This window comes from Bacillus sp. EA-CB0995, from assembly GCF_055814245.1.
In genome coordinates, this window is record NZ_CP169269.1 from 1286904 (window position 1) to 1517589 (window position 230686).

General features: G+C 37.1%; 214 protein-coding genes, 1 tRNA gene, 43 pseudogenes and 2 riboswitches (1 of these 260 running past the window's edge). Of the genes and pseudogenes, 203 read left to right on the forward strand and 55 right to left on the reverse strand.

Going from position 1 to position 230686, the window contains the following annotated elements; all coding sequences use genetic code 11:
• Both aspS and ACEWFJ_RS06690 read left to right on the forward strand, forming a co-directional pair.
• Positions 1 to 357 carry the 3' end of an aspartate--tRNA ligase gene (aspS, locus tag ACEWFJ_RS06685; protein WP_473691187.1) on the forward strand. The gene continues 1419 nt to the left of window position 1, outside the view, so only the last 357 of its 1776 coding nucleotides appear in the window; its start codon lies off the left edge, out of view; the stop codon is at positions 355 to 357.
• Between the two features lie 132 nt (positions 358 to 489).
• A complete protein-coding gene (locus ACEWFJ_RS06690; protein ID WP_473691189.1) occupies positions 490 to 1257 on the forward strand; it encodes a tRNA threonylcarbamoyladenosine dehydratase in 768 nt (255 codons plus the stop codon).
• Between the two features lie 30 nt (positions 1258 to 1287).
• On the opposite strand, the gene ACEWFJ_RS06695 is transcribed toward ACEWFJ_RS06690, so the two are convergent.
• Both ACEWFJ_RS06695 and ACEWFJ_RS06700 read right to left on the reverse strand, forming a co-directional pair.
• The gene (locus ACEWFJ_RS06695; RefSeq protein WP_473691191.1) at positions 1288 to 1929 is read right to left on the reverse strand and encodes an RsfA family transcriptional regulator; all 642 of its coding nucleotides are present in this window, start codon (positions 1927 to 1929) and stop codon (positions 1288 to 1290) included.
• A 46-nt stretch (positions 1930 to 1975) separates the two neighbouring features.
• Positions 1976 to 3252: pseudogene (locus ACEWFJ_RS06700) on the reverse strand (replication-associated recombination protein A).
• Between the two features lie 621 nt (positions 3253 to 3873).
• On the opposite strand from ACEWFJ_RS06700, the gene cymR reads away from it, so the two are divergent.
• The 7 genes from cymR to ACEWFJ_RS06735 all read left to right on the forward strand — a co-directional run bounded on the left by cymR (position 3874) and on the right by ACEWFJ_RS06735 (position 10165).
• Positions 3874 to 4290, forward strand: coding sequence for a cysteine metabolism transcriptional regulator CymR (gene cymR, locus ACEWFJ_RS06705; RefSeq protein ID WP_090916825.1), 417 nt, complete (start codon positions 3874 to 3876; stop codon positions 4288 to 4290).
• Positions 4291 to 4325: 35 nt separating this feature from the next.
• A complete protein-coding gene (locus tag ACEWFJ_RS06710) occupies positions 4326 to 5471 on the forward strand; it encodes a cysteine desulfurase family protein (protein ID WP_473691193.1) in 1146 nt (381 codons plus the stop codon).
• Between the two features lie 16 nt (positions 5472 to 5487).
• Positions 5488 to 6603, forward strand: a complete 1116-nt coding sequence (gene mnmA, locus ACEWFJ_RS06715) for a tRNA 2-thiouridine(34) synthase MnmA (RefSeq protein ID WP_473691195.1) — start codon at positions 5488 to 5490, stop codon at positions 6601 to 6603.
• 112 nt (positions 6604 to 6715) lie between these two features.
• A complete protein-coding gene (locus ACEWFJ_RS06720) occupies positions 6716 to 7372 on the forward strand; it encodes a tetratricopeptide repeat protein (RefSeq protein WP_473691197.1) in 657 nt (218 codons plus the stop codon).
• A gap of 19 nt (positions 7373 to 7391) precedes the next feature.
• Positions 7392 to 9722 (forward strand): SF1B family DNA helicase RecD2, encoded by a 2331-nt coding sequence (gene recD2 / locus ACEWFJ_RS06725; protein WP_473691199.1) that lies wholly within the window; start codon positions 7392 to 7394, stop codon positions 9720 to 9722.
• Between the two features lie 108 nt (positions 9723 to 9830).
• Positions 9831 to 10019: a hypothetical protein gene (locus ACEWFJ_RS06730; protein WP_020060848.1), complete on the forward strand. Its 189-nt coding sequence runs from the start codon at positions 9831 to 9833 to the stop codon at positions 10017 to 10019.
• A 17-nt stretch (positions 10020 to 10036) separates the two neighbouring features.
• Positions 10037 to 10165 (forward strand): YrzQ family protein, encoded by a 129-nt coding sequence (locus ACEWFJ_RS06735; protein WP_098307973.1) that lies wholly within the window; start codon positions 10037 to 10039, stop codon positions 10163 to 10165.
• A gap of 60 nt (positions 10166 to 10225) precedes the next feature.
• On the opposite strand, the gene ACEWFJ_RS06740 is transcribed toward ACEWFJ_RS06735, so the two are convergent.
• Complete coding sequence (locus tag ACEWFJ_RS06740; RefSeq protein ID WP_098307971.1) at positions 10226 to 10438, reverse strand: hypothetical protein; 213 nt, start codon at positions 10436 to 10438, stop codon at positions 10226 to 10228.
• Between the two features lie 272 nt (positions 10439 to 10710).
• Between ACEWFJ_RS06740 and ACEWFJ_RS06745 the strand changes: the two genes are divergently transcribed.
• The 13 genes from ACEWFJ_RS06745 to ACEWFJ_RS06805 all read left to right on the forward strand — a co-directional run bounded on the left by ACEWFJ_RS06745 (position 10711) and on the right by ACEWFJ_RS06805 (position 24320).
• Complete coding sequence (locus ACEWFJ_RS06745; protein WP_473692378.1) at positions 10711 to 11787, forward strand: AI-2E family transporter; 1077 nt, start codon at positions 10711 to 10713, stop codon at positions 11785 to 11787.
• A 367-nt stretch (positions 11788 to 12154) separates the two neighbouring features.
• Positions 12155 to 14797 (forward strand): alanine--tRNA ligase, encoded by a 2643-nt coding sequence (alaS, locus tag ACEWFJ_RS06750; protein WP_473691202.1) that lies wholly within the window; start codon positions 12155 to 12157, stop codon positions 14795 to 14797.
• A 74-nt stretch (positions 14798 to 14871) separates the two neighbouring features.
• Positions 14872 to 15138: an IreB family regulatory phosphoprotein gene (locus tag ACEWFJ_RS06755; RefSeq protein ID WP_035434175.1), complete on the forward strand. Its 267-nt coding sequence runs from the start codon at positions 14872 to 14874 to the stop codon at positions 15136 to 15138.
• A gap of 3 nt (positions 15139 to 15141) precedes the next feature.
• On the forward strand, positions 15142 to 15555 hold the full coding sequence (gene ruvX, locus ACEWFJ_RS06760; protein ID WP_473691204.1) for a Holliday junction resolvase RuvX: 414 nt from the start codon (positions 15142 to 15144) through the stop codon (positions 15553 to 15555).
• A gap of 12 nt (positions 15556 to 15567) precedes the next feature.
• Positions 15568 to 15852, forward strand: coding sequence for a DUF1292 domain-containing protein (locus tag ACEWFJ_RS06765; protein ID WP_336481765.1), 285 nt, complete (start codon positions 15568 to 15570; stop codon positions 15850 to 15852).
• Positions 15853 to 16096: 244 nt separating this feature from the next.
• Positions 16097 to 17161, forward strand: a complete 1065-nt coding sequence (gene mltG / locus ACEWFJ_RS06770; protein WP_473692380.1) for an endolytic transglycosylase MltG — start codon at positions 16097 to 16099, stop codon at positions 17159 to 17161.
• 197 nt (positions 17162 to 17358) lie between these two features.
• Positions 17359 to 18006: an O-methyltransferase gene (locus ACEWFJ_RS06775; RefSeq protein ID WP_098307959.1), complete on the forward strand. Its 648-nt coding sequence runs from the start codon at positions 17359 to 17361 to the stop codon at positions 18004 to 18006.
• A 6-nt stretch (positions 18007 to 18012) separates the two neighbouring features.
• Positions 18013 to 18942 (forward strand): peptidase U32 family protein, encoded by a 930-nt coding sequence (locus ACEWFJ_RS06780; RefSeq protein WP_473691206.1) that lies wholly within the window; start codon positions 18013 to 18015, stop codon positions 18940 to 18942.
• Positions 18943 to 18958: 16 nt separating this feature from the next.
• On the forward strand, positions 18959 to 20239 hold the full coding sequence (locus tag ACEWFJ_RS06785) for a peptidase U32 family protein (RefSeq protein WP_473691208.1): 1281 nt from the start codon (positions 18959 to 18961) through the stop codon (positions 20237 to 20239).
• 17 nt (positions 20240 to 20256) lie between these two features.
• Complete coding sequence (gene udk / locus ACEWFJ_RS06790; protein WP_473691210.1) at positions 20257 to 20895, forward strand: uridine kinase; 639 nt, start codon at positions 20257 to 20259, stop codon at positions 20893 to 20895.
• 278 nt (positions 20896 to 21173) lie between these two features.
• Positions 21174 to 21650: a transcription elongation factor GreA gene (gene greA / locus ACEWFJ_RS06795; protein WP_473691212.1), complete on the forward strand. Its 477-nt coding sequence runs from the start codon at positions 21174 to 21176 to the stop codon at positions 21648 to 21650.
• A gap of 170 nt (positions 21651 to 21820) precedes the next feature.
• Positions 21821 to 23575 carry a peptidoglycan D,D-transpeptidase FtsI family protein gene (locus ACEWFJ_RS06800; protein ID WP_473691214.1) on the forward strand — a complete coding sequence of 585 codons (1755 nt, stop codon included), beginning with the start codon at positions 21821 to 21823 and terminating at the stop codon, positions 23573 to 23575.
• Positions 23576 to 23675: 100 nt separating this feature from the next.
• Positions 23676 to 24320 (forward strand): YrrS family protein, encoded by a 645-nt coding sequence (locus ACEWFJ_RS06805; protein WP_098307947.1) that lies wholly within the window; start codon positions 23676 to 23678, stop codon positions 24318 to 24320.
• A gap of 32 nt (positions 24321 to 24352) precedes the next feature.
• On the opposite strand, the gene ACEWFJ_RS06810 is transcribed toward ACEWFJ_RS06805, so the two are convergent.
• The gene (locus ACEWFJ_RS06810) at positions 24353 to 24568 is read right to left on the reverse strand and encodes a YrzA family protein (protein ID WP_098307945.1); all 216 of its coding nucleotides are present in this window, start codon (positions 24566 to 24568) and stop codon (positions 24353 to 24355) included.
• Positions 24569 to 24704: 136 nt separating this feature from the next.
• Between ACEWFJ_RS06810 and ACEWFJ_RS06815 the strand changes: the two genes are divergently transcribed.
• The 8 genes and pseudogenes from ACEWFJ_RS06815 (at position 24705) to ACEWFJ_RS06850 (ending at position 33932) form a co-directional block, all read left to right on the forward strand.
• Positions 24705 to 25343, forward strand: a complete 639-nt coding sequence (locus ACEWFJ_RS06815) for a class I SAM-dependent DNA methyltransferase (protein ID WP_429708499.1) — start codon at positions 24705 to 24707, stop codon at positions 25341 to 25343.
• Positions 25344 to 25357: 14 nt separating this feature from the next.
• On the forward strand, positions 25358 to 26053 hold the full coding sequence (mtnN, locus tag ACEWFJ_RS06820) for a 5'-methylthioadenosine/S-adenosylhomocysteine nucleosidase (RefSeq protein ID WP_098307941.1): 696 nt from the start codon (positions 25358 to 25360) through the stop codon (positions 26051 to 26053).
• Between the two features lie 85 nt (positions 26054 to 26138).
• Positions 26139 to 27062 (forward strand): O-acetylserine dependent cystathionine beta-synthase, encoded by a 924-nt coding sequence (locus tag ACEWFJ_RS06825; protein WP_473691217.1) that lies wholly within the window; start codon positions 26139 to 26141, stop codon positions 27060 to 27062.
• Positions 27059 to 28199, forward strand: a pseudogene (locus tag ACEWFJ_RS06830) (bifunctional cystathionine gamma-lyase/homocysteine desulfhydrase). The gene ACEWFJ_RS06825 and the pseudogene ACEWFJ_RS06830 overlap by 4 nt, the downstream one beginning before the upstream one ends.
• Positions 28200 to 28463: 264 nt before the next feature.
• Positions 28464 to 31067 carry a bifunctional acetaldehyde-CoA/alcohol dehydrogenase gene (adhE, locus tag ACEWFJ_RS06835; RefSeq protein WP_473691219.1) on the forward strand — a complete coding sequence of 868 codons (2604 nt, stop codon included), beginning with the start codon at positions 28464 to 28466 and terminating at the stop codon, positions 31065 to 31067.
• A gap of 126 nt (positions 31068 to 31193) precedes the next feature.
• Positions 31194 to 31430, forward strand: a complete 237-nt coding sequence (locus ACEWFJ_RS06840) for a YrhC family protein (RefSeq protein ID WP_473691221.1) — start codon at positions 31194 to 31196, stop codon at positions 31428 to 31430.
• Between the two features lie 215 nt (positions 31431 to 31645).
• Positions 31646 to 33097 carry an RNA-guided endonuclease InsQ/TnpB family protein gene (locus ACEWFJ_RS06845; protein WP_473691223.1) on the forward strand — a complete coding sequence of 484 codons (1452 nt, stop codon included), beginning with the start codon at positions 31646 to 31648 and terminating at the stop codon, positions 33095 to 33097.
• A gap of 320 nt (positions 33098 to 33417) precedes the next feature.
• Positions 33418 to 33932: pseudogene (locus ACEWFJ_RS06850) on the forward strand (GNAT family N-acetyltransferase).
• A 59-nt stretch (positions 33933 to 33991) separates the two neighbouring features.
• On the opposite strand, the gene ACEWFJ_RS06855 reads toward ACEWFJ_RS06850, so the two are convergent.
• Entirely contained in the window at positions 33992 to 34537 is a 546-nt protein-coding gene (locus ACEWFJ_RS06855) for a helix-turn-helix domain-containing protein (protein ID WP_473691225.1), read from the reverse strand.
• Between the two features lie 156 nt (positions 34538 to 34693).
• On the opposite strand from ACEWFJ_RS06855, the gene ACEWFJ_RS06860 reads away from it, so the two are divergent.
• A complete protein-coding gene (locus ACEWFJ_RS06860; RefSeq protein ID WP_473691227.1) occupies positions 34694 to 35098 on the forward strand; it encodes a DoxX family protein in 405 nt (134 codons plus the stop codon).
• Between the two features lie 235 nt (positions 35099 to 35333).
• On the opposite strand, the gene ACEWFJ_RS06865 is transcribed toward ACEWFJ_RS06860, so the two are convergent.
• Entirely contained in the window at positions 35334 to 35645 is a 312-nt protein-coding gene (locus ACEWFJ_RS06865) for a 4a-hydroxytetrahydrobiopterin dehydratase (protein WP_098307926.1), read from the reverse strand.
• Positions 35626 to 37380, reverse strand: a complete 1755-nt coding sequence (locus ACEWFJ_RS06870; RefSeq protein WP_473691230.1) for an aromatic amino acid hydroxylase — start codon at positions 37378 to 37380, stop codon at positions 35626 to 35628. Before ACEWFJ_RS06870 ends, ACEWFJ_RS06865 begins: the two co-directional genes overlap by 20 nt.
• Positions 37381 to 37844: 464 nt before the next feature.
• Between ACEWFJ_RS06870 and ACEWFJ_RS06875 the strand changes: the two genes are divergently transcribed.
• Together ACEWFJ_RS06875 and ACEWFJ_RS06880 are read left to right on the forward strand one after the other, a co-directional pair.
• The gene (locus tag ACEWFJ_RS06875; RefSeq protein WP_429719702.1) at positions 37845 to 38156 is read left to right on the forward strand and encodes a hypothetical protein; all 312 of its coding nucleotides are present in this window, start codon (positions 37845 to 37847) and stop codon (positions 38154 to 38156) included.
• A pseudogene (locus ACEWFJ_RS06880) lies at positions 38156 to 38752 on the forward strand (translocation protein TolB); the annotation flags it as partial. The gene ACEWFJ_RS06875 and the pseudogene ACEWFJ_RS06880, both read left to right, overlap by 1 nt.
• Positions 38753 to 38804: 52 nt before the next feature.
• On the opposite strand, the gene ACEWFJ_RS06885 reads toward ACEWFJ_RS06880, so the two are convergent.
• A complete protein-coding gene (locus ACEWFJ_RS06885; RefSeq protein ID WP_473691232.1) occupies positions 38805 to 39299 on the reverse strand; it encodes a GNAT family N-acetyltransferase in 495 nt (164 codons plus the stop codon).
• Between the two features lie 223 nt (positions 39300 to 39522).
• Between ACEWFJ_RS06885 and ACEWFJ_RS06890 the strand changes: the two genes are divergently transcribed.
• Together ACEWFJ_RS06890 and ACEWFJ_RS06895 are read left to right on the forward strand one after the other, a co-directional pair.
• Positions 39523 to 40098, forward strand: coding sequence for a histidine phosphatase family protein (locus ACEWFJ_RS06890; protein WP_473691234.1), 576 nt, complete (start codon positions 39523 to 39525; stop codon positions 40096 to 40098).
• 302 nt (positions 40099 to 40400) lie between these two features.
• On the forward strand, positions 40401 to 40898 hold the full coding sequence (locus ACEWFJ_RS06895; RefSeq protein WP_473691236.1) for a DoxX family protein: 498 nt from the start codon (positions 40401 to 40403) through the stop codon (positions 40896 to 40898).
• 79 nt (positions 40899 to 40977) lie between these two features.
• On the opposite strand, the gene ACEWFJ_RS06900 is transcribed toward ACEWFJ_RS06895, so the two are convergent.
• Positions 40978 to 41859 carry an alpha/beta fold hydrolase gene (locus ACEWFJ_RS06900; RefSeq protein ID WP_473691238.1) on the reverse strand — a complete coding sequence of 294 codons (882 nt, stop codon included), beginning with the start codon at positions 41857 to 41859 and terminating at the stop codon, positions 40978 to 40980.
• Positions 41860 to 41874: 15 nt separating this feature from the next.
• Entirely contained in the window at positions 41875 to 42714 is an 840-nt protein-coding gene (locus ACEWFJ_RS06905; RefSeq protein WP_473691240.1) for a GNAT family N-acetyltransferase, read from the reverse strand.
• Positions 42715 to 42992: 278 nt separating this feature from the next.
• Between ACEWFJ_RS06905 and ACEWFJ_RS06910 the strand changes: the two genes are divergently transcribed.
• The gene (locus ACEWFJ_RS06910) at positions 42993 to 44378 is read left to right on the forward strand and encodes an alkaline phosphatase (protein WP_253630450.1); all 1386 of its coding nucleotides are present in this window, start codon (positions 42993 to 42995) and stop codon (positions 44376 to 44378) included.
• Between the two features lie 63 nt (positions 44379 to 44441).
• Positions 44442 to 44912 carry a hypothetical protein gene (locus ACEWFJ_RS06915; RefSeq protein WP_473691242.1) on the forward strand — a complete coding sequence of 157 codons (471 nt, stop codon included), beginning with the start codon at positions 44442 to 44444 and terminating at the stop codon, positions 44910 to 44912.
• Between the two features lie 90 nt (positions 44913 to 45002).
• Here the strand turns inward: ACEWFJ_RS06915 and ACEWFJ_RS06920 are convergent, their stop codons facing one another.
• Entirely contained in the window at positions 45003 to 45653 is a 651-nt protein-coding gene (locus tag ACEWFJ_RS06920; RefSeq protein ID WP_253630448.1) for a GTP pyrophosphokinase, read from the reverse strand.
• Between the two features lie 480 nt (positions 45654 to 46133).
• Here ACEWFJ_RS06920 and rpmG (ACEWFJ_RS06925) point away from each other — a divergent pair, with 480 nt between their 5' ends.
• The 4 genes from rpmG (ACEWFJ_RS06925) (at position 46134) to ACEWFJ_RS06940 (ending at position 49304) form a co-directional block, all read left to right on the forward strand.
• Entirely contained in the window at positions 46134 to 46283 is a 150-nt protein-coding gene (gene rpmG, locus ACEWFJ_RS06925; RefSeq protein ID WP_001265619.1) for a 50S ribosomal protein L33, read from the forward strand.
• 277 nt (positions 46284 to 46560) lie between these two features.
• Entirely contained in the window at positions 46561 to 47190 is a 630-nt protein-coding gene (locus ACEWFJ_RS06930; RefSeq protein ID WP_473691246.1) for a hypothetical protein, read from the forward strand.
• A gap of 404 nt (positions 47191 to 47594) precedes the next feature.
• Complete coding sequence (sigK, locus tag ACEWFJ_RS06935) at positions 47595 to 48308, forward strand: RNA polymerase sporulation sigma factor SigK (RefSeq protein WP_098307902.1); 714 nt, start codon at positions 47595 to 47597, stop codon at positions 48306 to 48308.
• Between the two features lie 216 nt (positions 48309 to 48524).
• Positions 48525 to 49304, forward strand: a complete 780-nt coding sequence (locus ACEWFJ_RS06940) for a phosphatidylserine decarboxylase (RefSeq protein ID WP_473691248.1) — start codon at positions 48525 to 48527, stop codon at positions 49302 to 49304.
• Positions 49305 to 49510: 206 nt separating this feature from the next.
• Here the strand turns inward: ACEWFJ_RS06940 and sda are convergent, their stop codons facing one another.
• A complete protein-coding gene (sda, locus tag ACEWFJ_RS06945) occupies positions 49511 to 49666 on the reverse strand; it encodes a sporulation histidine kinase inhibitor Sda (RefSeq protein WP_141524996.1) in 156 nt (51 codons plus the stop codon).
• A gap of 397 nt (positions 49667 to 50063) precedes the next feature.
• On the opposite strand from sda, the gene ACEWFJ_RS06950 reads away from it, so the two are divergent.
• The 8 genes and pseudogenes from ACEWFJ_RS06950 to ACEWFJ_RS06985 all read left to right on the forward strand — a co-directional run bounded on the left by ACEWFJ_RS06950 (position 50064) and on the right by ACEWFJ_RS06985 (position 55200).
• Positions 50064 to 50576 carry a YqeG family HAD IIIA-type phosphatase gene (locus ACEWFJ_RS06950; protein WP_473691251.1) on the forward strand — a complete coding sequence of 171 codons (513 nt, stop codon included), beginning with the start codon at positions 50064 to 50066 and terminating at the stop codon, positions 50574 to 50576.
• 3 nt (positions 50577 to 50579) lie between these two features.
• On the forward strand, positions 50580 to 51686 hold the full coding sequence (yqeH, locus tag ACEWFJ_RS06955; protein ID WP_429718654.1) for a ribosome biogenesis GTPase YqeH: 1107 nt from the start codon (positions 50580 to 50582) through the stop codon (positions 51684 to 51686).
• A gap of 14 nt (positions 51687 to 51700) precedes the next feature.
• The gene (aroE, locus tag ACEWFJ_RS06960; RefSeq protein WP_429718655.1) at positions 51701 to 52534 is read left to right on the forward strand and encodes a shikimate dehydrogenase; all 834 of its coding nucleotides are present in this window, start codon (positions 51701 to 51703) and stop codon (positions 52532 to 52534) included.
• A gap of 4 nt (positions 52535 to 52538) precedes the next feature.
• The gene (gene yhbY / locus ACEWFJ_RS06965; protein ID WP_429708542.1) at positions 52539 to 52838 is read left to right on the forward strand and encodes a ribosome assembly RNA-binding protein YhbY; all 300 of its coding nucleotides are present in this window, start codon (positions 52539 to 52541) and stop codon (positions 52836 to 52838) included.
• A 135-nt stretch (positions 52839 to 52973) separates the two neighbouring features.
• Positions 52974 to 53542: pseudogene (locus ACEWFJ_RS06970) on the forward strand (nicotinate-nucleotide adenylyltransferase).
• Positions 53532 to 54101, forward strand: a complete 570-nt coding sequence (gene yqeK / locus ACEWFJ_RS06975) for a bis(5'-nucleosyl)-tetraphosphatase (symmetrical) YqeK (protein ID WP_473691254.1) — start codon at positions 53532 to 53534, stop codon at positions 54099 to 54101. The pseudogene ACEWFJ_RS06970 and the gene yqeK overlap by 11 nt, the downstream one beginning before the upstream one ends.
• The gene (gene rsfS, locus ACEWFJ_RS06980) at positions 54098 to 54454 is read left to right on the forward strand and encodes a ribosome silencing factor (RefSeq protein ID WP_098307888.1); all 357 of its coding nucleotides are present in this window, start codon (positions 54098 to 54100) and stop codon (positions 54452 to 54454) included. The genes yqeK and rsfS overlap by 4 nt, the downstream gene beginning before the upstream one ends.
• Positions 54451 to 55200 carry a class I SAM-dependent DNA methyltransferase gene (locus ACEWFJ_RS06985; protein ID WP_473691256.1) on the forward strand — a complete coding sequence of 250 codons (750 nt, stop codon included), beginning with the start codon at positions 54451 to 54453 and terminating at the stop codon, positions 55198 to 55200. Before rsfS ends, ACEWFJ_RS06985 begins: the two co-directional genes overlap by 4 nt.
• A gap of 106 nt (positions 55201 to 55306) precedes the next feature.
• On the opposite strand, the gene comER is transcribed toward ACEWFJ_RS06985, so the two are convergent.
• A complete protein-coding gene (gene comER / locus ACEWFJ_RS06990; protein WP_473691258.1) occupies positions 55307 to 56131 on the reverse strand; it encodes a late competence protein ComER in 825 nt (274 codons plus the stop codon).
• Between the two features lie 79 nt (positions 56132 to 56210).
• On the opposite strand from comER, the gene ACEWFJ_RS06995 reads away from it, so the two are divergent.
• From ACEWFJ_RS06995 to ACEWFJ_RS07005, 3 genes and pseudogenes are all read left to right on the forward strand, one after another.
• Entirely contained in the window at positions 56211 to 56810 is a 600-nt protein-coding gene (locus tag ACEWFJ_RS06995) for a helix-hairpin-helix domain-containing protein (RefSeq protein ID WP_473691260.1), read from the forward strand.
• A gap of 63 nt (positions 56811 to 56873) precedes the next feature.
• Positions 56874 to 57431 (forward strand): ComE operon protein 2, encoded by a 558-nt coding sequence (locus ACEWFJ_RS07000; RefSeq protein WP_098307880.1) that lies wholly within the window; start codon positions 56874 to 56876, stop codon positions 57429 to 57431.
• A gap of 16 nt (positions 57432 to 57447) precedes the next feature.
• A pseudogene (locus ACEWFJ_RS07005) lies at positions 57448 to 59834 on the forward strand (DNA internalization-related competence protein ComEC/Rec2).
• Here ACEWFJ_RS07005 and ACEWFJ_RS07010 read toward each other — a convergent pair.
• Positions 59793 to 59927 carry a YqzM family protein gene (locus tag ACEWFJ_RS07010; RefSeq protein WP_098307876.1) on the reverse strand — a complete coding sequence of 45 codons (135 nt, stop codon included), beginning with the start codon at positions 59925 to 59927 and terminating at the stop codon, positions 59793 to 59795. The pseudogene ACEWFJ_RS07005 and the gene ACEWFJ_RS07010 overlap by 42 nt on opposite strands.
• A gap of 422 nt (positions 59928 to 60349) precedes the next feature.
• On the opposite strand from ACEWFJ_RS07010, the gene holA reads away from it, so the two are divergent.
• Positions 60350 to 61363, forward strand: a complete 1014-nt coding sequence (gene holA, locus ACEWFJ_RS07015) for a DNA polymerase III subunit delta (protein ID WP_429708553.1) — start codon at positions 60350 to 60352, stop codon at positions 61361 to 61363.
• Positions 61364 to 61447: 84 nt separating this feature from the next.
• On the opposite strand, the gene rpsT is transcribed toward holA, so the two are convergent.
• Positions 61448 to 61705: a 30S ribosomal protein S20 gene (gene rpsT, locus ACEWFJ_RS07020; protein WP_098307872.1), complete on the reverse strand. Its 258-nt coding sequence runs from the start codon at positions 61703 to 61705 to the stop codon at positions 61448 to 61450.
• A gap of 182 nt (positions 61706 to 61887) precedes the next feature.
• Here rpsT and gpr point away from each other — a divergent pair, with 182 nt between their 5' ends.
• The 33 genes and pseudogenes from gpr (at position 61888) to ACEWFJ_RS07185 (ending at position 94266) form a co-directional block, all read left to right on the forward strand.
• Complete coding sequence (gene gpr, locus ACEWFJ_RS07025) at positions 61888 to 62991, forward strand: GPR endopeptidase (protein ID WP_473691264.1); 1104 nt, start codon at positions 61888 to 61890, stop codon at positions 62989 to 62991.
• A gap of 21 nt (positions 62992 to 63012) precedes the next feature.
• Entirely contained in the window at positions 63013 to 63354 is a 342-nt protein-coding gene (locus tag ACEWFJ_RS07030) for a YqxA family protein (RefSeq protein ID WP_473691266.1), read from the forward strand.
• Between the two features lie 357 nt (positions 63355 to 63711).
• Entirely contained in the window at positions 63712 to 65535 is a 1824-nt protein-coding gene (lepA, locus tag ACEWFJ_RS07035) for an elongation factor 4 (protein ID WP_473691268.1), read from the forward strand.
• A 181-nt stretch (positions 65536 to 65716) separates the two neighbouring features.
• Positions 65717 to 66084, forward strand: a pseudogene (locus ACEWFJ_RS07040) (winged helix-turn-helix transcriptional regulator).
• A gap of 50 nt (positions 66085 to 66134) precedes the next feature.
• Positions 66135 to 67274, forward strand: a complete 1140-nt coding sequence (gene hemW / locus ACEWFJ_RS07045; protein WP_473691270.1) for a radical SAM family heme chaperone HemW — start codon at positions 66135 to 66137, stop codon at positions 67272 to 67274.
• Between the two features lie 316 nt (positions 67275 to 67590).
• A complete protein-coding gene (gene hrcA, locus ACEWFJ_RS07050; RefSeq protein ID WP_429708563.1) occupies positions 67591 to 68622 on the forward strand; it encodes a heat-inducible transcriptional repressor HrcA in 1032 nt (343 codons plus the stop codon).
• A 122-nt stretch (positions 68623 to 68744) separates the two neighbouring features.
• A pseudogene (gene grpE / locus ACEWFJ_RS07055) lies at positions 68745 to 69313 on the forward strand (nucleotide exchange factor GrpE).
• 25 nt (positions 69314 to 69338) lie between these two features.
• Entirely contained in the window at positions 69339 to 71174 is a 1836-nt protein-coding gene (gene dnaK, locus ACEWFJ_RS07060) for a chaperone protein DnaK (RefSeq protein WP_473691272.1), read from the forward strand.
• 215 nt (positions 71175 to 71389) lie between these two features.
• Entirely contained in the window at positions 71390 to 72502 is a 1113-nt protein-coding gene (gene dnaJ, locus ACEWFJ_RS07065; protein ID WP_473691276.1) for a molecular chaperone DnaJ, read from the forward strand.
• Between the two features lie 28 nt (positions 72503 to 72530).
• Complete coding sequence (gene prmA, locus ACEWFJ_RS07070; RefSeq protein ID WP_473691278.1) at positions 72531 to 73469, forward strand: 50S ribosomal protein L11 methyltransferase; 939 nt, start codon at positions 72531 to 72533, stop codon at positions 73467 to 73469.
• Between the two features lie 175 nt (positions 73470 to 73644).
• Positions 73645 to 74394 (forward strand): 16S rRNA (uracil(1498)-N(3))-methyltransferase, encoded by a 750-nt coding sequence (locus tag ACEWFJ_RS07075; protein WP_429708995.1) that lies wholly within the window; start codon positions 73645 to 73647, stop codon positions 74392 to 74394.
• A 6-nt stretch (positions 74395 to 74400) separates the two neighbouring features.
• Positions 74401 to 75752 (forward strand): annotated as a pseudogene (gene mtaB / locus ACEWFJ_RS07080) (tRNA (N(6)-L-threonylcarbamoyladenosine(37)-C(2))-methylthiotransferase MtaB).
• Between the two features lie 170 nt (positions 75753 to 75922).
• Entirely contained in the window at positions 75923 to 76588 is a 666-nt protein-coding gene (gene deoC / locus ACEWFJ_RS07085; protein WP_473691280.1) for a deoxyribose-phosphate aldolase, read from the forward strand.
• 312 nt (positions 76589 to 76900) lie between these two features.
• Positions 76901 to 77074 (forward strand): 30S ribosomal protein S21, encoded by a 174-nt coding sequence (rpsU, locus tag ACEWFJ_RS07090; protein WP_020062243.1) that lies wholly within the window; start codon positions 76901 to 76903, stop codon positions 77072 to 77074.
• 15 nt (positions 77075 to 77089) lie between these two features.
• On the forward strand, positions 77090 to 77533 hold the full coding sequence (locus ACEWFJ_RS07095) for a GatB/YqeY domain-containing protein (protein WP_473691283.1): 444 nt from the start codon (positions 77090 to 77092) through the stop codon (positions 77531 to 77533).
• Between the two features lie 102 nt (positions 77534 to 77635).
• Positions 77636 to 77977: a sporulation protein YqfC gene (gene yqfC, locus ACEWFJ_RS07100; RefSeq protein WP_473691285.1), complete on the forward strand. Its 342-nt coding sequence runs from the start codon at positions 77636 to 77638 to the stop codon at positions 77975 to 77977.
• 266 nt (positions 77978 to 78243) lie between these two features.
• On the forward strand, positions 78244 to 79443 hold the full coding sequence (yqfD, locus tag ACEWFJ_RS07105) for a sporulation protein YqfD (RefSeq protein WP_429708576.1): 1200 nt from the start codon (positions 78244 to 78246) through the stop codon (positions 79441 to 79443).
• Positions 79444 to 79450: 7 nt separating this feature from the next.
• Positions 79451 to 80409 (forward strand): annotated as a pseudogene (locus ACEWFJ_RS07110) (PhoH family protein).
• Between the two features lie 179 nt (positions 80410 to 80588).
• A pseudogene (locus ACEWFJ_RS07115) lies at positions 80589 to 82729 on the forward strand (HD family phosphohydrolase).
• Positions 82730 to 83200: an rRNA maturation RNase YbeY gene (ybeY, locus tag ACEWFJ_RS07120; protein WP_473691287.1), complete on the forward strand. Its 471-nt coding sequence runs from the start codon at positions 82730 to 82732 to the stop codon at positions 83198 to 83200.
• A complete protein-coding gene (locus ACEWFJ_RS07125) occupies positions 83197 to 83550 on the forward strand; it encodes a diacylglycerol kinase family protein (protein ID WP_473691289.1) in 354 nt (117 codons plus the stop codon). Before ybeY ends, ACEWFJ_RS07125 begins: the two co-directional genes overlap by 4 nt.
• A 55-nt stretch (positions 83551 to 83605) precedes the next feature.
• Positions 83606 to 84004 carry a cytidine deaminase gene (locus ACEWFJ_RS07130; RefSeq protein ID WP_473691291.1) on the forward strand — a complete coding sequence of 133 codons (399 nt, stop codon included), beginning with the start codon at positions 83606 to 83608 and terminating at the stop codon, positions 84002 to 84004.
• Positions 83997 to 84901: pseudogene (era, locus tag ACEWFJ_RS07135) on the forward strand (GTPase Era). The gene ACEWFJ_RS07130 and the pseudogene era overlap by 8 nt, the downstream one beginning before the upstream one ends.
• Positions 84902 to 85069: 168 nt before the next feature.
• Positions 85070 to 85210: a YqzL family protein gene (locus ACEWFJ_RS07140; protein WP_473691293.1), complete on the forward strand. Its 141-nt coding sequence runs from the start codon at positions 85070 to 85072 to the stop codon at positions 85208 to 85210.
• Between the two features lie 33 nt (positions 85211 to 85243).
• A complete protein-coding gene (recO, locus tag ACEWFJ_RS07145) occupies positions 85244 to 85990 on the forward strand; it encodes a DNA repair protein RecO (protein WP_098307822.1) in 747 nt (248 codons plus the stop codon).
• 104 nt (positions 85991 to 86094) lie between these two features.
• Complete coding sequence (locus tag ACEWFJ_RS07150) at positions 86095 to 86727, forward strand: helix-turn-helix transcriptional regulator (protein WP_098308050.1); 633 nt, start codon at positions 86095 to 86097, stop codon at positions 86725 to 86727.
• 29 nt (positions 86728 to 86756) lie between these two features.
• The gene (locus ACEWFJ_RS07155; protein WP_098307820.1) at positions 86757 to 87569 is read left to right on the forward strand and encodes a pyruvate, water dikinase regulatory protein; all 813 of its coding nucleotides are present in this window, start codon (positions 86757 to 86759) and stop codon (positions 87567 to 87569) included.
• A gap of 394 nt (positions 87570 to 87963) precedes the next feature.
• Positions 87964 to 88206, forward strand: coding sequence for a DUF188 domain-containing protein (locus ACEWFJ_RS07160; protein WP_473691296.1), 243 nt, complete (start codon positions 87964 to 87966; stop codon positions 88204 to 88206).
• 73 nt (positions 88207 to 88279) lie between these two features.
• Positions 88280 to 90076, forward strand: a complete 1797-nt coding sequence (dnaG, locus tag ACEWFJ_RS07165; RefSeq protein ID WP_473691298.1) for a DNA primase — start codon at positions 88280 to 88282, stop codon at positions 90074 to 90076.
• 59 nt (positions 90077 to 90135) lie between these two features.
• A complete protein-coding gene (gene rpoD / locus ACEWFJ_RS07170) occupies positions 90136 to 91257 on the forward strand; it encodes an RNA polymerase sigma factor RpoD (protein ID WP_336481689.1) in 1122 nt (373 codons plus the stop codon).
• Positions 91258 to 91642: 385 nt separating this feature from the next.
• Positions 91643 to 92002, forward strand: coding sequence for a cytochrome c550 (cccA, locus tag ACEWFJ_RS07175; RefSeq protein WP_098307814.1), 360 nt, complete (start codon positions 91643 to 91645; stop codon positions 92000 to 92002).
• 438 nt (positions 92003 to 92440) lie between these two features.
• The gene (locus ACEWFJ_RS07180) at positions 92441 to 93148 is read left to right on the forward strand and encodes a tRNA (adenine(22)-N(1))-methyltransferase (RefSeq protein ID WP_473691301.1); all 708 of its coding nucleotides are present in this window, start codon (positions 92441 to 92443) and stop codon (positions 93146 to 93148) included.
• The gene (locus ACEWFJ_RS07185; RefSeq protein ID WP_473691303.1) at positions 93145 to 94266 is read left to right on the forward strand and encodes a Nif3-like dinuclear metal center hexameric protein; all 1122 of its coding nucleotides are present in this window, start codon (positions 93145 to 93147) and stop codon (positions 94264 to 94266) included. Before ACEWFJ_RS07180 ends, ACEWFJ_RS07185 begins: the two co-directional genes overlap by 4 nt.
• A gap of 144 nt (positions 94267 to 94410) precedes the next feature.
• Here the strand turns inward: ACEWFJ_RS07185 and ACEWFJ_RS07190 are convergent.
• Positions 94411 to 95351 (reverse strand): annotated as a pseudogene (locus ACEWFJ_RS07190) (4-hydroxy-3-methylbut-2-enyl diphosphate reductase).
• A gap of 90 nt (positions 95352 to 95441) precedes the next feature.
• Positions 95442 to 96172 (reverse strand): annotated as a pseudogene (vrrA, locus tag ACEWFJ_RS07195) (VrrA/YqfQ family protein).
• Positions 96173 to 96350: 178 nt separating this feature from the next.
• Between vrrA and ACEWFJ_RS07200 the strand changes: the two are divergent.
• Together ACEWFJ_RS07200 and ACEWFJ_RS07205 are read left to right on the forward strand one after the other, a co-directional pair.
• Positions 96351 to 97660 (forward strand): annotated as a pseudogene (locus ACEWFJ_RS07200) (DEAD/DEAH box helicase).
• 96 nt (positions 97661 to 97756) lie between these two features.
• On the forward strand, positions 97757 to 98653 hold the full coding sequence (locus tag ACEWFJ_RS07205) for a deoxyribonuclease IV (protein ID WP_473691305.1): 897 nt from the start codon (positions 97757 to 97759) through the stop codon (positions 98651 to 98653).
• A gap of 20 nt (positions 98654 to 98673) precedes the next feature.
• Here the strand turns inward: ACEWFJ_RS07205 and ACEWFJ_RS07210 are convergent, their stop codons facing one another.
• Positions 98674 to 98928, reverse strand: a complete 255-nt coding sequence (locus tag ACEWFJ_RS07210) for a DUF2624 domain-containing protein (protein ID WP_098307802.1) — start codon at positions 98926 to 98928, stop codon at positions 98674 to 98676.
• A 149-nt stretch (positions 98929 to 99077) separates the two neighbouring features.
• Here ACEWFJ_RS07210 and ACEWFJ_RS07215 point away from each other — a divergent pair, with 149 nt between their 5' ends.
• The 4 genes and pseudogenes from ACEWFJ_RS07215 (at position 99078) to ACEWFJ_RS07230 (ending at position 102143) form a co-directional block, all read left to right on the forward strand.
• Positions 99078 to 99956: a YitT family protein gene (locus ACEWFJ_RS07215; protein ID WP_230574885.1), complete on the forward strand. Its 879-nt coding sequence runs from the start codon at positions 99078 to 99080 to the stop codon at positions 99954 to 99956.
• Positions 99957 to 100114: 158 nt separating this feature from the next.
• Positions 100115 to 100909 (forward strand): metal ABC transporter ATP-binding protein, encoded by a 795-nt coding sequence (locus tag ACEWFJ_RS07220; RefSeq protein WP_473691308.1) that lies wholly within the window; start codon positions 100115 to 100117, stop codon positions 100907 to 100909.
• Positions 100884 to 101708 (forward strand): annotated as a pseudogene (locus ACEWFJ_RS07225) (metal ABC transporter permease); the annotation flags it as partial. The gene ACEWFJ_RS07220 and the pseudogene ACEWFJ_RS07225, both read left to right, overlap by 26 nt.
• A gap of 48 nt (positions 101709 to 101756) precedes the next feature.
• Positions 101757 to 102143, forward strand: a complete 387-nt coding sequence (locus ACEWFJ_RS07230) for a Fur family transcriptional regulator (protein WP_473692383.1) — start codon at positions 101757 to 101759, stop codon at positions 102141 to 102143.
• A gap of 51 nt (positions 102144 to 102194) precedes the next feature.
• On the opposite strand, the gene ispG is transcribed toward ACEWFJ_RS07230, so the two are convergent.
• The 3 genes and pseudogenes from ispG to ACEWFJ_RS07245 all read right to left on the reverse strand — a co-directional run bounded on the left by ispG (position 102195) and on the right by ACEWFJ_RS07245 (position 104611).
• Positions 102195 to 103286, reverse strand: a complete 1092-nt coding sequence (gene ispG, locus ACEWFJ_RS07235) for a flavodoxin-dependent (E)-4-hydroxy-3-methylbut-2-enyl-diphosphate synthase (protein ID WP_098307794.1) — start codon at positions 103284 to 103286, stop codon at positions 102195 to 102197.
• Positions 103287 to 103441: 155 nt separating this feature from the next.
• Positions 103442 to 103623, reverse strand: a pseudogene (locus ACEWFJ_RS07240) (hypothetical protein); the annotation flags it as partial.
• 221 nt (positions 103624 to 103844) lie between these two features.
• A pseudogene (locus tag ACEWFJ_RS07245) lies at positions 103845 to 104611 on the reverse strand (DUF1189 domain-containing protein).
• Between the two features lie 224 nt (positions 104612 to 104835).
• Here ACEWFJ_RS07245 and ACEWFJ_RS07250 point away from each other — a divergent pair.
• The 15 genes and pseudogenes from ACEWFJ_RS07250 (at position 104836) to ACEWFJ_RS07320 (ending at position 120815) form a co-directional block, all read left to right on the forward strand.
• Positions 104836 to 104909 (forward strand) — tRNA-Ile (locus ACEWFJ_RS07250).
• Positions 104910 to 105133: 224 nt separating this feature from the next.
• Positions 105134 to 105745, forward strand: coding sequence for a superoxide dismutase [Mn] (gene sodA / locus ACEWFJ_RS07255; protein ID WP_473691310.1), 612 nt, complete (start codon positions 105134 to 105136; stop codon positions 105743 to 105745).
• Between the two features lie 186 nt (positions 105746 to 105931).
• Positions 105932 to 107207 (forward strand): annotated as a pseudogene (locus ACEWFJ_RS07260) (MFS transporter).
• A gap of 108 nt (positions 107208 to 107315) precedes the next feature.
• On the forward strand, positions 107316 to 109436 hold the full coding sequence (locus tag ACEWFJ_RS07265) for a peptidoglycan D,D-transpeptidase FtsI family protein (protein WP_473691312.1): 2121 nt from the start codon (positions 107316 to 107318) through the stop codon (positions 109434 to 109436).
• Positions 109437 to 110074: 638 nt separating this feature from the next.
• Positions 110075 to 110970 (forward strand): annotated as a pseudogene (locus ACEWFJ_RS07270) (PstS family phosphate ABC transporter substrate-binding protein).
• 27 nt (positions 110971 to 110997) lie between these two features.
• Entirely contained in the window at positions 110998 to 111948 is a 951-nt protein-coding gene (gene pstC / locus ACEWFJ_RS07275; RefSeq protein WP_473691314.1) for a phosphate ABC transporter permease subunit PstC, read from the forward strand.
• Position 111949: 1 nt separating this feature from the next.
• Complete coding sequence (gene pstA / locus ACEWFJ_RS07280; RefSeq protein WP_098307780.1) at positions 111950 to 112816, forward strand: phosphate ABC transporter permease PstA; 867 nt, start codon at positions 111950 to 111952, stop codon at positions 112814 to 112816.
• Positions 112817 to 112846: 30 nt separating this feature from the next.
• Positions 112847 to 113662: a phosphate ABC transporter ATP-binding protein gene (gene pstB / locus ACEWFJ_RS07285; protein ID WP_098307778.1), complete on the forward strand. Its 816-nt coding sequence runs from the start codon at positions 112847 to 112849 to the stop codon at positions 113660 to 113662.
• Positions 113663 to 113766: 104 nt separating this feature from the next.
• Positions 113767 to 114423: a phosphate signaling complex protein PhoU gene (phoU, locus tag ACEWFJ_RS07290; RefSeq protein ID WP_098307776.1), complete on the forward strand. Its 657-nt coding sequence runs from the start codon at positions 113767 to 113769 to the stop codon at positions 114421 to 114423.
• Between the two features lie 548 nt (positions 114424 to 114971).
• A complete protein-coding gene (locus ACEWFJ_RS07295; RefSeq protein WP_473691317.1) occupies positions 114972 to 116162 on the forward strand; it encodes a glycosyltransferase family 4 protein in 1191 nt (396 codons plus the stop codon).
• Between the two features lie 6 nt (positions 116163 to 116168).
• Positions 116169 to 118525, forward strand: a pseudogene (locus ACEWFJ_RS07300) (sugar phosphate nucleotidyltransferase).
• 70 nt (positions 118526 to 118595) lie between these two features.
• Entirely contained in the window at positions 118596 to 118745 is a 150-nt protein-coding gene (gene rpmG / locus ACEWFJ_RS07305) for a 50S ribosomal protein L33 (RefSeq protein WP_012095458.1), read from the forward strand.
• A 95-nt stretch (positions 118746 to 118840) separates the two neighbouring features.
• Positions 118841 to 119374 carry a 5-formyltetrahydrofolate cyclo-ligase gene (locus ACEWFJ_RS07310; RefSeq protein ID WP_473692385.1) on the forward strand — a complete coding sequence of 178 codons (534 nt, stop codon included), beginning with the start codon at positions 118841 to 118843 and terminating at the stop codon, positions 119372 to 119374.
• A 102-nt stretch (positions 119375 to 119476) separates the two neighbouring features.
• Complete coding sequence (locus ACEWFJ_RS07315; protein WP_141524992.1) at positions 119477 to 119671, forward strand: YqgQ family protein; 195 nt, start codon at positions 119477 to 119479, stop codon at positions 119669 to 119671.
• 166 nt (positions 119672 to 119837) lie between these two features.
• Positions 119838 to 120815: an ROK family glucokinase gene (locus ACEWFJ_RS07320; RefSeq protein WP_473691320.1), complete on the forward strand. Its 978-nt coding sequence runs from the start codon at positions 119838 to 119840 to the stop codon at positions 120813 to 120815.
• Positions 120816 to 120951: 136 nt separating this feature from the next.
• Here ACEWFJ_RS07320 and ACEWFJ_RS07325 read toward each other — a convergent pair whose 3' ends face one another.
• Positions 120952 to 121125 carry a DUF2759 domain-containing protein gene (locus ACEWFJ_RS07325; protein ID WP_098307766.1) on the reverse strand — a complete coding sequence of 58 codons (174 nt, stop codon included), beginning with the start codon at positions 121123 to 121125 and terminating at the stop codon, positions 120952 to 120954.
• A 162-nt stretch (positions 121126 to 121287) separates the two neighbouring features.
• Here ACEWFJ_RS07325 and ACEWFJ_RS07330 point away from each other — a divergent pair, with 162 nt between their 5' ends.
• Positions 121288 to 121917: an MBL fold metallo-hydrolase gene (locus tag ACEWFJ_RS07330; protein WP_473691322.1), complete on the forward strand. Its 630-nt coding sequence runs from the start codon at positions 121288 to 121290 to the stop codon at positions 121915 to 121917.
• Between the two features lie 11 nt (positions 121918 to 121928).
• Entirely contained in the window at positions 121929 to 123044 is a 1116-nt protein-coding gene (locus tag ACEWFJ_RS07335; protein WP_473691324.1) for a class I SAM-dependent methyltransferase, read from the forward strand.
• A 158-nt stretch (positions 123045 to 123202) separates the two neighbouring features.
• On the opposite strand, the gene ACEWFJ_RS07340 is transcribed toward ACEWFJ_RS07335, so the two are convergent.
• The gene (locus ACEWFJ_RS07340; RefSeq protein ID WP_000894376.1) at positions 123203 to 123493 is read right to left on the reverse strand and encodes an ArsR/SmtB family transcription factor; all 291 of its coding nucleotides are present in this window, start codon (positions 123491 to 123493) and stop codon (positions 123203 to 123205) included.
• 354 nt (positions 123494 to 123847) lie between these two features.
• On the opposite strand from ACEWFJ_RS07340, the gene ACEWFJ_RS07345 reads away from it, so the two are divergent.
• Both ACEWFJ_RS07345 and ACEWFJ_RS07350 read left to right on the forward strand, forming a co-directional pair.
• A complete protein-coding gene (locus ACEWFJ_RS07345; RefSeq protein ID WP_473691327.1) occupies positions 123848 to 124693 on the forward strand; it encodes an MBL fold metallo-hydrolase in 846 nt (281 codons plus the stop codon).
• 55 nt (positions 124694 to 124748) lie between these two features.
• Positions 124749 to 125171 carry a GNAT family N-acetyltransferase gene (locus ACEWFJ_RS07350; protein ID WP_473691329.1) on the forward strand — a complete coding sequence of 141 codons (423 nt, stop codon included), beginning with the start codon at positions 124749 to 124751 and terminating at the stop codon, positions 125169 to 125171.
• Positions 125172 to 125413: 242 nt separating this feature from the next.
• Here ACEWFJ_RS07350 and metC read toward each other — a convergent pair.
• Together metC and ACEWFJ_RS07360 are read right to left on the reverse strand one after the other, a co-directional pair.
• A pseudogene (gene metC, locus ACEWFJ_RS07355) lies at positions 125414 to 126576 on the reverse strand (cystathionine beta-lyase).
• Positions 126573 to 127684: pseudogene (locus ACEWFJ_RS07360) on the reverse strand (methionine biosynthesis PLP-dependent protein). Before ACEWFJ_RS07360 ends, metC begins: the two co-directional pseudogenes overlap by 4 nt.
• Positions 127685 to 127757: 73 nt before the next feature.
• Positions 127758 to 127877: riboswitch (SAM riboswitch) on the reverse strand.
• A gap of 202 nt (positions 127878 to 128079) precedes the next feature.
• Positions 128080 to 128190: riboswitch (SAM riboswitch) on the forward strand.
• 72 nt (positions 128191 to 128262) lie between these two features.
• On the opposite strand from ACEWFJ_RS07360, the pseudogene ACEWFJ_RS07365 reads away from it, so the two are divergent.
• The 7 genes and pseudogenes from ACEWFJ_RS07365 (at position 128263) to ACEWFJ_RS07395 (ending at position 136831) form a co-directional block, all read left to right on the forward strand.
• Positions 128263 to 130097, forward strand: a pseudogene (locus tag ACEWFJ_RS07365) (bifunctional homocysteine S-methyltransferase/methylenetetrahydrofolate reductase).
• Positions 130094 to 133495, forward strand: coding sequence for a methionine synthase (metH, locus tag ACEWFJ_RS07370; protein ID WP_473691331.1), 3402 nt, complete (start codon positions 130094 to 130096; stop codon positions 133493 to 133495). Before ACEWFJ_RS07365 ends, metH begins: the two are co-directional and overlap by 4 nt.
• Positions 133496 to 133529: 34 nt before the next feature.
• Entirely contained in the window at positions 133530 to 134588 is a 1059-nt protein-coding gene (locus ACEWFJ_RS07375) for an undecaprenyldiphospho-muramoylpentapeptide beta-N-acetylglucosaminyltransferase (protein ID WP_473691333.1), read from the forward strand.
• Positions 134589 to 134673: 85 nt separating this feature from the next.
• A pseudogene (locus tag ACEWFJ_RS07380) lies at positions 134674 to 134896 on the forward strand (DUF3966 domain-containing protein).
• A 74-nt stretch (positions 134897 to 134970) separates the two neighbouring features.
• Positions 134971 to 135348 carry a nucleoside 2-deoxyribosyltransferase gene (locus ACEWFJ_RS07385; protein WP_473691335.1) on the forward strand — a complete coding sequence of 126 codons (378 nt, stop codon included), beginning with the start codon at positions 134971 to 134973 and terminating at the stop codon, positions 135346 to 135348.
• A pseudogene (locus ACEWFJ_RS07390) lies at positions 135348 to 136324 on the forward strand (HD domain-containing protein). Before ACEWFJ_RS07385 ends, ACEWFJ_RS07390 begins: the two are co-directional and overlap by 1 nt.
• Before the next feature lie 15 nt (positions 136325 to 136339).
• Positions 136340 to 136831 carry a hypothetical protein gene (locus ACEWFJ_RS07395; protein ID WP_473691337.1) on the forward strand — a complete coding sequence of 164 codons (492 nt, stop codon included), beginning with the start codon at positions 136340 to 136342 and terminating at the stop codon, positions 136829 to 136831.
• A 174-nt stretch (positions 136832 to 137005) separates the two neighbouring features.
• Here the strand turns inward: ACEWFJ_RS07395 and ACEWFJ_RS07400 are convergent, their stop codons facing one another.
• On the reverse strand, positions 137006 to 137317 hold the full coding sequence (locus ACEWFJ_RS07400; RefSeq protein WP_473691339.1) for a hypothetical protein: 312 nt from the start codon (positions 137315 to 137317) through the stop codon (positions 137006 to 137008).
• Between the two features lie 351 nt (positions 137318 to 137668).
• Here ACEWFJ_RS07400 and ACEWFJ_RS07405 point away from each other — a divergent pair, with 351 nt between their 5' ends.
• Positions 137669 to 137884, forward strand: coding sequence for a DUF3912 family protein (locus ACEWFJ_RS07405; RefSeq protein WP_230574934.1), 216 nt, complete (start codon positions 137669 to 137671; stop codon positions 137882 to 137884).
• A gap of 49 nt (positions 137885 to 137933) precedes the next feature.
• Here ACEWFJ_RS07405 and ACEWFJ_RS07410 read toward each other — a convergent pair whose 3' ends face one another.
• The 3 genes from ACEWFJ_RS07410 to ACEWFJ_RS07420 all read right to left on the reverse strand — a co-directional run bounded on the left by ACEWFJ_RS07410 (position 137934) and on the right by ACEWFJ_RS07420 (position 140489).
• Positions 137934 to 139328 (reverse strand): L-cystine transporter, encoded by a 1395-nt coding sequence (locus ACEWFJ_RS07410; RefSeq protein WP_473691341.1) that lies wholly within the window; start codon positions 139326 to 139328, stop codon positions 137934 to 137936.
• A 106-nt stretch (positions 139329 to 139434) separates the two neighbouring features.
• Positions 139435 to 139677 (reverse strand): DUF2626 domain-containing protein, encoded by a 243-nt coding sequence (locus tag ACEWFJ_RS07415; protein WP_098307736.1) that lies wholly within the window; start codon positions 139675 to 139677, stop codon positions 139435 to 139437.
• Between the two features lie 113 nt (positions 139678 to 139790).
• Positions 139791 to 140489 carry a helix-turn-helix transcriptional regulator gene (locus tag ACEWFJ_RS07420; protein WP_473691343.1) on the reverse strand — a complete coding sequence of 233 codons (699 nt, stop codon included), beginning with the start codon at positions 140487 to 140489 and terminating at the stop codon, positions 139791 to 139793.
• Between the two features lie 223 nt (positions 140490 to 140712).
• Between ACEWFJ_RS07420 and comGA the strand changes: the two genes are divergently transcribed.
• The 12 genes and pseudogenes from comGA to ACEWFJ_RS07480 all read left to right on the forward strand — a co-directional run bounded on the left by comGA (position 140713) and on the right by ACEWFJ_RS07480 (position 146799).
• A complete protein-coding gene (gene comGA / locus ACEWFJ_RS07425) occupies positions 140713 to 141756 on the forward strand; it encodes a competence type IV pilus ATPase ComGA (protein WP_473691346.1) in 1044 nt (347 codons plus the stop codon).
• Positions 141749 to 142783 carry a competence type IV pilus assembly protein ComGB gene (gene comGB, locus ACEWFJ_RS07430; RefSeq protein ID WP_473691348.1) on the forward strand — a complete coding sequence of 345 codons (1035 nt, stop codon included), beginning with the start codon at positions 141749 to 141751 and terminating at the stop codon, positions 142781 to 142783. The genes comGA and comGB overlap by 8 nt, the downstream gene beginning before the upstream one ends.
• A 12-nt stretch (positions 142784 to 142795) precedes the next feature.
• Positions 142796 to 143101, forward strand: a complete 306-nt coding sequence (gene comGC / locus ACEWFJ_RS07435) for a competence type IV pilus major pilin ComGC (protein ID WP_230575928.1) — start codon at positions 142796 to 142798, stop codon at positions 143099 to 143101.
• Positions 143098 to 143532 carry a competence type IV pilus minor pilin ComGD gene (comGD, locus tag ACEWFJ_RS07440; RefSeq protein ID WP_473691350.1) on the forward strand — a complete coding sequence of 145 codons (435 nt, stop codon included), beginning with the start codon at positions 143098 to 143100 and terminating at the stop codon, positions 143530 to 143532. The genes comGC and comGD overlap by 4 nt, the downstream gene beginning before the upstream one ends.
• Entirely contained in the window at positions 143522 to 143839 is a 318-nt protein-coding gene (gene comGE / locus ACEWFJ_RS07445; RefSeq protein WP_440602588.1) for a competence type IV pilus minor pilin ComGE, read from the forward strand. Before comGD ends, comGE begins: the two co-directional genes overlap by 11 nt.
• Positions 143826 to 144271: pseudogene (comGF, locus tag ACEWFJ_RS07450) on the forward strand (competence type IV pilus minor pilin ComGF). Before comGE ends, comGF begins: the two are co-directional and overlap by 14 nt.
• The gene (gene comGG, locus ACEWFJ_RS07455) at positions 144268 to 144645 is read left to right on the forward strand and encodes a competence type IV pilus minor pilin ComGG (protein WP_473691352.1); all 378 of its coding nucleotides are present in this window, start codon (positions 144268 to 144270) and stop codon (positions 144643 to 144645) included. The pseudogene comGF and the gene comGG overlap by 4 nt, the downstream one beginning before the upstream one ends.
• A 1-nt stretch (position 144646) precedes the next feature.
• Positions 144647 to 145144 carry a shikimate kinase gene (locus ACEWFJ_RS07460; protein ID WP_253630403.1) on the forward strand — a complete coding sequence of 166 codons (498 nt, stop codon included), beginning with the start codon at positions 144647 to 144649 and terminating at the stop codon, positions 145142 to 145144.
• A 36-nt stretch (positions 145145 to 145180) separates the two neighbouring features.
• Positions 145181 to 145381 carry a YqzE family protein gene (locus ACEWFJ_RS07465; protein ID WP_098307716.1) on the forward strand — a complete coding sequence of 67 codons (201 nt, stop codon included), beginning with the start codon at positions 145181 to 145183 and terminating at the stop codon, positions 145379 to 145381.
• Positions 145382 to 145620: 239 nt separating this feature from the next.
• Positions 145621 to 145838: pseudogene (locus ACEWFJ_RS07470) on the forward strand (insertion element protein); the annotation flags it as partial.
• 246 nt (positions 145839 to 146084) lie between these two features.
• Entirely contained in the window at positions 146085 to 146570 is a 486-nt protein-coding gene (locus tag ACEWFJ_RS07475) for a DUF2975 domain-containing protein (protein WP_429714245.1), read from the forward strand.
• Between the two features lie 10 nt (positions 146571 to 146580).
• Positions 146581 to 146799 (forward strand): helix-turn-helix domain-containing protein, encoded by a 219-nt coding sequence (locus tag ACEWFJ_RS07480; protein WP_176524649.1) that lies wholly within the window; start codon positions 146581 to 146583, stop codon positions 146797 to 146799.
• 798 nt (positions 146800 to 147597) lie between these two features.
• Here the strand turns inward: ACEWFJ_RS07480 and ACEWFJ_RS07485 are convergent.
• Positions 147598 to 147723, reverse strand: a complete 126-nt coding sequence (locus ACEWFJ_RS07485) for a hypothetical protein (protein ID WP_268865312.1) — start codon at positions 147721 to 147723, stop codon at positions 147598 to 147600.
• 598 nt (positions 147724 to 148321) lie between these two features.
• Here ACEWFJ_RS07485 and ACEWFJ_RS07490 point away from each other — a divergent pair.
• From ACEWFJ_RS07490 to ACEWFJ_RS07505, 4 genes are all read left to right on the forward strand, one after another.
• Positions 148322 to 148864 carry a peroxiredoxin gene (locus ACEWFJ_RS07490; protein ID WP_473691355.1) on the forward strand — a complete coding sequence of 181 codons (543 nt, stop codon included), beginning with the start codon at positions 148322 to 148324 and terminating at the stop codon, positions 148862 to 148864.
• Positions 148865 to 148885: 21 nt separating this feature from the next.
• Positions 148886 to 149329, forward strand: coding sequence for a TlpA disulfide reductase family protein (locus ACEWFJ_RS07495; protein WP_098307710.1), 444 nt, complete (start codon positions 148886 to 148888; stop codon positions 149327 to 149329).
• Positions 149330 to 149634: 305 nt separating this feature from the next.
• A complete protein-coding gene (locus tag ACEWFJ_RS07500; protein ID WP_098307708.1) occupies positions 149635 to 149856 on the forward strand; it encodes a hypothetical protein in 222 nt (73 codons plus the stop codon).
• 43 nt (positions 149857 to 149899) lie between these two features.
• Positions 149900 to 150094 carry a hypothetical protein gene (locus ACEWFJ_RS07505; protein WP_473692660.1) on the forward strand — a complete coding sequence of 65 codons (195 nt, stop codon included), beginning with the start codon at positions 149900 to 149902 and terminating at the stop codon, positions 150092 to 150094.
• A 176-nt stretch (positions 150095 to 150270) separates the two neighbouring features.
• Here the strand turns inward: ACEWFJ_RS07505 and ACEWFJ_RS07510 are convergent, their stop codons facing one another.
• Both ACEWFJ_RS07510 and ACEWFJ_RS07515 read right to left on the reverse strand, forming a co-directional pair.
• Positions 150271 to 151065, reverse strand: coding sequence for a YqhG family protein (locus ACEWFJ_RS07510; protein ID WP_473691358.1), 795 nt, complete (start codon positions 151063 to 151065; stop codon positions 150271 to 150273).
• On the reverse strand, positions 151052 to 152734 hold the full coding sequence (locus ACEWFJ_RS07515) for a DEAD/DEAH box helicase (protein WP_473691360.1): 1683 nt from the start codon (positions 152732 to 152734) through the stop codon (positions 151052 to 151054). The genes ACEWFJ_RS07510 and ACEWFJ_RS07515 overlap by 14 nt, the downstream gene beginning before the upstream one ends.
• 260 nt (positions 152735 to 152994) lie before the next feature.
• Here ACEWFJ_RS07515 and gcvT point away from each other — a divergent pair, with 260 nt between their 5' ends.
• The 5 genes from gcvT to ACEWFJ_RS07540 all read left to right on the forward strand — a co-directional run bounded on the left by gcvT (position 152995) and on the right by ACEWFJ_RS07540 (position 157678).
• Positions 152995 to 154095: a glycine cleavage system aminomethyltransferase GcvT gene (gene gcvT / locus ACEWFJ_RS07520; RefSeq protein ID WP_473691362.1), complete on the forward strand. Its 1101-nt coding sequence runs from the start codon at positions 152995 to 152997 to the stop codon at positions 154093 to 154095.
• A gap of 20 nt (positions 154096 to 154115) precedes the next feature.
• Positions 154116 to 155459 (forward strand): aminomethyl-transferring glycine dehydrogenase subunit GcvPA, encoded by a 1344-nt coding sequence (gene gcvPA, locus ACEWFJ_RS07525; RefSeq protein ID WP_473691364.1) that lies wholly within the window; start codon positions 154116 to 154118, stop codon positions 155457 to 155459.
• On the forward strand, positions 155456 to 156931 hold the full coding sequence (gene gcvPB / locus ACEWFJ_RS07530; protein ID WP_473691366.1) for an aminomethyl-transferring glycine dehydrogenase subunit 2: 1476 nt from the start codon (positions 155456 to 155458) through the stop codon (positions 156929 to 156931). The genes gcvPA and gcvPB overlap by 4 nt, the downstream gene beginning before the upstream one ends.
• 271 nt (positions 156932 to 157202) lie before the next feature.
• Positions 157203 to 157427 (forward strand): DUF3929 family protein, encoded by a 225-nt coding sequence (locus ACEWFJ_RS07535; RefSeq protein ID WP_098307696.1) that lies wholly within the window; start codon positions 157203 to 157205, stop codon positions 157425 to 157427.
• A gap of 59 nt (positions 157428 to 157486) precedes the next feature.
• The gene (locus ACEWFJ_RS07540; RefSeq protein WP_098307694.1) at positions 157487 to 157678 is read left to right on the forward strand and encodes a hypothetical protein; all 192 of its coding nucleotides are present in this window, start codon (positions 157487 to 157489) and stop codon (positions 157676 to 157678) included.
• 40 nt (positions 157679 to 157718) lie between these two features.
• Here the strand turns inward: ACEWFJ_RS07540 and ACEWFJ_RS07545 are convergent, their stop codons facing one another.
• From ACEWFJ_RS07545 to ACEWFJ_RS07570, 6 genes and pseudogenes are all read right to left on the reverse strand, one after another.
• Positions 157719 to 157877: a hypothetical protein gene (locus ACEWFJ_RS07545; RefSeq protein WP_253630398.1), complete on the reverse strand. Its 159-nt coding sequence runs from the start codon at positions 157875 to 157877 to the stop codon at positions 157719 to 157721.
• Between the two features lie 59 nt (positions 157878 to 157936).
• Positions 157937 to 158191, reverse strand: coding sequence for a DUF3975 family protein (locus ACEWFJ_RS07550; RefSeq protein WP_473691369.1), 255 nt, complete (start codon positions 158189 to 158191; stop codon positions 157937 to 157939).
• A gap of 15 nt (positions 158192 to 158206) precedes the next feature.
• A pseudogene (locus tag ACEWFJ_RS07555) lies at positions 158207 to 158520 on the reverse strand (DMT family transporter).
• Positions 158521 to 158522: 2 nt separating this feature from the next.
• Entirely contained in the window at positions 158523 to 158855 is a 333-nt protein-coding gene (locus ACEWFJ_RS07560; RefSeq protein ID WP_098307686.1) for a DMT family transporter, read from the reverse strand.
• Positions 158856 to 158923: 68 nt separating this feature from the next.
• Positions 158924 to 159503, reverse strand: a pseudogene (locus ACEWFJ_RS07565) (TetR/AcrR family transcriptional regulator).
• A 104-nt stretch (positions 159504 to 159607) separates the two neighbouring features.
• Positions 159608 to 160584 (reverse strand): annotated as a pseudogene (locus ACEWFJ_RS07570) (LacI family DNA-binding transcriptional regulator).
• 265 nt (positions 160585 to 160849) lie between these two features.
• Between ACEWFJ_RS07570 and ACEWFJ_RS07575 the strand changes: the two are divergent.
• Positions 160850 to 161433, forward strand: a pseudogene (locus tag ACEWFJ_RS07575) (DNA polymerase III subunit delta).
• A 35-nt stretch (positions 161434 to 161468) separates the two neighbouring features.
• On the opposite strand, the gene ACEWFJ_RS07580 reads toward ACEWFJ_RS07575, so the two are convergent.
• Complete coding sequence (locus ACEWFJ_RS07580; protein ID WP_473691371.1) at positions 161469 to 161858, reverse strand: rhodanese-like domain-containing protein; 390 nt, start codon at positions 161856 to 161858, stop codon at positions 161469 to 161471.
• Positions 161859 to 162025: 167 nt separating this feature from the next.
• Here ACEWFJ_RS07580 and ACEWFJ_RS07585 point away from each other — a divergent pair, with 167 nt between their 5' ends.
• Positions 162026 to 162862: a lipoate--protein ligase family protein gene (locus tag ACEWFJ_RS07585; protein ID WP_473691373.1), complete on the forward strand. Its 837-nt coding sequence runs from the start codon at positions 162026 to 162028 to the stop codon at positions 162860 to 162862.
• Positions 162863 to 162890: 28 nt separating this feature from the next.
• On the opposite strand, the gene ACEWFJ_RS07590 is transcribed toward ACEWFJ_RS07585, so the two are convergent.
• Positions 162891 to 163733 carry a hypothetical protein gene (locus tag ACEWFJ_RS07590; protein ID WP_429708677.1) on the reverse strand — a complete coding sequence of 281 codons (843 nt, stop codon included), beginning with the start codon at positions 163731 to 163733 and terminating at the stop codon, positions 162891 to 162893.
• 796 nt (positions 163734 to 164529) lie between these two features.
• On the opposite strand from ACEWFJ_RS07590, the gene mntR reads away from it, so the two are divergent.
• Together mntR and ACEWFJ_RS07600 are read left to right on the forward strand one after the other, a co-directional pair.
• The gene (mntR, locus tag ACEWFJ_RS07595; protein ID WP_098307673.1) at positions 164530 to 164958 is read left to right on the forward strand and encodes a transcriptional regulator MntR; all 429 of its coding nucleotides are present in this window, start codon (positions 164530 to 164532) and stop codon (positions 164956 to 164958) included.
• A 105-nt stretch (positions 164959 to 165063) separates the two neighbouring features.
• Positions 165064 to 165720, forward strand: coding sequence for an HAD family hydrolase (locus ACEWFJ_RS07600; RefSeq protein ID WP_473691375.1), 657 nt, complete (start codon positions 165064 to 165066; stop codon positions 165718 to 165720).
• A gap of 16 nt (positions 165721 to 165736) precedes the next feature.
• Here the strand turns inward: ACEWFJ_RS07600 and ACEWFJ_RS07605 are convergent.
• Both ACEWFJ_RS07605 and ACEWFJ_RS07610 read right to left on the reverse strand, forming a co-directional pair.
• Positions 165737 to 166139, reverse strand: a pseudogene (locus ACEWFJ_RS07605) (SA1362 family protein).
• An 80-nt stretch (positions 166140 to 166219) separates the two neighbouring features.
• A pseudogene (locus tag ACEWFJ_RS07610) lies at positions 166220 to 167142 on the reverse strand (DUF1385 domain-containing protein).
• A 239-nt stretch (positions 167143 to 167381) separates the two neighbouring features.
• Here ACEWFJ_RS07610 and ACEWFJ_RS07615 point away from each other — a divergent pair.
• The 4 genes from ACEWFJ_RS07615 to efp are packed head-to-tail and all read left to right on the forward strand — an operon-like array spanning position 167382 to position 170003.
• Positions 167382 to 167867 (forward strand): YqhR family membrane protein, encoded by a 486-nt coding sequence (locus tag ACEWFJ_RS07615; RefSeq protein ID WP_473691377.1) that lies wholly within the window; start codon positions 167382 to 167384, stop codon positions 167865 to 167867.
• A gap of 52 nt (positions 167868 to 167919) precedes the next feature.
• Complete coding sequence (gene aroQ, locus ACEWFJ_RS07620) at positions 167920 to 168360, forward strand: type II 3-dehydroquinate dehydratase (protein WP_098307663.1); 441 nt, start codon at positions 167920 to 167922, stop codon at positions 168358 to 168360.
• Between the two features lie 3 nt (positions 168361 to 168363).
• Positions 168364 to 169425: a Xaa-Pro dipeptidase gene (gene pepQ, locus ACEWFJ_RS07625; protein ID WP_473691379.1), complete on the forward strand. Its 1062-nt coding sequence runs from the start codon at positions 168364 to 168366 to the stop codon at positions 169423 to 169425.
• A 20-nt stretch (positions 169426 to 169445) separates the two neighbouring features.
• Entirely contained in the window at positions 169446 to 170003 is a 558-nt protein-coding gene (gene efp, locus ACEWFJ_RS07630) for an elongation factor P (RefSeq protein ID WP_429718009.1), read from the forward strand.
• Between the two features lie 176 nt (positions 170004 to 170179).
• Here the strand turns inward: efp and ACEWFJ_RS07635 are convergent, their stop codons facing one another.
• On the reverse strand, positions 170180 to 170500 hold the full coding sequence (locus ACEWFJ_RS07635) for a hypothetical protein (RefSeq protein ID WP_473691381.1): 321 nt from the start codon (positions 170498 to 170500) through the stop codon (positions 170180 to 170182).
• A gap of 203 nt (positions 170501 to 170703) precedes the next feature.
• Between ACEWFJ_RS07635 and ACEWFJ_RS07640 the strand changes: the two genes are divergently transcribed.
• From ACEWFJ_RS07640 to ACEWFJ_RS07680, 9 genes and pseudogenes are all read left to right on the forward strand, one after another.
• Positions 170704 to 170985: a YqhV family protein gene (locus ACEWFJ_RS07640; RefSeq protein WP_141524987.1), complete on the forward strand. Its 282-nt coding sequence runs from the start codon at positions 170704 to 170706 to the stop codon at positions 170983 to 170985.
• A 21-nt stretch (positions 170986 to 171006) separates the two neighbouring features.
• Positions 171007 to 171930 carry a stage III sporulation protein AA gene (gene spoIIIAA / locus ACEWFJ_RS07645; protein ID WP_098307653.1) on the forward strand — a complete coding sequence of 308 codons (924 nt, stop codon included), beginning with the start codon at positions 171007 to 171009 and terminating at the stop codon, positions 171928 to 171930.
• On the forward strand, positions 171927 to 172442 hold the full coding sequence (spoIIIAB, locus tag ACEWFJ_RS07650) for a stage III sporulation protein SpoIIIAB (protein ID WP_098307651.1): 516 nt from the start codon (positions 171927 to 171929) through the stop codon (positions 172440 to 172442). The genes spoIIIAA and spoIIIAB overlap by 4 nt, the downstream gene beginning before the upstream one ends.
• A 12-nt stretch (positions 172443 to 172454) precedes the next feature.
• Positions 172455 to 172658: a stage III sporulation protein AC gene (gene spoIIIAC, locus ACEWFJ_RS07655; RefSeq protein WP_020061584.1), complete on the forward strand. Its 204-nt coding sequence runs from the start codon at positions 172455 to 172457 to the stop codon at positions 172656 to 172658.
• 8 nt (positions 172659 to 172666) lie between these two features.
• Positions 172667 to 173065 (forward strand): stage III sporulation protein AD, encoded by a 399-nt coding sequence (gene spoIIIAD / locus ACEWFJ_RS07660; RefSeq protein WP_473692388.1) that lies wholly within the window; start codon positions 172667 to 172669, stop codon positions 173063 to 173065.
• An 11-nt stretch (positions 173066 to 173076) separates the two neighbouring features.
• Positions 173077 to 174248: pseudogene (gene spoIIIAE / locus ACEWFJ_RS07665) on the forward strand (stage III sporulation protein AE).
• A 12-nt stretch (positions 174249 to 174260) separates the two neighbouring features.
• A pseudogene (spoIIIAF, locus tag ACEWFJ_RS07670) lies at positions 174261 to 174892 on the forward strand (stage III sporulation protein AF).
• On the forward strand, positions 174882 to 175526 hold the full coding sequence (spoIIIAG, locus tag ACEWFJ_RS07675) for a stage III sporulation protein AG (protein ID WP_473691384.1): 645 nt from the start codon (positions 174882 to 174884) through the stop codon (positions 175524 to 175526). The pseudogene spoIIIAF and the gene spoIIIAG overlap by 11 nt, the downstream one beginning before the upstream one ends.
• A 12-nt stretch (positions 175527 to 175538) precedes the next feature.
• Entirely contained in the window at positions 175539 to 176096 is a 558-nt protein-coding gene (locus ACEWFJ_RS07680; RefSeq protein ID WP_473691386.1) for a SpoIIIAH-like family protein, read from the forward strand.
• Between the two features lie 42 nt (positions 176097 to 176138).
• On the opposite strand, the gene ACEWFJ_RS07685 is transcribed toward ACEWFJ_RS07680, so the two are convergent.
• Complete coding sequence (locus ACEWFJ_RS07685; protein ID WP_429708700.1) at positions 176139 to 176312, reverse strand: DNA recombination protein RecO; 174 nt, start codon at positions 176310 to 176312, stop codon at positions 176139 to 176141.
• Positions 176313 to 176770: 458 nt separating this feature from the next.
• On the opposite strand from ACEWFJ_RS07685, the gene accB reads away from it, so the two are divergent.
• The 14 genes and pseudogenes from accB (at position 176771) to spo0A (ending at position 191632) form a co-directional block, all read left to right on the forward strand.
• Positions 176771 to 177253: an acetyl-CoA carboxylase biotin carboxyl carrier protein gene (accB, locus tag ACEWFJ_RS07690; RefSeq protein ID WP_473691388.1), complete on the forward strand. Its 483-nt coding sequence runs from the start codon at positions 176771 to 176773 to the stop codon at positions 177251 to 177253.
• 17 nt (positions 177254 to 177270) lie between these two features.
• Positions 177271 to 178623 carry an acetyl-CoA carboxylase biotin carboxylase subunit gene (accC, locus tag ACEWFJ_RS07695; RefSeq protein ID WP_098307635.1) on the forward strand — a complete coding sequence of 451 codons (1353 nt, stop codon included), beginning with the start codon at positions 177271 to 177273 and terminating at the stop codon, positions 178621 to 178623.
• Between the two features lie 22 nt (positions 178624 to 178645).
• Positions 178646 to 179038, forward strand: a complete 393-nt coding sequence (locus ACEWFJ_RS07700; RefSeq protein WP_473691390.1) for an Asp23/Gls24 family envelope stress response protein — start codon at positions 178646 to 178648, stop codon at positions 179036 to 179038.
• A gap of 346 nt (positions 179039 to 179384) precedes the next feature.
• Positions 179385 to 179768: a transcription antitermination factor NusB gene (gene nusB, locus ACEWFJ_RS07705; RefSeq protein ID WP_473691392.1), complete on the forward strand. Its 384-nt coding sequence runs from the start codon at positions 179385 to 179387 to the stop codon at positions 179766 to 179768.
• A gap of 181 nt (positions 179769 to 179949) precedes the next feature.
• Positions 179950 to 180810, forward strand: coding sequence for a bifunctional methylenetetrahydrofolate dehydrogenase/methenyltetrahydrofolate cyclohydrolase FolD (folD, locus tag ACEWFJ_RS07710; protein WP_473691394.1), 861 nt, complete (start codon positions 179950 to 179952; stop codon positions 180808 to 180810).
• 27 nt (positions 180811 to 180837) lie between these two features.
• A complete protein-coding gene (gene xseA / locus ACEWFJ_RS07715) occupies positions 180838 to 182196 on the forward strand; it encodes an exodeoxyribonuclease VII large subunit (RefSeq protein ID WP_473691396.1) in 1359 nt (452 codons plus the stop codon).
• Complete coding sequence (locus tag ACEWFJ_RS07720) at positions 182186 to 182416, forward strand: exodeoxyribonuclease VII small subunit (protein WP_098307625.1); 231 nt, start codon at positions 182186 to 182188, stop codon at positions 182414 to 182416. The genes xseA and ACEWFJ_RS07720 overlap by 11 nt, the downstream gene beginning before the upstream one ends.
• The gene (locus tag ACEWFJ_RS07725; protein WP_429719748.1) at positions 182416 to 183309 is read left to right on the forward strand and encodes a polyprenyl synthetase family protein; all 894 of its coding nucleotides are present in this window, start codon (positions 182416 to 182418) and stop codon (positions 183307 to 183309) included. Before ACEWFJ_RS07720 ends, ACEWFJ_RS07725 begins: the two co-directional genes overlap by 1 nt.
• Before the next feature lie 262 nt (positions 183310 to 183571).
• On the forward strand, positions 183572 to 185464 hold the full coding sequence (gene dxs, locus ACEWFJ_RS07730) for a 1-deoxy-D-xylulose-5-phosphate synthase (RefSeq protein WP_253630384.1): 1893 nt from the start codon (positions 183572 to 183574) through the stop codon (positions 185462 to 185464).
• A gap of 3 nt (positions 185465 to 185467) precedes the next feature.
• Complete coding sequence (locus ACEWFJ_RS07735; RefSeq protein WP_253630383.1) at positions 185468 to 186307, forward strand: TlyA family RNA methyltransferase; 840 nt, start codon at positions 185468 to 185470, stop codon at positions 186305 to 186307.
• A 155-nt stretch (positions 186308 to 186462) separates the two neighbouring features.
• Complete coding sequence (gene argR / locus ACEWFJ_RS07740; protein ID WP_098307617.1) at positions 186463 to 186912, forward strand: arginine repressor ArgR; 450 nt, start codon at positions 186463 to 186465, stop codon at positions 186910 to 186912.
• A 332-nt stretch (positions 186913 to 187244) separates the two neighbouring features.
• Positions 187245 to 188982 (forward strand): annotated as a pseudogene (recN, locus tag ACEWFJ_RS07745) (DNA repair protein RecN).
• A 119-nt stretch (positions 188983 to 189101) separates the two neighbouring features.
• Positions 189102 to 190402 (forward strand): annotated as a pseudogene (gene spoIVB / locus ACEWFJ_RS07750) (SpoIVB peptidase).
• Between the two features lie 435 nt (positions 190403 to 190837).
• Positions 190838 to 191632: a sporulation transcription factor Spo0A gene (gene spo0A, locus ACEWFJ_RS07755; RefSeq protein WP_473691399.1), complete on the forward strand. Its 795-nt coding sequence runs from the start codon at positions 190838 to 190840 to the stop codon at positions 191630 to 191632.
• A gap of 358 nt (positions 191633 to 191990) precedes the next feature.
• Here spo0A and ACEWFJ_RS07760 read toward each other — a convergent pair whose 3' ends face one another.
• The gene (locus ACEWFJ_RS07760) at positions 191991 to 192137 is read right to left on the reverse strand and encodes a YycC family protein (RefSeq protein WP_098310593.1); all 147 of its coding nucleotides are present in this window, start codon (positions 192135 to 192137) and stop codon (positions 191991 to 191993) included.
• Positions 192138 to 192280: 143 nt separating this feature from the next.
• Here ACEWFJ_RS07760 and ACEWFJ_RS07765 point away from each other — a divergent pair, with 143 nt between their 5' ends.
• Positions 192281 to 193009: a glycerophosphodiester phosphodiesterase gene (locus ACEWFJ_RS07765; RefSeq protein WP_473691401.1), complete on the forward strand. Its 729-nt coding sequence runs from the start codon at positions 192281 to 192283 to the stop codon at positions 193007 to 193009.
• 226 nt (positions 193010 to 193235) lie between these two features.
• On the opposite strand, the gene ACEWFJ_RS07770 is transcribed toward ACEWFJ_RS07765, so the two are convergent.
• On the reverse strand, positions 193236 to 193469 hold the full coding sequence (locus ACEWFJ_RS07770) for a DUF2627 domain-containing protein (protein ID WP_473691403.1): 234 nt from the start codon (positions 193467 to 193469) through the stop codon (positions 193236 to 193238).
• 138 nt (positions 193470 to 193607) lie between these two features.
• On the opposite strand from ACEWFJ_RS07770, the pseudogene ACEWFJ_RS07775 reads away from it, so the two are divergent.
• The 17 genes and pseudogenes from ACEWFJ_RS07775 to ACEWFJ_RS07855 all read left to right on the forward strand — a co-directional run bounded on the left by ACEWFJ_RS07775 (position 193608) and on the right by ACEWFJ_RS07855 (position 210509).
• A pseudogene (locus ACEWFJ_RS07775) lies at positions 193608 to 195678 on the forward strand (sigma-54 interaction domain-containing protein).
• 195 nt (positions 195679 to 195873) lie between these two features.
• On the forward strand, positions 195874 to 196773 hold the full coding sequence (gene yqiS, locus ACEWFJ_RS07780; protein ID WP_473691405.1) for a phosphate butyryltransferase: 900 nt from the start codon (positions 195874 to 195876) through the stop codon (positions 196771 to 196773).
• 104 nt (positions 196774 to 196877) lie between these two features.
• Entirely contained in the window at positions 196878 to 197978 is a 1101-nt protein-coding gene (locus ACEWFJ_RS07785; RefSeq protein WP_473691407.1) for a leucine dehydrogenase, read from the forward strand.
• Between the two features lie 87 nt (positions 197979 to 198065).
• Complete coding sequence (gene buk / locus ACEWFJ_RS07790; protein ID WP_473691409.1) at positions 198066 to 199169, forward strand: butyrate kinase; 1104 nt, start codon at positions 198066 to 198068, stop codon at positions 199167 to 199169.
• A 5-nt stretch (positions 199170 to 199174) separates the two neighbouring features.
• A pseudogene (gene lpdA, locus ACEWFJ_RS07795) lies at positions 199175 to 200595 on the forward strand (dihydrolipoyl dehydrogenase).
• An 81-nt stretch (positions 200596 to 200676) separates the two neighbouring features.
• The gene (gene bfmBAA, locus ACEWFJ_RS07800; RefSeq protein WP_473691411.1) at positions 200677 to 201678 is read left to right on the forward strand and encodes a 3-methyl-2-oxobutanoate dehydrogenase subunit alpha; all 1002 of its coding nucleotides are present in this window, start codon (positions 200677 to 200679) and stop codon (positions 201676 to 201678) included.
• A gap of 13 nt (positions 201679 to 201691) precedes the next feature.
• Positions 201692 to 202675: a 3-methyl-2-oxobutanoate dehydrogenase subunit beta gene (gene bfmBAB / locus ACEWFJ_RS07805; protein ID WP_230575988.1), complete on the forward strand. Its 984-nt coding sequence runs from the start codon at positions 201692 to 201694 to the stop codon at positions 202673 to 202675.
• A gap of 15 nt (positions 202676 to 202690) precedes the next feature.
• On the forward strand, positions 202691 to 204007 hold the full coding sequence (locus tag ACEWFJ_RS07810; protein ID WP_473691413.1) for a dihydrolipoamide acetyltransferase family protein: 1317 nt from the start codon (positions 202691 to 202693) through the stop codon (positions 204005 to 204007).
• A 178-nt stretch (positions 204008 to 204185) separates the two neighbouring features.
• A pseudogene (locus tag ACEWFJ_RS07815) lies at positions 204186 to 204883 on the forward strand (DUF421 domain-containing protein).
• Positions 204884 to 204961: 78 nt separating this feature from the next.
• Positions 204962 to 205423: an NUDIX hydrolase gene (locus ACEWFJ_RS07820; RefSeq protein WP_473691415.1), complete on the forward strand. Its 462-nt coding sequence runs from the start codon at positions 204962 to 204964 to the stop codon at positions 205421 to 205423.
• 69 nt (positions 205424 to 205492) lie between these two features.
• Positions 205493 to 205924 carry a BrxA/BrxB family bacilliredoxin gene (locus ACEWFJ_RS07825; RefSeq protein WP_141525084.1) on the forward strand — a complete coding sequence of 144 codons (432 nt, stop codon included), beginning with the start codon at positions 205493 to 205495 and terminating at the stop codon, positions 205922 to 205924.
• Positions 205925 to 206158: 234 nt separating this feature from the next.
• Positions 206159 to 206938, forward strand: a complete 780-nt coding sequence (locus tag ACEWFJ_RS07830; RefSeq protein WP_098310607.1) for a transporter substrate-binding domain-containing protein — start codon at positions 206159 to 206161, stop codon at positions 206936 to 206938.
• 36 nt (positions 206939 to 206974) lie between these two features.
• On the forward strand, positions 206975 to 207634 hold the full coding sequence (locus ACEWFJ_RS07835) for an amino acid ABC transporter permease (RefSeq protein WP_473691417.1): 660 nt from the start codon (positions 206975 to 206977) through the stop codon (positions 207632 to 207634).
• The gene (locus ACEWFJ_RS07840; protein ID WP_473691419.1) at positions 207627 to 208349 is read left to right on the forward strand and encodes an amino acid ABC transporter ATP-binding protein; all 723 of its coding nucleotides are present in this window, start codon (positions 207627 to 207629) and stop codon (positions 208347 to 208349) included. Before ACEWFJ_RS07835 ends, ACEWFJ_RS07840 begins: the two co-directional genes overlap by 8 nt.
• A 103-nt stretch (positions 208350 to 208452) precedes the next feature.
• The gene (locus ACEWFJ_RS07845) at positions 208453 to 209421 is read left to right on the forward strand and encodes an aromatic acid exporter family protein (protein WP_429708738.1); all 969 of its coding nucleotides are present in this window, start codon (positions 208453 to 208455) and stop codon (positions 209419 to 209421) included.
• Between the two features lie 17 nt (positions 209422 to 209438).
• Complete coding sequence (locus ACEWFJ_RS07850; protein WP_473691421.1) at positions 209439 to 210026, forward strand: L,D-transpeptidase; 588 nt, start codon at positions 209439 to 209441, stop codon at positions 210024 to 210026.
• A 243-nt stretch (positions 210027 to 210269) separates the two neighbouring features.
• Positions 210270 to 210509, forward strand: a complete 240-nt coding sequence (locus tag ACEWFJ_RS07855; RefSeq protein ID WP_473691423.1) for a DUF3894 domain-containing protein — start codon at positions 210270 to 210272, stop codon at positions 210507 to 210509.
• 21 nt (positions 210510 to 210530) lie between these two features.
• On the opposite strand, the gene prli42 is transcribed toward ACEWFJ_RS07855, so the two are convergent.
• Positions 210531 to 210623: a stressosome-associated protein Prli42 gene (gene prli42, locus ACEWFJ_RS07860; RefSeq protein WP_098310613.1), complete on the reverse strand. Its 93-nt coding sequence runs from the start codon at positions 210621 to 210623 to the stop codon at positions 210531 to 210533.
• A 296-nt stretch (positions 210624 to 210919) separates the two neighbouring features.
• On the opposite strand from prli42, the gene ACEWFJ_RS07865 reads away from it, so the two are divergent.
• Entirely contained in the window at positions 210920 to 212038 is a 1119-nt protein-coding gene (locus ACEWFJ_RS07865) for a tripeptidase T (protein WP_473691425.1), read from the forward strand.
• Between the two features lie 37 nt (positions 212039 to 212075).
• Here ACEWFJ_RS07865 and ACEWFJ_RS07870 read toward each other — a convergent pair whose 3' ends face one another.
• A complete protein-coding gene (locus ACEWFJ_RS07870; protein ID WP_473691427.1) occupies positions 212076 to 212276 on the reverse strand; it encodes a hypothetical protein in 201 nt (66 codons plus the stop codon).
• Positions 212277 to 212409: 133 nt separating this feature from the next.
• On the opposite strand from ACEWFJ_RS07870, the gene ACEWFJ_RS07875 reads away from it, so the two are divergent.
• Positions 212410 to 213648 (forward strand): DNA polymerase IV, encoded by a 1239-nt coding sequence (locus tag ACEWFJ_RS07875; RefSeq protein WP_429708744.1) that lies wholly within the window; start codon positions 212410 to 212412, stop codon positions 213646 to 213648.
• A 128-nt stretch (positions 213649 to 213776) separates the two neighbouring features.
• Here the strand turns inward: ACEWFJ_RS07875 and ACEWFJ_RS07880 are convergent, their stop codons facing one another.
• On the reverse strand, positions 213777 to 214298 hold the full coding sequence (locus tag ACEWFJ_RS07880; protein WP_473691429.1) for a YhcN/YlaJ family sporulation lipoprotein: 522 nt from the start codon (positions 214296 to 214298) through the stop codon (positions 213777 to 213779).
• Between the two features lie 321 nt (positions 214299 to 214619).
• A complete protein-coding gene (locus tag ACEWFJ_RS07885) occupies positions 214620 to 214910 on the reverse strand; it encodes a hypothetical protein (protein WP_473691431.1) in 291 nt (96 codons plus the stop codon).
• A 180-nt stretch (positions 214911 to 215090) separates the two neighbouring features.
• Here ACEWFJ_RS07885 and ACEWFJ_RS07890 point away from each other — a divergent pair, with 180 nt between their 5' ends.
• Positions 215091 to 215864, forward strand: coding sequence for an alpha/beta fold hydrolase (locus ACEWFJ_RS07890; protein WP_473691433.1), 774 nt, complete (start codon positions 215091 to 215093; stop codon positions 215862 to 215864).
• 371 nt (positions 215865 to 216235) lie between these two features.
• On the opposite strand, the gene ACEWFJ_RS07895 is transcribed toward ACEWFJ_RS07890, so the two are convergent.
• Positions 216236 to 216487, reverse strand: a complete 252-nt coding sequence (locus ACEWFJ_RS07895; protein WP_098310621.1) for a DUF3932 family protein — start codon at positions 216485 to 216487, stop codon at positions 216236 to 216238.
• A 189-nt stretch (positions 216488 to 216676) separates the two neighbouring features.
• Here ACEWFJ_RS07895 and rnz point away from each other — a divergent pair, with 189 nt between their 5' ends.
• From rnz to sdaAA, 3 genes are all read left to right on the forward strand, one after another.
• Positions 216677 to 217600: a ribonuclease Z gene (gene rnz, locus ACEWFJ_RS07900; protein WP_440602619.1), complete on the forward strand. Its 924-nt coding sequence runs from the start codon at positions 216677 to 216679 to the stop codon at positions 217598 to 217600.
• 416 nt (positions 217601 to 218016) lie between these two features.
• Positions 218017 to 218676 carry an L-serine ammonia-lyase, iron-sulfur-dependent subunit beta gene (sdaAB, locus tag ACEWFJ_RS07905; protein ID WP_098310623.1) on the forward strand — a complete coding sequence of 220 codons (660 nt, stop codon included), beginning with the start codon at positions 218017 to 218019 and terminating at the stop codon, positions 218674 to 218676.
• A gap of 17 nt (positions 218677 to 218693) precedes the next feature.
• On the forward strand, positions 218694 to 219572 hold the full coding sequence (gene sdaAA, locus ACEWFJ_RS07910; RefSeq protein WP_473691435.1) for an L-serine ammonia-lyase, iron-sulfur-dependent, subunit alpha: 879 nt from the start codon (positions 218694 to 218696) through the stop codon (positions 219570 to 219572).
• A 32-nt stretch (positions 219573 to 219604) separates the two neighbouring features.
• Here the strand turns inward: sdaAA and proI are convergent, their stop codons facing one another.
• On the reverse strand, positions 219605 to 220444 hold the full coding sequence (gene proI, locus ACEWFJ_RS07915; RefSeq protein WP_473691437.1) for a pyrroline-5-carboxylate reductase ProI: 840 nt from the start codon (positions 220442 to 220444) through the stop codon (positions 219605 to 219607).
• A 173-nt stretch (positions 220445 to 220617) separates the two neighbouring features.
• Here proI and ACEWFJ_RS07920 point away from each other — a divergent pair, with 173 nt between their 5' ends.
• Both ACEWFJ_RS07920 and ACEWFJ_RS07925 read left to right on the forward strand, forming a co-directional pair.
• On the forward strand, positions 220618 to 221568 hold the full coding sequence (locus ACEWFJ_RS07920) for an MBL fold metallo-hydrolase (RefSeq protein ID WP_098310626.1): 951 nt from the start codon (positions 220618 to 220620) through the stop codon (positions 221566 to 221568).
• A gap of 9 nt (positions 221569 to 221577) precedes the next feature.
• Complete coding sequence (locus tag ACEWFJ_RS07925; RefSeq protein WP_473691439.1) at positions 221578 to 222372, forward strand: SDR family oxidoreductase; 795 nt, start codon at positions 221578 to 221580, stop codon at positions 222370 to 222372.
• A 92-nt stretch (positions 222373 to 222464) separates the two neighbouring features.
• On the opposite strand, the gene ACEWFJ_RS07930 is transcribed toward ACEWFJ_RS07925, so the two are convergent.
• Positions 222465 to 222650, reverse strand: a complete 186-nt coding sequence (locus ACEWFJ_RS07930) for a YqzH family protein (protein ID WP_098310628.1) — start codon at positions 222648 to 222650, stop codon at positions 222465 to 222467.
• A gap of 230 nt (positions 222651 to 222880) precedes the next feature.
• Here ACEWFJ_RS07930 and argC point away from each other — a divergent pair, with 230 nt between their 5' ends.
• The 6 genes and pseudogenes from argC (at position 222881) to ACEWFJ_RS07960 (ending at position 228701) form a co-directional block, all read left to right on the forward strand.
• Positions 222881 to 223918: an N-acetyl-gamma-glutamyl-phosphate reductase gene (gene argC, locus ACEWFJ_RS07935; RefSeq protein ID WP_098310629.1), complete on the forward strand. Its 1038-nt coding sequence runs from the start codon at positions 222881 to 222883 to the stop codon at positions 223916 to 223918.
• A 12-nt stretch (positions 223919 to 223930) separates the two neighbouring features.
• A pseudogene (gene argJ / locus ACEWFJ_RS07940) lies at positions 223931 to 225153 on the forward strand (bifunctional glutamate N-acetyltransferase/amino-acid acetyltransferase ArgJ).
• Between the two features lie 11 nt (positions 225154 to 225164).
• Positions 225165 to 225845, forward strand: a pseudogene (argB, locus tag ACEWFJ_RS07945) (acetylglutamate kinase); the annotation flags it as partial.
• Positions 225846 to 225926: 81 nt separating this feature from the next.
• On the forward strand, positions 225927 to 227081 hold the full coding sequence (locus tag ACEWFJ_RS07950; RefSeq protein WP_473692390.1) for an acetylornithine transaminase: 1155 nt from the start codon (positions 225927 to 225929) through the stop codon (positions 227079 to 227081).
• 13 nt (positions 227082 to 227094) lie between these two features.
• Entirely contained in the window at positions 227095 to 228045 is a 951-nt protein-coding gene (gene argF, locus ACEWFJ_RS07955) for an ornithine carbamoyltransferase (RefSeq protein ID WP_473691441.1), read from the forward strand.
• A gap of 104 nt (positions 228046 to 228149) precedes the next feature.
• Positions 228150 to 228701 carry a DUF2062 domain-containing protein gene (locus ACEWFJ_RS07960; protein ID WP_473691443.1) on the forward strand — a complete coding sequence of 184 codons (552 nt, stop codon included), beginning with the start codon at positions 228150 to 228152 and terminating at the stop codon, positions 228699 to 228701.
• A gap of 232 nt (positions 228702 to 228933) precedes the next feature.
• Here ACEWFJ_RS07960 and ACEWFJ_RS07965 read toward each other — a convergent pair whose 3' ends face one another.
• Together ACEWFJ_RS07965 and ACEWFJ_RS07970 are read right to left on the reverse strand one after the other, a co-directional pair.
• Complete coding sequence (locus ACEWFJ_RS07965; protein WP_098310635.1) at positions 228934 to 229380, reverse strand: MarR family winged helix-turn-helix transcriptional regulator; 447 nt, start codon at positions 229378 to 229380, stop codon at positions 228934 to 228936.
• 412 nt (positions 229381 to 229792) lie between these two features.
• Positions 229793 to 230572 carry a GDSL-type esterase/lipase family protein gene (locus tag ACEWFJ_RS07970; RefSeq protein ID WP_098310636.1) on the reverse strand — a complete coding sequence of 260 codons (780 nt, stop codon included), beginning with the start codon at positions 230570 to 230572 and terminating at the stop codon, positions 229793 to 229795.
• Positions 230573 to 230686: the final 114 nt, after the last annotated feature.

The window sequence follows — 230686 nt, forward strand, 5'->3', positions numbered from 1 at the left end:
CAAGCATATGACCTTGTATTAAACGGTTATGAGCTTGGTGGTGGATCACTTCGTATTTACGAGCGTGATGTACAAGAAAAAATGTTCAAAGCACTTGGTTTCTCGCAAGAAGAAGCGCAAGAGCAGTTCGGATTCTTATTAGAAGCATTCGAATATGGTACACCGCCGCACGGAGGAATCGCATTAGGTTTAGACCGTCTTGTGATGTTGCTTGCAGGTCGTACGAACCTTCGTGATACAATTGCATTCCCGAAAACAGCAAGCGCAAGCTGCTTATTAACAGAAGCGCCAAGCCCAGTTGCAGATGCACAGCTTGAAGAGCTTTACTTACAATTAAAAGTAAAAGAAGAGAAGTAAGAACGAATCCTAGATGGACATACTAATTCCATCTAGGATTTTTTGTTTGAGTATATAACTTTTTCTATACAAATAGTCGGAAAAACGCTAGAATACATGGTAGACCATTTTTGTAATAGGAGTGTAGAACGCATGTTACATCAATTTTCACGTAATGAATTAGCCTTCGGAAAAGAAGGTATTGAAATATTAAAAAATAGTACAGTTGGTATTTTAGGAATTGGCGGCGTTGGTTCGTTTGCAGCAGAAGCGTTAGCGCGTTCTGGCGTAGGTCGTCTTGTATTAGTTGATAAAGACGTTGTCGATATTACAAATGTTAACCGTCAAATCCATGCATTACTTTCTACTGTGGGTCGTTCGAAAGTAGAACTAATGAAAGAGCGTATTGCTGATATTAACCCAGACTGCGAAGTTATCGCATTAGAAATGTTTTATACAGATGAAACATACGAAGAGTTCTTTAAATATGGTTTAGATTTCGTAGTGGATGCATCTGATACAATTACGTTCAAAATTCATTTAATTAAACAGTGCTTGCGACGTAAAATTAAAATCATTTCAAGTATGGGTGCAGCAAATAAAATGGATCCGACTCGTTTCCGCATTGCTGATATTTCCAAAACACATACAGATCCAATTGCAAAGGTCATTCGTACGAAGCTTCGTAAAGAGGGCATTAAAAAAGGTGTGAAAGTTGTATTCTCTGACGAAAATCCGATTGTGATTCGTGAAGATATTCGTAAAGAAATCGTTCCAGATGAAAACGCAAAAATTCGCAAAGCGAAATTACCACCGTCCTCTAACGCATTCGTTCCATCTGTGGCTGGCTTAATTATGGCAAGTCATGTTGTACGTGAACGTTTGAAGGCTATAGAAGTAAAACGTGTGGGACAAGAGTAAAAAAGAGAGGTGCTTATGCATCTCTCTTTTTTATTGTGAAACAATATCTAAATTTCCGTTCTGATCCATTTTAAAAATCGGTGCCATTTGCTCTTTCGGCTCGTCTAATATAACAAGCTTGCGAGCGCGGTCCATAATTCTGACAAGTGTTTCATAGTCTTCTTGTACAGATTGTTGTTGCTTCTTCAACGTTTCAAGCTTTTTCTCTAATTCTTGATGTGTTTTTCGCTGTTTTTCGAGCTGCCGATGTAATGTTTCGTTTTCAATCTGTAACTTCTCTAATCGCGGATTGTTTTGTTCAATGTTTTGAAGAAATGAGATTACCTCTTGCATCGTAAGTGATGGTTGATTGATGCTGAGTTCTTCTGAAAACTCAGCATCAATTATGACACTTTTCTTCGGTTTCAAGCGTGATATTTGCTGTTTTTGCTCCGTTGCTTGTATCCGCTTCAATTCTTTTCGCTGTTTTTTCGCAATTTGTACAGCTTCTTCATAGTTTTGCCGAACTTCTGCATTCCAACGAAAGCCGCAAGCGGCGGATGTTCGGTTTAATTGATCGCCAATTTCATCAAATGCTTTTAATTGGGTGCTGCCCTCGCGAATATGACGTAAAACGGTTTCTGCTAGAAGTAAATCTTCTTCTCCAGTCCATGCATCTTGGCGCATTTTCATTGCGAAACCCCCATATTTCATGTCGTTTTCGCTTATATTACCCTTTTCATTCACTTTTATACGAATGTTGCAATCTTTCATAAACAGAAGCGAGTGCTTGTTCAAATTTTCCTGTTTTCTTTGGTTTATAGTATTGTTTGTTTTTTATTTTATCTGGCAAGTATTGTTGTTGAACCCATCCATTTGGATAGTCGTGCGGATATAAGTAACCAATACCTCTACCGAGCGTTTCAGCGCCTTTATAGTGACTATCTTTTAAATGGGAGGGGACATCGCCTGTGTGTCCATTTCTAAGATCATGTAAGGCTTCATCGAGTGCTTTATATGCTGAATTTGATTTTGGTGATAAACATAGTTCAATGACTGCATTTGCAAGCGGAATACGAGCTTCTGGAAAGCCAACGCGTTCTGCGGATTCAATGGCAGCCAGCGTACGCGGCCCAGCCTGTGGGTTTGCAAGCCCGATATCTTCGTATGCCATAATAAGTAATCGTCTGCCGATACTTTGCATGTCACCAGCTTCAATAAGGCGGGCTAAATAATGAAGGGCTGCATTTACATCGCTTCCGCGAACTGATTTTTGGAAAGCTGACAATACATCATAATGTGCATCGCCGCCTTTGTCGTGTACAAAACTTTTTTCTGTAAACATTCTTCAGCTATTTCAAGTGAGACTTCTACTGTTTCTTCATTTGTTGTAAAGCTAGATAAGACAGCGAGCTCAAGCGCATTATAAGCAGAGCGCATATCACCGCCCGATGCGTTTGCAAAATGAAGCAGAGCTTCATCTGTTACTGTTACATTGTACTCTCCTAGTCCTTTTTCCTCATCTGTTAAAGCGCGTTTTAATCCTTGTAAAATATTTTCTTCTGTTAAAGCGTGTAACTCAAAAATTTGACAACGGCTCCGAATAGCGGAATTAATTGCGTGAAATGGATTGCTTGTTGTTGCCCCGATTAATGTAATGAGTCCGCTTTCTAAGTGAGGAAGAAGAAAATCTTGTTTTCCTTTATCTAATCGATGTACCTCATCTAAAATTAAGATAAGGTGTCGGTGCATTTTTGCTTCTTGGACAACAACTTCCATATCTTTTTTATTATGAGTAACGGCATTTAATAGGCGAAAAGGCATACCGATGCTGCCGGCAATGGCGCTTGCAATGGATGTTTTTCCTGTTCCAGGAGGTCCGTATAAAATCATTGATTGTAGATGCTTTGCTTGTACCATCCGCCATAAAATTTTGCCTTCGCCCACTAAATGTTCTTGTCCGATAACTTCTGTAATATTGGTCGGACGCATTCGATGCGCGAGTGGTTGTTTCATATGTTCTCTCTCCTTCAGTGACCGTTCGTTGTTTATCCCGCTATTCGCGGGCAGTAATACTCCCACCTCAAAATTTGGTAAAGCATTGTCCAGCTCCAGTGGCTAGAATGTTCGGTGGCTTCGTTTCTTCCTACGGGGTAAAAAACACCTCTACGTCAGAAGCTCCATCCCCCTCACATTCTGAACGAGCCACTTCCGCATTTCTTCGTTGTCCAGCTCTAGCGGCTAGAATCTCCGGTCGTTTCGCCCCCCTCGGACGAGGCAAAAAGCGCCTCTCCGCCTTAGGCTCCAACGCCCTGCGATTCTGAGCGAGCCGCTTCCGCTTTTCTAAAGAAGTTAGATGGGAGATAAACTGCCCGTAAAAGCCCGATTGGTGAGGGCTAATAATCAGTGGGGGATAAAGAAAAGCCCCACTGATTAAAGTTTCACTTTATGTTATAAATTCCGAGTTATTTGATATACTTATATGTTATCATTTCTGTTAGAAAAGTTGAAATTTCTTATCATACTATATTATGCTATAATTTCAAAGGATTTTGATTTCAGAGAGTGCTCTTCCTACTAAATAAAAGAATAACTAGCCAAGTAAAAGTGAAAGATTTGAAAAGAGGTGCAACATATATGAAAATCTCAACAAAAGGCCGTTACGGTTTAACGATTATGATTGATCTTGCAAAAAAATTTGGAGAAGGTCCAATTTCATTAAAATCAATTGCTCAAGCACATGATTTATCAGAGCATTATTTAGAGCAACTAATTTCGCCGCTTCGTAATGCCCGTCTTGTAAAAAGTACACGCGGTGCATATGGTGGTTATGTATTATCGGATCAACCAATTAACATTACAGCTGGTGATGTCATTCGTGTATTAGAAGGTCCGATTAACGTAGTAGAAATGTTGGATGAAGAAGAACCCGCACAGCGTCAGCTTTGGATACGTGTTCGTGATGCGGTACAAGAAGTTCTTGATAGTACAACGTTAGAAGACTTAGTACGCTATGAAGAAGAAAACAACGGTGGTTATATGTTTTACATTTAATTCCGTGTGTAACGATTTGGAAAGAAGGAGATATAATGGAACGCATTTACTTAGATCATGCTGCGACATCTCCGGCTCACCCAGAAGTAGTCGAAAAGATGATTCCATATATGACAGAAGCATTTGGTAACCCGTCAAGCATCCATTTCTTTGGGCGCCAAGGCCGTCATGCAGTTGATGAAGCAAGACGTGCGTGCGCGCGCAGCATCCAAGCAAATCCAAATGAAATTATTTTTACAAGCGGCGGTACAGAGGCTGATAATTTAGCTCTTCTCGGCGTAGCTCGTGCAAATCGTAAGAAAGGAAATCACATTATTACGACGTCGATTGAGCATCATGCGATTTTGCATACATGCAATGTGTTAGAGCGGGAAGGGTTTGAAGTGACGTATTTGCCTGTTGATGAAACAGGGCGTATTCGTATTTCTGATCTGCAAGAGGCATTAACAGATCAAACGATTCTTGTATCGATTATGTTTGGAAATAATGAAGTGGGTACAGTGCAGCCGATAGCAGAAATTGGTGCTTTATTAAAAGAACATGATGCTTATTTTCATACAGATGCAGTACAGGCATACGGTTTAACAGCAATTGATGTGAAAGAGCTTGGCATTGATTTATTATCAATCTCTTCCCATAAAATTAACGGTCCAAAAGGTGTTGGCTTTTTATATGCAGGGCAGCATGTGAAATTTGAACCGCTGTTAACAGGCGGAGAGCAAGAGCGAAAACGCCGCGCTGGTACAGAAAATGTGCCGGGAATTGTCGGGCTTTGGCAAGCTGTTTTGTTAGCGGAGCAAACTCGTGAGCAAAAAATTGCCCAATACAAGGAATTTAAAGATATAATGATATCTGTCTTTAAACAAGAAGACATTACTTTCGAGGTAAACGGAAGCTTCGAGCATAGCTTGCCACATGTGTTAAATATAAGTTTTACAGGAATGAATATTGAGTCATTTCTTATGAATCTGGACTTAGCAGGAGTTGCGGTTTCAAGCGGATCTGCTTGTACAGCCGGCTCTATTGATCCATCACATGTGCTCGTGGCGATGTTCGGAAAAGAATCCGATAAAATACGTTCATCCGTACGTTTTAGCTTTGGTCTTGGGAATACGAAAGAACAAGTCGAAAAGGCAGTGTACGAAACAGTGAAGATCGTGAAGCGATTAACACAAAATTAATATAGGAGGTGACATGATGAACAAACTACCTCACGAAACACGCGTTGTCATCGGGATGTCCGGTGGCGTTGATTCATCTGTAGCAGCAATGCTATTAAAGAAGCAAGGCTATGATGTAATCGGAATCTTTATGAAAAACTGGGATGATACGGACGAAAACGGCGTATGTACAGCAACGGAAGACTATAACGATGTCATTGAAGTATGTAACCAAATTGGAATCCCGTATTATGCAGTCAATTTTGAAAAACAATATTGGGATAAAGTATTTACGTACTTTTTAGATGAATACCGTGCTGGGCGTACGCCAAACCCAGATGTAATGTGTAATAAAGAAATTAAATTTAAAGCATTTTTAGATCATGCAATGGCGCTTGGTGCAGACTATGTAGCAACAGGGCACTATGCACGTGTAGCGTATATTGATGGTGAGTATAAAATGCTCCGCGGCGTTGATGATAATAAAGATCAAACATATTTCTTAAATCAACTAGGCCAAGACCAATTATCAAAAACATTGTTTCCGCTTGGTGAGTTAAAGAAGCCGCAAATTCGTGAAATGGCGAAAGAAGCAGGTTTAGCAACAGCGGCGAAAAAAGATAGTACAGGTATTTGCTTTATCGGAGAGCGCAATTTTAAAGACTTTTTAAGTAACTATTTACCAGCGCAACCAGGTAAGATGCAAACATTATCTGGCGAAGTCAAAGGGAAACATGACGGTTTAATGTATTATACAATTGGACAACGTCACGGCCTTGGCATTGGTGGCAATGGTGATCCATGGTTTGCTGTTGGAAAGAACTTGAAAGAAAACATTTTATATGTAGAACAAGGATTCCATAATGAGCTGTTATATGGTGACGAAGTGTTTGCTACAAATGTAAGCTGGGTAAGCAATAAGCCGAAAGAAAAAGAATTTACATGCACAGCAAAATTCCGCTATCGTCAAGAGGATAACGCTGTAACGGTTCAAATTGTTGATGAGAATACAATTCGAATTCTTTGTGATGAGCCAATTCGTGCTATTACACCTGGACAAGCAGTGGTCTTCTATGATGGAGATGAGTGTTTAGGCGGCGCGACAATCGATGAAGTATACCGTAATGGTAAGAAACTCGATTATTTAGGATAAGAAAGAAAAACCTCTGCCTTGTACCGGTCAGAGGTTTCTTTTTAGTAAAGGCGAATTTTTGTTCGCTCGGAAAATAGATTCTTTGTTATAATTTGTTGTAGAGGTGAGGAATATGTCAAACAAGCTTGAAACAGGCATTCAATATATGCAAGAAGGAAACTGGGAAGAAGCAGCAAAAAATTTTACAGAGGCCATTGAGGAAAACCCAAAAGATGCACTTGGTTATATTAACTTTGCAAATTTATTAGATGTATTAGGGGACAGTGAGCGTGCTGTTGCCTTTTATAAACGCGCGATCGAATTAGATGAAAAATCTGCTACAGCGTATTATGGACTAGGAAATATATATTACCAGCAAGAGCTTTTTGCACAGGCAAAAGAAGCGTTTGAGAAAGCGATGCAAGCAGGGCTGCAGACCGGAGATGTTTCGTTTATGCTTGGCATTACATATGTGCAGCTTGGAAATGATCGCTTAGCACTGCCGTTTTTACAACGTGCAGCTGAGTTAAATGAAAGTGACGTTGAAGCTATTTTTCAATGCGGATTATGCTTTGCGCGTCTAGAACATGTAAAAGAAGCAAAATCTTATTTTGAAAAAGTTGTAGAGCTTGACGAAGAACATGCAGATGCCTATTACAATTTAGGTGTTGCGTATGCGTTTGAAGAAAAGAGTGAGAAGGCGCTTGCGATGTTTAAGAAAGCTGTAGCTATTCAACCAGATCATTTTTTAGCAGGTAACGGTGTTCGTTTATTAGAGCAAGACGTATAAACCGGAAAGGAGGGGAACGATGGGAAATCAACATGCAATGGATTTGTTTGAGGAAGAGCAGAAGTTTATAAAAGCACAAGTTCTTCATACCATTTTCCACAACGAAGAAAACCTCTATTCCGTTGTCAGTATGAAAATTATTGAAACGAACGAAACATATGACGAAAAAAAGGTCATGATAACGGGTTACTTTCCCCGGATGCATGAAGATGAAGTGTTTACACTAACTGGTCATTTTAAAGATCACCCGAAGTATGGGAAACAATATCATATTGAAACGTTTAAAAAAGAATTGCCGCAAACAAAAACAGGAATGGTGCAATATTTAGCGAGCGATTTATTTAAAGGAATTGGGAAACGAACAGCTGAAAAGATTGTTGATCATCTTGGTGAACATGCAATTTCGAAAATTATGGATGATCCTGCAGCTTTGGACGGAATTGTAAATAAGCAAAAAGCACAGGAAATATACGATACGATTATTGAACATCAAGGTCTTGAAAAAGTGATGAGCTTTCTAAGCGGTTATGGATTTGGAACGAAGCTTTCTATTAAAATTTATCAACAGTATAAAGAAATGACGCTTGAAGTCATTCGGAATAATCCGTATCAGCTTATTGAAGAGGTAGATGGTATTGGTTTTGGGCGAGCTGATGATATTGGACGAGCGCTTGGTATTTCTGGCAATCATGCTGATCGTGTACGTGCGGGATGTTTTTACACATTAGAGCACGTTTCGCTGCAAGAAGGTCATGTATATATGAACAAAGACCAGTTAGTGCAACAAACAATGGAGCTATTAAATAAGCAGGAAACGGCTGTTACAGAAGAAGATGTATTGCAATGCGCGGAAATGATGCAAGGGGAAGGCAAAGTGATTATAGAAGATGAGCGTGTGTATTTAGCTTCCTTGTATTATTCCGAAAAAGGTGTTGTTGCCTCTATTCATCGTTTGCTTACGCAAGAAGAGCTTCCTTCGTTTCCTGAATCGGAATTATTGTTAACGCTTGGGACAATTGAAGAACAGCTCGGAGTGCAATATGCACCGCTTCAGCAAGAAGGTATTCAAACAGCTCTTCATAAACCGATGATGATTTTAACAGGAGGGCCTGGCACAGGAAAGACAACTGTTATTAAAGGGATTGTAGAAATGTATGCTTCTCTTCATGGCTTATCACTAGACCCGAAGGATTATAGTGATGACAATCCGTTCCCTATTTTATTAACAGCACCGACGGGCCGTGCAGCAAAACGAATGAGTGAATCAACAGGCTTGCCTGCTTGTACCATTCATCGTCTGCTCGGATGGACACCGGAAGGGTCGTTTCAGCGTAATGAGCACGATCCTGTTCAAGGAAAATTACTCATTATTGATGAGTTTTCCATGGTTGATATTTGGCTTGCGAATCAATTGTTCAAATCATTGCCATCCACCATTCAAGTCATCATCGTTGGAGATGAAGATCAATTACCATCTGTTGGTCCCGGACAAGTGTTGAAAGATCTATTAGAGTCGAGCGTTATTCCGACGGTAAAGCTTACGGAAATATATAGACAAGCGGAAGGTTCATCTGTTATTCAACTTGCCCATGCAATTAAAAAGGGTGTGTTACCTCCTGATGTAACACAAAACAAAAAAGATCGTTCATTTATTGCGTGTGCAAGTACGCAAATTGTTGAGGTTGTTAAGCAAGTGTGTGAAAACGCAAAAACAAAAGGATTTAGTGCGCGTGATGTACAAGTGTTAGCTCCGATGTACAAGGGGCCGGCGGGTATTAATATCTTAAATGAAGCGTTGCAAGAAGTGTTTAATCCGAAGAAAGAAAAAAGTCGTGAAATTGCATATGGCGAGGTTGTGTACAGAGTAGGAGATAAAGTGCTTCAACTTGTTAATCAGCCGGAAAGTCAAGTGTTTAACGGCGATATTGGAGAAATTGTATCGGTCTTTTATGCGAAAGAAAATGTGGAACAGCAAGATATGGTTGTTGTTTCTTTTGATGGTATTGAAGTAACGTATATAAAAGCAGATTTAAATCAAATTACACATGCGTATTGCTGTTCCATTCATAAATCACAAGGAAGCGAATTTCCGATTGTGATTATGCCTGTTGTGAAAAGTTATTATCGCATGCTGCGCCGCAATTTAATTTATACAGGGATTACACGCAGCAAAAAGTTTTTAATTATGTGCGGAGAAGAATCGGCGTTTCAATCTGGTGTAAATCGCCTTGATGATGCACTTCGTCAAACAACATTATGCGACAGGTTACAAGGAAAGACAGAAGCAACTGAGATTGTGACAGAAGAGGGTCTCGATGTGGAAAACATTTCACCGTATGATTTTATGTAACGAGGTGAAATTATATAGTGTAATGCAGTTCTTCTCATGTATAAACATATATAGTTTGGACATAATGGCGTAATAGAATACGGGAGATTGTAAGGAGATGAACGCCATATGTTCAGTTGTCCAAACTGTAAAGGAAAAGATATTGGAAAAATCGGTGTGAATCAATATTATTGCTGGAACTGCTTTATTGAATTATCGATTTCAAAGGGGAAAATTCATACACATCAAGTCGAAGAAGACGGTTCATTAAGTTCTTTAGATGATTTGTTTGATGAGAATGAACGAACAATCGGCTAATAAGGAGAGTGTTAACTTTGAAATTGCGCTCATCATTAATTGCATTAGGTGTAGGAGCAGCAGCATATCAATATGCACGTAAGCAAGATGTATTTTCAAGACGAAATATGAAAAGAGCACGTAAAATGCTTAAGTCTTATTTATAATTCCCATTATACATGCATGTTTCAGATACGAAAAAAGCTCCTTAATTTTAGGGAGCTTTTTTACGTGCTTGTGTAGAGATAAAACAGTCCAATTTGGGAGAATAGATGAGAAAGTCCATAGCAGCCAAGCCCTAGTACACCATAATACCAGAGATGCCTGGCACGTTCTTGTGTTGAAGAAGGAATGAAAAAGCCTTTCCAAATGCCAAATCCAATACATACCCATTCTAATAGCATGCAAAGTGCGGAAAGCCCCAGCATTAACCAAATCATTTTACGCCTCCTAACTTTGTTGAACCAATCGGACTTTTACGGACAGTTATCCCTTACCTATCTTCTTCGGGTTCCTCACAATCTTGAGGTGAGGATCTTATTAATGCAGGATAAATAATAACGAGGACAAGAAATGCTATGAAATTGCACTTGTTAATTTGAGTATATGTATTCTTCTACAAAACAGTAAGAATACCTACAAAAAAACCCCAGTAGGGTGGGGTTTTTTAATTTTTACACATAACCTTCTTTATTTCTCTTCAAACTAGGAAATAGAGGAGGTTTTTCTATTGAAGAATCTTAAAATTATTTGGATTTACCGGTTAGGTTTATTATTGCTAATTTTTTTATGCTTGCTTGTTTTTTTGAAAATCAAGCCGCTTTGGGCTCCGATTTTATATGTGTTCAAGGTTGCTATTACACCATTTTTAATTGCTTGTTTTATTGCTTATTTATTGCATCCGCTTATCGAAAAATTGCACGAAAAAGGTGTGCCCCGAACACTTGCTATTTTGCTCATTTACATTCTTTTCTTCGGCGGTCTTGGATATGGTGTGTATAAAGGAACGCCGGCTGTTATTGCACAGTTGCAAGAAATGAACGAACAATTTCCTCAAATTGTAAATATGTATGAAACATGGACGGATGGAGTAACTGAGCAAACTGAAAATTTTCCTGAATTCGTGAATGAGAAAATTAAACAAATCTTTGCGGGAGTTGAAGGGAAGATACAAGTGCTTTTAAATAAAGTGATGAGCACGGCAAGAGGGATACTTGATTCACTCCTTATTATTTTTTTAATTCCATTTATCGTATTTTACATATTAAAAGACTACGGTGAATTTTATCGTATTTTTTGGAAGCTTGTACCGAGTAAGTGGCGTAAGAACGGTCAGCAGTTAGCGCAAGAAATTGATAAGTCTCTTGGAAATTATATTCGCGGACAATTATTTGTTTGTTTAATTTTAGGAGGGGTCTCTACGCTATCATTTTGGTTTATCGGAATGAAATATCCGCTTCTCTTAGGGATTATCGTTGGGGTTACTGACATTATCCCGTATTTCGGTCCTATTTTAGGAGCAATTCCAACATTAATGATTGCCGCGACAGTATCAACGAATTTAGTTATTAAAGCTGGAATTACGCTTGCAATTTTACAATTTGTTGAGAGTAATATTTTGTCTCCCTATATTGTAGGAAGATCTCTCCGGATGCACCCTGTAGTCATTATGCTTGCACTGCTTGTTGGAGGTGAAATTGGCGGCATTGTAGGACTGTTGTTATCCGTACCACTGTTAGCAATTCTTCGCACTATTATTGTACATGCGAAGCCATTTTGGAAACATTGACAAATGGAAACTGATTCGCTACAATTTGTGCATATAGTATATGATAAATTGATGACGGAACGAGTATGTTACAGTCCATTTTGCAGAGAGAGACTTCCTTAGGCTGAAAGAAGTGTCAGATGAAGGGTAACAGAACGCTATTCCTGAGAGCAGCTAATTCCTGCCGTCTTGCCACGTTATGGCAACTTGAGGTGATGAAATATATGCATATTGTTATGATATGCAATCTAGCCGTCGTGTCTAAAAGTGAGACACTTCCGCTTTTTATTTCATAATCAGGGTGGTAACGCGAGTCAACTCTCGTCCCTGTTATAGGGGACGGGAGTTTTTTGTTTTTAATTTGATTTTAATGAAGGAGGAAATACATATGAAACACTTAACAGGTGCACAAATTCGTCAAATGTTTTTAGATTTTTTCCAAGAAAAAGGACATGCAGTAGAGCCGAGTGCATCATTAGTTCCGCACGAAGATCCATCTCTTTTATGGATTAATAGTGGTGTTGCAACGCTGAAAAAATATTTTGATGGCCGCGTAATTCCGCAAAATCCACGCATTACAAATGCGCAAAAATCAATTCGTACAAACGATATTGAAAACGTAGGAAAAACAGCTCGTCACCATACGTTCTTTGAAATGTTAGGGAACTTCTCAATTGGTGATTACTTCAAAGAAGAAGCGATTACATGGGCTTGGGAATTTTTAACGAGTGATAAATGGATTGGTTTCGATAAAGAACTTTTATCTGTTACAATCCATCCAGAAGATGAAGAAGCATTCCAAATTTGGAATGAGAAAATGGGCGTGCCAAAAGAGCGCATTATTCGTTTAGAAGAAAACTTCTGGGATATCGGTGAAGGCCCAAGTGGACCAAACACAGAAATTTTCTACGACCGCGGAGAAGCTTACGGTAATGATTTTAGCGATCCAGAATTATATCCAGGCGGAGAAAACGAGCGTTATTTAGAAGTATGGAACCTTGTATTCTCACAATTTAACCATAACCCTGACGGTACATATACACCGCTTCCAAAGAAAAACATTGATACAGGGATGGGTCTTGAGCGTATGGCATCTGTTGTTCAAAACGTGCCAACGAATTTTGACACAGACTTATTTATGCCAATTATTGGTGCAACAGAAGTTATTTCTGGTGAAAAATACCGTGCTGGTAATGATGAACAAGATACAGCATTTAAAGTAATTGCTGACCATATTCGTACAGTAACATTTGCAGTTGGAGACGGAGCTCTTCCTTCTAACGAAGGCCGCGGTTATGTATTACGTCGTCTGCTGCGCCGCGCTGTACGTTATGCGAAGAAATTAAATATTAATCGTCCATTTATGTACGAATTAGTACCAGTAGTTGGAGAAGTGATGAAAGACTTCTACCCAGAAGTTCTGGAAAAGAAAGATTTCATTGCACGCGTTGTGAAAAATGAAGAGGAGCGTTTCCATGAAACACTGCATGACGGCGAAGCAATTTTAGCTGAAGTGATTGGAAAAGCAAAAGAAGCAAAATCAACTGTTATTTCTGGCGAAGACGCATTCCGTCTATATGACACATATGGATTCCCAATTGAGTTAACAGAAGAATATGCAGAAGAAGCTGGTATGACAGTTGATCATGAGGGCTTTGAAGCAGAGATGGAAAAACAGCGTGAGCGTGCACGTGCAGCTCGTCAAGATGTTGATTCTATGCAAATACAAGGCGGCGTTCTTGGTGAAATTAAAGTAGCGAGCGAATTTGTTGGTTACAATACAGTTGGAACAGAAAGTAACGTTGTTGCACTTGTGAAGAATGGTGAGTTCACAGATAGTTTACAAGCTGGTGAAGAAGGACAATTGATGTTAGATGCAACACCATTCTACGCTGAGAGCGGTGGTCAAATTGCTGACCGTGGTTACCTTCTTGCTGATGGCGTAAAAGTACTTGTAAAAGATGTACAAAAAGCACCGAATGGTCAAAACTTACACAAAGTAGTTGTAGAAGAAGGAACATTAACGAAAGAGGCAGCAGTAAAAGCGGTAATTGATACGAAAAACCGCGCAGCAATCGTGAAAAACCATACAGCAACTCACCTTCTGCATCAAGCATTAAAAGATATCCTTGGCGGACACGTAAACCAAGCAGGATCTCTTGTAACATCAGAGCGTTTACGTTTTGACTTCTCTCATTTCGGTCAAGTACAAGCGGATGAACTTGAAAAAATTGAGCGTATTGTAAACGAGAAAATTTGGGAAAGTATCACAGTAGACATTTCTCAAAAAGCAATTGAAGAAGCAAAAGCGATGGGTGCAATGGCACTATTCGGTGAAAAATACGGAGATGTTGTACGCGTTGTACAAGTAGGCGATTATAGCTTAGAGCTTTGCGGCGGTTGCCACATAGATAATACAGCATCTATCGGTATTTTCAAAATCGTTGCTGAATCTGGTATTGGAGCAGGAACACGCCGTATTGAAGCAGTAACAGGAAAAGCTGCATATGAATTAATGAACGAACAAGTTGGTTTATTAAAAGAAGCAGCAAACAAAATGAAAACAAATCCAAAAGACATTTTAACAAGAGTTGACGGCTTATTTGCTGAAGTAAAACAACTGCAAAAAGAAAATGAATCTCTTGCAGCAAAACTAAGCAATATTGAAGCTGGTAATTTAACAGATGCAGTGCGTACAGTTGATGGTGTAAGTGTGCTTGCGACAAAAGTAAATGTTGCAGATATGAATAACTTACGTACAATGATGGATGATTTAAAGAACAAATTACAATCTGCAATTATCGTGCTTGCAGCTGTAAGTGATGATAAGGTCAACATTCTTGCTGGTGTAACGAAAGATTTAATTGAACAAGGATACCATGCTGGTAAGCTTGTAAAAGAAGTAGCATCTCGCTGCGGCGGTGGCGGCGGCGGTCGTCCTGATATGGCGCAAGCTGGTGGTAAAAATCCAGAACAAGTAGAGGATGCACTTGCATTTGTAGAAGAGTACGTTAAATCTGTTTCAAAATAAAGAGATAGTAGTGTACAATAGTAGGGAGAAGGAATATCTTTCTCCCTATACCTAGTAAAGTGAGGTGCTTAAAAATGGACGGGTTCGATAAGACGATGAAGTTTAACTTCCAAGAAGAAAAACAAAATGTCCATGTCAATGACGTACTATTAACTGTGTATGATGCACTTCAAGAAAAAGGATACAATCCGATTAATCAAATCGTCGGTTATTTATTAAGTGGCGATCCAGCATACATACCTCGTCATAAAGATGCTCGCAATATTATTCGCAAGCTAGAACGCGATGAACTTATTGAGGAGCTTGTAAAGTCCTATTTGAAACATCATCGTGAGGAGTAATTTATGCGTATATTAGGTTTAGATGTTGGGACAAAAACAGTTGGCGTTGCAATAAGCGATGAAATGGGTTGGACAGCACAAGGCTTGGAAACGATTAAAATTAACGAAGAAAGAGGCGAATTTGGTTTTAATCGTATTTCTGAGTTAGTAAAACAGTACAATGTGGACAAGATAGTAGTAGGATTGCCAAAGAACATGAATGGTACAATCGGTCCGCGCGGTGAAGCTTGTCAGCAATTTGCAGAAAAATTGGGTGAGCTCGTGCAATTGGAAGTTATACTGTGGGACGAACGCTTGTCAACAATGGCAGCGGAGCGCCTGCTCATTTCGGCAGATGTAAGCCGAAAAAAACGAAAGCAAGTCATTGATAAGATGGCAGCGGTCGTAATTTTGCAAGGATATTTAGATAGTAAATAAGAGGTGACCATAATGGAAGAAAATCAAATTACAATTGTTGACGAAAAAGGTAACGAACATCTATGTGAAATTATTTTCACTTTTGATGCTGAAAAATTTGGTAAAAAATCTTACGTAGTATTCTCACCAATCGGTGAAGTTGACGAAGATGGCGATCCAATTTATGATGCAATGGCTTTCGAGCAAAACGAAGAAGAATCTGGTGGAACATTACTTCCAATCGAATCAGAAGAAGAGTGGGAAATGGTACAAGAAATGTTTAACACTCTTGCTGAGGAAGAAGAAGGCGAAGAATAATATAGTAAGTGCAAACAAACTGATTTCATATTGAAATCAGTTTGTTTGTTATATTTGTACGATGAATGAAAGATTTTTTGTCGAAAGCAGATAGTTATTTGTAGTATAATGATACAGATTGTAGAAAAAAGAAAGAACATGTCTAAAGGATAGACATGTTTTTTAGTATTTTGTAGGTTGTTGTATAGAGTAGGCGAGTACATTATACAATTTGAAATAAGGAGGACATAGGGTAGTGAATCAAATGAAAACAAAAAAACGAAGACGAGTAATTGCAGCTATTTTCATTGCGTTGCTTGTTGTTTGTGGTTCTGCATATGCATATATTGCCTCAGCTTTAAAGCCGCTTAATGCAGAGAGTAAAAAGGAAATTGAAGTGGAAATTCCAAAAGGTTCTTCTACAAGTAAGATAGGAGAGATTTTGGAGGAGAATGGAATTATTAAAAACGGAACGATATTTGGATTATATGTAAAAATGAAGTCAGAACGCGGCTTACAGGCGGGAAATTATTTATTGAGTCCGTCTATGAGTGTAGCGGAAGTAACAGATAGCATGACAGCTGGAAAGGTGCATAGTAAAGCATATTATAAGCTAACAATTCCTGAAGGAATACAAGTTGTAGAAATTGCTGATTTAATAGCGAAGGAATTTAAGTTAAATAAAGAAGATGTTATTCGTCAGTTGAATGATAAAGCATTTGTGCAAAAACTCCAGCAGAAGTATCCAACATTGCTTACTGATAAAATTTTTGATAGCAATATTAAGTATCCATTAGAAGGGTATTTATATCCAGCTACATACCCGTACTATAAAGAGCAAGTAACGTTAGAAGAAATCGTAACGCCAATGCTTGATAAAACAAATAAATTGATTGAGCAAAACGCGCAAAAAATGAAAGAAAGACAATTGGATGTTCATCAATTATTGACAATGTCTTCTTTAATCGAAGAGGAAGCAACGGGTTATACAGATCGGAAAAATATTGCTAGTGTGTTTTATAATCGTTTAGCAAAAGGAATGCCGCTGCAAACAGATCCAACAGTGCTATATGCATTAGGTAAGCATAAGGGACGTGTACTATATGAGGATTTAAAAGTAAATTCTCCGTATAATACATATGTTGTGAAAGGATTACCAGTTGGACCAATTTCGAATTCTGGTGTAAAATCAGTAGAAGCGGCACTTGAACCTGCACAAACAGACTATTATTATTTCTTAGCAGCACCAGACGGTCAAGTGTATTACGCTAAGACGTTAGAAGAACATAACGCGTTAAAACAAAAATATATTACACAAAAGCAATCGTAAATTTTTTGAGGGAAGCGAGAAAAATTCGCATATCCCTCTTTTTTATGATAAAATGTATCGGGTTAAAAACTGGAAGAAGAATCGTTTTTAATATAGAAACGGCCCGTACAAGCTAAGGATAGAGCGAGCTTGTATTTTTCTTTCCGCAAAGAGATAATATTCTTTTTTACTTCTCCATGCGATAAGGAGGACTATCTATGGAGCAACAAGATGCAGTTTATGAATATTTGCAGTCTTTTATCGATCCGAAAGATGAGCTGATTCTTGAAATGGAACAGTATGCGATGGAGTACCATGTACCAATTATGGATCGTCTTGGCATGGAGTTTATGTTGCAATTTTTGCGTCTAATTGAGCCAAAGAGCATATTAGAACTAGGTACAGCAATTGGGTATTCTAGCATTCGCATGATGCAAGCCATTCCGAATTCACGCATTGTCACAGTAGAGCGAAATGCGGATCGATATGAAAAAGCACTTGAATATATAAATCGTTCCCTAGTAAAAGAACGCATTTCTGTTATTTTTGGAGATGCTTTAGAAACGGGGGAGCAAGTAAAAGAACATGGCACATTTGATGTCATTTTTATTGATGCAGCAAAAGGGCAATATCGTCGCTTTTTTGATATATACGAGCCGTTATTAAATCCTGGCGGCGTTATTATTTCAGATAATGTACTATATCACGGTCTTGTGACGACAAAAGAGCACATTGAAAATAGACGTACACGCGGTTTAATTAGAAGAATTAAAACGTATAATGAGTGGCTCATGAATCATGAAGGATATGATACAACCATTTTCCCAATTGGTGACGGGGTAGCAGTGAGTAAAAAGAAGGGGTGACGTATAATGAAAAAACCTGAGTTGTTAGTAACGCCAAGAACAGTGGCGGATATTGCACCACTTGCAAAAGCAGGTGCAGATGCAGTAATGATTGGTGAACAAAAGTTTGGTTTACGTTTAGCTGGTGAATTTTCTCGTGAAGACGTAAAAGAAGCAGTAGCTATTGCACATGAAAATAATATGAAAGTGTATGTTGCAATGAATGCGATGTTTCACAATGAGAAAATAGAAGCTTTAAAAGATTACGTTGCATTTTTACAAGAAGTAAATGTAGATGCAGTTGTCTTTGGAGATCCAGCTGTATTAATGACAGTGCGTGAAGTGGCACCAAATATGCAAATGCATTGGAATACAGAAACAACAGCAACAAACTGGTTTACATGTAACTATTGGGGACGTAAAGGTGCAAAACGCGCTGTTCTTGCCCGCGAATTAAGCTTAGATGAAATTGTGGAATTAAAAGAAAATGCAGAGGTGGAAGTGGAAGTACAAATCCACGGAATGACATGCATGTTCCAATCAAAGCGTTCTTTAGTAGGAAACTATTTTGAGTATCAAGGCCGCGATATGGAAATTGAAAAGAAGAAGTATGAAGAAAACATGTTTTTACATGATAAAGAACGTAATAATAAATATCCAGTCTATGAAGATGAGAACGGCACTCACATTATGAGTCCGAATGATATTTGTTTTATCGATGAATTAGAAGAGTTAATCGATGCTGAAATCGATAGCTTAAAAATTGATGGTGTATTAAAAAGTTCAGAATACATTGTTGAAGTAACGAAGAGATATCGTAAGGCCATCGATTTATGCGTAGAAGATCGCGATGCGTATTATGATGCAAAAGACGATTTATATAAAGAAATTGAAGAAATTCAACCGGTAAATCGCCCGTTAGATACAGGATTCTTCTTCAAAGAAACGGTTTATTAAAAAGGAGGTTCAGCATATGACTGTCAAAGAAATTTCACGTGTAATTGATGGAAAACGTGTTATTGTAAAGAAACCTGAGTTGTTAATACCAGCAGGTAACCTAGAAAAACTAAAAGTAGCTATCCATTACGGTGCAGATGCTGTATATTTAGGTGGACAAGAATTTGGTCTCCGCTCAAATGCAGGTAATTTTACGCTAGAAGAAATGGCAGAAGGCGTTGAATTTGCAAAGAAATATGGTGCTAAAATATACGTAACAACAAATATCTTTGCACATAATGAAAATATGGATGGCTTAGAAGAATATTTAAGAGGGATTGAAAAAGCTGGTGTAACGGGCATTATCGTTGCAGATCCTCTTATTATTGAGACGTGTAAACGTGTAGCGCCTTCTGTTGAAGTGCATTTAAGTACACAACAATCATTATCCAACTGGAAAGCAGCGCAGTATTGGAAAGAAGAAGGATTGCATCGTCTTGTATTAGCTCGTGAAGTAGGCTATGAAGAGATGAAAGAAATCAAAGAGCACGTTGATATTGAAATTGAAGCATTCGTCCACGGTGCAATGTGTATTGCGTACTCTGGAAGATGTACATTAAGTAATCATATGACGGCACGTGACTCTAACCGCGGTGGTTGCTGTCAGTCTTGCCGCTGGGATTATGACTTAATTCAAACAGTATCGCAACATAAAGAAGCAGGAGAACTTCCTTTATTCCAAGAAGAGGATGCTCCTTTTGCGATGAGTCCAAAAGACTTAAATCTTATTTTATCTATCCCAAAAATGATTGAAATTGGGATTGACAGCTTGAAAGTTGAAGGGCGCATGAAATCAATTCACTACGTTGCAACTGTTGCAACTGTGTATCGTAAAGTGATCGATGCATATTGTGCAGATCCAGACAACTTCGAGTTTAAACAAGAATGGTTAGAAGAACTTGATAAATGTGCAAATCGTGATACAGCTCCTGCATTCTTTGAAGGCGTTCCTGGGTATCAAGAGCAAATGTATGGAAATCATAGTAAGAAAACAACGTATGATTTTGCTGGTTTAGTGTTAGATTATAATGAAGAAACAGGCATTGTGACAATAGAGCAGCGTAACCATTTCAAACCAGGTCATGAAGTTGAGTTCTTTGGACCAGAAATTGAAAACTTTACACAAACGGTGGAAAAAATTTGGGATGAGGATGGAAACGAATTAGATGCAGCGAGACATCCGTTGCAAATCGTGAAATTCAAAGTGGATCGACCAGTGTATGTGAACAACATGATGCGAAAAAGCATACTTCAATAAGAAAGAGTGGTAGTTGAATGGGGACGAACAAGCCTGTTGTAATTGGAATCGCTGGTGGTTCAGGATCAGGTAAAACAAGTGTAACAAAAGCAATCTTTGATCAATTTCAAGGTCATTCTATTTTAATCTTAGAGCAAGATTATTATTATAAAGATCAAAGCCATCTGCCAATGGAGGAGCGCTTAAAAACAAATTATGATCATCCGTTAGCATTTGATAATGACTTGTTAATTGAGCACTTGCATCAGTTGCTTGCGTATAAGCAGATTGAGAAGCCTGTATACGATTACACATTGCATACACGCTCGGAAGAAATTATTCCAGTAGAACCGAAAGATGTAGTTATTCTAGAGGGAATTCTTATTTTAGAAGATCCACGTCTTTGCGATTTAATGGATATTAAAGTGTTTGTTGATACAGATGCTGACCTTCGCATCTTACGCCGTATGCAGCGAGATATTAAAGAACGCGGTCGTACGATGGAATCTGTTGTTGAACAATATGTAAATGTTGTGCGTCCAATGCACAATCAATTTATTGAGCCTTCTAAGAAATTTGCGGATATTATTATTCCAGAAGGCGGACAAAATCATGTTGCTATCGATATTATGGTTACAAAAATTGCAACAATTCTTGAACAAAAAGTGAATTTGTAATAGCATAGTAAAAGATATACGATAAGAAGGGATTTTTCCCTTCCTATCGAATACAATGAAACATGCAACCTCACCTAATGTTAGGTGGGGGCATATTTATATGAAATTTCCATACATATCTTCTTTATATAAGGAAGGATTGGAAAAATACGGGGTTGTATGTGACAACTCCACTAGTGTCATTGCGCTAGAAACCTCCGCTATATGATAAGGCGGGGGAGTTTTCATATTGAACTCCTCTTTTTTCAGGGGATTGGTATATAAAAGGAGTGGAAAACATGGCAACAGAAAAAACATACCCTATGACACTTGAGGGGAAACAAAAGTTAGAGCATGAAGTTGAACAATTAAAAACAGTAAGACGTAAAGAAGTTGTAGAGCGTATTAAAATTGCGCGCAGCTTTGGTGATCTTTCTGAGAACTCTGAGTATGATGCAGCAAAAGACGAGCAAGCATTCGTAGAAGGTCGTATTACACAGCTTGAAAACATGATTCGCAATGCAGTTATTATTGAAGATAACGGTGAAGATTCTACAGTAGTAACGCTTGGTAAAACAGTTATTTTCCAAGAGTTACCAGATGGTGAGGAAGAAGCATATACAATCGTTGGTAGCGCGGAAGCTGATCCGTTTGAAGGCAAAATTTCTAACGATTCTCCAATCGCGAGGAGCTTAATGGGTAAGCAAATTGGTGAAGAAGTAATCGTGCAAACGCCAGGCGGAGATATGCGCGTAAAAATCGTTTCTGTAAAGTAAAACATAAAAAGCTAACTCATCGTATGGTGAGTTAGCTTTTTTCATTTCAAGACTCAGATAAAATGAAGAAAATCCTCATAGGTGAAAGTTGTACTTCGTATTAATTTCTTCTGTCTGTTTGTATAAAAAGAATTACACCTCGTCAACAATGAAAGACGAGGTGTTTTTTTATGAAAATGCAGCAGCGAATTATCATAATTTTAGTAGCTTTTATGTGCATGATGTTTATTTTACTTGGCCGTTTAATACAAATTCAGCTTGTGGAAACGGAGTCGTTTACAGATAAACATATTAATTTAATTGAAAAAAGCGTTGCTCAGCGTACACAGGCAGTTATTGTAGATGATGGACGCGGTCGTTTTACTGATCGAAATGGTGAAGAGTTGGTGGATGATGATCAGACAGTTTTAATTTTATTTCCATTTCTAAGACGTACGAACTGGCCGGTGCAAAAGATTGCCAATATCATCGGAGTGCGAGAGAAAGAATTAGAGCAGCAAATACGAATAGCAAACAATCCCGTTGTATTTCAACAAGATGAAAAGCCATTGAAATTAACAAAAGAACAAATGCAGCAAATTAACGATTTAAAGATTCCAGGTATTATAGCAGCACATGCAAGATTGAAGCAGAATGGCATCATAGCAGAGCATCTCATTGGAATTACTGGAGAAAATGAGGAGCAGTTTGTAAAGAGGTACGGGGAAAAAGAAAAGAAGAAAACACCGATCGGTATTTCAGGGTTACAACGCTCGTTTGATGAGTTTTTATTATCAGATGGAGAAGCAAAAATACTGTATCATGTTGATGGGCAAGGAGAACCGATTTTTGGGAAAAACGTTAAGTATACATATCCTGCTAATCCTTTTTATCCACTTATTATAGAAACAACATTGGATAAAAGTTTACAAGTGAGAGCGGAAGAACTTATTAATCAGTACAAGCTTGTGAAAGGTGGTCTTATATTACTTGATATTCAAACGAATGAAATTTTAGCGATGGTGAGTAAGCCGTCTTTACATACAAACAACAAGGAAGCGTATAAGCGAGGTGCAAGTAATCAAATGCTTATCCCGCATTTTCCAGGGTCTGTTTTTAAAACAGTTATAGCAGCTGCTGCAATTGAGGAAGGAATACTTACAGCAAAGCGAAGATTTGACTGTGATATGGATCTTTACGGAGAAGGGAAAGCAGATAGGTTGATGGGGACGCTATCGTTTACAGAAAGCTTTGCTCGCAGCTGTAATCGTACGTTTGCAGTGCTTGGGCGTGAACTCTTACAAAAAGATAAAATGATGATTGAGAAGTATGTAGAGGCGTTAGGAGCAGCGAACAGCGTTGGATGGAAAGGCTCTGTTTTTCATACATCTTTATTTCAGCAGCTCGTAGAAGAAAAAGAGGGAACGATTTGGCGTGATGAAAGAGATAAAACAGTTCGAAAAGCAATTGAACAAACTGCAATCGGTCAAAAAGATGTTCGATTATCACCGCTAGCTGTTGCCAATATGATGGCAACAATTGCAAGAAGGGGTGAAAAGAAAGAAGTCAAAGCTGTTCGGGGCATTACATATAAAAACGGAACGAAATTATTTCATTTTGAAGATCATCTACTACGAGGGAAAACACTCAAAAGAAATACGATAAAGAAGGTGCAGCAATTGTTAAGAGGTGTTGTAACGGCATCAAATGGTACAGGCTCCGCTTATCAATCATTACCACTTACAATAGCAGGGAAATCAGGAACTGCACAAACAGGGAAAGAAAATCGTGAAAATCGTTGGTTCGCTGGTTATTTTCCGTATGAAAGCCCTCGCTATGCTTTAGTCGTCGTTGATTTAGAAACGAATAGGCAAGACAATGTTGTACCACGCATTTTTGCTGATTATGTAGAAGCGATTGCTAAATGGGAACATAAGAGAAAGTGATAAGAAATATTTTCATTTTGTGAAAAAATAGTCCTAATCCTTCAACCTTTGTGCATTTGATGTTACAATAACAAGTATGAAAAATGTCATGGAGGTTTGAATAATGGCAGGAACTAGATTTCAACAAAAGCAACAAAGGCGTCGTCAAAATGGTGTTTTGAACATTGCAATTGGTATCGTGCTATTAGCGGTCGTGATTGTAGCATATCAACTAATCTTTACTTCTGATAATACAGAGCAAGTTGCTTCTAGTGATAAAAAGGTAGCACAGCAAACTGAAAAAGAAAAAGAAGCTGCGAAAAAGAAAGAAAAAGAAGAAGTAGCTAAGAAGAAAGAAGACGCGAAAGCAGCAGAACAAAAGAAAAAAGAAGAGGAAGAGAAAAAGAAAGCGGAAGAAGAAGCAAAAGCAAAAGAGAATGAAAAAGTATCCGCAGAGAAAACAATTGCAACAGCGACAGAAGCATATACAAAACCAGCTTGGAAGCCAGTTGGTACAGAGCAAGGCCAATCACCAGCAATGACATTCCAAAAAGGAAGTACTGACTGGAATGAGATGATAAAGGCCATTGCTTATGCAATTGATATCCCAGCAGATCAGTTGGTGATTCACCGTATTGGAAATAGTGGAAAACAGAAAGCATACGGAAATGTACAAGATAAACAAACAGGTAAAAAATATTATGTAAATATTGATTGGGTAGAAAATGAGGGTTGGAAACCAACGCTTGTTCAAGTCCTAAATTAAAAAAGAGAGAGGTGATAAAGCCTCTCTCTTTTTTAGCGCAATTTTTTCAATTTAAAATGGACAACAGCGCTATAATATGGTCGTTTACTTTCAGGATCCATAATCATTTGATGTGAAACGTGATGTACTTCCATCATAAGTGCCTTATTATTATCAATTTGTTCATTGATTTTCTTCTCTAGCGATGCTAAATTAGCTGCTTCAAAAAATTCAATTTTATCTTCCATCATTTCAAATGTAAACGACATGAATCACACCTCTTTCCGCATGTTCATAGTTTAGTGTATCAAAGTAGACTAAGAAATACCATGTGCATTTTTGTTGACTTTTTAGTGTATAAGGCATATTATACTGATAAATCCGATAAGAAAAAGGGGAATTTTTATGGGTACAGAATTTAATGAACTATTTGATGAATGGGCTCATACGTATGATTCTTTCGTACAGGGCGAAGATGTACAATATAAAGAAGTTTTCGCTCATTATGAGGAAATTTTAGAGGATGTAGTAAATAAATCTTTTGGAAATGTTTTAGAATTTGGTGTTGGTACTGGAAACTTAACAAATAGATTATTAGCTGCTGGTCACACTGTTTATGGTATAGAGCCGTCACAAGAAATGCGTACGATTGCGAAACAAAAACTTCCGCAAGATGTATCAGTTACAGAAGGTGATTTTCTGAACTTTGTTGTCCCTTCGCATATTGATACAATTGTTAGTACCTATGCTTTTCACCACTTAACAGATAAAGAAAAAAATGTGGCAATTGCGAAGTATAGTCAATTGCTAAATAAAGGTGGTAAAATAGTGTTTGCTGACACGATATTTGTAGATCAGGAAGCATATGATAAAACTGTTGAAGCTGCGCAGGAGCAAGGATTTCATCAGTTAGCAAATGATTTACAAACGGAATACTATACTCGTATTCCTGTCATGCAATCTATTTTTGAAAACAATGGCTTTCAAGTCACATTCACCCGCATGAATCATTATGTTTGGGTAATGGAGGCAACGAAGCAATAGAAAGAGGGATTAGATTGAGAATTGCTGTAATCGGAGCGATGGAAGAAGAAGTACGTATTTTACGTGACAAGTTAGAACAAGCAGAAACAGAAACAGTTGCAGGTTGTGAATTTACGAAGGGTACATTAGCAGGACATGAAGTTATCTTGTTGAAGTCTGGTATTGGTAAAGTAAATGCAGCAATGTCAACAACGATTTTATTAGAGCGTTATAAGCCAGAAAAAATTATTAATACAGGTTCAGCTGGTGGATTCCACCATTCTTTAAATGTAGGAGATGTTGTGATTTCAACAGAAGTTCGTCATCATGACGTAGATGTAACTGCATTTGATTATGAATACGGTCAAGTACCAGGAATGCCAGCAGGATTTCCAGCGGATGAAGAACTTGTTGCATTAGCTGAAAAATGTATGCAAGCAGCAGATGGCATTCAAGTTGTAAAAGGTATGATTGCAACGGGAGACTCTTTCATGAGCGATCCAAATCGCGTTGCGTTTGTTCGTGAGAAATTTACTGATCTATATGCAGTAGAAATGGAAGCGGCAGCAGTTGCACAAGTATGTTATCAATATAAAGTGCCATTTGTAATTATTCGAGCACTTTCTGATATCGCTGGTAAGGAATCAGATATTTCGTTCGACCAATTTTTAGATCAAGCAGCTCTTCATTCTACAAACTTTATCGTAAAAGTATTAGAAGAGTTAAAGTAATGTAGCAAAAAGGCAACTGTTTCATATATAGGAAATACATACAGTTGCCTTTTTCCTTTGAGGTGTTAGGTAAGGAGGAAATACGATGAAAGTGTATCGCAGTGTTCATGACCTAATCGGACATACACCGCTTGTTGAAATTACGCGCTTTTTACTTCCAGAAGGTGTTCGGCTTTTTGCGAAGCTTGAGTTCTATAACCCAGGAGGAAGTGTGAAAGATCGGTTAGGGCGAGAATTAATTGAGGATGCTCTTGCTAAAGGGCTTGTTACGCCAGGTGGAACAATTATTGAACCAACAGCTGGCAATACAGGAATTGGACTGGCACTTGCAGCACTTGAGCATAACTTACATGTTATCGTTTGCGTTCCAGAGAAATTTAGTATTGAAAAACAAGAACTTATGAAAGCTCTTGGTGCAACGATTGTTCATACACCAACCTCAAAAGGTATGACAGGTGCTATTGCAAAAGCAGAAGAGCTTCTTGAAGAAATTCCAAATTCATATTCTCCATGTCAATTTGCTAATGAAGCAAATCCACGTGCATATTATAAAACATTAGGTCCTGAACTGTGGGAAGCACTAGACGGAAACATTAACATATTTGTCGCTGGTGCTGGTACCGGTGGAACATTTATGGGAACGGCGTTATATTTAAAAGAGCAAAATCAGCAGATTAAAACAGTTATTGTTGAACCAGAAGGCTCAATTTTAAATGGAGGCGAAGCCGGCTCCCATGAAACAGAAGGAATTGGGCTTGAATTTATACCGCCATTTCTGAATCAAGCATATTTTGATGCCATTCATACGATTTCAGATCTTGATGCATTCTCACGTGTAAAACAATTGGCACAAAAAGAAGGACTTCTTGTTGGCAGTTCTTCGGGTGCAGCGCTTCATGCAAGCTTATTAGAAGCAGAGACAGCAAAGCCGGGCACAAATATTGTAACAATTTTTCCAGATAGCAGTGAACGCTATTTGAGTAAGCATATATACAAAGGGTGGGAATAAAAAATGAGAAAAAAACAAAATTAATTCATGGTATTCATATCGGAGAACCTTCAACTGGAGCTGTGACAGTACCGATTTATCAAACGAGTACGTACAAACAAGAAGGTGTAGGAAATCATAAAGGGTACGAATATTCACGTACGGGAAATCCAACTCGTGCGGCTCTTGAAGAAACAATTGCTGTTCTTGAAAATGGTCATGCAGGATTTGCATTTGGATCAGGTATGGCAGCAATTACAGCGGTGATGATGCTCTTCTCTAAAGGGGATCATGTTGTTTTAACAGATGATGTATACGGCGGAACATACCGTGTGATGTCAAAAGTATTAAATCGCTTTGGAATTGAACATACATTTGTTGATACAACAAACTTAGAAGTAGTAAAAGAAGCAATTCTTCCAAATACAAAAGCAATTTATGTGGAAACACCGACGAATCCACTTTTAAAAATTACAGATATTAAACAAATTGCGGCACTTGCTAAAGAAACAAGACTTATTAACAATTGTTGATAATACATTTATGACACCGTATTGGCAAACACCAATCTCTCTTGGTGCAGATATTGTACTTCATAGTGCAACAAAATATTTAGGTGGTCATAGTGATGTTGTTGCTGGAGTAGTAGCTGTAAATAGTGCAGAGTTAGCAGAGGAGCTTCATTTCGTACAAAATTCAACAGGCGGTATTTTAGGACCACAAGATAGCTTTTTATTACTACGTGGTTTAAAAACGTTAGGAGTACGTATGGAGGAGCATGAAGCAAATGCTCGTGCAATTGCTGAGTTCTTACAAAATCATCCGAAAGTAAACAAAGTGTACTATCCAGGCCTTAGCAGTCACCATAATCATGACTTAGCAGCAGAGCAAGCAAATGGCTATGGCGCAATTATTTCATTTGATGTAGATAGTAAAGAAACATTAAACGCTGTCCTTGGGAAAGTGCAATACTTTACACTTGCTGAAAGTCTAGGTGCAGTAGAAAGCTTAATTTCAATTCCTTCTCAAATGACACATGCTTCTATTCCTGCAGAGCGCCGTGCAGAACTAGGAATTACAGATACATTAATTCGTATTTCAGTCGGAATTGAAGACGGAGAAGATTTAATTGAAGATTTAGCACGAGCATTAGCATAATGGAACAAGCACTACTTCACTCAGTAGTGCTTGTTTTTTATATTTTAAATTTGTGAAACTTTTCACAAATTGGACACACACAAATGAAAAGATCTCGTGTATAGTAAAAAGCATGAAACGAGAAGCTTCACATATATTTATGTGAAATGTTTCACAAACAATAAGATTCATGTAGAAAAGGTAGTTCTATTTTTTTAGCTAATAGGGACATATTTAGACCCTCAGGGACATCATGTGTCCAAAAGCGAAATAGGAGGAAATTACATGGCAGTCAAAGAGAAAGTTGTAAATGAAATGCAAGAAGTAACAGAGATGATTGAGGCGTTAGTAAAGAACGGTCAAAAAGCTTTACAAGCATTAGAAGGATTTACACAGGAACAAATTGACAACATTGTACATGAAATGGCACTTGCGGGTGTGGATCAACATATGCCACTAGCAAAAATGGCTGTTGAAGAAACAGGACGCGGTGTGTATGAAGACAAATGTATCAAAAATATTTTCGCAACTGAATATATTTGGAATAGTATAAAAAACGATAAAACAGTGGGGATTATTCGTGAGGATCCTCATGAGGAAGTTATAGAAATTGCAGAGCCGGTTGGTGTGGTTGCTGGGGTAACGCCAGTAACAAACCCAACTTCAACAACGATGTTTAAAGCAATCATTGCGATGAAAACGAGAAATCCAATTATTTTTGCATTCCATCCTTCAGCGCAGCAATGCTCTATCGCAGCTGCTAAAACAGTGCGCGATGCTGCAGTAAAAGCAGGAGCACCAGAAAATTGCATTCAATGGATTGAAAGACCTTCTGTTGAAGCCACAAAGCAGCTTATGAATCATGAAGGAGTAGCACTTGTTCTAGCAACAGGAGGCGCAGGAATGGTGAAATCAGCGTATTCAACTGGTAAACCAGCTTTAGGGGTAGGACCAGGTAACGTTCCGTGTTATATAGAAAAATCAGCACATGTGAAGCGAGCTGTAAATGATGTGATCTTATCGAAAACATTTGATAACGGTATGATTTGTGCTTCTGAACAAGCAATTATTGTAGATAAAGAAATCTATAATGACGTGAAACAAGAAATGATAGCGAACAATTGTTACTTTGTAACAACAGAAGAACGAAAAAAATTAGAGAAACTTGTTATAAATGAGAATACATGTGCAGTAAATAGTGATATTGTTGGGAAATCCCCTCATTACATTGCAGCGTTAGTGGGAATTACAGTACCAGAAGATACGAAAATGCTCGTTGCAGAAATTAAAGGGGTCGGCGTAGCTTATCCGTTATCCCGTGAAAAATTAAGTCCAGTATTAGCTTGTATAAAAGCAAATTCATTAGAAGAAGGGTTGCAGCATTGTGAAAACATGTTAGAGCTTGGCGGTTTAGGTCATTCTGCAGTCATTCACTCTACGAATACAGAAGTACAAAAGCAGTTTGGATTACGTATGAAAGCATGCCGTCTTATTGTAAACGCGCCGTCATCACAAGGCGGAATTGGTGATGTATATAATGCTTTTATTCCATCACTTACACTTGGATGCGGATCATACGGAAAGAACTCTGTTTCTCAAAACGTGACAGCAACACATTTACTGAATATAAAAAGACTTGCAAACAGAAAAAAGAATATGCAGTGGTTCAAGCTGCCACCAAAAATTTATTTTGAAAAACATGCTACGCAATATTTAGCAAGTATGCCGAACATTTCACGTGCATTTATTGTGACAGACCCTGGAATGGTGAAGCTTGGATATGTTGATACAGTAACGTATTATTTACGTCAACATATGAATGATGTAAAGATAGAAGTATTCTTTGAAGTAGAACCAGATCCATCAGATGAAACGGTATTTAAAGGAGCAGAAATGATGCGAAGCTTCAAGCCGGACGTGATTATTGCTCTTGGCGGTGGGTCAGCAATGGACGCAGCAAAAGGAATGTGGCTATTTTATGAGCATCCAGAAACAGAATTCTTTGGTATCAAACAAAAGTTTTTAGATATTAGAAAACGTACATGTAAATATCCAAAACTAGGAACTAAAGCGCAGTTTGTTGCGATTCCGACAACATCTGGAACAGGATCAGAAGTGACGCCATTTGCAGTTATTACAGATAAAAAGAACAATATCAAATATCCGCTTGCTGATTATGAGTTAACACCAGACGTTGCGATCGTTGATCCGCAGTTCGTTATGACAGTACCGCCGCACGTGACTGCTGACACAGGAATGGACGTATTAACACATGCGATTGAAGCGTACGTATCTATTATGGCAAATGATTATACAGATGGATTAGCTTTAAAAGCAATTGATCTTGTCTTTAAATATTTACCACGTGCATATAAAGATGGAAATGACGAAGAGGCGCGTGAGAAAATGCATAATGCTTCAGCAATTGCTGGGATGGCATTTGCCAATGCGTTTCTTGGTATTAACCATAGCTTAGCACATAAAATTGGACCGGAGTTTCATATTCCGCACGGACGTGCCAATGCGATATTAATGCCGCATGTTATTCGCTATAATGCAATCAAACCGAGAAAACATGCGCTGTTCCCTAAATATGAGTACTTTGTTGCAGATGAGCGTTATGCACATATCGCAAGAATGCTTGGTCTTCCAGCAAGCACAGTAGAAGAAGGCATGGAATCATTAGTACAAGCCATTATCGCTCTTGGAAAAGAATTAAATATTAATATGAGCGTTGCTGGCCAAGGTGTTGAAAAAGAAGCATTTGAAGCGGTTGTTGATATACTTTCTGAAAGAGCATTTGAAGATCAATGTACAACAGCCAATCCGAAATTACCACTTATTTCAGAGCTAAAAGAGGTATATATGCAAGCGTATAAAGGTGTGTAATGAAAGAAAGAGCCGCATGTATTGCGGCTCTTTTTCTTATGGAAAGCTTCTCCCTCATTGGGTATATTTACTTGCCTACGAAACGATGAAAATATGATAAAGTGAAAAAAGAGGAGTGATAAAAGAATGAAAGAGTTGCAGCAAAAAATTGCAGATTATATTCGCTTCGGTCAAGTCATGTTAGCGCTAAGTGCATTTTTAATGCTCGGTTTATTACTCCCAAATGGACAAAAAGAAACGGTGCAAATGTTTGCCATGATGGGGGTTATCGTTACCTTTTTAGGCGGTTCATTTTATTTTTTCCACCGTGCAAAAGAGCTGCGTGACAAGCTAGAGGAGAACGAAAATGAACAGGTATTATAAATAGAAACGTTACTTAAAGAGTACATACCTTTAAGTAGCGTTTTTTTTATCGAAAAATTGGCAAGAAACCCCCATCTTCAAAACGCGCAGGGCATAGCCTAGTTTAAGGTAGGGGTGAATTGCCATTGCGCTCGTAAAAATTGTGGTATTTATACGAATGTATGTTCTTTTTTGCTGTTTTGTAGTATTATTAGGGAAAGAAGGAGGTGAAAATTATGACAAAAGAAAAAGAATATGCAACCTATCAAATTTGGATTAAGAAAGGTCACAAATTGCACGCCTACTTCATGGAAATGTGTCAAAATGCAAAAAATCTCTACAATACAACAAACTTCTATATTCGCCAAGTGTATACGGCCTTACGTACTGATCAACCATTACAGCCACTTCAACAAGAAGTTCTTCATATATTACAAGCACATATTGAAATCATGAATGAAAATCAACTGCATGCATACCAAAAACGCGTGAAAAAACAAAAAGAAAAACCTGTTAAAGAACAGAAAGAAATAAAATGTAACTTGTTTACATTCCCGACAAAAGAGAAATCGTTCCTATCGTATCATTTCTTAGATTGTTTGTTTAAAACAATGAAACAACAAGATTATATGAACTTGCCAGCACAAACGAATCAAGCAGTTATGAAGAAGCTATATCAAAACTGGAAATCATTCTTCGCTTCCATCAAGACATACCAAAAACATCCTTCTACTTTTACGGGCAGACCTCGCATTCCAAAGTATATTAGATCATCTATGAAAGAAATTGTATTTACAAATCAAGTATGTAAACTCCAAGATAAGTACATTCGGTTTCCAAAAACAAGCATAAAATTAAATATCGGTAAATTGTTCGGATATATTGAAAATCTGAAAGAGGTACGTGTTTCTCCTGCTTATGGGAAGTTTAAGGTAGAAATTGTAACAGAACAATCCGAGCCAGCACCTGAGCATATAGACAACAAACGTTATATGAGTATTGATTTAGGTATTACTAACATTGCAACTCTCACAACCAATACAGGAGCCATTCCTGTGTTAGTAAAGGGCAATGTCATCAAAAGTATCAATCAATACTACAACAAGAAAAAGGCGTATTTACTGGGTATTCTTCGTCATGGGAAAGAACCAAAAGAAGGACCACATACATCAAACCGCTTAGAGAGGCTTCATGAGAAACGGTTTCTCAAAATAAAAGATTTCTTCCACAAAATCAGTTACCACATTGTTCATTTCGCAGTTCAACATGAGATCTCTATGATTGTGATTGGGAAAAATACATCATGGAAACAAAACAGTGATATGGGAAACCGACAGAATCAATCCTTCTGCCATACCCCACACAATCTCCTCATTGAAATGATCATCTATAAAGCAAAACGAAAGGGTATTATTGTACAAGTCGTGGAAGAATCGTATACAAGCAAGGCATCCTTTCTAGACAATGATGTGATCCCCACTTATGGTGAGGAAGACATTCCTGTATTCAGTGGGAAACGGATCAAACGTGGCTTGTATCGTACGAAAGAAAACAAACTACTGAACGCAGATGTGAACGGTTCCTATAACATCTTAAAAAAAGCAGTTCCAAAGGCGTTTGCCAATGGAATAGAGGGGTTGTGCCATCAGGCAGCTGTGTCAACTCCACTCGTGTTAAGCATCTCTTGAAGGTGATACACGAGAAACCCCCACTTCAAGATCCGAAGGAGATAAGTGGCGGGAGTTTTCATGATAAAAAACAAAAATAGAATGATGAAAAGTGGCATCCTGGTGGGGATAAAGTGAAACTTCCATCAGTGCGAGGCTTAGTGCTCGTTAGTGGAGGATAAGTAGTTATATGTTTAGTGAATCGGAAAAAATCTTATCTCTCTTCATTAGATTTCATTATGCTAGTATGAGTTTGACTGTTTGCAAAAAGTGTAAATATTTTCTGTTATTTTTTGTAAAAATAATATTCTTTTGTTTATAATTTACATAAGGGGGAGGCTATGTTTCACACAGAACGTTTACAATTTCGGAAATATACAATCGATGATTTAGGTTTCTATGCTTCTTTATGGGCAAACGAACAGGTGATTCGCTACATTGGGAAAGGAACTCCTAAAACGTATGAACAATGCAAAAAAGTCTTGAAAGCTGGATTCTTCCAGGATATGAGCGTGGACTCGGTTTATTCATGATGTTACATAGAGAGACGGGAGAACCAATCGGTCATGCAGGACTTGTCCGTCAGCGTGTTGATGGAAAAGAAGAAATTGAAATTGGATATTGGCTGCTTCCAAAGTATTGGGGAAACGGATATGCGAAAGAAGCCGCAGCGGCTTTTCGTGATTATGGCTTTCAAGTACTTAAGCTTGAAAAACTCATTTCTCTTATTAATCCCGATCACCCAGCTTCTATTTTTGTAGCAAGAAAAACAGGTATGGCTTATGAGAAGACGGTGTTATTTCATAATATGGATGTTCTCGTTTATTCAATGAGAAGAGCAGGGATAGGAAACTAATAACCTGCTCTTTTTTATTTCATAAAGAAAGCACTGCAAACAAATTTGTTCACAATGCTTCAATACACATGTTTTCGATTTTCAGTATAGCTTGAAATAAGAAGAAGTGCAGCTTCATCCCCAATATTACAAACGATATGCGGTACGCAAGCGCTCCAAGAAAACGAATCTCCTTCTTCTACAATTGCAATATCTTCTCCATGTTGTACTTCTAATTTTCCGCGCAAGACAAGATGACATTCTTCTCCTTCATGAGCATTTGGCGTGTTTTCTTTCGGAAAGCCAATAGGAATTTCTACTAATGATAAACGCAGTCCGCCTTGCTCAGCTACATGTTCAATTCTTTGCTGGTCTTTTCCGTAAATACTATATTTTCGTTCTTCTTTTTTAACAACTTTCATTCGATCTTTTTGCTCTAACAATAAATAAGGAAGAGGAACATTTAGAAAATGAGCAATTGTTTCTAGAGTAGAAATAGATGGAGATGTTTTATTGTTCTCCACTTGGCTCATAAATCCTTTAGAAAGTCCTGTTCCCTCACAAATTTGCGCAATTGTAATGCCTCTGCGCTGCCGAATTTCACGTATTGTCGAACCGATATTCATAATGCTCGATCTCCTTTTTCTAAACAGATATTTGTATCATAGCAAATCTTTTTTATTTTTTCTCAATAAAAATCAATTGACGAACAAAAAAATTATTGTATGTTTTGTATTGTGAATAAAAGTTTTATATAACAAAACAATAAAGGAGAAATAACAATGAATCAATATATTGGTAATTTAATTATTCGAATTGTATTAGGAGTTACGTTTTTTGCTCATGGTTTAGCGAAGTTTCAAGCAGGAATCGATAACATTGCAGGCTGGTTTACAAGTATTGGTTTACCAGGGGGTCTTGCATATGGCGTTGCGACAGTAGAATTAGTTGGTGGTATTTGTTTAATTATCGGTTTAGGCGTAAGATATGTTGGACTATTATTTGCACTTATTTTAGTTGGAGCAATTGTAAAAGTGAAATGGTCAGCTGGTTTATTAGGAGATGGAAAAAATCCTGGATATGAAATGGAGCTTGCATTATTAGCAATGGGCGCTTACTTATTTGTTGTGAAAGCAGAAGGATTTGTAGATCGTTTCTTAAAAGCGAAAATGTTGAAAAAAGACTAATTTTAACTAGAATAATAGTATGAGTTTTTGATTTTACCTTAATATAGAAATTTGTACAGTGAACTGTGGTCATCATATTCCATTTATTATGAAATAGAAAAAGGAAGCCTGAATTAGGCTTCCTTTTCTGCATCTCCCGCTATTCGTGGGCAGTAAGACCCCCACCTCAAGATTGAGAGAAAAGCGAAGAAGAGAGGTGGGGGATAAAGAAACCCCCACTGATGGAAGTTTCACTTTATCGTACAATTGCTTTTTCATTTTGCAAAAACATCTCATCAAACTGCTTTGCCATTTCAAAATCAAGTTTTGTCAAACCTTTTGCATTCCATGATGACAACGTAATAATAACTGCTTTATACTGGATAAGGATGAATGGATGGTGATTGCGTTCTTCTGATAGTTTGGCCGCTTCAGAAACAAATTCGACACCTTTTAAGTAGTCGGAGAACATGTATTTTCGTTCAATCCATTTTTCGTCTTTTACTGTCCATTTATCCAACTTCATTAACTCTTCTTGAACTTCTTCATTAGTTAGTCGTTGCATTATTTGTCACATCCTTTATTGGGAGTAAGGCAAGCCCGTTATTGATTAAACGCTGAACTTCTTCATTATTTTTAAAGGAAGAAAGCTGTTGTAACAATGCTGCACGTTCTGGAATCTTCACTTTATGTTCTAGTAATAACTCTAAAATCTCAAGGCGTAGTAGCCATTCTTTTTCATAAAACTTATCTAATACGTGATGGATTGCTGCAAGCTGTTCTATATGCTGTTCGTGTAATAAATCTTCGCTGCGAATATCACGAACCGTTTCGTACATTTTTTCAAGTTCTGTTTGCGCGCGCGGTGCAGGTATTACTTCGTCTTCTTCTGTTATTGGAAAGAATGCTGTTGGATCTGCTGCACCAGGGAAAACAGAAGGAATTGCTGAACCAACTGCCATATCAAATGTACCCCAGGCCGCATCAAATAATAAGCGATCTTTTAAAGTGACTGTACAATTTGTAAATGAAATGACAGCGACTTTTTCCTCATTTTTAATAATGTCGGTTACTGTCCCTGTTACATGTACACCGCTTGTAAAAGTAAGCTCAGCTTTGTTGCCAACAGAGATTCCTAATGTGTTTAATTCTTCGTCTGTGCAAGACTCTAATGCGATATTATTTTGTAACAATCCAATTGGTGTACCAAACCCATCTTGGTGCACATCTGTAGAATGATTTGGCAATTGTGTATGATTGATAGCTAATGCAGTTGGACTACCTGTTTTTATATAAATAGCCTCGCCATTTTCATCTTTTACTACTTCAACTAGTGTTCCTGTAATTTGTAATCCGCTGTTTAAAGTAACTGTCGCTGTATTTTCAGAACGCAGTGCTTTATCTAAACCTTTTGTACCACCTGATTTGAATGCCATTGTTTCTGAGAATTTTTTAAGTGCTTCAATCAATTCTTCGAAAGAACCACATACAAAAAGCTGCGGTTGCATTTTTGTTACATCGTAGCTCGTTTGAATACATGATTCAATGGAGAATGGAACTTTTTTAACAGCGTCAGTTAAACAATGTTTGCTTTCACCTACAGATGAAAGAAGTCCAGCACCGTAAATTTTCGGATTCTGTATATCACCAATCAATCCGTATTCTACTGTCCACCAGAAAAGACGGGAAATTTGTTCTGCTTCTGATAGGCCAGAAACATGTTTTTGTTTTTCTTCCACTTCTTTCTCTGCCGCAATAATTTCTTCTGGAGTAGATGTGCGGCTCTCTTTTACAATCGTTAATTGGCGAACCGCTTCAAATAATTCGTGCTCTTCCTTTGTAGAGAAAGCTTTTGCTCCAATCTGTCCGAACAATTTTACATATTTTGCATATGTAGGATCGAGTAGAATTGGTGCATGTCCAGCTGCTTCATGAACAATGTCAGGAGCTGGTGTATATTCAATATTTTCTACTTTGCGAATATCTGTCGCAATTGGCAGGAGACCATGTCCTTGGAAATCAAAGAATGCTACGCCAGGAATTAAGCCGTCAATTGTAACAGCTCCCCAGCCGCTCGGTGCTAAACAATTGTTCATTTCTTCTACTTTTGGAATGGCATCTATATTAATACCGGAAGACTGTAATCCGTTTACATACGCTGGATGTGCAACGTCTTTTAAAAAGTTATGATTTTGTCTCATAATGTAGCGCCATACAGCGTGATCAATAGGTGTGTATTGGTCGTAATGCTGCTTTGATACAAATGGTTTTAAATGTGATGGAATTTCTGCTGTTTTTGTCATATAGATATATCCCCCTTTATGTAAAAAATGCTATGTTCCGTTTTTTATGCGCGTCACTCCTTCCAAAATAATGTAAACGCTTATAAAATTTTATCATAAAATTCCGAATTATTTAATATTTGTTTTTGCTGCAAATAAAAAAATCCCTATCGGAAAATACGATAGGGATGATAAAAATTGCGGTACCACCCTACTTGTAAACAAAAAACTGTTTACCATTCTCTTAAGATAACGGAAAGAAATCAAATGTAATCTGTTTGCATTATCGACAAAAAAGAAATCGTTTCTATCGTATAACTTCCTAGATTGTTTGTTTAAAACAATGAAACAGCAAGAATATATGAACCTACCGATGTAAACGAATCAAGCGGTATGGAAGTTTCACTTTATTTTTGCAAACTTTGTATACTCTTCGCTTCAGTAACGAAAAGCTATAAGAAAATGAAAGGTAGGAGGTAAAGTTCATGGAAATGGAGCAAGGGGTATTACCATTATTAATACATGGGGCAACAATTTTTTTAATGGTGTCTTTTGTTATTGCTGCACTGTTATGGTGGAAAACAAAATGTGGTGTATATGGCTGGTTTTTTAGTCATCTTATATTTCTAAGCTTTGGGATTGCAGCTTGGGTACATATTTTACAAGAACCGTCTGTTGGAGAGGGATTTGAGTCAGAAAATAATTCGCTTTATATTGGAATTGCCGGCCTATCGTGGGGAGTTAGCATGCTATTGTTTATAAAAGGAATGCAGGGAATTGCAAAGCTTGTAAAGTGAGGTATTCCTATGATAGAAAATGGATTTCATTTTTAGCAACACCAACTGCCTCTTGGTCGATGGATAGGTTATGTATAATCAGAGCGGATGGAAGTAAGTTTGAAGCAGTTAATCAAATGTTGATTCAGCCAAAATGGTTTCAATGGGCACCATCAAAAAATATTCTTGCATACATAGAAGGAGAAGGACGTTTTACCGTCGAAAATAAACATTTAAAATTAAAAGAACTTCCTGCTTTTCAACAAGCTACTTTCACTCCAAAAGGTTATGTTGATTGGGATTTCACTTGGAATAGTAATATGTTGATTACAATTTCTAGAGCAATGATCCGAAGCAACGTCCGCAGCCTTCACTATATCAAATCAATGTTGCGAATGCACAGCAGCGTCAAATTACAACCCCGTCAAAAGGGTACGGAGATTATTATCCGTACTATATAAAACGCACAAATCAACTCCTAATGGATATGCTTTGCTAATATGTGGATTGCAAATTCAGACAGTTCACAAGCGAGAAAATGGATTCAAAATATAGACGAAGCAGTAAATTATTATGAGAAACGAGATTGGGAGCATGTTGTATCCGTAAAAGAATAAACATATGCGTGCTCTGATTTCAGAGACGCATATTAAAAGAGTGTATAGTTTGTCATAAAATTTTCGCCATATAGTATTCATTTCTTGGTTGTCCATCAACAATCAAACCATGCACTGCTTCACCTTCAATAGCAAACCCTATCTTTTTATATAACGCAATGGCTCTTTCGTTATGAGACATGACTGTTAATTCTAGACGCAGTAATTGTTGTGTACGAGCCCATTGTTCGATTTCTTGAAGTAATCGTTTGCCGATTCCTTGACTTGCATATTGCTGGAGGACGCCAATGACTAAATATGCAGCATGTTGCTTTCGCCTTACTGCTCCGCCGCGAGCTATTATGTAACCAACAAGTTGCTCATCTTTCTCCGCTACTAAGAGTGTTGAATTATGAGGAGAGAGAAGTGCTTGAATCATAGATGTTTGTTTCTCTATCGTAAAGTTTCGCTCATTAGGCTCAAATAACATAAAATTTGTTTCTTGATCAATTGTTTGACATAGCTGCAAAAACGGAGCTGCATCTACTTCTGTAATTTCACGAATCATCAAAATCACCCATTTCTATTTTTGCATAACACATTATATTCGTTATGTAGATGCTGAACTCCTGTAAGGAAAGGGTCATATTACTTTGTTTCCCCCTTAAATTTAGATATATGTGGATCCTCTCTTTTTTTATAAAGAGAGGATTTTTTTGTAAGGAAGAGAAGGAGAAGCTTCTATGAGTGAAGGGATTTCATTTTAATACAGAATAGAAAGGGATTTTGGTATGAAACTTATTTTTGTCAGGCATGGAGAAGGAGAGCATACAACAAATCTGCCGGATAGTTTGCGAATAAATCATCCAATTCTCACAGATAAGGGAGAAGAGCAGGCTGTATCGCTGCGAGGGAAATTCCCTCTACGTGAGAGTGATATATTAATTACAAGTCCGACAGTACGAACATTACAGACAGCTGCGTTATGGAGTGAGCATGTTGCTTGTAGGAAAGTTGTCCATCCATATATTTCGCCTCGTATTTTTCCATATCGAGAAGGAGCGAGAACGTTGCCTTGTGACCAAATGTTAAGCCAAAAGAATATGCAGCAGTTGTTCCCTCAATTTTCATTAGCAGAAGAACACAATGACGAGTTATGGAGTAGTGGGATCAATACGATTTCAGAGCTTGAGTTTTGCACGGCCGCTCATAGCTTCATTGAATGGTGTAAAACGTTACAAGTTTCACGCGTAATAATTGTTTCTCATGATGGAACGATTACAGCATATAGGCAATATGTAATGAAACAAGTATTAACGAGGGGAAACTTTTTAGAGGAAACAGGGATGTATGAAATTCGATTATAGTAGAAAAGAGATCAAAATAAAGTGAAACTTCCATCAGTGAGGGGTAAGTGTTTATAAGAGCCTGGTCGTGTACTAACGATAAGTAGGAGTTTACTCATCTAAAAAGATTAAAAATATGCTTTTTTATAAAATTTGACATTGAGAACATAATTTTTTTACAAATAGTAATGAAAATCATTATCGTTTGTGTTATTATAGGTTCAAGTTTTTATTTGCAAATAAAAGTGGTTATAAAACGAAACCGGTTACGAATGTTGTTGTATTCATGTAATTAATTTAATTACAAAAATCAGGAGGAATATATGGTTATTCAGTTTTTAAGAGAGAACAAAGCAGTTTCCTATGTACTAGCAGCAGTGCGTATTTATATTGGTTATACGTGGCTTATGGCAGGGATGAAAAAGCTAACAGGTGGATTTGACGCAACAGGTTATTTAAAAGGAGCACTTGAACAAGCATCAGGAGCTCATCCTGCAGTGCAATCATGGTGGGCATCCTTTTTAAATGAAGTAGCAATTCCAAATGTAGAGCTATTTAATTTTTTAGTTACATGGGGAGAGCTTTTAGTTGGAATAGGGTTAATTGTTGGATGTTTAACGAAAACAGCTGTATTTTTTGGCCTTGTAATGAACTTTTCCTATATGTTTAGTGGGTCAACGGGTGTGAATCCACAATTAGTAATCTTGTCTATGTTTATTTTAGTTTCAGGTTATAATGCTGGCAAATTTGGTGTAGATGGATTTATTTTATCAAAAATTTTTAATGAAAAATCACGCAATTATAAAAAGCAAGCCGCTTAGCGTATAAAAGGGGGTATCTCATTATGAGATACCTCTTTTAACGAATTTGGGGTGATTTTGCTATAAAGTGAAATTTTCATCAGTGGGGGTTAGTAGGATGCGTCTTGAAAAACTCATCAACATACTGCATAAACTCTTGCGGCTGTTGACGAAACGGTGCATGTTCGCCTTCTTCGATAATATGAAATGTACTGTTTTTTAAGAATTGATGATACGTTTCGCCTTTTTCCCAGGAAACGCTTTTATCATTTCTTCCCCAAATAATTAACGTTGGCACTTTGATTTCATCAGCGTTAATGCGTAAACGGCGCGGCCACATTTTGCCTAACTCGTCATGATGTGCTGTATCTTCACGTTTATACTTGACTTCTTCCTCGCGATATTCTTTCGGAGTAGAGACAGTACTTAAATCAGTCGATAATGTTGGTTTTGGGGATCCTTTCCCGTGTTGTAAAGTTTCTGCTCCTACTGCATCCGTTAAAATAAGGTGGGTTACAGCATCAGGATATAAGTATGTTAAATTTAAAGAAATTTCTCCGCCCATAGAGTGTCCTAATACAGCGAATGTATCATATCCTAACTTTTTCATTAATTTATAATACAAATTTGCTTGGTTTGGGAAGGAATAGCGAAAATCCATCGGTTTTGAAGAATGGCCGAAACCTAAAATGTCGACAGCAATAATTGTATGATTTTTTGCTAAATCTGGATAAATATCACTAAATCCATTTGATGAGCCTCCAAAGCCATGAAGCATAAGTAAAGGTGGTTTATTTTTACCAATTTGTTTGAAGTAAATGGTTTGTCCATCAATTTCAATCATTTTTTCGTTTGTCTCTAGTTTTGTTGCAATTGTTTCTTTTATTTGTGTTGCTTTTTTTGTTTGCTTCTCAATTGTGCTGCAGCTCGTTAATGTTGTGAGAACAAAGCAGCTGAGCATGTAGAGCTTCCATCGTTTCAAAGTGGTTTCCCCTTTCTAGCATAGCGCTGCATCCATCATAGCAAATATGAAATCTCGTTTACCAGGAAGATTCTCTCCGTTTTTTATCATGAGAGGAGAAAGCAACGTTTCTTTAAACTCAAATGATAGCAGTTTGTCCCTAAAGCTTTTTTGTGAATGAGGAATATCGATACGAACAGTTCCATTCCATTGATTACATATGGATAGCAGTAAATGCAAGGCATATTCTTCATTGCGAGCAATAAGGGGAGTAACGCATAAGGTATTTCCTTTTCGTATACATAACGCAAAAGCTTCTAGTCTATTATTTTTTTCTATTTTTAATGCAAGGTGTGTTCGGTTTAAGAGTATTGAATACAACTTGGAACGATGAGCACCGCTTGCTATGAAATCGAGTTGAATAAGCGTGTTAAGATCCTGACTCGTGATTTGACTAGTAGAAAAGGAGTTGTTTTTTGTTGCTGTGCTATTTCGTTCTAATCGATGAATAGAAGTAATTGTGTTAAATCCATATGTATGATATAACGGCATACCAGCATCCGTTGCAATGAGAACAAAAGGTTGTAATGGCGGAGCATTTTTTATGCAAATGTCCAGCAAAGAGCGTGCTAATCCTCTTCGTTGAAAATTTGGATGAACAATAAGCATACCAATAGAAGTAAATCCTGTTTTATATGGAAAAACAGCGATACAAGAGATGAGTTTGCCTTCGTTATCATGGCCAAACAAAGTACCGATAGAAAAGAAGGTTTCAAATTGTTCCTTCATAAACGAAATGTCATGTAACCAACCTACTGCATCACAAAGAGATAGAAGTTGTGGGATATCAGACTGATTTAGTGCTTTTATCTGCATATATTATGCTCCCTCGTTTTTCTTTAGTAGATACATTTTATCATGAAAAAATCAAAAGATTTTGTCTTGTTGTGGGTTAAGGAAAGAGAGTGTGTGTACAAACATACTACATTTGGAATAACCGTATATATCAATAACTAAAACGAAAAAGAAATACAGCTTGCAACGATATTCACCTTAAATTAACAAAATATTTACATATTTCCAATTTCCGCTTAACAGTTGTCTATTAAATTGGGGAGTGGGGATTGAATTAAGAATTTAGGGGGACTTATAAGGTGAAAAAATTTATGAAGAAAGCATGGCCGTTTGCAGTTGTTTCATCGTTAGCACTTACTTCAATTGTAACATGGAATGTTACGCGTTCAGATGTAATTAAAGCAGATGAAAAAGACGACAATGCAAAGATTAAAAATGTAATTGTCTTAATCGGAGATGGAATGGGCCCTTCTTATATGACAGCGCATCGTTATATGAAGGATAACCCAAAAACATTTGAAATGGAGCAAACAGAATTCGATAAGCATCTGGTAGGCACACAAGTTACATATCCAGAAGATGAGCATCAAAATATTACAGACTCTGCTTCTGCTGCAACTGCAATGTCAGCAGGAATCAAAACATACAATGCAGCTATAGCGGTAGATAATGACGAAACAAACGTAAAGACTGTATTAGAACAGGCAAAAGAACGTGGGAAATCTACAGGTTTAGTTGCAACTTCTGAAATTACACATGCAACACCAGCAGCCTTCGGTGCGCATGATATTAATCGAAAAAATATGGATGCAATTGCAAATGATTACTTCGATGAAAAAATTAATGGTAAGCATAAAGTAGACGTTCTTCTTGGTGGCGGTGTAAATAACTTTGTAAGAAAAGACCGCAATCTTACAGAAGAATTTAAAAAAGATGGTTATAGCTATGTAACAGATCGTCAGCAGTTATTAAATGATAAGAATGACCAAATTCTTGGATTGTTTGCACCAGGCGGTTTCGATAAAATGATTGACCGCAATGACAAAACACCTTCTTTAGAAGATATGACAAATGCTGCAATTGATCGTTTAAATAAAAATAAAAATGGTTTCTTCTTAATGGTAGAAGGCAGCCAAATTGACTGGGCTGGTCATGATAATGACGTTGTTGCAGCGATGAGTGAAATGGAAGACTTTGAAAGAGCATTTAAAGCAGCAATTGAGTTTGCGAAAAAAGATAAGCATACACTAGTTGTAGCAACTGCTGATCATTCTACTGGTGGTCTTTCTCTTGGAGCAAACGGCGTGTACAATTTTGATGTAAAGCCAATTAAAGCAGCAAAACGTACACCTGATTTTATGGCATCTGAAATCGCGAAAGGTGCAAATGTTGAAGAAACATTGAAAAAGTATATTGATTTACAATTAACACCTGAAGAAGTTAAATCTGTGAATGATGCTGCGACGTCAAAAGATGTAACAAAGATTGATAATGCAATTGAAGCAATTTTTAATACACGCTCTTACACAGGTTGGACAACAGGTGGTCATACTGGTGAAGATGTTGGTGTATATGCATTTGGGCCAGGAAAATACTTATTTGCTGGCGTTCAAGAAAATACAAACTTAGCAAAACGTGTATTTGATATTATTGGCGGTGGCGACCCAAATAAAGGTAGACGCTAATATGAAGAAAAAGCGGGGCTTCGTTGCCTTGCTTTTTTCTTTTTGATTTTGGAGGGGACATATATGAAACGAATTCTAAAGAGATTAGGGATTTTAGGCATAATAAGTTTTCAATTATGTGGATGTAGCTCACAAGAAAAAGTACAAAAAGACATAATGAAAAAAGAAGAAACGATTCATAAAGAAGAGAAAAATAAAAAGATGACAAAGCCTATACCGGAGGAAGAACAACAAGCAATTGAAAAGTTAATAGATTCCTATGTTCAAACAATAAATGAGAAAAACTTTGAGGGGCATATGGCACTTTTTTCAACGAAGTCATTAGGATTAGAGGATACAAAAGCCCAAAAAGAAGCAGAATTTAAAAATAAGAATAAAAAAATCGAATTATTGGATTTTAGTGTAAGGAATTTTGAAGGAGAGTATGCTGTAGTAGAAACAAAAGAGAAAGAAGAATCTGCTGAAAAAGAAAGTTCGTTACACCGTAGGAAAAGAAAACGGTGTATGGAAGATAGAAGAGGTACGTGTGATTGAAGAAGGATAAAGTGAAACTTCCATCAGTAGAGGTCTTACTACCCGTTAATGCGGGATAAAAAAGAAGTTCTCTAAAATCGAGAACTCCTTTTACACAGGTAATAAAATGCGCTCTGAACACGATTCAATATCATCAATATCTTGACGGATAGATGCCATCTTATTGTCAAGTTCTTCAGCTTTCATAGCGGCATCATGTAATTCCTGCTTTAAATATTCAGGGATATTTCCTTCATATTTATAATACATTTTATGTTCTAAACTTGCCCAGAAATCCATTGCTAACGTACGTAATTGAATCTCTGCAAAAACATCTTGTGTTCCTGAATTTAATGCTAATGGATACTTAATAATCATATGGAGACTTTTATAGCCATTTGGTTTTGGCATTGCAATATAATCTTTAACTTCTATGATTTCCATATCTGTTCGTTTTTCTATCAAATTTTTTAAATAGTAAATATCTTCCACGAAACAACATGTAATTCGAATACCAATAATATCGAATAAATGATGTTGGGCGTTTTCGACAGTTGGTCCTAAGTTTTTTCGTTCTAGCTTTTTAATAATACTTTTTGGTTGTTTTAATCGTGTTTTTATATGTTCAAACGGGTTGTAGTCTTCTAGAAACTGAGCTTCCCGGTTCATAATTTCAAATTTTGTTTTGAGTTCTTCAAGAGCAAATGTATAAGGTAATACAAATGCTTTCCAATAATCAACTGTTGTTTGGTTATATTCCATTATATACACACCTTTTTCTTATTTGGAAGGTAAGGTTGCTTAAACTAAATACCAAATCATATACGCACATGCTGCGAATGATGAGATCATAAAGCGGTAGCGTGTTTTCATTAGGCTGTCCTCCTTCACACATAGTGTTTGTTATAACTATGTACATTTTCTATACTAATTGATTGATGTGAATTCCGTATGAACAAATTGTTTCAGTTATTTGTCTTTTTTATATCGTTGAATTCGAGGTGTTTTTGCGTTCTTTGTATAAGTTTCTATATGATTGCAGTATTAATGATTGTAATGGGAAAAAGTGATGAAACTATAATTCGATTATATCGATAGTATATATCGAAGAATGAATCAGTTCTTCAAATAAGGAGAACCGTTTTTTTATAGAATTGACAAAGTGAATTACAGAGTTTATGATATAAATCGTAATGATTACGTTTTGTTTCAAAGAATGAATTTTCTAGGAGGTGTAAACTTATGCGTGTAAATATTACATTAGCTTGTACAGAATGCGGTGATCGCAATTATATTACAAAGAAAAATAAACGAAACAATCCAGAGCGTATTGAACTAAAAAAATATTGTCCGCGATTAAAGCGAGTAACATTACATCGTGAAACGAAGTAAACGGCTAGAAATTCTAGTCGTTTTTTGTTATTTGTAAAGGGAATAGGGAGGGGAATACAGTGATATCGTGTGTGATGACATAAGTGAATTTATAGTTAGATGTAAAGACAAAAAATAGATAATTTGTACTCTCGATAACAACGTGCTGTGTCAATCTAATATGAAGCTGAGATACATACGGAGGTTTGCTAGAAAAAACGTGGACAAGGATACAAGCAAAAGGAGTTTTATTTCATATATTTATAGTATATTTCAATAGAAAGGAGTTTATTTATTCTTGCCCCCAAAAGATCAAAAATTTTTCCATCCGTATGAGTCTCCGGTTCCGATTGCAGGAGCTCAAAGACCACAAAAATTACACGTATTTACAACAGGACCTATATTGAGAAATCCCAATACTGAGATTGTGGTTGTTACGCTTTTGAATGAGGATTTCTATGAATCCAAAACGGTCACTGTGTCCGTGTTAGATTGGCAAAATACGTGGAATCCTACAGAGTTTGCTAAGGCAGGATTTCTAGCCGGACAAGCTATCAATCCGTCTTTATCGACACAAGGGGTTCAACCGCAGCAAACTAATATCGTTCCTCCTAACAATGTCCAATCGATTTTTACACCTCTTACATTTACGATTCCGCCACGCGGTCTTTTTACGATTCACGCATCTCCACCACAACCTGCACATCTGCCAAGTCCTTGCTACGAAGTGATTGTTACTTTTTCGTCTAATTTTACTCACCCACCTGCTCCTATCAGACGTGTCATCGTCAATACATTTGGGACTAATGCTGCGGGTGTGCCGCAAGAGGGAAATACCGTCTTGCATAATCAGTTGATACCTAGTCCTATAACTTCACCTGTTCCTTTCTCTCCAATAGCTCCTCCACCTCCACCTCCTGTCCTATAAGGATTAGAAACAAAATCTAGGGTTAGGAGATTCGGCACGAATAGCAGCATAAATTTCAATCATTTTTATCCCGCTATTCGTGGGCAGTAAGACCCCCACCTCAAGATTCAGAGAAGAGTGAAGAAGATAGGTGGGGGATAACTGCTGGCATGCGCCCGATTGGGCAGGCTTTCCATCAGTGGGGGATGAAGAAAACCCTCGCTGATGGAAGTTTCACTTTATGCCAACATCAATCCCCTTCAATAAGTAATTTGGATGGGACTCTAAATGTATGATAAAAAAGGTTTTGATTTGATAACGGACTTTGAAAAAGACAAGAATTGATATTTGCGTTGTACAGACACAAACAACCACTCGCCCACATACATATAGGAAAGACCACTATTTTTGCGGAGGTGAAGAGGTTGAGTCTGTTCGCCGCAATTGGATATATGATTCGCGAAGTTTTTATTTTCGTATCGTATGTCAAAAATAACGCATTTCCACAGCCGTTGTCGCCTGATGAGGAGAGAAGGTACTTAGAGCTTATGGAGCAAGGAGATGCGCACGCAAGAAATCTCCTCATCGAACATAATTTACGTCTTGTGGCACATATTGTGAAGAAATTTGAAAATACAGGAGAAGATGCAGAAGATTTAATTTCCATCGGTACGATTGGTTTAATTAAAGCGATTGAAAGCTATTCGCAAGGAAAAGGAACAAAATTGGCAACGTATGCTGCTCGATGTATTGAAAATGAAATTTTAATGCACTTACGCGTATTAAAGAAAACAAAAAAAGATGTTTCTCTTCATGATCCAATCGGGCAAGATAAGGAAGGGAATGAAATTTCTTTAATAGATATTTTAAAGTCAGAATCAGAAGATGTGATTGATACCATTCAACTGAGTATGGAGCTTGAGAAAATTAAAGAGTATATCGATATATTAGATGAACGGGAAAAAGAAGTAATTGTAAACCGATTTGGTCTTGGCATGGAGAAAGAGAAAACGCAGCGGGAGATTGCGAAAGCACTTGGTATATCGCGGAGCTATGTATCGCGTATTGAGAAGAGGGCATTAATGAAGATGTTTCATGAATTTGTTCGTGCAGAAAAAGAGAAGAAGGGGAAATCTTAAAGATGGAAAGTGCCTGATTTTATTCGAAAGCAGGCACTTTTCTTTTTGGATAAAATGAAACTCCTTTGATAAATCTATGTTCACGGTTGAAAATGATGGGTTCTATCTGTAATATTAAAAGGTGCTAATAATTTATGATATAGAAACAAAAATAGGAAAAACTACATGTAATAGTCTTATTAGAAAATTATATATCATAGTAGGGGGTTTCGCAGTTTGCGACGTACGTTATATCGATTATTGATTGAACTTACAAACGGTCGTTTTACGTCCTATGTATTGCGTAAATTTGCGCAGTCGCGTTTAAGCTCGATTATTATTCCGTCTTATGCGAAAGTATTTCAAATTAGGCAAGATGAGATGGAGAAGGATTTAAAAGAGTACGGAACGCTGCATGAATTATTTACGCGTAAATTAAAACAGGGAAAACGAGCAATTGATACAGAGGTATCCAGCGTTGTGAGTCCGGTTGATGGTGTTTTTGCAGATCACGGTCCTATTGATCAGGCAAAAATGTTTGAGATTAAAGGGAAACAATATTCTATTGTAGATATGCTTGGTACGGAAGAACGAGCAGCGCGCTACGCGGGTGGTACATATATGGTTATTTATTTAAGTCCAAGCCATTATCACCGTATTCATAGCCCGCTTTCAGGTGCAGTGACAGAACGTTTTGTACTTGGAAGGAAATCTTATCCTGTTAATGCAGCAGGTATGAAATATGGAAAAGATACGTTATCCAAAAACTATCGCTCTGTAACTGAAATAGAGAGTGAGGGGTCGCGGTTAGCTCTTGTTAAAGTAGGCGCAATGTTTGTTAATAGTATTGAACTGTTGCATGAGAGAGAAGTTATTCAAAAAGGTGAAGAGATGGCTTACTTTACATTTGGTTCTACAGTCGTTCTATTATTTGAAAAAGATATGATTGAAGTAGTTCAATCATTAACTAGTGGGCAAGAGGTTCGTGTTGGTGAAAAAGTCGCAACTCGATTATAAAAGAAGCAGCTTTTATATAGCTCGTTTCACTTTATAATAAAAGAGCCGTCTTATAGATGGCTCTTTTTACAAGTAAAGCAGTATCTGTTTTGCACTGACTGGGCAGTAAAGCTCTAACTTTAATATATAGAGCTTATTAAGGCGATCCGGTCAGCTAATCATAAGCGGGTAAAAGTCCGCCTATGGAAGTTTCACTGTATATGTATTTAAGACGATTTCAAAAGCTTGTCCTCTAGTGAGCGTCTAATGATTTCTTGTTTAATAAGTAAAATGAAGTCGGGATTTAATTTTAATTCTTTTGCTTTATAATAAGACTCAGTGAGTAATTCAGTAGATAACTTTTCCATATGTTTCGCCGTCAAGACGGTTCACCTCCTGCGAAAAAGGTAAGTTTGTCTCATTTAATGTACCAAAATTTGTCTTATATCACAATCTGCTGGTTATCCACATGCTATCGTGGATAAGATGTGTAATAATTGTTGGTAATTTTAGAATTAACTGAAACTTCAATGTGGAAATTGTGTACAAGTTTATCCACAGGTACGCAATCGAAAAATGCTGTCGAAAAATTTTATCCAATTTTAACGGACAGCAGCCGTTAGAAGATTTATCCTGCTACTAACGGGCAGTAGCAGTGGAAATTACGAGAAGAATAACTTCCTGTAAGAGCCCGATAAGTTCAACTAACCCTTTTTGAGAGAAAATCGCTCTCAAAAGAGAAGTTGAACTTTACAAAACCCCTCAAAGAGGTGAAAGAGATTGAGTTTATTTTTACCGAATGAATACGTGAAAAACGTGTATCATATTCAACCTGAAGAATTGGAAGATCGAGGTATAAAAGGGATTATTACTGATTTAGATAATACCTTGATTGAATGGGATCGTCCGAATGCGACGCCGCAATTAGAAGAGTGGTTTGCAAAAATGAAAGAACACGGCATTCAAGTGACAGTTGTTTCGAATAATAACGAACAACGTGTAAAAGATTTTGCTGATCCACTTGGTATTCCGTTTATTCATAGTGCACGTAAGCCACTTGTTCGTGCTTTTAAACGAGCGCTAACGAAAATGAATCTGCGTGCGGAAGAAGTAGTTGTAATTGGAGATCAATTATTAACGGATGTGCTTGGAGGTAATCGTGTTGGACTGCACACGATTTTAGTTGTTCCAGTTGCACAAACAGATGGGTTTATGACTCGTTTTAACCGGAAAATTGAGCGTAGAATTATGCGTAATATGAAGAAAAAAGGTTTAATTAATTGGGAGGAATAAAGCTTGACTGAGACATTTAAATGTATTGGATGCGGTGTTGCAATCCAAACAGAAAATAAAAATGAAGTTGGTTATGCACCAGCTTCTTCGTTAGAGAAAGAACATATCATTTGTCAGCGTTGTTTTCGTTTAAAGCATTACAATGAAATTCAAGATGTGTCATTAACAGATGATGATTTTTTACGTATTTTAAATGGAATTGGACAATCTGATGCATTAGTTGTTAAAATTGTTGATATTTTTGATTTTAGCGGAAGCTGGCTACCGGGTTTACACCGTTTTGTTGGAAATAATAAAGTACTTCTTGTCGGCAATAAAGCGGACTTAATTCCAAAATCTGTGAAACCGGAAAAGCTAACACATTGGATGCGCTATAGTGCAAAACAACTCGGGTTAAAGCCAGAAGATGTTTTCTTAATTAGTGCAGCGAAAGGTCAAGGTATTGATGAGCTTGCAAGTGCAATTGAACAATATCGTGATGGAAAAGATGTTTACGTTGTTGGATGTACAAACGTTGGGAAATCAACATTTATTAACCGTATCATTAAAGAATTTAGTGAGGAAACAGAAAATGTTATTACGACATCACATTTTCCTGGTACAACGCTGGATTTAATCGATATTCCATTAGATGAAACTTCATCTTTATATGATACACCAGGTATTATTAATCATCATCAAATGGCGCATTATGTTGGAAAGCAAAGCTTAAAAATGATTACTCCAACAAAAGAAATTAAGCCGATGGTATTTCAGCTTAATGAAGAACAAACGTTGTTCTTTGGTGGATTAGCAAGATTTGATTATATAAGTGGTGGTCGTCGTTCGGTTACTTGTCATTTATCGAACCGTCTGACAATCCATCGTACGAAGCTTGAAAAAGCGGATGCATTGTATGAAAAGCATGCTGGGGAATTATTAAATCCACCAACACCAGAAGAACTTGAGAACATGCCAGAACTTGTAAGATATGAATTTACAATCCATGAGCCGAAAACAGATGTTGTATTTTCAGGTTTAGGATGGGTAACAGTGAATGAAGCTGGTGCAAAAATTGCGGCGCATGTACCAAAAGGAGTTAGTGTTTCATTACGTAAATCTTTAATTTAAAGTGGTGAGGACCTGTGAAACAATTATATGGCGTAATTGGAAATCCAATTGGACATTCTTTATCACCGCTCATGCATAATGATGCATTTACACATTTAGAGATGGATGCACATTATCATGCTTTTCTCGTTCAAGAAAGTGAGTTAGGTGAAGCGGTGAAAGGATTGAAGGCACTTGGAGTGGTTGGATTTAATGTGACAACGCCGCACAAGGTTTCTATTATGCAGCATTTAGACGAAATTGATCCGTTGGCAGAACAAATCGGTGCGGTAAATACAGTACTTCATAAAGAAGGAAAATTAATTGGTTATAATACAGATGGAATAGGGTATGTTCGTTCATTGCAATCTATTAGTAAAGAGCCATTAACGAACAAACGTATTTTACTGCTTGGGGCTGGTGGAGCGTGTCGTGCGATTTATTATTCACTTGCAGCTGCTGGTGTGAAAGAGATTGACATTGCGAATCGTACAGTAGAGAAAGCAGAGCAGCTTATTACAGATTGTAGAAGTGAAGTTATGTCTTTGGCGCTTTCCTTAGAAGAAGCAACAGACAAACAAGCACTGTACGATATTATCATCCATACAACGACAGTAGGTATGCATCCGAACGTTGAGAATACACCGTTATGTATTCGTGATTTGAAAAAAGGAAGCATTGTGTCTGATATTATTTATAATCCATTTGAAACGAAATTGTTGCAAGATGCGAAGGCGCATGGAGCAATTGTGCAAAATGGCATTGATATGTTTGTATTCCAAGGGGCGCTTGCGTTTGAAATTTGGACGGGACGCTTACCGGATATAGAACGAATGAAACAAATAGTAATGAAAAAGCTTGGAGGCTAAATACATGTTAACAGGAAAACAAAAACGATTTTTACGTGCTGAGGCACATCACTTAACACCAATTTTTCAGGTTGGTAAAGGTGGAGTAAATGAAAATATGGTAAAGCAAATTGCAGAAGCGCTAGAAGTGCGCGAGCTAATGAAAATTAGTATGCTGCAAAACTGCGAATTTGATCGTCATGAAGTAGCAGAAGAGCTTTCGGAAGGTGCAAAAGCAGAGCTTGTACAAGTAATCGGAAACACAATCGTCTTATATAAAGAATCAAAAGAGAATAAACGTATTGTGTTACCAAAAACAAAGTAACGATCTCGGGAAATCTTATTCCAATGACAGTTCGTTGAACCAATCGGGTTCTTATGGGCATCTTGCTCCTTTGGTGCATTAGAGGTTTTGGGTGAGATCTAGTGCCTGTAAGAACAAGGTAAAGGGGCGTTTTCTTTGAAGAGAATCGGGATTATTGGCGGGACATTTGACCCGCCTCATAATGGACATTTGTTAATTGCAAATGAAGTGTATGATGCATTGCAACTGGATGAGGTCTGGTTTCTACCAAATCAAATCCCCCTCATAAACGAGATAGGGAAGTTACAAGTGTACGTAATCGTTTAGAAATGATTCATTTAGCAATCGAACAAGAAATGCATTTCTCTGTTTGTTTAGCAGAGCTTGAACGAGAAGGCCCATCTTACACGTATGACACTATGTTACAATTAACAAAGGAGCATCCAGACGTACAATTCCATTTTATTATTGGCGGGGATATGGTCGAATACTTACCAAAATGGTATAACATCGATGAATTATTGAAGCTCGTTACGTTTGTCGGCGTTGCTCGTCCTGGTTATACACTTTCTACTCCTTATAAAATTGTAAAGGTGGAAATTCCAGAATTCGCTGTTTCTTCATCGCTTCTACGCGAACGGTTTACAAAGAAGAAGACATGCAAATATTTGCTTCCAAAAGAGGTACAGGAATACATTGAGAGGAATGGGTTATATGGATCGTAAGCGAGCACTTGAAATTGTGAAACAACAAATGCATGAAAAGCGTTATATCCATACAATTGGTGTTATGGAAACGGCCATTGAACTCGCAAAGCAATATGGTGTTGACGAGAAAAAGGCCGAGATGGCAGCGATTTTTCATGATTATGCAAAGTGTAGACCGATTTCAGAAATGGAAGGAATTATTAAACGAGAAAATTTCCCAAAAGACTTGTTGCATTATAATAAAGAATTATGGCATGCACCAGTTGGGGCATATTTAGTAGAGAAAGAAGTCGGTATTACAGATGCTGACATATTACAAGCTATTACGTATCATACGAGTGGACATGAACAAATGACGATGCTTGATAAAGTGATTTACGTGGCGGATTATATTGAACCCGGCCGTAAGTTTCCAGGCGTTAAAGAAGCACGGAAGCTGGCACGAGAAGATATTAATCAAGCGTTATTATATGCTTTAAAGCATACAATACAATTTTTAATGGAAAAGAACCAAACGATTTATCCATTAACATTTCAAACGTATAATGCAGTCATTAAGGAGGACTTTACGAAATGAAAGATAGAGAATTGTTAGTATTGGCAGCACGAGCAGCTGACGATAAAAGAGCAGAAGATATTGTTGTTTTAAATATGCAAGGGATTTCCCCGCTTGCGGATTATTTTGTGATTTGCCATGGTAATTCTGATAAACAAGTACAAGCAATCGCTCGCGAAATTAAAGGACAAGCACATGAAGTACACATTGATGTAAAGCGCATGGAAGGTTTTGAAGAAGCGCGTTGGGTGTTAGTTGACCTTGGGGATGTTGTTGTGCACGTATTCCATAAAGATGAGCGTGATTACTATAATTTAGAACGTCTTTGGGGCGATGTACCACGCGAAGATATCGCAGAAGAGTTAGGTCAATGAGATACGAACAATTTGCATTATTGTATGATGAGCTAATGAATGATGTTCCATACGAAAAATGGGTGGAATTTACGGAACAAAGCTTAGAGCAAATAGGCAAAACAGATGCGAAAATTCTTGATGTGGCTTGCGGAACGGGCAATGTTACATTGCCTCTTGTGAAAAAAGGATATGACGTAACAGGAGTAGACCTATCAGAAGAAATGTTAACAATCGCTCAGCAAAAGCTATGTGAAGAAGGTCACTTTATTCCTTTTTATCAACAGGATATGCGCGAGTTGGATGTTCCGGGTGAGTTTGACTGCGTGACGCTTTTTTGTGATTCGTTAAATTATGTATTGCAAGGGGAAGGCGTTCAAGAAACGTTTCGACGTGTCTATCATCATTTGCATCAAGATGGTTTATTTTTATTTGATGTTCACTCTCTTTATAAAATTCATCACGTATTTCAAAATGAAACGTATACAGTTAATGAAGAAGAAATTTCTCTCATTTGGAACTGCTTCCCTGGTGAAGAAACAAACAGCGTTGAGCATGATTTAACATTTTTTGTACGAGATGAAGAGGAGGATGTGTATCATCGATTTGATGAGTTGCATATGCAGCGTACATATCCTGTTGAAGAATTGACAAAATGGCTTGAAGAAGTTGGTTTTACTGTTCTTCGCGTAACGGGAGACTTCGAAAGAACTGAAGTAACAGAACAAACAGAGCGTATTTTCTTTGTCGCTAAAAAGAATTCATAGTAAAAAAGCAACCGTATGAATGGTTGCTTTTTTACTTATAAAGGTAGACCACAAAAAAATAAAGCATTTATGAAGGAATATAGTAGTTTTTGTCGTAAGAGATATATTAATGCTTATTAAATTGCTGTTCCACGTGCTCAACATCCTCCTCATACTTCTCATGTGTTCGTTTTAACACCTTGTTAAACATATCTCTAATATGTTCTTCTAAAACGCGAATCCCTTCTCCTGTTATACCGCCTTTTACGCACACTTTCTCCTGCAAAGTCGGCAAGGTGAAAATTTGTTTTTCTAACAGTTTTCCCATCCCAATAATCATTTCGCTCGTTAAAATAGTAGCTTCTTCACGTGTAATATTTGTTTCATCTACAGAGGCGTCGATAAAGCGTTGTAATAAATAGCTGAAAAATGCCGGACCGCAGCTTACGATATCAGATGCCACTCTTGTGATATTCTCTTCAATGATAATAGGCTTAGAGATTTTTTGAAACAATTCCAATAACAATATTTGCCATTCTTGTGAGCATTTTTTTCCGAATGTGCATAAGGAGACACCAGCTAATGCGCGATTTGTAATACTCGGGATAATACGAGCAACATGGCAGGATACGATCGTTTCTAATTGTACGGTAGATATAGGGCTTGTAATGGAAACTAGACATTTGTCATTTGTAAGAATAGAAGCATGCTTTGTCAAAATAGGATATATATCGAATGGTTTTACACAAATAAAAATCAGCTCAGAGCGTTCAATTACTTCTTGAATTGTTTTTGCTATATGAATAGAAGGATACTTCTCTTTTATATGATATGCTTTTGCGAAAGTACGATTAATGATAGTAAGACACGAAGGTTTGACAGCCCGGGCTTCGATACATGCATCAATGAGTATATTCCCCATATTCCCTGTTCCTATTATTCCTATGTTCAATGTTTCATCCCCTCCTTCGTAACATCTTTCTCCTAAACAATATGAAGTTTATTTTGAATTTATGAATTAGAGGTGCAAAATGATGATGAATTTGCAAAGAAAGTGGCTCGTTTTGTTTGCAGCAATTGGTATTGTCGGTATTTTATTTGTATGGCAAACAAAAGGTTGGCAAGAACAACCGGCGGTGAAAGTGGAAGCGAATTCTAAGATAGAAGAGAGGAAGGAGAAAACAAAGGTAACAGACTCTAAACTGCAATCGAAACCGATTATAGTTGATGTCAAAGGAGCTGTGCATCGTGAAGGGGTGTATGAATTACAAATTGGAGATCGGGTGAAAGATAGTGTTGAAAAGGCAGGCGGATTTTTGCCAGAAGCAGATGTAACAAAGGTAAATTTAGCGCAGCTTGTGCAAGATCAAATGATGATTTATGTACCAAAAAAAGGAGAACAAACTGCTACTGTGAATGAATTTTCCTTGCAGGAAGGGAAAATACAAATTAATACAGCGACAAAGGAGCAACTTGAAAAAATATCTGGCATTGGTCCTAGAAAAGCAGAAAATATTATGAAATATCGCGAGCAGCACGGTCCGTTCCAAAAAGTAGAAGATTTATTGGAGGTTGATGGGATTGGTGAAAAATCGCTGGAAAAAATAAAAGATGAAATAATTGTTCCTTAAATGATTGACGACTTTTTTCTTATTTCGCTAAACTGTAAGAAGATTAAAAAGTAGGTGAAGATAATGGAACGAGTTTCTTGGGATCAATATTTTATGACACAAAGTCATTTGTTATCACTGCGCAGCACGTGTACAAGGCTTGCGGTTGGAGCGACAATTGTGCGGGATAAACGCATTATTGCTGGTGGTTATAACGGATCGATTGCTGGCGGTGTGCATTGTATAGATGAAGGGTGCTATGTGATTGATAATCATTGTGTGCGCACAATTCATGCGGAAATGAATGCAATACTGCAATGTGCGAAATTTGGTGCAAAAACAGATGGAGCGGAAATTTATGTTACGCATTTTCCGTGCTTACATTGCTGTAAAGCAATTATTCAAAGTGGTATTACAGCGGTGTATTATGCAAGAGATTATAAAAATCATCCGTATGCACTTGAGTTATTTGAGCAAGCCAACGTAAGAGTAAAACATGTTCCTCTTGCATTTGACGTAACAACATTGGAAGAACAACAGAAAATGCAGGAGCTAAAACAGCTTTTGTCTTCGTTAGAAACGGACGAAATGACGTTGGAACAGTTGCAACAAGTATTACTGCAGGCAAAAAATATGGTATAAACCGTGAGGTGAGTACGTGTTCCGTGGGCAATGGAGCTACGTTGCAATCTCAGTTATCTTTGGGATTGCAACAGCTTATTCCTCTTTTTCTATCGTTCCTTTTCTTATATTCGGTTGCTATTGTTTAATTTGTTTTTCTCGTACTTCTCTTCCAATACTCTCCTTGATTGTCCTCGTATTTGGTCTTACATATGTATACGCAATCTACGTAGACACACAAAATCATTCTATGCTCTCTTTTCGTGAAACAAACGTAACAGGTACAATTCAAAGTACACCACTTATAAACGGAAATCGTCTTTCTTTTCAGTTAGGAATGGAAAGTAATGAAACAGTGCAGTTGGTTTACAAAATTCCATCTCGCAAATTAAAAGAAGAATTAAAGCAATTACATCCTGGTATGGTGTGTGCGTTTACCGGTACTTTGAAAGAGCCACCACCCCTCGGAATTTTTATGCGTTTGATTATAAGGATTATTTATATAAACAGCATATTCATGCTCTTTTTGAGGTTGAATCAATCTCGAATTGTGTGCAAAAAGATATTTCCTTTATTCATTGGTTATATTCAGTGAGGCAATCAGCAATTTCTTATATAGGGGAAACGTTTTCTGGGCAGTCAGGAGCCTTTATGAATGCTTTATTGTTTGGTGATCGTCAATATATGACGTTTGAGGTAGAGGAACAGTATCAACAGTTTGGACTTGTTCATTTATTGGCGATATCAGGATCGCATATTGTTCTGTTGACTGCAATGTGTTATTTTGTATCACTTCGAATTGGTATGACACGTGAAAGTACGACGATGCTCCTACTCGTTTGTATTCCGCTGTATATGTTTTGTGCAGGGGCCTCACCATCTGTTGTACGAGCATCTATAGCTGCTGTTATTGTGCTAGGAGCACTCACGCAAGCAATCCGAGTCTCGGGGATAGATGCTTTAAGTATGACATTGATGATTATGCTTTTTTATGATCCGTATGTACTATTTGACATTGGATTTCAGTTTTCATTCGTAGGAAGTTTTTCCCTTTTATTATCTTCGTCACGGCTTCTAGCTAGTGGAAATGGTATAGTGAAAAATTCCATGTATCTTTCGGTTATTTCCCAGTTAACAAGTACGCCTATTTTACTTTATCACTTTGGGTATTTTTCTCCTTACAGTATTCTTCTTAATATGATCTATGTCCCGTTTTTATCTTTATTTGTTTTACCTATATGCATTGTGCTTCTTATATGTATAGTATTTCTCCCAATTGTGTCGCAGTGGTTAGCTCACATATTGTCTCTATGTATACACGTTTCGAATGTGATGCTTCAAATGTGCGAAGCTTTACCGTTTGTACGTCTTACCTTTGGACAAACACCGCCATTTATCGTTATGTTATATTGCATGAGTATTGTAAGTGTCCTTTTATCATGGGAGGGACTTATTTGGAGAAAATATCGCATGTTGTTTCTATCGAGCTTTTTTCTGCTTAGTATATGTCATTATGCATTTCCATATGTGAATGTAAACGGAAGTATTACTTATATTGACGTTGGACAAGGGGATGCGATTTTGATTCGTCTCCCATACAATCAAGGAACGTATTTAATTGATACGGGTGGGACACTTCCAGTAAAGAAGGAAGAATGGCAGCAGAAAAAACATGAATTTTCTGTTGGACATGATATTCTCATTCCATTTTTACAAAAAGAGGGTGTGCGAATGATTGATAAATTAATTGTGACACATGGAGATATGGATCACATGGGAGCAGCCAAAGAAGTAATGCAATCCATTGCTGTGAAAGAGGTTGTGCTAGGGAAGAAAATAAAATTCTCTTTACCTGAACAACAAATAAAGCAGCTTGCTGTGCAAAAGAACATACCTATTCGAATTGTAGAAAGAGGAGACAGCTGGAAGGCTGGAGATGCGGTGTTCTCGGTATTATCCCCAGAAGGAGAAGAAAAAGAAGATAATGATCAATCTATTGTGATTTGGACAAAAATAGGAGGACTAACATGGTTATTTACAGGTGATTTAGAAGAAATAGGTGAGAAGCGTCTTATACAATGGTATCCAGAGCTGCATGCAGACGTTTTAAAAGTTGGACATCACGGTAGTAAAACGTCATCTTCACAACAGTTTTTGGATATAGTGCAGCCGATAAAAGCTATTATTTCTGTTGGAGAGAAAAATCGTTATGGACATCCGCATATCGAAGTGTTAGAGCGTTTAAGGGAGCGCGGAATTGAAGTGTGGAGAACGGATGAACAAGGGGCAATTTCTTATGTTTTTCAAGGGGAGACGGGAACGTTTCGCAGTAAGTTAACATATGATGAAACACAGAAAAAAGAAGACTGCCACATGCAGTCTTTAAGAACCGATAAATTTAATGACTGTTGCGATGATAAATAATGTGGTAAAAAATCCGAATGAAACTATAAAGCCTACCCCTGAATCAGTAGCGTCGTTACGCTTACTTTGAACGTTTTTTTCAAATTCATTCATCTTTGAATCCCTCCCAACATTCCATTTTAGTATAAAATATTGTCAGAAAAAAATCTACAATTTATCCTGTTATTCGTTGGCAGTGAAAATTCTCAACTCAAGATTCTGAGAGAGCTGGGAATACCTGTCCGTAAAAGTCCGATTGGTTTAACTAACCAACAATGGAAAACAGCCTCCACTGATGGAAGTTTCACTTTATCAATGCTTTTCCAAGTGTGCTAACAGTTGTCATTCATAGTTGGTAAGGCAGGTGCAAACAATAAAATCAAGGTGATCACCGTTACAAAATAAGATTCCCGGGGCTTATTTTGTAACGTTTTATATAGATCAAGGAACGGGTAGCTGCCTGTTCCTTTGCACTTGTAAAACGGTAGCTGTCACATTACTATAAGTATATAAAGTGTTAGGGAGTAGGAAATTACATGAGTGATGTACATAAAAAAATAAAGAAAAAGCAATTTGCCGCATTATATTTGTTATATGGAACAGAGGCATATTTTATAAATGAAACGCTTCAGCTTTTGACATCAGAAGCCTTACCTGAAGAAGACCGTGAGTTCAACGTTGTTACGTATGACTTAGAAGAAGCGTATATAGAAGAAGTAGTTGAAGATGCAAAGACACTTCCTTTTTTTGGGGATCGTAAAATTATCGTTGTGAAATCACCGTTATTTTTAACATCGCAAAAAGCAAAAATTGAGCAAAACGTAAAAATTTTAGAGGAATACATTGCTGAACCTTCACCATTTTCTATTCTTGTATTTATCGCTCCTTTTGAAAAATTAGACGAGCGTAAAAAAATTACAAAGCTCTTGAAAAAAACAGCGGATGTAGTAGAGGCAAATGCAATGCAAGTACAAGATGTACGTAAATGGATTGTAAGCCGTGCGGAAGAAATGCATATTCATATAGAGGAAGGGGCAGCTAGTTTACTATTGGAGCTTGTTGGAAGCAATGTAACGATGCTTGCCCAAGAAATGAATAAGCTTACATTATATGTCGGGATAGGCGGGGAGATTACTACAAGTCTTGTAGCAGAGCTTGTTCCAAAGTCTGTTGAACAAAATGTGTTCGCCTTAACAGAAAAGGTGATAAAAAAAGATATTGCAGGTGCCATGCGTATTTTAGAAGGATTATTTACACAGCAAGAAGAGCCGATTAAACTACTTGCGCTTCTTGTAGGTCAGTTTCGTTTATTATATCAAGTGAAAGAACTTCAGCAGCGTGGGTATGGGCAAAATCAAATTGCATCGCATATTGGTGTGCACCCGTATCGCGTGAAATTGGCTATGAATCAAACGAATTTCTTTTCATTTGAAGCGTTAAAGCGAGTGATTCACGAACTTGCTGAAGCAGATTATAATATGAAAACAGGAAGAATGGATAAACGCCTTGTACTAGAATTTTTTCTAATGCGTTTAAATCATATTGGATAGTGGAAAAATGTTCATGTAAATAACTACATGAACATTTTTTTAGGAAAATAAAAAACGACCCAGACGGATCGTTTTTTTAAACGCTTACGCGTTTACTTGTTTCGCTAAGCGAGATTTTTGACGAGCTGCAACGTTTTGGTGGATAAGACCTTTACGAGCTGCTTTGTCAAGTTTTTTAGAAGCTACTTTGTATGCTTCTTTTGCTGTTTCAAGATCGTTATTGTTAACTAAAGCTTCTACAGTTTTAACAGCTGTACGCATGTCAGATTTGATAGAAGCGTTATGTGCACGACGCTCTTCGCTAAGTTTAGCACGTTTGATAGCAGATTTAATGTTTGCCATATATTTCACCTCCCTGGTGCGATCGAGTGACTCGATACTTACATAGAACAAGTGATATTCTATCAAACGGAGAAGAGAATTGCAATAGTGAGATCGATGAAATTTCAATATAGGAAAAGAATGACTAAAAATGATTTGGGGAATTCTAATGAATATTTATTATAAGTAGTGGAGGAGATTGTATGCGTGAACCGCTTGATTTAAGTAAATATGCGATAAGAACAGATCTTGCATTAGAAGCCCATCAAATGCTGCAAGAGCAGCAAGAAGAAAAAACTGCTATTCAAGGTGTAATTGTAAAAGAGCGCGAAGAAGATGGTATTACGATTACAAAGGTGACGATTGATGAAAGTGCTGTTGAGGCGATGGGAAAGAAACCAGGGAATTATTTAACCCTAGAAGTACAAGGGATTCGTCAGCAAGATACAGAGTTACAACAAAGGGTAGAGGGGATTTTTGCAAAAGAGTTTTCTTATTTTATGGAAGAAATTGGAATAAAAAAGGAAGCGAGCTGCTTAATTGTTGGTCTTGGTAACTGGAATGTAACACCGGATGCATTAGGGCCAATTGTTGTAGAAAATGTACTTGTCACACGCCATTTATTTAAGTTGCAGCCGGAAAGTGTCGAGGAAGGTTTTCGTCCTGTCAGTGCGATTAGACCGGGAGTTATGGGCATTACAGGTATTGAAACGAGCGATATGATTTATGGAGTCATTGAAAAAACGAAACCAGACTTTGTGATTGCAATTGATGCGCTTGCTGCTCGGTCTATTGAACGAGTGAATAGTACCATTCAAATTTCGGATACGGGTATTCATCCTGGTTCTGGTGTTGGGAATAAACGAAAAGAGTTAAGTAAAGAGACGCTAGGTATACCGGTTATTGCAATTGGTGTCCCAACTGTTGTTGATGCGGTTTCAATTACAAGTGATACAATTGATTTCATTTTAAAACATTTTGGGCGTGAGATGCGAGAGGGTGGAAAGCCGGCCCGTTCTTTACTTCCGGCTGGATTTACATTTGGTGAGAAGAAAAAGCTTACAGAAGAAGATATGCCGGATGAAAAAAGCCGTAATATGTTTTTGGGAGCTATTGGTACGCTTGAGGAAGAAGAGAAGCGAAAGTTAATTTATGAAGTGTTAGCGCCGCTCGGACATAATTTAATGGTAACACCAAAAGAAGTGGATGCGTTTATTGAAGATATGGCTAATCTCATTGCGAGTGGTTTGAACGCAGCACTTCATCACCAAGTTGATCAAGATAATACAGGGGCATATACGCATTGATTGTAAAAGGAGAAATAAGAATTGGAGCAATTTACACGTAAATGTATCCTTCTCGTTATTGGTCTATTTCTTATAACGTTAGCGGGTATGCAAGTTGCCAATAGCGGGTTAAAACAGATGAAAGGCTATAACAATCCAACATATGAGCAAATTGCTCACATAACAGGAGCAGACCACGAGGATGTAGAAAGAACAATTCTTGGAAAGACATTTTCCGTTGAGGAAAAGCAAAAACAACTAGAAGAATTAAAAAGTTTTAATATGCTAGAGAGCATGGGGAAAGGATTGACTTTATTGGTGCAAAATGTAGTTCGCAGTATAACATATACCATTGTTGACAAAATGAAAGGTGCATTTCATTAATCCCGCTACTTTTGGACAGTAAGACTCCCACTTTAAAATTCTGAGAAAACAAAGAAGATAGGTGGGGGGAACGTCCGTAAGAGCTCGATTAGCTAATCACCAGTGGGGGATAAAGAGAAACCCCCACTGGTGGAAGTTTCTTTTCATTTGAAGCGTAAAGAAGCGGCTATCTTACTTAAGAGTAGGGTAGCTTTTCTTCATGAAAGAAAAGGTTTGTCTATTGTTTACGGATTGCATATGATAAAAGTAAGAGCACTTGCTTATAACGCTGCACCAGTTTTCATTGAATCTTTGCCCTTGTATTGATATAATCAGTGCTAGTGTATATTGGCGAGATTAGTAGGAGTGAGAAAATAGATGAATAAAGAAGAAAGAGCAAAAAGGCAGTCTAAAATTCGTAACTTTTCCATTATTGCTCACATTGACCACGGAAAGTCAACGTTGGCAGACCGCATTTTAGAGAAAACAAATGCGTTAACACAACGCGAAATGAAAGCACAGTTACTTGACTCTATGGATTTAGAGCGTGAGCGTGGAATTACAATTAAATTAAATGCAGTACAATTAACGTATAAAGCGAAAGATGGAGAAGAATATATTCTCCACTTAATTGATACACCAGGGCATGTCGATTTTACGTATGAAGTATCTCGTAGTTTAGCGGCATGTGAAGGTGCGATACTTGTTGTTGACGCAGCGCAAGGGATTGAGGCGCAAACATTAGCAAACGTATATTTAGCATTAGATAATAATTTAGAAATTTTGCCGGTTATTAATAAAATTGACTTGCCGAGCGCTGATCCAGAGCGCGTTCGTCAAGAGGTAGAGGATGTAATTGGCTTAGATGCATCAGAAGCTGTGCTTGCTTCTGCAAAAGCGGGGATTGGTATTGAAGAGATTTTAGAACAAATCGTTGAAAAAGTACCAGCTCCAGCAGGTGATTCGGAAGAACCATTACAATGTATGATTTTCGACTCTTTATATGATCCGTACCGCGGTGTAATTGCTTATATCCGTGTTGTAAACGGTACAGTAAAAGTTGGCGATAAAGTACGTATGATGGCAACAGGTAAAGAGTTTGAAGTAACAGAAGTAGGTGTGTTCACACCGAAAACAACGCAGCGTGAAGAATTAACAGTAGGTGATGTAGGCTTCTTAGCCGCATCAATTAAAAATGTTGGTGATACGCGTGTAGGTGATACGATTACACATGCAAAACGTCAAGCGACAGAACCTTTACCAGGGTATCGTAAATTAAACCCAATGGTATTCTGTGGTTTATATCCAATTGATTCTGCACGTTATAATGATTTACGTGATGCATTAGAAAAGCTAGAATTAAATGACTCTGCTCTTGAATTTGAACCAGAAACGTCTCAAGCACTTGGATTTGGTTTCCGCTGTGGATTCTTAGGCTTACTTCATATGGAAATCATTCAAGAACGTATTGAACGTGAATTTAAAATTGATTTAATTACAACAGCACCAAGTGTTATTTATAAAGTATATTTAACAAACGGTGAAGACATGATAGTTGATAACCCATCTAACATGCCAGATCCGCAATCTATTGATCGTGTGGAAGAACCGTATGTAAAAGCATCTATTATGGTTCCAAACGATTATGTTGGAGCAGTTATGGAAATTTGCCAAAGAAAACGTGGTACGTTTATTGATATGCAATATTTAGATGAAACGCGCGTTACTTTGACGTATGAAATTCCACTTTCTGAAATCGTATATGATTTCTTCGATCAATTAAAGTCGAATACGAAAGGATATGCATCCTTTGATTACGAGCTAATTGGTTACAAACCGTCTAAGCTTGTGAAGATGGATATTTTATTGAATAATGAGCAAGTCGATGCGCTATCTTTCATTGTGCATCGTGACTCAGCATATGACCGTGGAAAAGTAATTGTAGAAAAGTTAAAAGAGTTAATTCCAAGACAGCAGTTTGAAGTGCCTATACAAGCGACAATCGGAAATAAAGTTGTGGCGCGTTCTACAATTAAAGCGATGCGTAAAAACGTATTAGCAAAATGTTACGGCGGTGACATTTCTCGTAAACGTAAACTTCTTGAGAAACAAAAAGAAGGTAAGAAGCGTATGAAGTCCGTTGGTTCTGTAGAAGTACCGCAAGAAGCATTTATGGCTGTATTGAAAATGGATGATAATTAATAACAAAAAGAAGCCGTTTGTACGGCTTCTTTTTGTTTAAGGAATCAGAAATAATGGCCCCTAAAGCTTTGGTTAATATTTAGACATCTTTGTATCCCTCCTTTACAATAGTGGTGATGCTTTTTCGTAAAGAGTAACCAAACAGCAACTATAACCATAGATTAAAAGTTGGGATACTGTCGTGTCTGAGAACATTCGAAAAGAAATTCAAGAAAAAATACAAAATGGTGATTTTCACTTTGAAAAGGAACTCATACTTTCTATCATTAGTAGAAAGTTGTGATTTTATGGAATTTATGTATGGGAAATCCGCATCGTTTTAGTAAATTTCAGCGTTTATTTCCTAATATTTCTCATAAAGTTTTGTCCAATCAATTAAAAGAATTGACCGAAGATGGAATTATTAATCGGACTGTATATCCAGAAGTACCTCCGCGTGTAGAATATTTTATGACGGAGCTCGGCATGACACTTTTACCAATCGTTGAAATGATGTATGATTGGGGAAAAATGCGAATGGAACAAATTCGCATAGGGTTACAGAAGTAAATAAACCTCCAAAATGCGGGGGGTTCTTTTTAGAAAGGTAGGAACATAGTTTGATACAAGCTGCATATATTCATATTCCGTTTTGTCAGCATATTTGTCACTATTGTGATTTTAATAAAGTATTTATTGAGCGTCAGCCAGTTGAACAATACTTGCAATATTTAGAGAAAGAAATTGTGAATACAACCACTAAAACGCCTTTTAAAGAAATGAAAACGATTTTTGTTGGTGGAGGAACGCCAACAGCGCTAAATATGGAACAGACAGAGCAATTATTAAATATTATTAATCGTCGTTTACGTCCGTTTGCGCCCAATTGTGAACTAACTTTTGAAGCCAATCCGGGAGACTTGCCAAAAGAGAAATTGAATCTTCTACTAGAAGGTGGTGTAAACCGGATTAGTTTTGGTGTTCAAACATTTCGAGACGAATTATTGCAAAAAATTGGGCGCAGACATACGAGAGAAGATGCATTCGTAGCGATTCGTGAGGCGCAGGAAGTTGGTTTTACAAATATTAATGTTGATTTAATTTATGCACTGCCGACGCAAACAATAGAAGATGTAAGAGAAACGTTAGATATTGCTTTTACACTTGGGGTTCAACATTTCTCTGCGTATTCTTTAATTGTCGAGCCGAAAACGGTCTTTTATAATTTAATGAATAAAGGAAAACTGAGACTTCCAGGAGAAGATCATGAAGCAAGAATGTATGAAATTGTGATGGATGAGATGGAAAAGCATGGTTATAAACAGTATGAAATTAGTAATTTTTCGAAAGAAGGCTATGAAAGTAGACATAACCTCACATACTGGAATAATGAAGAGTATTATGGTTTTGGAGCTGGAGCTCATAGTTATGTAAATAGCGAGCGAATTCAAAATGTGGGTCCATTAAAACAATATTTCATGAAAATTGATGAGACAGGTTTGCCATATTTAGATGTTCATGGAGTAACGGGACAAGAAAAAATGGAAGAAGAGTTATTTTTAGGGCTGCGAAAAACAGCGGGTGTTTCTAAACTGGAATTTAGAAGAAAATTTGGCGTAGAGATGAACGAAATCTTTGCAAAGCAATTACTTCATAATAAAGAACATGAACTGCTTCAAGAGACGAATACTCATATTTGTTTAACAAGAAAAGGAAAGCTATTAGGAAATGAAGTATTTCAATCATTCTTAGTGGATTAATCTAACTTTAAATTGGATTCTCCACTCAGTAGAGCGAAAAGCTAAACCATCTGTAAGAACTTGATTAGCAGCGGAAAAGAATGCTGCTAAAAGTTTCACTGTATCCCGCTCAAACGGACGGTACAGAGAAGTGAATCAAGAAGTTTAACTGTCCGTAAGAGCCCGATTGGTTCAACTAATTAGCAGCAAAAATCGTGTTGCTAAAAGTTTCACTGTATCTCATCACGTTTCCGTTGACAATTCAATATCAATTTTGGTAAGTTAGTAATAGATTTAGCACTCGAAACATAAGAGTGCTAACAGAGGTGATGATGAAATGCTTACGGAACGTCAGCTCTTAATTTTACAAACAATAATTGACGACTTTATCGGGTCTGCACAACCTGTCGGATCAAGAACGTTGTCTAAGAAAGAAGAAATTACATTTAGTTCAGCGACAATTCGAAATGAAATGGCTGATTTAGAGGAACTCGGGTTTATTGAAAAAACACATAGTTCTTCTGGGCGCGTTCCTTCTGAAAAAGGATATCGCTTTTATGTAGACCATCTTCTTTCGCCGCAGCATTTGCCAAGTGAAGATATTGTACAAATCAAAGACTTGTTTGCTGAAAGAGTTTTTGAAGCGGAAAAGCTTGCACAGCAATCTGCGCAAATTTTATCAGAACTCACGAATTATACGGCAATTGTTCTTGGGCCAAAAATGAGTGCGAATAAGCTGAAAAATGTACAAATTCTTCCGCTCGATCATCAAACAGCGGTCGCGATTATTGTAACTGATACAGGACATGTACAAAGTAAGACCATCACTGTTCCGGAATCTATTGATTTATTAGATTTAGAAAAGATGGTTAACATTTTAAATGACAAATTATCAGGTGTACCGATGTCGGAACTGCATAATAAAATCTTTAAAGAAATTGTAATGGTTTTGCGCCAGTACGTTCATAATTATGATAGTGTCATGAAAATGTTAGACGGTACATTCCAATTTCCGTTATCTGAAAAAATATATTTTGGTGGAAAAGCAAATATGCTTGCTCAGCCAGAATTCCATGACATTCAGAAGGTCCGATCATTATTCACTATGATTGAAAATGAAGATGCGTTTTATAACATCTTGCAGAGCAAACAAATTGGTATTCAAGTGAAAATTGGACGTGAAAATTCTTCTGCTGCCATGGAAAATTGTAGCTTAATTTCTGCGACATACTCGATTGGGGATGAGCAGCTTGGAACAATTGCGATTTTAGGTCCGACGAGAATGCAATACTCTCGTGTCATTAGTTTGTTGCAATTGTTTACAAAACAATTTACAGATGGACTGAACGGTTTATATAAACCGAAATAATAAGAAACTTTCATTTGTGGCGGGGGTATCCCTGCTGCTGATGACCAGTTGGATACAAGAAATTAGATATTTGGGTTAGTGCTGAGTTGTATTGGCCCTGCTTTTTTAAGGAGGTGAAAGTTGTGGAAGAGCGTAATGAACAAGTGGTAGAAGAAGTAAAAGAAGCGCAAACAGAAGAAGCTGTAGCACCAGAAAATAGCGAAGAAACTGTTGGAGAAGAAAAAGCGAAGCTGCTCTTTTACAAGCAAAAGTAGATGGATTACAAGCGAAATTGACGGAAACGGAAGGTCGCATGCTTCGTCTACAAGCTGATTTTGAAAACTATAAGCGCCGCGTTCAACTAGATAAGCAAGCGGCTGAAAAGTATAGATCACAAAGTCTTGTGTCAGACATTTTGCCAGCTCTTGATAACTTTGAAAGAGCAATGCAGGTAGAAGCAAATGATGAGCAAATGAAATCCTTATTACAAGGGATGGAAATGGTATATCGTCAATTGTTAGAAGCTCTGACAAAAGAAGGTGTTGAAGCAATCGAAGCTGTTGGAAAACAGTTTGATCCGCATGAACATCAAGCTGTCATGCAAGTAGAAGACAGTGAATTTGAATCGAACGCGGTTGTGGAAGAATTCCAAAAAGGCTACAAGCTGAAAGATCGTGTGATTCGACCATCAATGGTTAAAGTAAATCAATAATTACATAAATATAGGAGGTTTCGTCATGAGTAAAATCATCGGTATTGACTTAGGTACAACAAACTCTTGTGTAGCTGTTATGGAAGGCGGGGAACCAAAGGTTATTCCAAATCCAGAAGGTAACCGTACAACTCCTTCTGTTGTAGCTTTCAAAAATGAAGAGCGTCAAGTTGGGGAAGTAGCGAAGCGTCAAGCGATTACGAACCCAAATACAATTATCTCTATTAAACGTCATATGGGTACAGATTACAAAGTAGAAGTAGAAGGTAAAGAATATACACCTCAAGAACTTTCTGCGATTATTTTACAAAACTTAAAAGCTTCTGCTGAAGCATATTTAGGTGAGCCGGTAACAAAGGCTGTTATTACTGTACCAGCATACTTCAACGATGCAGAGCGTCAAGCGACAAAAGATGCAGGCCGCATTGCTGGTTTAGAAGTAGAACGTATTATTAACGAACCAACAGCAGCTGCGCTTGCTTACGGTTTAGAAAAACAAGACGAAGAACAAAAAATCTTAGTATATGACTTAGGTGGCGGTACATTCGACGTATCTATCCTTGAATTAGCAGATGGAACATTCGAAGTTATTTCAACTGCTGGTGACAACCGTCTTGGTGGTGATGACTTTGACCAAGTTATCATTGATCATTTAGTAGCTGAATTCAAAAAAGAAAATAACATTGATTTAAGCCAAGATAAAATGGCGCTTCAACGTTTGAAAGATGCAGCTGAAAAAGCGAAGAAAGATCTTTCTGGTGTAACACAAACACAAATTTCATTACCATTCATTAGCGCTGGAGCTGCAGGTCCATTACATTTAGAATTAACATTAACAAGAGCGAAATTCGAAGAACTTTCAGCGAACCTTGTTGAAAGAACATTAGAACCAACTCGTCGTGCATTAAAAGACGCTGGTCTTTCTCCAAGCGAATTAGATAAAGTAATTCTTGTTGGTGGTTCTACTCGTATCCCAGCTGTACAAGAAGCGATTAAACGTGAAACTGGTAAAGAACCATATAAAGGTGTAAACCCTGATGAAGTTGTAGCATTAGGTGCTGCAGTACAGGGTGGTGTACTTACTGGTGATGTAAAAGGCGTTCTATTATTAGACGTAACTCCGCTTTCTTTAGGTATCGAAACAATGGGCGGTGTGTTTACAAAATTAATCGAGCGTAACACAACAATCCCAACAAGTAAATCACAAGTGTTCTCAACAGCTGCTGATAACCAACCAGCAGTAGACATTCACGTACTACAAGGTGAGCGTCCAATGGCAGCGGATAACAAAACGTTAGGTCGTTTCCAACTAACAGATATCCCGCCAGCACCACGTGGCATCCCACAAATCGAAGTAACATTCGATATTGATGCGAACGGTATCGTAAACGTACGTGCAAAAGATTTAGGAACAAGTAAAGAACAAGTAATTACAATCCAATCTTCTTCAGGCCTTTCTGATGAAGAAGTAGATCGTATGGTAAAAGAAGCAGAAACAAATGCTGATGCTGACCAAAAACGTAAAGAAGAAGTTGAACTTCGCAATGAAGCAGATCAACTTGTATTCCAAACAGATAAAGTTGTAAAAGATTTAGAAGGCAAAGTAGATGCAGCTGAAGTAGCGAAAGCAACAGAAGCAAAAGATGCATTACAAGCGGCAATCGAGAAAAACGATCTTGATGAAATCCGTGCGAAAAAAGATGCACTTCAAGAAATCGTACAACAATTAACTGTAAAGTTATATGAGCAAGCTCAAGCTGCTGCAGGATCACAGCAAGCAGAAGGCGCACAAGGCAATGCAGGCGCAAAAAATGACAATGTAGTCGATGCTGAGTTTGAAGAAGTAAAAGAAGATAAGTAATAAAATAAGTAAGATGACAAAAAGTCAAAGTCAAGCGTGCCTTGGCTTTGGCTTTTTTCACGAGTGGAGAAAAGACCGGGTGCACACGGAGTCTTTTGTGTGAGAGTCCAATGTTTTTCTTTTTGCATACTGTAAGTAAGGAAACAGTGTTGCAAAGCACTTTCTTTCGATGTTAAAATTACGTTTATGTGAAAGGATTCGGGGGTTACAAACTTATGAGTAAACGAGATTACTATGAGGTGCTTGGCGTTAGCAAGGGCGCTTCAAAAGATGAGATTAAAAAAGCATACCGTCGTTTGGCGAAAAAGTATCATCCAGATGTAAGTACAGAAGAAAATGCAATTGAAAAATTTAAAGAAGTGCAAGAAGCATACGAAGTATTAAGTGATGATTCAAAACGTGCGCAGTACGATCAATTCGGTCATGCTGATCCAAATCAAGGCTTTGGTGGTTTTGGCGGTGGCGACTTCGGTGGCGGTTTCGGTTTTGAAGACATCTTTAGTTCATTCTTTGGTGGTGGAGGCGGTAGACGCCGTGATCCAAATGCGCCGCGTCAAGGTGCAGATCTTCAATATCAAGTTTCTTTAAATTTTGAAGAAGCAATTTCTGGTAAGGAAATGGATATTGAAATTCCAACTGAAGATCCTTGTAATACATGTAGTGGTAGCGGAGCAAAACCGGGAACTTCGAAAGAAACATGTAAACATTGTTCTGGAACAGGGCAAGTTAGTGTGGAGCAAAACACGCCATTTGGTCGTATTGTGAATCGTCAAGCTTGTAGACAATGCTCTGGAACAGGTCAAATAATTAAAGAAAAATGTACAACATGCCATGGCTCTGGAAAAGTACGTAAACGTAAAAAAATTAACATTAAAATTCCAGCAGGTATTGATAATGGTCAACAAATTCGCGTGTCTGGTAAAGGAGAAGCTGGTGTAAACGGCGGACCAGCAGGTGATTTATATGTAGTAGTTCGTGTAATAGAGCATGAATTCTTCCATCGCGAAGGTGATGATATTATTTGTGAAATGCCATTAACGTTTGCGCAAGCAGCACTTGGAGATGAAGTGGAAGTTCCGACTGTGCTTGGAAAAGTAAAGTTAAAAATTCCAGCAGGAACACAAACAGGAACAGAATTCCGTTTAAAAGGAAAAGGTGCGCCAAACGTACGCGGATATGGGCAAGGTGATCAATATGTTGTTGTTCGTGTTGTTACACCAACAAAATTAACATCCCACCAAAAAGAATTGTTGAGAGAATTTACAGGTCAAGAAGACCATGATGATAGCCTATTTAAAAAGCTTAAGCGAGCTTTTAAAGGGGAATAATGGAAATAAAAAATGGAGTTGGTAAATTGTGAAATGGTCAGAAATTAGTATTCATACAACAGAGGAAGCTGTAGAAGCAATCTCGCATATTTTACATGAAGCAGGAGCAAGCGGTGTTGCGATTGAAGATCCTGCTGAATTAACGAAAGAGCGTGAACAACAATTTGGTGAGATTTATGCGTTAAATCCAGCTGAATATCCAACAGAAGGTGTACTTGTAAAAGCGTATTTCCCAAAGAATGATACTTTGCAAGAAACAATTACAAGTGTAAAATCATCCATTGATCTGTTACCTTCTTACGGAATCGAGATTGGAGCAGCAACTGTATCTGTTAATGAGGTAGATGAAGAGGATTGGGCTACTGCTTGGAAAAAATATTACCATCCAGTGAAAATTTCTGATACATTTACAATTGTGCCAACATGGGAAGAGTATACACCTTCCTCACCAGAAGAAAAAATTATCGAGTTAGATCCAGGAATGGCATTTGGTACAGGAACACATCCAACAACAACGATGTGTATTCGCGCTTTAGAAAAAACAGTACAACCTGGTGATACTGTTATTGACGTTGGAACAGGATCTGGTGTGTTAAGTATTGCTGCTGCTAAACTAGGTGCTGCCTCTATTCAAGCATACGATCTAGATCCGGTTGCAGTAGAAAGCGCTGAGATGAACGTTCGATTAAATCATACAGAGAATGTTGTAACCGTTGGACAGAACAGTTTACTAGAGGGCATTGAAGGTCCTGTTGATTTAATTGTTGCAAATCTACTAGCGGAAATTATTTTGTTATTCCCAGAAGATGCAGCGAGAGTTTTAAAACCGGGTGGACTGTTTATTACATCTGGTATTATTGCTGCGAAAGAAAAAATTATAACAGAAGCGTTAGTAAAAGCAGGTTTTACAGTAGAAGAAGTGTTAACGATGGAAGATTGGGTAGCAATTATTGCGCGTAAAGGGTAAGATGGAATTTCCCTTTTTTAAGAGTTTATTGCCCGTTTGACGGGAGAATATAAGCGGACAGTCTCTCGCTGACAGTAGTGAGGGACTTACCGTTTGTTCAGTCCAAATTATACTGTTTGGCTCTTTTCGTAAGCATGAGTTTACGAAAAGAGCTAAACTTTACTAAGGTGATATGATGCAGCGTTATTTTGTAGAAGAGCAAAACATAAATGAAACGACAATTCGTATTGTAGGAGATGATGTGCATCACATTGGAAGAGTGATGCGTATGACGCCTGGTGATCACATTTATTGTTGTACAAATGGGAAAACAGCAATTTGTACAATTGCTGAAATTACCAATGAATTTATAAATGCGACTATTGTAGAATGGATAGAGATGTCAAGTGAACTACCTGTGTTTGTGACAATTGCTAGCGGACTGCCTAAAGGAGATAAGCTTGAGTTGATTTTACAAAAAGGAACTGAGCTTGGAGCAGCCGCCTTTTTACCGTTTCAAGCATCTCGATCTATTGTAAAATGGGATGCGAAAAAAGCCGGGAAAAAAGTAGAGCGTTTTAATAAAATTGTAAAAGAGGCAGCCGAGCAGTCTCATCGCAGTGAAGTTCCTACTGTGTATGCACCTGTTTCTTTTAAAGAGCTTCTCACGATCAGTAAAGACTATGACAGTTGTCTTGTTGCATATGAAGAAGAAGCGAAGCAAGGTGAAAAATCAAATTTTGCTAAGGCTTTAACAAAGTTAGAGCCAGGACAAAAGGTACTCATTGTATTTGGGCCAGAAGGTGGTTTAACAGAAGGGGAAGTGTCTGCTCTTTCTGAGCATACTTTTGTACCTTGCAGTTTAGGACCAAGAATATTGCGGACAGAAACAGCGCCTTTATATGCGCTAAGTGCCGTGTCTTATCATTTTGAATTAATGGGGTGAATATATATGGCAACTGTTGCGTTTCATACGTTAGGTTGTAAAGTAAACCACTACGAGACAGAAGCGATTTGGCAACTGTTTAAACAAGGTGGTTATGAGCGAACTGAATTTGAGAAAACAGCTGATGTATATGTAATTAATACATGTACTGTAACGAATACAGGGGATAAAAAAGTCGTCAAGTAATTCGTCGTGCCGTTCGTCAAAATCCTGATGCGGTAATTTGTGTAACGGGATGTTATGCACAAACATCTCCAGCAGAAATTATGGCAATTCCAGGTGTAGATATTGTTGTCGGAACGCAAGACCGTGAGAAAATGCTTGGCTATATTGAAGAATATCGCAATGAACGTCAGCCAATTAATGCTGTACGTAACATTATGAAAACACGTGTATATGAAGAATTAGACGTACCGTACTTTACAGATCGTACGCGTGCATCTTTGAAAATTCAAGAAGGATGTAACAACTTCTGTACGTTCTGTATCATTCCATGGGCTCGTGGGTTAATGCGTTCTCGTGACGGGAAAGAAGTTATTCGCCAAGCGCAGCAATTAGTAGATGCTGGCTATAAAGAAATTGTCTTAACAGGTATCCATACAGGTGGATATGGTGAAGACATGAAAGATTATAATTTAGCAGGATTACTTCGCGATATGGAAGCGCAAGTAACAGGTTTAAAACGTCTTCGCATTTCTTCTATTGAGGCAAGTCAAATTACTGATGAAGTGATTGAAGTACTGCGCGACTCTAAAGTTGTTGTACGTCATTTACACATTCCGCTTCAATCTGGATCTAATACAGTATTGAAGCGTATGCGTCGTAAATATACAATGGAATTTTTCCAGGAGCGTTTAGATCGCTTAAAAGAAGCGTTGCCGGGATTAGCAATTACATCTGATGTTATCGTTGGTTTCCCTGGTGAAACAGAAGAAGAATTTATGGAAACGTTCAATTTTATCAAAAATAACCGTTTCTCTGAGCTCCATGTATTCCCGTATTCAAAACGTACAGGAACACCAGCAGCACGTATGGACGATCAAGTGGCAGAAGAAATCAAGAACGAGCGTGTACACCGCTTGATTGCATTATCTGATCAATTAGCGAAAGAATATGCATCTCAGTTTGAAGGTGAAGTTCTTGAAATTATTCCAGAAGAACCATTTAAAGAAGCTGATCGTGAAGGATTATATGTAGGTTATACAGATAATTACTTAAAAGTTGTTTTTGAAGGATCTGAAGAATTAATTGGTAAATTGATTAAGGTGAAAATCACGAAAGCCGGTTACCCTTATAATGAAGCACAATTTGTTCGTGTGCTAGAAGATGTATCTCCAAAAGAATCAGCAAGCGCGTAAGAGAAGAGAAAAGCATGCAAACAGTTTTGTTTGCATGCTTTTTTATTTGATGGAGAAGTTAAAATATGAAAACGCTATACTTTATGATATAATGCTGAAGATTAAGGTTGTCAGACAACTAACAAGTAACAAAATCACTGAGTATAAGTTGAGAAAGGGGCAATTTTTAAATGAACTACGCAAAATTAATTGATCATACGTTATTAAAACCAGATGCAAAAAAAGAAGCAATCGTTACTCTATGCGAAGAGGCAAAACAACATGATTTTGCTTCTGTATGTGTAAATCCAACATGGATTGAAACAGCAGCAGAAATTTTAAAAGGGACAGACGTAAAAGTTTGTACGGTAATTGGTTTTCCTCTTGGAGCAAACACATCAGAAACGAAAGCATTTGAAACAAAAGATGCAATCGCAAAAGGCGCAACAGAAGTTGACATGGTGATTAACATCGGTGCGTTAAAAGATAAAAACGACGAGTTAGTAGAGCGTGATGTTCGCGCTGTTGTAGAAGCTGCAAAAGGAAAAGCACTTGTAAAAGTAATTATTGAAACATGTCTATTAACAGAAGAAGAAAAAGTTCGTGCTTGTGAATTATCTGTAAAAGCAGGCGTTGATTTTGTAAAAACATCAACAGGATTTTCATCAGGCGGTGCAACAGTAGAAGATGTTGCATTAATGAGAAAAACAGTGGGACCAGATATCGGTGTAAAAGCATCAGGCGGTGTTCGTGACGAAAATGGCATGGACGCAATGGTAGAAGCAGGTGCAACGCGCATTGGTACAAGCTCTGGTGTAGCGCTAGTAAGCGGAAAAACAGCAACAACTGATTATTAAAATAAAAGCGGAGCCGACTGTTCAGTCCTGGCAGCTAAGATTTTTTAACACGAGGGTCTAGGATATTGTATCTAGATGATGAATAAAAGAAGCGAACGTTTTTGTAGAATAATGTCGCATTGATATAGAATTTTATATCGAAATTCAACATATCGTGAAAAAGAAGTGCGATTGCTCCGCTTTTCTTTTATCAGATAGTTGACCTAAAAGTATAAAATGTATTATAATCGTAAAAGACATGCTGAGTAAGTGTTTCTTTTTTGCATGCTGAATTTAGGATGTAAGTGGATGTTTCGGAGGGAGGGAAAGAGAATGTCAAAAACAGTCGTTCGTAAAAACGAGTCTTTGGAGGATGCACTTCGCCGTTTTAAAAGATCAACTTCTAAAGCTGGTACGCTTGCTGAAGCAAGAAAACGCGAGTTCTATGAAAAGCCAAGCGTAAAACGTAAGAAGAAATCTGAAGCGGCAAGAAAGCGTAAGTTCTAAGAGAGGGTGTAATTTATGAGTCTTCTCGGTCGTTTAAACGATGATATGAAACAAGCGATGAAGAATAAAGAAAAACAAAAATTAACCGTTATTCGTATGGTTAAGGCTGCTTTACAAAATGAAGAAATAAAACTGCAGCACTCTCTTCTAGAAGATGAGGAATTAACAGTTTTAACTCGTGAAGTAAAACAGTATAAAGACTCCCTCCTTGAATTTGAAAAAGCGGGTCGTGAGGACCTTGTTGATAAACTGAAAAGCGAAATTCAGATTTTAGAAACATATTTGCCAGAGCAATTAACAGAAGAAGAATTGGCTGCTGTTATTCAGCAAACTATTTCTGAAGTTGGTGCAGCTTCTAAAGCTGATATGGGCAAAGTGATGAGTGCTGTTATGCCGAAAGTAAAAGGTAAAGCAGATGGCTCACAAGTGAATAGGCTTGTTTCACAACTATTAGCATAAAAAAGCGTCTCATTTATAATGAGACGCTTTTTTATGTTTTTTTCAATTTGGACGTGATATTACAAGCTTTTTTCATACATATGGGATGAGAGGGGGTCTTCGATGAGAAAGTTGCAGCAAATGAAAAATTGGATTACTAAGCAGATAGACCTACCTGCGGATGTATTCATGGATCTGCCGAGAATTACCCTCGTTGGGCAGGTGCATATTTATATAGAAAATCATCGTGGATTATTAGTATTTAGTGATAAAGAGGTACGGCTTTTGTTAAAGCAAGGACAATTATTAATAAAAGGGGACTCTTTTGTTATTAAAACGATTCTTCCAGAAGAGCTTTTGCTTGAGGGAACTATTGAGCAAGTCTTGTTTTTAGAAGAAGAAAAAAAGATAGATAAAGTGAAACTTCCATTCGTGAGAAGCTTTTCCTCACGAATGGTGAGTTGAACCAATCGGGCTCTTACAGTCGATTAGTATTCGCCTCTTAGTCTTACTGCTACAACCGATTGTTTGAGCGGGATAAAGTGAAACTACCATTCGTAAGCTGTTTTTCCTTACGAATGGTAAGTTGAACCAATCGAGCTCTTACAGTCGGTTAGCCTTCGCTTCTTAGTTTTACTACTACCGACTGTTTGAGCGGGACAAAGTGATAGGGAAGGTACAGGTCTTTATGGAAGACTGCGCCTTTTTCAGAAAGCAGATGGGGGCGAGTTATGAAAAATCAGTGGTTTACAAGATGGATTGGGTATGTGAAGGTACGGATTCAAGGAAGGGGAGTAGAACGATTTATTAATGAATGTGTACGGCGTGATATTCTTGTTTGGAGTGTGAAGAAAGTAGCAGATGATACACTTGTATTTTGTATGCCGCTTCGTGATGTGAAACGATTACGTCCGATTTACCGTAAAAATGAATGTAAACTGTATTTCATTGGACGTTATGGGCTGCCATTTTGGAATAAGCGCTTACTTCGAAATAGTGGTTTTCTTGCTGGTTTTCTCCTTTTTTTCTTAATTGTTATCGTTTTATCAAACATGGTATGGAAAATAGAAATAACAGGGGCAAAGCCAGAGACGGAATATATTATGATGAAAGAATTGGACAAAATGGGTATTAAGAAAGGGAAGCTGCAATTTCAAATGCCTAGTGTAGAGACTGTACAGCGTTATTTGACTGATAATATTAATGCCATTACGTGGATTGGTTTGGAAGTGAAAGGAACGACATATCGCTTTAAAATAGTTGAAAAAAATGAACCGAAAAAAGAAAAAGAACAGGTGCCGCAACATTTAGTCGCAAAAAAAGAAGCGATTATTACGAAGATGTTTGTGGAGATTGGAAAGCCAGCAGTTATGAAAAATGATTATGTGCAAAAGGGACAACTTCTTGTATCGGGGGTATATGGGAAAGAAGATAGCCCGACAATTGTTTCTGCTAAAGGGGTTGTATTTGGTGAAACTTGGTACAAGTCTGAAGTGGAGGTACCTTTGAAAACGACATTTCAAGTCTATACAGGGAATTCATATAGAGAACATTATCTTACTTTCGGAAACGTAAAAATAAAAATATGGGGATTTCAGCATGATAAGTATAAGCGGTCTAAAACGGAGACAGTAAGACATGATGTTAAGTTGCTCGGTTTTACACTGCCGATTGCTTATGAAAAAGCGATTGTACGTGAAGAGGAGGAAGCAAACCGTGAATATACAGAAAAACAGGCAATTGCGGTGGCGGAGGAAATGGGACAAAAAGAATTAAAGAAAAAACTGGATGAACGTGCTATGATTATAGGGAAGAAAGTTTTGCATAAACAGGTTGAGAATGGGAATTTAAAATTATTGTTGCATTATACAGTGATTGAAAATATTGCAGAGGCTCAACCGATATCTGAATCCGATATTCAAGGAGATTGAGTAATTAATGGCTGAACAATTAGTAGAGATGAATCAACAATTGGAAAACCATAATGAAGCAATTGCTTTGTTTGGAGTAAATGATGCGCATTTAAAAGTAATTGAGAACGAACTTGAGGTATCGATTGTTACGAGAGGGAATCTGTTCGTGTATCTGGAACAGAAGAAGCGTTAGCTCTTGTTGAAGGTATATTACAACAGCTTCTAGTTGTTATTCGCAAGGGTGTATCGATTTCTGAGCGTGATGTAATCTACGCGATTCAACTTGGCCGTCAAGGGAAATTGGCTCATTTTGAAGAGTTATATGAAGAAGAAATCTTTAAAACAGCAAAAGGTAAGTCCATCCGTGTGAAAACGATAGGACAAAGGCAATATATTTATGCCATTAAGAAGAATGATATTGTTTTTGGAATGGGACCAGCAGGTACTGGCAAAACCTACTTAGCTGTAGTGATGGCTGTTCGTGCATTAAAAAATGGTGATGTGAAAAAAATTATTTTAACAAGACCTGCTGTTGAAGCTGGAGAAAGTTTAGGTTTTTTACCTGGAGATTTGAAAGAAAAAGTGGATCCGTATTTACGCCCTCTTTATGATGCTCTTCATGATGTGCTTGGGCAAGAACATACACAAAGAATGATAGAACGCGGTATTATTGAAATTGCCCCGTTAGCATACATGAGAGGACGAACACTCGATGATGCGTTTGTTATTCTAGATGAAGCACAAAATACAACAGGAGCGCAAATTAAAATGTTTCTAACGCGTCTTGGATTTGATTCGAAAATGGTTATAACGGGAGATCCATCCCAGATTGATTTACCGAAAGGTGTGAAATCTGGCCTTTCTATTGCAGCGAATGTATTAGACCGTGTACCTGGACTTTCGTTTATTAAACTAGAGCAATCGGATGTTGTTCGTCATCCGCTCGTACAGCGCATTATTGAAGCATATGATAAAATGGAATGATCCTGCTTGTAAGGATCATTTCTTTTTATCCCGCTCAAACAGTTGGTAGTAGCAGGTCAAAGAAGAGAAGGCCAACCAACTGTAAGAGCCCGATTGGTTCAACTAACCATTCGTAAGGAAAAAGCGCCTCACGAATGGAAGTTTCACTTTATATCAGGAGAGGAGAAGGTATTGTAATTATGTCAGGGTTTCAAGAAGTTGCTAAGTGGTTTCGCAATACACAACATTCGAAAAAACTGAGCTGGATTTCTTATGTTTTATTAGGAGCGGTGCTATTTTTGGCGCTGATGAATAATGTAAAACCGGAACAATTAGATGTCAAAATGTTGTCTATTTCAAAAAAGACAATCCATTCTCCTGTTAAAATTGAAGATAAAGTAACGACAGAAAAGAAAAAGAGAGAAGCGGCTCAAAAGGTCGAGGATCAGTATACGTATCGAAGTGAATATAAACAAAACCGAATTGATGTTGTGAATTCGGTCTTTGATGCAATAAAAGAAGTGGATTCAGAGGCAAATGCTTCGGCACCAAATGCGCAAAAAAACTTGTCGACTACAGAACGATTGGATAAATTAAAAAAGAAATTGCCAACGGATTTAACGAAAAGTTTGTCTGATCAAGTGTTATTGCAATTTTTAAATGCGACAGAAGATCAGCTTCTTGTGGCGAGGGAATCAACCGTCACAGCTGTCAATAATTTAATGAGTTATCATATTAAAATGAATGAAGTGGATCAGTTTAAAGACCGTATTACTAACGAGTTAAAAAACGTATCTGTTAGTAACGAATTGAAACAAGCAATTACCGCACTTGGTCAGTATGCAATCGTACCAAACTATTTTTACGATTCGTCTGCTACGAAGGAACAGAAGCAAATGGCGATGGATCAAGTGGATCCTGTCTATATTTTACAAGGTCAAATTCTTGTAAAAGAAGGTGAAACAATTACAAGAGAAGTGTATGAACAGTTGAAGTTAGTAGGATTACTGAATCAAAGTAATTCATTTCAACCATTTTTAGGACTAGCTATTTTTATTGGTGTTCTTCTATTTTTTATGCATAAGCAATTTGAGGCGTTTTTAAAGTCGAAAAGAGAGGACAAGCCATATATTTTAGCATATACAACAATTGTCGCCATTACAGTTGTTTTAATGAAAATTATTAGTTTGTTTCAAAAGTTAGAATATGCCGGTATTGCTTATATTGCTCCGGTTGCAATGGGAACTATATTAGTGAAGCTGATGATTGGTGATCGATTTGTTTTTATAACAAGTGTGATTTTTTCAGTGTGCGGTAGTATTTTATTTAATGAAGAGGTAACGAGTACACTTAATTATTCAGTTGGGATTTATGTATTGCTTAGCTCGCTTTCTGTTAGCATTTTTTTGCGGGAAAAAATCGTCGTACAATGTTGCTGCAAACTGGGATACTTGTATCTATTTTAAATGTGGTTGTATTAGCAGCTTTATTGCTACTGCGCAATGGAAACTTTTCACCGATTGAGATTGGAACACATTTATTAATGGCAGCAGCATCTGGGATTATTTCATCGGTTTTAGCAATGGGGATTTTGCCATATTTAGAAAGTGGTCTTGGTCTTGTTTCTAGTATGAAGTTGGTGGAATTAGCAAGTCCAAATCATCCATTGCTTCGCAAAATTTTATTAGAAGCACCAGGAACGTATCATCATAGTGTCATGGTCGCGAATTTATCAGAAGCGGCATGTGAAGCTGTTGGGGCGAATGGTGTGCTAGCACGTGTAGGAGCATATTATCATGATATCGGAAAAACAGTGCAGCCGCATTTCTTTATTGAAAATCAAATGGGAATCTCAAATCCCCATGATCGATTGGACCCTGAAACAAGCAGAGATATTATAATTGCCCATGTTACAAATGGAGTAAAAATGTTAGAAGAACATCATATTCCGCAAGAGATTATTGATATCACAGCGCAGCATCATGGAACTACTTTGTTAAAGTATTTCTACTATAAAGCAATGCAAGAGGATAAAGAGAAGTACACAGAAGAGATGTTTCGTTATCCAGGTCCAAAAGCAACATCAAAAGAATCGGCTATTGTCGGTGTTGCTGACAGTGTAGAAGCGGCAGTGCGTTCCATGAATGCACCAACACCAGAGCAAATTGATAATCTTGTTCATAGTATTATTAAAGACCGTCTACAAGATGGACAATTCAGTGAATGTAATTTAACATTTAAAGAACTGCAAATTGTGGAGAAAACATTATGTGAAACATTAAATGGAATTTTCCATTCTCGGATTAAGTATCCGAAATTATCAGAAGAAAAGGTGAAGTAAATGGGGTTAATAATTGACTTTTTTGATGAAACGGAAGAAGTAAAAGAAGAGTATGTTGAAATGATTCAACAGTTAGTTGAAAAAGCAGCAGAGACAGAATCTGTAGAAGACGGAGCGGAACTTTCAATTACATTTGTAAATAATGAGCGCATTCAAGAAATTAACCGTGAATATCGTGATAAAGATCAGCCAACAGACGTAATCTCTTTTGCGATGGAAGATATGGGCGAAGGAGAAATGGAAATTGTCGGTGTGGACATGCCCCGCATGTTAGGCGATATTATTATTTCTATTCCGAGAACGAAAGAGCAGGCTGAAGAATATGGTCATTCTTTTGAGCGTGAGCTTGGTTTTTTAGCAGTGCATGGCTTTTTACATTTACTTGGTTATGATCATATGACAGAAGAAGAAGAAAAGGTTATGTTTGGAAAGCAAAAAGAAATTCTCGATACTTTTGGATTGGGTAGATGAAAAAAGGGAAACTAATAAATAGTTTTCGCTATGCATTTGCAGGGATTTTCTTTTGTCTTCTCCATGAAAGAAATGTACAAATTCATTGTTTAGCAACGTTCATTGTTAGTGGTCTTGGTTTTTATTTTCATGTTACGAAAACAGAATGGCTTATTTTACTTTTGACAATTGGCGTTGTATTTGCGCTAGAAATCGTTAATACAGCGATAGAGAAAACTGTTGATTTAGTAACGACTGATGTGAAACCCCTTGCTAAAATAGCAAAAGACGCAGCAGCAGGCGCGGTATTGTTTTTCTCGATTATTGCTGTTGTAATTGGCGCTATTATCTTTGGGCCGTATATGATATAGTTGCATTCCAAAGATTTTTATCTTTTCATAATGTGAATGGAAAGGACGAGACACGATGAACAGCAAAGAATTAATTCAAGAAGCGATCGAAGCGCGTAAACAAGCATATGTACCGTATTCTAAATTTCAAGTCGGTGCTGCCTTATTAACGACAGACGGAAAAGTATACCGTGGTTGCAATGTTGAGAATGCATCATATGGTTTGTGTAACTGCGCGGAAAGAACGGCGCTATTTAAAGCGATTTCGGAAGGAAGTACAGAATTTACTGCAATTGCAGTTGTAGCAGATACAAAACGCCCAGTGCCTCCTTGTGGAGCCTGTCGTCAAGTTATGGTAGAATTGTGTGAGTCAAATACAAAAGTATATTTAACAAATTTAAGCGGTGACATTCAAGAAACAACAGTAGGAGAATTGTTACCAGGAGCATTTTTAGCGGAGGATTTACATGAATAGAGAAGGTTTTAAATCAGGTTTTGTCTCTATTATTGGGAGACCAAACGTTGGGAAATCAACATTTTTAAACCGAATTATCGGTCAAAAAATTGCGATTATGAGCGATAAACCACAAACAACACGTAATAAAATTCAAGGTGTTTATACAGAAAATGATGCGCAAGTCATATTTATTGATACACCAGGTATACATAAACCAAAGCATAAACTTGGCGATTTTATGGTTAAAATGGCTCAAACGACAATAAAAGAAGTAGATATTGTTTTGTTTATGGTCAATGCAGAGGAAGGCTTTGGACGCGGTGAAGAGTTTATTATTGAAAAATTACAAGAAACGAAGCGACCAGTCTTTTTAGTAATCAATAAGATTGACCAAGTTCATCCAGAGGAACTGCTTGGGCTTATTGATAAATACCGTACGTTATATGATTTTGCTGAAATTGTACCTATTTCAGCATTAGAAGGAATAATGTGGAAGCGTTAATTGGGGCGATTAAAAAATATTTACCAGAAGGCCCGCAATATTATCCTGAAGATCAAGTGACAGACCATCCAGAGCGTTTTATTATTGCAGAACTTATTCGTGAAAAAGTATTGCATTTAACACGTGAAGAAGTGCCGCATTCTGTTGCGGTTGTTATTGATGCAATTCAAAAGCGTGAAGGCGGGGCAATTTATGTTAATGCAACAGTCATTGTAGAACGTCCGTCACAAAAAGGAATTGTAATTGGGAAACAAGGCAAGTTGTTAAAAGAAATTGGAAAAAGAGCGCGCCTTGATATTGAGTCGCTTCTTGGTTCAAGAGTATTCTTGGAGTTGTGGGTAAAAGTGCAGAAAGATTGGCGTAACAAAATGTCACAATTACGTGACCTTGGCTTCCGCGAAGACGAATATTGATAAAATGAAACTTCCATTCTTGAGGTGGGGGCCTGTCCGCGAATGGCAGGATAAAAACTGTATAATTTAGAAAAATTTTTCTCACATGAAAATGAACAAAATGGGTCATTTTAATAACAAAGAAAGAAATTGGATTACATGTAAGCTTACTGAGAAAGGTGGATTCTTATGTTAGATTTTACCTGGAAAGTTTTCTCGAAAACAGGAAGCATTGAAACATATCTGCTCTTGAAAGAAATTGAAAATAGTGCAGAGGATGAAGTGCATCAGCATGATGAAGTATTAGAGCTAGATTCTCCAATTTCCTGACCCATTTTGTTCGAATCTTGGATGGTGACGAACATGTTTCAAAAAATTGAGGGAATTGTCATTCGAACGATTGATTATGGAGAAACAAACAAAATTGTAACTATATTTTCCCGCGAATTAGGGAAAGTTAGCGCAATGGCCAGAGGAGCTAAAAAACCTAAAAGTAGACTGGCATCCATTTCTCAATTATTAACTCACGGCCATTTTCTTATTCAAATGGGTTCTGGTTTAGGGACATTACAGCAAGGTGAAATTATTTCTTCTATGCGAGAAATCCGTGAAGATTTATTTTTAACAGCTTATGCGTCATTTATTGTTGAATTGACTGATAAAGCCACAGAAGAGAAAAAACATAATCCATATTTATTTGAAATGTTATATCAAACGTTGCATTATATGAGTGAAGGGGTTGACCCGGAAGTTTTAGCGCTAATCTATCAAACGAAAATGTTGCCAGTTTTCGGGCTTAATCCATACTTTGATACATGTGCGATTTGTCACCAGTCAACAGATTTTGTCGCCTTCTCTGTTAGGGAAGGCGGCTTTCTTTGTAAACATCACGCTGAGCAAGACTCATATCGTATTGCAATTGGAGAAGCTGTTCACAAGCTGTTGCGGTTATTTTATCATTTTGATTTAGCGCGTCTTGGAAGTGTATCTGTTAAAGAAGACACAAAGAAACAAATGCGCACAGTATTGAATATGTACTATGATGAGTATTGTGGGATCTATTTAAAATCAAGACGTTTTTTAGACCAGCTGGATAAATTTCAAATATAGTGGACCAAATGAGGTCTTTTTTACATACTTTCTTTTTCGAATGGTATATTTAGTATATAATATTTAAGAGATAGTATAACTCTTTTCGTTTTGTAATGAAGGTGGTGATTATCATAGAACTGAATAAGCGCCAAGAACATATCATCCAGATTGTAAAAGATAACGGTCCAATTACAGGAGAAGCGATTGCTGAGCAATTAAATTTAACGAGAGCAACGCTTAGGCCAGATTTAGCTATTTTAACAATGGCGGGTTATTTAGAAGCGCGTCCACGTGTTGGCTACTTTTATACCGGGAAAACAGGTGGACAATTGCTTTCTGAGGCAGTTAAAAAAATTATTGTACAAGATTATCAATCTAGGCCAGCTGTGATTGATAAAAACGTTTCTGTATATGATGCAATCTGTGCAATGTTTTTAGAAGATGTCGGTACTTTATTTATCGTTGACCAAAATACATTGTTAGTCGGTGTTGTTTCTCGAAAAGATTTGCTAAGAGCAAGTCTAGGAAAGCAGGATTTAACGTCATTACCGGTAAATATTATTATGACAAGAATGCCGAATGTTACGATGTGTCGCAAGGAAGATAGCTTGTATGATGTTGCAATGGATTTAATAGAAAAGCAGATTGATGCTGTTCCGGTTGTGAAGGACACGAAACAAGGATTAGAAGTTGTCGGTCGCATCACAAAAACTAATATTACGCGTGCATTCGTTGATTTAGTGAATCATGAGTAAGTGCAATTCGTTTAAAGTGAGGTAATGCAATGAATAGTAAAATTGTATATGTCGTATCTGATTCGGTTGGAGAAACAGCTGATTTAGTTGTTCGAGCAGCGATGGGACAATTTCCATTTGCGCCGGATATTAGACGTGTACCGTACGTAGAAGATACAGGGACATTAAAAGAAGTTATTTCTATCGCCAAAAGTAATGATGCGCTCATTTGTTTTACGTTAGTAAAGCCCGATATGCGAAAATATTTACGGGAAGAAGCGGCAAAAGAAGGTGTAGAGGCTTATGATATTATCGGTCCTCTTATCGATCAAATTGAAGAAGTAACAGGGCAAATCCCAAGGTATGAGCCAGGGGTTGTACGAAAGTTGGATGAAGAGTATTTCAAAAAGATTGAAGCGATTGAATTTGCTGTGAAATATGACGATGGTAGAGATGCGCGTGGTCTTTTAAAAGCTGATATCGTATTAATTGGAGTGTCTCGTACATCAAAAACACCACTTTCACAATATCTTGCACATAACAAGCGATTAAAAGTTGCCAATGTTCCTCTCGTACCCGAAGTGGATCCGCCGGAAGAATTATATCGCGTGCCGAAAGAAAAATGCTTTGGTTTAAAAATAACGCCCGATAAATTAAATCATATTCGCAGGGAACGTTTAAAATCTCTTGGATTAAGTGATGGAGCAAGTTACGCCAACATTAATCGTATTAAAGAAGAGATTGAACACTTTGAACGTGTAGTGAATAAAATCGGTTGTCCTGTTATTGATGTATCGAATAAAGCGATTGAAGAAACAGCAAATATTATTGTGAATGCAGTGCAAAACCGACAGAAGTTTTAGCACATTTACCAAAGGTGAATGTGCTTTTTTCACTCAATTATGAAAAAACAATGGACATCTAGCTAAGTTTAGAAAAATATATTATAATAAAAAATTGTGATAAAAACATTCATTTTACGTTTAGACTTTAATTTTTCAGAATAAACTAGGGATAGGATTTGTAAAGGAAATACTTTTACGTAAAATCGACAAAAATCTGAACAAGAAAACACACATTATGGAAGGATTCACAGAAGGGATGTAGAATAGAGAAATATGCAAAACATCACTAAAATTTTTGTTGATGCAGATGCATGTCCAGTGAAGGAAGAAATTTGGTTTATCTCATCCTACGCTCATCAGTCAAGAAGCTAAAAAGGAAATTGGGTATAATGTAGATTCTGCACAAGACGAGGTGGATTTTTACATCTATCAACGTGCAAAAGCAGGAAATCTCGTTATCACACAAGATATGGGACTTGCTGGTCTTCTCGTCAAAAAAGGAGTGTACGTATTATCTCCGCGCGGCACAATTGTGACCGATGAGCATATGGATACAATTTTATATAATCGATATGTATCTGTAGACAAGGAACCTTTACAAAAGGGCCAAAATCATTTTCTAAGTGTGATCGATAATGTTTTTTGTCTAGTTTAGAAAAAATATTGTCGAATTATAAAGGAATTCTTTAGTTTGTATCGAATACAAAATACGACACGGAGATGGAGTTATGGGGAACAGAATTCCCGAGGAAGTTGTAGAACAAATTCGTACATCGTCTGATATTGTTGAAGTCATTGGGGAATATGTGCAGCTTAAAAAACAAGGTCGAAATTATTTTGGGCTTTGTCCTTTTCATGGCGAGAACTCACCGTCGTTTTCTGTTTCTGCTGATAAGCAAATTTTTCATTGCTTCGGATGTGGAGAAGGGGGAAATGTTTTTTCCTTTTTAATGAAAATAGACGGACTGTCTTTTGTGGAAGCTGTACAAAAATTAGGTGAGCGAAATGGAATTCCTGTTGCTAACTTTACATCAGACTTAGAGCAAAAACAAAACATATCTGATGATAGTATGATTATGTTGCAAGCTCATGAGCTTTTGAAAAAGTATTACCATCATCTTTTAGTAAATACAGAAGATGGGAAACAATCGCTTTCGTATTTGCTAGAGCGAGGTATTACGAAAGAAATGATTGCAAAATTTGAAATTGGATATGCCACTCCTGCTTGGGATGCAGCGGCGAAAATCTTGCAAAAGCGAGGTTTCTCACCAGCTGTTATGGAACAAGCTGGGTTACTTGTTCGCAGTGAGAAGGATGGCAGTTATCATGATCGTTTTCGTGGACGAGTTATGTTTCCAATTCATACACTGCAAGGAAAAGTAGCTGCTTTTAGTGGACGGGCATTAGGAGATGATACTCCTAAGTATTTGAATAGCCCAGAAACGCCTATTTTTCATAAAAGCAAGCTACTATATAATTTTCATCAAGCAAGGCCATTTATTCGAAAACGAGGGCAAGTTCTTCTCTTTGAAGGATATGCGGATGTTTTAGCAGCTGTGAAAAGTGGAATTGAAGAATCTGTTGCAACAATGGGCACTGCTTTAACTGAGGAACAGGCGAAGCTTCTGCGGCGTAATGTTGAAACTGTTGTTCTTTGCTATGATGGTGATAAAGCAGGACAAGAAGCAACAATGAAAGCAGGACAATTGTTATTGCAAACCGGTTGTGAAGTGAAAGTTGTCTCTATGCCAGATAAATTAGACCCTGACGAATATGTACAGCAATACGGGACAACACAGTTTCAGAAACTTGTACATGCAAGTATAAGTTTTGTTGGATTTAAAATAAATTATCTTCGTTTAGGGAAAAATTTGCAAGATGAATCTGGAAAAGAAGCTTATGTGAAAAGTGTTTTAAAAGAGTTAGCGTCATTGCAAGACGCAATGCAGGCAGAATCGTATTTGAAGGCATTGTCACAGGAATTTGCTTACTCAATGGAAACACTACTTGGGCAATTGCACCAATATCGCAAAGAACAAAAGGTACAGCAAAAACAGACAAAGCCAATTTCGCAGCCTTCTCAAATTGTTCATGCGAAGCCGAAATTTTCTGGTTTTGAAAGAGCTGAAAGAGAGCTTATTTATCATATGTTGCAAAGTGTAGATATCGCTTTTCGTATCGAGCCTCATATAGAAGATTTTCATACGGAAGAACATAAAGGGATTTTATATGAGCTATACGCATATTATGAAAAGGGAAATGAACCGTCAGTCGGAAACTTTTTAAGTTGGCTTTCTGATGAAAAGTTAAAAAATATTGTAACCAATATTTCAACAGATGAAATGATTAATCCCGAATACTCAGAAGAATTGCTTCAAGGTAACGTAGATGCTTTGCGTCGGCATAAGCAAAAAATAAAGAAAATGGAAAATATTTTTACGCTCAAGCAAATGGAAAAAGAAGACCATTTGGCAGCAGCGCGTTTTTTCCAAGAGTATTTACAAAAGCGAAAAGCAAGAAAATAGCTTTTTGTATAAAAACTTATTATAATCATTGTTTGTATCTCGCGTAAGGAGGGGAACAAATGGCTGATAAACCAGCTCGTTCTAAACAAATTGAAACTGATATAACACTTGAGCAAGTGAAAGAGCAACTCACAGAGCTCGGAAAAAAACGTGGCGTTCTTACATATGAAGAGATTGCAGAACGCATGAGCGGATTTGATATTGAATCCGAACAAATGGATGAATATTATGAATATTTAGGTGAACAAGGAATTGATTTAGTTGGCGACAGCGATGAAGATCCAAACACACGTCAATTAGCCAAAGCAGAAGAAGAGTTTGACTTAAATGATTTAAGTGTACCGCCAGGTGTGAAAATTAATGATCCTGTGCGCATGTACTTAAAAGAAATCGGTCGTGTTGACTTACTATCTGCTGAAGATGAAATTGCTCTTGCAAAACGTATTGAAGAAGGCGATGAAGAAGCGAAGCGTCGCCTTGCAGAAGCAAACTTACGTCTTGTTGTAAGTATTGCAAAACGTTATGTTGGCCGCGGTATGCTTTTCTTAGACTTAATTCAAGAAGGGAATATGGGTCTAATTAAAGCAGTTGAAAAGTTTGATTACCGCAAAGGGTATAAATTTAGTACGTATGCAACATGGTGGATTCGCCAAGCGATTACACGTGCAATTGCGGACCAAGCAAGAACAATTCGTATACCAGTTCATATGGTTGAAACAATTAATAAATTAATTCGTGTTCAACGTCAGTTATTACAAGATTTAGGCCGTGAGCCGTCTCCTGAAGAAATCGGTGAAGAGATGGATCTAGCTCCTGAAAAAGTACGCGAAATCTTAAAAATTGCACAAGAGCCAGTATCTCTTGAAACGCCAATTGGTGAAGAGGACGACTCTCATTTAGGTGACTTTATTGAAGACCAAGAAGCAACATCTCCTGCAGAGCATGCAGCATATGAGTTATTAAAAGAGCAATTAGAAGATGTATTAGATACATTAACAGATCGTGAAGAAAATGTTCTTCGTCTTCGTTTCGGCTTAGACGATGGACGAACTCGTACGCTTGAAGAAGTTGGAAAAGTATTCGGCGTTACGAGAGAGCGTATTCGTCAAATTGAAGCAAAAGCGCTTCGTAAATTAAGACACCCAAGCCGTAGCAAACGTTTGAAAGATTTCTTAGAATAGAGATTTGTTTAAAGTTTACTTCATTAATATGGAGTAAACTTTTTTCTTTTGTTAATTTTTGTTAAAATTTAGCCATCGAAAGCAATTACAATTCTTGTAATTTATTTTACAGAATTGTCTTTTGATTTGCAAATGGTCATTTTTCGATTTTTCGATTAATTTCGTGTATTCCTAGCAAAAATATGTGGAAAATATAACTGTTTATGATGAGAAAAGAGGATATTTATCAAAAATTTACATGATTTTGTAGCAGAATAATTGATAGAATATATGGAATATTTTTAACTTAGTATAGTTTGGTCTTTTCTGGTAGAGCGTTTTCAAGTACAATAGAAATGACTGAATCATCAAATTATTAGGGGATATAGAGGGGGAAAAAGAAAAAATGAAGCGTAATCCGTTAATTCCATTTGCTCTTATTGCTGTATTGGGAATTGTTATTATGTTTGTATTTTCATTTCAAGGCATGCATAAATCAAAGGAACTAGCTGAAGCGAAGAAACACGGGGGAAAAACGACACAAACAGCAGCGAAGCCTGAAGAGATTGTAAAACAAAGTTGTACAAGCTGTCATGGTGATCAGTTGCAAGGGGCAGTTGGTCCTAATCTACAAAAAGTGGGCGACAGACTTTCAAAAGATCAAATCCAAGAAGTTATTTTAAAAGGAAGAGGAAATATGCCAGCAGGTATTATTCCGGCGGATCAAGCATCAAAAGTTGCGGATTGGTTATCAAAGAAAAAATAATATTTTATTACATAGATAACTCTTTGCGCCTAAGCGAAGGGTCTTTTTTTGTTCCGTTATTCGTGGGCAGTAAGACTCCCGCCTTAAGATTGTGAGAAAACAAAGAAGATAGGTAGGAGGTAAACTGCTCGTAAGAGCCCGATTGGTGAGAGCTTTCCATCAGTGGGGGATGAAGAAAAACCCCCACTGATGGAAGTTTCACTTTATTATGTTTGCTTTCTGTTTGCCTTCTTTTTAAAATAGGATAAAGATAATCGTAACAAAGCAATGTGAGGACTACATGAAACAATTATTTTTTGATATATGGACAAATTGGGAGAAAGGTTTTTGAAAAATAAATGCTTTGTAAGGGGAGGAAATGATTTATTCCCTTGCAACAACGACTATAAATTCTTTATCATGGAGACAGACTGAAAAGAGAAGGAGTAATTGAAACAAATGAATGAAGTAAAGCTTTCAAAACGATTAGAAGAAGTGGTGCTTGAAATTCCAACAGGTTCCACTGTTGCAGATATTGGTTCGGATCATGCTTATTTACCTTGCTATACGATTTTACATAATATTTCCACACAAGCGGTGGCAGGAGAGGTTGTAGAAGGTCCGTTCCGTTCCGCTCAAGCTACAGTAGCAGAGTGCGGATTGCAAGATAAAGTGAACGTACGTAAAGGGAATGGCTTAGAAGTAATCGCGCCAGGTGAAGTAGATGTAATTACAATTGCAGGTATGGGTGGTGCGTTAATTCGTGATATTTTAGAGAATGGAAAAGAGAAGCTTATTGGTGTAACTCGTTTAATTCTACAACCTAATATTGCTGCGCATCATATTCGCGAATGGTTTATTGAAAATGGCTGGGAATTAATAAAAGAAAAAATTGTAAAAGAAGACGGGAAGATTTACGAAATTTTAGTAGGGGAACAGGGTAATACCCTTGCACCGTACAATGAGAAAAAAGAAGAAGCTTTATTAATGGGACCATTTTTAATGAAAGAGAAAAATGAAGCGTTTGTAGAAAAATGGGAGAGCGAGCGAAAAAACTTTAAAAATATTTGCAAGCAATTAGAACTTGCGACAGAGACAGAAGATACAAAAGTAAAGCGTGCAGAAGTGTTAGAGAAGATACGTATGATTGAGGAGGTTTTATCGTGAGTAAAACGCCGAATGGATATGAAATCATTTCTTTATTTGAAAGTATGTACCCAAAACATTTAGCAGTCGAAGGTGATAAGGTGGGATTGCAAATTGGTGCATTAAATAAATCGGTAGAGAATGTTTTAATCGCTCTTGATGTAACGGAAGGCGTTGTACAAGAAGCGATAGAAAAAGGGGCAAATTTAATTATTGCTCATCACCCGCTGATCTTTAATCCATTAAAAGTAATTCATACAGAGCAAGCATACGGGCGTATTATTGAAATGTGTATAAAACATGATATTGCGGTTTATGCTGCTCACACAAATGTGGATATCGCAAAAGGTGGTGTGAATGATTTACTTGCAGATGCTTTAGGGTTGCAGGAAACGGAAGTGCTTGTTCCTACTTATGCAGAAGAAATGAAAAAGCTAGTTGTATTTGTTCCTTCTTCGCATGCAGAAACAGTACGTCAAGCGATTGGTGACTCAGGAGCAGGTCATATCGGCAATTATAGCCACTGTACGTTTAATAGTGAGGGTACTGGTACGTTTCTGCCGCAAGAAGGAACGAATCCGTATATCGGAGAGACAGGGCGTTTAGAACAAGTGGAAGAAGTTCGTATTGAAACAATTATCCCGGCTTCCTTGCAGCGTAAAATCATGAAAGCAATGCTAGGGGCACATCCGTATGAAGAAGTGGCATATGATATTTATCCGCTAGAGAACAAAGGTGAAACATTAGGACTTGGGAAAATTGGATATTTACCACAAGAAATGACATTACAGCAGTTTGCAGAGCATGTGAAGGAATCCCTTGAAGTGAAGGGGGCTCGCGTTGTTGGGAACTTACATGATACTGTGAAAAAAGTAGCGGTACTTGGCGGGGATGGAAATAAATATATAAAGCAAGCGAAGTTTAAAGGAGCAGACGTATATGTAACAGGAGATATGTATTATCATGTTGCACATGATGCGATGATGTTAGGGTTAAATATTGTAGACCCAGGGCATAACGTGGAGAAAGTGATGAAAAAAGGCGTGCAAAAACAATTACAAGCAAAAGTAGATGAGAGAAAGTTTACTGCGCGTATTCATGCTTCAGAATTACATACCGATCCATTTACATTTGTATAAAATGCAAAGTAAAATCCGTTATCTCATAAGATAACGGATTTATTTGTATTATCTCGCTATTCGTGGGAGGCTTACTGCCCGTAAAAGCCCGATTGGTGAAATCTTTCCATCAGTGGGGGAACCTCCACTGATGGAAGTTACACTTTATTTTGCCTTTACTTTCGGTAAGATTTTTTGTAATGGTACGTTTCGCTTACGCTCCCACGTTGCAGGATTTGTTGGATCGTACTGTTCAAAAAATGCGATTACTTCTTTTGTAATAGGTGTTGGTGTAGAAGCGCCTGCAGTAATAGCGACTGTTTCCACGCCTTGTAGCCATTCTAATTGAATTTCACTTACATCGGCAACGCGGTATGCTTTTGTGCTGGCAATTTCTTCAGATACTTGTGCAAGACGGTTAGAGTTATTACTTTTTGGATCGCCAACAACAATTGTTAAATCAGCAGCATTTGCTTGTTTTGCGACAGCCTCTTGACGGACTTGTGTAGCAAGGCAAATCTCTTTATGAAATTCTGCTGTTGGAAACTTTTCTTGGATGTTCTCCATAATATGTTGAACATCCCATTGACTCATCGTCGTTTGATTTGTGACCAAAATTTTATCAGTTGGAATGGCAAGTGTTTCAAGGTCTGCTGCTCTCTCAATGAGATGGACAATATCTGGGGCAATTCCAACTGCACCTTCAGGCTCAGGATGTCCTTTTTTACCGATATAAATAATATGGTAGCCTTCTGCTTTTTTGCCTCAATTAAGTCGTGTGTTTTTGTTACGTCAGGACATGTCGCATCAATTGTTGTTAGTCCTTTTTCTTTTGCGCGCTGCTTTACTTCAGGAGATACACCGTGAGCTGTAAAAATAACAGTGCCAGACTCAATTTTCTCTAAAATATCTAAGCGGCTTGGGCCATCAAGCGTAATAATGCCATCTTCTTCAAACGCATCTGTTACGTGTTTGTTATGGACAATCATCCCTAAAATATAAATTGGTCTTGGTAAAGTTTTATCAAGCGCTGCATTGCGCGCGATGACCATCGCGTCTACAACACCGTAGCAATAGCCGCGAGGGGAAATTTTAACAATTTTCATGTGATTAATCCGCTCCTTTAAAAAAGGATTTGTTTTATAAAGTCAATCCTTTTTATTATAAAGGAGAAGGAGGCGGATGACAAAGAAATGTTACACATATAATTTTGGTTTAGGAGTAGTTGACTGTAAGGTTTCTACGTTTGCATCATCTTCAAGTATGATCTGAGAAGTAAGTGGTTTGCTTGTAATAGGTATTTGTTTAGGTGGAGTGGGAGGTATTATTTCGACTTCTTCTGTTTCTTTTTCCTCAGTACTTTTTCCAGATGTAAGTATTTTCATTATGTTAGGAATACTGCGGACAATCGGGCCGTATTGCTGCACGACAGGTCCAACGGATTGGGCCATTTGAACAACTTTTTCAACGTTGTTTAGCATTCCAGTGGGGTTTGAAATGAAGTTAGTGAAAAAGTTGCCAATCCCACTAGATGTACTTCCTGCTGCTCCTGCTGCTCCGCGTGTTTCATTTGGTGCCATCATTTGAGGTTGCATCATTCTTTGCTGCTGCGGTTGCATATATGGGTGGTTTTGCTGCTGCTGCGGTTGCATATATGGGTGGTTTTGCTGCTGCTGCGGTTGCATATATGGACGGTTTTGCTGATATGGTATATTTGAGTAGGTTTCCATTTGTCTATAAGGGGGCATCATATGCATATATTCTGTAGCTGGGTCGTTTTTTTAAACAATTTTGCAAGAAAGCCTTTCTTTTTAGGCATCATCGGTTGCATACCTGGTGACGGTTGCATGCCTGGTGACGGATACATCGTATAAGGATAGGGAGGCTGACCGTACATTTGTTGATATGGAGGAGATTTCATACGCATTAGGAAATCCTCCTTTCTTCAATTTGGTAATATACATCACAATATGCAATTGACAGTAAGAAGGTTAGTTTTTCCCCTGAAAAGCTAAACTAAAGATAGATTTTACTGATAGATTTCGATATAATGTTAACTTGACTGATTAATGAACGCAGTAGAAATAAGAAAGAAGGTGGAATGTATGACAGTGCAAACATTTACACAGTATAATTTTCAACCATTTTTAATAGATGCAATTCGTGAATTACGTTTTTCAGAACCGACAGAAATTCAACAGAAAATTTTCCCGGTCGTGAAAAAAGGCATTAGCATTATCGGGCAATCACAAACAGGATCTGGAAAAACACACGCGTATTTACTTCCAACGTTAAATCGTATTGATACAAGCCGAGAGGAAGTACAGCTCGTAATTACAGCTCCAACTCGTGAATTAGCACAGCAAATTTATGCAGAAATTGTAAAGTTAACAAAGTTTTGTGAAGAAGACAAAATGATTACAGCACGTTGTTTTATCGGTGGAACAGATAAACAGCGTTCAATTGAAAAGTTGAAGAAACAACCGCATGTTGTTGTCGGAACACCTGGTCGTATTAAAGATTTAGTGGAAGAGCAAGCGCTATTTGTACATACGACTTCTGTTATTGTTGTCGATGAAGCAGATTTAATGCTTGATATGGGCTTTATTCACGATGTGGATAAAATTGCAGCGCGTATGCCGAAAAATTTACAAATGCTTGTTTTCTCAGCGACAATTCCGCAAAAGTTAAAACCGTTTATGAAGAAATATATGGACAATCCAGAGCATATTCATATTAATCCGAAGCAAGTAGCAGCAGTTAATCTTGAACATCATCTTATTCCATCAAGACACCGCAATAAAGTTGAACTTGTGAAAAATATGTTACTGCAATATCAGCCGTATTTAGCGATTGTGTTTACAAATACAAAGAAAATGGCTGATGAAGTAGCTGATGGATTAGCAGAGCGCGGTTTAAAAGTTGGTCGTATTCACGGTGATTTATCCCTCGTGACCGCAAGAAAATGATGAAACAAGTTCGTGATTTAGAATTCCAATACATTGTAGCTACAGATTTAGCAGCACGTGGTATTGATATTGAGGGAATTAGTCATGTTATTAACTATGAAATTCCGTCCGATTTAGATTTCTTTATTCACCGTGTTGGTCGAACTGCACGTGCTGGGTACTCTGGTATTGCAGCAACAATTTATGATCCGGCGGATGAAGAAGCATTAGATACTTTAGAGAAGCAACGCCATATTGAATTCCAACACGTTGATTTGCGTGCAGGTGAGTGGATTGAATTAGGACCTCGTCGTCGTCGTCAAAGTCGTAAGAAACCAAATGATAAATTAGATGCTATGGCGCAAAAAGTTGTGAAAAAACCGAAAAAAGTAAAACCGAACTATAAGAAAAAACTTGAATGGGAACGCGAAAAAATTAAGAAAAAATATAGCAAAAAGAAAAGATAAGGGATTCCTTATCTTTTTTTGTGTAGAAATCAGCAGTGTCAGGTTTCTACAAATTATGCTATCATTATAGCTATTGTATTTATAAGAGGTGATTACATGTTGAAAATTGGATCTCACGTTTCGATGAGTGGAAAGAAAATGCTATTAGCAGCGAGTGAGGAAGCTGTATCATATGGTGCAACAACGTTTATGGTTTATACAGGGGCACCGCAAAATACGAGAAGGAAACCGATTGAAGAGTTAAATATAGAAGCTGGACGTAAACACATGGAACTTCACGGAATTGAAGAAATCGTTGTTCATGCACCTTATATTATTAATATTGGTAACACAACAAAGCCTGAAACATTCCAACTAGGTGTGGATTTTCTTCGTATGGAAATTGAAAGAACATCAGCATTAGGTGCTGCAAAACAAATTGTGCTTCATCCAGGAGCGCATGTTGGAGCAGGTGCGGATGCAGGAATTCAAAAAATTATTGAAGGATTAAATGAAGCGTTAACAACTGATCAAACGGTGAACATTGCGCTAGAAACAATGGCTGGAAAAGGAACAGAGTGCGGGCGCAGCTTTGAAGAGCTTGCTAGAATCATTGATGGTGTAACACATAATGAGAAATTATCTGTCTGTTTCGATACTTGTCATACACATGACGCTGGTTATGATATTGTTAATGATTTTGACGGTGTGTTAAACGAGTTTGATAAAATTATAGGTATTGATCGTTTGCAAGTATTACACATTAATGATAGTAAAAATGAGCGCGGTGCTAGAAAAGACCGTCATGAGAATATCGGCTTCGGTCATATTGGTTATAAAACATTGCATCACATTGTGCATCATCCACAATTACAGCATGTACCGAAAATTCTTGAAACACCATATGTAGGTGAGGATAAACAAGATAAAAAGCCGCCGTACAAATTTGAAATTGAAATGCTGAAAAACGGTATGTTTGATGAAGAGATTCTTCAGAAAATTAAAGGTCAATAAAAAAGGGGAAAACCCCTTTTTTATTTTGTTAATTTTTGGAATATGGTATTGATTTGCTGTGCAGTAGCAGGAGAGGTAATCTTTGCAATTTGTTTTAAAAGTTGCAATTTTTCTTGAGTATCATAAATATTAATATGTTTTCCTTGAATTAATGTAACGATTTTGTCTGCTTGTTCGCTTGTAATAGATACTCCATATTCTATACTGTATTTTAATAATTCTTTAGAAGTCATGGTGTTTAATTTTTTGTTTACAAACTGTTGAATGAGGTTCATGGTGCTGCCTCCTTTGTTTTGTCCTTATATCCGAATATATGTGGAATATGCTTGTATATATTCCAAAGCAGGCTGTTTTCTCATCAGAAAAAGAAGAGTATGCTATAATAAAAGAACAAAACTATATAAAAATCATTTAAGGAGGTAACATGGAAAAAAAACAGCATAGAAAAGAAAGTATAATTCATCTTTTGTATCGTCTTGTTATGATTGTAATAGGTGCTGGCTGTGCAGCAGTTGCACTCGAACTGTTTTTAATCCCAAACAAAATTATTGATGGTGGTATTATTGGTGTTTCCCTCATATTAGATTACCTTACACCAAATATTTGGTGGCTAAGCTTTTCCACTTTAGTTGTAATCCTCAATTTACCATTTATGTACTCAGGTTATAAGCAAATCGGAAAAACATTTATGTTATCTTCAGTTTTTGCCGTTGTATGTTTAGCTTTCATTGAGTCAACATTACATTCTATTCAGCCCTTTACGACAGAGCCGATTTTAGCGACTGTCTTTGGTGGATTAATTTTAGGTGTTGGTGTTGGACTTGTAATTAGGCATGGCGGTTCATTAGATGGAGCGGAAATTCTAGGTATTTTACTAACAAAGAAATTACCGTTTTCTGTTGGTGAATTTGTGATGTTTATGAATATTTTCGTCTTTTCTTGGGCGGCATTTGTGTTTGGAGTAGAACAAGCAATGTATTCTGTTATGACATACTATATTGCTTTTAAAACAATTGATACAGTTATTCAAGGTTTAGATGAAACAAAAGCAGTTATTATTGTATCAGACTATTATGAAGAGGTATCAAATGCAATTTTACATCGACTTGGTCGCGGAACAACGAAGTTGGTTGGGAAAGGTGGCTATACGGATAAAGAGAAAGAAGTCATCTATGCAGTTATTACTCGTTTAGAGGTAACGAAGCTAAAATCGATTGTTCATGAAGTAGATGAAAAGGCTTTTATTACCATTATGAATACGCAAGAAACAAAAGGTGCAAAATTTAAATCAGCAATTCACTAAAAGCAGAGAGATTTTCTCTGCTTTTTGCTATAATAGAAGGGTTGTCTAAAATGAGAGGTATATTTTAGGACAGATTGGTTTACAAGTCCTAATGAGCTATAATATAATTCAAATAGAAATAAATCGGAATCATTCTGAATTAAAATAGGTGAGATATGATGGAATATATATTAGAAATCGAGAATTTAACCTTTCGTTATGAAGAGCGAAATGTGTTAGAGAACATTCAATTGCAAGTTCCTAAAGGAGCTTTTTTAGGTTTAGTAGGCCCAAATGGATCGGGAAAATCTACATTATTGAAATGTATATTAGGTATTTTAAAACCGAAGCAAGGGACAATTCGGTTGTTTGGTGTCGATAGTAAAAAGTTTAAAAATTGGAATAAAATTGGATATGTTTCACAAAAGGCAAATAGCTTCAACTCTGGATTCCCAGCAACTGTATTTGAAGTTGTTTCGATGGGACTTGTTTCTAAAAAAGGTTTGTTTCGTTTTTTATCAAAATCTGATAAAGAAAAAGTAAGACAGGCTATCGACAATGTTGGAATGAGTGATTTTGCAACTCGGAATATTGGGGAGCTTTCCGGAGGACAACAGCAGCGCGTCTTTATTGCAAGAGCACTTGTCAGCGATCCAGAGCTATTGATTTTAGATGAACCGACAGTAGGTGTAGACGTAAAAAACGTTGAGAGTTTTTACGAAATGCTTGCACATTTAAATAAGAAATTAGGAATTACACTTATTCTTGTGACGCATGATATTGGCGCGGTGACAGAAAAAGTGACGCATGTGGCTTGCTTAAATCAGCATTTACATTTCCATGGAAATGTAGAGACATTCCGAGAGTTAGAAGATGCTGAAATGTCGTTATTATATGGGCATCATGTTCATCGTTTAGAGCATGATCACGAGCATCACGGGGGATACGATGATACAGGATTTTTTACAATATGACTTTTTACGAAATTCTTTATATGCTGGAATTTTAATTGGAATTGTTGCCCCGTTGCTAGGTGTTTTTGTTGTAATTCGTCGTTTATCATTCATTGCTGATGCGTTAAGTCATGTTACGCTGTCAGGTATTGCAGCGAGCTTATTACTAGAAAAAACAGTATTTACCGGTGGCTTTTTAAATCCATTATATATGGGAATGGTATTTTCTATTGGCGGTGCCTTACTCATTGAAAAATTAAGAACGGTATATAAACATTATCAAGAATTAGCAGTTCCAATTATTTTATCAGCTGGTATTGGAATTGGTGTTGTGTTCATTTCGCTTGCGAATGGATTTAATACAGATTTATTTAGTTATTTGTTTGGTAGTGTGAGCGCGGTAACAAGCGGCGATTTACTCATTATTGGATTGGTTGCTATTGTTGTGCTCGTTGTTATCATTTCATTATACAAAGAACTGTTCTTATTATCTTTTGATGAAGAATATGCTGTAGCAACAGGTTTGCGTGCAAAATGGATTCACTTTATTTTTATTATTTTAGTTGCACTTGTGATTGCGGTTTCGATGCGTGTTGTCGGTATTCTTCTCGTTTCATCGTTAATGACATTACCGGTTGCAGCGAGTATTCGCATTGCGAAAGGATTTAAGCAAACGATTTTTTACTCTATTGTATTTGGGGAAATTTCGGTAGTCGGAGGTATGTTAGCTTCTTATCAGCTTGACATCGCTCCAGGTGGTACAATTGTTGTGTTAGCAGTTCTTATTTTAATTGGTGCAATCTTATGGGAGAAGAAAAAACTGCGTAAAGTAGGGATGATTATGAATCTTACAGAAGCTTTACACCTTATGAAGGAGAAAGGCTATAAACATACCGGAAAAAGAGAAGAGATGCTTCGCCTATTTGCAGCTCATAATAAATATTTAACAGCGAGAGATGTTTTAGCTAATATGAAAGATGATTATCCGGGATTAAGTTTTGATACCATTTATCGCAACTTAACTGTATTTGTAGAAATTGGTATTTTGGAACAGACTGAATTAAATGGTGAAAAGCATTTTCGCTTCAAATGTTCTACTACAGAACACCATCACCATTTCATTTGTTTAGATTGCGGGGGAACGAAGGAAATTACATCGTGTCCAATGGAACTAATGAATAAAGATTTTAAAGGATTTGAAGTAACTGGGCATAAGTTCGAAATATATGGACGCTGTCCGAAGTGTGCACAATAAAAAGCTTGTCAGTTTTGAAACTGACAAGCTTTTTTATTAGAATTTTTCACCTTATTTTTCTTGTTTTGCCGCATATTCTGCTGCGATTTTATCAATTTCTTTTTTTAATTCTTCTACCATTGTTTCTTCTGGTACTTTACGTACAATTTCGCCTTTACGGAAGAGTAGACCTTCTCCGCGTGCTCCGGCAATCCCGATATCAGCTTCACGTGCTTCACCAGGACCATTTACTGCGCAGCCAAGTACCGCAACTTTAATCGGTGCTTTAATTTTTGAAATATACTCTTCTACTTCATTTGCGATGCTAATTAAGTCAATTTCAATACGTCCACAAGTTGGACAAGAGATTAATGTAGCAGCGTTTGAAGCAAGGCCGAATGATTTTAATAATTCACGCGCTACTTTTACTTCTTCAACTGGGTCTGCACTTAACGAAATACGTAGTGTGTTACCGATGCCTTTGCTTAAGATAGCTCCAAGACCAGCTGCGCTTTTTACAGTTCCAGCAAATAAAGTTCCGGATTCTGTAATACCAAGGTGTAATGGATAATCGAAAGCACGTGATGCTTTTTCGTATGCTTCAATTGCTAAGTTCACATCGGATGCTTTCATCGATACGATGATATCGTGAAAATCTAGATCCTCTAAAATTTTAATGTGATGCAATGCGCTTTCTACCATGCCATCCGCCGTTGGGTATCCATATTTTTCTAAAATGTGACGTTCTAATGAACCTGCATTTACACCGATGCGAATTGGAATACCGCGTTCTTTTGCAGCATTTACAACTGCTTCAACTTTATGGCGGCGACCGATGTTTCCAGGGTTGATACGAACTTTGTCAATACCGCCTTCAATTGCTTTTAATGCTAGGCGATAGTCAAAATGAATATCAGCAACAAGAGGGATATTAATTTGTTTTTTAATATCAGCAATTGCGTCTGCAGCGCGCTCATCTGGAACGGCTACACGGACAATTTGACAACCTGCTTCTTCTAAACGTTTAATTTCGGCAACTGTTGCTTCCACATCATGCGTTTTTGTTGTTGTCATACTTTGTATAATTAATTCATTATTACCGCCGATTGTTAAATTTCCAACTTTAACAGGACGTGTTTTTGTACGATGAGTTATTTCATTCACGAATAGATCGCTCTCCTTATAAAAGAAGTTTCTTATTTTGTAGACAAATACATTTATATTGTATGCAGTATTTGTCTCGTGAAGCCAAATGTCTAGCTTCACTTTTTCTATTGTATCAGCGCTTTGCTGCAATTGACAAGAATTATGTGATACTGTTATGGATAGAGAGGGAATTTGTATTTTTTCCCAATTTGTAATTTTGCAGGAGATTCACTTTGGTTTAATCCTTTAAAATCTGTAACAACCTTTTCAATAGAAGGGATTTTTTTTTGTTAATTTCCTCTGTAATGGATAGAACGGTATCGCCTGTTTTTATTTCAATGATTTTATATTTTGTTGATGATATATTTTCTTTTTGGTCGTTTTTTGAAGCTTTAGCCGAAGTTTCTTTTGTTTTGGAATATGTATGAAGTAACGGTAAAGTGCCGATTGTCATATCGTAGTACAAGACGTAACCGAGAACAAGCAACAATAAGACACCGCCAAGTCTTTTCATATTTCTTCACTCCTTTGTAGAGAAATATATGCTTGTCCAAAAAAATGCCTTGAAGGCATTTTTTATAGTGAATTTTTTTCTTTTGGTTTTGGTACTTCTTTTATTGTTAAATAAAGAACAATCAGAACAACGGTAATAAATAGGAACAACGAGCCTGGGACGTTAATTTTTAACAAATCCATTATCATAAAGAATATAGTTGGGATTGTATAGCTGTAGGCAGTTAATGTCCAAATTTGTTTGTACGATAGTTTACGCTGTCCGCTCATTGCAGAGCCGATAAATGCTAATAGCGTAACGCCAAGGAATGTAATGAAGAGTTGGAATAAGTAAATAAGTATTCCGATAACGAACATAGCAATTGGATATATGCTATCGACAAATGAAACTAATTCTTGAATATCTTTTTTTCAAAAGTCGTATTTCCTAAGTCACTATATGGAAATGATTGTGTTTTTTGTTCTGCTGTTGAAATCACTTTATCTTTTAAGATGAACACACCATCTCGGTTGGAATATGCACTTGCATCCGTTGCATTTGGATCAAATACAAAAATAAAATCTGTGTCATCTTTTACAATGGGTTTGTCGATGTCTGCGTGAAGTTCGCCATTTTCAATTTTAAAATCAGGTACATCTTTTTCGATAGAATGATTAACCAGACTAATGCCATCTTGAATGAAACTTCCAAATAGAATCGTTTTTGGAACGGTAGCAAGTAAACATAGCAACATTATGTAAAGAATCGTTTTTCCGATTTTTTGAAAACGAAAAAGTGCCATCTCTTTTGGTGCATATAAACTTTTAAACAATTGCGTAAATATGGACATGAATTCACTTCCTTCTTTTAAATATATTGATTTACCATCCCATTGTAACGTACGTTTCTAAAGAATCACAAGATATATCATGTGTGATATGAAAATGCAATTGACACATTTCTTTTCATTATGGTAAATTTATCTTACATTTTTATATGTAATCATACATTCTAGAGTAGTTTAGTTGATTAGAGTATACAGGATACCTTGGCAGTTATTCGTATATGTATTGTGGACCTTTAGCTCAGCTGGTTAGAGCAGACGGCTCATAACCGTCCGGTCGTAGGTTCGAGTCCTACAGGGTCCATATCCATTTCACATATTGATACATAGCACATATGCTTCCTTATAGAAGGAAGCTTTTTTACGAAATTTATGAGCATTTCGTTTGAAAAGAAATGGAAAATTTGCTACTTTAATGTTAGCGAGGCAATACGTTAAATTTGTTTTCACCTCTATGTAATTAGGGTAAAATGAATTTGTATGCCGAGTCATTATCGGCAAATACATACAAATGGGAGGAATATAACAATGGCAAAACATGAATTACCAAATTTACCTTATGCGTATGATGCATTAGAACCTCATTTTGACAAAGAAACAATGAACATCCATCATACAAAACATCACAACACATACGTAACAAATTTAAATGCTGCATTAGAAGGACATGCGGAATTAGCAGAAAAAAGTATTGAAGAATTAGTTGCAAGCTTAAACGAGGTGCCAGAGGCAATCCGCACAGCAGTACGCAATAACGGTGGTGGACATGCAAACCACTCTTTATTCTGGACAATCCTTTCTCCAAATGGCGGCGGACAACCAGTAGGTGAACTTGCAAGCGCAATTGAAGCAAAATTCGGCAGCTTTGATGCATTTAAAGAAGAGTTTGCAAAAGCAGGCGCAACTCGCTTCGGTTCTGGTTGGGCATGGCTTGTTGTAAACAATGGTGAGTTAGAAGTAACAAGCACACCAAACCAAGATACTCCATTAATGGAAGGTAAAACTCCAGTTTTAGGACTAGACGTTTGGGAGCATGCATACTACTTACATTACCAAAATCGTCGTCCTGACTACATCGGTGCATTCTGGAACGTTGTAGATTGGAACGCAGTTGAAAAACGTTACCAAGACGCAAAATAATTATAATTGTAAAAGCTAGGAGATGTTTCTCCTAGCTTTTTTTGTTTTCTTACACCGGTCCGATTGGTAGAGTTCACATCAATGGAGAAAGATGCTCCATTGAAAGAAGTTTCACTTTCCCTCTTCTTCTTTACATAATTGTGTTCTTCTTTGGAAGACTAGAACATGAAGTAAAGGAGAGTTCATATGAAATGGAAACATTTAATTGGCGATGTTGAGGTGAATCGTGACTTAGTATTATTACTCATAATTGGCGGGTTATATGCGTTGGCTATTTCATTGTCGAATACGTTTGTTAATATTTATTTATGGAAACAAACGAAGGACTTTGTGAATATTGGCCTTTATAATTTAGCAAGCGTTGTTTTACAACCACTGACATTTCTTGTTGCCGGAAAATTAGCGAAACGAGTAGATCGTACGATTTTGCTCCGAATCGGCGTGACAACATTAGCTATTTTTTTATTGTTGTATTACTAACAGGAACGAATGCTTCGCAGTATATTTTACTAATCGGCAGTTTGCTTGGAATGGGATATGGATTTTACTGGCTCTCATTTAATTTATTAACATTTGAAATTACAGAGCCGGAGACACGTGATTTTTTTAACGGATTTCTCGGATTGCTTAGCTCATTTTCGGGTATGATTGGTCCAATTGCATCCGGATTTATCATTTCGCGTATGGAAAAGTGGAGTGGTTATACATTCGTTTTTTTTCTATCTTTAACCTTATTTACTATTGCAATTGTCGTCAGCTTTTTTCTTACAAAGCGTGAATGTGAAGGGCGTTATGAACTTGTTGAAGTAATGAAAGAGAGAAAGGTTAATAAAAACTGGGGAAGAATTACACTTGCTCACTTATTTCAAGGTTTACGAGAAGGTACATTTATATTTGTTATTTCTGTATATGTGTATTTGGCTTCTGGAAGCGAATTAGCGCTAGGAAAATATGGACTTGTGAATTCTGCTGTTTCTTTCATTTGCTATTATTTAGTAGCACGTGTAATGAAAAAGGAATGGAGAAAAAAGCCATTTTACTCGGTGGAATCATTTTATATGCAGTTGTATTTTTAGTTGTCTTTCATGTTACGTATACGAAATTGCTTATTTATGCAGCTTGTATTGCTGTGGCATATCCAATTCTTCTTGTTCCATACGGTTCGATGACATATGATATAATTGGCAGAGCCAAACATGCAAAAGAGTGGCGAGTAGAATATATTGTCGTTCGTGAACTATGGTTAAACGGAGGAAGAATTTGTTCCGTTTTAAGCTTCCTACTAGCGGTTTCGTTATTTCCGGCAGAAAAAAGCTTGCCCGTTTTATTATTAATATTGGGTGCTGGACATTTACTCATCTATTTTGCGATTCGAAATGTCACATATGATGATGAAAAGGCGCATTCAACAAGGCTAGAAGTTGTACAAACGACTCAAAATACAACCGAAGGAGAAGGTTAACTTCTGCCCTATTTTATGTTAAAATAATAAAACGTATATAACAGTGGCGAGGACACCTGGAGAAGGTGTCCCTTTCCGCTTGCATAGCTGTTGGCAGAGGGGGTTCGTATGAGCAAGAAAAAGAAAAAGAAGAAAGCCACGCTTCCGTTTCGGTTGAATGTGTTGTTTTTTTGTGTGTTTTTACTGTTTTCGACAGTTATTGTCCGCTTAGGAATGGTACAGATTGTACATGGTGAAGATTATAAAAATGAAGTAGCCAAAAAGGAAAACTCAACGGTAAGTACTCCTGTTCCACGCGGAAAGATTTATGACAGGTATGGTCGTGCGGTTGTAGATAATACACCACTTCGAACGATTACGTATACAAGAATGAAGGGGTCGAAACCTGAAGAACGTTTAGAAACTGCAAAGCAACTTGCGAAATTAATTGATGTACCGACGGATAAGTTAACAGAACGAGATAAAAAAGATTTTTGGATACTGTTAAATCCAGAGCGAGCAAAAGCAAAAATTACGAAAAAAGATGAAGCGGATTTGAAAGCGAAAAAGATTGACGATAAGGAACTAGCGCAGCGTCAACTCGACCGTATTACAGAAGCAGAATTAAATGAATTAACTCCACAGGATTTAGAAGTGTTAGCAATTAAGAGTAAAATGGATAGCGGTTATACAATGACGCCGCAAATTATTAAGAAAGATGCTACACCTGAAGAATATGCTGTAATTAGTGAGAACTTAGAAAAGTTGCCAGGGGTAGACACTACGGTTGATTGGGATCGTAACTATGCTTATGGTGATATGTTCCGCACTGTACTTGGCGGTGTAACGAGTTCTGATGAGGGATTACCGCGAGAGAATCTAGATTACTACTTAGTTCGTGATTACGATCGTAATGATCGCGTCGGAAAAAGTTATATTGAACAGCAATACGAAGACGTGTTGCATGGTACAAAAGCAGAAGTGAAAAATATTACAGACTCAAAGGGCAATATTATTGAAACAGATTACGTATCTAAAGGAGAAAGTGGAAAGAATTTAACTCTGACTATTGATATGGAGCTGCAAAAGCAGGTTGAACAAATTATTGAAGAAGAAATGAAAAAAGCGAAAGCTACAGGCGAAGCGGGCTATATGGACCGTGCGTTTGTTGTTATGATGAATCCGAAAAACGGAGAAATTTTATCAATGGCTGGTAAACAATTTGTCAAAGATGAAAATGGACAACCTACTATACAAGATTATGCACTTGGCACCATGACGAGTTCATATGAAATGGGTTCAACTGTAAAAGGAGCAACTGTTTTGACAGGATATCAAACAGGAGCAATTCAGCCGGGAGAAGTACTTGTTGATGAACCAATCAAACTTAAAGGTACGCCGGTGAAAAAATCATGGAAAACAATGGGGCCAATTAATGATTTAACAGCCCTGCAACAATCTTCAAACGTATATATGTTTAAAACAGCGATGAAAATCGCAGGTGTAGATTATGTTCCAAATGGTACATTAAGTATTAAACCAAAGGACTTTGATACAATGCGTTATTACTATAGTCAATTTGGTCTTGGAGTGCCAACTGGAATAGATTTACCAAATGAAGTGTCTGGAGTAAAAGGACTGGAAGGAAAACCAGGGAACTTACTCGACTTAGCAATTGGACAGTATGACACATATACACCGCTTCAATTGGCGCAATATGTATCTACGATTGCGAACGGTGGTTATCGTATGAAGCCGCAGATTGTAAAAGAAATTCGCAGGCCGACTTCAAAACCAGAAGATTTAGGTCCAGTAGTAGAATCGATGGAGCCGGTTGTTTTAAATCGAATAGATATGAAAGATGATTATATTAAGCGCGTCCAAGAGGGCTTTAAAATGGTAATGCAAACACAGAATGGGACAGGTCATTCTGCTTTTGCTAATGCGACATATGATCCGGCCGGAAAAACAGGAACAGCACAGGCAGCTTATGCTGGTCCAGATCAAAAAGAAGTAAGAGCACAGTTAGGTCAATCGCCAACTACGTATAATTTAACGATGGTTGGATATGCGCCGGCATCTGATCCGGAAATTGCATTTTCTGTTGTTGTTCCGTGGATGACCAATGATCACAATCCAATAAACAAAAATATTGCACGCCGAATTACGGACGCATATTTCGATTTGAAAAAGCAAGAAGCTAGCGGACAAACTGGACAACCAGCAGATACTACGAAAACAAATCAATAAGGATAAAAAATATGTAAGATTGGCACACTATCTGTGAAGATAGTGTGCTTTTTTTATGTGTGCTGCATATAGTGATGACAGAAGTGTACAAGCTTATGGAATAAGGGTTGTGTTTTCGTAAATAATGAATGAAATGGGATTTATCCCGCATTAACGGGCAGTAAGATCCCCCCATCTCAAGATTCAGAGATATGCGAAGAAAATAGGTGGGGATAGCTGCCCGTAAAAGCCCGATTGGTTCAACTAACCATCAGTGGGGGATGAAGAAACCCCTCCACTAATGGAAGTTTCACTTTATCACGTTATTCGCAGACATTAAGACTCTCGCCTCAAGATTCAGAGAAAACAAAGAAGGTAGGAGGGGAAGCATTCACTGAGGGAAGATAGGCTACAGATGCATAATTACTTGTTCGTTAACGCATAGGAAATGTTGATATTTACGAAACTTTTACAAACTGTTAAAACCGAGTTGATAGTGCGGCATAATTGCTTGTTCGTTAACGTATAAAAAATGTTGGTATTTACAAAACCTTTACAAATTATTAAAACCGAGTTAATAGTTCAGCATTATTCTTATATGTGTACTTCTGTTATCAGAAGGCCCCTAGGAGGAAATATTACGTGAAACGTAATAGAGCATACACCATGGTTATATTATCGATATTTTTTTATCTGCTCATACGTTACCTATTTCTGCTGCGAATATTGTAGGGAAAGTACAAATTGATGGATCTTCTACAATTTTTCCAATTATGGAAGCAGTAGCAGAAGAGTATACGAAACGAGAACCCTCTGTAAAACTTTCCATTGGTATATCTGGAACAGGGGGAGGATTTCATCGTTTTGGAAAAGGAGAAGTGGATATAACAAACGCTTCTAGGCCGATGAAAAAAGAAGAAGAGCAACTGGCTAAAAAGCATCACATCACGTATACGCCACTTCAAATTGCTTATGATGGTCTTACGCTTATTGTGAATCGTGAGAATACGTGGGCAGATAATCTTACAATAGAAGAGTTACAAACAGTATGGAGTGAAAGTGAAACAACGAAAAAATGGTCACAAATTCATCCGAAATGGCCGCAGGAAACGATACAATTTTACGCACCAGGGGTGGATTCTGGTACGTATGATTATTTTCAAAATGTAGTGTTACAAAAAAAGCTCATAACAAAAACAGTTACATTATCCGAAGATGACAATGTTCTAATAAGAGGTGTTATGAGTAATAAACACGCAATTGCATTTGTTGGATATGCATATTATGCCGCGAATCGTGACAAAGTAAAGGCCGTAAAAATTAACGGTATTCCCCCGACGAAAGAAACAATTCAATCCGGGGCATATAAGCCGCTGTCTAGGCCGCTCTATGTATATGTAAACAATTCTTCAATTCGAGCAAAAAAAGTGTTGCGAATTATGTATCTTTTATGATGAGACACGCAGGAGAGCTCGTAGAGGAGATTGGATATGTGAAGTTACCGCAATATAAATATAATCAACAGCTGCAAATGTTAACAGAAATACAAAAATAATGTCAGGATGGAGAGGGGTTTTCATCTTTGGCTCGTAATGATAAGAGTCACGTTACGGTTTCTGTTCAACATTTGATTGAAAGAAATATAGGCAAGCGAAAGAAAGCACAGCGAATCAATCAAATGGTTCCTTTCGTATTACGAATAATCGCCAGTATCTCTATTGTTACAACGATAGGAATTATTGTAACTTTAGCAAATGAAACATTTATGTTTTTTGAAAGAGTATCAATATATTCCTTTTTTACAGAAAAAGAATGGCTTCCTTTTTTTGAGAATCCTAAGTTTGGTATTTTACCGCTTATATATGGAACTGTGCTTGTTACTATCATTGCAATGGTTGTTGCGATTCCGATTGGATTAGGATGTGCGATATTTTTAAGTGAATACGCTTCTAGTGCAGCAAGAAAGGTATTAAAACCGGCATTAGAACTGCTAGCGGGGATTCCGACAATTGTATACGGTTTTTTTGCTTTAACAGTTGTTACACCTGTTTTGCAGCGCATTGTTCCGGATCTACAGTTTTTCAACGCACTTAGTCCAGGGATTGTAATTGGTATCATGATGATTCCAACGATTGCATCTCTTAGTGAGGATGCGATGCGTGCTGTTCCGCATCAGGTGCGAGAAGCTTCCTTTGCAATCGGAGCTACTCGTCTTGAAACGGCAAAGAAAATTGTATTACCAGCAGCTTTTACGGGAGTTGTAGCAGCAATTGTGCTAGCCGCCTCAAGAGCAGTTGGAGAAACGATGATTGTTGTCATTGCGGGTGGTTCAACGCCAAGCTTATCATTAGATCCGACACAGTCTATTCAGACACTAACGGCTTATATTGTGCAAGTTAGCTTAGGGGATGCTCCTTATGGAACGCTGACCTATTACAGCATGTATGCTGTCGGAGCAACACTATTTATTTTTACACTTATCATGAATATGATTGCGCAGTATATTATGCGTCGTTTTAAGGAGGCGACATAATATGCGCATGTTAAACGAGCGAAACATAGAAGAACATATGCCTTCTCGATTTTGGAAAGATCGTGTATGCAAGATTGCGTTTCGTATGACTATGTTATTTTCACTTTGTATATTAATTTTTTTACTATATCAAATTTTTCAACAAGGTATAACATATATTTCATTTGATTTTTTCACCAATTTTGCATCGCGAAATCCGGAGGAAGCTGGTATTGCAGCTGCTTTATCGGGAACGATTTTATTTATGAGTGTTGTTACTCCTACTTCTTTTTTATTTGGAGTCGGAACAGCTCTTTATTTAGAATACTATGCCAAGCAATCATTGTTTACAAGAATGATAAAAATCAACATTCAAACGTTGGCAGGAGTGCCATCTGTTGTTTTTGGATTATTAGGGTTAACAATGTTTGTATATGGATTGCAGTTAGGTGAAAGTATATTGGCAGCAGCATTAACGATGAGTCTTCTCGTTTTGCCGACAGTTGTTGTAGCAGCGCAAGAGGCACTTCGATCTGTACCGAGATCTCTGTTAGAAGCATCTTATGGAGTGGGGGCAACGAAGTGGCAAACAATGTCTCGTGTTGTTATCAGGGCAGCAATGCCAGGGATTTTAACAGGCTGTATTTTGGCGTTATCACGAGCGATTGGAGAAGCAGCGCCATTACTTGTCATTGGAGCACTTGCTTTTGCAAACTATGTACCGCTTGATGTATTTGATAAATTTACAGTTTTACCAATTCAAATCTTTAATTGGATGAGCAGGCCGCAGGAGGAGTTTCAACATGTAGCAGCAGCTGGAATTATCGTGTTATTACTGTTGTTGCTTTTTATAAATACTTTTGCAATATGGCTACGAAATCGTAAGTAAGAAAGACATGGATGAAAGGGGAATTTCAAAATGGTATCTACAGTAGTAAATGTACAGGTGAAAAATGAAGAAAAGACTGTACCTCAGACAAAAAAGGTTGTATTTGATACGAAAAATTTAAACTTATGGTACGGAGAAGACCATGCATTAAAGGACATTAATTTAAGTATTTACGAGAATGAAGTGACGGCAATTATTGGCCCGAGTGGCTGCGGAAAATCTACGTATTTAAAAACGTTAAATCGTATGGTTGAACTAGTGCCAATCGTTCGGACAACAGGGGTGATTGAATATCGTAATCGTAACATTTTCGAGAAATCTTATCCTGTTGAGGAATTACGTACACATGTTGGAATGGTATTTCAGAAGCCAAATCCATTTCCAAAATCAATCTACGAAAATGTTGTGTACGGTCCGAAAATTCATGGTATTCGCGATAAGAAAACGTTGGACGAAATTGTTGAGAAGAGTTTGCGCGGTGCGGCGATTTGGGATGAATTAAAAGATAGATTACATGATAATGCGTATGGGCTATCAGGTGGACAGCAACAACGTTTATGTATTGCACGTTGCTTAGCGATTGAACCAGATGTCATTTTAATGGATGAACCAACATCAGCGTTAGATCCAATTTCTACATTAAAAGTGGAAGAGTTAATTCAAGAGTTAAAGAAAGATTTCAGTATCGTTATTGTTACGCATAATATGCAACAAGCAGCGCGTATTTCTGATAAAACTGCTTTCTTCTTAAGCGGAGAAGTTGTGGAATATACAGAAACGAATAAATTATTTACAACTCCAACAGACAAACGAACAGAAGATTATATTACAGGACGATTCGGTTAATAGTGTCTGTTTGAGAGAGAAATGTATGTTCTTATCAATTGGAATATTTCGGTGAGAGCTTCATCTTATATTGGAGCACGTGTAACGAATAAAGGGGGACCAACATGGTACGCGAACAATTTCAGTATGATTTGCAAGCATTACAGCAAAAAATTATTGAACTAGGTGAATTAGCAAAACAAGCTCTTGAAATTGCAATGGAAGGATTGCGCACAAGAGATGTAGAGAAGGCGCTTGAGGTAATCGATGGTGATTATCGTATGGATAATTTGGAAGAAGAAATTAATGACTTTGCATTAATGTTGATTACGAAACAACAACCTGTTGCCAGTGATTTACGAAGAATTTTTATTTCTATTAAAACTGCAACAGATTTAGAACGTATTGCAGATCACGCGGTAAATATTGCTAAGTCAACAATCCGTCTTGGTGAAAAAGAAGTATCTGTATCATTACAAAACCTTGAAAATATGTTCGGAATTGCAATAGATATGCTGCAAAATGTGATTCAAGCTTATAGAGAAGAAAACTTAACATATGCGAAAAAGATTGCTGAGATGGATGATGAAGTTGATGAACTTTATGGGAAAGCAATTCGTGAGTTTATTTCTTCTATTCCAGATCAGCCAGAGACGATTGGACAAATTACACAGCTGTCGTTTATTGCACGTTATATTGAACGAGTGGCTGATCATAGTACAAACATTGCAGAAAATGTATTTTATCTTGTAAAAGGGAAGCATTATTTATTAAATGAATAAAAATTGTTAAAAGAGAGGGATGCAAAGTGTTCCTCTCTTTTTTTAGTCAAAATATGACAAAAAAGGATTATTGTTACTTGCTTGTTGCGGTGGTAAGATGGATTATAATGCAACAAAAAGAAAACGCTTACTTTTTCGCGGGACGAAAGTTTCACTGTATCCCGCTCAAACGGTTGGTAAGAAGTGTAAGCAAGAAGAAAATCAAACCACCCGTAAGAGCCCGGTTGGTTCAACTAACCTTTCATGAAAAAAACGTTCATGAAAGGAATTTTCACTTTACCCCGCTCAAACGGTTGGTAAGAAGTGTAAGCAAGAAGAAGGTCAAACCACCCGTAAGAGCCCGATTGGTTCAATTAACCTTTCATGAAAAAACGTTCATGAAAGGAAGTTTCACTTTACCTCGCTCAAACCGTTGGTAAGAAGTATAAGCAAGAAGAAAATCAAACCACCCGTAAGAGCCCGATTGGTTCAACTAACCTTTCATGAAAAAAGCGTTCATGAAAGGAAGTTTCACTTTATTCTTCTACGTGAAGAGAAAAGAGGGATGTATGGAGCCTTTGCATATTTTAATGTTGGCATGGGAATATCCCCCGATGATGGTAGGAGGCCTTGGAAGGCATGTGTATGAATTATCCCGTGCTCTTGCACATAATGGACATTATGTGCATGTAGTAACGGTACACGAAGAGCATTGCACGACATATGAAAAGGTACATGATGTACATGTGCATCGTGTGTCAGTTGATGATCGTGAAAAGTATCATTTTTATGAGTGGATTGCTCAGTTAAACAAGTCTATGCTTGCTTATACACAAGAACTGTGTAAACGTTATACGTTTGATGTGATTCATGCTCATGATTGGCTTGTTGCTATTTGTGCGATGGAACTGCAAAAACAGCAACATTTGTCTCTCGTTACAACCATTCATGCAACGGAGCGTGGACGTAATGGTGGAATTTATACATCACTGCAATGGCAAATACATATGCATGAAAAAGAGGTAGTAAAAGAATCTAACATTGTGATTGTTTGTAGTCAGTTTATGAAAGATGAGGTTGTACGAGATTTGGAAGTAAATGGTGAGGGTGTTTTTGTACATCCAAATGGGATTGACCGTCATTTCTTTCATGCTGTTACGCCTTCATTAGAAATTACGAAGCGTTATAATTTAGCAGAACGATTGGTTGTATTTTCAATTGGCCGTATTGTCAATGAGAAGGGTTTTTATACGATTATTGAAGCTGCGCCGCAGATTATTAAGCTATACCCACAGGTTATATTTATTATTGCAGGCCAAGGCCCCATGTTAGAGCAGTACCGTGCAGTTGTTCAAGGAAGAGGACTGCAACACTCTATCTTTTTTCTCGGTCATATTACAGAAGAAGAACAACGAGCTTTTCTCCAAAGGTGTGATGTATTATTAATTCCAAGTTTGTATGAACCTTTTGGGATTGTTGCATTAGAGGGGATGCTTGCAAAGAGACCAGTTTTGGTTTCGCGTGTGGGTGGCCTGCAAGAGATTATTATAGATGGTGTGAATGGGTTTCACATGAAATCAGGTTGTTCGCAAAATTTGAGTGAGAAATTAATATTTATTATAGAACAACGAGAATTTGCTCAGTGCGTGGCAAATAAAGGATATGAAGATGTTCTTGTTCACTATAGTTGGGGTGAAATTGCAAGAGCAACCGCACACACGTATGAAAAAGCAGTTCAACATCATAAATGTGGAGGTTGAATGCCAATGAAGGGGGTTATTTTAGCAGGAGGGAAAGGGACGCGTTTACGTCCGTTAACATGTAACCTTCCCAAGCCCATGTTGCCTCTACTACAAAAGCCAGTGATGGAATATAGTATTGAACTATTGAAAGAGCATGGTATTCGAGAAATTGCTATTACTGTTCAATATATGAGTTCCGTTATTCAAAATTATTTTGGTGATGGTAGTAAATGGGGAGTAAAGCTCTATTATTTTGAAGACACTCCTCCTCTTGGTACGGCGGGGAGTGTAAAACAAGCAGAGAAGTTTTTAGATGAGCCATTTGTTGTGATTAGCGGAGATGCGCTAACAGATTTTCAGCTGTCAAAAGGGATTGATTTTCATAACAGTCATAACGGAATAGTTACAATGTTTGTAAAAGAAGTAGCTAATCCGTTATCGTATGGATTAGTTGTAACAAATCAGTGTCATGAAGTTATTAAATATATTGAAAAGCCAAGCTGGAACGAAGTAATTTCCAATACAGTAAACACTGGTATTTATATTATGAACCCCGAGATTTTTTCTTATATTACACCTCATACGTTTTTTGATTTTAGTCATCATGTATTTCCTTTATTAGAAAACAAAGAAGCCATGTATGGATATGTAGCGGATGGATATTGGCTTGATATTGGAACATTTGCTCAATATCGTCAGGCGCAATTTGACTTGCTTACAAAGAAAGTTCATGTACCTATTCCATATACAGAAGTGTTGCCAATGGTATGGATTGGCGAAGATGTAACAATTGAAAAAGGAACAAAGATCCACGGTCCTGCTTTTATTGGTGAAGGAACAACAATACAAACAGGAGCTGTTATTGAGCCGTATTCTATTATCGGTAAGCATAGCATGATTTCTGCATATACTCGTCTTCAAAAAAGTATTTTACTCCCCCATACGTACATAGGAAAGCAATGTGAGTTGCTTGGAACAACAGTTGGGGCAAGTACAATTATTGAAGATGGAGTTACTTTATTTGAAAAGAGTGTTGTGGCTGATCAATGTCGAATTGGACGGAATGTAGTGATCAAGGCGAAGGGAAAAGTATGGCCAGAGAAAGTGGTTGAAAACAGTACAATTATTGCTTCATCTGGAATTAGAGAGCATGAAAATATTTCGTGTTTTCTGCAGAAAAGTCGTATGTGTGGAAGAAGTAATTTAGATATTACACCGCAAGTTGTTGTGAAATTGGCAATGGCATACGGTTCTTTATTAGAAGAAGGAGGAAATTTGCTGATTGGCAGCAGTGCACATGCAGAAGTAGAAATGTTTAAACATATTTTTTTACATGCTGTTCATACAGTGGGATTGCATACAATGGAATGCCAAGAAATAAATGAGTCTTGTTTTCGATATGCGGTCGGGCAAACAAATGTCGTTGGCGGTGTGTATTTTTATAAGGGGCAAGATGAGAAACTAGTCATTCAATTTTATAATGAAGAAGGAATGGGATTAACATATAAAAAGCAAAAAGAAATAGAAAATTTGTATATGGCGGAGTCATTTCGATATGTCGATTGTAAAAAAATCGGGAATAACGAAGTCATACATGTTTGTTCAAAAATGTATATTGAATCTGCTCTGCAATTAATAGATGTACCAGCTATAAAAAAACAAACATTCCATCTTCTTATAAATAAGTGCGATGAAATGTTTCAGTCTTTGTTACTATCTTTTTTACAGAAAATTGGCTGCACAGTAACGTGGATATATGCGGCTGAGAAAAAGAGCATATTAAGTCATTAATGAAATCGAGTCAAGCAGATATGGCTATTATGTTTCGGGAACAGGGAAATACATTTGAGTTATATGATTCTTATGGGAATATTTACAAAAATACAAATTGTGAGGAGATTGATATTCCAAATTTATTATTTGAAAAAGATGAATGTGTCTATCCGGTATCATTAAAGTTAGGAGAATGTTATCTTCTTTTTTATATGCAGAATGAAAATAAGCAATTATTGCAAATGAGATGGCAGCAAGATATTTTATTTCGAATTGGTAAATTATTGGAGTTAATTGTTCTTCAAGGGAAGACACTTCCGGCAATGTTAGAGCAATATCCACCACTTTACTTATTATGTGACGAGGTAGTTTGTTCATGGAATGAGAAAGGAAAAGTGTTAGGGATGTTGCTTAGAGACATGGCACAGCGGGAGTTTGAGGTATTAGAGGGAATTAAGTTTACACATGCGGAAGAAGAGTGGTCCTATGTTGTTTCTGATGTAAATCAACCGAAATTTCTTGTGTATTCTCAAGCAAGAAATCCAGTCATAGCAAAGGAAAATATGAATACTCTTATAGAAAAAATTAGACAATATCAAAAGGTGTAGAATTTTTATTTTAAAAGTGGTATTATAGTATAGTCTGATTTAAGTTATTAGTGACTGGAGGGAAATAAGAATGCGTGTAAATATTACTCTAGCATGTACAGAATGCGGAGATCGTAACTATATCTCAAAGAAAAACAAACGTAACAACGCTGAGCGTCTTGAACTTAAAAAATATTGCAAGCGTGACAAGAAGTCTACGTTACACCGCGAAACAAAGTAAGCAGTAGGGATATTTTCCTACTGTTTCTTTTGTATATAGGGGGAATTTATGATGAAAGAAGAGAAAAAAGATTACGAAAAGAAATATTGCAGCGTATGAATGCTTTATCGGAAGAACAGTATACGACTTTATCAGCAAAAATTGCGGATTCTTTATATAAACAACGAGAATGGATTGAGGCAAAAACAATCGGGATTACACTTTCTATGGAACGTGAAGTAAATACATATGCAATTATTGAAAAGGCATGGGAAGAAGGGAAAGCAATTGTTGTCCCAAAATGTAATCGTGAAACGAGAACAATGACATTCCGCCAAATTACGAATTTTGAACAATTAGAAACGGTTTATATGAATTTACGAGAGCCAGATCCGTCTATAACAGAAGAGGTATCAACAGAGGAGATTGATTTACTTCTCGTGCCAGGTGTTGCGTTTACGCGAAAAGGAGAGCGGGTAGGATATGGCGGAGGATATTATGATCGTTATCTTGTGAACTATAAAGAGAAAACGCTATCATTAGTTTTTGATTTTCAAATTGTCTCTCATATCCCAGTTGAACCGTTTGATAAAACTGTACAAAAAATTATTACAGAAAAAGAAACGATCTCTATTTTGGAACTTATATAGGTCAATTATAAATTGACGATTCTTTTTCATGTTTATTATAATAAAATATGTGAACGTTTTCTTATTATGTTTTTATAGTAAGTGGACATAGAGGGTGAAAGAATGATATCTGTTTATGATATTCAACAATTATTAAAGAAATTTGGAACGATTATTTATACAGGAGACCGTGTTGCGGACTTACAATTAATGGGCGATGAGCTTCGTGAATTATATAAATCACAGCTGATTGAGCCAAAAGATTATCAAACTGCCTTATTTTTATTAAAGCAGGAAATTCAAAAAGAGATAAAGTGAAACTTCCATCAGTGTGGGGGGTATCCCCCACTGGTGGTTAGTTGAACCAATCGGGCGCATGTCAGCAGTTATTCCCCATCTATCTTCTTTGTTTCCTCAGAATCTTGAGGTGGGGGTCTTACTGGCCGCGATTAGCTGAAGAAATCGATGAAGGAAGGATAGTAAAATGGAAGAGAAATGGTTGGTTGGTGTTGATCTTGGTGGAACAACAATTAAGTTAGCGTTCATTAACATTTATGGTGAGTTTTTACATAAATGGGAAATTCCGACAAATATAAGTGAACAGGGAAAACATATTACACTTGATATTGCGAAAGCAATTGATAAAAAGTTAGAAGAATTAGGTGAGTTAAAAAGCAAATTAATCGGAATTGGGATGGGTGCCCCAGGGCCTGTTCATGTTGCTTCTGGAATGATTTATGAAGCAGTAAACTTAGGATGGAAAAACTATCCTCTTAAAGATTTATTGGAAGTAGAAACTGGTTTACCAGTTGTCGTTGATAATGATGCTAACATTGCAGCACTTGGAGAAATGTGGAAAGGTGCTGGAGAAGGTTCAAAGGATATTGTTTGTATGACACTTGGAACAGGTGTTGGTGGCGGTGTCATCACAAATGGTGAAATCGTACATGGTGTAAGCGGAGCAGCTGGTGAAATTGGTCATATTACAGTTGTAACAGAAAATGGCTTTGCTTGTAATTGCGGGAAATCAGGATGCTTAGAAACGGTTTCTTCAGCAACTGGTATTGTACGCATTGCGATGCAAAAAATGCAGGAAACAGATGAAGCAAGTGTACTACGTTCGATGCTAGAACAAGAAGGAAGCATTACATCGAAAGACGTGTTTGATGCACTTGCACAAGGTGATATATTAGCAGCGAAAATAGTAGACAAAGTTGCTTCTTATTTAGGATTAGCGGTGGCAAACCTTTCTAGTACATTAAATCCAGAAAAAATTGTTATTGGTGGTGGCGTATCAAAAGCAGGTGATGCATTGCTGCAACCAATTCAACGCTATTTCGAAAGATATGCATTTTCACGTGCTGTTAAAAGCACAAAACTAGCAATTGCGACACTTGGAAATGATGCTGGAGTAATCGGCGGTGCTTGGCTTGTGAAAAAGTATATTTATGAAGCAAAGTAAAGTGAATCTTTATATGTGTTGAAGGCTAACAAAATGAATAATCTTTTGCGAGCATAATAAGAAAAAGGAAGGGGGATCCCTTCCTTTTTGCATATGCTAGAAATCATGATGTATGTAGAGAGTTTAGACAAGTTGCTTAATGTGTTGGTGGATAGCCATTATTTATAAAGGTCATGACTGTAAACCAACCGAAAACAAGTACAGTTGCAACGGAAAAACCTCCAGCAAGAAGGTTCTTATCTCGCAACGTTTTAAGAGAAGAGTATACACCTAACAGAGTGACTAACGCAAAAATAATAACAAGACCCATACATATCCCCCTCTACTCTCTCATTTTTGCTTGAGTTTTTGTAATATTTTTTCATTTTTATTGTACATGTTTTCCATATTGTTGTCGAGGTATCGTTTCTTTTCTTATGAGAAGAAAATGTTGTATGATGAAAATGAGTGTAACGACTGGAGGAGATTAAGAGTGAATTGGATTCAAATGCCGTTAGGCACACTGCAAACAAATGCGTATATTTTAAGTAATGATCAAAAAGAATGTATTATTTTTGATCCAGGTAGTGAAGGGGAAAAACTTATAAATTATGTAAAGAAAGAACAGTTAAAGCCATTAGCTATTTTATTAACACACGCACATTTCGATCACATTGGTGCGGTAGATGAAGTACGTACTGCTTTTCAAATTCCGGTTTATGTTCATCAAGAGGAGGCTGATTGGCTAGGAGATGCTACTTGTAATGGCTCGCAAATTTTTATGATGAATCGTAGTATTACGGCAAAACCTGCGGACCACATTATCGAGGAAGAAGGAGTATTAACAATTGGTTCGTTTTCATTTGATATGTATGAAACACCAGGTCATTCACCAGGAAGTATTTCGTACTATTGCAAAGAAGCAAATGCTGTATTCTCCGGAGATGTATTATTTCAAATGAGCATTGGCCGTACTGATTTGCCAGGAGGCAGTTTCCAAGAATTAATCATGAGTATTGAAGAGAAGTTATTTGTACTGCCGGATGATACAAAAGTGTTATGTGGACATGGCCCAGAAACAACAATTGGTTTTGAAAAAGAAAATAATCCATTTTTACAATAAGGGGTACGAGGATGGAACACGTTCTAAAACAAGCAATGGAAAAAGAAATAGATCAGTCTATTTCTTATAGTACATATATGAGCCTTGCATTATATGACGCAAACAATGGCTATTATATGAAAGAACGTGAAAAAATTGGAAGGCAAGGAGATTTTTTTACAAGCAGTAATGTGTCTTCTGTTTATGCAAAAACATTTGCTCATTTTTTTATTCAGCTTGTGAAATCAGAAGTTGTTTCACCGCATATATGTGAAATTGGTGGTGGAACAGGAAGATTTGCGTATGACATGTTACAAGAGTGGCAAACGATATCTCCTGATACGTTTGAAAATATGCAATATTCAATTATAGAGGTGAGTCCGTTTCATAGAGAGTTGCAGAAACAACAACTTATTTCTTTTTCAAATGTTTCGCAATATGCATCCTATGAGGAATTGGGAGCTTCCTTTACAGGAATTGTTTTTTCAAATGAGTTGTTTGACGCGTTTCCTGTAGAAGTGATAGAGAAACGAGAAAGAATGTTATATGAAGTACGTGTAAAGTATAACAGTGAAGGTAGACTTGTTGAAGTATTGCGACCGCTGGATAGTGAAAGTGTTATAAAGTATTTGCAAAGACATCAAATTTCACTATATGAAGGACAACGATTTGAAGTACCGTTACAAATGAATGATTATGTAAAACAGCTGACAAGTTGGCTGCAAGAAGGATTGCTTATAACGATAGATTATGGTTATACAAATGAAGAATGGGCGCATCCAGCTCATCGTGAAGGAAGCCTACGAAGCTATTATAGGCATCAAATGATTCCTGATCCTCTTCAATTTCCAGGAGAGATGGATATAACAACTCATATTCATTGGGATGCCTTGAAGACAGTTGGAGAAGAGAAAGGATTACAAACAGTATGGCATACGAAGCAAAGAGAATTTTTGCTAGCTGCAGGTATTTTAGAACAGCTTGTAAATCATGAAGATCGTAATCCGTTTTCTGATAAGCAAAAGAAAAATCGTGCGATTCGTTCTATGATTTTACAAGGTGGTATAGGTGATGCTTTTGATGTTGTGATTCAGCAAAAGGGGATTTCGTGTTTAAACTTAGAGCATTATCTACATATTTTTTCATAAGACAAGGCGCAGAGTGAAACTCTGTGCCTTGTTTTGTAGGTTAATACGACGTTTTGTTTAGGATTATGTAGTATTTATATTTTTTCTCATGATATATATTTATATTAAAGATATGAGATTAAAAATATACAATACACCCTGTTTTTATTTAAATACCCCTAACCTAGTAATACGCGAACTAATTGAATAATCGTTTCATTTTCTACTTTGTAGTAAATTTCTAGCCCTTTTCTTTCGCTCGAAACAATCTTAGCGCTTTTTAATTTTGCTAAATGTTGGGAAATTGTAGATTGGGGCATGTTTAAACCTGTATACATTGTAGAAACGTTACTTGGACCTCGTTCAATCAATCCTTTTACAATACATAAACGAACTGGATGAGCAAGTACTTTCAATAATTCCGCATTATTTTCATACAATTCTAATTCCTTTTGAAAGGTTTCTAACATATTCTTTTCCACCTCCATGCGTGCTGTTATACCATAATATACATAACAAAATTTTAAAGCAAAGAAAACAGTTGTTGCAAAAAAAATGCCCTAAAGTAAAGAAACTGTAAGAAAAGAGAACATGGTGTAAATAAATTAGATAATTTTGGACGTTTTTCCAATGAGGTAAATCAAGGTTTGTAGATTGAAATAACGGATATTTTTGTTCTTAATAAAAAACATTTTCATTTATGTCACAATTTTACCATATTTTATTTTTCTTTCAATATTATAATTGAAAATTTTTGGAATAATTAGAAAAGGAGTTAAATATATCAATCTAGAAATTAATAAGGATGGAAAGAAGGGATAGTCATGTGGATAGAATTTTTAGGAACAGGCGGAGCCACACCGATTCCGAGACCAGGGAGTTATAGCAAAGTAAGCAAAGAGGCGAGGGAAAAAGGTTTACCATATAGTAGAATGGGACCAAGTGTTTTTATTCACGATCTTCATTTATTAATTGATACACCAGAAGAAATACGATTGCAATTAGAGAGATCTCACATTTCAAAAGTAGAAGCCGGGATTTACTCACATTGGCATCCTGATCATACGATGGGCCGGAGAATTTGGGAAACGATGGCGTTTGAAACGAACAAAGCTTGGGCTACTACTGTGTATGTACCAGAGCAAGTGGCAGAAGATATGAAAAAATTTCTAGGATCGTGGGATCATCTGCAATTTATGCAGCAACAAGGATGGATTGATTTAATCGTATTACGAGATGAGCAATCTTTCGTGAAAAATAAAGTGAAAGTTACTCCGTTTCGTTTACATGAACAATATGTGTATGCGTTTTTATTAGAAGAAAAAGAAAAGCGGGTATTGATTGCAATGGATGAATTATATAAATGGGAACCACCCGCTCACCTAATTGGTAATTTAGATGTAGCTATTTTGCCGATGGGAATCGTCGAGTTTGATTGGAAGACGAAAGAGCAAATAAGAGACCGTGCTTTTATTGAACGTATACGCGAGGCGACGTTTGAAGATACGCTAGAAGTAGCGAAGCAATTACAAGCAAAACATACAATCATTACGCACATTGAAGAAGTAGATAATCTTGGATATGACGAACTGAAAGAAATCGAAGCTGAATTGCGGGCAGAAGGTATGAATATAACGTTTGCTTACGATACGATGCAGATTGAAGTGTAATCATTTTAGAAGTGATATGATATTCGGGATGGGAAACAGAAAAGAGGAAATTTTCATGCGAATATTCCGACAATGGAATCAAGAAGATAGTGATTATATTAGACGAAAAGTTATAGAATATAATGCTTCACAACTGCCAGATGAAATAAAAACTTCTCTTGAAAATGTAAGCTTTATGGTAAAAGATGAAGAGGGAAATATAGTAGGTGGCATAACAGGAACAATATTTTGGTATCACATGCATATTGATTTCCTTTGGATAGAAGACAAATTACGTCATCAAGGATATGGGACTAAATTACTACATAAGATTGAGGAGATTGCAAAAGAAAAGAAATGTAGACTCATTATGCTTGATACTTTTAGTTTTCAAGCCCCTGAATTCTATAAGAGACATGGCTATAAGGAATTCGGTCTCCTTAAGGATCACCCGAAAGGATTCAGCCAACACTTTTTAGAAAAAAGGTTAGAAGTGTAACTTCCGATAACGAGAGATATGTGAAAAAAGTTCCTTCAATCTTCTGAAGGAACTTTTTGAGTTTTTGAGATACAGTGCCTGTCGATCCAATATGGTAATTTTACCAGAATCTCATATGAAACACTTTTTAGTCTATAGCTATTTTTTCACAGACCAATATTTGATTTTATAGTTTAAAACATTTTTTATGAAGCATGAAGGCCTTTTGTATAATCACTATTAATATTTATATAGGTTTCTCATTAAGAAATAACAGCCTCTCCTACATACGTAAGTGCATACTCAAAATCTGCAATTAAATCATCTGCATTTTCTAATCCAACAGATAAGCGCAGTAGTGAATTTGAAATACCTCGTTTTTCGCGTTCTTCTTGTGACATAGCAGCGTGCGACATTTTTGCTGGATACGAAAGAATCGATTCAACAGCACCTAAACTAACGGCGAATACCGGAAGCTGAATATGTGCTAGAAATTGGCGTAGTGCATTTTCAGATTCTAGTGAAAAGGAAAGAACTGCTCCTGCTGATTTTGCCTGAGCGTGCTGCGTTTCATATCCGGCGTGGGACGGTAATCCAGGATAGTAGATATCTTTAATTTTTGGATGCCTTTGCAAATAATCTGCAATTTTTTCAGCGCTTCGTGAAGAGTGTTCTAAGCGAACGTTTAATGTTTTTAAGCCGCGAAGGACGAGGGAACAATCTTGCGGTCCTAATATAGCTCCAAAAGAATTTTGTAAAAAGCCAACTTTCTTTGCAAGTTCTTCATCTTTTACGACTGCCAATCCGGCGGTAACATCGCTATGACCTGCAAGAAATTTTGTTGCACTATGGAGAACAATATCAGCCCCAAGTTCTAACGGTTGTTGAAATAGTGGTGTTAAAAATGTATTATCAACAAAAGTGAGCGCTCCAACAGATTTGGCAAGCTCACAAACAGCTTTAATATCTGTCACTTTTAATAATGGATTTGATGGCGTTTCAACATAAAAAACTTTTGTATTCGGCTGAATCTTTCGTTCTACTTCTTCTAAATTTGTCATGTCAACGAATGTGTGAGAAACGCCGTAACGAGAGAGAACTTCAGTTACAATTCGATATGTGCCCCCGTATACGTCTTCAGAAATAAGGACATGATCTCCTTGTGATAAAAGAAGAAAAGTTGTTGAAATAGCAGCCATACCAGATGAGAAGGCAAACCCTTTACTTCCCCCTCTAGTAAAGTAATCATCTCCTCAAGAGCTTCGCGCGTTGGATTTCCAGAGCGACTATAATTATATTTTCCAAATGTATCTACATCAAATTGATGAAACGTGGATGTGTTATAAACAGGAACATTGACAGCTCCAGTTTGTTTGTCATGCTTAAAACGATTATGGAGTAAAAGCGTATCTATGGAATAACTCATATTCTCACTCCTTCTTTTACTTGTTTGAGTGCTTGCTGTAAGTCTTGAATTAAATCATCTTGATTCTCGATTCCTACGGAAAAACGGAGCAGACGATTACAAACGCCGCGGGCAGTGCGAATGTCTTCTGGTATATCAGCATGTGTTTGTGTTGCTGGGTATGTAATGAAGCTTTCTACGCCGCCAAGACTTTCTGCAAACGTAATAAGAGAAAGAGATTGTAAGAACGGATCAATCCATGCTTCTTTTTCAGTTTAAAAGAGATCATACCGCCTTTTCCCGGATAAAACACATCGGTTATAGATTCTTCCCCTTGTAAATAGGCAACAATTGCTTTTGCGTTTTCTTCATGTTGCCTCATACGAAGCGCTAATGTTTTCATGCCGCGTATTAAAAGCCAAGAATCAAATGGGCTTAACACAGCTCCAGATGCATTATGATAGTGAGCGAGTTCCTGACATAACTTTGTACCTTTAGCAACGACAAGTCCGCTTAATACATCGTTATGACCGCCTAAATATTTTGTAGCACTATGCAGGACAATGTCAGCTCCGGTTGTTAATGGTTGTTGTAAATACGGTGTGTAGAATGTGTTATCAACAATAAGTAGCAAGTTATGACGTTTTGCAACGGTAGCAACTGCTGCGATGTCCGTTACTTGCATAAGTGGGTTTGTTGGTGTTTCTATGAAAATTGCTTTTGTATTTGGTGAAATTGCTTTTTCAATTTCTTGTATATGCTGCGTATCTACGTATCTACATCGAACATCCCATTTTTGTTCGTGCTCTGTAAATAAACGATATGTTCCGCCGTATAAATCTTCAGATACAATAAGTTCGTCACCAGATCGGAATAGTGAAAGGACAAGAAGAACAGCAGCCATTCCTGAGCTACAGGCATAGCCTTGCTCTCCTTGCTCTAAGTCAGTGATTGCGCGCTCTAATAGAAGACGTGTTGGGTTTCCTGTTCGGGAATAATCAAACCCTGTTGACCTTCCAATTCCTTCGTGACGGTACGCAGTGGAGAAGTAAACGGGTGGATTGACTGCTCCTGTTGTTGTTTCACTGCGATTTCCAATTTGGGCAAGCTTCGTTTCAATTGTAGACATAATAGAATTCCTCCTTATACAAAATAAAAAAGCCTTCTAAGAAGAAGGCTTATATATGACGAATATAGTCTTCTTCTTATCTGTCAAATCATTTCTCAATTTGCTGGAATTAGCACCTTATTAACAAATAAAAAGCTTGTTAATGGTTGCTGAGGCGTCAATGGGCCAGTCCCTCGACCTCTCTCGATAAGAATTCGAAATATGAAGTTTTTTATTATGTTTTTTTACTTTACAACAAATTTAGAAAGAAGCGCAACTATATTTTGAATAATTTTATTTTTCTTTATTTTCGTTGACTTTCTCACTTCAACATGCTAAATTAATGAAAAAATTAACAAAGATTGTTAATGGGTGAACGGATGATGTTTACTTTTAGCATTCACAATAGAATGAAACTCTTATCAAGAGTGGTGGAGGGAAAGGCCCTGTGAAACCCAGCAACCTTCAAACAACATGTTTGAGACGGTGCTAAGACCTGCAGAACAAATTGTTCTGAATGATAAGAGGAGGATGAAATGCTGTCCCCCTCTTCATTGAGAAGAGGGGGTTTTTATATTGAAAAGAAGAGAGGGAGATATGTGAAATTACTAGATTTATTGCAACGAGGAATTGTTATTGGGGACGGGGCAATGGGAACATTGTTACACTCTCATGGTTTACAAAGCTGCTTTGAAGAATTGAATTTATCTGAGCCGGATCGGATTATTTCGATTCATAAACAATATGTTGCAGCCGGAGCAGATGTTATTCAAACAAATACATACGGAGCAAATGAAGGAAAACTTCGCATGTATGGACTGGAGGATCGCGTAAGAAAAATTAATCGTGCCGCTGTAAGACATGCAAAAGCAGCTGTGACAGAAAAAAATGCAATTGTTGGAACAATCGGTGGTATGAAACACATTGGAGCAGTTACAACGACTGATATGGAACGAGAATTTATGCTCTTAGAGCAAGCAAATGCTTTACTAGAGGAAAATGTTGATGGGCTATTATTAGAAACCTTTTATGATGAATTTGAATTGCTTCATGCAGTGAAAGTATTACGAAAGCAAACAAACGTCCCTCTTATTGCACAGCTTGCTCTTCACGAAGCTGGTACAACTCAAAATGGAAATAGTGTAGATGGTGTATTGAAGCGGCTTATAGAGTATGGTGCAAATGTGGTCGGATTAAATTGTCAATTAGGGCCGCTTCATATGATCGAATCTTTTAAAACAATAGCAATTCCTGAATATGGTTATTTATCTGCATATCCAAATGCCGGTCTTCCTAAATATGTAGAAGGTCGTTATGTATATGAAGGAAGCCCTGCTTATTTTGAAGAGATGGCGCCAGAATTTATTAAGCAAGGAGTTAGGTTACTTGGTGGTTGTTGCGGTACAACCCCTGCTCATATCGAAGCAATGAAGCGGGCACTTAAAAATGAGCGTCCTGTAACAGCTAAAGAAGTTGTAAAGCGTGCAGAAGTAATAGCAACGAAGCGTGTAAATACAGTGAATCGAATTACATTAGCAGAAAAAGCGAAGAAAGAAACGACAGTGATTGTTGAGCTTGATCCGCCAAAAACTTTGGATACGCAACGGTTTTTGAAGGAGCAAAAGCGTTGAAGCGTGCGGGAACAGATGCTATTACGTTAGCAGATAATTCCTTAGCATCACCGCGTGTATCAAATATGGCGATGGGTGCGTTATTAACAAAGCATGATATTCCTGTATTGACCCATTTAACGTGCCGTGATCATAATGTAATCGGGCTGCAGTCTCATTTACTTGGATTAGCAGCGCTTGGTATGGAGGAAGTATTGGCATTAACAGGGGATCCAGCACGCGTTGGTGATTTTCCGGGTGCAACATCTGTATATGACCTTTCTTCTGTAGAGCTTATTAAAATGATTAAAGAAATGAACAATGGGCGTTCTATTTTAGGGAAATCAATTGGAGCAGCTACTCATTTTTCAGTGGGCGGAGCCTTTAATCCGAATGTAAGACATATAGAAGCAGCTGTAAAACGCATGGAGAAAAAAATTGCAGCTGGCGCTGAGTATTTTTTAACGCAGCCCATCTATGATGCGACAGTCATTCGAAACGTATATGAAGCAACGAAGCATATCGAGCAGCCGATTTTTATTGGCATTATGCCACTTGTAAGTAAACGAAATGCAGATTTTCTACATTTTGAAGTACCAGGTATTACTCTTCCAGAAGAAGTGAGAAGGCGTATGGACGGGCATGGAACGTCAGAAGAAGCAGTGGCAGAAGGCATTCTTATATCTCAAGAGTTAATTGATGTCGCGATGGAATTATTTAACGGTATTTATTTAATTACACCATTTTTAAAGTACGAAGTGACAGAAGCACTTGTTAGGTATATTCAAGCAAAGAAAGAGCAGAAAGAAGGAATAAATGTATGAGACCAATCGAGGAAAGATTGCAGCAAGAAATTTTAATTTTAGACGGTGCAATGGGAACGATGATTCAACAAGAAGACCTTTCAGCTGCAGATTTTGGTGGTGAAGAGTATGAAGGCTGTAATGAATATTTAGTAAAAACACGCCCAGATGTTATTATACATATTCATAAAGAGTATATCGAAGCAGGAGCAGATATTATTGAAACGAATACATTTGGTGCAACGAACATTGTACTAAGTGATTATAATCTCTCTCACTTAGATGAGGAGTTAAATGAAAAGGCAGCTCAATTAGCGAAACGAGCTGTAATAGAGAGCGGCAAAGAAGTATATATAGCAGGTGCGATGGGGCCAACGACAAAAGCGATTAGTGTTACGGGTGGAGTGACATTTGAAGGGCTTATTGAGGCATATACAAGACAGGCGCGCGGGTTACTGCGTGGTGGAGTAGATTTGTTACTTGTAGAAACAAGTCAAGATATGAGAAATGTAAAAGCAGCCTGTTTAGGAATTGAGAAGGCATTTATCGAGACAGAGAAAAAAGTTCCTCTTATGATTTCCGGAACAATTGAACCGATGGGAACGACGTTAGCTGGGCAAACAATTGAGGCATTTTACTTATCGGTAGAGCATATGAATCCATTATCAGTAGGGCTAAACTGCGCAACAGGACCAGAGTTTATGAGAGAACATATTCGTTCACTTGCAGAGTTATCAGAGTGCTATATTTCTTGTTATCCAAATGCTGGGCTTCCGGATGAAGACGGTCATTATCATGAATCGCCGCATTCGCTTGCATATAAAGTGAAGCAGTTTGCAGAAGAAGGTTGGGTCAACATTGTTGGTGGGTGTTGCGGAACGACGCCAGCACATATTCGTGCGATGAAAGAGGCGTTGCTATCATTTCAGCCACGTGTGAAGCAAGAAAGAAAAGGGCATGGAATTAGCGGGCTTGAAGCGTTGCAATATGAAGATGCAATGCGCCCGTTATTCGTTGGGGAGCGTACGAATGTAATTGGTTCACGGAAATTTAAACGTCTTGTTGCAGAAGGGAATTTTGAAGAAGCAGCAGAAGTAGCAAGGGCACAAGTAAAGAAAAATGCCCATATTATCGATATTTGTATGGCAGATCCAGATCGTGATGAAATAGAAGATATGGAGAATTTCCTGCAAGCTGTGACGAAAGTATTAAAGGTGCCAATTATGATCGATTCGACAGACGAGCAAGTTATGGCGAGAGCTCTTACTTATTTGCAAGGAAAAGGAGTGATTAACTCCATTAACTTAGAAAATGGAGAAGAGCGTTTTGAAAAGGTGATTCCACTTATTAAACAGTACGGAGCCGCTATTGTTGTTGGAACAATTGATGAAATTGGTATGGCGGTAACGGCCAAGCGGAAGCTAGAAATTGCAAAAAGAAGTTATGAGTTATTAACAACCAAATACGGGCTACGTCCATCTGATATTATTTTTGATGCACTTGTATTCCCTGTTGGAACAGGTGATGAAGAATATATCGGTTCAGCGGCGGCAACAATTGAAGGTATTCGGCTTATAAAAGAAGCGATGCCCGAGTGTTTAACGATACTAGGTGTAAGTAATATTTCGTTTGGTTTACCACCAGCAGGACGCGAAGTATTAAATTCAGTCTTTTTATATCATGCCACAAAGGCAGGCTTAGATTATGCAATTGTTAATACTGAAAAACTAGAGCGCTATGCCTCTATTTCTGAAGAAGAAAAAGCATTAGCAAACGCTCTTTTGTTTGAAACAACGAAAGAAACGTTAGAGAAGTTTACAAACTTTTATCGAAATGTGAAGCAGAAAGAAGTCGTAGCAGCTGAAACGTTAACGCTTGATGAGCGCTTATCTCATTATATTGTTGAAGGAACGAAGCAAGGATTACACGATGACTTGCAAGATGCGCTTGATGAAGGAAGAAAGCCGCTTGACATTATTAACGGGCCGCTTATGGCAGGAATGGATGAAGTAGGACGTTTATTTAATAATAATGAGCTGATTGTTGCAGAAGTGTTGCAAAGTGCGGAAAGCATGAAAGCGGCGGTTGCTTATTTAGAGCCATATATGGAGACAAATGATAGTGCGAAGAAAGGGAAAGTATTGCTTGCTACAGTAAAAGGGGATGTACATGATATCGGTAAAAATTTAGTGGAAATTATTTTATCGAATAATGGATATGATATTGTGAACCTCGGTATTAATGTACGATCTGATCGTATTATTCAAGAGGTAAAAGAACAAAAGCCTGATATTATTGGATTATCAGGATTACTTGTTAAATCTGCGCAGCAGATGGTGACAACAGCGGAAGATTTAAAAGCAGCAAATATCGATGTTCCCATCGTTGTCGGTGGAGCTGCGCTGACGCGGAAATTCACAGAAACGCGCATTTCTCCTTCTTACCAAGGACTTGTCTTATATGCAAGCGATGCGATGACAGGGTTAGATCTTATCAATCGTCTGCAACACGAAGAGGAACGCGAAAAGATGCGTGAAGAAAAAGCGAAGCGCCACTTACATATTGTTGCAAAAGAAGAGAAAAAAGTAGTAGAGGTACCGGTTCAAATTGAAAAATTACCGCCAGTGCCAGTGATTGTACCAGATTCTACAAAACGTGTCGTTCTCCGCGATATTCCAGTAGCACATCTTGCTCCGTTTTTAAATCGACAAATGTTACTTGGTCATCACTTAGGTTTAAAAGGGAATGTAAAAAAGTTGCTGCAAGAAGGGGATAGAAGGGCTCATGAACTGAATGACTTAATAGATGAATTGCTTCGTGAAGGAGAATCGTGGTTGCGTCCGAGCGCTGTATATCAATTCTTTCCTGCACAAAGCGAAAACCAAGATATTTTAATTTATGACCCGAAAGACCCAACGCGTGTATTAGAGCGGTTTACATTCCCAAGACAAGGGAAAGCACCGCACCGGACGTTAGGTGATTATTTACGCCCGGTTGGAGATGAAGTGGATTATGTTGCTTTTTTAGCTGTAACAGTTGGAAAAGGCGTACGCGCCGTAGCAGAAAGGTGGAAAGAGCAAGGCGATTATTTGCGCAGCCATGCTATTCAATCGCTTGCCCTTGAACTTGCAGAAGGCTTAGCTGAAAAAACGCATATGCTCATACGTGATCGCTGGGGATTTCCAGATTCACCAAACATGACGATGGAAGAGCGGTTCCGCACAAAGTATCAAGGAATTCGCGTTTCTTTTGGCTACCCTGCATGTCCGGAACTTGCTGATCAAGAAAAATTATTCCGCCTCATTTATCCGGAAGAAATTGGGATTTCCTTAACTGAAGGGTTTATGATGGAACCAGAGGCTTCTGTTACAGCAATGGTGTTTGCTCATCCAGAAGCACGTTATTTCAGTGTGTTATAATCTAAAGTAAAACTTCTATAAAAGGAGACTTACTGTGAAGACGATTATATTTACAGGCGGAGGTTCTGCTGGCCATGTTACACCTAATTTAGCGCTTATACCGCATTTTCAAAAGAGTGGGTGGAACGTGTGCTATATTGGTTCGCATAATGGAATTGAAAAGACCATCATTGAAAAAGAAGGGATTCCTTATTATGGTGTTGCAAGCGGAAAGCTTCGCCGTTATTTTGATTTAAAAAATATAAAAGACCCCTTTCTTGTGATGAAAGGGGTTATGGATGCGTATGTACGCATTCGCAAATTAAAACCAGATGTTATTTTTTCAAAAGGTGGCTTCGTATCTGTACCAGTTGTAATTGGTGCATGGTTAAACCGTGTTCCTGTTTTTTTACATGAGTCTGATATGACACCGGGGCTTGCAAATAAAATTGCTCTTCGCTTTGCTTCAAAAATATTTGTTACGTTTGAAGAAGCGAAAAAACATTTACCAAAAGAAAAAACAGTCTATACTGGTTCACCTGTGCGAGAAGAGGTTTTGCAAGGGAGTCGTAATAAAGGATTGCAATTTTTACGGTTCACTGCATCAAAGCCAGTTATTACGGTTATGGGAGGCAGTTTAGGAGCACGGCGCATTAATGAAGTAGTGCGCGGTGCATTGCCGAATCTTCTTCAAACGTATCAAATTGTTCATCTGTGCGGGAAAGGAAATCTCGACGGAAAGCTCGAAAGTATGCCAGGATACAAGCAGTTTGAATATGTTCATGGTGAACTGCCAGACATATTAGCAGCAACAGATATTGTCATTTCTCGTGCAGGGTCCAATGCGATTTTTGAATTTCTAACACTGCAAAAGCCGATGTTATTAATTCCTCTTCCGAAGTCTTCGAGCCGAGGCGATCAAATTTTAAATGCACAATCGTTTGAAAAACAAGGATATGGACGTGTGTTATTTGAAGAAGATTTAACGGAAACGTTACTTGTTGAATATGTGGAAGAATTGTATAAACATCGTTTGCAGTATAAAAGATCTATGCAGCAGTATAACGGACAAGAAGCGTTGCAAACGATTATTGATTACGTAACGAAAGCATGATTTCATAGAGATCATGCTTTTTAAATAGAGATAACAGCATACTTTATGTTACAATAACATAGATTTGACAGGGGAATTCTAATTGTTGACGCGTGAAAATACGGATGAGATTAGGAGTGACTACGTTGGGGCTAAGTCTCTATGAAAATATTGCTCTAGTTGTTTGTTTAGTATTGTATATCGGTAGTATTATAGTTTATATGGGACGGAATTTTTCGCAAGAACGAAAACTAGAAAAATCAGAAATTAAAGCTGAATTAGATATGTTAAATGATAAAAGCAATCAAAAAGTAAAAAGAGAGTTATAGTTGTAAGCGTCCTCTTTTTTCATGCATACGAAGGGTTTCCCGTCTATTTTATATATAATAAGGAGAGAAGTAGTATGAAATTTTACATTGCTTCAACCTTTACAAATAAACCTCTTGTCCGTTTTGTGGCTGATAAACTGAAACAAGCAGGATGGATTCATACATATGATTGGACAAAAAATGAAAAAGCGACAAGTGGATTACAATTAAGAGATATTGGACAAGCAGAAAAACAAGCTGTGCGAGACGCTGACGTTTTTCTGCTTTTATTAGATGGAGGAAAAGGGAGTCATACAGAATTAGGAATGGCACTTGCTTGGGATAAAAAGGTATATTTGTATAGTGAAAATCATTCTTTAGATACAACGTTTTACCATTTACCAGAAGTACATATAGTTGAAGGTGGTATAGAAGAATTTATTCAACAAGTGTTAGAGGGGGCAAAAGTTTGATTACAATTAATGATACTATATATGGTGAACATCATATAGATGGCGTGCTCGCGGAACTATTGCAATCAAAAGCAGTGCAGCGCCTAAAGAAGATTCATCAAGGCGGTGCAAGCTTTCTCGTGAATCCAACGTGGAATGTAACACGTTACGAGCACTCAGTTGGCGTTATGATTCTTGTGAAAATGTTAGGTGGTAGTGTAGAAGAACAAATTGCCGCCTTGCTTCACGATATATCTCATACAGCATTTTCTCACATTGTGGACCGCGTATTAGAGGAGCAAGATGAAGATTATCATGAACAAATCTTTATGGACGTTATTGAAGCTTCAGATATTCCATCTATTTTGCAAACATATGGCTATGATTATAGAATGATTGAGAAATGGGAACAATGGACGTTGTTAGAACAACCTCTGCCGAATTTATGTGCAGATCGTATGGACTATACGTTACGGGATTTATACACATATGGAATGATTTCAAAGCAAGAAGTGTGCTCTTTTTAGAAGACGTAACAGTTCATAATGGACAAATCTGTTTACAGTCTGTACAGGCAGCAGAATGGTTTACAGAAACTTATTATAAAGAAACGATTGATTTCTTTTTACATCCATTGAAGTCGTACGGTGCTTATATATTAACAAAGGTATTGCAAGAAGCGCTGCAAAAGAATATTTTGGATCTATCTGACTTTTCAGCCGATGATGAAACGGTGTTACATATGTTGCGAAATAGTGGAGATAGTGAAATTGAGAAGATGCTTAGTTCCTTACATTCAAAAGTAGAATTAGAAGAGAACAGGGCAGAATACGACATTTGTTATAAGGGCGGAAAAGCACGATTAATTGATCCGTCTGTTTATAGAAATGGTAAGATGCAAAGAGCGTCTATCGTATCTCCATTTGTTAAACAGTGTAATGAGAAAGCGAAAAAGCAATTGAAAAAACGTATATATTTAAAAATAAAGAGTATATAAAAAGGAGATATAAATATGCAGTTAGAACAAGGATGGAAAACAAACTTTCTAACAGTTGTACAGCAAAGTGAATATAAGAAAGATGCACTTTTAGCACAATTACTATTTGAAGATGGAGAAGAGGTAGAAGAACTCGTTGATGATTATGGGTATGAAGAGATTATAAATCGTGAACATGATGATGAACTGGAAGAGATCTTAGGCGAAGAGTTATTTTATGAACTTGAGCGTAACGTTTTTGTATCATCGCAGTCAAAAGAGAAGTTTATTTCCTTTATAAATGGTTTAGGATTTCATCTATTAGATTGCATTGTGTTATTGGAATCAGAATTTCGTGTAGATAGTGCGACGTTTTCATCTGATGCAGTGAAAAAAATGGAGAAGCGTTTTCAGAAGTTTCCTTATGTGGAAGGTGAACAAACGATTTTTGATATGACATTAGAAGAAGCAGTTGAATTATTAGAGAATACGTCAGGTCTTCAAATTAAAGAAAACATGAATGTATAAAAAAAGAACGTGCTAGGCACGTTCTTTTTTTATCCCGCTATTCGCGGGCAGTAAAATCCCCATCTCAAGATTCAGAGAAAATCAAAGAAGATAGGTGGAGATAGCTGCTGGCATGCGCCCGATTGGTTCAACTAACCTTTCATGAAAAAAGCGTTCATGAAAGGAAGTTTCACTTTATACAATGATTGTATGTTTTGCATTTTTATATTGCTTTTCAATGATTGTATTTAAATACTCAACCTTTCGTATGCAGGATTGTATATGCTTCTCGACTTCTTGCAATTCTGTAAGGTGATGTGTTTCAATAGGATGGATTTGTACGCTGAATTTTTCAAATTGAGCGCTATATGTTATTTCAGCATAGCCGCTCATAATATCTGTCTCGTTGTGAAATAGATATTGTTTTGTTTTTTCACAATATGTTGCATTTTGAAATCCATACGATTTTAAGGTTTCGATGATTTTTGTAATGATTACTGTATTCATTGTTCTTCCTCTTTAAGAAATTCTAATTTATCCTCGCTATTTGCGGACAATAAGCCCTCCGCCTCAAGACTGTGAGAAAGCCAAAAAGGTAGTGAAGAATAAAGGCCTACAAAAAACGATGTGTGAAATTGATTATTAGTGAAGTCCCCACTAATCGGAGTTTCACTGTATTAGTATAACATGAGTATATTTTAGAAAGCGCTATCAATGTGTTTCTAATATGAATTTTTATGTATATTTTATACAATTAAAACAAATGAAAAATAATTGTAATAAAGCAAAAAGTAGGAGACTCTTTCATTGTTTCATCATATATATACAGAAATGGAGCAAATGAAAGAGGTGAAGATGTTGAACTTTGATATTACAGGACAAAAAGCATATGTAAAAGATGGACCGTATCGGAATCAAATTGGAATCGTAAAACGAAATGATACGGAGAGCATTACAAAATATGCGATTGTAATTGACGATATGAATATTGATATTGAATTAAAAGATATTGTTTTAATTGATGTAGATGTTCGGCAATTTCATGATTGGTGTGAAGAACATGGGTATTTGTAAAAAATAGATTATACAAATAAGAAAATCCCCTGAATGTTCAGGGGTTTTCTTATAATGCAACTTCTTCAGTTTTATTGACTGTTTCATTGTACGTATTTACATCTAATTCTCCGAGCCATTTGCTAGAAATCAAACCAGCTGTCATAGAACCGCTCACATTTAAAGCTGTGCGTCCCATATCAATTAATGGTTCAACAGAGATTAATAGAGCGACAATTCCAATTGGTAAGTTCATTGTAGAAAGTACGATGAGTGCTGCAAATGTTGCTCCGCCTCCGACACCAGCAACGCCGAATGAACTAATCGCAACAACGGCAATTAACGTTAAGATAAATTGCGGCTGCAACGGATCGATACCAACAGTTGGTGCAACCATCATCGCAAGCATTGCAGGATAAATACCGGCACATCCGTTTTGACCAATTGATACACCAAAGGATGCCGCAAAGTTTGCAATTCCTTCTGAAACGCCTAGTTTTTCTTTTTGCGCTTCAATATTTAATGGCAGTGTACCTGCGCTTGAGCGTGAGGTAAACGCAAATGTTAAAACAGGGAATACCTTTTTCAAATATTGGATTGGATTTAAACCAGAAAGAGCGATAAGTAATAAGTGAATAATAAACATAACAATGAGTGCCACGTAAGACGCTAATACAAAATTTCCAAGCTTTAAAATGGCCTGGATGTCACTACCTGAAACAGTTTTTGCCATAAGAGCAAGTACGCCATATGGAGTAAGACGTAAAATTAATGTCACCATCCGCATTACGACCGCATATACGGCATCGAGCATCTTTTTAAATTGTTCTGCCTGTTCTGGATATTTCTTTTTCACTCCTAAGAAGGCAATCCCAATAAACGCTGCAAAAATGACAACAGAAATTGTTGATGTTGGACGAGCACCTGTTAAATCTAGAAATGGATTTGCAGGAAGTAATTCTAATAATTTTTGCGGAATGGGTGTTTGGTCAATGGAAGTGAATTTTTCTTCCACTAATTTTAAGCGAGCTGTTTCTGCATCACCTTGCTGCAAGCCAGTTGCTTGCACATCAAAACCAGCGCTTGCAGCAATTCCGACTGCAGCAGCAATTGCCGTTGTAAGAAGTAAAATACCGATAATAAAACCGCTAATTTTACCAAGATTATTTGTTAGTTTTAATTTTGTAAACGCTGAAAGAATAGAAACTAAAATAAGCGGCATAACGATCATTTGTAATAACTTAACATAACCGCTTCCAATTAAGTTAAACCAATTATTAGATTGGATAATGACTTCAGAAGTTGGTTTATAAAAAAATTGTAAAATAAGTCCAAATATAATTCCGAGTCCGAGTGCGGTAAATACACGTTTATTAAAAGAAACATGCTTACGCTGCATATAATATAACACGCTGACTAATAGGAGCATAATTACAACGTTTATGCTAACTAACAATGTATTCATACTGTTTTCCTCCTTCAAATCTGTTACATACAAATATATTCCAATAAAACCTATAAGTCAACTATGAAATGAGTTAAATATAAAAAAAGATGGCGTATATGCCATCTTAATGTCCTATTCCTGGTGTAAGAAGGAATGTCGTATAGTATGTAAATCCAATGAAGAAAACTGTTAAATATGCGCCGAATACATAAATGTACATGCGCTCTGTTAATTTTAAATAACTTAAAAGTACAAAAAATCCTGTTTGTCCTAAAAACAATAGTGCTGCCCCATACAGATCCCCTAGATAAAACATGACTGAAAAAATACCAGTCCAAAAGCCGAGAACGCGAAACATGCGCTCCATCCCATTCCCCTCCTTCTATATGAACTTAATACTCCCTTTATTATAATGCACTTTTCTAACTATTGTAAACATTTGCAAAATAATAAGAAGCCAGTATAATCTGGCTTCTTATTTTACATATGAAGATGATAATTACAAGATTTACAACCTGTTTCTAGCATATTCTCATTGCGGGCTAATTCCATGTTCGGGAATAAAATTTCAAAGATGCCTGTCATCATATCGACGTGCATGTTGCAAATTTCTTTTGGATGGTGAATGGCAACTTCTTTAAATGGGCAATTGTATACATCATAGAAAATTTTTGTTTCATCAATGCTTAATTCAAATGTCGGAGATAATCCCGCTGTTGTTAAAGCTTCTTTCGCAATTTGTATTTTTTGTTCTACTGTCAATTCATTTTCGTTAATGTTTAGCCGATGTAGATGTTGTTCCATTAATTCTTTACCAAATTTCTTACCTGTGTCATATAGTGCTTTTTCACCGACTTCACCTAAGCTAAGCAATGTATTGCATGCAATTTGTGCTAACAATTGATAATCACGAAACGGAAACTGCAGTTGAATCACATCGTCTGATAGTGCGTATAACCGGCTTGGTCTGCCACCTTTACCTGTTTTTTTTGTTTCTGATTTTAACATATTTACATCTTCTAGCTTAGAGAGGTGTAAACGCGCAACATTTGGATGAATATCAAATTCATCAGCAATTTCTTGTACAGTAACTTCATTATGTTTTTGAGAAATATATTGATAAATATAATAGCGTGTTGGATCAGATAGTACATTTGTAATTTTTAAAGCTTGTTCCATGAGGATCGCCACCTTTATCGGTTTATCTGAGATAACAACATTATAATATAGATAATGTTGTATAATAACGGATTTTGGTAATGATTCATTAATTGTTCATAATTTCACATACTTTTTGTTATTTCTGTTTAGAAAATTGAAAAATATCATGATAGAAATAGAAAATTCCTCATTTTTCTTTTCACGATGGCCATGATATATAAATAGTGAGGAGGGGATAACAGTGAATGCTGTCGAACAGTTTGCTGACACAATCATGAAAGAAGCATGCCGGTTGCGTGCGTCAGATCTTCATATTGTGCCGCGTCATGAAGATGCTGTTGTGCAATTGCGTATTGGAAAAGATTTAGTAACAAAGCACTGTATTTCAAAAGAGTTTTGCGAACGGCTTGTATCGCACTTTAAATTTTTAGCAGCTATGGATATTGGTGAAAGGAGAAAGCCGCAAAATGGTTCATTGCAGATGAAAGTTAGTGAGGAGGAAGTATATTTACGCCTTTCTACTTTACCAACTATACATCATGAAAGTTTGGTCATTCGTATGCACTTACAAACGGCGGTGCCAAACCTCTCGCATCTCTCATTATTCCCAAGTTCTGCGAAAACACTTCTATCTTTTTTACATCATTCGCATGGATTGATTATCTTTACAGGACCAACTGGGTCAGGAAAAACAACAACGATGTATGCCCTTTTAGAAGTAGCGAAGAAGGAACAGACTCGCCGCATTGTTACGCTTGAAGATCCAGTTGAAAAGAAAAAGGACGGGTTATTACAAATACAAATTAATGAAAAAGCTGGTATTACGTATGCAACTGGATTAAAAGCAATTTTACGTCATGACCCGGATATTATTTTAGTAGGAGAAATCCGAGATGAAGAAACGGCAAAGGTGGCGGTTCGAGCAAGTTTAACAGGCCATTTAGTTATGACGACATTGCATACAAATGATGCGAAGGGTGCAGTATTACGCTTAATGGATTATGGTATTACCCTTCAAGAAATTGAACAGTCGTTATTAGCGGTAGCGGCACAACGATTAGTGGAATTGAAATGTCCATTTTGCAAAGGAAAATGCTCACCGTTATGTAAAAAAATGCGTCATGTACGCCGAGCAAGCATTTATGAATTATTGTACGGTTATGAGCTGAAAGAAGTCATTCGGGAAGCGAATGGAAAACAAGCAATGTATCAATATACAACGCTTCAAGATGAATTAAGAAAAGGATATGCACTAGGGTTTATTGAAGAAGATGTTTATGTTTAAACATGAGAGGTGGCGGTTACATGAACAAGCTTTATTGCTGCGAAGGCTTGGCGAGCTCTTAGAGAAAGGGTATTCTTTATTACATGCATTAGAATTTCTTCATTTCCACTTAAATCCTCATAAACAAATACAGCTTCAAGATGCTGCTGAAGAATTTAGAAAAGGAAGTAGCTTGCATGATGTGTTCTATAAACTTGCATTTCATCCAGACATTTTAAGTTATTTATTTTATGCAGAGCAGCATGGTGACATTTCCTTTGCGTTGCAACAAGGAAGCTCACTACTCAGCAGAAAAGATAAACATCAAAAAAATATGATGAAGATATTGCGTTATCCACTTTTTCTTTCCTTGTTTCTATTAGGAATCCTCTTCGTATTTAATATGGTGCTTCTTCCGCAGTTTTCAACTTTATATCGTTCACTTCGCGGGTCCTCTTCTTCATTTACAGATGATATTTTAACGTTTATTCAAGTCCTTCCGTATGTAATGGGTGGAGTTGTTTTGGCAATTGGTATTGCAGTGCTTATATATATGGTGTATGTAAAGAGGTTGCACCCGGTTAGGAGAATGAATATTTTTATGCGAGTGCCTCTTATAAAACAGTTTTTTATGTTAACAAACTCACAATATTTTGCAGTCCAATTAAGCGGCCTTTTGCAAGGCGGGTTATCTATATTAGAAGCACTCGCGTTAATGAAGGAACAAAAGCATCATCCATTTTTTCAATGCGAAGCTCTCAAAATAGAGGGATTATTAACGATAGGCGAACATCTGGATTTCATTATGATGAATCGGCCTTACTACGAAAGGGAGCTTTCTTATATTATTAAACATGGACAAGCAAATGGGAATTTAGGGGCTGAGCTTGCCGATTATAGTGAAATGACAATAGAAAAGATGGAAGAGAAAATTAATCGTATTTTATTTGTTGTGCAACCTCTTTTATTTGCATGTATCGGAATGGTTGTTATTCTTATGTATTTGGCGATGATTATGCCGATGTTTCAAATGATGGATTCTATTTAGGAGGCTTGTTCTGTGAAAAATGAAAAAGGCTTTACGCTGTTAGAAATGTTGCTCGTTATGCTTGTGATTTCTGTTTTGCTGCTTCTTATTATTCCAAATGTGGTAAAACAGCGCTCTTCTGTACAAGGAAAGGGATGCGACGCCTTTGTAAAGTCTGTTGAAGCGCAAGTACAAGCGTATCAATTAGAATATAATAAAATCCCAACAGTAGACGAGTTATACGATGGTAAATATATTACATCTAAAACTTGTCCAAAAGGTGAGAGTATTACAATTAATGCGACAGATGGGGAAGTTACAGTTGCAGGGAAATCGTGAAGAAAAATGGCTTTACGTTATTAGAAATGCTCATCGTATTAAGTGCTATCTCTATATTAAGTGTTGTAACATACTTTAATCTATCCTCAATATATGAAAAACAAAGAATTGCTCAGTTTATGAATCAATTTTCTCAAGACATCCTTTTTATGCAGCAAGCAGCGATAAGCCATCGTAATCGTCATACGTTACGATGGTTTCCTAATCAGGGAAAGTATAGCGTTACATCTTCAGGAGAAACAGATCCTGTTCTTGTTCGGTACTATTCATCTGACATACAGGTGAACCTAAATACGTTTCCAAATCCAATGACTTACGGTGCTGATGGAAATATTAATAGAGGCGGCACAATTATTGTTTCTTATAAAACGAAAACGTATTATATCGTATTTCAGCTTGGGAGAGGAAGATTTACGTATTATGAAGTGTGAAAAAGGTTCTGTTATGCTGGAGATCCTTGTGTCCCTTAGTTTACTAATGATGACGGTCTCACTCTTGCTTCCGCAAACGCTTCTCATTATGCAAGAACGAAAAAATATTCAACTTCGGTACAACGCACAGCTATTCTTAAAAGAAGCAGCGGCCACATATATGTATCATCATGTAATTTCACCAGTAATAGAAAAACAATATGAGAATGTGACGTATAGAATTCGATGGCAGGATGAAAAGGTATGTGTACGATGGCAAGATATTAAACGACGAGAAATTGAACGGTGTCGCTATGTTAAAAAATAGCAAAAAAGAAAAGGGATTTACGTTGTTAGAAGTTATGATGTGCTTTCTATTGTTATCGGTATTCTTTCTTCTTCTACCTCGTCTTCACGTATTATTTATAGAAACTCCTTACTCTAAACAAGTTACGAATTGGGAATGGAATATTTTTTAGAGCAAGTACAAATTGAGTTTCGAGAAGTAGAAGAAGGAAATAATGGCGACGGGAAATTATTTTTGAAAACAAAGACAGGAGAACGTGTTACGTATGTTATGTCTGGAAATAATGTTGTTCGAAAAGTAAATGGGACGGGACATGAAGTTCTTTTGCAAAAAGTAGAGAATATTTCTTATGAATTAACAGCGCATACATTGATAATACGCGTGCAGGATATAAGTGGTAAGGTATATGATGGTGTTGTTACTCGTTATTCTGTTATTGAGGTGAATAGATGAGATCTGAAAGTGGATTTACAATGCCAGGAACGATTATTCTCATATTGTTGCTCATGTCTTTCTTTGTATATGAGACAAATATATTCTTATCAGATCAAAAGTTTTATGCAGAAGCAGAAGAATTATTTATATTAGAAGAAATAACGGATCAAGCTATTGCAGAAGTAAAACAAGAGTTAAAAACTGGAATGGAAAAAAGGACATTTTTTTATACGTATGAAAAAGGGGAAGCGAAGGGAGATTACACAATAGTAGATGGGGATGCTTTTATTACTTTACAGTGTATAACGAAACGAAAGCTCACATATAAAGTGAGCTTTCGTTATAATACAAATAACGAAGCGATTACGAATTGGCAAGAGGAGAGGTTATAGTATGAGGGCATTATATATTACAGGTTTTATGGGAGCTGGGAAAACGACAATCGGTAAAGCATTAAGCAGTGTACTTCATATCCCGGTCATTGATACAGATCAACGCATTGAAGAAAAGACAAAGAAAATCATTCGAGATATCTTTTCTGAAGAAGGGGAGGATGTCTTTCGAAAGTATGAAAGTGAAGTGCTGCAATTACTGCCGACAAAGGATTGTATTATTACAACAGGAGGGGGAATAGTCGAAAAAGCTGAGAATCGACAATGGATGAAAGAACATGGCACTGTAATTTATTTGTACTGTGATCCATATGTAATCGCAGAGCGAATTGCCGGAGATACAACAAGACCATTATTTCAAAAAGAAAACATACCATCATTTATAGAGAAATTCGAAAAGCGTCAAGCCTATTATGAAGAAGCAGTACTGAAGATAGACACGACAAATAAAAGTATTGAAACAATTGTGCAAGAAATTCAAGCGCAGATTAAGGAATAAAAAAGTGGACATACTAATTTAGTAGGGGTGAGAGATATGTCTACAAATGATTATATAAGATATATGACACAACAATTCGTATCATATATGGATGCTCCAAAAGCTGACCGAAAACAAAAGCGGCAACAGCGCCGTGAAGAGAGAGAACCATTTTTAAATCGTTGGTTTGGTATGCTGCCGTTAAGTGCTGCATTATTTTACCGACAAGTGAAGAAAAAGCGAGAGAAATCAAGTTAATGATTTTTGGAATAATTTACAACTAGAAAAGAATTGTATGTCATAGTACAATTTCTACGGCGAGTTGTACTCGTCATCTATTCGACAATATAACCTAAACAAGTAGCTCCACTGTTTGTAAACAGTGGAGCTACCTGTTTATCCCGCATTAACGGGCAGCAAGACCCCCTGTACAGTGTGAATTTAACTGTGAATTATCATGTGATTTTTACTGTGAATTATAAAGGAGGAACAGATATTTAGAGCGCCCGTTGGTTACTGCGAGAGGCGAAGGAAAAGTTATATCTATGCAAATTTTAATCCGAAGTATGCTCAATACGCTTTAACTATCCTTCGTACTTTCTACAACTTCTGTTTGCCATACAATTCATGGGATAAAGTGAAGGCTACACCAGCTCAAAGATTGGGGATTGCCGATAAACAATTTACGATGAAGGATATTATTTATTTTAAGTAGGTTCTGTTATCTTTCGTTGTTGATTTACTTTATTAAACTATTTGAAAGTTTTGTTGAACAAGTTGTAAATTTAACATTTTAAAGTAAGAGCATTTCTTTGTAATGAGAAATGCTTTTTATTTTTGTCAAAATTAAAAGGATATTTCAATAACAATAATAATATAATAAAAAACAATATGAATTTATTGTAAAACGATAAATCGTATGCTAAAATCATGTTGTCATTAAATAAGTGAGGTGTTTTAAATGAATGTTAAACGAGGTTCAACGACTTTCTTAAAAGTCATTATTTTTATTATAGGACTACCGGTTCTTGCTTTATGTATATTTTTAGTGCCCCATATGGCGAATTTCGCAGCAAAATTGTATCCAAATATTGCCCCAATGAAATATCTCGTTTTCATCGTGATGTATGGAGCGGCTGTGCCTTTTTACTTTGCTCTCTATCAGGCTTTCAATCTTTTACGGTACATTGACGAGAACACAGCGTTCTCGGAATTATCTGTAAAGGCGTTAAAGAACATAAAGTGCTGTGCGATTACAATCAGTGGTTTGTATGTATTAGGTTTGCCACTCTTTCATTTTATAGCGAAGAAAGTTGACCCTCCTATTGGATTAATGGGGCTCATCATCATTTTTGCTTCGTTGGTTATCGCCGTTTTTGCTGCTATCCTCCAACGGCTTCTACAAGAAGCGATTAACATAAAATCAGAAAATGATTTGACGGTCTGAGGTGGAGGATATGACAATTATTATTAATATTGATGTGATGTTAGCAAAACGAAAAATGAGCGTAACGGAGCTTTCGGAGAGGGTTGGAATTACTATGGCGAATCTTTCCATTCTGAAAAATGGGAAAGCAAAAGCGGTTCGTTTTTCAACATTAGAAGCGATATGTAAGACTTTGAATTGTCAGCCGGGTGATATTTTGGAGTACAAAAGCGACGAAGATACTCTATAAAAACAGACAACAAAACTACCGGGAGTCGACAGAGAAATTAAGGGATAGCTTAATGGCTATCCCTTCTTTGCGTTTATTGATGTTATTTACTCAGAGAATTCCATTGAGAATTGCATTGATATTAGTGACAAAAAATGTGATGTGATTTGCAATGTTTGCACCTCAAAAGGGAACCCGTTAACATCATAATGAATCCCTTTTATTTTATTTTGTCATGGAAAAAGAATTAATAGTCGTGAGTATTAAGATATAAATAAGTCTTATATGAAATACATAATCCAAGGTATCTTGATATGTGAAAAAGGAGAGGAACATGAAATATTCATGGAACGAATGAATTTGATAACAGTTAAGAAAAAAATGTGTTTTTTTCTATCTCATCTTTTTGAATATTATTTTCTCCTATCTCAAATTAATGAAATTCTGTCTCAAATTTTGTGAATATAGACGTAGTAAAATAAGGGCTTATGAAGGTTTTTGTCTCAAACTTTATGAACGGTTACACCCCCACCTCAAGATGCAGAGAGAAGCAAAGAAGATAGGTAGGGGATAACTGCCTAAAAGCCCGATTGGTTCAACTAACCATCAGTGGGGATGAAGAAAACCCCCTACTGATGGAAGTTTCACTTTATCCCGCTAATTTTGCTCCTTTTGTTTGTTTCTCACTTAACTAATGCACCCGTTAGTTCCATGTATTTACCTAAAATAAAAAGACCATCTTATGACGTTCTACTGTTAGTATCCCTAAAAACATCAGGTTAATTTTGAGGGACAGGTTAACTGTCCCATATTGTTTACTTATTTTGGATTTTTTTGGGCTCTTAATGCTATTTTTTCAAGTCCATTTTCTCTTGAAAATTCTACATCTGCTTTTGGCTGAGCATTTTTATTATTTTTAAATTGGTTATTCTTGTTTTTAGCCATTTCTTCACCGCCCTTGTAGTTTGATTTAGTTATTCCTTCAAGGATGCCAAATATTATAAATTACACTATATAAAGATATTGGAGTGATATTTTTCGTTATTGGCATCCACAATTTTAGTTTGCTTTCTTTTTTGTTGGCTATGCTATTTGATTTTCTTTAACAGAGCCAAAGAAAAAGAAACACTCTATTTTAAACCAATAAAAAATCCCCACTGATGGAAGTTTCACTTTATAAGTTAAATTTCTGCTTCTGTCACTTGCTTAATTTTATAACCAACCTAAAGGAAATCCAGCTCTGATGCCTACCGAAACGAACCAACAAATTCTTGTTATAATTGCTTTCATTTTTCCGTATCCATCTACTCCAAACTTAGAAATCATATAAAGCCATATAGTTTTGTTTTATCAAAGTCCTCCTCGGCTTGGATTTCATGAATAAAATTCTGAACATTACAACTTTTTTAATTGAGAAAAAAACTCAAATTAAAATAATTTTAATTTAATGTTGACTTTAATTTAATAACATATATAATATTAATTGTAATTATTATAAAGTAGTAATAAATATTAATTAGTTTTTAGGAGGAAGAATAGGGATATGACAAAACGTTTAGTAGGAAAACAAGCACCGCGTTTTGAGATGAATGCTGTGATACCAAATAAAGAATTTAAAAAAGTTAGTTTAGAAGAAAATATGAAAAATGATAAATGGACAGTGCTATATTTCTATCCAATGGATTTCACTTTCGTTTGTCCAACTGAAATCATCGCCCTTTCTGATCGTTATGACGAATTTGAAGATTTAGACGCAGAGGTAATCGGTGTTTCTACAGATACAGTGCACACACATTTAGCTTGGATTAACACAGATCGTACGAAAAATGGATTAGGTGATTTACGCTATCCATTAGCAGCGGATACAAATCACACTGTATCAAGTGACTATGGTGTGTTATTAGAAGAAGAAGGTATTGCACTTCGTGGATTATTCATTATAAATCCAGAGGGTGAATTAATGTATCAAGTTGTACATCACAACAATATCGGACGTGAAGTAGACGAAGTATTACGTGTTCTACAAGCACTACAAACAGGTGGACTTTGTCCAGCGAACTGGAAACCAGGGCAAGAAACGTTATAATTTAAAGGGGGAATTAAAGTTATGAAATTACGCGAGCAAATGCCATCATTAGAAGGCGCAACACAAATGTTAAACGATACAATCACACGTGAAGAGTTAATTGGTGATAAACCAACGCTTATTCATTTTTGGTCAGTAAGTTGTTATCTATGTAAAGAAGCAATGCCAGAAGTAAATGAATTACGTGATGAGTACGATGATCGTTTAAATGTTGTTGCAGTTCATATGCCTCGTTCAGAAGATGATTTAGATTTAGCGGTGATTGAAAAAATGGCAGAAAGTCATGATATCATTCAACCGATTTTAGTGGATAGCAAGCATGTAATTACAGATGCATTTGAAAATAAATATGTCCCTGCGTATTACGTATTTGATAAAGAAGGTAAACTGCGTCATTTCCAAGCAGGTGGCAGTGGTATGCCAATGCTTCGTAAACGTCTTGAGCGTGTATTAAACGAAGAATAGAAACAAATATCTTTTGTTTCATTGATAATTGATTGTGTATGTTTTCTGTTTCCGGTTTGTAAAGTAAGCGAGAATAAGAAACAAAAAATGATTACCTCTAGCAGGGTAATCATTTTTGTTATACAATAATTAAAACGCTTTCATTTTTTGGGGTTGTTCACAAATTTGTCTAAATTACACATTAATATTGTGGCAATGTTGTTTTATAATGAAACTAATCATTAATACGTGCATACATTAATTGTGAAATAAATAACATATTGAATCTATATAAATGTAAACGTTATCAAAAAGAGGTGGTATAAATGAGTAAATTTTTCTTTGATCAAAACCCTGCAAGAGTTGAGGACGGAAAGTTGGTAGAATATGCGGAAACGATTTATGGAAAAGGTGGGCGTTCTGTATTAGAAAATTTAATTATAAAGGCATCAATTCGACTACGTGATCGTTATCCTCATAAGTCTGATGAGCAGATTTCTTTTCTTGTGAATCAAGGGTTGCATGATATGTTTCAAAAGTATGTGTAAGGAGAGGCCAATGCCTCTCCTTACTTTTTGCATAAGGAAAATTATGATTGCTAAAACTAATGTTGAAGTATATGCGAGTGGGGTGAATAAAATGAGTAACGGAGCAGGCGGTTCAAAGAAGAATAAAGAAACAGATGCAAATCATGTGAGTGCAAAACAGAGAGAATATCAAAAGCGAATGACAAAGATTCAACAACAAGAACATAACGATGGTCGAAAATATAATGGGAAAATATAAAGTGAAACTTTCATCAGTAGGGGGCTTCATTCCCCGCTGATGGTTAGTTGAATCAATTGGGCTCTTAGGGGAAGTTATTCCTCACCTATCTTCTTCGCTTTCTCTGAATCTTGAGGTGAAGGTCTTACTGCCCCTTAGTGCGGGATAAAAAAAGCACCTTCTAGAAGGTGCTTTTTTTATGTCAGAAAATGATTTGCTGTGACATAAAAGAGTCCGCCGTTTATAATTTGCATGGTAATTCGCGGTTCATATTGTTCTTGCAATGCTTGTTTTTCTATCGCGTAGCTTTCTGGTAATTCATCACTTTCCTCGTAAAAGCGATTTAATAGCTGTAAATCGTGATTCCAACGCACTTTTGCTTCTTCAGCCCATGTGTGATCGTCTGTCCCAATGACATTTTTCATTGCTTCTTCAATTCTAGATAACCCGCTTTGCGGTTTAATAATAGGTGTTAATGTAAAACAAAAATCAGGAATTTTTGGTGTTAGACGTAGTGTTGCTAGTGCCTCATGAAAATTTGTAATCATCGTACCAGAAATAAGATGGATACCGACGGAATATAGCATATCTTTTTTTCGATCACATTGATAGGAGACTTTTATATTGACGCCAAGCCAAGGATGAAGCGGAGTGCTTGCGTGCCCATTAGAATGAACATCTTCAAATAAGCGGATGTAAGCACCTAATTCCTTTGTAGCTTGGAAAATTTGATGTAAGCGCGGAGAACCATAGTGAATGAGCTCGCCTTCTTTCTCCTCATGTTTTGGATCAGTAATGAATGTAAGTCGCATCGGATTTGGTGTGCCGCCGGTTTTCTCAAGATAATGCCAGTAAAATGGACGGTTCATCAGCAGCTTGTCCATATCAATTGTTAATTGTACGTCTAGTAAATGCGGAAAACGCTGTAAAATTTCACAGCTATTTGCCGCGAAAAAACAACTTAAATAATTATGAATTTCATGTTGCTGCATAACCACGCACCTCAGTTTCATTTCGTTTTGCAAATTCAATAATGGACGTCAGGTTTTCCATTTTTATTCGGATTTCTCCTTCACTTTTGGAATGTGCAAAAATGTCTTGAATGTGCGCATCGATATTTTTCATATTAATTCTTGTCAAAATTTCATCTAAATCGCCAATGACACGCTCAAATAAGTTAATTTTTTCATACAGCAATTTTAAAATATGTTCTTCAACTGTATGTTTCGTTGCCAAATTATAAATATGAACATCATGTTTTTGTCCAAGACGATGAATACGTCCGATTCTTTGTTCAAGTCGCATCGGATTCCAAGGAAGGTCATAGTTAATCATATAATTACAAAATTGTAAATTGATCCCTTCACCACCTGCTTCTGTCGCAATCAATACTTGTGCATGGTTTTGAAATAATTCTTTCATCCAATCTTTTTTACCGCGTTTAAATCCGCCGCGAAATGGTACAGACGAGATACCATGCTGCTTTAAAAACCATTGTAAATACATTTGAGAAGCACGATATTCTGTAAAGATTACAACTTTATCATTAATTTCTTTAATAATTTCTAACGTTTTATTTGCTTTTGAATTGGAAGAAATACAATTGATTTTTTCCATCAACACATCTATGTATGGATCTAGTGTATATTGTTCATCTTCTTTTTGACGCTTTTCTACATGCTTTTTGAGTGAAAAATAAACAGCTTCTCGGCTGCTGCATGCCTCACGCTTTAATGTTAAAGCAGAAAATACAGAAGTAAATGCCTCTTGCCTTTTCCATCCTTCAATCGCATCGTATAAGGATTTCTCTTGTTCGTTGAAATCTACAAAGAGCGTATGAACATGTCGTTTTGGCCATTCAATGCCGGTATCATGCCGGCGATTCCGTACCATTACTTTATTAATGAGTTCTTTTAAATGTTCATCTGTTTCAGCATTGCGATTTTTAGAAGCATAGTATTCTTCAAAGTTGGATTGATTACCGAGATGGCCGGGTTTTAATAATGAGACAAGATTAAAGATTTCATCAATGCGATTTTGAACAGGTGTTGCTGTAAGTAATAAACAAAATTTTTTCTTTAATAGTTGCGCAAATTCATAGTTTTTCGTTTTGTTGTTTTTTAGTTTATGTGCTTCATCAATAATAATGAGATCGTATTCTAAATTTAAAACAATGTCACGGTGCGGAGAGCGCTTTGCTGTATCGATGGAAGAAACAATAACGTCAGCTTGCTCCCAGGAGTAACTCTTTCTTTGTGCGACAGCTGGAATGAAAAATTTCGTATTCAATTCATATGCCCATTGTGAAACGAGTGAAGCAGGTACAAGAATAAGCACTTTTTTCACAAGTCCGCGCACCATATATTCTTTTAAAATAAGCCCAGCTTCAATTGTCTTTCCAAGACCAACCTCATCTGCTAAGATTGCTTTTCCGTTCATTTGTTCAATGACTGTTTGTGCTACTTCTAACTGATGTGGAAGTGGCGTGAAATTAGGTAAATGCTTGGGTGCTTGTAGCCCGTCAAATGTTGGAATGAGAAGGGACTTCTCTGTTTGATATGCTAGATGAAATAGTTCCCAATTTGTCCACGGGCCATCTTCTTCTATTCGTTTTAAGAAGTTTTCTTGCCAAGAACGATCTATTGAAATTTCGACATTCATGGATAATATCTCACCTTCTATAAATTCTAAATTATTTTTTTAGCTAGAATATTGATGAAACGACTCGAAAAATGTTAGGATAATGATGTGAAATGTGTGGAATCTTTCGTATTTTATCCAAGAAAGTACTTTTTTATTTGCGCTTTCATAAAAAAATAGAGTGAGATTCCGTATATCCCATCTTTTCAGAATTGAAAATGTTTAGATATGGGAAGCCAACTTTTATTGATTTGTCATAGACAGCGTAAGGGGGAGAGAACATGATTACATTACAACGTACACCGCTATTTGATGTATACGCGAAGTATGGTGGGAAGACAATTGATTTTGGTGGTTGGGAATTGCCAGTTCAATTTTCGAGCATTAAAGAAGAACACGAGGCTGTTCGCACAGCAGCAGGTCTTTTTGATGTGTCTCACATGGGAGAAGTAGAAGTAAAAGGTGCAGATAGTTTAGCATTTTTACAACGTATAGTTACAAACGACGTTTCTATCTTAAAGGTAGGCGGAGCACAATATACGGCAATGTGTTACGAAGATGGCGGTACAGTAGATGATTTATTAATCTACAAACGTGGGGAAGAAGACTATTTATTAGTAATCAATGCATCAAACATTGAAAAAGATTACGAATGGTTAGCGTCTCATGTAAGCGGTGATGTGCAAGTAGTCAACGTTTCTAGTGAAATTGCACAACTTGCAATTCAAGGACCAAAAGCAGAAGACATTTTACAAAAAGTTGTGTCAGAAAATTTGAAAGAAATTAAGTTCTTTAAATTTAAAGACAATGTTCTTGTAGATGGTGTAGAAGCGCTTGTATCTCGTACAGGTTACACAGGTGAAGATGGCTTTGAAATTTACTGTAAGAGCGAAGATGCTGCAAAACTTTGGGAGAAACTTCTTGAAGCAGGAGCAGAAGACGGCTTAAAACCATGTGGCTTAGGAGCGCGTGATACACTTCGCTTTGAAGCAACACTTCCGCTTTATGGTCAAGAGTTATCAAAAGATATTACACCAATCGAAGCTGGAATTGGCTTTGCAGTAAAACCAAACAAAGAAGTAGATTTCTTTGGAAAAGAAACTTTAAAGGAACAAAAAGAAAACGGTGCACCTCGTAAATTAGTCGGCATCGAAGTAATTGAGCGTGGTATCCCGCGTACTCATTACCCAGTATATGTAGGCGATGAAAAAATCGGGGAAGTTACAAGTGGTACACAATCTCCAACGTTAAAGAAAAGCATCGGTTTAGCGCTAATTGATGTAAAATACGCAGCAATTGATACAGAAGTCGAAATTGAAATTCGTAACAAACGCGTCAAAGCAGTTGTCGTTCCAACACCATTTTACAAACGTTCAAAGTAACGGGGAGAGGGGTAGATTTCATGTTGCATCGTTATCTTCCAATGACAGAAGAAGACAAAAAAGAAATGTTACAAACGATTGGTGTACAATCGATTGATGAATTATTTTCTGATATTCCAACAAGCGTTCGTTTTCAAGGGGATTTAAATATCAAACAAGCAAAATCAGAACCAGAACTTTTAAAAGAACTGTCTGAGCTTGCTCGTAAAAACGCAAATTTAAAAGACTATGCTTCCTTCCTAGGAGCAGGTGTATATGATCATTATGCACCAGTAATTGTTGATCATGTTCTTTCTCGTTCAGAATTTTATACAGCTTATACGCCGTACCAACCGGAAATTTCACAAGGGGAATTACAGGCAATCTTTGAATTCCAAACAATGATTTGTGAATTAACGGGAATGGATGTAGCAAACTCTTCTATGTATGACGGAGGTACAGCGTTAGCAGAAGCGGCGATGCTAGCAGCAGGTCATACTCGTAAAAAGAAAATTCTTGTTTCTAAAGCAGTTCATCCAGAATCAAGAGCAGTTCTTGAAACATATGCAAAAGGTCAACATCTTCAGGTTGTTGAAATTGATTATAAAGATGGCATAACAGACTTAAACGAATTACAAAGCAAAGTAGATGATACAGTAGCTTGCGTAATCGTTCAATATCCAAACTTCTTCGGACAAGTGGAGAAACTAGCTGATATTGAGAAAATCGTTCATCAGCAAAAATCATTATTTATCGTTTCTTCTAACCCATTAGCATTAGGAGCGTTAACACCACCTGGTAAATTTGGAGTGGATGTTGTTGTAGGCGATGCACAACCATTTGGTATTCCAACACAGTTTGGTGGCCCTCACTGCGGTTATTTTGCAACAACAAAAGCGTTTATGCGTAAAATTCCAGGACGCCTTGTTGGACAAACAGTGGATTCCGAAGGACAACGCGGTTTCGTATTAACGCTGCAGGCACGTGAGCAACATATTCGCCGTGATAAAGCGACATCTAATATTTGTTCAAACCAAGCGTTAAACGCATTAGCAGCTTCTGTTGCAATGACAGCAATTGGAAAACAAGGTGTGAAGGAAATGGCGCGTCAAAATGTTTCTAAAGCACAATACGCAAAACGTCAACTTGAAGCGAAAGGATTCACAGTAACATTTGCTGGACCGTTCTTCAATGAATTTGTTGTAGATTGCAAACGTCCAGTACAAGAAGTAAACGATGCATTATTACAAAAAAATATTATCGGTGGTTACGACCTTGGCCGTGACTATGCAGAGCTTGCGAATCATATGCTTCTAGCTGTAACAGAGCTTCGCACAAAAGAAGAAATTGACACACTTGTAAACGAAATGGGGGCTATCCAATGAAGAATCAAGACCAAGCACTTATTTTTGAAATGAGTAGAGAAGGACGCGTAGGATATAGCTTACCCCAATTAGATGTAGAAGAAGTAAAATTAGAAGATGTGTTTGAGAGCGATTATATTCGTACTGAAGATGCAGAGCTTCCAGAAGTATCTGAACTTGATATTATGCGCCATTACACAGCTCTTTCAAATCGTAACCATGGTGTTGATTCAGGGTTCTATCCATTAGGATCTTGTACAATGAAGTACAATCCAAAGATCAATGAAAACGTGGCACGTTTCCCAGGCTTTGCACACATTCATCCACTTCAAGATGAAAAAACAGTGCAAGGTGCAATGGAATTAATGTACGATTTACAAGAACATTTAATCGAAATTACAGGTATGGATACTGTTACACTTCAACCAGCAGCTGGTGCGCATGGTGAATGGACAGGATTAATGTTAATCCGTGCATACCATGAAGCAAACGGTGACTATAACCGTACAAAAGTTATTGTTCCTGACTCTGCGCACGGAACAAATCCAGCATCTGCAACAGTAGCAGGATTTGAAACAATTACGGTAAAATCAAATGAAAATGGTCTTGTTGACTTAGAGGATTTAAAACGTGTTGTGAACGAAGAAACAGCAGCGCTTATGTTAACAAACCCAAATACACTTGGACTATTTGAAGAGAATATTTTAGAAATGGCACAAATCGTCCATGATGCAGGCGGTAAATTGTACTATGACGGTGCAAACTTAAATGCGGTATTAAGTCAAGCGCGCCCAGGAGATATGGGATTTGACGTTGTACATTTAAACCTTCATAAAACATTTACAGGTCCGCATGGCGGCGGTGGCCCAGGTTCTGGTCCAGTAGGTGTAAAAGCAGATTTAATTCCGTTTTTACCAAAACCAATTTTAGAGAAAACAGAAAGTGGTTACTACTTTAATTACGATCGTCCACAAGCAATTGGACGCGTAAAACCATTCTATGGTAACTTTGGCATTAATGTTCGTGCGTATACGTATATTCGTTCTATGGGCCCAGACGGACTTCGTGCAGTAACAGAATATGCAGTATTAAATGCTAACTATATGATGAGAAGATTAGCTCCATTCTATGATCTTCCATTCGATAGACATTGTAAGCATGAATTTGTTTTATCTGGTCGTCGTCAAAAGAAACTTGGCGTACGTACACTTGATATTGCAAAACGTCTGCTTGATTTCGGCTACCATCCGCCGACAATTTACTTCCCATTAAATGTGGAAGAATGTATCATGATTGAGCCGACAGAAACAGAGTCAAAAGAAACATTAGATGGATTTATTGATACGATGATTCGAATCGCAAAAGAAGTAGAAGAAAACCCAGAAGTGGTTCAAGAAGCGCCGCATACAACAGTAATTAAGCGCCTTGATGAAACAATGGCAGCGCGTAAGCCGGTTTTACGTTATCAAAAACCATCTATGGTACAAGTTTAATCATCAATAATAGGTTAGAGAGAACTCGCTATATGCGAGTTCTTTTCATATATTGCCGAAGAAAGTATCATTACCTAAAAAAGATGTTATAAAATTGCAGGTTTTATGTAAGATTGTGGAATTGTCATACTTTCTCAACATTTTTGTTGAAAAAGTCCCTTTGATAAAATTGTGTATTTTTGTTAGAATTTTAATGAAATTAAAGTAAATGAGAAGCAAAAATGTCAATTTTTCATACATATGTGAAGAAATGAACAAGGGGATGAAAAAGATGGGCTATAAGCGTTATAGGATGGTGTACCATTTAGAAAATGGTGAGATGATTAAGGATATTAAAGAATTTTATTACCAAGATACAGAAAAAATGTTAGAGAGAGTGAAACATCACGTATTAGATAATAAAAGTGTAACCGCAATCGATAGTAAAGGAACACTCATTCCAATCGCTTGTCATGATATTGTGAAAGTTGAGTTAGACCATTTACAGGAAAGTTAGTCTTGAGTCATAGGGGAGAATTCGTTACAATAAATGAGTAATTTAGAGAGGAGTTCGTTATGGGTAGTCAAAGACATTTTTACATGTTTATTGTTGCTTTTTTACTTGTTACAGTGTTAACGGTATATTTAATTATTGATAGCCACTGGTACAATACAGTACATCCAGCAGTTCTTATTTTTATGTATGTCGGGATTGCTGTTGTCAGCTTTGGGATGAGAGATGAGATGCTAAATCGTTTTGAGAAGTGATACATATATGAAAGACCAACAGGGAAATGTTGGTCTTTTTTTAATGCAACAAATTATGTACAACAAATTTATAAACTGACACCATACTTGGTGAATAAGCAGGCACGTTATACGTATGTAGTACGAAACTAAAAAATACAACACATACAATAAAGGCAAAAAATAGTAGCAAAATATGTTTATGTACAGAAGTTTGCATATAATCAGCTCCTTTTTTGGTAGTATGTGCAAAGGAGGGAATTATATGAAAAAAGACAGTTACTTCTTGCCAGAAGAACTGTCTTTTAAAAAGAATTTATTCCAAAGTTTCGCGATAATCCAAATGATGATAATTCCAATTGAAGCGATAATCGACCAAGCAACGAAAGTTACTTCAAGAGCCATGTTTGGAATAAAAGAGATGATTGAAAATGTTTTATGAAATAACCATTCTGCAATATGGAATATAGATTGCAATAAGAGTGCAATTGCAAGTATGATTCCTGTCATAATTTGTTTTCCTCTTTTTTCCACACAGCAGTCACCTCATTAACTCATGAGTTTTAAACCAACCGCACCGCATAAGATGCAGCTTAAGAAAGCAAGGCGGCGCCAATCAGCAGATTCGCGGAAAATGATAATACCAAGCAGTGCGCTTCCTGCAGTTCCGATTCCCGTCCAGATTGCGTAAGCCGTTCCCATTGGCAGTGTATCCATTGCGAGAGACAGGAAAAGGAAGCTTACACCGAAGTTTGCAGCTAAAATAAGTTTTGGCATCCAACCTTTTTTTCAGTGGCTATCTTCATAAAGATAACACCAGTAATCTCACATATACCAGCAATAATTAAAAATAACCATGCCATGCTTATGCAGCCTCCTTCTCTACTTGTTCACCTGTTACTCGTTTTAAACCAATAACACCAACAAAAATTAAACCGATAAAAAAGATTTTTACAATCGAAAATGGTTCGCCAAAAACAAAAATTTCTGTTAGCACAATACCTCCAGCTCCGATTCCTGTGAAAACAGCATACACAGTCCCTACAGGGAGTTTTGCATAAGCTTTAAATAAAAGGAAAAAGCTAAAAGCGATTGCAATCGCTACACCGATCCATTCTAGTGGTGTTGTTGCATGTTTTAAACCAATCACCCAAATAATTTCAATGATTCCTGCTAAAATAACATAAATCCATTCCATCATTTATTCTCCTTCCTACCAGTCGTTAGGTTTGGGGCCGGAAAATGACGCATTGCGTATGCAATCCGTCATTTTGATAATCCGCGCCAAAACACTTTCCAAGATGAGTGTAATCGATTTTCAAAGGGTTGTATTCCAGCAAATAAAAATTCAACCATTAATCCGTCAATTAAACACAAATAAGCTGCAACAGCTTCTGCTACTTCAATGTTACAAAGTTCTTTTTTCTTTTGCTTGTTCAAATATAGGTATTAGAAGCTGTCCGATGTTTTCAATGTATGCATTTGCTTTTTCTACAATTTGCTCGCGAAAGGCATCGGGTGGAAAAAATGAAGTGCGAAGCCAAAACATTGTTTCAATGCCCTCTTGAAAGCGATGACCGTAGTCTTTAAGAAGACGGAATAAAAAGTCTCCAAACGGTGTGTTTTCCGGATTCGTAACATACTGTTTAAAGAATTGCAGATCTTTTTGTAAGGCTTCTTCTAAGCAAATAAAATATAGCTCTTCTTTTCCTTTAAAATGTGCGTATATGGACGGCTTCTTAATACCAACATCTTGTGCAATGTTTGCTAGTGAAGTTCCTTCATAGCCATAGCGTGCAAAGTGTGAAAGTGCTACAGATTTTATGCGGTTTGCTGTCATGTTCATCCCCTACCTACCGTTCGTTAGTTAAAGTATAAGATAAAAAAATATATAGTCAAGAAGGACAATTATACAAAATGGAACAGTGTAAAGCTCTAATAATAGGAGCTTTACACTGTTCCTCGTTCAATTAAACGAAATGGTAACTCTTCAGAAGTCCCTATAATTTTCTCATGTTGTACTTGTTCATAAAATAGTGAAAAAGCACGGTTCCCCATTGCTAGTCCAGGATGTTCAATGGTGGTTATTTCTAGTGCCTCAGAAATGGGATGATTGTCAAATCCAAGAATTGCTAAATCTTCTGGGACTCGCAATCCTTGTTTTTTCGCTTCTGTTAATAAGCCAGCAGCCACTTGGTCGCTTGCAGCGAAAAGAGCAGTGGGGCGATTTTTCATAGTTAGTATATTTTTGATTACGTTTGCGCCGTCCTGAATGTTGTAACAATGATAAAATAGCCAGTCTGTCTGTGCGTGTTTTCCAGCTGTACGAAGCGCATCAAAGAATGCTTGCTCGCGCTGTTTTGTACTCACACTTTTTTCGCGTGCTAAACAAAATCCAATGTATTCGTGTCCGTTTTGTAATAAATATTCTGTCCCAATACGGAAGCCGTCATAATGATTGACAAACACGGAAGATATAAGAGGATGTAGCAGTTTTTCACACGAAATGATAGGAGCGAACTTTGCATAAGGTTCAATTGCATCCCATGAACTTGTTCGAGAACAAATAATCATTCCATCAAATTGTTTCATCTTCATCATTTCGAGGACACGTATTTCCTCAATACTATCGTAATTTGTTTGACAAAGATTAATGCGATATCCTGCTTCAAGCGCCTTGTTTCCAATTCCTTCAATAATTGTACTAAAGTACGGCAGATTAATAAAAGGGAGCATAACACCAATCGTATATGTTTTTCCTTTTAGAAGATGAACTGCATTTACATTTTTGGCATAATTCAATTCTTCAACAGCGTCTAGGACGCGTTTTCTTTTTCTGCACTGACATATGGATGTTCATTTAAGACGCGTGAAACAGTCGTAATAGAGACTCCGGCCGTTTTCGCAATTTGTTTTATATTTACCATATGTTTCACCTCTATTTTCATTATACAGGAAAAGGATGAGGGAAATCTTATGAAACACTTGACATGAAAAGCTTTTCATACTCTATTTTGTTAATAATGCTTTCCTCTATTCGCGTAACAATCATACTTGGCGTGAGAATAGGGAAAGTATTTTTGTCAAATTGTGTGAGATAAACGAGGAAAATTTTCAGAGGTGGAACAGGAAGAAAAAGAGAATATGAACATAACATACGAAAGCTTCAATTGTATCTTGATAGAAAAGAGAATGTTGAGAAAGGGCGGATACACATTGAAAAAACGGATGCTATGTTTCGTGTTTTCTAGTATGGTGCTAACTGCATGTTCTTTTCAACAAACGATGATCGAGGAAAAAATTTTGCAGCAAGTTTAGAGGCAAGTGAAGATATGATGTCTGATCCAGTATCGGTACAAGCTGTAAAAAACGTTCTCCCGTTTTCGTTTCAAACACCATCATATTTACCGTATGAGTCAAAAGATAACCCAAAAGCAGTAGTTCGAAAAATGGGAGATAAGCGAATTGCTCTTGGTATTAAATATGAACGACGTGAAAAAAGCATGAAAGATTATATTGAATTAACAGTTGCCAACTTTTCGTATAATTTTCCTTTTATTGTAGAGCAAAATCATTTTCAAGAGCAAGTAAAGCTTGAAAATGGTATAACAGCTTATTTTAAAAATGGTGACGGAGAAATGGATGGAGAAGACATTGCGACGCTCACTTGGAAAGAAGAGAAAGTAGAATATCAGTTGCTCTACCGAAATGTGCGTGATCAAGGTAGTGAAGATGTAAAGAAAAATTTAATGTATATCGCTAGTAAAATGGAATGAAATAGCTAGCTTGTGATAAACAAGCTAGCTATTTATTATGAATCCTTCTTTTTCACTTTACCAGACCAAGTTTTAAAGCCGCCTTGCAATTGATAAAATTCTTTGTAACCGTGCTTCTTTAAAAACTGTGCTGCGCGGCCTGTTCGGAAACCGTTTTGGCAATACATATAAATCGGTTGGTCACTACGAAGTTCTTTGTAACGAAGACGTATTTGTGAAATCGGGATATTGCGCGCTCCTAAAATATGACCAGCATTATATTCGTCCGCTTCACGAACATCGATAAGTTGTGCTTTACGATATCCAGCGCGAAATTCTTCTTCTGAAAGTGTTTTAACTAATTTTTTCTGATAGAAATACATCCATACAGAGTAGCCGATGAATCCTACGGTTATGGCTAGTAAAATAATAACATTTGTTGACACGATTGTATCGCTCCCTTTTTCTTATCCTACTTTCAATATTATAATGCCCATATGTATTTATGCAACAAGTTCATTTTGTATTAGAAGAAATTTCGTATTCTTTCACAAATTTTGTCGAATTTGATAGACTAGAGAATGTGAGAAAAATTAGTTATATGAGGTGTGGGATGGAAAAGGAAAAATGGTGTTATATAAATTCTGGTCAATGCTCTCCGGCGTTTAATATGGCGTTAGATGAATGTTTATTAAATTGGCAAAGTGAAAAGAAAATGCCTCCAACAATTCGTTTTTATGAGTGGGAAGTTCCGACGTTAACAGTGGGATATTTCCAACGTGCTTCAAAAGAAATTGATATGGATGCAGTGAATAGAAATGGTTTTGGCTTTGTACGCCGTCAAACGGGTGGCAGGGGCGTTCTTCATGATAATGAATTAACCTATAGTGTAATTGTATCTGAAGATTATCCAAGCATGCCTAAAACAGTGACAGAAGCATATCGCGTCATTTCACAAGGTTTGTTAGATGGATTTAAAGAACTAGGTTTAGAAGCATATTTTGCAGTACCAAAAACAGCGGAGGAGCGCGATAATTTGAAAAATCCGCGTTCAGCAGTTTGTTTTGATGCTCCGTCATGGTATGAGATCGTTGTAGAAGGGCGCAAAATTGCTGGAAGTGCACAAACGCGTCAAAAGGGAGTTATTTTACAGCACGGCTCAATTCCGTTAGAAATTGATTTAGATACGCTGTATGATTTGTTTCTGTTTCCAAATGAACGTGTGAAAGAACGTATGAAAAAAATGTTCTCTTCAAAAGCAATCGCAATTAATGAATTAACAGATCGTACATTTACAATTCAACAACTTATCGATGCATTTCAGATTGGATTCGAGAAAGGGTTAAATGTTGAACTTGTTCCGTATCAGTTAACAGAAGAACAACTGCATGAAGTTGAAACATTAGCAAAAGAAAAATATGAAAGTGACGAATGGAATTATAAAAAATAAGGAGATGGGTGATCCATCTCCCTATTTTTTATAATAAGTTCAATACTTTTTCTACTTTAATGCCCTTTTGCTTTAGTGATCGTAAACGGTTTACAACATCCATAATTTCTGCATCAAATGCTACCGATATTCCTTGTTTTTGTAATTCATCTTTTAAATTTTCGATAGAATCGTCTACATCCATACCAAGTTCGTAATCCTGACATACATCCACAGCTTGTTTTACAAGACGAACATATTTTTCTTGTAATTCAGAGTTTGGTTGATTCGTTACAGGCTGTTTAACTGGAACTACTGGTTGTACTGGAGTTGACACAGTTACTTCTTTTTGCACTGTAGTTGGTACAGTTACTTCTTTTTGTACAGGCGTTGGTGCAGCTTTGACTACTGGTTCTGGACGCGCTGGCTTTGGAATTGATGTTGGAGTAGGTGCAACATTTACAACTGGTTTTGTTACAGGTGTCACTTCTTTTGAAGTTTCAACTGCTGTCTTTTTGTTTGGAGTTTCGACAACTGATAGTGTATTGTCTTCTAGTTCTGCCGTTTCTTCTTTTGTTCCTTTACTCCACATGACGCGTTCGATCTGCAGTGAAACATTGTTTTTGTTCATTGCGCTTAATGTCACTTTACCAACTTCAGCATTGCCAGTAAAATCGACAATTTTATAAATAACGCTCTTGTTCCAATCTACGTTTCCGCTCAAAAATAATTCTTCGTTACATTTTGGCGTTAAGCCCTCGATTTTAATTTCTGCGTTTACACCGTTTTCACTATATACCATAATTAGCGAAGCATTTACATCTTCGTCTGCTAACATTAGTTCACGTACCATTTTGCCGGTGCGTACTTGCGTTTTCTTCTTAAGTGACATCAAATTTCCCTCTCAAAAATTCAGTAATAATAAAAAAATCGTATAACGAAAAATAATTGCTCACGAAGAAATATGATACCGATAATAAAAGCATCACGTCAACAATTTACTTTAATTATTTTGTATTTTTCTTTTTTGTTTATGTTATTTTTCTTTTTGTAAATTTATACAAGCGAAAAACAGCCCAGAACAGAGCTGTTAAAACCTTGAGGTTTTAAATAAAAATTTATAGAAAATGTAGAAGAAAAGGGCTAATACGACACCTTGCCATATCGTTAAGTGATAGGATAGATACTCTTTTTAAAAAGTGAATATTTAAGAATACAGATGAGTAAAAGTGGAAAAGTTTGAACCGAGTTTTCATCTAGTCTTTCGCTCATACTAAGAAAAGAAGGTGAAGATTACTCTGGAACCATTTATCCCGCTATTCGCGGGCAGTAAGACCCCCACCTCAAGTTTGAGAGAGAAGCGAGGAAGATAGGTGGGGGATAACTGCCCGTAAAAGCCCGATTGGTGAGAGCTTTCCATCAGTGGGAGATGAAGAAAACCCCACCTTAAACTGGGCTATGCCCTGCGCGTTTTGAAGATGGGGTTTTCTTGCCCATTTTCCGATAAATATTTTCCAAATACTGAAATGCAATATTTTCCATGATAGAACCTACGTTATGTATGTGGGTTCTTTTGTGTATTGGGAAAATAGGCCTGTTTCCACTCTTGTCACGATATCCTTTCTGTTGTATCATTTTATTGATTGCTTAGTGCGGAATATATAAAATGAATTGGATGGAGGAAACCGATGCCTACTCCTAGTATGGAAGATTATATCGAACAAATTTATTTGTTAATTGAAGAAAAGGGATATGCCCGTGTATCTGATATTGCCGAAGCGCTTAATGTACATCCATCCTCTGTAACAAAAATGGTACAAAAACTTGATAAAGATGAATATCTAATTTATGAAAAATATAGAGGGCTTGTATTAACAACAAAAGGGAAAAAGATTGGTAAGCGCCTTGTTTATCGTCATGAATTGTTAGAGCAGTTTATGCGTATTATCGGTGTAGATGAAAGTAAGATTTATAATGATGTAGAAGGAATTGAACATCATTTAAGCTGGGAAGCTATCGATCGTATTGGCGATTTAGTGCAGTACTTTGAGCAAGATGAGCTTCGCGTTGAGAAGCTTCGTGGTGTTCAAAAGGCAAATGAAGAACAGGCGCAGTAAGAGACGAGAGGGAACTGAGGATCAGTTTCCTTTTTTGTTTGTGAAAAAGGGAGATTGGTGCACAGCGTAGAATATATATGCTGATTACACAAATAGGGGGAAGATATGTTGAAAGCGATTGTGTTTGACTTTGATGGACTCATTGTAGATACAGAAACGGCATGGTTTGCAGCATATCAGGAAATTGTACGTGAATACGGAGGAGAATTGCCACTTGAAGAGTTTGCAAAATGTATTGGAACGACAGATGAAGTCTTACATACATTTTTGCAAGGTGAGTTAAAAGAAAAATGGAATAAAGAGCATATAGAAGAAAAAGTAGAAATATTGCATCGTGAAAAAATGAAATTACCTGTGGCTCGTGAAGGGGTAAACGAGTATTTAGAAGAAGCAAAGAAACTCAATTTGAAAATTGGTTTGGCCTCTAGTTCCTCAAGGAAATGGGTGACGAATTTTTTGAAGGAATTGGGATTACAAAAATATTTTGAGGTTATTAAAACGAAAGAAGATGTATTACAAGTAAAACCGGACCCAGCACTATACGTGAGTGCTGTTAATGAACTTGGCGTAAATCCTTCTGAAGTAATTGCTTTTGAAGATTCCGTGAATGGAGCAAGGGCTGCAGTTGCAGCCGGGTTAAAATGTGTAATTGTGCCAAATGAGGTGACGAAATCCTTGTCTTTTGAATTGCATCATTTACGTTTAAACTCTATGAAAGATAAGAATTTAGCAGAGGTTATTGAATTTATTAAGCAAAAATAAAAAAGACCACGCTTCTCTAAAAGGAAGCGCGGTCTTTCTTTTTGCCTTTTTTCCTTCAATAACTGTTAAGTGAGATTGCTTTCGTTTTCGTTTTAGGAAGGAAGTATTTCCTTTTTTCCTTTAGCATCGGAAGCATTTTTCTTTAACAAATTTTTACTTAGGGGTGTTACATTTTGTTTTCCATATTTTCGGTTCGATTGTTTCGCAGCACGTTTGTAGGAAGATTGTGAGTTATTAGCTGAACCGCTTGAACTCGTAAGCATCTTATAAAGTAAATAAAAGACACCGATAACAATGAGCGCTATTGCAATGTTTTTTACAACTCCCATTGGATTTTCAATTGTGAATGATACAAGGCTAAATACTGCTAACCCAACAATTACAACAAATAGAGCGAACGTAAATGAGCGAGCCTTCATAAGGAACACCTCCTAAAAAGAAAGATATTTAATTAGTTTATTAACGAAAGGCGAAGGAGTTGAATAATAATATGAAAAAGTTATTGTTGTCTCTCTTCTAGACGCAATAGTTCTTCAAAAGATGCAATTGCTACTTCAACTTGATCATCTGTTGGTTCTTTCGTTGTTAATAGCTGAAGCCATAGACCGGGATATCCTAATGCGCGGAGTACTGGAACGCTTCGTAAGCTGTTTGTAAATTGCAGTACTTCAAATGAAATACCAAGCACTACAGGAATGAGCAAAATACGATTCATAAGACGAACCCAAAGAGGATCTGTTGGAACGAGAAAATATACAAACATCCCAATAATAACAGTAAATAAAATGAAGCTACTACCGCAACGATAATGGAGACGAGTTTGTTTTTGTACGTTTTCTACTGTCAATGGAAGATTATTCTCATAAGCATTAATTACTTTATGTTCCGCCCCGTGATATTGAAATACACGTTTAATAAGTGGAGTCAATGAAACAAAGTAAATGTAGCTAAGTAATAATACAAGCTTAATGATACTTTCGACAATGATTTGCCCAGCATGAGATGGGAAAACGGGTCTTGTCAGTTCTGCTAAAAGTGCAGGAACCGCAGTGAAAATCACTTTTCCGAAGATAAAGGATAAGACCCCGACTGCTGCAACGCTAAGTATCATCGTTAGCTTCGATTGTTCTTCTTTTTTGGTACGAATTGTTCATCATCTGCAGGATGTACATCAAAGCGTTCTGAAGCGAAGTTTAAATGCTTTGCCCCGTTTGCACTTGCATCAATAATTGCCGCGATGCCGCGTAAAAATGGAATCTTTTTAAACATCGATAACACTTTATTACGAGTACGAGGTAATCGATAAAATTCGATAGATTTATCTTTGCGACGAATCGCTGTAACAGTATATTCTCTACCGCCAAACATAACTCCTTCTACTACTGCTTGACCGCCGTAGATTTGTTTTGTCTTCTCTGTCATGTCAACACCAACCTGTATTTGTTTCTCTCTTATCAGAAAAGAGGTAGCGACTCTAGGTGTTGTCATTATATTGCATGACAACACTACAGTTTCCTTTATTTTATCGACAAAAGTGTACTTCTGACAAGGAAAATCAGCAGGTTAGTCAGACATTTCCTATTCTTTTTATAGACAAATTCTGCAGTATTTAAACATGCTTTAAACAAGTTTCGGACATACTAGTAGGTGGAGGTGTGGATGTGAAACAAGAACAATCTGTCACGAAAAAAATAGCCCAAATTGGTGTGTTTGGAGGTTTGTTTTGGGGAGCTGTTTGGTACTTTCTCCATATTTTTTCCTTTACTGATGCGGGTCCAAATTATTTATTGCTCCCGTTTGCACTTGGAAGTTGGAAAGAAGGTGTATGGGGAAATGTAGCGGCAATTGTGTGTATGGGGATTCTTTCAATTGTTGTGGCGTTTGTATATAAGGTAACTTTGAGTAAGTTTGAAGGTGTGATTCCAGGCATTATATACGGTCTTATATGGTGGGGAATATTATTTTTTGTAATTGGATCTGTTGCACCTGTCATAAGAAGTGCGTTAGACATGCCTAGGACAACAATTGTAACGACAGCATGTATTTTTATTTTATATGGTGTTTTTATTGCATATTCTGTTTCGTTTGAGGTGAATAACGAAAAGGGTATAGGGAATGGGGAAAAGACAAACTATTCAAATAAGTGAGAGGTGTGGTAAAATGTTATATAGACATTTTTTTTATTAAGGAGTTAGGTATATGAATAAATTGCTCCTCGTTAACGGGCCTAATTTAAACCGCCTCGGTGTGAGAGAGGTTAACGTATATGGTACGGGAACTTTAGCATCGCTAGAAACAGATATGAAACAACAAGCAGAAAGTTTGGGAGTGGAGCTAGAGTGTTTCCAATCCAATCATGAAGGTGCCATTATTGATATCATTCATGAGGCTGAGGGTACATATAAAGGCATTATTCTAAATCCAGGAGCATTTACGCATTATAGCTATGCAATTCGTGATGCGATTGCGAGCGTTTCGATTCCTGTTGTTGAGGTGCATATTTCAAATATTCATCAGCGCGAATCGTTTCGTCATGTATCTGTTACGGCGCCGGTCACAGCAGGACAAATTGTGGGATTTGGTTTGTACGGCTATCACTTAGCGTTACTTGCATTATTGGAGAAAATCGGGGAGGCATAATCAATGGAGAAACTTACAAAATTAAGAAGTGCATTTGGAGAAGCTGGTATTGATGGCATTCTATTAACGAATCAACATAGCCGTAGATATATGACAAACTTTACAGGAACGGCAGGAGTTGTATTAATTTCAAATGAACGTGCTTTGTTTATTACAGATTTTCGCTACGTTGAACAAGCGCAAAAACAAACGGTGGGCTATGAGATCGTGCAGCATACAGGTGCGATGATTGAAGAAGTTGCAAAACAAGTAAAAGACTTAGGAATCCAAAAGCTTGGTTTTGAGCAAGATACTCTTACATACAGCTCTTATACGGCATATAAAGAAGAAGTTGATGCAGAATTTGTTGCAACTTCTGGTATTGTGGAAAAGTTACGCTTGATTAAGACTGATTCAGAGATTAAGATATTAAAGGAAGCTGCACAGATTGCAGATGCTGCCTTTGAACATATTCTATCATTTATTCGCCCGGGAGTATCTGAGATTGAAGTGTCAAATGAACTTGAATTTTTCATGAGAAAGCAAGGAGCAACTTCTTCTTCGTTTGATATTATCGTTGCTTCGGGACTTCGTTCAGCATTGCCGCACGGCGTGGCATCTGAAAAATTGATAGAAAATGGAGATTTTGTTACATTAGACTTCGGTGCTTACTATAAAGGATATTGCTCTGATATTACTCGTACAATTGCAGTAGGTGAGCCGTCCGACAAATTAAAGGAAATTTATAATATCGTATTAGAAGCGCAGCTATGCGGTGTAAACGGCATTAAAGCTGGTTTAACTGGCCGTGAAGCTGATGCGTTAACGCGTGACTACATAACTGAAAAAGGATACGGTGAGTATTTTGGGCATTCTACAGGTCATGGAATTGGTCTGGAAATTCATGAGGGACCAAGTTTGGCATTCCGCTCTGAAACGGTACTTGAGCCAGGAATGATTGTGACTGTAGAACCTGGAATTTATATTCCAAATGTAGGCGGAGTTCGCATTGAGGATGATATTATAGTAACAGCTGAAGGTAATGAAGTGTTAACTAAATCTCCGAAAGAACTTATTATTTTGTAATACACAGGAGGATTTTTTGCATGATTTCAGTAAATGATTTTCGTACAGGTTTAACAATTGCGGTGGACAATGGTCTATGGCAGGTTATAGATTTCCAACACGTAAAACCAGGTAAAGGTGCAGCGTTCGTTCGTTCTAAACTACGTAACCTTCGTACAGGTTCTGTTCAAGAAAAAACATTCCGTGCTGGTGAAAAAGTAGAAAAAGCACATATCGAAAACCGTCGTATGCAATATTTATATGCAAGCGGTGAAGCTCATGTATTCATGGATAATGGAACATACGAGCAAATCGAACTTGCTGACAAGCAAATCGAACACGAATTAAAGTTCTTGAAAGAAAACATGGAAGTACAAATCATGACATATCAAGGCGAAGTACTTGGTGTAGAACTTCCAAACACTGTTGAGTTAAAAGTTGTTGAAACGGAACCGGGTATTAAAGGTGACACAGCTTCTAACGTAACAAAACCAGCTACATTAGAAACTGGTCTAGTTGTACAAGTACCAATCTTCATTAATGAAGGTGAAATGCTTATTATCAACACAGGAGAATCAAAATACGTTTCTCGTGCGTAATTGAAAGAGGCACTCATGGGTCATCCATGAGTGCCTCTTTCAATTACGCATTACCCCATCTCAAGATTCAGAGAGAAGCAAAGAAGATAGGTGGGGGCTAACTGCCCGTAAAAGCCCGATTGGTTCAACTAACCGTCAGTGGGGGATGAATAACCCCCACTGACGGAAGTTTCACTTTATGTGAAATAAGGTATGTAGTAAATGACGGTAATAATAAAACTAATCGTAAGCAGAAGGAGGGTTCCAATCATATAGGGATTCATCCGAATTTGAAAAGGTATTACTTCCCCGGTATCAACTCCTGTCCAGCTTTTTGTGATAGCACGCTCCATATTGGCGTTGCGATTCATATTTAAAAGCAATAGCCAAGTGATACTGAAAATGGCTAAACTCCCTAAAAAGAAAATTTCTATAAATGACCAATCAATAAGTTTTGTAAGTAAGAAAATAGCAACTATTTCTACTGAGATAGTAAGAGTGATTTTAGAAACTTTCATACTTTTCTCCTTTTTTGTTCTAGTATACCATAATTTAACAGAAAATTCCGTCTATTTCTGTTTGATAATTAAAAAATTACTTTTCTGCTTCTGAAATAGACAACCCTTGCATATGGTTGTACAAACGTACTCTTTCATCTTGTTTCAGCAAGATATATGTGTGCTGTTAGAACGGTGTAAGGATAACGAGAGAAGGTGAGAGGATGAAGCAGTGGCTAGCGGCATTTGAAACGTCTGTGCTAGTGATGGCGCTTCTTAGAATCTTTTCGGGGAGCATGGAGATTTTCGCCGCTTTGCTTATGTTGTATTTCAATGATGTAAAAAAAGCATTGTTCGTAAATGGCATGCTTGCATTTGTTGGACCGACTGTTTTGATTGTGACGATGTCAGTTGGAATTGCGAGTGTTACGAACGAAATTTCATTTTTGAAACTATTTTTTCTGGTGCTTGGGATTGGTTGTATTTTTATTGCAGTACTGAAATAGCGATGTGATGGGGAGAGAGCTATGAAAGAAGTATTAGAGATGTTGCCAAAGCAAATCGAACGTTTTATACAAGACTGCAAAGAATATGACACATTAGAAGAAATACGGATTCGGATTGGTCGGCCGCTTGAATGTATTGCGCGCGGGGAAGCGCATTTTTATAACTATATCGTGACGGTAGAAGACGCGGCATATTTACTGAATAAATTGAGTCAATATTCACTTTATACGATGGAAGAAGAGCTGAAGCGAGGGTATGTCACGCTGCGTGGGGGGCACCGGGTTGGCTTAGCAGGAAAGGTAATTATGGAAAAGAGTGCAGTGAAAATGATTCGAGATGTGGCGTCATTTAATATTCGAATTGCTCGGCAGAAAATGGGGATTGCTGAGCCTCTCTTACCGTATTTATACGAGAAGCGTTGGCTAAATACGATGATTATTGGTCCGCCGCAAACAGGGAAAACAACATTATTGCGTGATGTAGCGCGCTGTATGAGTGCCGGTGTTCCAGGGCAACATGTTCCTTCTTGTAAAGTTGGTATCGTAGATGAAAGATCAGAAATTGCTGGATGCGTGAAAGGTGTTCCTCAATATGAGTTTGGAACAAGATTAGATGTGCTAGATGCATGTCCAAAAGCAGAAGGTATGATGATGATGATTCGTTCAATGAGTCCCGATATACTAATCGTTGACGAAATTGGCCGGCAAGAGGATAGCGAAGCGATTATGGAAGCTGTTCATGCTGGTGTTCAATTGTTTATTAGTGCACATGGATTTGGATACGAAGACATACTGAAACGACCTTCGCTGCGAAAAATCATAGAGCTGGGCGTGTTTGAACGTTTTATTGAACTTTCTAAAATAAAAGGACCAGGAACTATTATAAACATGAAAGATGGTAACGGAAGGCCAATGCGCCGAGGGGAGAAGGTGCTGAGCGTATGATTAAATTCTTTGGCGCTGCACTTATTGTTGCGGTATCAACGTTTTTTGGTTTTTCACATGCGAAAAAATATAGTGAGCGCCCTCGTCAACTGCGATTGTTAAAGGCTGCCCTGCAATCGTTAGAAGCGGAAATTATGTATGGGCATACTCCGTTATCTGAGGCAGCTGCACGCCTTGTGAAACAAATGCCAAAGCCTTTGAACTGGTTTTTTCATAGCTTTCATGAGCGATTACAAACGGGAGAGCAAACTGTGCGGGAAGCGTGGATGGATAGCTTACAAGAAAATTGGAAACTCACAGCACTGAAGCAAACAGAATATGAAATTTTACAGCAATTTGGAGAAACGTTAGGACAACACGATCGCGAATCACAGCAAAAGCATATTCGTTTATGTATTACACATCTAGAGAGAGAAGAAGGCGAAGCAAAGGAAATGCAAATCCAGTACGAAAAAATGCTGAAAAGTTTAGGCGTATTAGCAGGATTACTTATCGTGATTTTATTGTTGTAAGGGGGAATGGTAATGTCGATCGATGTAGGATTAATCTTTCAAATTGCAGGTATTGGTATTATTTTAGCTTTCATTCATACTGTGCTGAAAGAACTAAAGCGAGAAGATATTGCCAATTGGGTTATTCTCGTTGGTTTTGTTGTTATTTTATTTCAGGTTGCATTTTTAATTAACAATTTGTTTGACAAGATTAAAAGCGTCTTTCTCTTTCAGTAAAGGGGGCGATTCGAATCGAAATATTACAAATTGTAGGACTTGGGCTTGTGGCGACTTTTTTGGCGGCAGTATTGAATCAGCATAAATCGAGTATAACTTCATTGTTTGTTGTATTTGTCAGTAGCGTTATGTTTTTACTTGTAATCGATCAAATTCACTCCATTTTAACGATGATTGAGCGTATTGCAAATGAAGCGAAAGTGAGCAATGTGTATGTGGAAACGCTGCTGAAAATTATTGGAATTGCTTATATTGCAGAATTTGGCGCACAAATTACGAAAGATGCAGGACAAGGAGCGATTGCTTCAAAAATCGAATTAGCAGGGAAAATTTTAATTTTAGCAATGGCGATTCCAATATTAACGGTTGTAATTGAAACAATTCTCGGTTTTTTGCCAACCGGATAAAGGAGGGATGAATCGTGCGATCGTTTGGAATAAAGCTTTTGTTTGCTTTTTTCCTCTTTTTTTCTTTACCGATTATTGTACAAGCTTCTCCCTTAGAACAAAATGTTGTGGATGAACAGCTAGGAAAGCTTGGAATAGAAGATGTAAAGAAATATTGGGATGACCTTGTTGTAAAGTACGGGGGATATTTGCCGGAAAGCCAAAAGGGAAGTTTTATGGAGTTTGTAAAAGGAGAAAAAACTTTTCAATTAAGGAGTGGATGGTTGGATTATTAAAATATTTATTTCATGAATTACTGGCTAATGGAAGGTTACTTGGGACATTGATTATGCTTACTATTTTTAGTGCACTTCTTCAATCGCTTCAATCTGCTTTTGAAAAAAGCAGTGTAGGGAAAATAGCAGATGCTGTTGTATATATGGTACTTATCGTTTTTGCTTTAAATAGTTTTTACGTTGTAATGACATATGCAAGAGACGCCATTCAAACAATGATAGATTTTATTTTAGCGCTTCTCCCTATTTTGTTGGCACTCATCGCTACTGGAGGCGGTGTTGTATCTGTTTCCTTCTTTCATCCAATTATTGTTTTTCTTATGAATACGAGCGGGATGCTCATGAATTACATTGTTTTACCGCTTCTCCTGCTTGCAACGATTTTAAGTATTGTAAGTACAATGAGTGATCAATATAAAGTCACAAAATTGTCCAAGCTATTGCAAAATGTTAGCGTTAGCATCATTGGCATTTTCTTAACAATTTTTCTTGGTGTGCTCTCTGTACAAGGAACGGCAACAGCAGTAGCGGATGGGATTGCTGTTAAAACAGCAAAATTTGTAACCGGAAATTTTATTCCAGTTGTGGGGCGAATGTTTACCGAAGCGGCAGATACAGTACTTAGTGCATCTGCATTATTAAAAAATACAATTGGAATTGTTGGGGTTGTTATTTTATTACTTATCGTTGCTTTTCCTGCTATTCAAATTTTTTGCATTGCTTTCATTTATAAATTTGCAGCAGCAGTGTTGCAGCCTGTTGGTGGAGGAGCGATTATCCAATGCTTGGATATTATCGGGAGAAGCATTATATACGTGTTTGCTTGCTTGGCTATTGTATCGCTTATGTTTTTTTTAAGTATCACTATTATTATCGCGGCTGGAAATATTACGTTAATGATGCGTTAGGGGGTGATCAGGTTGCAATTTGTAGTAGAGTGGATTCGGAATATTATTGTGTTTCTACTATTAGCGACGATGCTTCATATGTTACTTCCTAATTCAAAATTACAAAAGTATGTCAAATTTGTTGTTAGTTTGCTTCTAGTTGTTTTAATCTTAACGCCCTTATTTAAATTGTTACAAACGGACATTCAAGATGTAATTGCAAACGTTAGTCAAGACAAGTATGCAGCCGATGGATTAGTAGAAAATCAAATTGATACAAAGAAAAAAGAAATACAAGCCTCACAACGTGCATATATTTTAGAACAGATGGCTGTCCAAATGAAAAAACAAGTTGGAAAAGAACTGGAAGAACAATATGGCATGGCCGTTATGAGTTTGCAGATAAAAGTACCAGAGGACAAAAAGGAAGTGAAATCTCAGCAAGATATTCAGTCTGTTGTCGTAACGCTTCAAAAAAATGAACGCAATCGAGAAGGAGCTATTGAAACAATTCAAAAGGTAGAAATTAATTCGAAGGAACCTCGAAAGACATCAGAACAAAACACAGTCGAAATGAAACAATTTTTCTCAAACAAATGGCAATTAGAAGAGAGCAAAATTAAAGTACAGATGGAAGGGGGATAGGGAGAGTAAATGAACAATAAATTTCAATTTCTTCTCAAATTTTTTAAAGGAAATGAAAAAGACGAGAAAGAGAAAAAAATAACATCCAAGTTTTTAATCATCTTACTCATACTCGGTGTGCTCCTTATGTTTTCTAGTAATCTCTTTCAAGCAAAAAAACCAGAAGTACCTGTTCTCAAATCACAAACCGGACAAGAGCAAGTAAAAGATGTCCCGACGTTTGGGCAAAAAGGCAGCGATAACAAATCTATCATTGATAAATATGAAAAAGAATATGAACAACAATTAAAAGAAGCTTTAGAAAGTGTTGCGGGCGTTAAAGATGTAACAATTGAAATTAATCTTGATTCATCTGAAGAAAAAATACTCGATAAAAATACAGTGAAGCGATCGCAAGGCACAGATGAAACAGATAAAGAAGGTGGAAAGCGGAAAGTTGAAGATGAATCGATTGACGAAAAAACAGTGATTGTACGCCAAGGGGATAAAGAAGCCCCAATTGTACTCCGAGAAAATAAGCCGAAAGTTCGCGGTGTTCTTGTTGTTGCAAAAGGAGTAGATAATTTACAAGTGAAACAGATGGTGATAGAAGCTGTTACACGTATGCTAGAGGTTCCGAGTCACCGTGTATCTGTCTTACCAAAAAAGAATTAGGGAGGAAATAAAGTGCTAAAAAAACAAACAGTTTGGTTATTAACGATGTTAAGTTTAGTTGTTGTTCTTTCGGTATACTATGTAATGACGCCAGATAATAAAAGTAAGGTTGTTACAACATCTCTTGAAGAAGTAACGAAAGAGAAGCAAGGACCTGAAAAGGAAACAAACAAAAAAGAAACAAGTAAAAAAGAAGGTAATGTATCTAGTCATTCTGCTAGTGATGATAGTTTCACAGCACTACGTTTGAAAATGGAGGATCAGCGCAGTGAAATGAAAGAAAAATTGCAAGATGTAATGAACTCAACAAACGCTTCTGCTGAAGAGAGAAGTAAAGCAAAAGATGAATTTAATGCATTAAGTGATTTAGCAGCCAAAGAAACGTTATTAGAAACATTAATTAAAACAGAAGGTAGCTATAAAGACGCACTTGTACGTGCAGATGGAAATGACATTAAAGTGACAGTGCAAGCAGCGAAGCTCTCTGCAAAAGAAGCAAATAAAATTATGCAGCTTGTAAAAAGTGAAACGGGCTTAATGGCAGATGTTCGATTTGAAATAGCAAAGTAAAAAGCTATCGATTTTTCGATAGCTTTTTTTGTTTACTAGAAGTTAGTCTAGCAATCGTAGTTCGGTTTCTTTCACTTTTATAGGAGAAATTTGTTGTGAGTAAAAAATCATTGGTTCTTGATGAAGGTGATTACTTTGTCCGCATTTCATTTGAATAGCGAGAGCTACACCCCAAATAATAACAGTTGGTAGAAAGAGAATAAGCCAAATGTTCACGTTTCCACACCTCACTGTATATGATTCTACTTTGACGATACTCCTTTTATATGAAGGGGATATGAAGTGGAGGTAAATAAACTTTGAATATTTAGTAAAAAATATATAAACTTACATAATAAGGAAGAATACGTTGTTTTTTTAGAAGTGGTCTTGCCAATTTTGAGTGAAACTTGGTATTATTACTAGGTGATAAAATATACCATACTGTTATTTTCACAGAAGATTTTATTTATCATAAAGAAAAATAAATTGGAATGTTGAAAATATTTATCGTAAGATATATATAGTATGAAGCTTCATAGTATTTTTTTATTAAGAGTATGTGAAGTAACTTATTATTGGCTGTTATAGCAGGATTTAGTGAAACTTTCATCAGTGGCGTTTATAACTGATGGTTTGTAGAAGCAGCCAAGCTGTTGCAGCAGGACAAACAAGTATATAGGAGTGGATTTTACATGTTTAAAATTCAGGAAGTTCGTGAATTGATTAAGTTGATTGATGATTCTAATATTGATGAATTTGAATACAAAAAAGATGGTACTACAATTAAGATGAAAAAGCGTGGTAATGAAGTAGTTGCTGTGCAACCTGCTCCTGCAGCGCAGAAACCTGTACAAGCTATAGCAACAGAAGTGGTTGCTGCGCCAGCTCAAGCTGAAACGCCAAAACAAGAGGAGAAACCAGCAGTACAAGAGGAGAACTTACAAAAGATTACTTCTCCAATGGTTGGAACGTTCTATGGATCTCCATCACCAGATACGCCTGCATATGTAAATGTAGGAGATCGCGTATCAGAAGGGAAAATTGTTTGTATTGTAGAGGCAATGAAACTCTTTAATGAAATTGAAGCAGAAGTAAATGGAGAAATCGTTGAAATCCTTGTGAATAACGGTCAGCTTGTTGAATATGGACAACCGCTATTTCTTGTAAAAGCATAATAAGGGAGTCTTGAGTTATGATTAAAAAAGTATTAATTGCGAACCGCGGGGAAATTGCTGTACGAATTATTCGTGCTTGTAAAGAAATGAATATTGAAACAGTTGCAATTTATTCTGAGGCAGATAAAGAAGCGCTTCATGTACAAGTGGCAGATGAAGCATACTGCGTTGGTCCAACTGTATCAAAGGAGAGCTATTTAAACTTAACGAACATTATTAGTGTTGCGAAATTAACAGGCTGTGATGCAATTCACCCTGGATATGGATTTTTAGCAGAAAATGCTGATTTTGCAGAGCTTTGTCGTGAATGTAATTTGATTTTTATCGGTCCAAGTCCAGAAGCTATTTCAAAAATGGGCACAAAAGACGTTGCACGTGATACAATGAAAGAAGCAGGGGTTCCGATTGTACCGGGTTCACAAGGAATCATTAAAAATACCGAAGAAGCTGTAGCACTCGCAGAGAAAATTGGATATCCTGTTATTATTAAAGCAACAGCGGGCGGCGGCGGCAAGGGTATTCGCGTTGCGCGCACTGAAGAAGAGCTTGTGAAAGGGATTCAAATTACACAGCAAGAGGCAAGTACCGCTTTTGGAAACCCTGGTGTATATTTAGAAAAGTACATTGAAGATTTCCGTCATGTCGAAATTCAAGTGATGGCAGATAATCATGGTAATGTCATTCATTTAGGAGAGCGTGATTGTACAATTCAGCGTCGTTTGCAAAAGCTGCTAGAAGAGTCGCCTTCTCCAGCTTTAGATGCTACCATTCGTCAACAAATGGGAGAGGCAGCAGTAAAAGCAGCGGCAGCAGTAGATTATACAGGTGCCGGCACAGTTGAATTTATTTACGAATATAAAACGAAAAGTTTCTATTTTATGGAAATGAATACACGGATTCAAGTCGAACATCCTGTAACTGAAATGGTAACGGGAGTAGATCTTATTAAAGAGCAGATTCGTGTTGCGTCAGGAGAGCAGTTATCGCTGCAGCAAGAAGAAGTACAATTTAACGGTTGGGCAATTGAGTGCCGAATTAATGCGGAAAACCCTGCCAAAAACTTTATGCCATCTCCAGGGAAGGTAGAAATGTATTTACCGCCAGGAGGATTTGGTATTCGCGTCGATTCAGCTGTATATCCTGGGTATACGATTCCGCCTTATTACGATTCGATGGTTGCAAAGCTTATTGTTTACGGAAAAACACGTGAAGAAGCAATTGCAAAAATGAAGCGAGCGCTAAGTGAATTCGTCATTGAAGGTGTACATACGACGATTCCGTTTCATTTACAACTTCTTGACCATCCTGAGTTTGTACAAGGTGAATTTAACACTAAGTTTCTAGAACAGCATGATTTAACGGCGCACTGATACATTTAAAGGAGGTTTTTTCATGGCTGATCATATGTTAGACATGGGGCAAGACACAACTCTTGGTAAAGTAGAAATCGCACCGGAAGTAATTGAAGTAATTGCAGGTATTGCTGCTTCTGAAGTAGAAGGTGTAGCAGCAATGCGTGGTAATTTTGCAACAGATGTTGTTGAGAAGTTAGGGAAGAAAAATCACGGAAAGGGCGTAAAAGTAGAGTTAGCAAACGATGACATTATCGTTGATGTTTATGTATTAATGTATTTTGGTGTAGCAATTCCAGTTGTTGCACAAAACATTCAAGATAATATTCGTCAAGCGCTTCTTACAATGACAGGCCTTGAACCGAAAGAAGTAAACGTGCATATCGTTGGTGTAACATTTGAGACACCAAGGACAGAAATTGAGCCAGTGTAATACTAAAAAGGTGCCTCGTTATACAGGCACCTTTTTTTATCGTTTTGTATACCTCTATTCAAGTTCCAGAAACATTATATTATTCAAAAAAATGAAAAAAATATAAGGGTAAATACGTATTTTTGAAAAAAACGTACATTGTGGTATGATATGGAACTTGGAGTTAATCTTTTTATTATTTTTCCGTTAGGGAACTCGTGTATGAAACGATAAATTGTGGTATTATCATTGTATTATAAGGTTGAAAACTCAGCGGAAATTATAAAGAGTAAGTAATTCGACGGCTTATAAATTATAATAATATAACAAAACATAAGGAAGACTTGAAGTATAAAGGAGAGTTATAATGAAACGTAGGACGGCTAGAGAAAGAGCAATGCAAGCACTCTATCAAATGGATATTACCGGAGAATATAATTCGAAGGCTGCAGTAGAAAATACACTTGAAGAAGGCGAAAGTACAAATGAATTTTTAGAAACACTTGTCTTCGGGTGTGTAGAGCATAAAGAAGTAATCGATGAGCTTATTCGTCAAAATTTAAAAAAGTGGAAATTAGAGCGCATTAGCATTGTTGATCGCAGTATTTTACGACTTGCTGTGTATGAAATGAAATATATGGAAGATATTCCGTATAGCGTATCTATTAATGAGGCAATTGAAATTGCAAAAGCATATGGGGACGACGAATCTCGTCGTTTTATTAACGGCGTTTTATCTAGTATAAAGTAAACTCTCATCTGCGGGGAGCTTCACCCCACAGATGATTAGTAAAACTAATTAAGCTTTTACGAGCAGTTAACCCTCACCTATCTTCTTTGATTTTTCAAATCTTTAAGGTGAGGGCCCTACTGCTCGTTAGAGCGGGGTAGAAGAAAAGTAGCTTTGTAATTTTTTAAGGGGGAATTTTAACATGGTAGCAGTAATCATCAAAGGAAATGAAGTTGCAGAGAAAAAGCGAGCACAGTTAAAAGAGAAAGTTACAGAACTAAAAGAACAAGGAATTGTACCAGGACTAGCTGTGATTTTAGTTGGGGATGATCCAGCTTCTCATTCGTATGTAAAGGGGAAAGAAAAAGGATGCGAACAAGTTGGCATTTATTCTGAATTAATTACATTTCCTAATACAATTACACAAGATCGTTTATTAGCAGAAATCGAACGTTTAAATAACGATGATCGTATTCACGGTATTTTAGTGCAATTACCTTTGCCAAATCACATTGAAGAAAAGGCTATCATTGAAAAAATTTCTCCTGAGAAAGATGTAGATGGTTTCCACCCAATTAGTATCGGTCGTATGATGACAGGACAAGATACGTTCCTTCCATGTACACCGCACGGCATTTTAGAATTAGTAAAAGAAACAAACCTTGATATTACAGGGAAACACGTTGTTGTTATTGGACGAAGCAATATTGTTGGAAAACCAGTAGGACAACTGTTTTTAAACGAAAATGCGACAGTTACTTATTGTCATTCAAAAACAGCGAATATAAAAGAATTAACGAAGCTAGCTGATATTTTAATTGTTGCAGTTGGAAGAGCAAAAATGGTAACAGCTGATTATGTAAAAGAAGGCGCAGTTGTAATCGATGTCGGAGTAAACCGCTTAGACACAGGGAAGTTGTGCGGTGATGTTGACTTTGATGATGTATTAAACGTTGCAGGCTATATTACCCCAGTACCAAAAGGCGTAGGTCCAATGACAATTACAATGCTACTAGAAAATACGGTACTATCTGCAGAGCGCGCAGGTGTTGTTTGTAAGTAATTGCAAAGCGGCTATGAGGAGAGAAAGATGGAAAAGCAATATTTAACCGTTACAGCATTAACTCGTTATATGAAAACAAAAATAGAGTATGATCCTCATTTACAGTCTGTTTGGTTAAAAGGAGAAATTTCAAATTTTAAATATCATAGCCGCGGTCATATGTATTTCACATTAAAAGATGAAAATGCAAGAATTGCTGCGGTCATGTTTGCAAGTCATAATCGTAATATGAAATTTAGACCAGAAGACGGGATGACAGTGCTTGTAAAAGGGAAAATCTCTGTTTATGAAGCAAGTGGTTCATACCAAATTTATGTTCATGATATGCAGCCAGATGGAGTAGGGAATCTTCATTTAGCATATGAACAGTTAAAGGCTCGTTTAGAAGAGGAAGGGCTGTTTTCACAAGTATATAAACAACCGATTCCTGCTTATCCAACAACAATTGGTGTTATTACGTCACCAACGGGTGCGGCGATTCGGGATATTATAACGACGATTACACGTCGTTATCCTATTGGAAATGTAATTGTATTTCCAGTTCTTGTACAAGGGGAGTTCGCAGCTCCCTCGATTGTACAGGCTATTGAAAAAGCAAATGAAATGAACGATATGGATGTACTAATTGTTGGTCGCGGCGGAGGTTCAATTGAAGAACTATGGGCGTTTAATGAAGAAACAGTAGCCCGGGCAATCTTTGTGAGTCAAGTTCCGATTATTTCTGCTGTTGGTCATGAAACAGATTTTACAATTGCTGATTTTGTTGCGGATTTAAGAGCGCCAACGCCAACAGCGGCAGCTGAATTGGCAGCGCCTCACATTCTCGAATTAGAAGAAAAAGTGATGCAGCGTACACTTCGGTTAACGCGAGCGATGCGTGAGATGATGAACTATAAGCAGGAGCATCTGCAAGCATTACAAAAATCATATGCGTTTCGTTATCCAAAACAACTGTATGAGCAAAAGGAAGAACAATTGGATCGTACAATTGATAAGCTGATGCAAACGAAAGAACGTTACATAGAGAAGAAGGCGAATCAGCTTCAGCAGCTGTCATTTTATTTAGGAAAGCATCATCCTTCGCAAAAAATTGAACAAACAAAGCTTATGGTGGACGCATTGCAAAAACAACTGCAACGCGAGATGCAAACTCTTCTACAAGCGAAAGAGTTTGCTTTTACAAGAGCAGTAGAGAAATTAGAAACGTTAAGTCCTCTTAAAGTGATGATGCGAGGCTACGGTCTTGTCTATAACAATAAAAAACAGGTGTTAAAAAGCGTGAAAGAAATTGATCTTGGAGATGCGGTTGCAGTACAGCTTCAAGATGGTGTGTTAGAATGTAATGTATGGGGAATAGAGGAGCGTGAACTAGGCGATGGAAAATAAAGTGAGCTTTGAAGAAGCGATTGCAAAGCTTGAGCAAATTGTTTCTAAGCTTGAACAAGGCGATGTTCCGCTTGAAGAAGCAATTTCGTATTTTAAAGAAGGTATGGAACTTTCTAAGCTTTGCGATGACAAGTTGAAAGATGTACAAGACCAAATGGCAGTTATACTTGGTGAAAACGGTGAACTTCGTCCTTTTACTGCCCTAGGAGATGAAGCATAATGGCGTATATAGCTTTTGATGCTTTTATGAAAGAGAGCAAAGCACTTGTTGAAGAACAGCTTGTCCGTTATGCAAATACATTACAATGTCCGAATGTGCTTCGCGAAGCGATGGCATATTCATTAGAAGCGGGCGGAAAGCGTCTCCGGCCGTTACTTTTATTTGCGACGCTACAAGCGTTTGGGAAAGATAGAGATTTAGGAATAGATACAGCCTGTGCACTAGAAATGATTCATACATATTCTTTAATTCATGATGATTTGCCTTGTATGGATGATGATGACTTACGCCGTGGAAAACCGACAAATCATAAAGTATTTGGTGAAGCGATGGCTGTATTAGCTGGTGATGGATTGTTAACATATGCATTCCAAGTTGTAACAGGACAAGAGCATACAGACATTACTCCTGAAATAAAGATGCGCATTGCGTTAGAACTTGCAAAAGCAGCAGGACCAGAAGGAATGGTTGGAGGACAAGTTGCGGATATGGAAGCGGAAGGGAAACAGTTAACGCTTCACGAGTTAGAATATATTCATAAGCATAAAACTGGCCGTTTATTAGAATTTGCAGTATTAGCTGGTGCGCTATTATCAGGGGCTACGACTGAGCAACAAGAAAAACTACTTACATTTGCGAAGTATGTTGGACTTGCTTTTCAAATTCGTGATGATATTTTAGATGTAGAAGGAACAGAAGAAGAAATTGGGAAACCGGTCGGAAGCGATATGACAAATGAAAAAAGTACATATACAACGTTGTTTACACTAGAAGAAGCGAAGCAAATTTTAGAAGAAACAATTGCAAAAGCAAAAGACGCAATTTCTTCTTTACAATTACAAGATGAATATTTGTTAACAATTTGTGATTTAATTGCAAAGCGTAATCACTAGTATCAGAACGTTTTCATTTGTTGAGCCATTGGGGATTTTGTGGTATAAATGTAGACAAAGGTTTTTCTTTTCTTGTTATTGGCAAAAATATATGTAGATTACATTGCCGTTATCACTTTGTGTTAGCGGCTCTTTTTTCATCGTATAAAAATAAAGAAGATGCTTGATATTTGTACTACAATTAAGTACAAATATGTTTTACAGGTATTTTGTATACTAGTTGATATGATGACAGATTATGAAACGAAAGTGAGTGATCCTTGTGGATCTGACGCAAATTCAAAATCCTAGTTTTTTGAAGGATATGTCTATAAGCGAACTAGAGGCATTAAGCGAAGATATTCGAAAGTTTTTAATTGAAGAGCTTTCTCAAACAGGTGGACATATTGCTCCGAACCTAGGTGTAGTAGAACTCACAATTGCTTTGCATAAAGTATTTAATAGTCCAAGAGATAAATTCTTATGGGATGTAGGACATCAATCCTATGTACATAAAATTTTAACAGGGCGTGCAAAGGATTTTGGGACATTAAGACAATATAAAGGATTATGTGGTTTTCCAAAGCGTTGTGAAAGTGAGCATGATGTGTGGGAAACTGGGCATAGTTCTACTTCATTATCTGCCGCAATGGGAATGGCGCTTGCGCGTGATTTAAAGAAAACGAAAGAGTATATTGTTCCGATTATTGGTGATGGTGCGTTAACAGGTGGAATGGCACTAGAAGCACTAAACCATATTGGACATGAGCAAACAGATATGACGGTTATCTTAAATGATAATGAAATGTCGATTGCACCGAACGTTGGTGCATTGCATAACGTACTTGGACGTTTACGTACAGCAGGGAAATATCAATGGGTAAAAGATGAACTGGAATACTTATTGAAGAAAATTCCGGCAGTAGGCGGTAAAGTAGCTGCAACAGCAGAAAAAGTAAAAGATAGTTTGAAATATTTACTCGTTTCCGGTGTGTTTTTTGAAGAATTAGGATTTACATATTTAGGCCCTGTTGATGGTCATGATTATGAAAGTTTATTTGAAAATCTTCAATATGCAAAGAAAACGAAAGGTCCTGTTCTTGTTCATGTGATTACGAAAAAAGGAAAAGGCTATAAACCGGCTGAAAGTGATGTAATTGGAACTTGGCATGGTACAGGAGCATACAAAATTGAATCTGGTGATTTTGTGAAACCGAAGGAAGTTGCGCCGGCATGGAGTTCTGTTGTTAGCGAAGCAGTTCGTAAATTAGCGAAGGATGACCCGCGTATCGTTGCTGTGACGCCAGCAATGCCGGTCGGATCAAAGCTTGAAAAATTTGCAAAAGAATTTCCGAATCGTATGTTTGATGTAGGGATTGCTGAGCAACATGCGGTAACGATGGCGGCTGGTTTAGCGACGCAAGATATGAAGCCGTTTTTAGCGATTTATTCTACGTTTTTACAACGTGGTTATGATCAAGTCGTTCACGATGTGTGCCGCCAAAATTTAAATGTCTTTTTCGGGATTGATCGAGCAGGGTTAGTAGGAGCTGATGGAGAAACGCATCAAGGTATATTTGATATTGCATTTTTACGCCATCTTCCGAATATCGTTCTCATGATGCCGAAAGATGAAAACGAAGGTCAACATATGGTATATACAGCCATCAATTACGAAGATGGGCCGATTGCGCTTCGCTATCCGCGTGGAAATGGGCTTGGTGTACCTATGGATGAGGAGTTTAAAGAAGTTCCAATCGGTACATGGGAAACACTTCGTGAAGGTTCACAAGCAGCCATTTTAACATTTGGTACGACAATTCCAATGGCTTTAGAGGCAGCGGAATCTCTTGAGAAAAAGGGGATATCTGTAAAAGTTGTGAATGCTCGCTTTATCAAACCGATGGATGAATCGTATTTACATGAGTTATTAGGAAAGAATATGCCGATTTTAACGATTGAAGAAGCGTGTTTAATCGGAGGATTTGGTTCTGGTGTGTTAGAATTTGCTAGTGAGCATGGGTACCATAATGCACTAATTGAGCGTATGGGTATTCCAGATCATTTCATCGAGCATGGCAGTGTATCTAAGCTTCTTGAAGAAATTGGCTTAACAACAGATGCAGTTGTTGAGCGCATTTGTACAATGATTCCATTAAAACAAAAAAGGGCGTAACGAATGAGCGGGAAAAAAGAAAGAGTAGATGTACTATTAGTAGAACGAGGACTTGTGGAAACAAGAGAAAAAGCAAAGCGGGCTGTTATGGCCGGTCTTGTATATGCTAATGAAATGCGTTTAGATAAGCCGGGTGAAAAAATACCGCAAGATACAGAGCTTACAGTAAAAGGACAAGTGATGCCGTATGTAAGCCGTGGTGGATACAAATTAGAGAAGGCATTAGAAACATTTCAAATAAATTTGCAAGATAAGGTTATGTTAGATATCGGTTCCTCAACTGGTGGGTTTACCGATTGTGCTTTGCAAAATGGAGCGAAGTTATCATATGCGTTAGATGTAGGTTATAACCAGCTTGCATGGAAGCTGCGTCAGGACGAGCGCGTTGTGGTAATGGAACGGACGAATTTCCGTTATGTAACACCTGCTGATTTGCAGCAAGGATTACCGCAATTTGCGAGCATTGACGTATCATTCATATCTTTAAAATTAATTTTACCTGTATTGAAAACGATGTTAACTTCTGGTGGTGACGTTGCAGCGCTTATTAAGCCGCAATTTGAAGCTGGGCGAGAGCAAGTGGGGAAAAAGGGAATTGTTCGCGACCGTAAAGTGCATGAAGCGGTTATAGAAATGATTGTCGATTTTGCATTAGAAGAGGGTTATGATGTTCAAAATTTAACATTCTCTCCAATTACGGGCGGAGATGGAAATATTGAATTTTTAATTCATTTAAAATGGTATGGTGAGCGTACGCAAGGGGAAAATCATTCTCCTATTCGAGTAGAGGAAGTTGTGACAGAAGCTCACGAGGCCCTGAAGCAAAAAGGAAAAGAGGAATAACAATTGTTGTTCCTTTTTTTAACATACAGCAAGCTAGAATTGTAAACACAATTGTAAAAACAACGGTGTACAAGTAACCAGTTATACGTTAACATAAAGAAGTGAAGTATAGCGACGTTAAAACTAAGGTAAGAGATAGTGCGAGGTGCAAAAATATGAATAAAGGGCAGCGCCATATTAAAATCCGAGAAATTATTGCGAATAAAGAAATTGAAACACAAGATGAACTAGTAGATATTTTGCGTAATGAAGGTTTTAATGTAACGCAAGCGACAGTATCACGAGACATTAAAGAATTACATTTAGTAAAGGTGCCACTTCATGACGGAAGGTATAAATATAGCTTACCAGCCGACCAACGATTTAATCCGCTTCAAAAATTAAAACGCAATCTTATCGATTCGTTTGTTAAATTAGATTCAGCTGGTCATATGCTCGTGTTAAAGACGTTGCCGGGTAACGCAAATGCTCTTGGTGCACTTATTGATCATTTAGAATGGGATGAAATTATTGGCACAATTTGCGGTGATGATACGTGTTTAATTATTTGCCGTACACCTGAAGATACAGGAGTTGTATCGAATCGCTTTTTAAATATGCTGTAACAAAAAGAATCTTGTTTGCTTTATTGCTCAGAAGAGTGAAAAGTAAGCAAGATATTTTTGTTATGAAGAAATATAAAGTGAAACTTCCATCAGTGGGGGAGGTTTTACTGCCCGTTAATGCGGGATAAAATCCAAAATAGCACGTAAAAATACACATTTCCATATCGAAATATCAATATTGTTACATTGACCGTAAAAACAAATGTTTGGTACAATGAAGCAGATTACATAATATATTCTTCATCAAGAAAAGAATGAATAGAAGAATGTATGTGAGAATAGTTTAAGCCTCCAGTATGGAGTGTGAATTAGATAACGAGGTGAATGAGGCATTGTTATCGGAATTATCGATTAGAAACTTTGCTATTATTGAATCATTAAATATTTCTTTTCAAAAAGGGCTGACTGTTTTAAGTGGTGAAACGGGTGCAGGGAAATCCATCATTATTGATGCGATTAGTCTTCTTGTTGGAGGACGCGGTTCTGCGGAATTTGTGCGCTATGGGACAGATAAAGCTGAAATTGAAGGGTTATTTTATATTGAGGATGAAAATCATCCTTGCGTTATGAAAGCAGAAGAACTTGATATTGAAATTGAAGATGGCATGATGATTTTAAAACGGGATATTTCTGTGAATGGGAAAAGTGTATGCCGCGTAAACGGAAAACTGGTTACATTAAGTGTATTAAAGGAAATTGGGAAAACGCTTGTTGATATTCATGGGCAACATGAAACACAAGATTTAATGAATGAAGATCGTCATTTATTTATGCTTGATCATTTTGATGGGGACCATATTTTAGTTCAGTTAGAAAAGTATCAAAATGTTTATAGAGAATACGAGCAATTAAAAAAACAATTGCTCTCTTTAACAGAGAACGAGCAACAAATGGCACATCGTTTAGACTTGATTCAATTTCAACATGAAGAGATTCGAAATGCAGACTTGAAAATAGATGAAGAGCAAAACTTATTAGAAGAACGATTGAAGATTTCGAACTTCGAAAAGATTTATAAGGCGTTGGGTGATTCGTATCGCTCTTTAACTGAAGACCGTTCTGGTTTAGATCATGTACGAAATGCAATGAATCAAATGGAGAGCATTACTGATTTGGATATAGCATATCAAGAAAACTATGATGCGATTGCAAATAGTTATTATTTATTAGAAGAGGTCGCTTATCAGCTCCGTGAAAAGTTAGATATGATGGAGTATGACCCTAATCGTTTAGATGAAATTGAAACGCGTTTAAATGAAATTCGTATGTTAAAGCGTAAATATGGAAATACTGTAGAAGAAATTTTAGCGTATGCGGATGAAATCGAACAAGAAATATTTACCATTGAAAATAAAGATGTACACATTGAAACAACGAGAAAAAATTAAAAGAATTAGAACAGCTTATAGTAAAAGAAGCAAAATTATTAAGTGGCATGCGTCATAATCTTGCGAACCGATTAACAACAGCAATTCATCAAGAATTAAAAGAGCTGTACATGGAAAAAACAAAATTTGAAGTAATGATAAAGAAAAAGAAGGGACAATTGACGATCCTCTTGTCGAAGGAGCTCCTGTAAAAATGACCCAAGATGGGTATGACTATGTGGAATTTTATATTTCTACAAATCCAGGAGAACCGTTAAAGCCGCTTTCTAAAGTAGCTTCAGGAGGAGAATTATCCCGTATTATATTAGCGTTAAAGAGTATTTTCTCTAAACATCAAGGTGTTGCTTCTGTTATTTTTGATGAGGTAGACACTGGAGTAAGCGGGCGTGTTGCGCAGGCAATTGCTGAAAAAATCTATCGTGTTTCCGTCAATTCACAAGTGCTATGTATTACACATTTACCACAAGTCGCGTCTATGGCAGATTCTCATTTGTTTATTCGTAAACAAATTGTCAATGAACGAACAGTTACATCTGTTACTGTACTAAGTCAGGACGAAAAAGTGACAGAAATTGCTCGCATGATCTCTGGTGTAGAAATAACTGATTTAACAACAGAGCATGCAAGAGAGTTACTCTCGCAAGCGCATCGTTTTAAACAAGCAGCAGAGGCTATCCAATAATGGATAGCTTTTTTGGTAACAACAATGATTTCTTAATTCTTCCGGTTATAAAGAAAGGGTAGCAAGGAGAGATTAAAAAGTGAAGCCGCTTGGCTGAATGTGGGTTAGGAGCGAGGAGAGTGAAAAGATTGAAATTAGAGCAATTTCGAAAAATCATAGGAATCTGTCTCCTTGTTTCGCTTGTCTTTATTGGGTGTTATAAACCGCTTCGCGAGTTTATTTCACTTCCAAAGCAACTTGTTATGTTTCAAAATCAAGATTCACAAGTATCTTCTTTACCTGTATTTCAAACAAAATCAACAGATGAAACGATTTTTACAATTGTTTCTCAACATGCTGGTGAAAAAACAATTGCAGTAAATCCGCATCAAAGCGGAGAAGCTGATATGGTTTATGAGCTTGCAGGATTGCCGGTGAAAAAAGTAAATGTAAAAGTGTTAAAAGATTTTAAGGTGGTTCCAGGTGGGCAATCAATAGGAGTAAAGTTGAATGCAAAAGGGGTACTTGTTGTAGGCCATCATTTAATCCAAACAGAAAAAGGAAAAGTATCTCCGGGTGAACTTGCAGGTGTGCAAGTAGGGGATATGATTACTGAGATAAATGGTAAGACGATTGAACGAATGAGTGATATTGCACCATTTATTCATGATAGCGGGAAAACAGGGGAGTCGCTTAATCTTGTTTTATTGCGAGATGGAAAATATATTCGAACAAAATTAACTCCGCAAAAAGATGGGGAGAACAGTCGTATCGAATTGGGTTGTATATTCGTGACTCAGCTGCAGGTATTGGAACAATGACTTTTATTCATCCAGAATCAATGAAGTACGGTGCACTTGGTCATGTTATTTCTGACAATGATACAAAAAAACCAATTCAAGTTGAAGATGGACAAATTGTTCGTTCGACAGTAACATCCATTGAACGTGGTAGTAATGGTGATCCAGGTGAAAAACTAGCAAGATTTTCACCAGATCATGAAATTATTGGTAATATTACAACGAATAGTCCATTTGGTATTTTCGGTAAGTTAAATACAGGAATGAAAAATGGAATTATGGATGAAGCAATTCCAATTGCTCTTTCTTATCAAGTAAAAGAGGGACCTGCCAAAATTTTAACGGTTATTGATCAAGATAAAGTGGAAGCATTCGATATAGAAATCGTAAGTACAGTTCCGCAAAAATTCCCTGCAACAAAAGGGATGGTTGTTAAGATTACAGATAAACGTCTATTAGAAAAAACAGGTGGAATTGTACAAGGAATGAGTGGTAGTCCTATTGTACAAGATGGGAAATTAGTTGGAGCTGTAACACACGTATTTGTCAATGACCCAACATCCGGATATGGAGTTCATATTGAGTGGATGCTACATGAAGCGGGTATTAATATTTATAACGATCAGAAAAAAGCAAGCTGAATTTATTCAGCTTGCTTTTTTCGATCTATCCCGCTATTCGCGGGCAGTAAGCCTCCACCTCAAGATGCAGAGAAAAGCGAAGAAGATAGGTGGGGGATAACTGCCAGTAAAAGCCCGATTGGTTCAACTAACCTTTCATCAAAAAAGCGTTCATGAAAGGAAGTTTCACTTTATAAAGTCGTTAAAAAGTTACAAAAGTTTCGCAATGGTTGTTTTTTGTTGTAAAATAAAAGTAGAGTATGTATATTCAGTTGTAATCATATGATGGAATATGTAAAGAAAAACTAAGAAATGAACGATAAAGATGTTTTTTTGTGATTTTTTCGGAATTTAAGAAAGTTTTAAAGGGGATTTTCACATAATTGTCGAACAATTCATGTAGTCTAGAAGCTAATACTTTATGTCGGGAGAAATCATTTGTAGGGAGGAAAAGCTGTGGAGAAAATTAAAGTGTGTCTCGTGGATGATAATAAAGAACTTATATCTATGTTAGAGAGTTATGTTGCCGCTCAAGATGATATGGAAGTGATTGGGGTAGCTTACAATGGTCAAGAGTGCTTAAATTTATTAAAAGAGAGACAACCGGATGTACTGGTCCTTGATATTATTATGCCACATTTAGATGGACTCGCAGTGTTAGAAAAAATGCGTCATATTGACCGTTTCAAACAACCAAGTGTTATTATGCTAACAGCGTTTGGGCAAGAGGATGTGACAAAAAAAGCTGTTGATTTAGGTGCATCATATTTTATATTAAAACCATTTGATATGGAAAACTTAACAAGTCACATTCGTCAAGTGAGTGGAAAATCAAGCGCTACAATTAAACGTCCACTATCAGCTTTTCGTTCTGTAACAACGTCTGATGGAAAACCGAAAAATTTAGATGCGAGCATTACAAGTATCATTCATGAAATTGGTGTACCAGCTCATATTAAAGGGTATATGTATTTGCGCGAGGCGATCTCAATGGTATATAACGACATTGAGTTGCTTGGGTCAATTACAAAAGTACTATATCCAGATATCGCAAAGAAATATAATACAACGGCAAGCCGTGTAGAACGTGCAATCCGTCATGCGATTGAAGTTGCATGGAGCCGAGGGAATATTGAATCTATTTCTTCTTTATTTGGTTATACTGTCTCCATGTCAAAAGCGAAACCTACGAACAGTGAATTCATCGCGATGGTTGCAGATAAATTAAGGCTTGAGCATAAGGCAAGTTGAATTAACGATATCAATAGATGAAGCGGTTTTGTTTATAAAAGTAAGTTCAGCAATAAATTTCTTTTTTAATCAATAAATCATTGATATACAAATCGATGAACATTCCTTTTATGGTAGTTTTAGATAACCATCATGAAAGGAATGTTCATTTTTATTGTTTCAGTGGGTTGAAATTTTATCCCGTATTAACGGATAGTAAGCCCCTACCTCAAGATTCAGAAAAAGCGAAGAAGACAGGTGGGGGATAACTGTTGGCATGTGTCTGATTGGTTCAACTAACCATCAGTAGGGGATGAAGAAAACCCCCACTGATAGAAGTTTCACTTCATAAGAAAAGTCCTGTGCATAACAGGACTGTCTATTCTGTATCTTTATTTTGTTTTTCTAATTCAACAAGTTTTTGAATTAAAATATGCTGAGGCATATGCATAAGCTGTTCAAGTGGAACACCGAGAGCTTCAGATAACTTAATAGCTGTGTCTGGTGAAAGTTGTAATGGTTTCATAAAAGTACCTCCTTTTTGTATAGTATAACATAAAGAGAAGTCGCCATTGGCGGGAGATTCGCTAATGGTAGTAGCTCGTAAGGTTTGTAACCTGCAATGATTTCTTACTAGCAGTTAGAGTAGATAAGATTTGAGGTGAGAAGATGACGCTTATTTTTGGACATCGCGGGGCTGCGGGAACATACCCAGAAAATACAATGGTTTCTTTTCAAGCGGCGGAGCAGTTCGGAGCGGATGGAATTGAATTGGATGTTCAGTTCACAAAAGATAGAAAAATTGTTGTTATTCATGATGAAACAGTAAATCGAACGACGAATGGAAAAGGTGCAGTTCGGAATTATTTATATGAAGATTTGCGTTCGTTAGATGCCAGTTATACATTTTATGATAAGGTCGGTGCGTGCCGTATTCCTTTATTAGAAGATGTGTTAGAATGGCTAGAAACAAACAACCTTTTTCTTAATATCGAATTAAAGAATAATAAGGTGCCGTATCGAGGGTTAGAAGAAGAGGTGATTACGCTCGTTCGAAAATATAATATGGAGGAGCGAATTATTCTATCTTCTTTTAATCATTATAGTATGAAGAAGTGTCATATGATGGCTCCTGATATTGAAACAGCAATTTTATATAAAGAAGGGCTGCATAGTCCGTGGGCTTATGCGAAAAAGATGGGAGCCAGTGCTATTCATCCGAACTATCGTTATATTTCGGATGGGATTATAGAATTAACGATGATAAATGGTGTAGCGGTGCGTCTATATACGATTAATGATGAAGAAGTGATGAGAAAGTTTTTGAGGATGAATGTGACCGCTATTATTACAGACTATCCAGAGCGTGTGAAAAAGCTATTACAAAGTGGAAAATGAGACCTTTCTTCAGAGAAGGTCTCATTTTTCGTATGAACGTTTGATATTGTGGAATATTTCAAGGTGAAGAATTCTATTCGGTTATTCGCAAACAGTAAGCCCCCCACCTCAAGATGGAGAGAGAAGCGAAGAAGATAGGTGTGGGATGGCTGCCCGTAAAAGCCCAATTGGTTCAACTAACTATCAGTGGGGGGATGAAGAAAACCCCACTGATAGAAGTTTCACTTTATCTTCGAAAGCGAGCTTGTACTTTATTTCGTTTTCGGTCACGATATAAAACGAATCCGCCAAAAATATAAAAACCAATCGCAAAGCAGAGTGCTCCAATTAAAAATTGTAACCATAATACAGGGATTGGAGAGAAAAGAATACCGAAGACAGTATCTCTCATCAGTTTAATACCTAGCACAGCTAGTGAAATAGGGATAACTGCTAAAAAAAGAGCGAGGTAACGCTGCATGTGGAAAACTCCTTTTCAGACAATTTAGTATATACAAAATGATGTTATAATTTGTATTCGTTTGTCAAGAGGTTTCGGAACAAGTAAGATAGAGGTGTGAAAAATTTTGCAGAGGTGCTGCGGAAGGATTGGTGGCATATGAGACAAAGAGCATTAATTATTGGAGCGGGTGCTGGGGGTAGTGCGATTCTAGGTCTGCTGCAAAAATCGAATATATTTGAAGTGGTTGCGATTGTGGATATTGATGAAAAGGCAAAAGGTATACAACTTGCAAAGGGTCTTTATATTTCTACAGGAAGTGATTGGGAAGCGTTTATACGAGAGGATATTGATGTCATCTTTGATATGACAGGTGACTACAGTGTGTATGAAAAGGTTTTAGTGAAGAAAAAGAAGATGCACTGCTTGTCCCGGGTGACGTTGCGAATATTGTTGTTAAGCTTGCGCATGAAAAAGAAATGTTAATTGGGCAGTTAAAAGAACAAACGCAGCAGCGTGACCTGATTTTAAATTCAACGCACGATGGTATGATTGTTGTTAATAAAGATGGGAATGTACTATTATTCAATAAAAGTGCGGAAAGAATGATAGGCTATAAAAGCGAAGATGTTGTTAATAAGTACATTTTAGAAGTAATTCCAACAAGTAAGTTACTTCGTATTGTTCGTACGAAACAAATTGAGATTAATCAAGAATTAACATTACATAATGGAAAGAAAATTATTTCAACGCGCATTCCAATTTTAAATGAAATTGGAGAAGTGCAAGGGGCGTTTGCGGTTTTTAAAGATATTACCGAAATTGTAAATTTGGCTGAAGAAGTGACGAATTTAAAAGAAATTCAAACGCTGCTAGAAGCAATTATTCATTCTTCTGAAGAAGCGATTTCCGTTGTTGATGAACAAGGACGAGGGCTTGTTATTAATCCAGCCTATACAAAATTAACAGGTCTTTCTGAAGAGGATATTATTGGTAAACCGGCGACAACGGATATTGTAGAAGGAGAAAGTATGCATATGAAAGTGCTCCGGACACGCAGAGCAGTGCGTGGTATTCACATGAAGATTGGTCAAAAAAGAGAGATGTTATTGTAAACGTAGCCCCGGTTATTGTTGATGGGATTTTAAAGGGAAGCGTTGGCGTGATTCGTGATGTATCCGAAATTCAAAAGTTAACAAATGAATTAAATAGGGCGAGACAAATTATTCGTACGTTGGAGGCGAAATATTCATTCGATGATATTGTTGGAACGTCAGAAGAGATTATAGCGGCAATTGAACAAGCGAAACTAGGAGCGAATACACCAGCGACGGTACTACTGCGCGGAGAGTCAGGAACTGGAAAAGAATTATTTGCGCATGCCATTCATAATGGCAGCAATCGGAAGTACAATAAGTTTGTTCGGGTGAATTGTGCAGCAATTTCCGAATCGCTATTAGAAAGTGAACTATTTGGTTACGAAGAAGGAGCATTTTCCGGCGCGCGACGCGGAGGGAAGCGTGGTTTTTTTGAGGAAGCAAATAATGGAAGTATTTTCTTGGATGAAATAGGAGAACTGTCTGCGAATACACAGGCGAAATTACTCCGTGTTTTGCAAGAGAAAGAAATTGTGAGGGTCGGAGGTACGAAGCCGGTTCCTATTAATGTTCGAGTTATTGCCGCAACGCATGTGAACTTAGAAAAGGCAATTTTAGATGGTGATTTTCGGGAAGATTTATATTATCGCTTAAATAAAATTCCGATTCATATTCCATCGCTCGGTCAACGTAAAGAAGATATTGCTGAAATTGCTGATCGGTTAATTCAAAAAATTAATCAAGATTATGGACGCAATGTCGAAGGATTAACGGAATCAGCGGTGCAGTATTTGCAGTCGTATGATTGGCCTGGAAATGTTCGTGAGCTTGAAAATATTTTAGGGCGAGCAATTATTTTTATGAATTATAATGAAATGTATATTGATGTACATCATTTACCTCCGTTACATCAAGAGGACCAATCTGAATTGAAAGTGAGCAATTTACTTCCTGACTTAGAAGAAAAGTCTCTTGATGATTTAGTAGCTGAGTTTGAAGGGAATATTATTCATGAGTACTTATCTAGATTTGATGGGAATAAAACGAAAACGGCCCAAGCATTAGGGGTTTCGGTTCGGAATTTATATTATAAACTAGAAAAATACGAACGTGCAAAAAATGGCATGCAATAAATTTCATACCGTGCAAGAAATTGCACGGTAAATAGAATGCGACAAAATTAGACGGAATTTTTTGTTTAGTTATAAAATGTTGATTTTTCTACGTTTTGAATGCGTTTTCAAAAATATTTAAAGGGGATTTAAAAGTTGGCACGATATTTGCTTTAATATAAGCGAGGGACGACGAGGAAGGGTTGATTACAAAATATGAAGTTACAAACTTTAATTGATCAGGCAGCAGAGCAGCCGAAAAAAATGGTTGCTGTTGCAGTAGCTGAAGATCATGAAGTAATTGAAGCAGTTGTAAAGGCTGTTCAATTACAGTTAGCTCAATTTCGTCTATATGGAAATCACGAAACGATTATGAATATGTTACAGGAGCATGGAATACAGCCTTCAGAACATATTGAAGTAATCTCCGCTACATCTAATGCAGAAGCTGCTGAATTAGCAGTAAAAGCTGTAAGAGGCGGAGAAGCAGATGTACTTATGAAGGGGAATATTCCAACCGCTAGCATTTTGAAAGCAGTATTAAATAAAGAATGGGGTCTTCGTAAAGGCGGTGTGTTATCACACGTTGCAGCTTTTGAAGTACCTAATTATGATCGCTTTATCATTGTAACAGATGTAGCGATGAATATTGCTCCAGATGTGCAGCAAAAAGCGGCAATTGCACAAAATGCAGTTGAAGTTGCTCAGGCAATAGGAGTGGAATTACCGAAAGTAGCTCCAATCGCTGCTGTGGAAGTTGTAAATCCAGCAATGCAAGCAACGATTGATGCAGCAATGTTAACGCAAATGAATCGTCGAGGACAAATTAAAAATTGTATCATTGATGGACCACTTGCTTTAGATATTGCTGTTTCACAAATTGCAGCAGAGCATAAAGGAATTCAAAGTGATGTAGCTGGTAAAGCAGATATTTTACTCGTCCCAACAATTGAAGCTGGAAATGTACTATATAAATCGCTTGTATACTTTGCAAATGCAAAAGTAGGAGCGATTATTGCCGGAGCAAAAGCACCGATTGTGTTAACATCTCGCTCAGATTCAGCAGAAACAAAAGTGTATTCATTAGCATTGGCAGTTACGACTGCTTCTAAATAAACTTTCTTGCAGTACATGTTTTATTTTCATTAATGATTAAGGAAATGAGTCCAGTATAACGGGCTAAAATCGAAAATGTTAAACATATCAAGGGGGAAATTACAATGACATTAGAAATTTTCAAATACTTAGAAACTTACGATTACGAGCAAGTAGTATTCTGTCAAGATAAAGAATCAGGATTAAAAGCAATTATTGCAATTCATGATACAACTCTTGGACCAGCTCTTGGCGGAACAAGAATGTGGACATACGATTCTGAAGAAGCAGCAATTGAAGATGCTCTTCGTCTTGCAAAAGGAATGACATATAAAAACGCAGCGGCTGGTTTAAACTTAGGCGGTGCAAAAACAGTTATTATCGGCGATCCACGTAAAGATAAGAGCGAAGCAATGTTCCGTGCATTAGGCCGTTACATTCAAGGTTTAAATGGCCGTTACATTACAGCAGAAGATGTTGGTACAACTGTAGATGATATGGATATTATTCATGAAGAGACAGATTTCGTAACAGGTATTTCACCTTCATTCGGTTCTTCTGGTAACCCATCTCCAGTAACTGCTTACGGTGTATATGTTGGTATGAAAGCAGCTGCAAAAGAAGCGTTCGGTACAGATAGCTTAGAAGGTAAAGTAATTGCTGTTCAAGGTGTAGGAAATGTAGCTTATCACCTATGTAAACACCTGCATGCAGAAGGTGCAAAATTAATCGTTACAGATATTAATAAAGAAGCTGTACAACGTGCTGTAGATGAATTTGGTGCAACTGCTGTTGAACCTAACGAAATTTACGGTGTAGAATGTGATATCTATGCACCATGTGCATTAGGAGCAACAGTAAATGATGAAACAATTCCACAATTAAAAGCGAAAGTAATTGCTGGTTCTGCAAATAACCAATTAAAAGAAGATCGTCATGGTGATATCGTTCATGAAATGGGTATCGTATATGCACCAGACTATGTTATTAACGCAGGTGGCGTAATTAACGTAGCGGATGAGTTATACGGATACAATAGAGAGCGTGCATTAAAACGTGTAGAAGCAATTTATGACACGATTGCAAAAGTAATCGAAATTTCAAAACGTGATGGCGTGCCAACATATGTAGCGGCAGATCATCTTGCTGAAGAGCGCATCGCAAGCTTAAAAAATACACGCAGCACATTTTTAAGTAACGGTCATAACATTTTAAGCCGTCGCTAATTAATAGAAAAAGTAAATGTGAAAGCAGTGGCGGCTTCATTTAGAAGTTGCTACTGTCTTTCTAAATAAATGGTGGAGGGAGCAGCCTTGTCCGTGAATCGAATTCTTGTCATTAATCCTGGTAGTACATCTACGAAGATTGGTGTTTTTGATAACGAAAGACCTGTTTTAGAAGAAACAATTCGTCATGACGAAGAACAGATTGGGAAATATAAGCGTATTATTGATCAATATGAATTTCGCAAGCAAACTATTTTAGAGGTGCTTCATTCCCATGGCATTAATATTTCTAAGTTAAATGCTGTATGCGGACGCGGCGGATTACTTCGCCCAATTGAAGGCGGTACGTATACAGTAAATGAAGCTATGCTAGAAGATTTAAAAAATGGTTATAGTGGCCATCATGCTTCCAATTTGGGAGGTATTTTAGCATATGAAATCGCTTCTGGACTTAACATTCCAGCGTTTATTGTTGATCCAGTAGTTGTAGATGAAATGGATGATATTGCCCGTATTAGCGGAATAGCTGGTATGGAGCGAAGAAGTATTTTTCATGCGCTAAACCAAAAAGCAGTAGCTCGTAAAGTTGCAAAAGAACTTGATCGTAAATATGAAGATTTAAACTTATTAATTGCACATATGGGTGGCGGTATTTCAGTTGGTGCTCATAAAAAAGGAAAAGTTATTGATGTAAATAACGGTTTAAATGGAGAAGGACCATTCAGCCCAGAACGTGCAGGAACAGTTCCGGTAGGTCAGCTTGTAGAAATGTGCTTCTCTGGTGACTATTACCGTGATGAAATGATGAAAAAAATCGTTGGACAAGGAGGCTTAGTAAGCTTACTTGGTACAAATGATGCAATTAAAGTAGAAAAGATGGTAGAACAAGGTGATCCAGAAGCAACACTTGTTTATACAGCGATGGCATATCAAGTTGCAAAAGAAATTGGCGGAGCAAGTGCAGTTCTTCATGGGAAAGTAGATGCAATTGTTTTAACTGGTGGACTTGCATATAGCAAAATCCTTGTTGATGAAATTAAAGAGCGCGTTCATTGGATTGCCGATGTCATTGTACATCCAGGAGAAGATGAACTACAAGCATTAGCAGAAGGTGCGCTTCGTGTACTTCGTGAAGAAGAAACTGCAAAAGAGTATGTTGTAAGGGAAAAAGAAACCGTAGTTAGGGGTTGAAAAATATGGCAACAGAGTACGATTTAGTTATTGTTGGCGGCGGTACAGGCGGATATGTTGCTGCTATTCGTGCATCACAATTAGGACTAAAAACAGCGCTTGTTGAAAAAGAGAATCTTGGTGGCACATGTTTACACAAAGGTTGTATCCCAAGTAAAGCGTTGCTTCGTAGTGCGGAAGTATACGCAACGGCGAAAAAGGGGAAGAATTTGGTGTTGTTACAAGCGATGTTTCATTAAACTTTGCAAAAGTACAAGAACGTAAAGAAAAAATCGTTAGCCAACTTCATAAAGGTGTTCAGCATTTAATGAAGCAAGGGAAAATCGATGTATATGAAGGAATTGGTCGTATCCTTGGCCCATCTATTTTCTCACCGATGCCGGGAACGATTTCTGTTGAATTAGCAAGTGGTGAAGAGAATGAAATGCTTATTCCGAAAAACGTAATCGTTGCAACAGGATCACGCCCAAATTCTTTACCAGGACTTGAGCTTGATGGTGAATATGTTATGTCATCTGACCACGCTTTAAAAATGGAAGCGCTTCCTGAGTCTGTTATTATTGTTGGTGGCGGTGTAATCGGTATTGAGTGGGCGTCTATGCTTGCTGATTTCGGTGTCGAAGTAACTGTACTTGAATATGCAAAACATGTTCTTCCACTTGAAGATCAAGACGTTTCTAAAGAAATGCAGCGTTTGCTTAAGAAAAAAGGTATTAAGATTGTAACTGGTGCAAAAGTATTACCAGAAACTTTAGTAAAAGATAATGGTGTTACAATTCAAGCGGAACTTAACGGTGAAAATAAAGAATTTAAAGCTGAAAAAATGCTTGTATCTGTTGGAAGACAAGCAAACACACAAAATATCGGCTTAGAAAATACAGATATCGTTGTTGAAAAAGGTTATATTCAAACAAATGAATATTATCAAACGAAAGAATCACACATTTATGCGATTGGCGATGTAATTGGCGGCTTGCAACTTGCACACGTTGCTTCTCATGAAGGAATTGTAGCAGTTGAACATATTGCTAGAAAAGAGCCGATGCCAATTGATTACTCTATGGTATCTAAATGTGTATATAGTAGCCCAGAAGTTGCTTCTGTCGGTTTAACAGAGCAAGAAGCAAAAGAAAAAGGCTATAAATTAAAAGTAGGTAAATTCTCATTCCGTGCAATCGGTAAAGCGCTTGTATATGGAGAATCTGATGGTTTTGTGAAACTTGTTGTTGATGAAGAAACAAATGATATTCTTGGTGTTCATATGATTGGACCACACGTAACAGATATGATTTCAGAAGCAGGTCTTGCAAGAGTATTAGATGCAACGCCTTGGGAAGTTGCACATACAATTCATCCGCATCCATCATTATCAGAAGCAATTGGTGAAGCTGCGTTAGCAGTTGATGGAAAAGCGTTACACGGATAAAAGTGAACCATTGGGAATGGATAGTGTATCGTTCTTGCTTTATAATAGAGCGGGGTAAAAAGGATTTAGGAGGGTGTTAAAATGGCTGAAGTAAAAGCAAAGCGCCATGAAGAGCTTGGCTTAAGCGATGAGCAAGTATTAGAAATGTATCGCACGATGTTACTCGCACGTAAAATTGACGAGCGTATGTGGTTATTAAACCGTGCAGGGAAAATTCCTTTTGTAATTTCTTGTCAAGGACAAGAAGCTGCACAAGTAGGCGCAGCATTTGCACTTGATCGCGAAAAGGACTACGCATTACCATATTACCGTGATATGGGTGTCGTGTTAGCATTTGGTATGACAGCAAAAGAGCTTATGCTATCTGGATTTGCAAAAGCAGAAGATCCAAACTCTGGCGGACGTCAAATGCCTGGACACTTTGGACAAAAGAAAAATCGCATCGTAACAGGTTCTTCACCAGTTACAACGCAAGTACCGCACGCAGTAGGTATTGCATTAGCAGGACAGATGGAAGGAAAAGATTTAGTAACGTTTGTTACATTTGGAGAAGGTTCTTCTAACCAAGGTGACTTCCATGAAGGTGCAAACTTTGCAGGAGTACACAAATTACCAGTTATTTTCATGTGTGAGAATAACAAATATGCAATCTCTATCCCAGTTGAAAAACAATTAGCTTGTAAAAATGTATCTGATCGTGCAATCGGTTATGGTATGCCAGGATACACAGTAGACGGAAATGACCCGCTTGAAGTATATAAAGCTGTAAAAGAAGCGGCAGATCGTGGTCGCCGTGGTGAAGGTCCAACATTAATTGAAACTGTATCTTATCGTTTAACAGCTCACTCTAGTGACGATGATGATCGTGTGTACCGTGACAGAGAAGAAGTAGAAGAAGCAAAGAAAAAAGATCCAATGTATACATTTGCAAACTACTTAAAAGAAGTAGGTATTTTAACAGAGGAATCTGAAAAACAAATGTTAGATGACGTGATGCATATCGTAAACGAAGCAACAGAATATGCAGAGAATGCTCCGTATGCAGATCCAGAATCTGCATTAAAGCACGTATACGCGGAATAAGGGGGAACGTTTCATGGCTGTAATGTCTTATATTGACGCGATTACATTAGCAATGCGCGAGGAAATGGAACGCGATGAGAAAGTATTTGTATTAGGAGAAGACGTTGGTAAAAAAGGTGGCGTATTTAAAGCGACAAATGGATTATATGATCAATTTGGTGAAATGCGCGCGCTTGATACACCACTTGCAGAATCAGCAATCGCTGGAGTAGCAATCGGTGCAGCGATGTATGGAATGCGCCCAATTGCAGAAATGCAATTTGCTGACTTCATTATGCCAGCGGTAAACCAAATTGTTTCCGAAGCAGCAAAAATTCGTTACCGTTCTAACAATGACTGGACTTGTCCAATCACAATCCGCGCACCATTTGGCGGCGGTGTTCACGGTGCATTGTATCATTCTCAATCTGTAGAAGCACTTTTTGCAAACCAACCTGGCTTAAAAATTGTCATTCCTTCTACACCGTATGATGCAAAAGGTTTATTAAAAGCAGCAATTCGTGATGAAGATCCAGTATTATTCTTTGAACATAAACGTGCATATCGCTTAATTAAAGGTGAAGTGCCGGAAGATGATTATGTATTACCAATCGGAAAAGCAGACGTAAAACGTGAGGGTGATGATATTACTGTTATCACATACGGATTATGTGTTCACTTTGCTCTTCAAGCTGCTGAAAAATTAGCACAAGATGGCATTTCTGCTCACATTCTTGATTTACGTACTGTATACCCGTTAGATAAGGAAGCAATTATTGAAGCAGCTTCAAAAACAGGTAAGGTTCTTCTTGTAACGGAAGATAATAAAGAAGGAAGCATTATGAGTGAAGTAGCAGCAATTATCGCAGAAAATTGCTTATTCGACCTTGATGCACCAATTGCTCGTCTTGCAGGTCCAGACGTTCCAGCAATGCCATATGCACCAACAATGGAAAAATTCTTTATGGTAAATCCAGATAAAGTTGAAAAAGCAATGCGCGAACTTGCGGAATTTTAATCGGGGGGACTATACATGGCTGTAGAAAAAATTACGATGCCTCAGCTTGGGGAGAGTGTAACGGAAGGTACAATTAGTAAATGGCTTGTTTCTGTTGGTGATCATGTAAATAAATATGATCCGCTTGCAGAAGTAATGACAGATAAAGTAAACGCAGAAGTACCATCTTCTTTCACTGGGGTTGTTACAGAGTTAATCGCTGGCGAAGGTGATACATTAGCTGTTGGTGAAGTGATTTGTATGATTCAAGTTGAAGGTGCAAATGAAGTAGCTGCAACAGCTGTAGAAGAAAAAACAGAAGAGGCGCCAAAAGCAGAGACAGCTGCATCAGCACCAGCAGCACCAAAAGCGAAGCAACCAACTGATGGTAAGCCACGCTTTTCACCAGCTGTATTAAAACTTGCAGGTGAACATAATATTGATTTAGATGTAGTAGAAGGTACGGGAACAAATGGCCGTATTACGCGCAAAGATATTATAAAATTAGTGGAATCTGGAAATATTCCACAAGCAGGTGCGAAGAAAGAAGCAGCAGCTGCACCAATTACGCAAGAAGCACCAAAGGCTGCACCAGCACCAGCAGCTCCAAAAACAGAAGCGGCAAAACCAGTATCTGTACCAACAATGCCTGGAGATATTGAAATCCCAGTGACTGGTGTGCGTAAAGCGATTGCTGCAAACATGCTGCGCAGTAAGCATGAAGCACCGCATGCTTGGATGATGATTGAAGTGGATGTAACAGACCTTGTTTCATACCGTAATTCAATTAAAGGTGAATTTAAAAAGCGTGAAGGCTTCAACTTAACATTCTTTGCATTCTTTGTAAAAGCTGTTGCACAAGCATTAAAAGAATACCCACAAATTAATTCTATGTGGGCTGGCGATAAAATTGTTCAGAAGAAAGATATCAACCTTTCTATCGCAGTTGCAACTGACGATGAACTGTTCGTTCCAGTTATTAAGCACGCTGATGAGAAAACAATTAAAGGTATCGCTCGTGAAATTACTGAGCTTGCAACGAAAGTACGTACGAAGTCATTAAAAGCTGACGAAATGCAAGGCGGAACATTTACAATTAATAACACAGGATCATTTGGTTCTGTTCAGTCTATGGGTATTATTAATTATCCACAGGCGGCAATTTTACAAGTGGAATCTATCGTGAAACGCCCAGTGATTATGGATAATGGTATGTTCGGTGCACGTGATATGGTTAACTTATGTCTATCTCTTGACCATCGCGTACTGGACGGATTCATTTGCGGTAAGTTCTTAGGCCGTGTAAAAGAAATTCTTGAGAATACGTCTGCAGATAACACTTCTGTATATTAATCATAGGAAGGCCCGCCAATTGGCGGGCTTTTTTTACGTATATGAATGAGAAGTTTTTAAGTGGAAGCATATTTCCTATGTAAATTTGCAACTTAGCTGAAGATTTACATTGTTTTTTACATAGACAATACGGATAAACATAAACTAAAAGGAGGAATTTTGTTAAGGGGTGCCATTTATGCATATATTTGAAGGAGCAAAGCATCTTTCGAATTTCGAATGGGTGATCCGTGCCATATTGGCATATATGTTTTTAATTATTGTTGCAAAAGCAATGGGACAACGCTCTATTGCTCAGCTTCGTTTTTAGATCTTGTGCTAGTGCTATTATTAGGCGGAAATATATCGAACGCATTATCTGATGAAAGAGTAGGCCTTCTCGGTTCTCTGATTACAACATTTGTTCTCGTAGTACTTCATATAGTAAGTTCCATTTTGACATTAAAGGTGGATTGGTGGAGACGTTTTTTAGAGCCTGCACCGATTATTCTGATACATAATGGTTCTGTTCAGTTTAATAATCTAAAGAAGGCACGGATTACAGTAGAGTATTTATTTTCTGAGCTGAGATTGCAAGGTATTACAGATATTCAAACAGTAAAACTAGCCTTATGGGAAGCAAGTGGAGTTGTTTCTGTATTTCAATATGCAGCATATGAAAAAGTGTCTCGAAAAGATATGAAAATATATGCAGAGCAATCACCTATTACATTTATCTTGGTAAAGAATGGGGATATCCAAAAGGATGTTCTCGCTTTAATAGAAAAAACAGAAGAGTGGGTAAAAGATGAGTTAAAGCAGAAAGTACCGATTCAATCGATTCAATTAGCAACGGTAGATGAAAAGGGACAAATAAACATTTTGCTTAAAAAGTAAAAAAATTACGCATTTTTCCATTTTATACATATGATACAATGGTGTGGACAAGGAAATAAAAAAGAAAGGTTTGTTGGAATGGGATATGTGGAGGAATTACGAAAAATAGTTGGTCACTACCCTTTAATTTTAGTCGGTTCGGTTGTTCTTGTATTGAATAAAGATGGGGAAGTATTATTACAACAAAGACAAGAACCGTATGGGAAATGGGGACTTCTTGGTGGATTAATGGAGCTGCGGGAATCACCAGAAGAAACAGCGTGTCGTGAAGTTTATGAAGAAGCCGGCATTCGTGTGAAGAATTTGCAGCTCATTAATGTGTTCTCAGGTGCAAAACATTTTGTGAAACTTGCAAACGGTGACGAGTTCCAAGCAGTAACGACTGCATATTATACTCATGATTATGAAGGAGAACCTACTGTAAATAAAAAAGAAGCAATACAATTAAAGTTTTTTTCGGTTACGGAATTACCAGAGTATATTGTAGGATCGCATAAAAGAATGATTGAAGTATATGTAGAAATGATACAAAGCAAGTAAGTTTACTTGTATTTTAGAAATAGTTATTGGTAAGATACAGATAGGTATATGTGAGGAGGGAAAACTTTGATGAATTTCAACTTTTTTATGAATGATGTTGTCCGTCAAGCACGCGAAGAAATCGTGGCAGCTGGCTATACAGAATTAACAACAACAGAAGCGGTAGAGGAAGCATTACAAAAGAAAGGCACAACGCTTGTAATGGTAAACTCTGTGTGCGGCTGTGCAGGTGGTATTGCACGTCCAGCAGCAGCACATTCGGTTCATTATGATAAACGCCCAGACAATCTTGTTACTGTATTTGCAGGTCAAGATAAAGAAGCAACGGCACGTGCTCGTGAATATTTTGAAGGATATCCACCGTCTTCTCCGTCGTTTGCATTATTAAAAGACGGTAAGATTGTGACAATGGTTGAGCGTCATGAAATTGAAGGCCATGAACCAATGCAGGTAATTGCTAAATTACAATCGTACTTTGAAGAACATTGTGATGAAATGTAATATGCCTTTTTAGAGCCGTTAAGAATAGAATCTTAACGGCTCTTTTTTTACATAAAATCAGTTGTTTATGCATAAAATTATACAGTGTATACACTGTTGATGATGCTGTGGAAAGAAAAAACAAATTTATTTTTATTTTATTTATTGCATAAAAATAAATTTGTTGCTACAATACATTCAACGAATAAAAATTCTATAAAATATTTAAATATACATTAACTAGGAGGAAAAGTAATGAAGAAATTTTTATCCATTTCATTTGCACTTATTTTAATCGTAAGTATATTCGGAGCTTGCAGTAAGCGTGAAGAAGCAGGAAGTACTGATAAAAATAAAGTTTTAGTTATGGGAACTTCTGCAGATTACAAACCATTTGAATATGTCGATGCGAAAAAGAGTGAAGATATTATCGGTTTTGATATCGATGTTATGAACTATATCAGTAAAGAATTAGGCTATAAAGTTAAAATCAAAGATATGGATTTTAGCGGACTGTTAGCATCATTAGAAGCTGGAAAAGTTGACTTTGTAATGGCTGGACTGACACCGACAGCAGAACGTAAGAAAAACGCTGATTTTACAGATATTTATTTCACGTCAAAAAATGTGATTATTTCTAAAGAAGGTTCAAATATTAAAACATTGCAAGATTTGCAAGGGAAAAAAGTAGGGGTACAAACAGGATCAATTCAAGAAGAAAAGGCAAAGGATCTACAGAAACAAGTATCGTTCCAGTCTGAAGGACGCGATCGTATACCAGAACTAATTCAAGAAATTCAAGCAGGTCGTTTTGATGCAATTATTTTAGAAGATACAGTAGCAAAAGGATATTTAGAAAAAAATAAAGAGTTAAAAAGTGTAGAAATTCCGGAAGCTGCGGATGAAGCTGGTTCAGCAATTGCACTTCCGAAAAATAGTGATAAGACAGCGGAGTTTAATAAAGTGATTAAGAAAATGAAAGAAAATGGAGAAATGGATAAATTAGTGAAGAAATGGTTTGGCGGCGAGCAATAAGCCGCCTTTCCATATTATGGAGAGGAATGACTTAGGATGAACTTGGATTTTTCGCAAATTACGCCGTCAATACCATATATGTTAAAGGGCTTAGAAGTAACATTGAAAATTGTTTTTGTATCTTCTTTGCTCGGCTTTGCGCTAGGTGCGTTATTAGCACTTTGTAAAATTGCCAGAATTAAAGTTTTAAGTATTATTGCTGATTTCTATACATCTATTTTTCGTGGTACACCGCTTGTACTACAATTAATGCTTATTTATTACGGTCTCCCTCAACTTACAGGATATGATATTTCAGCATTTTTAGCAGCAGTTTTAGCATTTAGCTTAAACTCCGGTGCATATATGTCAGAAGTTATTCGCGCTGGAATTCAGGCAGTTGATAAAGGACAAACAGAAGCAGCGATGGCTCTCGGTATTCCATATGGAAAAATGATGCGAAATATTATTTTTCCGCAAGCATTAAAAAATATTTTACCTGCATTAGTAAATGAGTTTGTTACATTAACGAAAGAGTCGGCAGTTGTTACTGTGATAGGCGCAACAGATTTAATGCGCCGCGCATATATTGTTGGCGGAGAGACATTGTCATATTTTGAACCACTTTTATTTGTCGGTATGATTTATTACATCCTTGTTATTATTCTTACATTCATCGGCAAAGCGGTTGAAGGGAGAATGAAGAAAAGTGATTAAAATTACAAACCTTCATAAATCATTTGGAAATAACGAAGTATTAAAAGATATTACAACAACAATTGGACAGGGCGAAGTAGTAGCGATTATTGGGCCATCTGGTTCAGGAAAATCAACGTTTTTACGTTGCATGAATTTATTAGAAGTACCATCGGACGGACAAATTTGGATTGGCGGTCAAGAAGTAACAAATCCGAGTACAAATATTATGGAAGTTCGTCAGCATGTTGGGATGGTATTTCAGCATTTTCACTTATTCCCTCATATGACAGTGTTAGAAAATATTACGTATGCTCCTCTTACGGTAAAAGGTGTCTCAAAGGACGATGCAGTGAAAAAGGCTGAAGAATTATTAGAAAAAGTGGGATTACTTGAGAAAAAGGATGCATATCCAAATCGCCTTTCTGGTGGACAAAAACAGCGTGTTGCAATTGCAAGAGCCTTGGCAATGGAACCGGACGTTATGCTTTTTGATGAACCGACTTCAGCACTGGACCCAGAGATGGTAAAAGAAGTACTGGAAGTTATGAAATCTCTTGCAACGACAGGAATGACGATGGCAATTGTTACGCACGAAATGGGCTTCGCAAAAGAAGTAGCAAATCGTGTTCTGTTTTTGGATGGTGGAAAACTTGTAGAAGACGCGAACCCAGAGCAATTTTTTACAGCACCGGAAAGCAAACGTGCACAAGAATTTTTGCAAAAAATGTTGTAACATGTAAAAATTACGTGAATAATAATGGAAAAAGGATGACATTGTGTCATCCTTTTCTTTATACTTATTTTGAAAGAAGTTCGTACATAATAGGAGCGTTAATATGTTTAAAATTGGATATCGAACAGTGAAAACAGCAGCTGGAACTGCCTTGGCTGTGTGGATTGCTCAATTATTTCATTTGGAGTTTTATAGCACAGCCGGCATTCTGGTTATTCTATGTGTGCAAAATACAAAAAGAAAATCATTAGAAGTATCTATTCATCGCTTTTTAGCTTGTTTACTTTCTATGGTGTTTGCATTTTTTATTTTTGAATCGATAGGGTATACACCGCTAGCAATTGGACTTCTATTACTTCTGTTTATTCCAACTGCAGTTATGCTTAAGATTCAAGAGGGGATTGTTACAAGCTCTGTTATTGTTATGCATTTATTTTCATTACAAAAAATTACGTGGTCAATTGTTGGAAATGAGATTGCAATTTTAACGGTTGGAATTAGCGTTGCTTTGTTAATTAATTTGTACATGCCAAGTGTTGAAAGTGAGTTAAAAGATTATCAACAAAAAGTAGAATCTAATTTTAAAACGATTCTTTTTGAAATGGCTGCATATTTAAGAAATCGTGATAGTGTGTGGAATGGAAAAGAGCTAATTGAAACGGAAACATTACTTGAGAAGGCAAAAGAATTGTCTTTTAAAAAGCTGGAAAATCAGTTTATGCGTGAAGATGATTATTACTATCGTTATTTTCAAATGCGTCAGCAACAGTATGAAATTTTAGAAAGAGTTATGCCGCTAGCCGCTTCGTTATCTTGGTCGTATGAACAAGCGGGGATGGTGGCGGATGTAATTGAAAATGTTGGGAATGCAATTCGCCCAGAAAGTACGGGGGTTATTTCATTAAGGCAACTTCAGGAGATGCGAGAAATCTTTCGAGAAATGCGGCTTCCAGAAACACGAGAAGAATTTGAAATGCGGGCCAAGCTCGTTCAGCTCGTGTATGAAATAGAACAATATTTACTTATTAAAAGTCGATTCAAAGGGAAATATAACATCAAAGAATTAATATAAGAAGGAAGGAATGAGGTATGCCATATCTTCTTTCATTCATATTATTTGTTTCCCTATCGCCGCTTTGGCCGCTCGGTGATAATCCACGTGTTGGTGATCCGCTTATTATCGTCAATAAACAAACGAACCAGCTTGCATATATTCATGATGGAAAGATACAAAACACATTTCCAGTTGGGACAGGTAAAACGAATGATTTAACGCCAGAAGGTACATTTGATGTTGTGATGAAAGCGAAAAATCCATATTATATTGCAAAGAACATCCCAGGTGGTTCACCGAAAAATCCGCTCGGTTCTAGATGGATTGGATTTAATGCCCGAGGTACAGATGGTAGTAAATATGGAATACACGGAACAAATCAGCCGAGCTCAATCGGCAAATATATTTCGCAAGGTTGTATTCGCATGTATAAAAAAGATGTAGAGTATTTATACGATCAGGTTCCGATTGGAACAAAAGTATGGATTGTTAAATCGAAAAAGTCATTTCAGCAGCTCGCGAAAGAAAAAGGCGCGATTGCTTACGAAAAAAGCCGACAGTATATGTTGGCTTTTTATTGTATTGCATATTGTCTTGACACGTGTACATATAGCATGCGTTAATGAGAATAAATTAAAATTTTCATTTTTACATGAGGTTTATCCCGCATTAACGGGCAGTAAGATCCTCCACCACAAGATTTAGAAAAAAGCGAAGAAGATAGGTGGGGGATAACTGCCCGTAAAAGTCCGATTGATTCAACTAGCCGTCAGTAGGAGATGAAGAAAGCCTCCACTGATGGAAGTTTCACTTTATTGTTCGTTAATGAGAGGTATATAAAGGTTTGGTGAAAAGAGGTTGCTGTTGTGTATATAAATCAGAGCTTACCATACATCCAATTTTTTGTAGGTTTTCTTTCCGTTATTGCTTTTATATTGGCTATTTTTAATATCTTTCCACTCACTATAGCTATCTTTTTTATTTCTCTTCTCAATTTTACTTTTGCAATAGGTGCTTTTTATCAGCGACATTACAGCAGCTTCGTGCTAGCACTGGTGATGGGATTTGCATTTAGTATCGCTGGTATTGTGATTATAATAAAATAACAAGGACAAAGTAGCCCTTGTTTACCAAAACATACTTATCCCAGTAAGCAATGTTGTTACAAGCATTGCAATTAACATAACATAAACCATAATTTTTTGAGTTTTTTTATTCATGTTGATCCTCCTTGCGAATCTCTTCTATCTATTGTAACGAGAAATAAAAAAGGAGACAAGGGATTTACTTAGACAAAATTGAAAGTAGATAAGTTGCTATAATTTTAAGATTCTGAATAAAAAGACGATAAAAAGGAAGTATTTTAGTGATGGATATTGTTGAACGAATGATGATAAGAGAAGCAATTTAGTAAAGAGATATAATGTAAATAACCTCTTGTACCATCTCTTTCGAAAATTTTACGAAATTCTGTTATAATAGTCATTGTTACATATATAACAGGAGGCGCATTCTCATGATTAATCAAGAACGTTTAGTGAATGAATTTATGGAACTTGTGCAAGTAGACTCTGAAACAAAATACGAAGCTGAAATTTGCAAAGTATTAAAAGAAAAATTCTCTTCTTTAGGCGTTGAAGTATTTGAAGACGATACAATGGGTGAGACTGGTCACGGTGCAGGTAACTTAGTTTGTACATTACCTGCAACAAAAGAAGGAGTAGATACAATCTACTTTACTTCTCATATGGATACAGTTGTTCCTGGTAAAGGAATTAAGCCTTCTATTCAAGATGGTTATATCGTATCAGACGGCACAACGATTTTAGGTGCTGATGATAAAGCTGGACTTGCATCAATGTTTGAAGCAATTCGCGTGTTAAAAGAGAAAAATATTGCACACGGAAAAATCGAATTCATCATTACGGTTGGTGAAGAATCTGGTCTTGTTGGTGCAAAAGCATTGGATCGTGAGCGTATTACAGCGAAATATGGCTATGCATTAGATAGTAATGGAAAAGTTGGAGAAATCGTTGTTGCAGCGCCAACACAAGCAAAAGTAAATGCAATTATTCGCGGTAAAACAGCTCATGCAGGTGTCGCGCCGGAAAAAGGTGTATCTGCAATTACAATTGCGGCGAAATCTATTGCAAAAATGCCACTTGGCCGCATTGATTCTGAAACAACTGCAAATATCGGTCGCTTTGAAGGCGGTACACAAACAAATATCGTTTGTGACTATGTAGAAATTTTTGCTGAAGCACGTTCTTTAGTAGACGAAAAAATGCAAGAGCAAGTTCGTAAAATGAAGGAAGCATTTGAATCTACAGCGAAAGAAATGGGCGGACAAGCAGAAGTAAACGTACAAGTAATGTACCCAGGATTCAAATTTGCTGATGGCGATCACGTTGTAGAAGTTGCTAAACGTGCTGCTGAAAAAATCGGTCGTACACCATCCCTTCACCAAAGCGGTGGCGGCAGCGATGCAAACGTAATTGCTGGTCACGGTATCCCAACAGTAAACTTAGCAGTTGGTTACGAGGAAATTCATACAACAAACGAAAGAATACCTGTTGAAGAATTAGTAAAAACAGCAGAAATGGTCGTTGCGATTATTGAAGAAGCAGCGAAGTAATGTGGAAAAAGAGGTTAGCATAAATGCTAACCTCTTTTTATTTTGATTCCACTGCTTTTACAAGGCGGATAAACCAGTATAGAAAAATCCATGGAAGAATGTACAAAGTTGAAAATGGCAGTAGAGATGAAAGAAGCCCGTAAGCATCGAAACCTATGATCGGAAGTAGTAAATAGATGAACAACAAGCAGAAAACAGATAGTAAAATTAGATAAAGGGGTTTTAAACGTGTAGTCATGTGTTCTCTTTACCTCCTATAAAATTCCACATGAACGTACTTCTATATATTAACAATTCTCTCCTCTCCAATATTGATTTTTTTATAATGTTTTTGATAAAATAAGAACGAATGTTCCTGTGAGGTGAGAAAGATGCGCGAAATGTATCCGAAAAATGGCCGCGTCATTTTGCATGTTGATATGAATTGTTTTTATGCATCTGTTGAAATCGCACATGATGCATCGTTGCAAGGTAAAGCGTTAGCGATAGCTGGGAATGCGAAGGAACGGAAAGGAATTATTGTAACGTGCAGTTATGAAGCAAGGGCGAAGGGAATTCGTGCGACAATGCCTGTTTGGGAAGCAAAACGATTATGTCCGGAACTTGTTATAAAACATCCAAACTTTGAGTTATACAGAGAGGCTTCTTTTGCTTTGTTTCAAATTCTTGCGCGGTTTACAGAAAAAATCCAACCTGTTTCAATCGATGAAGGGTATTTAGATATTACAGATTGCTATGGGCTCGGTTCACCGTTAGAAATTGCTCAAATGATTCAACAAACATTACTAACAGAATTACAGCTTCCATGCAGCATTGGGATTGCTCCAAACTTATTTCTAGCAAAAACAGCCTCTGATATGAAAAAGCCGCTAGGTATTACAGTGCTTCGTAAACGTGATGTACAAGAGCTTCTTTGGCCGCTTCCAGTTGAAAAGATGCATGGGATTGGGAAGAAAACAGCAGAAAAATTAAAAGATGTACATATACATACGATTGGTGACTTAGCCGCTGGAAAAGCTCATATTATTCGTTCTGTGATTGGAAATCATGGGCTGGATTTGCAAAAACGTGCAAATGGTATAGACAATAGAGATGTTGATCCAAGTCAAATGGGACAATATAAAACGATTGGAAATTCTATAACGCTGCCAAAAGATGTGGACGAAGAGAAGGAATTGCTAGATATGTTAGAGCGCTTATCTCAATCTGTGAGCCGAAGATTACAAAAACGTGCTCTCGTTACATATAATATTCAAATTATGATTAAATACTATAATCGCCGAACGATTACGCGCAGTAAAATGTTAGAAAATGCAATTTGGGAATCACCAGATATTTTTCAAGCAACAATAAGGCTATGGAAAAAACATTGGGATGGTGACCCTGTGAGATTACTTGGCATTACTGCCTGTGAATTAGAATGGAAAACAGAAGCGATTAAGCAGCTTGATTTATTTTCTTTTGAAGAAGATGCGAAGGCAGAACCGCTTTTGACAGTGATGGAACAACTAAATAGTAAATATGGTACGAAGGTTATTCAGCACGGCAGTCAAGTGTTTCGACAACAAGAGAGAACATTTCAGCAGAATTTAGAGAATAAATTTATATGAAACATTAATATGTAATAGCATTTGCTATAGAAAAATCTCGCAGGAGGTATCTTCTGCGAGATTTTAGAGACAATAAAATTTTTTTAAGAAACATGATAAGTTGTTGTTAATACTTTTTAAATTCACTTTTAACGAGCGGTAGGGAATACTCTCTTAACGGCTTCATTAAATTCTTCAACTAACCCTTCTACTGGCTCGCCTCGCTTGATTTTTTCTGCATAGTCCCTCATCCGATTGGCAAAATCAGGGTTTGACGATACAAATACATTTCGAATATCTGGATCTGTAGCTCTTACTTGATCGGCAATTTTCTTTTCTAGCTGATCTGTTATGTTTCCTTGTACTCCATTTTTTAAGACAACTGCAACATAGGCATTGTTGTTTGTAACGATGACATTTGCCTGGTCGACTTCATCTAATTCAGCAATTCGGTCAGCGGCCTTATTAGCCACTTCTAGTCGTGTTTGGTTGTTATCATTTATACGATTATTTCTATCGTTTTGAATACCAGCATTGTTGCCTTCGTATCGAACATTTTGCATTGCATTATCTTTACGATTGTTCAAAGCTTTTTCTTTTTGATTTCCTGCGCATCCAAACAATGAAATAATTGATAGAAAAAATACAACAAGGATGTTTATTCTTTTCATGTATGCTCCTCCTTACTCAATTTTATATTTTAAAATGACCAATTCTTTGGTTTTTATGCGTAAATCATGGAAGAATCATATGAAAATAAAGTGAAACTTCCATCAGTGGGGGGGGCATACTGACCGTTAATGCGGGATAATTTAAAGGTACTATTATGTGGAAGAGATTGAATACTTTGAAGTGCACTGAGAAAGGCTGGCAAAATGCCAGCCTTTCATATTTAAAATTAAGCTAAGAGCTTGTATATAAAGTCTTCTCTTCAGCGTACAATACATTTTTAAGCTTTACTTAATCCACAATCGTTATTAATTTTGATTCCATTACTTCTTTTGTTTATTTGGAGTTATTTCATTACCAAATTCCACATTTGCCAAATTTAAATTGTTTGGCATAACTGTTCTTGTTGTATTTTGAACGCCTCGAAAGAAACGTTGAGCCGGCCGCATCATATTGAAGTTTCGGCGTGCTGCTAAACCAAAAACTGTTCCTATACCTAGTAAAGAAATCCAAATCCAATTTCGAGTGTTTCGTCTATTTCTAAACAATCGGAACACTCGCTGAGTTCCTCTTCTAAAAGCGAATAATGATATGAACCATCTTAGAATATTCATGTTCGACTCCTTGTAGAAAAATTTATGAATAGATATTAAGCTCCATTCTACATGATTTATATTGCGAAATTTATGGAGATTTATGATGGCAACTTATGCTAATGTATTTTCCAGAATATAAAAAGAAAAGCTTCGTATAATAACAGAAGCTAATGTAAAGACAATGAGGTGATTACATACATGCCAATGTTGGATGTGGACGGTAGCAGTCTATACTATACGGTAAAGGGACAAGGGATTCCTATTGTTTTTATTCATCCTCCTGTACTCACTTCTGTAAATTTTGAGTACCAAGTAGAAGAATTATCTCAAAAGTTTCAAGTTGTTACTTTTGATATTAGAGGTCACGGAAGAAGTCAGTATTCAAAACAATCGATAACTTATCCATTGATCGTTGAAGATATTAGATGTTTATTGGATCATTTGAACATCAAAAGAGCATTTATATGCGGGTATTCAATTGGAGGTTCTGTCGTATTGGAATTTTTGTTGCATGATGCGGATAGGGCCTTAGGGGGCATTGTAATCGGAGGGATATCAGAAGTAAAGGATAACTATCTAAAGAATAAAATTTCTTTAGGTATAACACTTGCAAAAGCACGAGCTATTCATGTTCTAACATTGTCCATTGCATGGAGCAATTCGAATACACAGAAATTATTCGTAAAGATGTTTAAAGAAGCGCGAAAAGGAAATGCGAAAAATATCGAACAATATTATCGTTATAGTTTGCATTATAATTGTACAAGTCAACTTAGAAAGATTAAGCTTCCTGTTTTGTTAGTTTATGGTAAGGAAAATAAACCATTTTACAGTTATGCGAAGCTACTGTATGAAAAATTGCCATGTAATAAATTAAATTTTATTGATAATGTAAAGCATCAGATTCCTACAAAAGCAGCGAAGGATTTAAATGAAATGATTAAGCAATTTGTAACAATACATAACAATTGATAGGCATTTTGTATTTATCCCGCATTAACGGGCAGTAAGACCCCCACCTCAAGATTCAAAGAAAAGCAAAGAAGATAGGTGGGGGATGAAGAAAACCCCCACTGATGGAAATTTCATTTTATCACTCATATGCTCCTTATCTTCTACATTATTTAATATATTTATGGAATATATAAGTATAACGTTTATGGGAGATTAACTTTTAGGGATTTTTCAAGATGATAAACCCGTGATTTATATGCATCATAATTCAAAAACGGTGCCTGTCTATGTACTTCATTTTGTATTTAAACAAGTCGTTTTGCTTATTCATCCCAACATAAAAAGGTATCGGAAGCCGATACCTTTTTATGTTTTAATACGTAAACATATTATGACATAGAAGGACTTTCGTAAATCACAATGTCTGTATTAGTTGGCGTAGAAATACGCTGTGCATAATATGTGATGGAAGAAGAGATGTATTCTGGTACCGCTTGAACTGTATGCAATGCTATATACTCATGAATTAATTCTTTTAATGTAGACCATTGTAATTCTGCTGGTGTTTCAGAGATAAATGAACTTACCCAGCGATCAAAAGAAGAAGAAAAGTCAGTTTGTAAACGAAATAATTCTTTCATTGTTTCAGCCACCTTGTATAAATAATAGTATTATTTTACTACAAAAAACGAACGAGTGTGATTTTTTTGTAATGAATGTTCGTATTATATAGTTGTCTATATAAGTGGTTTATACAAAGTTTATTTGCCATTTTTGTTTATATTCCGTAAGATAGCGATAGATATTATGAAATGCTTGGAGGATGCAACGTGGAATTTGTATTTTTAGGAACGGGAGCTGGTGTTCCTTCAAAGGGAAGAAATGTATCAGCGATAGCTTTACAATTATTAGAAGAACGAGGTGCAACGTGGCTATTTGACTGCGGTGAGGCAACGCAGCATCAAATTTTACATACATCAGTGCGTCCGCGTCGCATTGAGAAAATATTTATTACGCATTTACATGGGGATCATATTTTTGGATTGCCAGGTTTGTTAGGCAGCCGTTCTTTTCAGGGAGGAACAACTCCGTTAACTGTATATGGCCCAAAAGGGATTAAACAGTTTGTTGAAGTAGCGTTGGCAGTGAGTACAACACATGTAAAATACCCGATAGAGATTATAGAAATTACCGAAGAAGGTATTGTATATGAAGATAAGCAATTTCTTGTGGAAACGAAACGATTGTCACACGGCATTGAATGTTTTGGCTATCGTATTGTAGAAAAGGATATTCCAGGGCATCTTCTTGTAGATAAACTATTAGAGGAAGGAATTAAACCGGGACCAATCTTTAAGCGGTTAAAGGATGGAGAAACAGTAGAGATTGAGGATGGGCGTATACTTTGCGGAAAGGATTTCATTGGACCACCTCAAAAGGGACGAATTATTACAATTTTAGGAGATACACGTTATTGTGAAGCGAGTATTGAATTAGCACAAGATGCTGATGTACTTATACATGAAGCGACGTTCGGTGCCGAAGATTCACAGCAAGCTTATGATTATTACCATTCTACAACACAACAAGCGGCAAATATTGCGCTGCAGGCAAATGTAAAACAAATGATTTTAACTCATATTAGCTCTCGTTATCAAGGTGAAGCATGTAAAATGCTCGTCGAAGAAGCGAAACAAGTATTTCCAAACACGGAAATCGCAGCGGATTTGAAAAGTTTTCCTGTATCAAGATAATGAAAAAACCATGACAGAGATAACGGATGTATCTGTCATGTTTTTTTCATTGTATCGTTTTCGTAAAATAGAGAAGAACTATTAACGGTAAAATACTATCGAACTGAATGTATGAAAAGTTTGTGCTTAATTTGAAATATTAAAAAGTTTAAATTCTGTAAAAAAAGAGATATAATGAAAGCGTATTCAATGTATTTGTACGTTATAAATTTATGTTTTGTTTGTTTTTGTAAAAAAATGAAATAAATCAAGAAGTGACAAGATGATTCTTATATATTATGATAGCTGATGGTGTGTATCAGTTTATTGAATTGATTCTATAAATTTATTAGTACAAATAGAAAAACAAAAAAGCAACAGATTAATAGATTATTAGTAAATAACTTTTTCATAATGAAGATTTAGGGGGAACTGTTATGAAATATCGCTCAGTTTTTGATATTATTGGTCCAGTTATGATTGGTCCATCTAGTTCGCATACTGCAGGTGCAGCAAGAATGGGGCAAGTTACTCGTCAGCTGTTCCGTCATGAACCTGAGAAAATTATCATTTCTTTATACGGTTCGTTTGCGAAAACGTATCGAGGTCACGGTACGGATGTAGCGCTTGTTGGAGGAATACTTGGATTTGAAACGGATGATCCTCGTATTCCACAAGCACTTGAAATTGCAAAAGCAAGTGGAATTGACGTTACATTTATTGAAGAAGAAGCACAAGCAGTGCATCCAAATACAGCGAAAATTCGTTTGTACAAAGATGAGGATGAAATTGAAGTGGTTGCTTGCTCAATCGGCGGTGGGAAAATTGAAGTTGTGGAGCTAAATGGATTTGATTTGCAATTAACAGGTACAAGTCCGGCGCTCCTTATCGTAAATAATGACCGTTTCGGAGCAATTGCTTCTGTTACATCTATTCTTGCAAAGCACGAAATCAATATTAGCATGATGAGTGTTTCACGTAAGGAAAAAGGAAGAAAAGCATTAATGGTTATTGAAACGGATGAATTGTTAGCAAATGAAATAATCGAGGAAATTAAAGCACAGTCAAATATTTGTCAAGTAACAATTATGGATTAATAGCAGGGGGACACAACATGTTTCGGAACGTAGCGGAACTGGTTGCACAAGCAGAAGAGAAAAACGTAAAAATCGCAGAGATTATGATTCAATGTGAAATGGAAACAAGAAAACTTTCTCGTGAAGAAGTAATCGCTGGTATGGAAAAAAATTTAGTTGTAATGGAAAAAGCAGTTGAGCGCGGAATTCAAGGCGTAAAATCTCCGACTGGACTGACTGGTGGAGACGCAGTGAAAGTACAAGCGTACATGAAAAGCGGAAAAGGGTTGTCTGGGGATACAATTTTAGATGCGGTAAGTAAAGCTGTCGCAACGAATGAAGTAAACGCTGCTATGGGTATTATTTGCGCGACGCCAACAGCTGGTTCAGCTGGAACAGTACCAGGTGTGTTATTTGCGCTAAAAGAAAAATTAAACCCAACACGTGAAGAAATGATTGAATTTCTATTTACAGCTGGTGCGTTTGGTATGGTTGTAGCGAACAACGCTTGCATTGCCGGGGCAGCTGGTGGGTGCCAAGCTGAAGTTGGTTCAGCAAGTGGTATGGCAGCGGCAGCAGCTGTTGAAATGGCTGGAGGTACACCACAGCAGGCGGCAACAGCGATGAGTATTGCGCTTAAGAACATGCTCGGTTTAGTATGTGATCCTGTTGCAGGACTTGTAGAAGTACCGTGTGTAAAACGTAACGCAGCTGGTGCATCAAATGCGATGATTGCAGCTGATTTATCATTAGCTGGTGTAACAAGTGTTATTCCATGTGATGAAGTAATTGAAGCAATGTACCGCATCGGGCAATCGATGCCAAGTGCGCTTCGTGAAACAGCAGAAGGCGGTCTTGCGGCAACGCCAACGGGGCGTCGTATACAGGAAGAAATTTTTGGGAAGAAAAGTGAATAAGAGAAAAACCTTGCTTACTCAGCGAGGTTTTTTTATTTTTCATTTACAAATTTCTCTAACGTTTCACCAAGCTCGTGAGAACGTTTTGTTGCTTCTGTAATACATTGAATAAGCGCTTCTTGAAATTGAAAGCTTTTCAATACTTCAATGCCAGCTTCCGTCGTTCCTCCTGGTGATGTAATTTCTTTTCGTAATATAGAAGGGTGCTTTGTATTTGTTTTTAACATCTCTGCGGCACCAATCATTGTTTGGAGAATAAGTGATTTTGCAACAGTTTCCTCTAGGCCGATTTGTTTTGCGGCATTTTCCATCGCTTCGACAACGTAATAAATATAAGCTGGTCCACTTCCTGACAAAGCGGTCACAGCGTGCATATGCTTTTCTTCTACAACAGAAACAAGACCAATTGTTTCAAAAAGCGTTTTTGCAAGCATGATATGTTCTTCTTTTGCATGAACAGAAGGAGAAATAGCAGTAGCGGATTTTAAAATTGCCGATGATGTATTTGGCATTGCCCGGATGATAGGAACATTTTTTTGTAATAAATTAGTAATGGATGTCGTAGATACACCTGCTAATAATGAAATGATTAATTGATTCTCTGTAATGTAATCTTGTAATGGAGTAAGGGCTTCCACAACATCTTTTGGTTTCATTGCTAAAAATATGATATCGGCATGAGCAAGCAGCTCTTTTTTATCATGTGTACCATGTACTCCGTAGCGATGATGTAACTCTTGCAGTCTTCTTTCATTAGAGCGGTTACTGACAGTAATCTGTTCCCCTTTTACAACGTGAGCTTGTAATAAGCCGGCAAGGGTAGCTTCGGCAATTGAACCTGCACCGATAAAAGCGATTTTTTGTAGTGACATGATGAGTCCTCCTTTTACTGTGTATATGAGAATAACTTATAAATTTACATACATTCGGTTCTTTATAGAAAATCCCTCCTTTTTATCTGAAAATAATGACAAATATTTATGTAAGATGTAAACTGAAGGAAGATTCATTTTTTGAAACGGAAAGAAAGAGGGGGCGAATATGTATGACAGTCATTCATCGAATGGAAATTCCTGTTCCATTTGCAGTTGAAGTAGTCAATGTTTTTTTAGTAGAGGGAGAGACACTCACATTAATTGATACAGGAACAAATACAGAAGAAGCGAGACTTGCACTGGAGAAGCAACTAGGTGCGTTAGGATATCAGATAGAAGATATTGAAACGGTTGTTCTTACACACCATCATGCAGATCATTGCGGATTATTGGATATATTTTCTGAACGAACAAATATTGTTGGACATCCGTGGAATGAACCGTGGATTACACAAGATCCACAATTTCTAAAGCGTTATCAACAGTTCTTTTTAGAAGCATCTGTGCAATTTGGGGTTCCAGAAGTCTTGTTACCACAAGGTGCATTGTTGACGAAAACACTGATTTATTCTTGTAAACGTTCGCTTACACATACTGTACGAGAAGGAGATAGTATTGCTTCTTTACCGGAGTTTACGGTGATTGAAACACCGGGGCATGCCTCTACTCATATTTCTTTATACCGTGAAAGAGATGGGTTGTTAATTGGCGGGGATGCGCTGATTGGACATATTTCTTCTAATCCAATTCTAGAGCCGCCATATGAGGGAGAAACAGAACGAGCACAACCGATGCTGCAGTACAATGAAACATTAAAGCGTTTAGCTCGTATGAATATTTCACGTGTTTTATCAGGGCATGGAGAAGATGTTCTTGATGTAAAAGGACTGGTAAATGAGCGATTACAAAAACAAGGGGCAAGAGCTTTTAAAGTATTAAATTTATTAAAAGAACAACCGATGACAGCATTCGAGGTGTGTGTCAAACTATTTCCTACGTTATATGAAAAGCAGTTGCCGCTTACAATCTCTGAAACAGTTGGACAATTAGACTTTTTAGCATATAATCAACAAGTGATGATTGATAAGTCATCAGAACAATGGATTTACTATGCAAAGTAGGTGACAGCCATGAGCCGACGTTTACAAGACAAAGTAATCGTCATCACAGGAGCTTCAAGTGGAATTGGAGAAGAGCTAGCGATGCAAGTAGCGGAGCAAGGTGCAATCACTGTACTAATTGCTCGTACAGAAGAAAAACTGCGAGCGCTCAAGCAAAAAATTGAAACAGCATATCGTACTTCTTGTCATTGCTATGTTTTGGATGTTAGTAATGAAGAAGAAGTGGAGTTTGTTTTCACACAAATACTTCATGATATAGGACGTATTGATATATTAGTCAATAATGCTGGTTTTGGCGTTTTTAAAACATTCGTTGATGCATCGGTACAAGAAGTAAAGGATATGTTCGATGTAAATGTATTCGGTTTAGTAGCATGTACGAAGGCAGTTTTGCCTTATATGATGAAACGAAATAGTGGGCATATTGTGAATATCGCTTCACTAGCAGGGAAAATTGCAACGCCAAAATCAAGTGCATATGCAGCAACAAAGCATGCAGTATTAGGGTTTACAAATAGTTTGCGTATGGAACTTGCAAATACAAACATTACTGTAACAGCAATTAATCCAGGTCCAATTGATACAAACTTCCATACGATAGCAGATCAATCTGGTACATACGTAAAAAGTGTCGGACGTTACATATTAAAACCAAACTATGTAGCGCAGCAAATTGTAAAAGCAATCGAAATGAAAAAGCGTGAAGTGAATTTACCCAAGTGGATGAATTTAGGACCGATTATTTTTTCATTGTTTCCAGGGTTATTCGAGCGTGTAGCTGGAAAATCATTAAGTAAAAAATAGGAGATTCTCTTTTGAGAATCTCCTATTTTTTACTTAATTAAATTGTCTATTGCTGATTTTAGTTCAATATTTTTTTGAAATAATATCTCTCTTTAAGATAACGTAATATATTCGTATACGACATCCTCTATCGCCTCATACAAATCAATCTCTGTATTACTAGAAAGTATGTTTTGAATACGTTTTATAAGCATTTTATAGTCTTCTTGTGAAGTTGGCGTACATTGATATTGTTGAAAACTTTTTGTAATCATTTTTTGGATTAGTTTTTCATTCATGATTTTTCCCACCTACATGTATATATGTATTGTTTTTATTGTACTTGAATTAGAAAAGAAAGTCTCTATTTTGTTTGTTTGCATAAAATTCACCTATATTAAAAGTTTTATTAGTAAAATGACTTTTAATATAGGTTTTTATTATTTGAAAATTTATAAATATTTAATTGACTCTATAAATATACAATATTATAATCATAATTAAATCTAAAAGGTAATGAGGAGGAATTATGAAAGCGGCAATTATTGGGGCAACTGGATACGGAGGACTTGAGCTTTTACGGTTATTAACACATCATCCAAGTTTTACAGTGACATCGGTACATTCTTTTTCGCAAATTGGAGACGTCATGACAACACCTTATCCCCATTTATCTACTTTTGTTTCTCACACATTAGCAGAAGTAGATGTTGAAGGAATTGCAAAAGAAGCAGATATTGTATTTTTAGCAACACCGGCTGGGGTGTCAGCAAATTTGACTCCAAGTTTACTAGAAGCGGGTATGAGAGTTATTGATTTATCAGGAGATTTTCGAATTCGAAAGCCGTTTATATATGAAGAGTGGTATAAAAAAGAAGCTGCGAAAGAAGAAGTGTTACAACAAGCTGTGTATGGATTAACGGAGTGGAAAAAAGGTGAGATCGCAACAGCAAACTTAATTGCGAATCCAGGATGTTATGCAACAGCAACATTACTGGCGGCAGCTCCTTTAGTAAAAAACGGAATAATTGAAGTGGATTCACTTATTATTGATGCAAAATCAGGGGTTTCTGGAGCTGGAAAGACACCAACAAGTATGACGCATTTCCCAGAAATTCACGATAATTTATACATTTATAAAGTAAATGAACATCAGCATGTTCCGGAAATTGAGCAAATGTTACAAGAGTGGGATGAGAGCATGAAACCAATCACATTTAGTACACACCTTATTCCGATTACAAGGGGAATTATGGTAACACTCTATGCAAAGGTAAAGCAAGAGATAACAGATGTTACACTTCAGCAAATTTATGAAGAGAGTTATTGTCACTCACCGTTTGTAAGAATACGAGAAAAGGGAGTTTTTCCAAGCCCGAAAGAAGTAAGGGGATCTAACTTTTGTGATATCGGAACAGCTTACGATAAGCGGACGGGACGAATTACGATTGTAGCAGTCATTGATAATGTAATGAAGGGTGCAGCTGGGCAGGCTGTACAAAATGCAAATATATTGGCAGGAGTGAAAGAAACGGAGAATTTACACTTTATGCCGCTATATCCGTAAGGGGGAAGAATCATGATTGAAACAGTATTATGCACGAAGATAGAAAACGGTTCGATTGTAACACCAAAAGGATTTGCAGCAATTGGAATTCATGCGGGGTTAAGAAAAGAGAGAAAAGATATAGGAGCAATTGTGTGTGAAGTGCCAGCTAGCTGTGCGGCTGTTTATACACAAAATCAATTTCAAGCAGCTCCTCTTATTGTTACGAAAGAAAGTATTGCTGCCAAGGAAAAATTACAAGCTATTGTTGTCAATAGTGCAAATGCAAATTCTTGTACAGGCGAACAAGGACTACAAGATGCATATGAAATGCGTGCATTAGCAGCTAAGCAGTTTCATGTAGAGGAGCATTATGTTGCGGTAGCGTCTACAGGAGTTATTGGAGAGCCTCTACCGATGGAAAAAGTGCGAAGCGGTATTTCTTTTTACAACCATCAAAAGAAGTAGAGATTGCGGCATCATTTTATGAAGCGATTTTGACAACAGATTTAGTTGCGAAACAATCGTGCTATAAGCTCTCTATTGAAGGAAAAGAGGTTGCAATTGCCGGGGCTGCAAAAGGTTCAGGAATGATTCACCCGAATATGGCAACGATGCTTGGGTTTATTACGACTGATGTAAATATAGAAAGTGAAGCGTTGCAAAGAGCATTGTCACAAATTACGAATCATACATTTAATCAAATTACGGTCGATGGAGATACGTCTACAAATGATATGGTACTTGTTATGGCAAGCGGCCTATCAAACACAACCGCAATATGTGAAGAACATCCAGAATGGGAGAAGTTTTTGATGGCACTTGAAAAGGTGTGTGAAGATTTAGCAAAGCAAATTGCGAAAGATGGAGAAGGGGCGACAAAGTTAATTGAAGTAAATGTGCATGGCACACGCACTGTAGAAGAAGCAAATATGATTGCGAAGAAAATTGTCGGTTCCAATCTTGTAAAAGTAGCTGTATACGGCGAAGATGCAAACTGGGGACGTATTATTAGCGCAATTGGACAAAGCGGCATTGTAATTGAAACGAGTACGGTGGATATTAATGTTCAGTCGATTGCAGTATTAAAAGGTAGTGAACCGCAACATTTTTCAGAAGAAGAGATGAAACAACTGTTACAGCAATCAGAGATTGTTATAGATGTATATGTACATCTTGGCAAAGCCAGTGGAAGAGCATGGGGATGCGATTTAAGTTATGAATATGTGAAAATTAATGCTTGTTATCGCACATAAGGAGAGAAGAAATGAGAGAGCGTATTGTAATAAAGTGTGGCGGTAGTATGTTAGCTCGTTTAGGTGAAACATTTTTTCAATGTATGAAACAAATGGCACAAATATATGACGTGATTGTTGTTCATGGCGGTGGGCCTGAAATTGATGCGATGCTTAATAAATTAAGTATCCCAATTGAAAAGAAAGATGGACTGCGTGTAACAACAGCAGAGGTAATGGAAGTTGTGCAAATGGTTTTATGCGGTAGTACAAATAAGACATTTGTTTCAAAGTTAAATGAACAAGAACTTGGAGCAATTGGATTATCCGGCTGTGATGGAAAGTTATTGCAAGTTGTTCCGTTAGAAGAGAAGTTTGGCTTTGTCGGTGAAGTGCAATATGTTCAAACGATGTTACTAGAACATTTGTTAGTAAATCAGTTTATTCCTGTTGTTGCACCAGTTGGAGTCATGGCTGGACAGGTATACAACGTCAATGCAGATACAGCGGCAGCAGCAATTGCGACAGCGATGAATGCGAAAAATTTAATTTTTATTACAGATGTAGATGGTGTCATATATAAGGAGGAGCTTCTTGAGCAAGCAGAGGAAAAGCAGCTTCTAGATCTTATAGACAATGGAATTATTACTGGTGGAATGATTCCGAAAGTGAAAGCAGCACTGAAGTCACTAGAACTAGGTGTAAAGGATGTTGTAATTGTAAACGGTACACAACGTTTTCTGACAAATAAAGGAGAGTGGATTGGTACAACAATAAAAAAAGGGGGATCTATAATGGGACAGCATGTTTTTCCAACATACAGTAGACGAAACATTGAAATTGTGAAAGGTAGCGGCACAAAGGTTACAGATAAACAAGGAAAGCAATATTTAGATTTCACTTCTGGAATTGCGGTATGCAATTTAGGACATTGTCATCCAGCGGTGGTAAATGCTGTGGAAGAACAGTTAAAGACAATATGGCATATTTCAAATTTATTTCCCCATACAGTGCAAGAAGAAGTCGCTGCGCTATTAACGAAAGATCGAGAATTAGACTATGCATTTTTTTGTAATAGCGGAGCCGAAGCGAATGAAGCAGCGCTGAAGTTAGCGCGTAAGCATACAGGGAAATCAGTCGTGATCACGTGTAAACAATCGTTTCACGGACGAACGTTTGGAACAATGAGTGCAACAGGGCAATCTAAAATCCATGATGGATTCGGCCCGCTCCTCCCAAGTTTTCTGCATCTTCCTTTTAATGATATTGCTGCGTTTCAAGAAGCGATGAATGAAGAAGTCGCAGCTGTTATGGTGGAAGTTGTGCAGGGAGAAGGTGGCGTTCTTCCTGCAGATATCACATTTTTACGTGAAATCGAGAAGTTGTGTCATGCACACGATGCACTTTTTATCGTAGATGAAGTGCAGACCGGAATTGGAAGAACAGGGACGTTATTTGCATACGAACAAATGGGGATTTCCCCTGATATTGTCACAGTTGCAAAAGCGCTTGGAAATGGTATTCCAGTTGGAGCGATGCTTGGGAAAAAGGAATTAGGATCTGTTTTTTCCCCTGGGACACATGGTTCGACGTTTGGCGGGAATTTTATCGCGATGACAGCTGCAAAAGAAGTATTACAAATTATTTCACAACCTTCTTTTTTGCAAGAAGTACAAGAAAAGGGAGCATATTTTTTACGAAAATTACAAGAAGAATTACAGGATATGAATTGGATTATTGATATTCGCGGGAAAGGACTTATGATTGGGGTTGTTTGTAAAGGAGAAGTTAGTCCTATGATAACGGCGTTAGAGGAAGAAGGGCTTCTTGTTTTGCAAGCCGGGTCAAATGTGCTGCGTATATTACCGCCACTTATCGTAACAAAAGAAGAAATCGATGAAGCAGTACATATGATAAATCGTGTATGCAAACAAGTATTGATTAAATAGAGGGGGAATTCGTATGAAAACAATGTCTGTACCTAAACTTCAAACAAAGGATATTTTAACATTAGAAGAATTAACGAAAGAAGAAATCATTGCAATTATTGAGTTTGCGATGTATGTAAAAAAAGAAAAAACATTGCCCTTATTAAATGGTAAAATTTTAGGATTAATCTTTGATAAGCATTCTACTCGTACACGTGTATCATTTGAAGCTGGTATGATTCAGCTTGGAGGACACGGTATGTTTTTAAGCGGTAAAGAATTGCAGCTCGGTAGAGGAGAAAGCATTGCAGATACGGCCAAAGTGCTGTCACAATATATTGACGGAATTATGATACGAACATTTTCACATGCGGAAGTAGAAGAATTAGCAAAAGAAGCGACAATTCCAATTATTAATGGATTAACAGATGATCACCATCCATGTCAAGCGCTGGCAGATTTAATGACGATTTATGAAGAAGTGAATACATTCCAAGATATCAAACTTGCTTACGTTGGAGATGGAAATAATGTTTGTCATTCATTGCTGCTTGCAAGTGCAAAAGTGGGAATGAATATTACAGTTGCAACGCCTCCAGGATATGAAGCGGATGAAGAGATTGTAAAACGTGCAATAGAAATTGCAAAGGGAACAGGAGCTAAAATTGAAGTTACGCATAATCCAAAAGAAGCTGTTAAAGAAGCAGATTTTATTTATACAGACGTTTGGATGAGCATGGGCCAAGAAAATAGTAAGGAGAAATATGAATTATTTCAGCCATATCAAGTAAACGAGCAGCTCACTCAGTATGCAAAATCAACTTATCATTTCTTACATTGTTTGCCTGCTCATCGTGAAGAAGAAGTAACCTCAGCAATTATTGATGGGCCACAATCAATTGTATTTCAGCAAGCCGGCAATCGTTTGCATGTACAAAAGGCATTATTAGTCAGTTTATTACAAGAAAAACAACCTTCTTCATAATGGAAGGTTGTTTTTTATTTAAAATGTCTTATTGAGATTTCGCATTTTTTCTTTGTATACTTTATAATAGTAAATAACAGAAAAATAAAAGAGAGATGATTCAGATGCGAGCAACTAAGAAAACGTATTCATTCTTTCAGCGTATTTGGCGAGGAGTGAAGTTAAATTATTATAAATTATTGCGTGCACCAGAAGGTGCGAAAATTGTAGCGAGAGGATTTGCTGTTGGTTTTGGAATAGAAATGTTAGTTATTCATACAGCATCTCTCATATATCTTATTTTTTATCCGCTCGTTCGATTATTGAACGGTTCGTTTCCAGCAGCTGTTATCGGCAATCTTATCGGAAAAGCATCATTTTTACCTGTTATTCTAATTCCGTTCGCGCATGCACTTGGAAAACTTATTTATCCATTTGAAGTAAAAACAATGCCGTATCACCACTATACAATAAAAGACTTTTTTTCAAGTAATGGGCTAACGATGTTAAAAAACCTGTTACAAAACGAATTGTATGTAATAATCGGAATGACAATTATAGGAATTGTATTCGGCATAATTGCTTATTTTGTTATGTACTATTTATACGAAAAAAATCGCAAACTGAGATTGACAAGAAGAAAGAAACAAATAAAAAGGCCCATTACACAAATATAATGAATGCACATCAAATTCCCTTTTTGAATATGCTTCTAAAAAGGGGGAGTTGATGTTTTTTTCTTATTATGCTCCTAGGTACTATCCACATATTGTATATTATCCTGTCCCATATGTAAGACAGATACAACCATCACAAGAAAATAAACCGTATTTAACTACTTGGCCGTATTCCAATGTATATTATGGAAATTATTACGAAACATAAAGCTGCTTCTATCTAGAAGCAGCTTTATATATTTGCTTTCATAATTAAGTTTTGAATTGTTTGTAGCGAATGGGTAAGTTGTTCCCGGTCGCTTGCTGATAACGTTTGTAAATTTTCTTTCAGTTTTTCTAAAAGGAATTGTTTGTATTGGTTTACCAATAATTTCCCTTCAGCTGTAAGAGACATTAAAATAACACGCCGATCTTTTTCGCTATAATGGCGCTCTACAAGTTCTTCTTGAATGAGTTTGTTTAGCAATGGTGTCATATTCGGTCTCGAAATAGCTAGACGTTTTCCGATTTCTGAAACTGCTAATGTATCTCGTTCATGCAATAACAATAACACCTGTGTATGTGATGGTGGCATATGTCGACGAGAAGAGAACTCTCCAGGAAGCATAAACTTGCGATAAAAAAGAGGCACTAACGAAAGAAGATGATCAACGATACGCTCCCACTCACGTGACTCCATATAACAGGCCCCCTTCTATTCTTATTGTAACAAAAAATCACGATGTATAAAAATAGAATTATTTGCTTTTATATTGATTCCGCCCAAACAAGCGGTATGTGTGAGTGGTACAAGATGGAAGCCCGTCTGTAACGGCCCGATTGGTTCAACTAACCATAAGTAGGGAACCCACCTACTTACGGCAATTTCACTTTATCCCGCCCAAACAAGCGGTATGTGTGAGTGGTACAAGATGGAAGCCCGTCTGTAACGGCCCGATTGGTTCAACTAACCGTAAGTAGGAAAACCGCATACTTACGGCAGTTTCACTTTATCCCGCTCAAACAGGCGGTAGTTTGGGATAATTCAAGGTGTAAAACCGCCTGTAAGGGCTCGATTGGTTCAACTAACCGTAAGGAGGAAAATCGCCTACTTACGGAAGTTTCACTTTATATGATAACACTTGCTGTACAAAGGATTCTGCAATTTTTTCATATCCTTTATCATTCGGATGAACTTGGTCGTATAGTAAGTCTTTTTGATCAGTTGGTAATAATTTACGAATCGGTAATACGAGTGAAGGTTGATTTTCTTTTGAAATCGAATATATTGTTTTGTTCCAGCTATCTAAGAAAACATTTGCGTAAGAAGCGATAGGATCTTCGAGTTTTAATGGGTTATAGAGCTCAGATAAAATGATGAGTGCATTCGGATTAGACATACGAATGGTCTTTACGATGTTTTGTAAATCGCGTTCAAAACGATCTTGCTCTTCATTTAATAATTTCATTCCTTCCGTAATACCGACATTTTTGTTTATGTGTAAAATGTTATTCCCACCAATACTAATTGTAATAATGTGGGCATCTTTTATTTTTTGTTTTACTTCTTCTGTTTGTACCATTTGAAGTAAACCATCTGTTGTTAAGCCGTTTACAGCAAGGTTATCGACAGTAATTTGTTTGTGCAATTGCTCTTCTAATTCCTGAGAAGCAATTTGTGTATAGCCACCTTGTGTAGACCCGTAGCCTTTTGCAAGAGAATCACCTAAGACAAGATGATGTAGTGTTGCATCTGTTTGTGAATCAATCCAATGCGGAGCAGTTGCTGTTGGAGATTCCTTTTGAACATTTGTCTCATGATTCTTTTCATAATCCAAAAATATAATGATAAGAAGGAGGAGACAAAGTGCAGATAAAATGATTTTTTTCATCGTTATACCCTCCTTATAAATGGTTATTGTACCATATTCATTAGGAGAAGTAATGGAGTAGGTATTATACCTTCAAAAAAAATTACATTATTTTTACAGAAAATTTGTGGAAGT

Excerpts from the sequence above, each read along its gene's own strand:
- ACEWFJ_RS06690 (WP_473691189.1), top strand. The coding sequence starts at position 490 with ATGTTACATCAATTTTCACGTAATGAATTAGCCTTCGGAAAAGAAGGT.
- ACEWFJ_RS06695 (WP_473691191.1), bottom strand. The coding sequence starts at position 1,929 with ATGAAAATGCGCCAAGATGCATGGACTGGAGAAGAAGATTTACTTCTA.
- cymR (WP_090916825.1), top strand. The coding sequence starts at position 3,874 with ATGAAAATCTCAACAAAAGGCCGTTACGGTTTAACGATTATGATTGAT.
- ACEWFJ_RS06710 (WP_473691193.1), top strand. The coding sequence starts at position 4,326 with ATGGAACGCATTTACTTAGATCATGCTGCGACATCTCCGGCTCACCCA.
- mnmA (WP_473691195.1), top strand. The coding sequence starts at position 5,488 with ATGAACAAACTACCTCACGAAACACGCGTTGTCATCGGGATGTCCGGT.
- ACEWFJ_RS06720 (WP_473691197.1), top strand. The coding sequence starts at position 6,716 with ATGTCAAACAAGCTTGAAACAGGCATTCAATATATGCAAGAAGGAAAC.
- recD2 (WP_473691199.1), top strand. The coding sequence starts at position 7,392 with ATGGGAAATCAACATGCAATGGATTTGTTTGAGGAAGAGCAGAAGTTT.
- ACEWFJ_RS06730 (WP_020060848.1), top strand. The coding sequence starts at position 9,831 with ATGTTCAGTTGTCCAAACTGTAAAGGAAAAGATATTGGAAAAATCGGT.
- ACEWFJ_RS06740 (WP_098307971.1), bottom strand. The coding sequence starts at position 10,438 with ATGATTTGGTTAATGCTGGGGCTTTCCGCACTTTGCATGCTATTAGAA.
- alaS (WP_473691202.1), top strand. The coding sequence starts at position 12,155 with ATGAAACACTTAACAGGTGCACAAATTCGTCAAATGTTTTTAGATTTT.
- ACEWFJ_RS06755 (WP_035434175.1), top strand. The coding sequence starts at position 14,872 with ATGGACGGGTTCGATAAGACGATGAAGTTTAACTTCCAAGAAGAAAAA.
- ruvX (WP_473691204.1), top strand. The coding sequence starts at position 15,142 with ATGCGTATATTAGGTTTAGATGTTGGGACAAAAACAGTTGGCGTTGCA.
- ACEWFJ_RS06765 (WP_336481765.1), top strand. The coding sequence starts at position 15,568 with ATGGAAGAAAATCAAATTACAATTGTTGACGAAAAAGGTAACGAACAT.
- mltG (WP_473692380.1), top strand. The coding sequence starts at position 16,097 with ATGAAAACAAAAAAACGAAGACGAGTAATTGCAGCTATTTTCATTGCG.
- ACEWFJ_RS06775 (WP_098307959.1), top strand. The coding sequence starts at position 17,359 with ATGGAGCAACAAGATGCAGTTTATGAATATTTGCAGTCTTTTATCGAT.
- ACEWFJ_RS06780 (WP_473691206.1), top strand. The coding sequence starts at position 18,013 with ATGAAAAAACCTGAGTTGTTAGTAACGCCAAGAACAGTGGCGGATATT.
- ACEWFJ_RS06785 (WP_473691208.1), top strand. The coding sequence starts at position 18,959 with ATGACTGTCAAAGAAATTTCACGTGTAATTGATGGAAAACGTGTTATT.
- udk (WP_473691210.1), top strand. The coding sequence starts at position 20,257 with ATGGGGACGAACAAGCCTGTTGTAATTGGAATCGCTGGTGGTTCAGGA.
- greA (WP_473691212.1), top strand. The coding sequence starts at position 21,174 with ATGGCAACAGAAAAAACATACCCTATGACACTTGAGGGGAAACAAAAG.
- ACEWFJ_RS06800 (WP_473691214.1), top strand. The coding sequence starts at position 21,821 with ATGAAAATGCAGCAGCGAATTATCATAATTTTAGTAGCTTTTATGTGC.
- ACEWFJ_RS06810 (WP_098307945.1), bottom strand. The coding sequence starts at position 24,568 with ATGTCGTTTACATTTGAAATGATGGAAGATAAAATTGAATTTTTTGAA.
- ACEWFJ_RS06815 (WP_429708499.1), top strand. The coding sequence starts at position 24,705 with ATGGGTACAGAATTTAATGAACTATTTGATGAATGGGCTCATACGTAT.
- ACEWFJ_RS06825 (WP_473691217.1), top strand. The coding sequence starts at position 26,139 with ATGAAAGTGTATCGCAGTGTTCATGACCTAATCGGACATACACCGCTT.
- adhE (WP_473691219.1), top strand. The coding sequence starts at position 28,464 with ATGGCAGTCAAAGAGAAAGTTGTAAATGAAATGCAAGAAGTAACAGAG.
- ACEWFJ_RS06840 (WP_473691221.1), top strand. The coding sequence starts at position 31,194 with ATGAAAGAGTTGCAGCAAAAAATTGCAGATTATATTCGCTTCGGTCAA.
- ACEWFJ_RS06845 (WP_473691223.1), top strand. The coding sequence starts at position 31,646 with ATGACAAAAGAAAAAGAATATGCAACCTATCAAATTTGGATTAAGAAA.
- ACEWFJ_RS06855 (WP_473691225.1), bottom strand. The coding sequence starts at position 34,537 with ATGAATATCGGTTCGACAATACGTGAAATTCGGCAGCGCAGAGGCATT.
- ACEWFJ_RS06860 (WP_473691227.1), top strand. The coding sequence starts at position 34,694 with ATGAATCAATATATTGGTAATTTAATTATTCGAATTGTATTAGGAGTT.
- ACEWFJ_RS06870 (WP_473691230.1), bottom strand. The coding sequence starts at position 37,380 with ATGACAAAAACAGCAGAAATTCCATCACATTTAAAACCATTTGTATCA.
- ACEWFJ_RS06875 (WP_429719702.1), top strand. The coding sequence starts at position 37,845 with ATGGAAATGGAGCAAGGGGTATTACCATTATTAATACATGGGGCAACA.
- ACEWFJ_RS06885 (WP_473691232.1), bottom strand. The coding sequence starts at position 39,299 with ATGATTCGTGAAATTACAGAAGTAGATGCAGCTCCGTTTTTGCAGCTA.
- ACEWFJ_RS06890 (WP_473691234.1), top strand. The coding sequence starts at position 39,523 with ATGAAACTTATTTTTGTCAGGCATGGAGAAGGAGAGCATACAACAAAT.
- ACEWFJ_RS06895 (WP_473691236.1), top strand. The coding sequence starts at position 40,401 with ATGGTTATTCAGTTTTTAAGAGAGAACAAAGCAGTTTCCTATGTACTA.
- ACEWFJ_RS06905 (WP_473691240.1), bottom strand. The coding sequence starts at position 42,714 with ATGCAGATAAAAGCACTAAATCAGTCTGATATCCCACAACTTCTATCT.
- ACEWFJ_RS06915 (WP_473691242.1), top strand. The coding sequence starts at position 44,442 with ATGAAACGAATTCTAAAGAGATTAGGGATTTTAGGCATAATAAGTTTT.
- ACEWFJ_RS06920 (WP_253630448.1), bottom strand. The coding sequence starts at position 45,653 with ATGGAATATAACCAAACAACAGTTGATTATTGGAAAGCATTTGTATTA.
- rpmG (WP_001265619.1), top strand. The coding sequence starts at position 46,134 with ATGCGTGTAAATATTACATTAGCTTGTACAGAATGCGGTGATCGCAAT.
- yhbY (WP_429708542.1), top strand. The coding sequence starts at position 52,539 with ATGTTAACAGGAAAACAAAAACGATTTTTACGTGCTGAGGCACATCAC.
- yqeK (WP_473691254.1), top strand. The coding sequence starts at position 53,532 with ATGGATCGTAAGCGAGCACTTGAAATTGTGAAACAACAAATGCATGAA.
- rsfS (WP_098307888.1), top strand. The coding sequence starts at position 54,098 with ATGAAAGATAGAGAATTGTTAGTATTGGCAGCACGAGCAGCTGACGAT.
- ACEWFJ_RS06985 (WP_473691256.1), top strand. The coding sequence starts at position 54,451 with ATGAGATACGAACAATTTGCATTATTGTATGATGAGCTAATGAATGAT.
- ACEWFJ_RS06995 (WP_473691260.1), top strand. The coding sequence starts at position 56,211 with ATGATGATGAATTTGCAAAGAAAGTGGCTCGTTTTGTTTGCAGCAATT.
- ACEWFJ_RS07000 (WP_098307880.1), top strand. The coding sequence starts at position 56,874 with ATGGAACGAGTTTCTTGGGATCAATATTTTATGACACAAAGTCATTTG.
- ACEWFJ_RS07010 (WP_098307876.1), bottom strand. The coding sequence starts at position 59,927 with ATGAATGAATTTGAAAAAAACGTTCAAAGTAAGCGTAACGACGCTACT.
- holA (WP_429708553.1), top strand. The coding sequence starts at position 60,350 with ATGAGTGATGTACATAAAAAAATAAAGAAAAAGCAATTTGCCGCATTA.
- rpsT (WP_098307872.1), bottom strand. The coding sequence starts at position 61,705 with ATGGCAAACATTAAATCTGCTATCAAACGTGCTAAACTTAGCGAAGAG.
- gpr (WP_473691264.1), top strand. The coding sequence starts at position 61,888 with ATGCGTGAACCGCTTGATTTAAGTAAATATGCGATAAGAACAGATCTT.
- lepA (WP_473691268.1), top strand. The coding sequence starts at position 63,712 with ATGAATAAAGAAGAAAGAGCAAAAAGGCAGTCTAAAATTCGTAACTTT.
- hrcA (WP_429708563.1), top strand. The coding sequence starts at position 67,591 with ATGCTTACGGAACGTCAGCTCTTAATTTTACAAACAATAATTGACGAC.
- dnaK (WP_473691272.1), top strand. The coding sequence starts at position 69,339 with ATGAGTAAAATCATCGGTATTGACTTAGGTACAACAAACTCTTGTGTA.
- dnaJ (WP_473691276.1), top strand. The coding sequence starts at position 71,390 with ATGAGTAAACGAGATTACTATGAGGTGCTTGGCGTTAGCAAGGGCGCT.
- ACEWFJ_RS07075 (WP_429708995.1), top strand. The coding sequence starts at position 73,645 with ATGCAGCGTTATTTTGTAGAAGAGCAAAACATAAATGAAACGACAATT.
- deoC (WP_473691280.1), top strand. The coding sequence starts at position 75,923 with ATGAACTACGCAAAATTAATTGATCATACGTTATTAAAACCAGATGCA.
- rpsU (WP_020062243.1), top strand. The coding sequence starts at position 76,901 with ATGTCAAAAACAGTCGTTCGTAAAAACGAGTCTTTGGAGGATGCACTT.
- ACEWFJ_RS07095 (WP_473691283.1), top strand. The coding sequence starts at position 77,090 with ATGAGTCTTCTCGGTCGTTTAAACGATGATATGAAACAAGCGATGAAG.
- yqfC (WP_473691285.1), top strand. The coding sequence starts at position 77,636 with ATGAGAAAGTTGCAGCAAATGAAAAATTGGATTACTAAGCAGATAGAC.
- yqfD (WP_429708576.1), top strand. The coding sequence starts at position 78,244 with ATGAAAAATCAGTGGTTTACAAGATGGATTGGGTATGTGAAGGTACGG.
- ybeY (WP_473691287.1), top strand. The coding sequence starts at position 82,730 with ATGGGGTTAATAATTGACTTTTTTGATGAAACGGAAGAAGTAAAAGAA.
- ACEWFJ_RS07125 (WP_473691289.1), top strand. The coding sequence starts at position 83,197 with ATGAAAAAAGGGAAACTAATAAATAGTTTTCGCTATGCATTTGCAGGG.
- ACEWFJ_RS07130 (WP_473691291.1), top strand. The coding sequence starts at position 83,606 with ATGAACAGCAAAGAATTAATTCAAGAAGCGATCGAAGCGCGTAAACAA.
- ACEWFJ_RS07140 (WP_473691293.1), top strand. The coding sequence starts at position 85,070 with ATGTTAGATTTTACCTGGAAAGTTTTCTCGAAAACAGGAAGCATTGAA.
- recO (WP_098307822.1), top strand. The coding sequence starts at position 85,244 with ATGTTTCAAAAAATTGAGGGAATTGTCATTCGAACGATTGATTATGGA.
- ACEWFJ_RS07155 (WP_098307820.1), top strand. The coding sequence starts at position 86,757 with ATGAATAGTAAAATTGTATATGTCGTATCTGATTCGGTTGGAGAAACA.
- dnaG (WP_473691298.1), top strand. The coding sequence starts at position 88,280 with ATGGGGAACAGAATTCCCGAGGAAGTTGTAGAACAAATTCGTACATCG.
- rpoD (WP_336481689.1), top strand. The coding sequence starts at position 90,136 with ATGGCTGATAAACCAGCTCGTTCTAAACAAATTGAAACTGATATAACA.
- cccA (WP_098307814.1), top strand. The coding sequence starts at position 91,643 with ATGAAGCGTAATCCGTTAATTCCATTTGCTCTTATTGCTGTATTGGGA.
- ACEWFJ_RS07180 (WP_473691301.1), top strand. The coding sequence starts at position 92,441 with ATGAATGAAGTAAAGCTTTCAAAACGATTAGAAGAAGTGGTGCTTGAA.
- ACEWFJ_RS07205 (WP_473691305.1), top strand. The coding sequence starts at position 97,757 with ATGTTGAAAATTGGATCTCACGTTTCGATGAGTGGAAAGAAAATGCTA.
- ACEWFJ_RS07210 (WP_098307802.1), bottom strand. The coding sequence starts at position 98,928 with ATGAACCTCATTCAACAGTTTGTAAACAAAAAATTAAACACCATGACT.
- ACEWFJ_RS07215 (WP_230574885.1), top strand. The coding sequence starts at position 99,078 with ATGGAAAAAAAACAGCATAGAAAAGAAAGTATAATTCATCTTTTGTAT.
- ACEWFJ_RS07220 (WP_473691308.1), top strand. The coding sequence starts at position 100,115 with ATGGAATATATATTAGAAATCGAGAATTTAACCTTTCGTTATGAAGAG.
- ACEWFJ_RS07230 (WP_473692383.1), top strand. The coding sequence starts at position 101,757 with ATGAAGGAGAAAGGCTATAAACATACCGGAAAAAGAGAAGAGATGCTT.
- sodA (WP_473691310.1), top strand. The coding sequence starts at position 105,134 with ATGGCAAAACATGAATTACCAAATTTACCTTATGCGTATGATGCATTA.
- ACEWFJ_RS07265 (WP_473691312.1), top strand. The coding sequence starts at position 107,316 with ATGAGCAAGAAAAAGAAAAAGAAGAAAGCCACGCTTCCGTTTCGGTTG.
- pstA (WP_098307780.1), top strand. The coding sequence starts at position 111,950 with ATGCGCATGTTAAACGAGCGAAACATAGAAGAACATATGCCTTCTCGA.
- pstB (WP_098307778.1), top strand. The coding sequence starts at position 112,847 with ATGGTATCTACAGTAGTAAATGTACAGGTGAAAAATGAAGAAAAGACT.
- phoU (WP_098307776.1), top strand. The coding sequence starts at position 113,767 with ATGGTACGCGAACAATTTCAGTATGATTTGCAAGCATTACAGCAAAAA.
- ACEWFJ_RS07295 (WP_473691317.1), top strand. The coding sequence starts at position 114,972 with ATGGAGCCTTTGCATATTTTAATGTTGGCATGGGAATATCCCCCGATG.
- rpmG (WP_012095458.1), top strand. The coding sequence starts at position 118,596 with ATGCGTGTAAATATTACTCTAGCATGTACAGAATGCGGAGATCGTAAC.
- ACEWFJ_RS07310 (WP_473692385.1), top strand. The coding sequence starts at position 118,841 with ATGAATGCTTTATCGGAAGAACAGTATACGACTTTATCAGCAAAAATT.
- ACEWFJ_RS07315 (WP_141524992.1), top strand. The coding sequence starts at position 119,477 with ATGATATCTGTTTATGATATTCAACAATTATTAAAGAAATTTGGAACG.
- ACEWFJ_RS07320 (WP_473691320.1), top strand. The coding sequence starts at position 119,838 with ATGGAAGAGAAATGGTTGGTTGGTGTTGATCTTGGTGGAACAACAATT.
- ACEWFJ_RS07325 (WP_098307766.1), bottom strand. The coding sequence starts at position 121,125 with ATGGGTCTTGTTATTATTTTTGCGTTAGTCACTCTGTTAGGTGTATAC.
- ACEWFJ_RS07335 (WP_473691324.1), top strand. The coding sequence starts at position 121,929 with ATGGAACACGTTCTAAAACAAGCAATGGAAAAAGAAATAGATCAGTCT.
- ACEWFJ_RS07340 (WP_000894376.1), bottom strand. The coding sequence starts at position 123,493 with ATGTTAGAAACCTTTCAAAAGGAATTAGAATTGTATGAAAATAATGCG.
- ACEWFJ_RS07345 (WP_473691327.1), top strand. The coding sequence starts at position 123,848 with ATGTGGATAGAATTTTTAGGAACAGGCGGAGCCACACCGATTCCGAGA.
- ACEWFJ_RS07350 (WP_473691329.1), top strand. The coding sequence starts at position 124,749 with ATGCGAATATTCCGACAATGGAATCAAGAAGATAGTGATTATATTAGA.
- metH (WP_473691331.1), top strand. The coding sequence starts at position 130,094 with ATGAGACCAATCGAGGAAAGATTGCAGCAAGAAATTTTAATTTTAGAC.
- ACEWFJ_RS07385 (WP_473691335.1), top strand. The coding sequence starts at position 134,971 with ATGAAATTTTACATTGCTTCAACCTTTACAAATAAACCTCTTGTCCGT.
- ACEWFJ_RS07395 (WP_473691337.1), top strand. The coding sequence starts at position 136,340 with ATGCAGTTAGAACAAGGATGGAAAACAAACTTTCTAACAGTTGTACAG.
- ACEWFJ_RS07400 (WP_473691339.1), bottom strand. The coding sequence starts at position 137,317 with ATGAATACAGTAATCATTACAAAAATCATCGAAACCTTAAAATCGTAT.
- ACEWFJ_RS07410 (WP_473691341.1), bottom strand. The coding sequence starts at position 139,328 with ATGAATACATTGTTAGTTAGCATAAACGTTGTAATTATGCTCCTATTA.
- ACEWFJ_RS07415 (WP_098307736.1), bottom strand. The coding sequence starts at position 139,677 with ATGGAGCGCATGTTTCGCGTTCTCGGCTTTTGGACTGGTATTTTTTCA.
- ACEWFJ_RS07420 (WP_473691343.1), bottom strand. The coding sequence starts at position 140,489 with ATGGAACAAGCTTTAAAAATTACAAATGTACTATCTGATCCAACACGC.
- comGB (WP_473691348.1), top strand. The coding sequence starts at position 141,749 with ATGTTTAAACATGAGAGGTGGCGGTTACATGAACAAGCTTTATTGCTG.
- comGE (WP_440602588.1), top strand. The coding sequence starts at position 143,522 with ATGAAGTGTGAAAAAGGTTCTGTTATGCTGGAGATCCTTGTGTCCCTT.
- comGG (WP_473691352.1), top strand. The coding sequence starts at position 144,268 with ATGAGATCTGAAAGTGGATTTACAATGCCAGGAACGATTATTCTCATA.
- ACEWFJ_RS07460 (WP_253630403.1), top strand. The coding sequence starts at position 144,647 with ATGAGGGCATTATATATTACAGGTTTTATGGGAGCTGGGAAAACGACA.
- ACEWFJ_RS07465 (WP_098307716.1), top strand. The coding sequence starts at position 145,181 with ATGTCTACAAATGATTATATAAGATATATGACACAACAATTCGTATCA.
- ACEWFJ_RS07475 (WP_429714245.1), top strand. The coding sequence starts at position 146,085 with ATGAATGTTAAACGAGGTTCAACGACTTTCTTAAAAGTCATTATTTTT.
- ACEWFJ_RS07480 (WP_176524649.1), top strand. The coding sequence starts at position 146,581 with ATGACAATTATTATTAATATTGATGTGATGTTAGCAAAACGAAAAATG.
- ACEWFJ_RS07485 (WP_268865312.1), bottom strand. The coding sequence starts at position 147,723 with ATGGCTAAAAACAAGAATAACCAATTTAAAAATAATAAAAATGCTCAG.
- ACEWFJ_RS07490 (WP_473691355.1), top strand. The coding sequence starts at position 148,322 with ATGACAAAACGTTTAGTAGGAAAACAAGCACCGCGTTTTGAGATGAAT.
- ACEWFJ_RS07495 (WP_098307710.1), top strand. The coding sequence starts at position 148,886 with ATGAAATTACGCGAGCAAATGCCATCATTAGAAGGCGCAACACAAATG.
- ACEWFJ_RS07500 (WP_098307708.1), top strand. The coding sequence starts at position 149,635 with ATGAGTAAATTTTTCTTTGATCAAAACCCTGCAAGAGTTGAGGACGGA.
- ACEWFJ_RS07505 (WP_473692660.1), top strand. The coding sequence starts at position 149,900 with ATGATTGCTAAAACTAATGTTGAAGTATATGCGAGTGGGGTGAATAAA.
- ACEWFJ_RS07510 (WP_473691358.1), bottom strand. The coding sequence starts at position 151,065 with ATGCAGCAACATGAAATTCATAATTATTTAAGTTGTTTTTTCGCGGCA.
- ACEWFJ_RS07515 (WP_473691360.1), bottom strand. The coding sequence starts at position 152,734 with ATGAATGTCGAAATTTCAATAGATCGTTCTTGGCAAGAAAACTTCTTA.
- gcvT (WP_473691362.1), top strand. The coding sequence starts at position 152,995 with ATGATTACATTACAACGTACACCGCTATTTGATGTATACGCGAAGTAT.
- gcvPA (WP_473691364.1), top strand. The coding sequence starts at position 154,116 with ATGTTGCATCGTTATCTTCCAATGACAGAAGAAGACAAAAAAGAAATG.
- gcvPB (WP_473691366.1), top strand. The coding sequence starts at position 155,456 with ATGAAGAATCAAGACCAAGCACTTATTTTTGAAATGAGTAGAGAAGGA.
- ACEWFJ_RS07535 (WP_098307696.1), top strand. The coding sequence starts at position 157,203 with ATGGGCTATAAGCGTTATAGGATGGTGTACCATTTAGAAAATGGTGAG.
- ACEWFJ_RS07540 (WP_098307694.1), top strand. The coding sequence starts at position 157,487 with ATGGGTAGTCAAAGACATTTTTACATGTTTATTGTTGCTTTTTTACTT.
- ACEWFJ_RS07545 (WP_253630398.1), bottom strand. The coding sequence starts at position 157,877 with ATGCAAACTTCTGTACATAAACATATTTTGCTACTATTTTTTGCCTTT.
- ACEWFJ_RS07560 (WP_098307686.1), bottom strand. The coding sequence starts at position 158,855 with ATGGAATGGATTTATGTTATTTTAGCAGGAATCATTGAAATTATTTGG.
- ACEWFJ_RS07585 (WP_473691373.1), top strand. The coding sequence starts at position 162,026 with ATGGAAAAGGAAAAATGGTGTTATATAAATTCTGGTCAATGCTCTCCG.
- ACEWFJ_RS07590 (WP_429708677.1), bottom strand. The coding sequence starts at position 163,733 with ATGTCACTTAAGAAGAAAACGCAAGTACGCACCGGCAAAATGGTACGT.
- mntR (WP_098307673.1), top strand. The coding sequence starts at position 164,530 with ATGCCTACTCCTAGTATGGAAGATTATATCGAACAAATTTATTTGTTA.
- ACEWFJ_RS07600 (WP_473691375.1), top strand. The coding sequence starts at position 165,064 with ATGTTGAAAGCGATTGTGTTTGACTTTGATGGACTCATTGTAGATACA.
- aroQ (WP_098307663.1), top strand. The coding sequence starts at position 167,920 with ATGAATAAATTGCTCCTCGTTAACGGGCCTAATTTAAACCGCCTCGGT.
- pepQ (WP_473691379.1), top strand. The coding sequence starts at position 168,364 with ATGGAGAAACTTACAAAATTAAGAAGTGCATTTGGAGAAGCTGGTATT.
- efp (WP_429718009.1), top strand. The coding sequence starts at position 169,446 with ATGATTTCAGTAAATGATTTTCGTACAGGTTTAACAATTGCGGTGGAC.
- ACEWFJ_RS07635 (WP_473691381.1), bottom strand. The coding sequence starts at position 170,500 with ATGAAAGTTTCTAAAATCACTCTTACTATCTCAGTAGAAATAGTTGCT.
- ACEWFJ_RS07640 (WP_141524987.1), top strand. The coding sequence starts at position 170,704 with ATGAAGCAGTGGCTAGCGGCATTTGAAACGTCTGTGCTAGTGATGGCG.
- spoIIIAA (WP_098307653.1), top strand. The coding sequence starts at position 171,007 with ATGAAAGAAGTATTAGAGATGTTGCCAAAGCAAATCGAACGTTTTATA.
- spoIIIAB (WP_098307651.1), top strand. The coding sequence starts at position 171,927 with ATGATTAAATTCTTTGGCGCTGCACTTATTGTTGCGGTATCAACGTTT.
- spoIIIAC (WP_020061584.1), top strand. The coding sequence starts at position 172,455 with ATGTCGATCGATGTAGGATTAATCTTTCAAATTGCAGGTATTGGTATT.
- spoIIIAG (WP_473691384.1), top strand. The coding sequence starts at position 174,882 with ATGAACAATAAATTTCAATTTCTTCTCAAATTTTTTAAAGGAAATGAA.
- accB (WP_473691388.1), top strand. The coding sequence starts at position 176,771 with ATGTTTAAAATTCAGGAAGTTCGTGAATTGATTAAGTTGATTGATGAT.
- accC (WP_098307635.1), top strand. The coding sequence starts at position 177,271 with ATGATTAAAAAAGTATTAATTGCGAACCGCGGGGAAATTGCTGTACGA.
- ACEWFJ_RS07700 (WP_473691390.1), top strand. The coding sequence starts at position 178,646 with ATGGCTGATCATATGTTAGACATGGGGCAAGACACAACTCTTGGTAAA.
- nusB (WP_473691392.1), top strand. The coding sequence starts at position 179,385 with ATGAAACGTAGGACGGCTAGAGAAAGAGCAATGCAAGCACTCTATCAA.
- folD (WP_473691394.1), top strand. The coding sequence starts at position 179,950 with ATGGTAGCAGTAATCATCAAAGGAAATGAAGTTGCAGAGAAAAAGCGA.
- xseA (WP_473691396.1), top strand. The coding sequence starts at position 180,838 with ATGGAAAAGCAATATTTAACCGTTACAGCATTAACTCGTTATATGAAA.
- ACEWFJ_RS07720 (WP_098307625.1), top strand. The coding sequence starts at position 182,186 with ATGGAAAATAAAGTGAGCTTTGAAGAAGCGATTGCAAAGCTTGAGCAA.
- ACEWFJ_RS07725 (WP_429719748.1), top strand. The coding sequence starts at position 182,416 with ATGGCGTATATAGCTTTTGATGCTTTTATGAAAGAGAGCAAAGCACTT.
- ACEWFJ_RS07735 (WP_253630383.1), top strand. The coding sequence starts at position 185,468 with ATGAGCGGGAAAAAAGAAAGAGTAGATGTACTATTAGTAGAACGAGGA.
- argR (WP_098307617.1), top strand. The coding sequence starts at position 186,463 with ATGAATAAAGGGCAGCGCCATATTAAAATCCGAGAAATTATTGCGAAT.
- ACEWFJ_RS07760 (WP_098310593.1), bottom strand. The coding sequence starts at position 192,137 with ATGAAACCATTACAACTTTCACCAGACACAGCTATTAAGTTATCTGAA.
- ACEWFJ_RS07765 (WP_473691401.1), top strand. The coding sequence starts at position 192,281 with ATGACGCTTATTTTTGGACATCGCGGGGCTGCGGGAACATACCCAGAA.
- ACEWFJ_RS07770 (WP_473691403.1), bottom strand. The coding sequence starts at position 193,469 with ATGCAGCGTTACCTCGCTCTTTTTTTAGCAGTTATCCCTATTTCACTA.
- yqiS (WP_473691405.1), top strand. The coding sequence starts at position 195,874 with ATGAAGTTACAAACTTTAATTGATCAGGCAGCAGAGCAGCCGAAAAAA.
- ACEWFJ_RS07785 (WP_473691407.1), top strand. The coding sequence starts at position 196,878 with ATGACATTAGAAATTTTCAAATACTTAGAAACTTACGATTACGAGCAA.
- bfmBAA (WP_473691411.1), top strand. The coding sequence starts at position 200,677 with ATGGCTGAAGTAAAAGCAAAGCGCCATGAAGAGCTTGGCTTAAGCGAT.
- bfmBAB (WP_230575988.1), top strand. The coding sequence starts at position 201,692 with ATGGCTGTAATGTCTTATATTGACGCGATTACATTAGCAATGCGCGAG.
- ACEWFJ_RS07810 (WP_473691413.1), top strand. The coding sequence starts at position 202,691 with ATGGCTGTAGAAAAAATTACGATGCCTCAGCTTGGGGAGAGTGTAACG.
- ACEWFJ_RS07820 (WP_473691415.1), top strand. The coding sequence starts at position 204,962 with ATGGGATATGTGGAGGAATTACGAAAAATAGTTGGTCACTACCCTTTA.
- ACEWFJ_RS07825 (WP_141525084.1), top strand. The coding sequence starts at position 205,493 with ATGAATTTCAACTTTTTTATGAATGATGTTGTCCGTCAAGCACGCGAA.
- ACEWFJ_RS07830 (WP_098310607.1), top strand. The coding sequence starts at position 206,159 with ATGAAGAAATTTTTATCCATTTCATTTGCACTTATTTTAATCGTAAGT.
- ACEWFJ_RS07835 (WP_473691417.1), top strand. The coding sequence starts at position 206,975 with ATGAACTTGGATTTTTCGCAAATTACGCCGTCAATACCATATATGTTA.
- ACEWFJ_RS07845 (WP_429708738.1), top strand. The coding sequence starts at position 208,453 with ATGTTTAAAATTGGATATCGAACAGTGAAAACAGCAGCTGGAACTGCC.
- ACEWFJ_RS07850 (WP_473691421.1), top strand. The coding sequence starts at position 209,439 with ATGCCATATCTTCTTTCATTCATATTATTTGTTTCCCTATCGCCGCTT.
- prli42 (WP_098310613.1), bottom strand. The coding sequence starts at position 210,623 with ATGAATAAAAAAACTCAAAAAATTATGGTTTATGTTATGTTAATTGCA.
- ACEWFJ_RS07865 (WP_473691425.1), top strand. The coding sequence starts at position 210,920 with ATGATTAATCAAGAACGTTTAGTGAATGAATTTATGGAACTTGTGCAA.
- ACEWFJ_RS07870 (WP_473691427.1), bottom strand. The coding sequence starts at position 212,276 with ATGACTACACGTTTAAAACCCCTTTATCTAATTTTACTATCTGTTTTC.
- ACEWFJ_RS07875 (WP_429708744.1), top strand. The coding sequence starts at position 212,410 with ATGCGCGAAATGTATCCGAAAAATGGCCGCGTCATTTTGCATGTTGAT.
- ACEWFJ_RS07880 (WP_473691429.1), bottom strand. The coding sequence starts at position 214,298 with ATGAAAAGAATAAACATCCTTGTTGTATTTTTTCTATCAATTATTTCA.
- ACEWFJ_RS07885 (WP_473691431.1), bottom strand. The coding sequence starts at position 214,910 with ATGAATATTCTAAGATGGTTCATATCATTATTCGCTTTTAGAAGAGGA.
- ACEWFJ_RS07890 (WP_473691433.1), top strand. The coding sequence starts at position 215,091 with ATGCCAATGTTGGATGTGGACGGTAGCAGTCTATACTATACGGTAAAG.
- ACEWFJ_RS07895 (WP_098310621.1), bottom strand. The coding sequence starts at position 216,487 with ATGAAAGAATTATTTCGTTTACAAACTGACTTTTCTTCTTCTTTTGAT.
- sdaAB (WP_098310623.1), top strand. The coding sequence starts at position 218,017 with ATGAAATATCGCTCAGTTTTTGATATTATTGGTCCAGTTATGATTGGT.
- sdaAA (WP_473691435.1), top strand. The coding sequence starts at position 218,694 with ATGTTTCGGAACGTAGCGGAACTGGTTGCACAAGCAGAAGAGAAAAAC.
- proI (WP_473691437.1), bottom strand. The coding sequence starts at position 220,444 with ATGTCACTACAAAAAATCGCTTTTATCGGTGCAGGTTCAATTGCCGAA.
- ACEWFJ_RS07920 (WP_098310626.1), top strand. The coding sequence starts at position 220,618 with ATGACAGTCATTCATCGAATGGAAATTCCTGTTCCATTTGCAGTTGAA.
- ACEWFJ_RS07925 (WP_473691439.1), top strand. The coding sequence starts at position 221,578 with ATGAGCCGACGTTTACAAGACAAAGTAATCGTCATCACAGGAGCTTCA.
- ACEWFJ_RS07930 (WP_098310628.1), bottom strand. The coding sequence starts at position 222,650 with ATGAATGAAAAACTAATCCAAAAAATGATTACAAAAAGTTTTCAACAA.
- argC (WP_098310629.1), top strand. The coding sequence starts at position 222,881 with ATGAAAGCGGCAATTATTGGGGCAACTGGATACGGAGGACTTGAGCTT.
- ACEWFJ_RS07950 (WP_473692390.1), top strand. The coding sequence starts at position 225,927 with ATGGGACAGCATGTTTTTCCAACATACAGTAGACGAAACATTGAAATT.
- argF (WP_473691441.1), top strand. The coding sequence starts at position 227,095 with ATGAAAACAATGTCTGTACCTAAACTTCAAACAAAGGATATTTTAACA.
- ACEWFJ_RS07960 (WP_473691443.1), top strand. The coding sequence starts at position 228,150 with ATGCGAGCAACTAAGAAAACGTATTCATTCTTTCAGCGTATTTGGCGA.
- ACEWFJ_RS07965 (WP_098310635.1), bottom strand. The coding sequence starts at position 229,380 with ATGGAGTCACGTGAGTGGGAGCGTATCGTTGATCATCTTCTTTCGTTA.
- ACEWFJ_RS07970 (WP_098310636.1), bottom strand. The coding sequence starts at position 230,572 with ATGAAAAAAATCATTTTATCTGCACTTTGTCTCCTCCTTCTTATCATT.